The sequence below is a fragment of the Amycolatopsis sp. NPDC114504 genome, from assembly GCF_055633595.1.
In genome coordinates this window covers 284,074-506,278 of the sequence record NZ_JBVKDU010000004.1, presented here as the reverse complement: position 1 = coordinate 506,278, position 222,205 = coordinate 284,074, and the positions used below count along the sequence as shown (strand labels likewise).

The 222,205-nt window shown below is 72.5% G+C and carries 213 protein-coding genes, 2 tRNA genes and 1 pseudogene (2 of these 216 running past the window's edge); 136 read left to right on the top strand and 80 right to left on the bottom strand.

The window, feature by feature from the left end; translation table 11 throughout:
* From ACZ7PG_RS32120 to ACZ7PG_RS32070, 11 genes are all read left to right on the top strand, one after another.
* Window positions 1-8,337 carry the 3' portion of a non-ribosomal peptide synthase/polyketide synthase gene (locus ACZ7PG_RS32120; protein ID WP_470243653.1) on the top strand. Its footprint begins 11,676 nt before the window's first position, so the window shows 8,337 of its 20,013 coding nt (coding positions 11,677-20,013); its start codon lies beyond the left edge, outside the window; its stop codon occupies window positions 8,335-8,337.
* Window positions 8,334-12,320 carry a non-ribosomal peptide synthetase gene (locus ACZ7PG_RS32115; RefSeq protein ID WP_470242881.1) on the top strand — a complete coding sequence of 1,329 codons (3,987 nt, stop codon included), beginning with the start codon at window positions 8,334-8,336 and terminating at the stop codon, window positions 12,318-12,320. Before ACZ7PG_RS32120 ends, ACZ7PG_RS32115 begins: the two co-directional genes overlap by 4 nt.
* Before the next feature lie 11 nt (window positions 12,321-12,331).
* Entirely contained in the window at window positions 12,332-13,255 is a 924-nt protein-coding gene (locus ACZ7PG_RS32110; protein ID WP_470242880.1) for a GHMP family kinase ATP-binding protein, read from the top strand.
* A 5-nt stretch (window positions 13,256-13,260) separates the two neighbouring features.
* Window positions 13,261-14,283 (top strand): pyridoxal-phosphate dependent enzyme, encoded by a 1,023-nt coding sequence (locus ACZ7PG_RS32105; RefSeq protein WP_470242879.1) that lies wholly within the window; start codon window positions 13,261-13,263, stop codon window positions 14,281-14,283.
* A complete protein-coding gene (locus ACZ7PG_RS32100) occupies window positions 14,280-15,473 on the top strand; it encodes an ATP-grasp domain-containing protein (RefSeq protein WP_470242878.1) in 1,194 nt (397 codons plus the stop codon). The genes ACZ7PG_RS32105 and ACZ7PG_RS32100 overlap by 4 nt, the downstream gene beginning before the upstream one ends.
* Window positions 15,474-15,579: 106 nt before the next feature.
* Window positions 15,580-17,055 carry an argininosuccinate lyase gene (locus ACZ7PG_RS32095; protein WP_470242877.1) on the top strand — a complete coding sequence of 492 codons (1,476 nt, stop codon included), beginning with the start codon at window positions 15,580-15,582 and terminating at the stop codon, window positions 17,053-17,055.
* A gap of 18 nt (window positions 17,056-17,073) precedes the next feature.
* Window positions 17,074-18,189, top strand: a complete 1,116-nt coding sequence (locus tag ACZ7PG_RS32090; RefSeq protein ID WP_470242876.1) for a GntG family PLP-dependent aldolase — start codon at window positions 17,074-17,076, stop codon at window positions 18,187-18,189.
* A gap of 93 nt (window positions 18,190-18,282) precedes the next feature.
* Complete coding sequence (locus tag ACZ7PG_RS32085) at window positions 18,283-18,852, top strand: hypothetical protein (protein WP_470242875.1); 570 nt, start codon at window positions 18,283-18,285, stop codon at window positions 18,850-18,852.
* A 79-nt stretch (window positions 18,853-18,931) separates the two neighbouring features.
* Window positions 18,932-19,987, top strand: coding sequence for an ADP-ribosylglycohydrolase family protein (locus ACZ7PG_RS32080; protein ID WP_470242874.1), 1,056 nt, complete (start codon window positions 18,932-18,934; stop codon window positions 19,985-19,987).
* Complete coding sequence (locus ACZ7PG_RS32075; RefSeq protein WP_470242873.1) at window positions 19,935-21,407, top strand: purine-cytosine permease family protein; 1,473 nt, start codon at window positions 19,935-19,937, stop codon at window positions 21,405-21,407. The genes ACZ7PG_RS32080 and ACZ7PG_RS32075 overlap by 53 nt, the downstream gene beginning before the upstream one ends.
* The gene (locus ACZ7PG_RS32070) at window positions 21,404-22,297 is read left to right on the top strand and encodes a PfkB family carbohydrate kinase (RefSeq protein WP_470242872.1); all 894 of its coding nucleotides are present in this window, start codon (window positions 21,404-21,406) and stop codon (window positions 22,295-22,297) included. The genes ACZ7PG_RS32075 and ACZ7PG_RS32070 overlap by 4 nt, the downstream gene beginning before the upstream one ends.
* Here ACZ7PG_RS32070 and ACZ7PG_RS32065 read toward each other — a convergent pair.
* Window positions 22,271-23,173, bottom strand: coding sequence for a LysR family transcriptional regulator (locus ACZ7PG_RS32065; protein WP_470242871.1), 903 nt, complete (start codon window positions 23,171-23,173; stop codon window positions 22,271-22,273). The genes ACZ7PG_RS32070 and ACZ7PG_RS32065 overlap by 27 nt on opposite strands.
* An 88-nt stretch (window positions 23,174-23,261) precedes the next feature.
* Between ACZ7PG_RS32065 and ACZ7PG_RS32060 the strand changes: the two genes are divergently transcribed.
* On the top strand, window positions 23,262-24,332 hold the full coding sequence (locus ACZ7PG_RS32060; RefSeq protein ID WP_470242870.1) for a tartrate dehydrogenase: 1,071 nt from the start codon (window positions 23,262-23,264) through the stop codon (window positions 24,330-24,332).
* A 1-nt stretch (window position 24,333) separates the two neighbouring features.
* Here ACZ7PG_RS32060 and ACZ7PG_RS32055 read toward each other — a convergent pair whose 3' ends face one another.
* The gene (locus tag ACZ7PG_RS32055) at window positions 24,334-25,035 is read right to left on the bottom strand and encodes a GntR family transcriptional regulator (protein WP_470242869.1); all 702 of its coding nucleotides are present in this window, start codon (window positions 25,033-25,035) and stop codon (window positions 24,334-24,336) included.
* Between the two features lie 71 nt (window positions 25,036-25,106).
* Here ACZ7PG_RS32055 and ACZ7PG_RS32050 point away from each other — a divergent pair, with 71 nt between their 5' ends.
* Genes ACZ7PG_RS32050 through ACZ7PG_RS32035 form a run of 4 tightly spaced genes read left to right on the top strand, consistent with a single transcriptional unit; the run spans window position 25,107 to window position 29,011 of the window.
* Window positions 25,107-26,372 (top strand): MFS transporter, encoded by a 1,266-nt coding sequence (locus tag ACZ7PG_RS32050; RefSeq protein ID WP_470242868.1) that lies wholly within the window; start codon window positions 25,107-25,109, stop codon window positions 26,370-26,372.
* The gene (locus ACZ7PG_RS32045; RefSeq protein ID WP_470242867.1) at window positions 26,369-27,307 is read left to right on the top strand and encodes a phosphoglycerate dehydrogenase; all 939 of its coding nucleotides are present in this window, start codon (window positions 26,369-26,371) and stop codon (window positions 27,305-27,307) included. The genes ACZ7PG_RS32050 and ACZ7PG_RS32045 overlap by 4 nt, the downstream gene beginning before the upstream one ends.
* Window positions 27,308-27,312: 5 nt before the next feature.
* Window positions 27,313-28,677 (top strand): acyclic terpene utilization AtuA family protein, encoded by a 1,365-nt coding sequence (locus ACZ7PG_RS32040; RefSeq protein WP_470242866.1) that lies wholly within the window; start codon window positions 27,313-27,315, stop codon window positions 28,675-28,677.
* Window positions 28,670-29,011, top strand: a complete 342-nt coding sequence (locus ACZ7PG_RS32035) for a DUF4387 domain-containing protein (protein ID WP_470242865.1) — start codon at window positions 28,670-28,672, stop codon at window positions 29,009-29,011. The genes ACZ7PG_RS32040 and ACZ7PG_RS32035 overlap by 8 nt, the downstream gene beginning before the upstream one ends.
* Here the strand turns inward: ACZ7PG_RS32035 and ACZ7PG_RS32030 are convergent.
* On the bottom strand, window positions 29,001-29,618 hold the full coding sequence (locus ACZ7PG_RS32030; protein WP_470242864.1) for a TetR family transcriptional regulator: 618 nt from the start codon (window positions 29,616-29,618) through the stop codon (window positions 29,001-29,003). The genes ACZ7PG_RS32035 and ACZ7PG_RS32030 overlap by 11 nt on opposite strands.
* A gap of 116 nt (window positions 29,619-29,734) precedes the next feature.
* Here ACZ7PG_RS32030 and ACZ7PG_RS32025 point away from each other — a divergent pair, with 116 nt between their 5' ends.
* The 23 genes from ACZ7PG_RS32025 (at window position 29,735) to ACZ7PG_RS31915 (ending at window position 56,692) form a co-directional block, all read left to right on the top strand.
* On the top strand, window positions 29,735-31,288 hold the full coding sequence (locus ACZ7PG_RS32025; protein ID WP_470242863.1) for an acyl-CoA synthetase: 1,554 nt from the start codon (window positions 29,735-29,737) through the stop codon (window positions 31,286-31,288).
* Window positions 31,285-32,277, top strand: a complete 993-nt coding sequence (locus tag ACZ7PG_RS32020) for an LLM class flavin-dependent oxidoreductase (protein WP_470242862.1) — start codon at window positions 31,285-31,287, stop codon at window positions 32,275-32,277. The genes ACZ7PG_RS32025 and ACZ7PG_RS32020 overlap by 4 nt, the downstream gene beginning before the upstream one ends.
* A gap of 11 nt (window positions 32,278-32,288) precedes the next feature.
* The gene (locus ACZ7PG_RS32015; RefSeq protein ID WP_470242861.1) at window positions 32,289-33,044 is read left to right on the top strand and encodes an SDR family NAD(P)-dependent oxidoreductase; all 756 of its coding nucleotides are present in this window, start codon (window positions 32,289-32,291) and stop codon (window positions 33,042-33,044) included.
* Window positions 33,045-33,269: 225 nt separating this feature from the next.
* Window positions 33,270-35,996 (top strand): helix-turn-helix transcriptional regulator, encoded by a 2,727-nt coding sequence (locus tag ACZ7PG_RS32010; protein ID WP_470242860.1) that lies wholly within the window; start codon window positions 33,270-33,272, stop codon window positions 35,994-35,996.
* Between the two features lie 114 nt (window positions 35,997-36,110).
* The gene (locus ACZ7PG_RS32005) at window positions 36,111-36,863 is read left to right on the top strand and encodes a hypothetical protein (RefSeq protein ID WP_470242859.1); all 753 of its coding nucleotides are present in this window, start codon (window positions 36,111-36,113) and stop codon (window positions 36,861-36,863) included.
* A 59-nt stretch (window positions 36,864-36,922) separates the two neighbouring features.
* Window positions 36,923-38,119 carry a hypothetical protein gene (locus ACZ7PG_RS32000; RefSeq protein ID WP_470242858.1) on the top strand — a complete coding sequence of 399 codons (1,197 nt, stop codon included), beginning with the start codon at window positions 36,923-36,925 and terminating at the stop codon, window positions 38,117-38,119.
* Between the two features lie 13 nt (window positions 38,120-38,132).
* Complete coding sequence (locus ACZ7PG_RS31995) at window positions 38,133-38,594, top strand: hypothetical protein (RefSeq protein ID WP_470242857.1); 462 nt, start codon at window positions 38,133-38,135, stop codon at window positions 38,592-38,594.
* Between the two features lie 11 nt (window positions 38,595-38,605).
* Window positions 38,606-38,821 (top strand): hypothetical protein, encoded by a 216-nt coding sequence (locus ACZ7PG_RS31990; RefSeq protein WP_470242856.1) that lies wholly within the window; start codon window positions 38,606-38,608, stop codon window positions 38,819-38,821.
* Entirely contained in the window at window positions 38,818-41,403 is a 2,586-nt protein-coding gene (locus ACZ7PG_RS31985) for a hypothetical protein (protein WP_470242855.1), read from the top strand. The genes ACZ7PG_RS31990 and ACZ7PG_RS31985 overlap by 4 nt, the downstream gene beginning before the upstream one ends.
* Window positions 41,400-43,133: a hypothetical protein gene (locus ACZ7PG_RS31980; RefSeq protein ID WP_470242854.1), complete on the top strand. Its 1,734-nt coding sequence runs from the start codon at window positions 41,400-41,402 to the stop codon at window positions 43,131-43,133. The genes ACZ7PG_RS31985 and ACZ7PG_RS31980 overlap by 4 nt, the downstream gene beginning before the upstream one ends.
* Entirely contained in the window at window positions 43,130-43,621 is a 492-nt protein-coding gene (locus ACZ7PG_RS31975; RefSeq protein ID WP_470242853.1) for a hypothetical protein, read from the top strand. The genes ACZ7PG_RS31980 and ACZ7PG_RS31975 overlap by 4 nt, the downstream gene beginning before the upstream one ends.
* An 11-nt stretch (window positions 43,622-43,632) precedes the next feature.
* On the top strand, window positions 43,633-44,181 hold the full coding sequence (locus tag ACZ7PG_RS31970; protein ID WP_470242852.1) for a hypothetical protein: 549 nt from the start codon (window positions 43,633-43,635) through the stop codon (window positions 44,179-44,181).
* A 28-nt stretch (window positions 44,182-44,209) separates the two neighbouring features.
* Window positions 44,210-46,249: a hypothetical protein gene (locus ACZ7PG_RS31965; protein WP_470242851.1), complete on the top strand. Its 2,040-nt coding sequence runs from the start codon at window positions 44,210-44,212 to the stop codon at window positions 46,247-46,249.
* Entirely contained in the window at window positions 46,249-46,617 is a 369-nt protein-coding gene (locus ACZ7PG_RS31960) for a hypothetical protein (RefSeq protein ID WP_470242850.1), read from the top strand. Before ACZ7PG_RS31965 ends, ACZ7PG_RS31960 begins: the two co-directional genes overlap by 1 nt.
* A 10-nt stretch (window positions 46,618-46,627) precedes the next feature.
* Complete coding sequence (locus tag ACZ7PG_RS31955; RefSeq protein WP_470242849.1) at window positions 46,628-47,173, top strand: hypothetical protein; 546 nt, start codon at window positions 46,628-46,630, stop codon at window positions 47,171-47,173.
* Window positions 47,170-48,639, top strand: coding sequence for a hypothetical protein (locus ACZ7PG_RS31950; RefSeq protein WP_470242848.1), 1,470 nt, complete (start codon window positions 47,170-47,172; stop codon window positions 48,637-48,639). Before ACZ7PG_RS31955 ends, ACZ7PG_RS31950 begins: the two co-directional genes overlap by 4 nt.
* A 3-nt stretch (window positions 48,640-48,642) precedes the next feature.
* The gene (locus tag ACZ7PG_RS31945) at window positions 48,643-50,904 is read left to right on the top strand and encodes a hypothetical protein (RefSeq protein WP_470242847.1); all 2,262 of its coding nucleotides are present in this window, start codon (window positions 48,643-48,645) and stop codon (window positions 50,902-50,904) included.
* Window positions 50,901-51,665: a hypothetical protein gene (locus ACZ7PG_RS31940; RefSeq protein WP_470242846.1), complete on the top strand. Its 765-nt coding sequence runs from the start codon at window positions 50,901-50,903 to the stop codon at window positions 51,663-51,665. The genes ACZ7PG_RS31945 and ACZ7PG_RS31940 overlap by 4 nt, the downstream gene beginning before the upstream one ends.
* A complete protein-coding gene (locus ACZ7PG_RS31935) occupies window positions 51,665-52,528 on the top strand; it encodes a hypothetical protein (protein ID WP_470242845.1) in 864 nt (287 codons plus the stop codon). Before ACZ7PG_RS31940 ends, ACZ7PG_RS31935 begins: the two co-directional genes overlap by 1 nt.
* Window positions 52,525-53,472, top strand: coding sequence for an ATP-grasp domain-containing protein (locus ACZ7PG_RS31930; protein WP_470242844.1), 948 nt, complete (start codon window positions 52,525-52,527; stop codon window positions 53,470-53,472). Before ACZ7PG_RS31935 ends, ACZ7PG_RS31930 begins: the two co-directional genes overlap by 4 nt.
* Complete coding sequence (locus ACZ7PG_RS31925; RefSeq protein WP_470242843.1) at window positions 53,469-54,194, top strand: hypothetical protein; 726 nt, start codon at window positions 53,469-53,471, stop codon at window positions 54,192-54,194. Before ACZ7PG_RS31930 ends, ACZ7PG_RS31925 begins: the two co-directional genes overlap by 4 nt.
* Before the next feature lie 17 nt (window positions 54,195-54,211).
* Window positions 54,212-55,720: a right-handed parallel beta-helix repeat-containing protein gene (locus ACZ7PG_RS31920; RefSeq protein ID WP_470242842.1), complete on the top strand. Its 1,509-nt coding sequence runs from the start codon at window positions 54,212-54,214 to the stop codon at window positions 55,718-55,720.
* Between the two features lie 30 nt (window positions 55,721-55,750).
* Complete coding sequence (locus tag ACZ7PG_RS31915) at window positions 55,751-56,692, top strand: glycoside hydrolase family 25 protein (RefSeq protein ID WP_470242841.1); 942 nt, start codon at window positions 55,751-55,753, stop codon at window positions 56,690-56,692.
* Window positions 56,693-56,770: 78 nt separating this feature from the next.
* Here the strand turns inward: ACZ7PG_RS31915 and ACZ7PG_RS31910 are convergent, their stop codons facing one another.
* Complete coding sequence (locus ACZ7PG_RS31910; RefSeq protein WP_470243652.1) at window positions 56,771-58,609, bottom strand: glycoside hydrolase family 5 protein; 1,839 nt, start codon at window positions 58,607-58,609, stop codon at window positions 56,771-56,773.
* A 223-nt stretch (window positions 58,610-58,832) separates the two neighbouring features.
* On the opposite strand from ACZ7PG_RS31910, the gene ACZ7PG_RS31905 reads away from it, so the two are divergent.
* The 8 genes from ACZ7PG_RS31905 (at window position 58,833) to ACZ7PG_RS31870 (ending at window position 66,777) form a co-directional block, all read left to right on the top strand.
* The gene (locus ACZ7PG_RS31905) at window positions 58,833-61,145 is read left to right on the top strand and encodes an ABC transporter permease subunit (RefSeq protein WP_470242840.1); all 2,313 of its coding nucleotides are present in this window, start codon (window positions 58,833-58,835) and stop codon (window positions 61,143-61,145) included.
* Between the two features lie 28 nt (window positions 61,146-61,173).
* Window positions 61,174-62,133 carry a glycine betaine ABC transporter substrate-binding protein gene (locus tag ACZ7PG_RS31900; protein WP_470242839.1) on the top strand — a complete coding sequence of 320 codons (960 nt, stop codon included), beginning with the start codon at window positions 61,174-61,176 and terminating at the stop codon, window positions 62,131-62,133.
* Window positions 62,134-62,221: 88 nt separating this feature from the next.
* Window positions 62,222-62,707 carry a YbaB/EbfC family nucleoid-associated protein gene (locus ACZ7PG_RS31895; protein WP_470242838.1) on the top strand — a complete coding sequence of 162 codons (486 nt, stop codon included), beginning with the start codon at window positions 62,222-62,224 and terminating at the stop codon, window positions 62,705-62,707.
* A gap of 21 nt (window positions 62,708-62,728) precedes the next feature.
* Window positions 62,729-63,067: a hypothetical protein gene (locus tag ACZ7PG_RS31890; RefSeq protein WP_470242837.1), complete on the top strand. Its 339-nt coding sequence runs from the start codon at window positions 62,729-62,731 to the stop codon at window positions 63,065-63,067.
* Window positions 63,064-64,203, top strand: coding sequence for a hypothetical protein (locus tag ACZ7PG_RS31885; RefSeq protein WP_470242836.1), 1,140 nt, complete (start codon window positions 63,064-63,066; stop codon window positions 64,201-64,203). Before ACZ7PG_RS31890 ends, ACZ7PG_RS31885 begins: the two co-directional genes overlap by 4 nt.
* Window positions 64,204-64,232: 29 nt before the next feature.
* Complete coding sequence (locus ACZ7PG_RS31880; protein WP_470242835.1) at window positions 64,233-64,841, top strand: hypothetical protein; 609 nt, start codon at window positions 64,233-64,235, stop codon at window positions 64,839-64,841.
* Between the two features lie 80 nt (window positions 64,842-64,921).
* Complete coding sequence (locus ACZ7PG_RS31875) at window positions 64,922-65,770, top strand: phosphatase PAP2 family protein (protein ID WP_470242834.1); 849 nt, start codon at window positions 64,922-64,924, stop codon at window positions 65,768-65,770.
* Entirely contained in the window at window positions 65,767-66,777 is a 1,011-nt protein-coding gene (locus ACZ7PG_RS31870; protein ID WP_470242833.1) for a YdcF family protein, read from the top strand. Before ACZ7PG_RS31875 ends, ACZ7PG_RS31870 begins: the two co-directional genes overlap by 4 nt.
* Here the strand turns inward: ACZ7PG_RS31870 and ACZ7PG_RS31865 are convergent.
* Entirely contained in the window at window positions 66,774-67,964 is a 1,191-nt protein-coding gene (locus tag ACZ7PG_RS31865; protein ID WP_470242832.1) for an FAD-dependent monooxygenase, read from the bottom strand. The genes ACZ7PG_RS31870 and ACZ7PG_RS31865 overlap by 4 nt on opposite strands.
* A gap of 110 nt (window positions 67,965-68,074) precedes the next feature.
* On the opposite strand from ACZ7PG_RS31865, the gene ACZ7PG_RS31860 reads away from it, so the two are divergent.
* The 4 genes from ACZ7PG_RS31860 to ACZ7PG_RS31845 all read left to right on the top strand — a co-directional run bounded on the left by ACZ7PG_RS31860 (window position 68,075) and on the right by ACZ7PG_RS31845 (window position 70,706).
* Window positions 68,075-68,557, top strand: coding sequence for a MarR family winged helix-turn-helix transcriptional regulator (locus ACZ7PG_RS31860; RefSeq protein WP_470242831.1), 483 nt, complete (start codon window positions 68,075-68,077; stop codon window positions 68,555-68,557).
* A gap of 178 nt (window positions 68,558-68,735) precedes the next feature.
* Window positions 68,736-68,981 carry an ATP synthase subunit c family protein gene (locus ACZ7PG_RS31855; RefSeq protein WP_470242830.1) on the top strand — a complete coding sequence of 82 codons (246 nt, stop codon included), beginning with the start codon at window positions 68,736-68,738 and terminating at the stop codon, window positions 68,979-68,981.
* Between the two features lie 152 nt (window positions 68,982-69,133).
* Window positions 69,134-69,772 carry an HD domain-containing protein gene (locus ACZ7PG_RS31850; RefSeq protein WP_470242829.1) on the top strand — a complete coding sequence of 213 codons (639 nt, stop codon included), beginning with the start codon at window positions 69,134-69,136 and terminating at the stop codon, window positions 69,770-69,772.
* Between the two features lie 22 nt (window positions 69,773-69,794).
* Window positions 69,795-70,706, top strand: coding sequence for an NADP-dependent oxidoreductase (locus tag ACZ7PG_RS31845; protein ID WP_470242828.1), 912 nt, complete (start codon window positions 69,795-69,797; stop codon window positions 70,704-70,706).
* A gap of 47 nt (window positions 70,707-70,753) precedes the next feature.
* On the opposite strand, the gene ACZ7PG_RS31840 is transcribed toward ACZ7PG_RS31845, so the two are convergent.
* Genes ACZ7PG_RS31840 through ACZ7PG_RS31830 form a run of 3 tightly spaced genes read right to left on the bottom strand, consistent with a single transcriptional unit; the run spans window position 70,754 to window position 73,845 of the window.
* Window positions 70,754-72,196, bottom strand: a complete 1,443-nt coding sequence (locus ACZ7PG_RS31840; protein WP_470242827.1) for an alpha/beta hydrolase — start codon at window positions 72,194-72,196, stop codon at window positions 70,754-70,756.
* 32 nt (window positions 72,197-72,228) lie between these two features.
* On the bottom strand, window positions 72,229-72,948 hold the full coding sequence (locus tag ACZ7PG_RS31835; RefSeq protein ID WP_470242826.1) for an ABC transporter permease: 720 nt from the start codon (window positions 72,946-72,948) through the stop codon (window positions 72,229-72,231).
* A gap of 12 nt (window positions 72,949-72,960) precedes the next feature.
* Window positions 72,961-73,845, bottom strand: a complete 885-nt coding sequence (locus ACZ7PG_RS31830; RefSeq protein WP_470242825.1) for an ABC transporter ATP-binding protein — start codon at window positions 73,843-73,845, stop codon at window positions 72,961-72,963.
* A gap of 107 nt (window positions 73,846-73,952) precedes the next feature.
* On the opposite strand from ACZ7PG_RS31830, the gene ACZ7PG_RS31825 reads away from it, so the two are divergent.
* A complete protein-coding gene (locus ACZ7PG_RS31825; protein WP_470242824.1) occupies window positions 73,953-75,092 on the top strand; it encodes a sensor histidine kinase in 1,140 nt (379 codons plus the stop codon).
* Window positions 75,089-75,691 carry a response regulator gene (locus tag ACZ7PG_RS31820; RefSeq protein WP_470242823.1) on the top strand — a complete coding sequence of 201 codons (603 nt, stop codon included), beginning with the start codon at window positions 75,089-75,091 and terminating at the stop codon, window positions 75,689-75,691. Before ACZ7PG_RS31825 ends, ACZ7PG_RS31820 begins: the two co-directional genes overlap by 4 nt.
* Window positions 75,692-75,702: 11 nt before the next feature.
* On the opposite strand, the gene ACZ7PG_RS31815 is transcribed toward ACZ7PG_RS31820, so the two are convergent.
* Window positions 75,703-76,611: an SDR family NAD(P)-dependent oxidoreductase gene (locus ACZ7PG_RS31815; protein WP_470242822.1), complete on the bottom strand. Its 909-nt coding sequence runs from the start codon at window positions 76,609-76,611 to the stop codon at window positions 75,703-75,705.
* A gap of 129 nt (window positions 76,612-76,740) precedes the next feature.
* Here ACZ7PG_RS31815 and ACZ7PG_RS31810 point away from each other — a divergent pair, with 129 nt between their 5' ends.
* The 5 genes from ACZ7PG_RS31810 (at window position 76,741) to ACZ7PG_RS31790 (ending at window position 79,584) form a co-directional block, all read left to right on the top strand.
* On the top strand, window positions 76,741-77,412 hold the full coding sequence (locus ACZ7PG_RS31810; protein ID WP_470242821.1) for a TetR/AcrR family transcriptional regulator: 672 nt from the start codon (window positions 76,741-76,743) through the stop codon (window positions 77,410-77,412).
* Window positions 77,413-77,429: 17 nt separating this feature from the next.
* Entirely contained in the window at window positions 77,430-77,681 is a 252-nt protein-coding gene (locus tag ACZ7PG_RS31805; protein ID WP_470242820.1) for a hypothetical protein, read from the top strand.
* Between the two features lie 162 nt (window positions 77,682-77,843).
* Window positions 77,844-77,999, top strand: coding sequence for a CopG family transcriptional regulator (locus ACZ7PG_RS31800; protein WP_470242819.1), 156 nt, complete (start codon window positions 77,844-77,846; stop codon window positions 77,997-77,999).
* Window positions 77,999-78,367 carry a VOC family protein gene (locus ACZ7PG_RS31795; RefSeq protein WP_470242818.1) on the top strand — a complete coding sequence of 123 codons (369 nt, stop codon included), beginning with the start codon at window positions 77,999-78,001 and terminating at the stop codon, window positions 78,365-78,367. The genes ACZ7PG_RS31800 and ACZ7PG_RS31795 overlap by 1 nt, the downstream gene beginning before the upstream one ends.
* Entirely contained in the window at window positions 78,364-79,584 is a 1,221-nt protein-coding gene (locus tag ACZ7PG_RS31790; RefSeq protein ID WP_470242817.1) for an MFS transporter, read from the top strand. The genes ACZ7PG_RS31795 and ACZ7PG_RS31790 overlap by 4 nt, the downstream gene beginning before the upstream one ends.
* 43 nt (window positions 79,585-79,627) lie before the next feature.
* On the opposite strand, the gene ACZ7PG_RS31785 is transcribed toward ACZ7PG_RS31790, so the two are convergent.
* Together ACZ7PG_RS31785 and ACZ7PG_RS31780 are read right to left on the bottom strand one after the other, a co-directional pair.
* Window positions 79,628-80,116, bottom strand: a complete 489-nt coding sequence (locus tag ACZ7PG_RS31785; protein WP_470242816.1) for a beta-class carbonic anhydrase — start codon at window positions 80,114-80,116, stop codon at window positions 79,628-79,630.
* Window positions 80,117-80,208: 92 nt separating this feature from the next.
* Entirely contained in the window at window positions 80,209-81,144 is a 936-nt protein-coding gene (locus tag ACZ7PG_RS31780; RefSeq protein ID WP_470242815.1) for a GlxA family transcriptional regulator, read from the bottom strand.
* 71 nt (window positions 81,145-81,215) lie between these two features.
* Here ACZ7PG_RS31780 and ACZ7PG_RS31775 point away from each other — a divergent pair, with 71 nt between their 5' ends.
* Both ACZ7PG_RS31775 and ACZ7PG_RS31770 read left to right on the top strand, forming a co-directional pair.
* Window positions 81,216-81,551, top strand: coding sequence for a cupin domain-containing protein (locus ACZ7PG_RS31775; RefSeq protein ID WP_470242814.1), 336 nt, complete (start codon window positions 81,216-81,218; stop codon window positions 81,549-81,551).
* 87 nt (window positions 81,552-81,638) lie between these two features.
* Window positions 81,639-82,412, top strand: coding sequence for a hypothetical protein (locus ACZ7PG_RS31770; protein WP_470242813.1), 774 nt, complete (start codon window positions 81,639-81,641; stop codon window positions 82,410-82,412).
* Window positions 82,413-82,444: 32 nt separating this feature from the next.
* Here ACZ7PG_RS31770 and ACZ7PG_RS31765 read toward each other — a convergent pair whose 3' ends face one another.
* Entirely contained in the window at window positions 82,445-83,365 is a 921-nt protein-coding gene (locus ACZ7PG_RS31765) for a LysR family transcriptional regulator (RefSeq protein ID WP_470242812.1), read from the bottom strand.
* Between the two features lie 70 nt (window positions 83,366-83,435).
* Between ACZ7PG_RS31765 and ACZ7PG_RS31760 the strand changes: the two genes are divergently transcribed.
* The gene (locus ACZ7PG_RS31760; RefSeq protein WP_470242811.1) at window positions 83,436-84,374 is read left to right on the top strand and encodes an SDR family NAD(P)-dependent oxidoreductase; all 939 of its coding nucleotides are present in this window, start codon (window positions 83,436-83,438) and stop codon (window positions 84,372-84,374) included.
* On the opposite strand, the gene ACZ7PG_RS31755 is transcribed toward ACZ7PG_RS31760, so the two are convergent.
* Window positions 84,269-85,186 carry an aldo/keto reductase gene (locus tag ACZ7PG_RS31755; protein WP_470242810.1) on the bottom strand — a complete coding sequence of 306 codons (918 nt, stop codon included), beginning with the start codon at window positions 85,184-85,186 and terminating at the stop codon, window positions 84,269-84,271. The two genes, ACZ7PG_RS31760 and ACZ7PG_RS31755, sit on opposite strands and share 106 nt — an antisense overlap.
* Before the next feature lie 84 nt (window positions 85,187-85,270).
* Between ACZ7PG_RS31755 and ACZ7PG_RS31750 the strand changes: the two genes are divergently transcribed.
* Window positions 85,271-85,840, top strand: coding sequence for a TetR/AcrR family transcriptional regulator (locus ACZ7PG_RS31750; protein WP_470242809.1), 570 nt, complete (start codon window positions 85,271-85,273; stop codon window positions 85,838-85,840).
* A 79-nt stretch (window positions 85,841-85,919) separates the two neighbouring features.
* Here ACZ7PG_RS31750 and katG read toward each other — a convergent pair whose 3' ends face one another.
* From katG to ACZ7PG_RS31735, 3 genes are read right to left on the bottom strand one after another with little or no spacing between them, the layout of a single operon-like run.
* The gene (gene katG / locus ACZ7PG_RS31745) at window positions 85,920-88,145 is read right to left on the bottom strand and encodes a catalase/peroxidase HPI (RefSeq protein ID WP_470242808.1); all 2,226 of its coding nucleotides are present in this window, start codon (window positions 88,143-88,145) and stop codon (window positions 85,920-85,922) included.
* A 23-nt stretch (window positions 88,146-88,168) separates the two neighbouring features.
* On the bottom strand, window positions 88,169-88,594 hold the full coding sequence (locus tag ACZ7PG_RS31740) for a Fur family transcriptional regulator (RefSeq protein ID WP_470242807.1): 426 nt from the start codon (window positions 88,592-88,594) through the stop codon (window positions 88,169-88,171).
* Window positions 88,595-88,649: 55 nt separating this feature from the next.
* Entirely contained in the window at window positions 88,650-89,801 is a 1,152-nt protein-coding gene (locus ACZ7PG_RS31735) for an acyl-CoA dehydrogenase family protein (RefSeq protein WP_470242806.1), read from the bottom strand.
* Window positions 89,802-89,985: 184 nt separating this feature from the next.
* On the opposite strand from ACZ7PG_RS31735, the gene ACZ7PG_RS31730 reads away from it, so the two are divergent.
* The 3 genes from ACZ7PG_RS31730 (at window position 89,986) to ACZ7PG_RS31720 (ending at window position 92,199) form a co-directional block, all read left to right on the top strand.
* The gene (locus ACZ7PG_RS31730) at window positions 89,986-90,456 is read left to right on the top strand and encodes a peptidase inhibitor family I36 protein (RefSeq protein ID WP_470242805.1); all 471 of its coding nucleotides are present in this window, start codon (window positions 89,986-89,988) and stop codon (window positions 90,454-90,456) included.
* A 17-nt stretch (window positions 90,457-90,473) separates the two neighbouring features.
* The gene (locus tag ACZ7PG_RS31725) at window positions 90,474-91,091 is read left to right on the top strand and encodes a hypothetical protein (RefSeq protein WP_470242804.1); all 618 of its coding nucleotides are present in this window, start codon (window positions 90,474-90,476) and stop codon (window positions 91,089-91,091) included.
* 85 nt (window positions 91,092-91,176) lie between these two features.
* Window positions 91,177-92,199 (top strand): LLM class flavin-dependent oxidoreductase, encoded by a 1,023-nt coding sequence (locus tag ACZ7PG_RS31720; protein WP_470242803.1) that lies wholly within the window; start codon window positions 91,177-91,179, stop codon window positions 92,197-92,199.
* Window positions 92,200-92,242: 43 nt separating this feature from the next.
* Here the strand turns inward: ACZ7PG_RS31720 and ACZ7PG_RS31715 are convergent, their stop codons facing one another.
* Window positions 92,243-93,007: a polysaccharide lyase family 7 protein gene (locus ACZ7PG_RS31715; protein WP_470242802.1), complete on the bottom strand. Its 765-nt coding sequence runs from the start codon at window positions 93,005-93,007 to the stop codon at window positions 92,243-92,245.
* 251 nt (window positions 93,008-93,258) lie between these two features.
* Between ACZ7PG_RS31715 and ACZ7PG_RS31710 the strand changes: the two genes are divergently transcribed.
* Window positions 93,259-94,050, top strand: coding sequence for a S1 family peptidase (locus ACZ7PG_RS31710; RefSeq protein WP_470242801.1), 792 nt, complete (start codon window positions 93,259-93,261; stop codon window positions 94,048-94,050).
* A 21-nt stretch (window positions 94,051-94,071) separates the two neighbouring features.
* Here ACZ7PG_RS31710 and ACZ7PG_RS31705 read toward each other — a convergent pair whose 3' ends face one another.
* The gene (locus ACZ7PG_RS31705) at window positions 94,072-95,484 is read right to left on the bottom strand and encodes an alpha/beta hydrolase (RefSeq protein WP_470242800.1); all 1,413 of its coding nucleotides are present in this window, start codon (window positions 95,482-95,484) and stop codon (window positions 94,072-94,074) included.
* Window positions 95,485-95,633: 149 nt separating this feature from the next.
* On the opposite strand from ACZ7PG_RS31705, the gene ACZ7PG_RS31700 reads away from it, so the two are divergent.
* Window positions 95,634-97,901 carry a glycoside hydrolase family 3 N-terminal domain-containing protein gene (locus ACZ7PG_RS31700; protein ID WP_470242799.1) on the top strand — a complete coding sequence of 756 codons (2,268 nt, stop codon included), beginning with the start codon at window positions 95,634-95,636 and terminating at the stop codon, window positions 97,899-97,901.
* Here the strand turns inward: ACZ7PG_RS31700 and ACZ7PG_RS31695 are convergent.
* On the bottom strand, window positions 97,888-98,505 hold the full coding sequence (locus ACZ7PG_RS31695; protein ID WP_470242798.1) for a class I SAM-dependent methyltransferase: 618 nt from the start codon (window positions 98,503-98,505) through the stop codon (window positions 97,888-97,890). The genes ACZ7PG_RS31700 and ACZ7PG_RS31695 overlap by 14 nt on opposite strands.
* Before the next feature lie 37 nt (window positions 98,506-98,542).
* On the opposite strand from ACZ7PG_RS31695, the gene ACZ7PG_RS31690 reads away from it, so the two are divergent.
* The gene (locus ACZ7PG_RS31690; protein ID WP_470242797.1) at window positions 98,543-98,971 is read left to right on the top strand and encodes a MerR family DNA-binding transcriptional regulator; all 429 of its coding nucleotides are present in this window, start codon (window positions 98,543-98,545) and stop codon (window positions 98,969-98,971) included.
* A 125-nt stretch (window positions 98,972-99,096) separates the two neighbouring features.
* Here ACZ7PG_RS31690 and mftD read toward each other — a convergent pair whose 3' ends face one another.
* The 7 genes from mftD to mftA all read right to left on the bottom strand — a co-directional run bounded on the left by mftD (window position 99,097) and on the right by mftA (window position 104,959).
* On the bottom strand, window positions 99,097-100,284 hold the full coding sequence (gene mftD / locus ACZ7PG_RS31685) for a pre-mycofactocin synthase MftD (protein ID WP_470242796.1): 1,188 nt from the start codon (window positions 100,282-100,284) through the stop codon (window positions 99,097-99,099).
* Complete coding sequence (mftF, locus tag ACZ7PG_RS31680; RefSeq protein ID WP_470242795.1) at window positions 100,281-101,693, bottom strand: mycofactocin biosynthesis glycosyltransferase MftF; 1,413 nt, start codon at window positions 101,691-101,693, stop codon at window positions 100,281-100,283. Before mftF ends, mftD begins: the two co-directional genes overlap by 4 nt.
* A 277-nt stretch (window positions 101,694-101,970) precedes the next feature.
* Complete coding sequence (locus ACZ7PG_RS31675; protein WP_470242794.1) at window positions 101,971-102,732, bottom strand: mycofactocin-coupled SDR family oxidoreductase; 762 nt, start codon at window positions 102,730-102,732, stop codon at window positions 101,971-101,973.
* The gene (mftE, locus tag ACZ7PG_RS31670; RefSeq protein ID WP_470242793.1) at window positions 102,729-103,400 is read right to left on the bottom strand and encodes a mycofactocin biosynthesis peptidyl-dipeptidase MftE; all 672 of its coding nucleotides are present in this window, start codon (window positions 103,398-103,400) and stop codon (window positions 102,729-102,731) included. Before mftE ends, ACZ7PG_RS31675 begins: the two co-directional genes overlap by 4 nt.
* 2 nt (window positions 103,401-103,402) lie before the next feature.
* Window positions 103,403-104,569 (bottom strand): mycofactocin radical SAM maturase, encoded by a 1,167-nt coding sequence (gene mftC, locus ACZ7PG_RS31665; protein WP_470242792.1) that lies wholly within the window; start codon window positions 104,567-104,569, stop codon window positions 103,403-103,405.
* Window positions 104,569-104,862 (bottom strand): mycofactocin biosynthesis chaperone MftB, encoded by a 294-nt coding sequence (gene mftB / locus ACZ7PG_RS31660; RefSeq protein WP_470242791.1) that lies wholly within the window; start codon window positions 104,860-104,862, stop codon window positions 104,569-104,571. Before mftB ends, mftC begins: the two co-directional genes overlap by 1 nt.
* On the bottom strand, window positions 104,852-104,959 hold the full coding sequence (gene mftA / locus ACZ7PG_RS31655) for a mycofactocin precursor MftA (protein ID WP_470242790.1): 108 nt from the start codon (window positions 104,957-104,959) through the stop codon (window positions 104,852-104,854). Before mftA ends, mftB begins: the two co-directional genes overlap by 11 nt.
* Window positions 104,960-105,065: 106 nt before the next feature.
* Between mftA and mftR the strand changes: the two genes are divergently transcribed.
* Entirely contained in the window at window positions 105,066-105,701 is a 636-nt protein-coding gene (gene mftR, locus ACZ7PG_RS31650) for a mycofactocin system transcriptional regulator (RefSeq protein WP_470242789.1), read from the top strand.
* Window positions 105,702-105,744: 43 nt separating this feature from the next.
* On the opposite strand, the gene ACZ7PG_RS31645 is transcribed toward mftR, so the two are convergent.
* Window positions 105,745-106,182, bottom strand: coding sequence for an SRPBCC family protein (locus tag ACZ7PG_RS31645; protein WP_470242788.1), 438 nt, complete (start codon window positions 106,180-106,182; stop codon window positions 105,745-105,747).
* 58 nt (window positions 106,183-106,240) lie between these two features.
* On the opposite strand from ACZ7PG_RS31645, the gene ACZ7PG_RS31640 reads away from it, so the two are divergent.
* Window positions 106,241-106,849: a TetR/AcrR family transcriptional regulator gene (locus tag ACZ7PG_RS31640; RefSeq protein ID WP_470242787.1), complete on the top strand. Its 609-nt coding sequence runs from the start codon at window positions 106,241-106,243 to the stop codon at window positions 106,847-106,849.
* Between the two features lie 12 nt (window positions 106,850-106,861).
* On the opposite strand, the gene ACZ7PG_RS31635 is transcribed toward ACZ7PG_RS31640, so the two are convergent.
* Complete coding sequence (locus ACZ7PG_RS31635; protein WP_470242786.1) at window positions 106,862-107,551, bottom strand: DUF4190 domain-containing protein; 690 nt, start codon at window positions 107,549-107,551, stop codon at window positions 106,862-106,864.
* A 130-nt stretch (window positions 107,552-107,681) separates the two neighbouring features.
* On the opposite strand from ACZ7PG_RS31635, the gene ACZ7PG_RS31630 reads away from it, so the two are divergent.
* From ACZ7PG_RS31630 to ACZ7PG_RS31620, 3 genes are all read left to right on the top strand, one after another.
* Window positions 107,682-108,002, top strand: a complete 321-nt coding sequence (locus ACZ7PG_RS31630; RefSeq protein ID WP_470242785.1) for a hypothetical protein — start codon at window positions 107,682-107,684, stop codon at window positions 108,000-108,002.
* 92 nt (window positions 108,003-108,094) lie between these two features.
* Window positions 108,095-109,723 (top strand): GMC family oxidoreductase, encoded by a 1,629-nt coding sequence (locus tag ACZ7PG_RS31625; protein ID WP_470242784.1) that lies wholly within the window; start codon window positions 108,095-108,097, stop codon window positions 109,721-109,723.
* On the top strand, window positions 109,720-111,294 hold the full coding sequence (locus ACZ7PG_RS31620; protein ID WP_470242783.1) for a succinic semialdehyde dehydrogenase: 1,575 nt from the start codon (window positions 109,720-109,722) through the stop codon (window positions 111,292-111,294). Before ACZ7PG_RS31625 ends, ACZ7PG_RS31620 begins: the two co-directional genes overlap by 4 nt.
* Here ACZ7PG_RS31620 and ACZ7PG_RS31615 read toward each other — a convergent pair whose 3' ends face one another.
* The 5 genes from ACZ7PG_RS31615 to ACZ7PG_RS31595 form a co-directional block, all read right to left on the bottom strand.
* Window positions 111,295-112,065 (bottom strand): isocitrate lyase/PEP mutase family protein, encoded by a 771-nt coding sequence (locus ACZ7PG_RS31615; protein ID WP_470242782.1) that lies wholly within the window; start codon window positions 112,063-112,065, stop codon window positions 111,295-111,297.
* Between the two features lie 35 nt (window positions 112,066-112,100).
* Window positions 112,101-113,156, bottom strand: coding sequence for a phospholipase D-like domain-containing protein (locus ACZ7PG_RS31610; protein ID WP_470243651.1), 1,056 nt, complete (start codon window positions 113,154-113,156; stop codon window positions 112,101-112,103).
* Window positions 113,157-113,184: 28 nt separating this feature from the next.
* The gene (eno, locus tag ACZ7PG_RS31605) at window positions 113,185-114,468 is read right to left on the bottom strand and encodes a phosphopyruvate hydratase (protein ID WP_470242781.1); all 1,284 of its coding nucleotides are present in this window, start codon (window positions 114,466-114,468) and stop codon (window positions 113,185-113,187) included.
* A gap of 120 nt (window positions 114,469-114,588) precedes the next feature.
* On the bottom strand, window positions 114,589-116,157 hold the full coding sequence (locus tag ACZ7PG_RS31600) for an amidase (protein WP_470242780.1): 1,569 nt from the start codon (window positions 116,155-116,157) through the stop codon (window positions 114,589-114,591).
* A gap of 23 nt (window positions 116,158-116,180) precedes the next feature.
* A complete protein-coding gene (locus ACZ7PG_RS31595; RefSeq protein WP_470242779.1) occupies window positions 116,181-117,140 on the bottom strand; it encodes a LysR family transcriptional regulator in 960 nt (319 codons plus the stop codon).
* Window positions 117,141-117,222: 82 nt separating this feature from the next.
* Here ACZ7PG_RS31595 and ACZ7PG_RS31590 point away from each other — a divergent pair, with 82 nt between their 5' ends.
* Genes ACZ7PG_RS31590 through ACZ7PG_RS31580 form a run of 3 tightly spaced genes read left to right on the top strand, consistent with a single transcriptional unit; the run spans window position 117,223 to window position 120,589 of the window.
* On the top strand, window positions 117,223-117,921 hold the full coding sequence (locus tag ACZ7PG_RS31590; protein WP_470242778.1) for a succinate dehydrogenase cytochrome b subunit: 699 nt from the start codon (window positions 117,223-117,225) through the stop codon (window positions 117,919-117,921).
* Entirely contained in the window at window positions 117,921-119,849 is a 1,929-nt protein-coding gene (locus tag ACZ7PG_RS31585) for a fumarate reductase/succinate dehydrogenase flavoprotein subunit (protein WP_470242777.1), read from the top strand. The genes ACZ7PG_RS31590 and ACZ7PG_RS31585 overlap by 1 nt, the downstream gene beginning before the upstream one ends.
* A complete protein-coding gene (locus ACZ7PG_RS31580) occupies window positions 119,846-120,589 on the top strand; it encodes a succinate dehydrogenase/fumarate reductase iron-sulfur subunit (RefSeq protein WP_470242776.1) in 744 nt (247 codons plus the stop codon). Before ACZ7PG_RS31585 ends, ACZ7PG_RS31580 begins: the two co-directional genes overlap by 4 nt.
* A 32-nt stretch (window positions 120,590-120,621) precedes the next feature.
* On the opposite strand, the gene ACZ7PG_RS31575 is transcribed toward ACZ7PG_RS31580, so the two are convergent.
* Together ACZ7PG_RS31575 and ACZ7PG_RS31570 are read right to left on the bottom strand one after the other, a co-directional pair.
* Complete coding sequence (locus ACZ7PG_RS31575; RefSeq protein WP_470242775.1) at window positions 120,622-121,170, bottom strand: DUF1062 domain-containing protein; 549 nt, start codon at window positions 121,168-121,170, stop codon at window positions 120,622-120,624.
* A gap of 185 nt (window positions 121,171-121,355) precedes the next feature.
* The gene (locus ACZ7PG_RS31570) at window positions 121,356-123,950 is read right to left on the bottom strand and encodes an ATP-binding protein (protein ID WP_470242774.1); all 2,595 of its coding nucleotides are present in this window, start codon (window positions 123,948-123,950) and stop codon (window positions 121,356-121,358) included.
* A gap of 83 nt (window positions 123,951-124,033) precedes the next feature.
* On the opposite strand from ACZ7PG_RS31570, the gene ACZ7PG_RS31565 reads away from it, so the two are divergent.
* Both ACZ7PG_RS31565 and ACZ7PG_RS31560 read left to right on the top strand, forming a co-directional pair.
* Window positions 124,034-125,350, top strand: a complete 1,317-nt coding sequence (locus ACZ7PG_RS31565) for an MFS transporter (protein WP_470242773.1) — start codon at window positions 124,034-124,036, stop codon at window positions 125,348-125,350.
* Window positions 125,293-126,645, top strand: coding sequence for a carotenoid oxygenase family protein (locus ACZ7PG_RS31560; protein ID WP_470242772.1), 1,353 nt, complete (start codon window positions 125,293-125,295; stop codon window positions 126,643-126,645). The genes ACZ7PG_RS31565 and ACZ7PG_RS31560 overlap by 58 nt, the downstream gene beginning before the upstream one ends.
* Before the next feature lie 43 nt (window positions 126,646-126,688).
* On the opposite strand, the gene ACZ7PG_RS31555 is transcribed toward ACZ7PG_RS31560, so the two are convergent.
* Together ACZ7PG_RS31555 and ACZ7PG_RS31550 are read right to left on the bottom strand one after the other, a co-directional pair.
* Window positions 126,689-127,249 carry a class F sortase gene (locus ACZ7PG_RS31555; protein ID WP_470242771.1) on the bottom strand — a complete coding sequence of 187 codons (561 nt, stop codon included), beginning with the start codon at window positions 127,247-127,249 and terminating at the stop codon, window positions 126,689-126,691.
* 4 nt (window positions 127,250-127,253) lie between these two features.
* Window positions 127,254-128,024, bottom strand: coding sequence for a choice-of-anchor P family protein (locus ACZ7PG_RS31550; RefSeq protein WP_470242770.1), 771 nt, complete (start codon window positions 128,022-128,024; stop codon window positions 127,254-127,256).
* Between the two features lie 426 nt (window positions 128,025-128,450).
* Here ACZ7PG_RS31550 and ACZ7PG_RS31545 point away from each other — a divergent pair, with 426 nt between their 5' ends.
* On the top strand, window positions 128,451-129,290 hold the full coding sequence (locus ACZ7PG_RS31545) for an LLM class F420-dependent oxidoreductase (protein ID WP_470242769.1): 840 nt from the start codon (window positions 128,451-128,453) through the stop codon (window positions 129,288-129,290).
* Window positions 129,291-129,424: 134 nt separating this feature from the next.
* Window positions 129,425-129,721, top strand: coding sequence for a DUF1540 domain-containing protein (locus tag ACZ7PG_RS31540; RefSeq protein ID WP_364606988.1), 297 nt, complete (start codon window positions 129,425-129,427; stop codon window positions 129,719-129,721).
* Here ACZ7PG_RS31540 and ACZ7PG_RS31535 read toward each other — a convergent pair.
* Together ACZ7PG_RS31535 and ACZ7PG_RS31530 are read right to left on the bottom strand one after the other, a co-directional pair.
* Entirely contained in the window at window positions 129,711-130,073 is a 363-nt protein-coding gene (locus ACZ7PG_RS31535; protein ID WP_470242768.1) for a hypothetical protein, read from the bottom strand. The two genes, ACZ7PG_RS31540 and ACZ7PG_RS31535, sit on opposite strands and share 11 nt — an antisense overlap.
* 24 nt (window positions 130,074-130,097) lie before the next feature.
* Entirely contained in the window at window positions 130,098-130,694 is a 597-nt protein-coding gene (locus tag ACZ7PG_RS31530; RefSeq protein ID WP_470242767.1) for an SRPBCC family protein, read from the bottom strand.
* 113 nt (window positions 130,695-130,807) lie between these two features.
* Between ACZ7PG_RS31530 and ACZ7PG_RS31525 the strand changes: the two genes are divergently transcribed.
* The gene (locus ACZ7PG_RS31525; RefSeq protein ID WP_470242766.1) at window positions 130,808-131,440 is read left to right on the top strand and encodes a TetR/AcrR family transcriptional regulator; all 633 of its coding nucleotides are present in this window, start codon (window positions 130,808-130,810) and stop codon (window positions 131,438-131,440) included.
* On the opposite strand, the gene ACZ7PG_RS31520 is transcribed toward ACZ7PG_RS31525, so the two are convergent.
* The 3 genes from ACZ7PG_RS31520 to ACZ7PG_RS31510 form a co-directional block, all read right to left on the bottom strand.
* Window positions 131,430-131,903: a hypothetical protein gene (locus tag ACZ7PG_RS31520; protein WP_470242765.1), complete on the bottom strand. Its 474-nt coding sequence runs from the start codon at window positions 131,901-131,903 to the stop codon at window positions 131,430-131,432. The two genes, ACZ7PG_RS31525 and ACZ7PG_RS31520, sit on opposite strands and share 11 nt — an antisense overlap.
* Before the next feature lie 36 nt (window positions 131,904-131,939).
* Entirely contained in the window at window positions 131,940-132,257 is a 318-nt protein-coding gene (locus ACZ7PG_RS31515) for a hypothetical protein (protein WP_470242764.1), read from the bottom strand.
* A 149-nt stretch (window positions 132,258-132,406) separates the two neighbouring features.
* Complete coding sequence (locus ACZ7PG_RS31510) at window positions 132,407-134,419, bottom strand: MGH1-like glycoside hydrolase domain-containing protein (RefSeq protein WP_470242763.1); 2,013 nt, start codon at window positions 134,417-134,419, stop codon at window positions 132,407-132,409.
* 197 nt (window positions 134,420-134,616) lie between these two features.
* On the opposite strand from ACZ7PG_RS31510, the gene ACZ7PG_RS31505 reads away from it, so the two are divergent.
* Both ACZ7PG_RS31505 and ACZ7PG_RS31500 read left to right on the top strand, forming a co-directional pair.
* Complete coding sequence (locus ACZ7PG_RS31505; protein ID WP_470242762.1) at window positions 134,617-135,648, top strand: ion channel; 1,032 nt, start codon at window positions 134,617-134,619, stop codon at window positions 135,646-135,648.
* Between the two features lie 100 nt (window positions 135,649-135,748).
* Entirely contained in the window at window positions 135,749-136,159 is a 411-nt protein-coding gene (locus tag ACZ7PG_RS31500; RefSeq protein WP_470242761.1) for a hypothetical protein, read from the top strand.
* Between the two features lie 823 nt (window positions 136,160-136,982).
* Here ACZ7PG_RS31500 and ACZ7PG_RS31495 read toward each other — a convergent pair.
* Together ACZ7PG_RS31495 and ACZ7PG_RS31490 are read right to left on the bottom strand one after the other, a co-directional pair.
* The gene (locus ACZ7PG_RS31495; RefSeq protein ID WP_470242760.1) at window positions 136,983-137,408 is read right to left on the bottom strand and encodes a pyridoxamine 5'-phosphate oxidase family protein; all 426 of its coding nucleotides are present in this window, start codon (window positions 137,406-137,408) and stop codon (window positions 136,983-136,985) included.
* Window positions 137,409-137,442: 34 nt separating this feature from the next.
* Window positions 137,443-138,390 (bottom strand): substrate-binding domain-containing protein, encoded by a 948-nt coding sequence (locus ACZ7PG_RS31490; protein ID WP_470242759.1) that lies wholly within the window; start codon window positions 138,388-138,390, stop codon window positions 137,443-137,445.
* Between the two features lie 82 nt (window positions 138,391-138,472).
* Here ACZ7PG_RS31490 and ACZ7PG_RS31485 point away from each other — a divergent pair, with 82 nt between their 5' ends.
* Entirely contained in the window at window positions 138,473-139,327 is an 855-nt protein-coding gene (locus ACZ7PG_RS31485) for a LysR family transcriptional regulator (protein WP_470242758.1), read from the top strand.
* Between the two features lie 12 nt (window positions 139,328-139,339).
* Here ACZ7PG_RS31485 and ACZ7PG_RS31480 read toward each other — a convergent pair whose 3' ends face one another.
* Complete coding sequence (locus ACZ7PG_RS31480; protein WP_470242757.1) at window positions 139,340-139,906, bottom strand: VOC family protein; 567 nt, start codon at window positions 139,904-139,906, stop codon at window positions 139,340-139,342.
* A gap of 321 nt (window positions 139,907-140,227) precedes the next feature.
* Window positions 140,228-140,350 carry a hypothetical protein gene (locus ACZ7PG_RS31475; protein ID WP_470242756.1) on the bottom strand — a complete coding sequence of 41 codons (123 nt, stop codon included), beginning with the start codon at window positions 140,348-140,350 and terminating at the stop codon, window positions 140,228-140,230.
* A 100-nt stretch (window positions 140,351-140,450) separates the two neighbouring features.
* On the opposite strand from ACZ7PG_RS31475, the gene ACZ7PG_RS31470 reads away from it, so the two are divergent.
* A complete protein-coding gene (locus tag ACZ7PG_RS31470; RefSeq protein WP_470242755.1) occupies window positions 140,451-141,053 on the top strand; it encodes a hypothetical protein in 603 nt (200 codons plus the stop codon).
* A gap of 11 nt (window positions 141,054-141,064) precedes the next feature.
* On the opposite strand, the gene ACZ7PG_RS31465 is transcribed toward ACZ7PG_RS31470, so the two are convergent.
* Genes ACZ7PG_RS31465 through ACZ7PG_RS31455 form a run of 3 tightly spaced genes read right to left on the bottom strand, consistent with a single transcriptional unit; the run spans window position 141,065 to window position 143,432 of the window.
* Entirely contained in the window at window positions 141,065-141,412 is a 348-nt protein-coding gene (locus ACZ7PG_RS31465) for an STAS domain-containing protein (protein WP_470242754.1), read from the bottom strand.
* A complete protein-coding gene (locus ACZ7PG_RS31460; protein WP_470242753.1) occupies window positions 141,409-142,635 on the bottom strand; it encodes a PP2C family protein-serine/threonine phosphatase in 1,227 nt (408 codons plus the stop codon). Before ACZ7PG_RS31460 ends, ACZ7PG_RS31465 begins: the two co-directional genes overlap by 4 nt.
* Complete coding sequence (locus tag ACZ7PG_RS31455; RefSeq protein WP_470242752.1) at window positions 142,632-143,432, bottom strand: alpha/beta fold hydrolase; 801 nt, start codon at window positions 143,430-143,432, stop codon at window positions 142,632-142,634. Before ACZ7PG_RS31455 ends, ACZ7PG_RS31460 begins: the two co-directional genes overlap by 4 nt.
* 99 nt (window positions 143,433-143,531) lie before the next feature.
* Here ACZ7PG_RS31455 and ACZ7PG_RS31450 point away from each other — a divergent pair, with 99 nt between their 5' ends.
* Window positions 143,532-143,897, top strand: coding sequence for an ATP-binding protein (locus tag ACZ7PG_RS31450; RefSeq protein WP_470242751.1), 366 nt, complete (start codon window positions 143,532-143,534; stop codon window positions 143,895-143,897).
* 57 nt (window positions 143,898-143,954) lie between these two features.
* The gene (locus ACZ7PG_RS31445; protein ID WP_470242750.1) at window positions 143,955-144,374 is read left to right on the top strand and encodes a TOBE domain-containing protein; all 420 of its coding nucleotides are present in this window, start codon (window positions 143,955-143,957) and stop codon (window positions 144,372-144,374) included.
* Here ACZ7PG_RS31445 and ACZ7PG_RS31440 read toward each other — a convergent pair.
* Window positions 144,340-145,161 (bottom strand): alpha/beta fold hydrolase, encoded by an 822-nt coding sequence (locus ACZ7PG_RS31440; RefSeq protein WP_470242749.1) that lies wholly within the window; start codon window positions 145,159-145,161, stop codon window positions 144,340-144,342. The two genes, ACZ7PG_RS31445 and ACZ7PG_RS31440, sit on opposite strands and share 35 nt — an antisense overlap.
* A gap of 65 nt (window positions 145,162-145,226) precedes the next feature.
* Between ACZ7PG_RS31440 and ACZ7PG_RS31435 the strand changes: the two genes are divergently transcribed.
* The 3 genes from ACZ7PG_RS31435 (at window position 145,227) to ACZ7PG_RS31425 (ending at window position 147,776) form a co-directional block, all read left to right on the top strand.
* Complete coding sequence (locus tag ACZ7PG_RS31435) at window positions 145,227-146,048, top strand: helix-turn-helix domain-containing protein (protein ID WP_470242748.1); 822 nt, start codon at window positions 145,227-145,229, stop codon at window positions 146,046-146,048.
* 81 nt (window positions 146,049-146,129) lie between these two features.
* Window positions 146,130-146,474: a nuclear transport factor 2 family protein gene (locus tag ACZ7PG_RS31430; RefSeq protein ID WP_470242747.1), complete on the top strand. Its 345-nt coding sequence runs from the start codon at window positions 146,130-146,132 to the stop codon at window positions 146,472-146,474.
* A 210-nt stretch (window positions 146,475-146,684) separates the two neighbouring features.
* Window positions 146,685-147,776, top strand: a complete 1,092-nt coding sequence (locus tag ACZ7PG_RS31425; RefSeq protein ID WP_470242746.1) for a S1 family peptidase — start codon at window positions 146,685-146,687, stop codon at window positions 147,774-147,776.
* Window positions 147,777-147,779: 3 nt separating this feature from the next.
* Here the strand turns inward: ACZ7PG_RS31425 and ACZ7PG_RS31420 are convergent, their stop codons facing one another.
* The 10 genes from ACZ7PG_RS31420 to ACZ7PG_RS31375 form a co-directional block, all read right to left on the bottom strand.
* Entirely contained in the window at window positions 147,780-148,046 is a 267-nt protein-coding gene (locus ACZ7PG_RS31420; protein WP_155547145.1) for a GlsB/YeaQ/YmgE family stress response membrane protein, read from the bottom strand.
* Between the two features lie 91 nt (window positions 148,047-148,137).
* Window positions 148,138-148,509 (bottom strand): hypothetical protein, encoded by a 372-nt coding sequence (locus tag ACZ7PG_RS31415; protein WP_470242745.1) that lies wholly within the window; start codon window positions 148,507-148,509, stop codon window positions 148,138-148,140.
* Window positions 148,510-148,513: 4 nt separating this feature from the next.
* Window positions 148,514-148,879, bottom strand: a complete 366-nt coding sequence (locus tag ACZ7PG_RS31410; protein ID WP_470242744.1) for a DsrE family protein — start codon at window positions 148,877-148,879, stop codon at window positions 148,514-148,516.
* 81 nt (window positions 148,880-148,960) lie between these two features.
* Complete coding sequence (locus ACZ7PG_RS31405) at window positions 148,961-150,517, bottom strand: HD domain-containing phosphohydrolase (protein ID WP_470242743.1); 1,557 nt, start codon at window positions 150,515-150,517, stop codon at window positions 148,961-148,963.
* A gap of 114 nt (window positions 150,518-150,631) precedes the next feature.
* Window positions 150,632-151,378, bottom strand: a complete 747-nt coding sequence (locus ACZ7PG_RS31400; RefSeq protein ID WP_470242742.1) for an SDR family NAD(P)-dependent oxidoreductase — start codon at window positions 151,376-151,378, stop codon at window positions 150,632-150,634.
* Window positions 151,375-152,295 carry a 3,5-dioxohexanoate:acetyl-CoA acetone transferase gene (gene kce / locus ACZ7PG_RS31395; RefSeq protein WP_470242741.1) on the bottom strand — a complete coding sequence of 307 codons (921 nt, stop codon included), beginning with the start codon at window positions 152,293-152,295 and terminating at the stop codon, window positions 151,375-151,377. The genes ACZ7PG_RS31400 and kce overlap by 4 nt, the downstream gene beginning before the upstream one ends.
* Window positions 152,295-153,134 carry an LLM class flavin-dependent oxidoreductase gene (locus tag ACZ7PG_RS31390; RefSeq protein WP_470242740.1) on the bottom strand — a complete coding sequence of 280 codons (840 nt, stop codon included), beginning with the start codon at window positions 153,132-153,134 and terminating at the stop codon, window positions 152,295-152,297. Before ACZ7PG_RS31390 ends, kce begins: the two co-directional genes overlap by 1 nt.
* Window positions 153,131-153,901, bottom strand: a complete 771-nt coding sequence (locus ACZ7PG_RS31385) for an HpcH/HpaI aldolase family protein (protein ID WP_470242739.1) — start codon at window positions 153,899-153,901, stop codon at window positions 153,131-153,133. The genes ACZ7PG_RS31390 and ACZ7PG_RS31385 overlap by 4 nt, the downstream gene beginning before the upstream one ends.
* On the bottom strand, window positions 153,898-154,761 hold the full coding sequence (locus ACZ7PG_RS31380; protein ID WP_470242738.1) for a cupin domain-containing protein: 864 nt from the start codon (window positions 154,759-154,761) through the stop codon (window positions 153,898-153,900). Before ACZ7PG_RS31380 ends, ACZ7PG_RS31385 begins: the two co-directional genes overlap by 4 nt.
* Window positions 154,762-154,773: 12 nt before the next feature.
* Window positions 154,774-155,664: a DUF6282 family protein gene (locus tag ACZ7PG_RS31375; RefSeq protein ID WP_470242737.1), complete on the bottom strand. Its 891-nt coding sequence runs from the start codon at window positions 155,662-155,664 to the stop codon at window positions 154,774-154,776.
* Between the two features lie 150 nt (window positions 155,665-155,814).
* Here ACZ7PG_RS31375 and ACZ7PG_RS31370 point away from each other — a divergent pair, with 150 nt between their 5' ends.
* Window positions 155,815-157,176: an MFS transporter gene (locus tag ACZ7PG_RS31370; RefSeq protein WP_470242736.1), complete on the top strand. Its 1,362-nt coding sequence runs from the start codon at window positions 155,815-155,817 to the stop codon at window positions 157,174-157,176.
* Complete coding sequence (locus ACZ7PG_RS31365; RefSeq protein WP_470242735.1) at window positions 157,177-158,184, top strand: hypothetical protein; 1,008 nt, start codon at window positions 157,177-157,179, stop codon at window positions 158,182-158,184.
* Here the strand turns inward: ACZ7PG_RS31365 and ACZ7PG_RS31360 are convergent.
* From ACZ7PG_RS31360 to ACZ7PG_RS31350, 3 genes are all read right to left on the bottom strand, one after another.
* On the bottom strand, window positions 158,151-158,942 hold the full coding sequence (locus ACZ7PG_RS31360) for an IclR family transcriptional regulator (protein ID WP_470242734.1): 792 nt from the start codon (window positions 158,940-158,942) through the stop codon (window positions 158,151-158,153). The genes ACZ7PG_RS31365 and ACZ7PG_RS31360 overlap by 34 nt on opposite strands.
* Before the next feature lie 814 nt (window positions 158,943-159,756).
* Window positions 159,757-160,953, bottom strand: coding sequence for a hypothetical protein (locus ACZ7PG_RS31355; RefSeq protein ID WP_470242733.1), 1,197 nt, complete (start codon window positions 160,951-160,953; stop codon window positions 159,757-159,759).
* Between the two features lie 248 nt (window positions 160,954-161,201).
* On the bottom strand, window positions 161,202-162,152 hold the full coding sequence (locus ACZ7PG_RS31350; protein ID WP_470242732.1) for a hypothetical protein: 951 nt from the start codon (window positions 162,150-162,152) through the stop codon (window positions 161,202-161,204).
* 175 nt (window positions 162,153-162,327) lie between these two features.
* On the opposite strand from ACZ7PG_RS31350, the gene ACZ7PG_RS31345 reads away from it, so the two are divergent.
* From ACZ7PG_RS31345 to ACZ7PG_RS31325, 5 genes are read left to right on the top strand one after another with little or no spacing between them, the layout of a single operon-like run.
* The gene (locus ACZ7PG_RS31345; RefSeq protein WP_470242731.1) at window positions 162,328-162,576 is read left to right on the top strand and encodes a PLD nuclease N-terminal domain-containing protein; all 249 of its coding nucleotides are present in this window, start codon (window positions 162,328-162,330) and stop codon (window positions 162,574-162,576) included.
* On the top strand, window positions 162,573-163,475 hold the full coding sequence (locus tag ACZ7PG_RS31340; protein ID WP_470242730.1) for an ABC transporter ATP-binding protein: 903 nt from the start codon (window positions 162,573-162,575) through the stop codon (window positions 163,473-163,475). The genes ACZ7PG_RS31345 and ACZ7PG_RS31340 overlap by 4 nt, the downstream gene beginning before the upstream one ends.
* Window positions 163,472-164,155 (top strand): hypothetical protein, encoded by a 684-nt coding sequence (locus tag ACZ7PG_RS31335; RefSeq protein ID WP_470242729.1) that lies wholly within the window; start codon window positions 163,472-163,474, stop codon window positions 164,153-164,155. The genes ACZ7PG_RS31340 and ACZ7PG_RS31335 overlap by 4 nt, the downstream gene beginning before the upstream one ends.
* A gap of 25 nt (window positions 164,156-164,180) precedes the next feature.
* Window positions 164,181-165,296, top strand: a complete 1,116-nt coding sequence (locus tag ACZ7PG_RS31330) for a sensor histidine kinase (RefSeq protein WP_470242728.1) — start codon at window positions 164,181-164,183, stop codon at window positions 165,294-165,296.
* Entirely contained in the window at window positions 165,293-165,937 is a 645-nt protein-coding gene (locus ACZ7PG_RS31325; protein WP_470242727.1) for a response regulator, read from the top strand. Before ACZ7PG_RS31330 ends, ACZ7PG_RS31325 begins: the two co-directional genes overlap by 4 nt.
* Here ACZ7PG_RS31325 and ACZ7PG_RS31320 read toward each other — a convergent pair.
* Window positions 165,934-166,491, bottom strand: coding sequence for a PadR family transcriptional regulator (locus ACZ7PG_RS31320; RefSeq protein ID WP_470242726.1), 558 nt, complete (start codon window positions 166,489-166,491; stop codon window positions 165,934-165,936). The genes ACZ7PG_RS31325 and ACZ7PG_RS31320 overlap by 4 nt on opposite strands.
* Before the next feature lie 6 nt (window positions 166,492-166,497).
* A complete protein-coding gene (locus tag ACZ7PG_RS31315) occupies window positions 166,498-166,887 on the bottom strand; it encodes a nuclear transport factor 2 family protein (RefSeq protein ID WP_470242725.1) in 390 nt (129 codons plus the stop codon).
* A 163-nt stretch (window positions 166,888-167,050) separates the two neighbouring features.
* Between ACZ7PG_RS31315 and ACZ7PG_RS31310 the strand changes: the two genes are divergently transcribed.
* Window positions 167,051-167,893 carry an intradiol ring-cleavage dioxygenase gene (locus ACZ7PG_RS31310; RefSeq protein ID WP_470242724.1) on the top strand — a complete coding sequence of 281 codons (843 nt, stop codon included), beginning with the start codon at window positions 167,051-167,053 and terminating at the stop codon, window positions 167,891-167,893.
* Here the strand turns inward: ACZ7PG_RS31310 and ACZ7PG_RS31305 are convergent.
* From ACZ7PG_RS31305 to ACZ7PG_RS31295, 3 genes are read right to left on the bottom strand one after another with little or no spacing between them, the layout of a single operon-like run.
* Entirely contained in the window at window positions 167,890-168,255 is a 366-nt protein-coding gene (locus tag ACZ7PG_RS31305) for an Ohr family peroxiredoxin (protein WP_470242723.1), read from the bottom strand. The two genes, ACZ7PG_RS31310 and ACZ7PG_RS31305, sit on opposite strands and share 4 nt — an antisense overlap.
* 34 nt (window positions 168,256-168,289) lie before the next feature.
* Window positions 168,290-169,042, bottom strand: a complete 753-nt coding sequence (locus tag ACZ7PG_RS31300) for an SDR family oxidoreductase (protein ID WP_470242722.1) — start codon at window positions 169,040-169,042, stop codon at window positions 168,290-168,292.
* 56 nt (window positions 169,043-169,098) lie between these two features.
* Complete coding sequence (locus ACZ7PG_RS31295) at window positions 169,099-169,701, bottom strand: sigma-70 family RNA polymerase sigma factor family protein (protein WP_470242721.1); 603 nt, start codon at window positions 169,699-169,701, stop codon at window positions 169,099-169,101.
* A 71-nt stretch (window positions 169,702-169,772) separates the two neighbouring features.
* Between ACZ7PG_RS31295 and ACZ7PG_RS31290 the strand changes: the two genes are divergently transcribed.
* The gene (locus ACZ7PG_RS31290) at window positions 169,773-170,180 is read left to right on the top strand and encodes a cupin domain-containing protein (RefSeq protein WP_470242720.1); all 408 of its coding nucleotides are present in this window, start codon (window positions 169,773-169,775) and stop codon (window positions 170,178-170,180) included.
* A gap of 65 nt (window positions 170,181-170,245) precedes the next feature.
* On the top strand, window positions 170,246-171,121 hold the full coding sequence (locus ACZ7PG_RS31285; protein ID WP_470242719.1) for an RNA polymerase sigma-70 factor: 876 nt from the start codon (window positions 170,246-170,248) through the stop codon (window positions 171,119-171,121).
* 4 nt (window positions 171,122-171,125) lie between these two features.
* Here the strand turns inward: ACZ7PG_RS31285 and fadD8 are convergent, their stop codons facing one another.
* Window positions 171,126-172,736 carry a fatty-acid--CoA ligase FadD8 gene (fadD8, locus tag ACZ7PG_RS31280; RefSeq protein ID WP_470242718.1) on the bottom strand — a complete coding sequence of 537 codons (1,611 nt, stop codon included), beginning with the start codon at window positions 172,734-172,736 and terminating at the stop codon, window positions 171,126-171,128.
* 714 nt (window positions 172,737-173,450) lie between these two features.
* Between fadD8 and ACZ7PG_RS31275 the strand changes: the two genes are divergently transcribed.
* Window positions 173,451-174,716 carry a sigma-70 family RNA polymerase sigma factor gene (locus ACZ7PG_RS31275; RefSeq protein ID WP_470242717.1) on the top strand — a complete coding sequence of 422 codons (1,266 nt, stop codon included), beginning with the start codon at window positions 173,451-173,453 and terminating at the stop codon, window positions 174,714-174,716.
* Window positions 174,717-174,734: 18 nt separating this feature from the next.
* Here the strand turns inward: ACZ7PG_RS31275 and ACZ7PG_RS31270 are convergent, their stop codons facing one another.
* Entirely contained in the window at window positions 174,735-175,370 is a 636-nt protein-coding gene (locus tag ACZ7PG_RS31270) for a TetR/AcrR family transcriptional regulator (protein ID WP_470242716.1), read from the bottom strand.
* A gap of 80 nt (window positions 175,371-175,450) precedes the next feature.
* Between ACZ7PG_RS31270 and ACZ7PG_RS31265 the strand changes: the two genes are divergently transcribed.
* The 5 genes from ACZ7PG_RS31265 to ACZ7PG_RS31245 all read left to right on the top strand — a co-directional run bounded on the left by ACZ7PG_RS31265 (window position 175,451) and on the right by ACZ7PG_RS31245 (window position 180,786).
* Window positions 175,451-176,296, top strand: coding sequence for an SDR family oxidoreductase (locus tag ACZ7PG_RS31265; protein WP_470242715.1), 846 nt, complete (start codon window positions 175,451-175,453; stop codon window positions 176,294-176,296).
* A 56-nt stretch (window positions 176,297-176,352) separates the two neighbouring features.
* The gene (locus ACZ7PG_RS31260; protein WP_470242714.1) at window positions 176,353-176,874 is read left to right on the top strand and encodes a PadR family transcriptional regulator; all 522 of its coding nucleotides are present in this window, start codon (window positions 176,353-176,355) and stop codon (window positions 176,872-176,874) included.
* The gene (locus tag ACZ7PG_RS31255; RefSeq protein WP_470242713.1) at window positions 176,871-177,560 is read left to right on the top strand and encodes an ABC transporter ATP-binding protein; all 690 of its coding nucleotides are present in this window, start codon (window positions 176,871-176,873) and stop codon (window positions 177,558-177,560) included. The genes ACZ7PG_RS31260 and ACZ7PG_RS31255 overlap by 4 nt, the downstream gene beginning before the upstream one ends.
* A complete protein-coding gene (locus ACZ7PG_RS31250) occupies window positions 177,557-179,797 on the top strand; it encodes an FtsX-like permease family protein (protein ID WP_470242712.1) in 2,241 nt (746 codons plus the stop codon). Before ACZ7PG_RS31255 ends, ACZ7PG_RS31250 begins: the two co-directional genes overlap by 4 nt.
* A gap of 170 nt (window positions 179,798-179,967) precedes the next feature.
* Window positions 179,968-180,786 carry a hypothetical protein gene (locus tag ACZ7PG_RS31245; RefSeq protein ID WP_470242711.1) on the top strand — a complete coding sequence of 273 codons (819 nt, stop codon included), beginning with the start codon at window positions 179,968-179,970 and terminating at the stop codon, window positions 180,784-180,786.
* Between the two features lie 2 nt (window positions 180,787-180,788).
* Here ACZ7PG_RS31245 and ACZ7PG_RS31240 read toward each other — a convergent pair whose 3' ends face one another.
* Complete coding sequence (locus tag ACZ7PG_RS31240; RefSeq protein WP_470242710.1) at window positions 180,789-181,646, bottom strand: alpha/beta hydrolase fold domain-containing protein; 858 nt, start codon at window positions 181,644-181,646, stop codon at window positions 180,789-180,791.
* A 262-nt stretch (window positions 181,647-181,908) separates the two neighbouring features.
* Between ACZ7PG_RS31240 and ACZ7PG_RS31235 the strand changes: the two genes are divergently transcribed.
* Genes ACZ7PG_RS31235 through ACZ7PG_RS31190 form a run of 10 tightly spaced genes read left to right on the top strand, consistent with a single transcriptional unit; the run spans window position 181,909 to window position 193,255 of the window.
* Entirely contained in the window at window positions 181,909-182,913 is a 1,005-nt protein-coding gene (locus ACZ7PG_RS31235; RefSeq protein ID WP_470242709.1) for a LacI family DNA-binding transcriptional regulator, read from the top strand.
* Window positions 182,910-183,851: a carbohydrate ABC transporter permease gene (locus tag ACZ7PG_RS31230; protein WP_470242708.1), complete on the top strand. Its 942-nt coding sequence runs from the start codon at window positions 182,910-182,912 to the stop codon at window positions 183,849-183,851. Before ACZ7PG_RS31235 ends, ACZ7PG_RS31230 begins: the two co-directional genes overlap by 4 nt.
* Entirely contained in the window at window positions 183,851-184,678 is an 828-nt protein-coding gene (locus tag ACZ7PG_RS31225) for a carbohydrate ABC transporter permease (RefSeq protein WP_470242707.1), read from the top strand. Before ACZ7PG_RS31230 ends, ACZ7PG_RS31225 begins: the two co-directional genes overlap by 1 nt.
* 40 nt (window positions 184,679-184,718) lie before the next feature.
* Window positions 184,719-185,999 (top strand): ABC transporter substrate-binding protein, encoded by a 1,281-nt coding sequence (locus ACZ7PG_RS31220; protein WP_470242706.1) that lies wholly within the window; start codon window positions 184,719-184,721, stop codon window positions 185,997-185,999.
* A 13-nt stretch (window positions 186,000-186,012) separates the two neighbouring features.
* Window positions 186,013-187,167 carry an ADP-ribosylglycohydrolase family protein gene (locus ACZ7PG_RS31215; protein ID WP_470242705.1) on the top strand — a complete coding sequence of 385 codons (1,155 nt, stop codon included), beginning with the start codon at window positions 186,013-186,015 and terminating at the stop codon, window positions 187,165-187,167.
* A complete protein-coding gene (locus ACZ7PG_RS31210; RefSeq protein WP_470242704.1) occupies window positions 187,164-188,456 on the top strand; it encodes an ADP-ribosylglycohydrolase family protein in 1,293 nt (430 codons plus the stop codon). The genes ACZ7PG_RS31215 and ACZ7PG_RS31210 overlap by 4 nt, the downstream gene beginning before the upstream one ends.
* Window positions 188,453-189,400, top strand: a complete 948-nt coding sequence (locus ACZ7PG_RS31205; RefSeq protein ID WP_470242703.1) for a ribokinase — start codon at window positions 188,453-188,455, stop codon at window positions 189,398-189,400. Before ACZ7PG_RS31210 ends, ACZ7PG_RS31205 begins: the two co-directional genes overlap by 4 nt.
* Window positions 189,397-191,238: a formylglycine-generating enzyme family protein gene (locus ACZ7PG_RS31200; RefSeq protein WP_470242702.1), complete on the top strand. Its 1,842-nt coding sequence runs from the start codon at window positions 189,397-189,399 to the stop codon at window positions 191,236-191,238. The genes ACZ7PG_RS31205 and ACZ7PG_RS31200 overlap by 4 nt, the downstream gene beginning before the upstream one ends.
* Complete coding sequence (locus ACZ7PG_RS31195) at window positions 191,235-192,443, top strand: CaiB/BaiF CoA transferase family protein (RefSeq protein ID WP_470242701.1); 1,209 nt, start codon at window positions 191,235-191,237, stop codon at window positions 192,441-192,443. The genes ACZ7PG_RS31200 and ACZ7PG_RS31195 overlap by 4 nt, the downstream gene beginning before the upstream one ends.
* Window positions 192,440-193,255, top strand: a complete 816-nt coding sequence (locus ACZ7PG_RS31190) for an HpcH/HpaI aldolase/citrate lyase family protein (RefSeq protein WP_470242700.1) — start codon at window positions 192,440-192,442, stop codon at window positions 193,253-193,255. Before ACZ7PG_RS31195 ends, ACZ7PG_RS31190 begins: the two co-directional genes overlap by 4 nt.
* A 173-nt stretch (window positions 193,256-193,428) precedes the next feature.
* Here the strand turns inward: ACZ7PG_RS31190 and ACZ7PG_RS31185 are convergent.
* Window positions 193,429-193,664 (bottom strand): annotated as a pseudogene (locus tag ACZ7PG_RS31185) (transposase); the annotation flags it as partial.
* 154 nt (window positions 193,665-193,818) lie between these two features.
* Here ACZ7PG_RS31185 and ACZ7PG_RS31180 point away from each other — a divergent pair.
* The gene (locus ACZ7PG_RS31180) at window positions 193,819-195,045 is read left to right on the top strand and encodes a hypothetical protein (protein WP_470242699.1); all 1,227 of its coding nucleotides are present in this window, start codon (window positions 193,819-193,821) and stop codon (window positions 195,043-195,045) included.
* On the opposite strand, the gene ACZ7PG_RS31175 is transcribed toward ACZ7PG_RS31180, so the two are convergent.
* Window positions 195,042-196,010 (bottom strand): ArsR/SmtB family transcription factor, encoded by a 969-nt coding sequence (locus tag ACZ7PG_RS31175; protein ID WP_470242698.1) that lies wholly within the window; start codon window positions 196,008-196,010, stop codon window positions 195,042-195,044. The two genes, ACZ7PG_RS31180 and ACZ7PG_RS31175, sit on opposite strands and share 4 nt — an antisense overlap.
* Before the next feature lie 66 nt (window positions 196,011-196,076).
* Here ACZ7PG_RS31175 and ACZ7PG_RS31170 point away from each other — a divergent pair, with 66 nt between their 5' ends.
* Window positions 196,077-197,267: an MFS transporter gene (locus ACZ7PG_RS31170; RefSeq protein ID WP_470242697.1), complete on the top strand. Its 1,191-nt coding sequence runs from the start codon at window positions 196,077-196,079 to the stop codon at window positions 197,265-197,267.
* On the opposite strand, the gene ACZ7PG_RS31165 is transcribed toward ACZ7PG_RS31170, so the two are convergent.
* The 3 genes from ACZ7PG_RS31165 to ACZ7PG_RS31155 all read right to left on the bottom strand — a co-directional run bounded on the left by ACZ7PG_RS31165 (window position 197,252) and on the right by ACZ7PG_RS31155 (window position 199,290).
* Entirely contained in the window at window positions 197,252-198,565 is a 1,314-nt protein-coding gene (locus tag ACZ7PG_RS31165) for a jacalin-like lectin (protein ID WP_470243650.1), read from the bottom strand. The two genes, ACZ7PG_RS31170 and ACZ7PG_RS31165, sit on opposite strands and share 16 nt — an antisense overlap.
* Before the next feature lie 105 nt (window positions 198,566-198,670).
* Window positions 198,671-198,871: a hypothetical protein gene (locus ACZ7PG_RS31160; protein ID WP_470242696.1), complete on the bottom strand. Its 201-nt coding sequence runs from the start codon at window positions 198,869-198,871 to the stop codon at window positions 198,671-198,673.
* Window positions 198,868-199,290: a DUF6010 family protein gene (locus ACZ7PG_RS31155; protein ID WP_470242695.1), complete on the bottom strand. Its 423-nt coding sequence runs from the start codon at window positions 199,288-199,290 to the stop codon at window positions 198,868-198,870. Before ACZ7PG_RS31155 ends, ACZ7PG_RS31160 begins: the two co-directional genes overlap by 4 nt.
* A 126-nt stretch (window positions 199,291-199,416) precedes the next feature.
* Between ACZ7PG_RS31155 and ACZ7PG_RS31150 the strand changes: the two genes are divergently transcribed.
* From ACZ7PG_RS31150 to ACZ7PG_RS31090, 13 genes are all read left to right on the top strand, one after another.
* Complete coding sequence (locus tag ACZ7PG_RS31150; RefSeq protein ID WP_470242694.1) at window positions 199,417-200,055, top strand: TetR/AcrR family transcriptional regulator; 639 nt, start codon at window positions 199,417-199,419, stop codon at window positions 200,053-200,055.
* A 113-nt stretch (window positions 200,056-200,168) separates the two neighbouring features.
* Entirely contained in the window at window positions 200,169-201,641 is a 1,473-nt protein-coding gene (locus ACZ7PG_RS31145; protein WP_470242693.1) for an amidohydrolase family protein, read from the top strand.
* Window positions 201,638-202,759 (top strand): M20 family metallopeptidase, encoded by a 1,122-nt coding sequence (locus tag ACZ7PG_RS31140; RefSeq protein WP_470242692.1) that lies wholly within the window; start codon window positions 201,638-201,640, stop codon window positions 202,757-202,759. The genes ACZ7PG_RS31145 and ACZ7PG_RS31140 overlap by 4 nt, the downstream gene beginning before the upstream one ends.
* Before the next feature lie 32 nt (window positions 202,760-202,791).
* On the top strand, window positions 202,792-203,676 hold the full coding sequence (locus tag ACZ7PG_RS31135; RefSeq protein ID WP_470242691.1) for a GNAT family N-acetyltransferase: 885 nt from the start codon (window positions 202,792-202,794) through the stop codon (window positions 203,674-203,676).
* Entirely contained in the window at window positions 203,673-204,779 is a 1,107-nt protein-coding gene (gene menC, locus ACZ7PG_RS31130) for an o-succinylbenzoate synthase (RefSeq protein ID WP_470242690.1), read from the top strand. The genes ACZ7PG_RS31135 and menC overlap by 4 nt, the downstream gene beginning before the upstream one ends.
* Window positions 204,776-204,919 (top strand): hypothetical protein, encoded by a 144-nt coding sequence (locus tag ACZ7PG_RS31125; RefSeq protein WP_470242689.1) that lies wholly within the window; start codon window positions 204,776-204,778, stop codon window positions 204,917-204,919. The genes menC and ACZ7PG_RS31125 overlap by 4 nt, the downstream gene beginning before the upstream one ends.
* Before the next feature lie 132 nt (window positions 204,920-205,051).
* Window positions 205,052-206,446 carry a serine hydrolase domain-containing protein gene (locus tag ACZ7PG_RS31120; RefSeq protein WP_470242688.1) on the top strand — a complete coding sequence of 465 codons (1,395 nt, stop codon included), beginning with the start codon at window positions 205,052-205,054 and terminating at the stop codon, window positions 206,444-206,446.
* Complete coding sequence (locus tag ACZ7PG_RS31115; protein WP_470242687.1) at window positions 206,443-207,333, top strand: serine hydrolase; 891 nt, start codon at window positions 206,443-206,445, stop codon at window positions 207,331-207,333. Before ACZ7PG_RS31120 ends, ACZ7PG_RS31115 begins: the two co-directional genes overlap by 4 nt.
* The gene (locus tag ACZ7PG_RS31110; protein WP_470242686.1) at window positions 207,330-208,919 is read left to right on the top strand and encodes an ABC transporter substrate-binding protein; all 1,590 of its coding nucleotides are present in this window, start codon (window positions 207,330-207,332) and stop codon (window positions 208,917-208,919) included. Before ACZ7PG_RS31115 ends, ACZ7PG_RS31110 begins: the two co-directional genes overlap by 4 nt.
* Window positions 208,916-209,896, top strand: coding sequence for an ABC transporter permease (locus ACZ7PG_RS31105; protein ID WP_470242685.1), 981 nt, complete (start codon window positions 208,916-208,918; stop codon window positions 209,894-209,896). The genes ACZ7PG_RS31110 and ACZ7PG_RS31105 overlap by 4 nt, the downstream gene beginning before the upstream one ends.
* A gap of 1 nt (window position 209,897) precedes the next feature.
* Window positions 209,898-211,784, top strand: a complete 1,887-nt coding sequence (locus ACZ7PG_RS31100) for a dipeptide/oligopeptide/nickel ABC transporter permease/ATP-binding protein (protein ID WP_470242684.1) — start codon at window positions 209,898-209,900, stop codon at window positions 211,782-211,784.
* Window positions 211,781-212,710: an ABC transporter ATP-binding protein gene (locus ACZ7PG_RS31095; RefSeq protein WP_470242683.1), complete on the top strand. Its 930-nt coding sequence runs from the start codon at window positions 211,781-211,783 to the stop codon at window positions 212,708-212,710. The genes ACZ7PG_RS31100 and ACZ7PG_RS31095 overlap by 4 nt, the downstream gene beginning before the upstream one ends.
* Window positions 212,711-212,736: 26 nt before the next feature.
* Window positions 212,737-216,093 (top strand): serine hydrolase, encoded by a 3,357-nt coding sequence (locus tag ACZ7PG_RS31090; RefSeq protein WP_470242682.1) that lies wholly within the window; start codon window positions 212,737-212,739, stop codon window positions 216,091-216,093.
* On the opposite strand, the gene ACZ7PG_RS31085 is transcribed toward ACZ7PG_RS31090, so the two are convergent.
* Complete coding sequence (locus ACZ7PG_RS31085) at window positions 216,083-216,997, bottom strand: quinone oxidoreductase family protein (RefSeq protein ID WP_470242681.1); 915 nt, start codon at window positions 216,995-216,997, stop codon at window positions 216,083-216,085. The genes ACZ7PG_RS31090 and ACZ7PG_RS31085 overlap by 11 nt on opposite strands.
* Before the next feature lie 74 nt (window positions 216,998-217,071).
* Between ACZ7PG_RS31085 and ACZ7PG_RS31080 the strand changes: the two genes are divergently transcribed.
* Window positions 217,072-217,479, top strand: coding sequence for a MarR family winged helix-turn-helix transcriptional regulator (locus ACZ7PG_RS31080; protein WP_470242680.1), 408 nt, complete (start codon window positions 217,072-217,074; stop codon window positions 217,477-217,479).
* A 240-nt stretch (window positions 217,480-217,719) separates the two neighbouring features.
* On the opposite strand, the gene ACZ7PG_RS31075 is transcribed toward ACZ7PG_RS31080, so the two are convergent.
* Window positions 217,720-219,168 carry a DHA2 family efflux MFS transporter permease subunit gene (locus ACZ7PG_RS31075; protein WP_470242679.1) on the bottom strand — a complete coding sequence of 483 codons (1,449 nt, stop codon included), beginning with the start codon at window positions 219,166-219,168 and terminating at the stop codon, window positions 217,720-217,722.
* A gap of 196 nt (window positions 219,169-219,364) precedes the next feature.
* On the opposite strand from ACZ7PG_RS31075, the gene ACZ7PG_RS31070 reads away from it, so the two are divergent.
* Window positions 219,365-219,439 (top strand) — tRNA-Val (locus ACZ7PG_RS31070).
* A gap of 39 nt (window positions 219,440-219,478) precedes the next feature.
* A tRNA-Val gene (locus ACZ7PG_RS31065) sits at window positions 219,479-219,550 on the top strand.
* A gap of 163 nt (window positions 219,551-219,713) precedes the next feature.
* Here ACZ7PG_RS31065 and ACZ7PG_RS31060 read toward each other — a convergent pair.
* Window positions 219,714-220,313 carry a TetR/AcrR family transcriptional regulator gene (locus ACZ7PG_RS31060; RefSeq protein ID WP_470242678.1) on the bottom strand — a complete coding sequence of 200 codons (600 nt, stop codon included), beginning with the start codon at window positions 220,311-220,313 and terminating at the stop codon, window positions 219,714-219,716.
* A gap of 77 nt (window positions 220,314-220,390) precedes the next feature.
* On the opposite strand from ACZ7PG_RS31060, the gene ACZ7PG_RS31055 reads away from it, so the two are divergent.
* Window positions 220,391-221,173, top strand: coding sequence for a class I SAM-dependent methyltransferase (locus ACZ7PG_RS31055; protein ID WP_470242677.1), 783 nt, complete (start codon window positions 220,391-220,393; stop codon window positions 221,171-221,173).
* 76 nt (window positions 221,174-221,249) lie between these two features.
* Entirely contained in the window at window positions 221,250-221,501 is a 252-nt protein-coding gene (locus ACZ7PG_RS31050; protein WP_470242676.1) for a DUF4287 domain-containing protein, read from the top strand.
* Window positions 221,502-221,656: 155 nt separating this feature from the next.
* Here the strand turns inward: ACZ7PG_RS31050 and ACZ7PG_RS31045 are convergent, their stop codons facing one another.
* Window positions 221,657-222,205: the end of an MFS transporter gene (locus ACZ7PG_RS31045; RefSeq protein ID WP_470242675.1), read on the bottom strand. 903 nt of this gene lie beyond the right edge of the window; the window shows 549 of its 1,452 coding nt (coding positions 904-1,452); its start codon lies off the right edge, out of view; it ends in the stop codon at window positions 221,657-221,659.

The window sequence follows — 222,205 nt, the reverse complement described above, 5'->3', positions numbered from 1 at the left end:
TTCTTCGTCAACACCCTGGTCCTGCGCACCGACGTCTCCGGGCAGCCGACGTTCCGGCAGCTCCTGGCCCGCGTCCGCGACGCCGGGCTGGCCGCGCTGGCGCACGCCGACGTCCCGTTCGAGCGGGTCGTCGAGGAGCTGAACCCGGCTCGGTCGGCCGCGCGGCACCCGCTGTTCCAGGTGATGCTGGTGCTGCAGAACAACGCCACCGCGCAGCTGAGCCTGCCGGGTCTGGCCACCGAAGGCGTCACGGTCCGCCGCGACGTCGCCAAGTTCGACCTGACCGCGGGCATCGAGGAGAACGTCTTCGCCGACGGCACTCCGGCCGGGCTGACCGGGCAGCTGGAGTACGCGGCCGACCTGTTCGACGCGGTCACGGCCGCCTCGATCGCCGAGCGGTTCGCGCGGTTCCTCACCGCGGCTGTGTCCACTCCGGACGTTCCGCTGGCCGACCTGGACCTGCTCACCACGGCGGAACGGACCGAGCTGCTGGCTTTCGGGACCACCGAGGTCACCGCCCCGGCGATGCGGCTGCACGAGCTGGTCGAACGGCAGGCGGCCTGGGCGCCCGACGCGACCGCGCTGGTCTTCGAGGGCTCGTCACTCACCTACGGGCAGCTCGACACCGAGGCCAACCGGCTCGCCCGGCACCTCGTCGCCGAGGGCGTCCGCCGGGGCGACCTGGTCGGGGTCCACATCGGACGGTCGCCGCGACTGGCCGTCGCGCTGCTCGCCGTGCTCAAGGCCGGGGCCGCCTACACCGTGCTGGACACGGACTTCCCGGAAGAACGCCTCGTCGGGGCGCTGCGGCGGACGTCGGCCGCGGTCGTCGTCACTGACGGGCGCTCGTTGCCGTGGCGCCGGATCGACGTCGTCGAAGACGCGGCCGCGATCGCCGTCCGCGACGGCGGCGTCCTCGGCCTGCCCGGCAGCCCGGACGACCTCGCCGTCGTCATGTTCACCTCCGGCTCCACCGGCGTCCCCAAGGCGGTCGCGGCGCCGCACCGCGCGGTCGTCGGCACGCTGACCGGCCAGGACTACGCCGGGTTCGGCCCGGACGACGTCTGGCTGCAGTGCGCGCCGGTGTCGTGGGACGCGTTCGGCACGCAGCTGCTCGGCCCGCTGCTGGCCGGCGGCACGGTCGTGCTCCAGCCCGGCCAGCGTCCCGAGCCGGCGCTGATCGAGGACCTGGTCGTGACGCACGACGTCACGGTCCTGGACGTCTCGGCGAGCCTGTTCAACTTCCTGGTCGACGAGCACCCGGCGGTGTTCGCGACGGTCCGCCGCGCGATGACCGGCGGTGAGGCGGCCTCGCCCGCGCACCTGGCGAAGGTGCTGAGTGCGTACCCGCACGTCGCGGTGATCAACGGGTACGGGCCGGCCGAGACCATGGGCTTCAGCACGTTCCACGCGGTCACGGCGGCGGACGGGCCGGTCCCGATCGGCCGGCCGGTCACCGGCAAGCACGCGTACGTCCTCGACGCGCGGCTGCGGCCGGTGCCCGCCGGGGTCGTCGGCGAGCTGTACCTGGCGGGGGTCGGTACCGCGCACGGCTACCTCGGGCAGCCCGGGCTCTCCGCGGAGCGGTTCGTGGCGTCGCCGTTCGTCCCGGGGGAGCGGATGTACCGCACGGGCGACCTCGCGCGGTGGAAGGCCGGCGTCCTCGAGTACGCCGGTCGTGCGGACGACCAGGTCAAGATCCGCGGCTTCCGCGTCGAGCCGGGCGAGGTGCAGGCCGTGCTGGCCGCTCACGACGGAGTCACGCAGGCTGCGGTCGTGGTCCGGGACGGGGTACTGGTGGCCTACGTCGTCGGCACCGCCGACCCGGCTGTACTCGGTGACTTCGCGGCCGCGCGGCTGCCGGAGTACCTGGTGCCGTCGGTGATCGTGCCCCTGTCCGAGCTGCCGCGGACCGCGAACGGCAAGCTCGACCGAGCCGCGTTGCCGGCGCCTCAGCGGGTCGTCGCCGGACACGTCGCGCCGCGGACGCCGGTGGAGGTCGCGCTCGCCGCGATTTGGGCCGACGTTCTCGGTGTCCCGGAACCGGGAGTCGAGGACAACTTCTTCGCCTTGGGCGGGCACTCGCTGCTGGCGGCGAAGGTGACCGGCCGCATGCGCACGGAGTTCGGCGTGCGGCTGGGCGTCCGGGCGCTGTTCGAAGCCCCGACGATCGCGGCACTGGCCCGGCTCGTGCCGGACGCGTCCACAGCGGACTTCGAGCCGATCCCGGTCCGCGACCGCGGTGAGAGGACGCCGCTTTCGCCCGTGCAGCGCGGACTGTGGTTCGCCGAACGGCTCGCGCCGGGCTCGGCGGAGTACCTGGTGCCGCTGGCGTTGCGCATCGGCGGAGACCTGGACGTGGCGGCGCTGGGCGGCGCGCTGTCGGCGGTGGTGGCCCGCCACGAGGTGCTGCGCAGCCGCTTTGTGGAGGTCGACGGCGAGCCGGCCCAGGTGGTCGACCCGGTGCGGCCGGTCCCGCTCCCGCTGACCGACGTGACCGACGTCGACGCCTTCGTCCGGTCCCAAGTGGACACTCCGCTCGACCTCGAACACGGCCCCGTCTTCCGCGCCGCCCTGGGCCGGGTCTCGCCCGCCGACCACGTCCTCGTCCTGCTCCTGCACCACATCGTCGCCGACGGGTGGTCCATGGGTATCCTCGCCGCCGAACTCCGCGACCACTACGCCGGGATCCGCCCGGCCGCCCTCCCCGTGCAGTTCGGCGACGTGGCCGCGTGGCAATCCGGGAAAACCGACCGAGCCGGGCTCGACTTCTGGCGCCACGCCCTCGACGGCATGCCGCACGTCGCCGAGCTGCCCGCCGACCGGCCGCGGCCCCTCACCCGGGACATCGCCGGCGCCAAGACCCCCGTGCGCGTCCCGGCCGAGGTCGTCAGCCGGCTGGGTGCGGTGGGCGCGCAGCACGGCGCGAGCCTGTTCATGACCGTGCTCGCCGCCTTCGAGGTCCTGATCAGCCGCTACACCGCCCTGCGGGACTTCGCGATCGGCACCCCCGTGTCCGGCCGCGGCCACCCGCAGACCGAGCCGCTGGTCGGCCACTTCGTGAACATGGTGCCGCTGCGCGCGGACCTCACCGGCGACCCCGCCTTCACGGAACTGCTGACCCGCGTCCGCACGAGCACCCTCGCCGCGTTCGACCACGACGACGTCCCCTTCGACCGGATCGTCGAGCTCCTGCGCCCCCAGCGCGACCTCACCCGCACCCCGCTGGTCCAGATCGTGTTCGCCCTCCAGAACACCGAGAAGGCCGGGTGGACGCTGCCCGGCGTGGACGTCGAGCAGCTCGCCGTCGACACCCGGGTCAGCAAGTTCGACCTCGAACTCGCACTGGCCCAGGACGCCGACGGCGCCCTGACCGGCATCTTCGAGTACCCGACCGCCCTGTTCGACAGCGCCACGATCGAGCGGCTAGCCGGCCACTTCACGACGCTCCTGGAAAGGATCGCCGAAGCGCCCGGAACCCCCGTCGGCGAACTGGACCTCCTGAGCCGAGCCGAACGCGACCACCTCGTCCAGGGCGTCAACGACACCGAAGTCGCCTACGACGAGAGCGTCTGCCTGCACCACCTCATCACCGAGCAAGCGACCAAGACCCCGGACGCCGTCGCCGTCGAATACCTCGACGAGCACCTCGACTACGCCGAGCTGGAACGCCGGGCCGGAGTCCTCGCAGCCCGGCTGACCGAACACGGCGTCGGCCCGGACGTCCCCGTCGGGCTGCGGATGGACCGCTCGATCGGCCTGATCGTCGGCCTGGTCGCCATCCTCAAGGCCGGCGGCGCGTTCGTCCCGATCGAGACCGACGCCCCCGAACCGCGGGTCCTCGGCATCCTCGGCGACGCGAACTCACCGGTCTGCCTCGTCAACGAGGGCGCGAAGGCGCCGGAAAGCAACGACGTCGTCTTCCTTGAAGTGTCCGGTTTGGACGGTGAGGTACCGACGCTGAACGACACCACCCACCCCGACAACCTCGTGTCCATCTACTACACCTCCGGCTCCACCGGGAAGCCGAAGGGCGTCGCGAGCACCCACCGCGGCTGGGTCAACCGGCTGCGCTGGCACCAGGACACCTACCGTCTCGCACCGGGCGAAGCCGTCCTCCAGAAGACGACGCTCGTGTTCGACGACGCCGCCATCGAGTGCCTGTGGCCGCTCGTCGTCGGCGGGCGGGTCGCCCTGATCCCGCCGGGCCTGCACCGCGACCCGGCCGCGATCCTGGCCGGCGCAGTGAAACACCGGGTCGTCAACCTGCAGTTCGTGCCCAGCATGCTGACGTTGTTCCTGGAGCAGCTGACCCCGGCCGACCAGGTCGCACTGAAGACCGTCCGCAACGTCATCACCAGCGGCGAGGCGCTCCAGCCCGAGCTGCTGAAGCTGTTCTTCGACCGGCTCGGCACCACCGCGACCCTGCACAACCAGTGGGGCGCCACCGAGGTCTCGATCGACTCGACCATGCGCGAATGTGTGCGTGCCGACCTCGACGGCGCGGGCTCGGTCAGCGTCGGCTCGCCGATCGCGAACAACCAGATCCACGTCCTCGACGAGTACTTCCGGCCGGTCCCGGTCGGCGTCCCCGGTGACCTGTTCATCGGCGGTGTCGGCCTGGCCCGCGGGTACTTCGGCCACCCGGGCAAGACGGCGGCGGCGTTCCTGGCCAGCCCGTTCCACCCCGGCGAGCGGCTCTACCGCACCGGCGACCGCGGCCTGCGCACCCCCGACGGCGCGCTGACCTTCCTCGGCCGCCAGGACTCGCAGGTCAAGATCCGCGGCATCCGCGTCGAGCCCGGCGAAGTCGAGCAGGTTCTCCTGGAGCTGCCGGGTGTTCGCGAGGCCGCCGTCACGGTGTGGCAGCCGTCGCCGGGCGACAAGCGCCTCGCCGGGTACGTCACCGCGCAGGCCGGCGTCACGCTCACCGAGGCCGGGATCCGCGAACAGCTGCGCGAGCGGCTGCCCGTCTACCTCGTGCCGACGGCGCTGAGCGTGCTGCCCGAGTTCCCGAGCACGACCAGCGGCAAGATCGACCGCAAGGCACTGCCCGCGCCGGCCGCCGCCGGCGCCGAGTACCGGGCCCCGGAGGGTCCGGTCGCCGAGCTGGTCGCCGAAGTGCTGCAGAACGTCCTCGGGGTCGGGCGAGTGGGTGCCGACGACAACTTCTTCGACCTGGGCGGGCACTCCCTGCTGGGCGTCCGGGTGGTCGCCGAGCTGCGCAAACGGCTCTCGGCGGACATCCCGATCCGGCTCATCTTCGACTCGCCCACGGTCGCGGAGCTCGCCGGCGCCGTCACCCGCGCCACCCGGCGCGAGTTCGAGGCGATCCTGAAGCGGCCCGACGGCCCCGCGCCCCTCGCGGGCGTCCAGGTCGGCATGTGGCTGGCCGACCGGATGGCGCCGTCGAGCGCGGAATACTTGGTGCCCACCGCGGTCCGCCTCCGCGGCTCGCTCGACGTCGACGCTCTGGCCGCCGCACTCACGAAGCTGGTCGAGCGGCACGAGATCCTGCGGACCCGGTTCGTCGAGCTGGACGGCGAGCCGAAGCAGGTCGTCGACCCGGCCGGCCCGGTCCCGCTGCCGGTCACCGACATCGACGCGGTCGAGCCGTTCCTGGAGGCGCGGCCCATCGACCTCGCCACGGGGCCGGTGTTCGCCGCGGCCCTCGGCCGGCTGGCCGGGGACGACCACGTCCTGGTCCTGTCGGCGCACCACATCGTCCTCGACGGCTGGTCCGAAGGCATCCTCGCCGAGGAGCTGCGCGACCTCTACGCCGGCGTAGACCTGCCGCCGCTGCCGGTGCAGTACGCCGACGTCGCGACCTGGTCGCGGCCCACCGAAGCCGACGTCGAGTTCTGGCGGGCGCAGCTCGCCGGCGTGCCGCAGGTGGTGCAGCTCCCCGCGGACCGGCCCCGGCCCGCCGTGCGCGACCCGCGTGGTGCTCGGTACGAGTTCAGCGTCCCCGCCGAGCTGGCGAACCGGCTCGGCGAGCTGGGCGCGCAGGCCCGGGCGAGCCTGTTCATGACGCTGCTGGCCGGGTTCCAGGTGCTCGTCGCCCGGCACACCGGACTGCGCGAGTTCGCGGTCGGCAGCCCGGTCGCCGGCCGCGACCACCCCGATACCGAACGGCTGATCGGCCAGTTCGTCAACACCCTCGCCTTGCGCGCGGACCTGACGGGCTCGCCGGGCTTCACCGAGCTGCTGGAGCGCGTCCGGGAGACCGCGCTGGACTCCTTCAGCCACCAGGAGGTCCCGTTCGACCGGGTCGTCGCCGAGCTGCGGCCCGACCGCGACCCGAGCCGGAACCCCTTGGTGCAGCTCATGTTCGCGCTGCAGACGGTGTCCGAAGGCGGCTGGGAACTCGGTGACCTGGACTGCGAGCCCCTGGGCGTCGAGACCGGCGCGGCCAAGTTCGACCTCGCCATGGTGCTGCGCGAGCAGCCGTCCGGCGCGGTCGACGGCGTCCTCGAGTACCCGGTGGCGCTGTTCGACGAGGACACCGTCGCCGGGTTCGCCGAGCGGTACGTCCGGCTGCTGGCCGGTTTCGCCGCCGACCCGCGGCGGCCGGTGGACCGCGTCCCGATGCTGGACGCGGCCGAGGTCACCCCGCTCGACGGGCACGCTCCCGGCGGGACCTTCCCGAGTCTCATCGAGGCCCAGGTGCGGCGGGACCCGGACGCCCCGGCCGTGCTGGCCGGACCGGACTCGCTGACCTACGGCGAACTGGACGCGGCGGCCAACCGTGTGGCCCGGGTCCTGCAAAGCCAGGGCGCCGGTCCGGAGACGGTGGTCGCGCTGCTGCTGCCGCGGTCGGCCGACCTGGTCGTGGCGCAGCTCGCGGTCGTCAAGACCGGGGCCGCGTTCCTCCCCGTCGACCCGAGCTACCCGGAGGAGCGCATCCGCTACATGCTCGACGACGCGAACCCCGTGCTCACGCTGCGGGAGCTGCCGGTGTCCATAATGGACGAAAGTCCGCTCGACGTCGAAGTCGAGCCGGAGAACGCGGCGTACGTGATCTACACGTCGGGCTCGACCGGACGGCCGAAGGGGGTCGTCGTCAGCCACGCCGGCCTCGGCACGCTGGTGGCCAACACCGTCGCCGCCTACCGGGTCGGCCCCGGCGACCGGGTGCTGCAGTACGTGTCACCGAGCTTCGACGCGTCGATCCTGGAGCTGTGCGCGTCGCTGACGACCGGCGCCGCGCTGGTCGTCACCCCGCCCGGCCCGCTCCTGGGCGACCAGCTGCGGGACGTCCTCGCCGGGGGCCGCGTGACGCACGCGCTGATCCCGCCCGCGGCACTGGCCACCGTCGAAGACCCGGACCTGCCGGACTTCCGCACGGTCGTCGTCGGCGGCGACGTCTGCCCGCCGGACCTGGTCGCGAAGTGGGCGCCGGGGCGCCGGATGCTCAACATGTACGGCCCGACCGAAGCCACGGTCGTCTCCACGGTGTCGGAACCCCTGGTGCCGGGCGAGCAGGTGACCATCGGCCGGGCACTCGAGCACACCCGGGCGTACGTGCTGGACGACCGGCTCCAGCCGGTGCCGCCGGGCGTGGCGGGCGAGCTGTACGTCGCGAGCCCGGGCCTGGCCCGCGGGTACCTCGGCCGTCCCGGGCTCACCGCGAGCCGGTTCGTGGCGAACCCGGCGGGCGGGCGGATGTACCGCACCGGCGACCTCGTCCGCCGCACCCGTGCCGGCGAGCTGGAGTTCCTGGGCCGGACCGACGACCAGGTCAAGATCCGCGGCTTCCGCATCGAGCTCGGCGAAGTCGAGTCCGCGCTGCGGGCCCACCCGGCGCTCACCGCGGCGGTCGTGCTGGCCAAGCCCGACCCGGCCGGCCAGAAACGGCTGGTCGCCTACACCGTCGGCGACGTCACGCCCGCGGACCTGCGGACCTTCCTCGGGCAGCGGCTGCCGGAGCACCTGGTGCCGAGCGCGTTCGTCGTGCTCGCCGCGCTACCGGTCAACGCCAGCGGCAAGCTCGACCGGGCCGCGCTGCCCGAGCCGGCCGAGGAGACGGCGGACTACGTCGCCCCGAGCAGTGCCGAGGAGCAGCTGATCGCCGACATCTGGGCCGAGGTCCTCGGCGTCCCCCGCGTCGGGCTCGGCGACGACTTCTTCGCACTGGGCGGGCATTCCGTGCTCGCCGCCAAGGTCCGCATGCGGCTGCAGGCCGCCTTCGGCGTGGACCTGCCCCTGCCCGTGCTGTTCCAGACCACCACGGTCACCGCGCTCGCCGCGGTGGTCCACACCGAGATCGAGGCCGAGCTCGCCGGCATGTCCGAGCAGGAGCTCCTCGACTCCCTCACCGAGGAGGCCAGCGCATGACCACGTTCGACGTCCGCCCCGACGCCGCCGGGACCGACACAGCCGATCGGGCGGCCCGGCTGCGGGCCGCGGTGCTCGCGAAACGGCTGCGCGGCCGGGCCGCCGCACCGGCCCGCGCGTTCGGCCGGGCCGACCGCGGCGCGCCGCTCCCGCTTTCGGCCGGGCAGCAGCGCCTGTGGTTCCTCGACCGCCTCGACCCGGACAGCGCCGAGTACGCGGTGCCGCTCCTGCTGCGTCTCGACGGCGCCCTCGACGTCGACGCACTCCGGCGTTCGCTCGACGCCTTGGTCGCGCGGCACGAGATCCTGCGCACGACGTACGTCGCGGAGGACACCAAGCCGCGTCAGGTGATCGGGGCTCCGGCCCCGGTCGAGCTGCCGGTGGTCGACGGCGACCTGGACGCCGTGCTGGCCGAGTACGTCAGCCGTCCGTTCGACCTCGCGGCCGGGCCGGTGTTCCGGGCGCTGCTGGTCCGCGAGGCGCCGGAGCGGCACGTGCTCGCGCTGAACGTCCACCACATCGCCTGCGACGGCTGGTCGCTGCCGATCCTCCTCGACGACCTGCGCAAGCTCTACACCGGCGCCGAGCTGCCGCCGGTCGAACTGTCCTATGCGGACTTCGCGGCCTGGGAACAGTCCCGGGTGGACGTCCACGAGGCCGACCTCGCCTACTGGAAAGACCGGCTCGCCGGGCTGGAAACCCTGGAGTTGCCGGCCGACCGACCGCGGCCGGCCCAGCGTGACCCGCACGGCGCGTCGGCCCGCTTCAGCATCCCCGCGGCGGCCGCGGAAGCCGTGCTGGAGCAGGGGAAGCGGGCGGGTGCGACGCCGTTCGTGACGCTGCTCGCCGCCGCGTACGTCGTGCTCGGGCGGCACACCGGCCGCGAGGACATCGCCGTCGGTACCCCGGTCGCCGGGCGCTCGCGGGCCGAGCTGGAGCACATGGTCGGGTTCTTCGTGAACACCGTCGTCGCCCGCGGCGACCTCTCCGGCGACCCGGACTTCGCGACGCTCGCCGACCGCGTCAAGGTGGCCCGCCTGGCCGACCAGGCGCACGAAGACCTGCCCTTCGAACGCCTCGTGCAGGAGCTGGCCCCGGAACGCGACCTCGCGCACACCCCGGTCGTCCAGGTCATGTTCGCGGTCTACGACTCCTCCGATGGCGAGGGCACGCTGGGCGACCTCGCGGTGTCGTCGGTGGACCTGCCTTCGAGCACGGCGAAGTTCGACCTGATGATCTCCTTCGTCCGTCAGGCCGACGGGTCCGTGGAAGGCGTCCTCGAATACGCGACCGCGTTGTTCGACCAGGTCCGGATGGACCGCATGGGCGAGCACTTCGTCCGGCTCTTCACCGAACTGGCCGCGAAGCCCGGTGTCCGGCTGTCCGAAGTGGACGTCCTCGGCGCGGACGAGCGGAAGCTGCTCCTCGAAACCTGGAACGCCACCGCCGAGCCCTACCTGCGCGGCACGCTGCACGGCCGGATCGCCGCCCAGGCGGTGTCCACCCCGGACGCGATCGCCGTCCGCTGCGGCGGCGCCGAGCTGACCTACGCCGACCTGGAGACCCGCGCGACCCGGCTGGCGCAGCGGCTGCGAGCCCACGGTGTCGGCGTCGAGACCCCGGTCGGCGTGCTGTGCGAACGCGGCCCGCTGCTGCTGCCGGTGCTGCTGGCCATCCTCAAGACCGGCGGCCACTACATCCCCCTGGATCCGGCGTATCCGCAGGACCGCAAGGAGTACATGCTCCGCCAGGCCGGCGCGCGCGTGCTCGTCACCACCCGCCGTTACGCCGGCGAGAACCTCGGCGAGGTCGTGGTCCACGCCGACGAGCCGGTCGCCGACGACCCGGTGCCGTGGCAGGACCCGGTCGCCGATCCGGAGAACCTCGCCTACGTCATCTACACCTCCGGCTCGACCGGGCGTCCCAAGGGCGTGATGATCAGCCACCGCGGGGTGCTGCACTACCTCGACTGGTGCCGTCAGGCCTACCGCGCCGACGAGGGCGACGGCGCCCCGGTGCACTCGTCGCTCGCCTTCGACCTGACCGTCACCGGGCTGTTCCTGCCGCTGCTCTGCGGCACGACGGTGACACTGGTGCCGGAGGACGAGCACCCGGTCGCGGGCCTCGCCGACGTGCTGTCGGGCGGCCGGAAGTTCAGCTTCGTCAAGCTCACCCCGGCCCACCTCGAACCGCTGCGCCGGTGCCTGACGCCCGAAGCCGCCGACGCGGCCGCGCACCTGGTCGTCGGCGGTGAGCAGCTCACCGCCGAGGCCCTGGAGTTCTGGCGCGAGAATGCCCCGGACGTCGTCGTGGCCAACGAGTACGGCCACACCGAGACGTCCGTGGCCAACGTGATCAACCTGCTGCCCGCCGCCGAATGCGTGACCACGCCGATCTCGGTCGGCCGGCCGATCTGGAACACCGAGGTCTACCTCCTCGACGAGCACCTGCGGCCGGTCCCCGTCGGCGTCACCGGCGAGCTGTACGCGGGCGGCGCGGGGGTCGCGCGGGGCTTCGCGGGCAACCCGGGCCTCACCGCCGCGAAGTACGTGGCGAACCCGTTCGGCCCCGGCCGGATCTACCGCAGCGGCGACCTCGCCCGCTACCTGCCGGACGGGCGGCTGGAGTTCGTCGGCCGCACCGACCACCAGGTCAAGGTGCGCGGCTACCGCATCGAGCTGGGCGAGATCGAGGCCGCACTCGTCGGCGGCCCCGGCGTCGTCGAAGCGGTCGCGGTGGTCCGCGACGGCTCGCTCGCCGGGTACGTCTCGCCGTCCACTGTGGACGTCGATGTGCTGCGGGCGCACCTGTCCGAACGGTTGCCGGAGTACATGGTCCCGTCGACCCTGACCACTTTGGACACGCTGCCGCTGACGTCGAACGGCAAGATCGACCGGGTCGCGCTGCCGGTCCCGGACGCCGCCCCGGTGTCGACGTCCGGGGTGCTCCCGCGCGACGAGCTGGAGATGGCCATCGCCAAGCTCTGGGAGGACCTGCTCGGGCGGAAGGTCGGCGTCACCGACGGCTTCTTCGACGTCGGCGGCCACTCGCTGCTGGCGGTGGTGCTGGTCGACCGGATCAAGGCCGAGCTGGGCGCGACCGTCGGGCTGGCCGAGGTGTTCCGCGCGCCGACGATCCGGGCGCTGGCCGACCTCATCCGGGCCGGCGGGAGCGGCGGGGGACTGGTCGTCCCGCTCTCGCCGGGCCGCGCGGGCGTCGCCCCGCTGTTCCTGCTGCCGCCCACGGCCGGGAGCCCGTTCCCGTACCTGCAGCTGGTGGCCGAGCTGGACCCGGCGCTGCCGGTGTTCGGGCTGCAGGCCCCCGGGTTCGCGCCCGGCGAGGACCCGGTGCACACCATCGAGGAGCTGGCCGCGGCGTTCGTCGCCGACCTCCTGCCGGTCGTCGGCGACCGCCCGATCCGGCTCGCCGGCTGGTCGCAGGGCGGCTCGGTGGCGTTCGAAATGGCCGCGCAGCTGGAAAAAGCCGGCCGTGCGGTCGAGCACCTGTGCGTCATCGACGCGACCGTCCTCGGCGTCGACGACTACGGCAACCCGCTGCCGGAGGTCGACACCAGCGACCCCCTGGCGTGGTTCGGCGAGGCCGTGCTGAAGCTGGCCCCGGGAGCGGCCGACACCCTCGACGAGATGCTCGCCGAGGCCCGCGACCGCGGCATGGTCTCGGAGGTGGCGGGCAACGCCGTCGTCGAGCAGATGGCGCGGGTCTACCTCGCCGGCAAGGACGCCGTCGAGGCCTACCGCTGCCGGGCCGTCGTCGAGACCGGTATCCACCTCATCACCTCCACCGGCACCCACCCGGTGAAGGGCCGCCCGGAGGTGCGGCCGGAGAGCTGGCGCGCCCGCACGCGCGGCGAGCTCACGGTGACGCCGGTTTCGGGCCACCACTGGGACATGGTCGAACCGCCGCACGTGGCGGAGCTGGCCCGGGCCGTGCTGGCCGGGCTCGCCGTGACCGCCGACGAGTGAAGGAGAACGCCATGACCGAAGACCTCGCGGTCGCCGCCCCGGCCCCGGCCACCGTCACCGACCCACGCGCGGGCAGCTTCCGCGTCGACGCCCACCACGGCGAGATCCTGCAAGGGGTCTTCGTCGCCGACGGCCGCCTGCGCCGCGGGCTCGTCACCCTGCCGTGCCCGCTCTACAGCACCCGCGCGACCTTCCTGCCCACCGAAGACACCGGCACGACGGTGCGTCCCGCGTGGCGCACCAAGGCCCGCCGCGCCGCCGACCTGACCCTGGCCCGGCTCGGCACCCCGGTCCCCGGCGGGCTGCTCGACATCACCAGCGACATCCCGCTGTGCCGCGGCTTCGGTTCCTCGACCGCGGACGTGACGTCGGCGATCGGCGCGGTCCTCGCGGCGACCGGCCGCCGGCTTTCGCCCGCCGAGGTCGGCGCGCTGGCCGTCGAAGCCGAAACCGCGTCCGACTCGCTCATGTACGGCGGCCGCGCGGTGGTCTTCGCCCACCGCGAAGGCGAGCCGATCGAGGACCTGGGGGAGCTGATGCCCCTGTCCGTGCTCGGCTTCGGCACCAGCCCGGGCGGGCGCGGCGTCGACACACTGGAACTCACGCCCGCGCGCTACACGTCGTGGGAGATCGAGGCGTTTCGCCCGCTGCGCGGCCTGCTGCGGCGGGCCGTCCGGGACGGCGACGCGGGCCTGCTCGGCCGCGTCGCCACCGCCAGCACCCTGCTCAACCAGCGGCACCTGCCCATCCCCGGCCTGGACGACGTCCTTGCCGCCGCCCGCGCCGCCGGGGCCGTGGGCGTGCAGGTGGCCCACAGTGGCGACGTCGCCGGCCTGCTCTTCGACGCTACCGACGCCGAGACCCCGGCCCGGCTGGAGTTCGCCGCGACCCGGCTCGACGTGACCGAAACCTGGCAGTTCGAAACCGAGAGGTGAGTCCGATGACCCTTGCCGCACCCGTGAGCCGGTCCGTCGTGGAGGCGACCGAGCTGCCCCGGATCATCCGGATCCGGCCCAACTTCCACGTCGCCGCCTTCGGCCTGATGAAGCTGCTGCCCGCCCGGTTCATGCTCGACCGCGCCGAGGAGCGCGGCGAGGTCGGCCCGGGCACGACCGTGCTCGAGACGTCGTCGGGCACCTTCGGTCTCGGCCTCGCGATGGTCTGCCGCCTGCGCGGCTACCCGCTCACGATCGTCGGCGACCCGGCCATCGACGCCCCGCTGAAGCGCCGCCTCGAACACCTCGGCGCCCGCGTCGAGATCTGCCCGGAGCCCAGCCCCGTCGGCGGGTTCCAGCGCGCGCGGCTCGACCGGCTCGAGGAGCTGCGCGCGGAGTACCCGAACCACTGGGTCCCCGGCCAGTACAGCAATCCCGACAACCCCCGGTCGTACGCACTGGTGGCCGAGCAGCTCGCCGAGACGATCGGCGTGCCCGACTGCCTGGTCGGCGCGGTCGGCTCCGGCGGCTCGACGTCCGGCACGAGCTCGTTCCTGCGGATGCTCGTCCCGGACCTGACGCTCATCGGCGTCGACACCCAGCGCAGCGCCATCTTCGGCCAGCCCGACGGGCCGCGCGTGCTGCGCGGGCTCGGCAACAGCCTGGTGCCGCCCAACGTCGACCACTCCGGGTACGACCAGGTGCACTGGATCGGCGCGGCCGAAGCTTTCGCCGCGACGCGCGAGCTGTACGCGCGGCACTGCCTGTTCATGGGCCCGACCAGCGGCGCGTCGTTCAAGGTCGCCGACTGGTTCTCGCGGCGCAACCCGGACGCCACGGTCGTCGCGCTGCTGCCGGACGAGGGCTACCGCTACCAGGACACCGTCTACTCCGACGAGTGGCTGCGCGCGCAGGGGCTGGCGCACTCCGGTGCGGCCGAGCCGTACGAGGTCGTCGCGCCCACCGAGCCGGGTGGCTCGTGGACCTGGCTGAACTGGGGCCGGCGCTCGCTGGCGGACGCGTCGTGACGCGGACGCTGCTGCTCGTCGAGAGCAACACCACCGGCACCGGACGGCTGTTCGCGCGGCAGGCCCGTTCGCTCGGGTTCGAACCGGTGCTGGCCGCGGCCGACCCCGCGCGCTACCCGTACGCGGCCGAGGACGGCGTGCGCGTCGTCGTGTGCGACACGGCGGACGCGTGCGCGGTGCTGGCTTCGGACATCGGCGAGCCCGCCGGGGTGACCAGCAGTTCGGAGTACTTCATCCCGGTCGCGGCGCGGATCGCGGCGAAGCTGGATCTACCCGGCCCGGACCCGGACGCCGTGACCGACTGCCGCAACAAGGCACACCAGCGGGCCGTTCTCGGGGCACCGTGCACGGTGGCGACTTCGGTGTCCGAGGCGGTTGCGGCGGCGGTCGAGTTCCCGGTGGTGCTCAAGCCGGCCGAGGGGTCGGGGAGCGTCGGGGTGCTGCGCTGCGAGACGCCCGAGGCGGTCGCTTCCCAGGCGGCGGCGCTGCTTTCGGTGACGCACAACGAGCGCGGGCTGCCGGTGCCGGCGCAGGTGCTGGTGGAGCCGTACGCGAGCGGGCCGGAGTACTCGGTGGAGCTGTTCGGCGACGTCGTGGTGGCGGTGGTGCGCAAGCACCTCGGGCCGGCGCCGTTCTTCGTCGAGGTGGGCCACGACGTCCCGGCTTCGCTGCCCCCGTCGGACGAGACGGCCCTGATCGACACGGCCCGGGCGGCGGTGACCGCGCTGGGCCTCGGCTTCGGCGCGGCGCACGTCGAGATCCGCCTGACGCCGACCGGGCCGCGGCTGATGGAGGTCAACCCGCGCCCGGCGGGCGGGATGATCCCGGAGCTGGTCCGCGCGGCGTCGGGCGTCGACCTGGTGGCGGCGCAGGTTTCGGCCGTGCTCGGGTTGCCGCCGGACCTGCGGCCCACCCGGCGGGCGTGTGCGTCGCTGCGGTTCCTCACGGCGTCTTCGTCTTCGGTGGTCGCGGCCGGGGACGCCGAGGCGAAGGCGTCGTGCGTGCCGGGGGTGGCCGAAGCGCGGCTGTACCGGCCCGACGGCACGGTGGTCCGCCCGGCCCGCGACTACCGCGACCGGGCGGGGCACGTCCTCGCCGTGGCCGATCGCCCCCGCGGTGCCCGCGCGGCCGCGGCCGCCGGACTGGACCGGCTGCGCGCGGCCCTCGTCCCGGAAGGACCCCACCGATGACCTTGCGCTTTCTCATCGCCACCGTCGCGCAGACCGATCGCGCGCGCGACGAACGGGACGAAGAACGTCCCGAACCCCACCCGGAAACCCCGGAAGGAGCACCTCGATGACCATCGCCCCTGGCGGAACCGGACGGCTCACCAGCACCGTCTCCGCCGCGGCCCGGGAGATCCTCTTCGACCGCGACACCGCCCCCGCGCCCGACCCGGTCGCCGCCGAGCTCGGGCTCATCAGCCAGGTCGACCGGGCCCACGTCGTCATGCTCGCCGAACGCGGCATCGTCGACCGGGCCCGGGCCGGCGAGCTCCTCCGTGGCATCGAAAGCCTGCGGCGGCAACGCTTCACGCCCCTGCACGACGTCCCCGCGCCCCGCGGCCGCTACCTCGCCTACGAGTCGCACCTCATCGGCACCCTCGGTGCCGAGGTCGGCGGGATCCTCCACAGTGGACGCTCGCGCAACGACCTCAACGCCACCGTCGTGCGGCTGCGGCTGCGCGAACCGCACGAACGCCTGCTCGCCGAGTCCGACGCGCTCGGCCGCGCCCTGCTCGAGCGGGCCCGGCGCTGGGCCGACGTCACCATGCCCGCCTACACCCACCACCAGCCCGCCGTCCCGATCACCTACGGCCACTACCTCGCGGGCGTGGCGGGCGCGCTCGTCCGCGACGTCGAAAGCCTCTGGCAGGCCGGCGCGGAGATCGACCAGAACCCGCTCGGCGCGGGCGCGGTCGGCGGCACGTCGCTGCCCGTCGACCAGGAGCGCACCACCGCGTTGCTCGGCTTCGCGACCTCGATCCCGAACTCGCTGCACGCCGTCGCGTCGCGGGACCTGGTGCTGCGCCAGCTTTCCGCGGCCACCGTCCTCGGTGTGCTGCTCTGCCGCGTCTCGCACGACTTCCAGGCGTGGACCAGCGCCGAGGCCGGGCTGCTGCGGCTGGCCGACGACGTCGTCGGGTCCAGCTCGATGATGCCGCAGAAGCGCAACCCGTTCCTGCTGGAGCACGTCCAGGGCCGGGCGCTGGCCCCGCTCGGCGCGTTCACGGCGTCGGCGAGCGCCATGGCCACGGCCCGTTTCACCAACGCCATCGCCGTCGGCACCGAAGCCGTCGCCCCGGCGTGGTCGGCGCTGGAGGCCGCGACCGACGCCGTCGTCCTGCTGCGGCTCGTCGTCGAAGGTGCCGAACCGGCGCCGGAGCGGATGTACGCGCGTGCCGTCGACGGCCAGACCGCTGCGACCCACCTGGCCGAACGGCTCGTCGACGCCGGTGTCCCGTTCCGGCAGGCGCACCACGAAGTCGGCGTCATCGCGAAGGAAGCCCTGGACGCCGGTGTCCCGCTGCACGAGGTCGCCCGCGTCCGGCTGGCCGGGCAGCCACCGCACGTACTGGCCGCGCTCGACCCCGCCGAAGTCGCGCAGCACGCGGCGTACGGCGGCGGCCCGGCGCGGGAGTCCGTGCTCGCCGCCGTGACCGAAGCCGAAACCGCGTTCGACCGCATCCGCGCCGCCGCCGAAGAACGCCGCTGGCGCTGGAGCCAGGCCGAAATCGGCCTCGACGACGCCGTCCGAACCCTCACCCGCTGACCTGCCAAGGAGCCTGTTGTGACCACTTTCGCCGATGACCTCGCCACCCTCCGCCCGGAAGCCGCGCCCGCGCAGGGCACGCACGTCGAACTCCGCAGCGACACCTTCACCCTGCCCACCCCGACGATGCTGGAGGCCGCCGCGCGGGCCCCGCTCGGCGACGACGTCTACGGCGAGGACCCGACCGTGGACCGGCTGGAGCAGCTCGCCGCCGAGCTGCTCGGCAAGCAGGCCGGCTGCCTGATGCCGAGCGGCACCATGGCGAACCTGACCGCGCTGCTGGCGCACTGCCCCCGCGGCGGCAAGGCGATCGTCGGGCACGAGTCCGACGTCTACGTCTACGAAGCGGGCGGCGCGTCGCTGTGCGGCGGCATCGTCTACGACCCGCTGCCGAACCTGCCCGACGGGACGATCGACCCGGCGGCGATCGCCGAGGCGTGCGCGGTCGACCGCAGCGACCCGCAGATCGCGCCGCCGGCGGTGCTGAGCCTGGAGACGCCGCAGAACCGGTGCGGCGGGCTGCCCCTGCAGCTGGACTACCTCAGCGAGGTGTCCCGGCTGATCCGCTCGCACGGCGTCGCCCTGCACCTCGACGGCGCCCGCCTGTTCAACGCGGCCGTCGCGCTCGGCGTCAGCGCGGCGGAGGTCGCCAAGCACGCGGACACGGTGCAGATCTGCCTGTCGAAGGGCCTGTGCGCCCCGATCGGCTCGGTGCTGGTCGGCGACCGCGTGACGATCGCGGCGGCCCGGCGGATGCGCAAGATGCTCGGCGGCGGCATGCGCCAGGCCGGGATGATCGCGGCGTGCGGCATCGTGGCGCTGACGGACATGACCGAGCGCCTGGCCGAGGACCACGCCCGCGCGGCGCGCCTGGCCCGCGGCCTCTCGCGCATCCCGGGCGTCCGGCTGGACCCGGGCCCGCCGCTGACGAACATGGTGTTCTTCAAGGTCCGCGACGACCGTTACACGACCCGCACGCTGATCGAGGCCGCTCGCCGCCGCGGGATCCGGGTGGAGGAGCTGGGCACCGACCGGATCCGCGCGGTGACCCACGCGGGTGTCGACGACGACGCCGTGGACCGCGCGGTGTCGGTGTTCGGCGACCTCCTCGGCCACGACGCTCTCGTGCGGTGAGCCGCCGGGCCGGGGCGGGCGCGCCCCGGCCCGTAAGGGTTTCCTAATCCCCGGAACCGCTTTTCCGCGGCGGGTCCGGGCTACGGTCGCCGGATGTCGCCGCGTGGGTTCCTCGTCGCCGTTCCGGGTCTGTTGCTGGCGGGATTCGGCGCGGTGCACCCGGCGCAGCTCGACGCGGCCACCGCGCCGTGGTGGACGACGCTGCACATCATCCTGCTGCCGGTCTTCCCGCTGCTCGCGGTCGCGCAGTGGGACCTGCTCAGGGAGGCGCCGCCGTGGCTGCGGTGGCCCGGGTGGGTGGCGGCGTTCGGGTACGCGGCGTTCTACGGCGGGCTCGACGCGGTCGCGGGGATCGCCGGCGGCACGGTGGTCCACGCCCAGCACGGCGCCACCCCGGTCGTCGGCGCGGTGTTCACGGCGGGCGACCTGGTCGGGCACCTCGGCGCGGCCTGCTTCTTGGTGGCCAGCGCGCTGATCGTGGTGGCGGCGATCCTGCGCGCGGGGTGGTGGGCGGTGCCGGGCGGGGTCGTGCTCCTGCTCGCGAGCGTGTCCTTTCTGGACAGTCACATCTTCTGGCCCCGGGGAGTGCTCACGATGCTCGCCGTCGCGGCCGGGATGTCGTGGCTGTACCTGGCGGGCGAAAGAGAACCGCGCCGGGCGTAGCTTTTACGTGAAAGCTCCGCCGGGGGCTTGCTGACCAGGGGCTTGACACGTCCTCGATCGCCACTGTACATGTTTGTACATGTTCACCCGGCTGTCCCTCATGCGGGAGCGAGCGCTCGGCGCCTTCTACGGTCTCGCGATCGGTGACGCGCTCGGCATGCCGACGCAGTCGATGTCGCGCGCCGCCATCGCCGCCGCGTACGGCCCCATCAGCGGTTTCGTCGACGCCGTCGCCGAGCAGCCGATCGCTCCCTCGATGCCCGCCGGGTCGATCACCGACGACACCGAACAGGCCGTGCTCGTCGCCCGGCTCGCCATCGATGGCCACGGCCACATCGACCCCCACGACTTCGCCAAAGCTCTGCGGGAGTGGGAGGCGGACATGGTCCGCCGCGGCTCGCTCGACCTGCTCGGCCCCTCGACCCGGCGCGCCCTCGACCGGCTCGACGCGGGTGCCGACGCCGAGGACGCCGGCCGGGACGGGGCCACCAACGGCGCCGCCATGCGGATCACGCCGGTCGGCATCGCGACCCCGCTGAGCGAGGGGTTCCTCGACGCCGTCGTCGCGGCCAGCCGCGTCACCCACAACACCGGGCTGGGGATCGCCGCGGCCGCCGCGGTGGCGGCCGCGGTGTCGTCCGGTGTGGACGGTGCCGACCTCGAGACCTCCCTGGACGAAGCCGAACGGGCCGCGGCCGAGGGCGCGCTGCGCGGGCACTGGATCGCCGGCGGGGACATCGCCGCCCGCATCGCCTGGGCCCGCGGCTGGGTGCGGGGCCTGGGCCGCACCGGTCTCGCCGACGCACTCACCCACGTCATCGGGACGTCGGTCGCCGCGCAGGAATCCGTGGTCGCCGCGTTCGCGCTCGCCGAAAACCTCGGCGACGACCCGGCCGCGGCACTGACCCTCGCCGCCGAGATCGGCGGCGACACCGACACCGTGGCAGCCGTGTGCGGGGCGATCCTCGGCGCACACCACGGGATTTCCGGACTGCCCGCCCACCTGGTCGATAAGGTGCGCGCGGTCAACCGGCTCGATCTGGCCGTCATCGTGGACGGCCTTCTCCAGGTGCGAGGTAACGATGGTCGATTCAGCCCAGGTCCCTGGCGCGAACCGTGCGGACACGGGGGCTAGCCCGGAGCGGACAGGAGCGCTCGAGACCCGCGGCATCGAACCCGTGCCCGCCGCCGAGCGCCACGGGCACCCGATGCAGCTGTTCTGGGTGTGGTTCGCCGCCAACATCAGCATCCTCGGGCTGCCGCTCGGCGCGACGCTGGTCGCGGTGCAGCACCTGGCGTTCTGGCAGGCGGCGATCGTCGCGGTGCTCGGCGCGGCCGGGTCGTTCGCCGTCGTCGGCGTCGTCTCGATCGCCGGCCGGCGGGGCGGCGCGCCCGGGCTCACCCTGTCGCGCGCGGTCTTCGGCGTCCGGGGCAACATCGGGCCGACCATCGTGTCGCTGGTGTCCCGGCTCGGCTGGGAGACGGTGAACACGACGACCGCCGCGTTCGCGTTCCTCTCCCTCTGCGCGATCCTGTTCGGCGCGAACGCGGACGCCAAGGCGTCCCCGGTGCTGACGATCGCCGGCGTGCTGGTGTTCGTCCTGCTCACGGTGACCGTCTCCGGGCTCGGTCACGCGGTGCTGGTGGCGGTGCAGCGCTGGTCGACGTGGATCTTCGGCGCGCTCAACGTCGTCGTCGCGGTCAGCCTGGTCACCCGGATCCACTGGGGCCAGGTGTTCGCCGCGTCGCCGGCCCCGGTCGGGGCGATGATCGCCGGCGTCGGCACCATCGCCGCCGGCACCGGGATCGGCTGGGCGAACGCGTCCGCCGACATGTCGCGCTACCAGTCGCCGACCGTGCGGGCGGGCTCGCTCGTCGCCTCGGCCGCCGCGGGCGCGGGGATCCCGCTGGTGCTGCTCATCTCGCTGGGCAGCCTGGTCTCGGCCGACGACCCGTCGCTGGCTTCGGCGGGCGACCCGGTCGCGGCCATCCGCGAGCTGCTGCCGAGCTGGATGGCGGTGCCGTACCTGATCGCCGCGTTCGGCGGGCTGCTGCTCTCGAACCACCTGTCCGTGTACTCCGCCGGCCTCACCACGCTGACCCTGGGCATCCGGCTCAAGCGGGTGTACGCCGTGGTCGTCGACATCGTGGTGACGTTCCTCGGTTCGCTGTACTTCATGCTCGTGGCCGACGGCTTCTACGGCCCGTTCATCGCGTTCATCAGCCTGCTGGCGGTGCCGATCACGGCGTGGGTCGGGGTGTTCGTCGTCGACATGGTGCGCCGGCGCGACTACGACCCGGCGGCGCTGATGGACGTCCACCGCACCAGCGCGTACTGGTACCGCGCGGGCTGCGAGCCGCGCGCCCTGCTGGCCTGGGCCGCGGCCATCGTCGCGGGCTACCTGTTCACGACGGCGGGCACCGGCGACGACGCCTGGTTCACCGGGCCCCTGTCCGGCACGTGGCTCGGCGCCAACGGACTGGGCTGGGTCGTCACGTTCGTCGTCGGCGCCGGGTTGTACGCCGCGCTCGGCGGTGCGAGGATCCGTCGATGACCGGCCGGCTCGTCCACACCGGACAGGCCATCGTCGACCTCGTGATGCGGGTCGAGGCGCTGCCGCCCGCGGGCGGTGACGTGCTCGCCTCGGACGTCCGCTTCACCGCCGGCGGCGGGTTCAACGTGATGGCCGCCGCGGCCCGCGCGGGTGCGGAGGTCGTCTACGCGGGGGAGCACGGCACCGGGCGCTTCGGCGACCTGGTCCGCGAAGCACTGGCCGCCGAGGGCGTGGCGCTCGTCCAGCCGCCGGTCACGCCGGACACGGGGGTGTGCGTCGTCCTGGTCGACGCGGCCGGCGAGCGGACGTTCATCACCGAGACCGGCGCCGAGGGCACGCTCACGGCCGAGCACCTGCGCCGGGTGCGCCTGGGCGACGGGGACCTGGTCTACGTCACCGGCTACAGCCTCCTGCGGGCGGCCAACCGCGACGCGCTCCTCGCGTGGCTGCCGGCTTCGGGCGGTCACCGGGTGCTGCTCGACCCCGGCCCGCTCGCGGCCGACGTCGCCCCCGACGTCTGGCGGGCGTTGCTGCCGCACGTCGGCATCCTGTCGTGCAACGCCGCCGAGGCCGCGGCGATGTCCACTGTGGACGGCGTCGGCGCTGTTCCGGTGCGGATCACGCGCGTCGGCGCGCAGGGGTGCGACGTGACGGAAAACGGGGTGACGGTGCGCGTCCCGGGTTTCCCGGTCGAGCCGGTGGACACCAACGGCGCGGGGGACGCCCACTGCGGCGTGCTGGCGGCGGAGCTGCTGCGCGGGGAACCGCTCCTCGCCGCGGCCGAACGCGCGAACGCGGCCGCGGCGATCGCGGTCGGGCGGTACGGCCCGGCGACGAGCCCGTCGCGCGCGGAGGTCGACGCGCTACTGGCGAGCGAGGCGCTCCGGTAGCCGCGCCGCCAGGTGGGTGATCAGCTCGCTGGTGCGCCGCGGCACGTGGACGTCGTCGGCGTGCAGGGCGTAGATGTCGGCGGGCGGTGTCGGGACTCCGGGGAGCACCCGCACCAGCGCACCACTGTCCAAATGGGACCGGACCTGCCACTCCGAGCGCATGACGATCCCGTGGCCCCGCAACGCCCAGTCCGTCACGATGTCGCCGTCGTCGCTCGACAGGCTGCCGCGCACCCGCACCTGGCGGGGCTGGGCGGCGCCGCCGAAGCGCCACAGCGCGAAGTCGCCCTCGTTCTCGCGCAGCACGATGCAGTCGTGGCCGGCCAGGTCCTCGATCCGCTCGGGCGTCCCCCGCCGATCCAGATAGGACGGTGCCGCGCACGGCACCCGGCGGTTGCGGGCCAGCCGGCGCATCCGCAACGTCGAGTCCGGCGGCGTGCCGACGTGCACGGCCACGTCGAACTCCCGCCGGTGCGGCCGCAGCGGCAGCGCCGAGGTGTGGAGCCGGACGCGCACCCGCGGGTGCAGCGCGGTGAACTCGCCGATGAGCGGCGCGACGTGCGCGCGGCCGAGCCCGGGCGTCGCCTGGACGACGACCGAGCCCCGCAGGTCGCCGGCGCGGTGGCCGACCAGGTCGTCGAGCTCCCGCACCTGGTCGAGGATCGTCTCGACGCGCGAGGCGTACAGCCTGCCCTCGGCGGTCAGCGTGAGCCGGCGCGCGCCGCGGTGCACCAGGCGGACGTCGAGCCGCTCTTCCAGGGCCTTCAGGCGCTTGCTGACCACCGGCAGCGAGACGTCCAGCTCGCGGGCGGCGGCCGTGAGCGTCTCGCTGGCGGCGACCACGTGGAAGAAGCCGAGGTCGTCGAGTCTTTCCATGGGGGAAAGGATAGGTTGCCCCGCGCGATCTTGCCGCGGTGCCGGGCCGCCGCCCACAGTGGCGGGACCCGACCTCGAGGAGCAGCTCGTGAACCACCGCATCGCGGTCATCCCCGGCGACGGCATCGGGCGCGAGGTCGTCCCCGAAGGCCTGCGCTGCCTGCGCGCCGCCGCCGACGTCCACGGCTTCGCGCTCGAAACCACCGAGTTCGGCTTCGCGTCCGCCGAATACTGGCTGGAACACGGCGAAATGCTGCCCCCGGACTGGCAGGACCGGCTCGCCGGCTTCGACGCGATCTTCTTCGGCGCGGTCGGCTGGCCGGCGGTGGTGCCCGACCACGTGTCGCTGTGGGGCAGCCTGCTGAAGGTCCGCCGAGGGTTCGACCAGTACGTCAACCTGCGGCCGGTCCGGCTGCTGCGCGGGGTGCGCGCCCCGCTGCGCGACCACGGGCCGGGCGACATCGACTTCCTCGTCGTCCGGGAGAACACCGAGGGGGAGTACTCCAGTGTCGGCGGCCGGATCTTCGAGGGCACCGACCGGGAGACCGTGCTGCAGGAGACGGTGATGACCCGCACCGGCGTCGACCGCGTGCTGCGTTACGCCTTCGACCTCGCCGCCACGCGGCCGCGCAAACGCCTGACGTGGGCGACCAAGAGCAACGGCATCGCCATCTCGATGCCGTACTGGGACGAGCGCGCGGCCGCGATGGCCGCCCGGTACCCGGACGTGACCGCGGCCAAGGACCACATCGACATCCTGGCGGCGAAGTTCGTGCTGAGCCCGGAAAAGTACGACGTCGTCGTGGCCAGCAACCTCTTCGGTGACATCCTCTCCGACCTCGGTCCGGCGTGCACCGGCACGATCGGCATCGCCCCGAGCGCCAACATCAACCCGGACCGCACCTGGCCGAGCCTCTTCGAGCCGGTCCACGGTTCGGCCCCCGACATCGCCGGGCGGGGGATCGCCAACCCCGTCGGCCAGATCTGGAGCGGCGCGATGATGCTCGACCACCTCGGCGAACCCGAAGCCGCCGCGCGGGTCGTCGCGGCGATCGAGGACGTGCTCGCCGAGCGGCCGGACGTGCTCACGCCCGACCTCGGCGGCCCGGGGACGACCGCGGGACTCGGGGCGGCGATCGCCGAGCGGATCGCCGCCTGAATCAGGGGCTCGCGAGCAGATCCGCGAGGCCGCCGCGGGCGTCTTCGAGCACCAGCGCCTCCGCCTGGACGGAGTCGCCGGCCCGGAGGGCGCGGACGAGCGCGCGGTGGGTCGCGTAGCGGTCCAGGCCGAACGTCTCGTCCACGCTGACGCGTTCGAGCACCCGCGAGCGCCGCTCCGGCTGGGAGAACACCCGGGTCTGGTCGAGCAGGCGGACCAGCACCGGGTTGCCCGCGCACGACTCGACCAGGGCGTTGAAGCGCTGCATGGCGTCGAAGAGGCGGCCCACGTGCTTCTCGACGTCCTGGCCGGACGCGTGGCGCTGCTTGATGAGGATGAGCAGGTCGTCGGCCTCGTCGAGGATCGTGTCGAGCCCGGCCAGCTGCTCGGGGGTCGCGTGGCGGGCGGCGAAGCGGGCCACCATGCCGCGCAGGCCGACCTCGACCTCGGCGAGGTCCTGGACGGCGACGCCGCCGAACATCGCCACCTTCACCGTGCGCGGGCCGGACCGCTCGATGAGGCCGTCCTGCTCGAGGCGCCGGATGGCCTCGCGCACCGGCGTCGGGCTGACCGCCAAGCGCTCGGCGAACCCGCGTTCGGTGACCTTCTGGCCCGGGCGCAGCTCGCCGGTGGTGATCGCGTCGCGCATCGCGCGGTACACGCGGTCGGCCAGCGTGTCGGTCCGCAGTGCCTCACCCATCATGCGGCCAGCCTACGGCAAAACTCGTTTGCAACTATTGACCATCTTGCTATAGCAAAAGTACGGTGGCCGCCATGACGTCGACCACCCCGCGCGTCCGGACGGGACGCATCACGTTCTTCGTGGCCCTGGCGGTCTTCGCGCAGGAGTCGACGTGGAACCTCTACGACTCACAGGTCCCGCCGCTGCTGCGCGAGCACCTCGGCAGCGCCGCGCTGATCGGCGCGCTGATGGGCATGGACAACCTGCTCGGCATCTTCATCCAGCCGTGGATGGGCAACCGCTCGGACGGCACCCGGACGTCGTGGGGCCGGCGCATCCCGTACCTCGTCGCCGGGATGCCGGTGGCAGCTCTGCTGTTCGTCCTCATCCCGCACGCCGCGGTGTCGCTGCCGCTGCTGATCCTCGTGATGTTCAGCTACGCGCTCGTCGCGAACTCGTTCAAGCCGATCGCCGAGTCGCTGCTGCCGGACTTCATCGGCCCGGAGCGGCGCAGCCGGGCCAACGCGGCGGTGAAGATCGCCTCCAGCATCACGGTGATCGTCGCCGCCCTGATCAGCATCTTCCTGATCGACGACTTCCCGAAGCTGTCCTTCGCGATCCCGGCGGTCCTGATGCTGGTGTCCGTCGGCGTGCTCGGCTGGCGGGTGCGCGACAGCGAGTCCCCGGCCTACCAGGCCGCGCTCGAAGAGGATCGCTCCGAACAGGACGCCCGGCCCCGCGTGCGGATGCGGGACGTGCTGCTCGACATCGGGCGCGACGCCGACCGCAGCCGGCTGCTGGTCATCGCGGCCGTCTTCGCCTTCGGCGGCGCGTGGTTCGCGTCGCGGTCGCTCGTCACCAACTACGGCATGGAGGCGCTGGGCATGTCCCGCGGGGACGCCGGCGGGCTCACCCTGCCCAGCGGGATCGCGTTCATCGCGGCCGCCTACCCGGTCGCCCTGTGCGCCGAACGCTTCGGACGGCTGCGCGTGATCCTGATCGGGATGACGGTGTTCGCCGCGGCGATGGTGCTCGGCACCCTGGTGCGGACGCCCGCCGGCACGGTCGTCGCGATGTGCGTGGCGGCCGCGGGCGCGTCGGCGTTCATGGTCAACATGGCGGTCGTCCTGTGGAACCTCGCGCCCTCGGCGCGGGTGCTCGGGACCTACACCGGCCTTTACACCGTCGGCTGGTCGGCCGGCGGGTTCGTCGGACCGGCACTGGTCGGCGGCATGGTCGACGTGACCGGGTGGCCGTTCATGCTCCTCGACGTCGGGCTCGTCACGGCGGTCGCGGTGCTCCTGGTGGCGCGCGTGGCGGTGCTGCAGCGCCGCCGCACCGACGGGCGGGTGCTGTGAGCCGCGTCCTGGTCACCACCGACTACCTGCGTCCCGGCGACGAAGTCGACGCGTACCTGCGCGGCGCCGGGCTGGAAACCGTGCACTCGCCGATGATCGGCAGGCGCGACCCCGAGCACCTCGTCGCCGCTCTCGACGGGATCGACGCGGCGCTGGTCGCCAACGAGCCCTTGACCGCCGACGTGCTGGCTCGCGCGCCGAAGCTGCGGGTCATCGTCCGGACCGGCGTCGGCTACGACTCCATCGACGTCGAAGCGGCGGCCCGCCAAGGGATCAGCGTCAGCAACCTGCCCGGGATCAACGCCAACGCCGTCGCCGAGTACACCTTCGGGCTGCTGCTCGCCGCCGCGCGGCGGCTCGTGCGGTCGGCGTCCGGGGTGGCGCGGGGGGAGTGGCCGCGCGAGGACGGGCGAGAGCTGCGCGGGTCGACGCTCGGGCTCATCGGGTACGGCGCTTCGGCGCGGGCGGTGGTGCCGCTGGCCCGCGCGTTCGGGATGGACGTCGTCTGCACCTCCGGCCTGCGCGGGCCGGACGTCCGGTTCGTCGAGCTGCCCGAGCTGCTGTCCACTTCGGACTACGTCTCGGTGCACACCGCGCTGACCGACCGGACGCGGGGACTGCTGGACGCCTCGGCGTTCAAGCTCATGAAGCCCACCGCGCTGCTCGTCAACACCGCCCGCGGCGCGATCGTCGACGAGGACGCGCTCGTCGAAGCCGTGCGCTCCGGCGAGATTTCGGGCGCTGCGCTCGACGTCGTGCGTGAGGAGCCGTTGCCCGCCGGCAGTCCGCTGCGCGGGGTCGACGGGATCGTCGTCTATTCGCACCTGGCCGGGCAGACCGCCGAAGCGCGCCGGGCCGCGGGCCTGCGCGGCGCCGAGGAGCTCGTGGCGGCCCTGGCCGGCCGGGCCCGATTCGTTGTCAACGGAGGGAAATGAGGGACATGGACACAGTGCGCGTGCTGGCCCCGAGCGGGATGCTCGGCGCCGGCTGGGACCACGCCACGGTCGAACGAGGTATCGCCCTGGGGGCCGACGTCATCAGTATCGACGGCGGGTCGACCGACTCCGGCCCGTACTACCTCGGCGCCGCGACGGCCAAGACGACCGCCAAGGCCGTGGCGCGCGACCTGCGCAGCCTGTTCACGGCCGCCGCGGGCGCCGGGATCCCGGTGATCGTGGGCTCGTGCGGCACGAGCGGCACCGACGCCGGCGTCGACTGGGTGGCCGGCATCGCCGCCGAGGTGCTGGCGGAAGAGGGCCTGGACCTGAAGGTCGCGAAGATCTACAGCGAGCAGGACGCCGCCGAGCTCAAGGAACACCTCGGCGCCGGCCGGGTGCATCCGTTGCCGCCCTTGGGAGAGCTCGACGCGGAGACCCTGGAGAGCTGCACGCACATCGTCGGCGCGATGGGGCACGAGCCGATCGTCGAGGCACTGCGCGCGGGAGCGCAGGTCGTGCTGGCCGGCCGCGCGACCGACACGGCGGTGGCGGCCGCGTTCCCGCTCATGCGGGGCATGCCGGCCGGGCCGACGTGGCACGCCGCCAAGATCGTCGAGTGCGGCGGCCAGTGCACCGACAACCCGCGCGCGGGCGGCGTCCTGGCGACCATCGACGCCGACGGCTTCACCATCGAGCCGCTCGACCCGAGTGCGGCGTGCACGCCGATCCTGGTGGCCGCGCACATGTTGTACGAGACGGCGGACCCGTTCGAGATGCGCGAACCCGACGGCACGCTCGACGTCCGCGAGGCGGTGTACACCGCCGTCGACGACCGGGTCGTCCGCGTCACCGGCTCACAGTTCCACGTCGCGGACCAGCACACGATCAAGCTGGAGGGCGCGCGGATCACCGGGTACGAAAGCATGTCGTTCTCCGCGATCCGCGACCCGCTGGTGCTGGCTGCCATCGACGAGTGGGCCGAACTGATGCGCGCGCTGATCACCCAGCGAGTCGGCCAGACGCTGGGCCTGACCGCCGATGAGTACGCGTTCGACCTGCGGCTGTACGGCCACAACGCGGTGCTGGGCGAGCTCGAGCCGGAGAGCGGGCCGCCGCGCGAGGTGGGCGTGATGCTGCTGGTCAACGCGCCCGACCAGGCGACGGCGACGGCGGTGGCGAAGGTGGCCAACCCGCTGATGCTGCACCTGCCGACGCCCTCGATGGACTACCTGCCGAGCTTCGCGTTCCCGTCGTCGCCGGCGGAGGTCGAGCGCGGCGCGGCGTACGAGTTCGTGCTGAACCACGTCGTCGACTGCGCGCCGTCGGAGCTGTTCCGGATCGAGTTCGAGGGGAAGACCCATGCCTGAAACCACACTGCCCGAACAGACACTGGCGGACCTGGCCCACGAGGTCCGGTCGAAGAACGCGGGCCCGTTCTGGGTGACGATGGAGCTGTTCCTGCGCGACGCCGACGGCTACCGGGTGGCGGCGGACGAGACGTTCCTGAACGAGCGCGTGATTGCGTCGCTGTACCGGGTCGACGAGGACACGATCCGGATCTTCCGGATCCCGTCGCTGAACGTCGTCAAGATTTCGTTCCCGCGCCCGGTGAGCCAGGGATCGCTGCGGGACCGCGACATGCACGCGGGGCAGCACCACGTGCCGCTGGCGGGGCTGGTGGTCCCGGCCGTCAGCCGATGAGGCGGGGGAACAGGTTCCGCACGCCGCGCCGCAGGTCGTCGAGCGCGTCCTCGGCCCCGACGATGTGCCGCTGCAACGCCTGCTGGAACAGGCCGTCGAACAAGGCGTACGCCTCCGGCGGTGTGCACGTCGGCTCGATCCCCGTCAGGTCCGCGTAGGCCCGGACGTTCCGCCAGATCATCTCCTGCAGGCTGTCGTCGATCTCGGCGACGTCGTCGCGGAACGCCGCCTCGAACAGGGACTGCGACCGCAGGTCGTACCAGAGCCGGTGCATCAGCGGGGCTTCTTCCAGCGCCGCCGCCAGCCCGTCCGCGCACGCTTCGGCCAGCGCGGACGGGGTGGCCGCCCCGCCCACTCCGCCTTCGTAGCGCTTCACGCACGCTTCCTTGTAGCGGCGCACGCAGTACGTGATCAGCTCGACCTTGTCGGCGAAGTAGTAGTGCAGCAGCCCGTGCGAAAACTTGGTGTGCTCGGCGATCGTGCGCAGGCTCGTGCGGGCGTAGCCGAGGTCGGCCAACGCCAGCAAAGCCGCGTCGGCGAGTTCGCGACGGCGGTCCTCGAACTTGTCGACGCGGGTCCGGCGCCGCACCGCGGCTGGGCTGGTCACCGGCCGAAGATACCATCGAGCGGTTCTCTGGCCAATCGTCCAAGAAAATCTTGACATTCGTCCAAACGGCGGCCAAGGTCGTGTCCAGCGACCGACGGAGCTCGGGAGGGACGACGATGTCTCTGTACTTCTACCTGGAAAAAGGCGCCTCTCTCGACCCGGACGCGCCCTGCCTGACCCTCGACGGGATTTCGGTGTCGTACGGCCAAGTGGTCGATCTCGCCGGGGCCGTCGCCCGCGCTCTGCGGCACTCCGGCGTGCGGCCGGGGGACAAGGTCGGCATCCTCTCGGCCAACGACCCTACGGCGTTCACCTGTGTCTTCGGCATCGCCCGCGCAGGTGCCGTGTGGTGCCCGATCAACCCCCGCAACGCCGCCGGTGAGAACGCCGAACTGCTCGACCTCTTCGACTGCGCCACGCTGATCTTCCAGCCCGGCTTCGAGGACCTCGTCCGTCAGATCGCGCCGAAGCTGCCCAAGCTGACCACGCTCGTCCGCCTCGGGGACGGCGATGACTTCGCGCCCGGCTTCCCGGAATGGCTCGATGCGGCCCGCGACGATCCCGCCGTCGAAGCCGCGCAACCCGAAGACGTGGTCGCCCTGGTCGGCACGGGGGGCACCACCGGACGGCCCAAGGGCGTCATGCTCACCGGCCGCAACCTCGAGGCGATGTCGGCGATCACGCTGATGAGCTACCCCTTCGACGGGCGCCCGGTCTACCTGGCCCTGGCCCCGCTGACCCACGCCGCCGGTGTCCTCTGCTTCCCGATCCTCGCCCGCGGCGGGGAGGTCGTGATCATGGCCAAGCCCGACGTCGGCCGGTTCCTGGAGCTGATCGAACGCCACCGCGTCACCCACACGTTCCTGCCGCCGACGCTGATCTACATGGTGCTCGGCCACGAAGCCCTCGACCGCACGGATCTTTCGTCGCTGCAGTGCTTCTGGTACGGCGCGGCCCCGATGTCGACGGCCCGGCTCACCGAGGCCCTCGCGAAGATCGGCCCGATGGCCCAGCTGTTCGGCCAGTCCGAAGCCCCGATGATGATCTCGACGATGTCGCCCGCGGACCACCGCAGACCCGACGGCACCGTCCACACGGGACGGCTGGCGTCGGCCGGGAGACCCTCGCCGCTGGTCACCGTCGCGATCCTCGACGAGGACGGGCGGCCCGTCCCGCAAGGGGAACGCGGCGAGATCTGCGTGCGCGGCTCGCTCGTGATGGCCGGCTACTACCGCAACCCCGAGGCGACGGCCGAGGCGTCCGCCCACGGCTGGCACCACACCGGCGACATCGGGTTCCTCGACGGCGAGGGCTTCCTCCACATCGTCGACCGCGCCAAGGACATGGTCATCACCGGCGGCTTCAACGTCTACTCCGCCGAGGTCGAACAGGCGGTGATGGCCCACGACGCCGTCCGCGACTGCGCCGTGATCGGGCTGCCCGACGACAAGTGGGGCGAGCGCGTCACCGCCGTCGTCCAGCTCCAGCCCGGCCGGGAGCTCGACACCGGCGAGCTGATCGCGTTCGTCAAGGACCGCATCGGCAGCGTCAAGGCGCCGAAGCAGATCGAGATCTGGCCGGAGCTGCCGCGCTCCACCGTCGGCAAAGTGCTGAAAGCCGACATCCGCTCCACCTTCACTCAGAACAGCAAGGAGGCTGTCCGACCATGAAACTCGCGCTTTACCTGCCGAACTTCCGGGACAAGGTGACCGTCCGGGAGCTCGAAGACCTCACCGCGCTCGCCGAAGACCTCGACTTCGACTCCGTCTGGACGCTCGACCGGATCATCGTGCCGGAGGCCTCGGACCGAGGGGAAATGCAGTACCCCTTCGGGATGCTGGACGAAATGGGCAAGCAGCTCCCGGTGAGCTCACGGGGCGAGTTCCTCCAGGGCATGCCGCTGCTTCCCTGGCTCGCCGCGAAGACCTCGAAGGTCCGGATCGGCATGAGCATCATCGACACGCCGTACCGTTCCCCCGGCGTCCTCGCCGCGGAGCTGGCCACCATCGACCACCTCTCGGGCGGCAGGCTCAACGTCGCCGTCGGTTCCGGCTGGATGCCGGAGGAGTTCGCCGCCGCCAGCGCCGCGCACATCTTTCCCAAGCGGCACAAGCACGTGCGCGAAACCCTGGAGATCATGCAGGGCATCTGGACCAACGAGGTCTTCGAGTACCACGGCGAGTTCGCCGACTTCGAGCCGGCCGGGTTCGGGGCGAAACCGGTGCAGAAGCCGCACCCGCCGATCTTCTTCAGCGGCCTGAAGGACCCGAAGCGCTCCGCCGCGCGCATCGCGAAGTACGGGCTGTCGGGCTGGATCGGCATCCAGGACTCGCCCGAGGACATCGGGCGGTGGCGCACCGAGATCCAGCGCGAGCTGGACGAGCTCGACACCAAGCGGTCGGTCGACGACCTCGAGATCTCCAGCATGATCTGGTTCGTCCTCACCGACCAGGACATGGACCAGACCCCCAGGGGCAAGGGCACCAACCTGCTCGTCGGGTCGGAGCGGCAGATCACCGACCAGCTCAAGCGGTACCGGGAAGCCGGGCTCACCATGCCGTTCCTGTGGCCGCCGTTCCAGGACGTCCCGGTGGCGAAGACGCTCGACGACATGAAGCGCGTGAAGGAAGAAATCCTGCCCAAGATCGAAGCGATGTGAGAGGAACCAGCATGTCCGAACTCGAGGGAAAGCGCGTCTTCGTCACCGGGTCCGGCGCCGGTATCGGCAAGGCGATCGCCGCGCTGTTCACCGAACGCGGCGCGAAGGTCGTGGTCAGCGACATGAACGCCGACGCCGCGAAGCAGGCGGCCGAGGAGATCGGCGCGGCCGGCGTCGCCAACTGCGACGTCACCGACGAGGCTCAGGTCCAGGCCGCCATCCAGCAGGCGGTCGACCTGCTCGGCGGGCTCGACGTCCTGGTCAACAACGCCGGCATCGAGGTCTCGTCGCCGCTGCTGCAGCAGTCCACGGAGAGCTTCGACAAGATCTTCGCGGTCAACGTGCGCGGCACGTTCGTGACGATGAAGGCGGCGACCCCGCACCTGGTGGAGTCCAAGGGCAACATCGTCAACATCGCCTCGATCGCCGGCGTCGGCGGCAGCCCGCTGCTCGGCTCCTACTGCGCGACGAAGGCGGCGGTCATCCAGCTGACTCGCGTCGCAGCCGTCGAGATGCGCCCGGCCGGCATCCGCGTCAACGCGGTCTGCCCGGGCTTCGCCGACACCGCCATGGTCGAGCGCCTGGTCCCCGACTTCGAGGCGGCGACCCAGGTCCCGTTCAAGGACCTCGTCGCGGCGAAGCAGGGCCGGCTCGGCACGCCGCAGGACATCGCCGAGGTGGCGGCGTTCCTGGCCTCCGACCGGGCGACGTGGATCACCGGCAGCCACTACGTCCTCGACGGGGGGCTGACCGCCTCCCTCGTGTGACGCCGGCGGCCGGTGGGTCCGCGCGACCCACCGGCCCGCCTCACCCTCGGTGCCCTCCGAGTCGCGCTCTGACGTGCGGGAACGACGTATCGGCGGACTGTCGACGAACTGTCGACGGGCCGTGCAAGCGTCGCCGCAGCGTCCGGGGGACGACCAGGGTGGGACCTGCTCCCGGGACGGACCGCGTGGCCGACCGCCACGCGCCGGTCGACCTGGGGGAGTGCCGTGGGGACAACGGATACCGCCGTTTCGCTGGATCGAAGACCGGCCGGGGCGGAGCCGCGCGCGCCGTTCGTCGGCCGGCGGTGGGAGAGCGGGCTGCTCGGGCGGCCGGTGGAGCACGGGTCGGCCCGGGTCGTCGTCGGCGAGCCGGGGATCGGGAAGACCGCGCTGCTGCGGCACCTGGCCGACCGGGCGCCGCACCGGGTGGTGTGGGTGCGCGGGAGCCGGGCCGAGACCACCCTCGCCTACGCCGCCACGGCGCAGCTGCTCGACGGTCTCACCCCGTACTTCGCGAAGGTGCCGCCCGCGCGGCGGCGGGCGCTGGAGATCGCGCTCGCGCTCGACGACGGACCGGCGCCCGGCGCGCTCGCCGTGTGCGCCGGCGCGCTCGGTGTCCTGGCCGCCGCGGCGGACCGCGAACCGGTGCTGGTCCTCGTGGACGATCTGCAATGGGTTGACCGAGAGTCCCGGCGGCTGCTGGCCTACCTCGGCCGCCGGCTCGGCCGCGAGCGGGTGGCGCTCGTCATGGCGCTGCGCGACGAACCCGGCGCGACCGCCGAACCGCCGGACCTGCCCACCGTGCGGCTGACCGGGTTCGACCGCGCCGACGGCCGCCGCCTGGCCCGGACCCGCGGGTTCCTCGTCCCGGACCACGAGGTCGACGCGCTCGTCGACGCGACCGGCGGCAACCCGCTGGCCGTCGTGGAAACCCTGGGCCGGCTGGCCACGAAGACCGATCGGCCCACCGACCTCACGCTCGAAGTGGGGGCTTCGGTGCTGCCCGCGTGGCGCGGTGTCCTCACCCGCCTGCCGGACGCGACCCGCCGGGCGCTGGCCGTGCTGGCCGTCGCCGGGCCGGCGGAACCGGCGACCGTCGAAGCGGCGCTGGCCGAGCTCGGGCTGTCGCCGCACGACGTGCTGCCCGGCGAACGGCTCGGGCTCGTGACCGGCGGCGGGTCGCCGCGGCTGCGGCACCCCCTGCTCGGCCCGGTGCTGCTGGCGGACCTGACGGCGTCGGCCCGGAAAGCCGTCTACGACGCCCTGACCACGCACTCGCGGCGGGACCAGCAGGCCTGGTACCAGTCGTTCGCGGTGACCGGACCGGCGGACGAGCTGGCCGCCCGGCTGGCCGGACTGGCCAGGGGGACCGCCGACCCGGCCGCCGCGGCCCGGTTCCTGCGCCGCGCGGCCGACCTGACCGCCGACCCGCGCCGGCGCGCGATGCGCCTGCTCACGGCGGCCGCCGGGGCGCTGCGGGCCGGGCAGGGCGAGCAGGCGGTGTCGTGGTGCCGCGAGGCCACGGCCCTGCGCGACGACCCGGTGTTCCTCGCGGCGGCCGCCGGCCACGGCGCGCGGGGGCTGGCGCTCGCCGGGCAGCACCGGCAGGCCTTCGACGAGCTGGCCGGGGCGGCGTCCTGGCTCGCCCGGCGGGATCCGGTGCGGGCGGCGGAACTGCTGTGCCAGGCGACCGTGCCCGCCATGGTGCTGGGGGAGCCGCGCCTGGCCTGCGTGGCGGTCACCGAGGCGGAGTCGCTGGCCGGTGTCCCGTTGCCGCCGTCCGCGCGACCGGCCGCCGCGGCCGCCCGCGTGATGCACGGCCTGCCGGGCGGCGAGGTCCCGCCGCCCGAACGGACCGCCGACCCGGCGGCGCCGGTGTGGCTGGCGCTGGCGGAGCTGTGGACGGATCGGCCGGACCCGGCCCGGACGGCGATCAACGCCGCGCTCTGCCGGCTGCGCCGCGGCCGGGCACCGGCGCTGCTGGCCGTCGCACTGGCCGTGCGCAGCGACATCGGCTTCCGCACCGGCGGCTGGGCCTCCGCCCAGGCGGACGCCGTCGAGTCGATCGCCGTGGCGGAGCGGACCCCGCCGAACGGGGTGGTCGCGTTCGGACTGCTGGCACTGGCCCGCGTGGAGGCCGCGCGGGGGAACCAGGAGCGGTGTGTGGAACTCCTGGCCCGCAGCCGCAAGGAGGCCGGCCCCTTCGGCGTCGACCTGCGGCTGCTGCTGGAGCCGGCGGTGCGGGGGCTCGCCGCGTTGACCGCGGGCGAACCGGGGGCGGCCGTCGAGCCGCTGGAGTCCGCGTGGGCGCACGCCGAGGCCGGCGGGGTGGGCAACCCGGCCGTCGTGCCGTTCGCGGCCGATCTCGCCGAGGCGCACCTCCGGTGCGGGAATCCCGGACGGGCCGGGGAAGTCGTGGCCTGGCTGGAAGAACGGGCGGCGGGCGCGGGACTGCGGGGGCAGCTGTCGGCCGCGTGGCGGTGCCGGGGCCTGCTGGCCGGCGACGTCGCCACGGCCACGGCCGCGTTCGCGAAGGCCCGCGACGCGGGCGACGTCCGGACGGCCCCCTTCGAGTACGCCAGAACCCTGCTGTGCGAGGGAGAAGTGCTCCGCAGACTGCGCCGACCCGCGGCCGCCCGCCCGGCGCTGCGGCTCGCGGTGGACGTGTTCGAGGGCTTGGGCGCGGGTGCCTGGGCCGCCCGCGCGGCCGCCGAGCTGTCCGCCGCCGGCGACCACCCGGGCGCGAAACCCGGTCCGCTCGCGACGGACGTGCTGACCCCGCAGCAGCTGCGCATCGCCAGTCTCGTGGCGGCGGGCCACAACAACGCCGAAACGGCCGAAATGCTGTTCCTGTCCCGGAAAACGGTGGAAGCGCACCTCACGCAGATCTACCGCAAGCTCGTGGTCCACTCCCGCACGCAGCTCGTGAACGCCCTGAACGCGCGGGGGTGACCACGGTGGGCTCCCGGGCGAGCGCGCGCCGCAGTCGAGGGAGTCACCCGATGCCGCCGCGGGTCCCCGCCCGGCAGAGTCCGGGTGACACCGAGGAAAACCGGGGGTGAGGACATGGACGTCGCCAGTGAAACCCTGCTCCGGCTCGCCGATCCGGCGGCGCGGGCGGCGGTCCTGACCGCCGACGCGCTGCTCGCGATCGGGGCGGTGGCCTACGAGCTCGACCCGGACCTGGTGACCGAACCGGTGACGGCGACCTTCGACCGGTTCGACCTCGCGGTGCCGCTCGGCTCCCGGGTGTCGGCGCTGGCCCAGTTCCGGCGCACCGGGGAGCCGGTGCCGTGGGAGGTCACCGCGTCCTGGGAGACCGGGCTGGTACCGCCCGCCGCGGCCGACGCGGTGTGGACCGGCGCCGTCGTGGTGCGCACCGCGATCCTCAACGACACCATCGTGGACGTCACCGCCCGGCAGTCCGGTGTGGACGATCCGGTCGCGCTCGACGCCACCCTGGCGATGAGCCCGCCGGGGGCGGACCCGGACCCGGCGCCGGTCGCGTTGCCCGTGCTCGTGGCGTTCGTCGTCGCGGACGCGGCCACGAGCCCCCGTGACCTCTTGCGGGCGACGACGGCGGCCCGGCTCGGCGCGGCCCGGTACGCCGCCGGCGCCGTTCCGGCCGGGGCGCCCGCCCGCCGGTTCGACCGCCTCGTCTGCTGGGTGGTGCCCGGCACGACCTTCGACGACCCGGGCTGGCCGGGCGCACAGAGCGACTCGACGCCGGAGCAGCGTCGCGCGGACCGGGTGCGGGCCGCGCGGGGCTGGCTCGCCAGCCAGGGCGTCGCCGTCATCACGACCGCGGAGCCCACATGACGACCAAGTCCCGCGCCAAACGCGCATCGACCACGTCAGAACCACGTACGGAGATCGGTATGGCCACCCTCGTACAACCGGCTTTTCCCTTTGTCGACGTCATCATCGACACCAGCGCGCTGGTGCCGGCGGCCCAGCGCTCGCCCGGCGTCGTCGCGGTCGTCGGCAACGCCGACGGCGTCACCGCGCCCGTGTCGACGCCGCTGGTCGTCACCGGCCACGCCGACGTGATCGGCCTGTTCGGCAAGGCCGGCGCGGCGACGCCGCTGAGCCGCAGCCTCGACCTGGTCCTCGCGCAGGACCCGCGGCCGAGCAAGGTCTACGGCGTCCGCACGCCGGCGGCCGGGAGCTACGCGGCCGCGCTGACCGGCCTGGAGGCCGCGGACGACGTCACGTTCGTCTGCCTGGCCGGCGAGACGACGGTCGGCGCGCCGACCAACGGCACGACCCCGGCGACCGGGCTGCGTGCCCTGGCGGAACACGTGGAAACCATGTCGGCGGCGGGCAACCGGCGGCTGGCGGTCGCGATGATCGACCCCGCCATCGGGCGGACCGCGACCTATGTGGACACCGTGCTGGCGGCGAACTCCTACGGCGCGCTGAAGAGCGCGACCGGCCGGATGGTCCTCGTCGCCGCGCGGGGCGCGACCACCGACGAGGCGGCGAACCCGAACCCGGTCGCCGACGCGGCCGCGGCCGTCATGGGGGCGATCGCCGGCCTGGCCCCGGCCGCGAGCGTCGTGCTCAAGCAGGTCCGCGGCTTCACCGTGCCGATCACCCAGCAGTACGTCCCGGCGGAGATCACCGGGCTGGCCGGCCAGGGCGTGATCCCGCTGATCGACCCGGCGCTGGTGCCCGGCACCGGGCTGTTCATGGGCGACGGCGGCACGTTCTCCGCCGACCCCGCGCGCAACTACGTCGACATCTGCCGGGTGCTCGACGACATCGAGTTCCGGCTGCGGGCCGGGCTGATCGGCACGGTCGGCGACGCGCGCATCACCAAGGCCGGCCTCACGTCGGTGCGGGTGCGGGTGGAGGGGATCCTCGGCCCGCTGCAGCTGGGCGCGGTGATCGACGACTTCTCGGTCACGATCCCGCTGCTGGCGATCCTCGCGCTGCCGGAAAGCGCCCGCACCGCCGCCGAACAGGCGCAGGTGGTCACCGCTCGGCAGACCCGGCAGGTGTCCGTCCTCATCAGCATCACGTACGGGCCCGCGGTGCACCGGCTCAACGTGACTCTCGCCCCCCAGTTCTGACCAGGAGCCCAGAATGTCGAGTCCCGAAGCCAACTGGAACACCCGCCTCGCCGTGCACTACACGGACGACAAGGGCGTGGACCACGAGATCTCGCCGATCCAGTCGTTCACCCCGACGTTCGCCACCACGGCCGAGCCGCTGCACAGCATCGAACGCACGCACGTCGGCGTCGTGACCCAGCCCTACTCGCTGACGTTTTCCCTGACGGTCAACGCGATCGGCCCGGCCACCGCGCAGCTGACCGCGCTGGCGCTGAACGGGACCGAGTTCAGCATCTCGGTGCAGGAGCGCAGCGGGGACGACTGGTCGTTCTCCACGATCGTGCTCAGCCGGTGCGTCGTCACGAGCGCGTCGCCGACCGCGGCCACCGTGATGGGCGCCCCGCAGGCGACGTTCTCCGGCTTCTCCATGCACGTCGACGCCACCGACTCCGGCGGCGTCAAGACCTCCGGCCCGTTGCAGGCCTCGCTCTGAGGGGATCTCCCGTGTCCGACGACCTCGATCTCGGCGCCGGCGGTCTGTTCCCGGCCGGCGACGGCTGGTGGGACGCGCTGGGCGCCCGCGCTTCGGCGCGGCCCGACGGGCTGGTCCTCGAGTTCCCGGTCGAGGTCGAGGTCCGGCTGGTCTCGCCGGAGCGGCCGGACCGGCTCGCCGACACCACCATCCACCGGCTGACCGCGGCTTTGGAAGGACTGGCATGACGACCGTGCGCATCCCGGTCCGGGTCCGGCTCGACGTCGATCCGGCGCGGCCGCTCGAGCACCTGGCCGACCTCGTGCGCGACGCGACGGACCGAGCCGCCTGCCGCGCGGCCGACCGGGCCCGGCGCGTGCCGGTCCTGCGCGACGCGGCTTGGGACCCCGGCCCGCCCAAGACGACGGTCGGCTTCACCGGCGACCCGCTGCCGCAGGGGCTGGCCGCCGACCTGGCCGCCGCCACGCAGGCCGGCCTCCAGACCGCGACCGCGCGGCTGAAGGCTCCGCCGGCCGGTAGCTCGGCCCCGCCGGTGCCGGCGGCGCGCACGAAGCTGCAGCTCCGGGACTTCGCCGAGGAGGCCGACGTCTGGAACGCGGTCACGGCCTCGTACAACGGCGCGCCGCCGAGCGAGGTGCTCGTCATCGCGCGCTTGGACGGGAAACCGCGGCAGTGGGTCGTGACCTTCACCGGGCCGCCCGTGGTGCGGGCCAGCGGACCCTTCAACGCGTTCACGAAGGACGGAAGCGGGGAGCGCCCGGCCGGCGCCCTCGTCGCCGACGGGCTGCGGTTCTGGCGCCGGTTCACCACCGCGGCGCAATGGCACGCGGCACTGGCCGACCTGATCCTGGAGGACCTCGCGGGACTGCGGCAGTCCGTGCCCGAACGCGAGCTGACCGACCGGGCGAAGGCCGCGGCGAAGAAGTACCCGTTCCCCGGAAGCGGCGCGTGGTACGAGTTCCTCGCCGGGGCGACGCGCGTCGGCTGGTACCAGGGGCCGTCCGGGATCACCACCGGCACGCTGGCGGTGGCGGTGCTCACCGAAGAGGCCGGGCGCGCGGAGTACGGCAAGGACTGCCCGCCGCTGGACGTCACCTCGGCCGACGAGGCGACCCTCGGCGAGCCGTACCTCGGCGAGCCCGACCTGGCCGGGTGGCCGGCCGACCGCGCGTACTTCGCCAAGCTGATCGGCGAGATCGCCGCCCGGCTGGCGATGCCGGAGGGCGCCGGCTACGTCGGCTCGTTCGTCCTCGTCGCCACGCAGGAGATCGGCAGGCAAAGCCAGTCCCTCGGAGTCGTCGGCGGCGGCACCCGGGGCCGCCAGGCGGAACTGCGCCGGCTGGCCGAGATCGCGGTGCTCACCACCAACCTCGCCGCGGCCTACGTCGACGCGGTGTACTCCGGCGACCGCTCGCGGTCCCTGCCGTGCCCCTTGGCCGGCCACAGTGGACAGTGGGCGGCGCACTTCCACCAGCTGTTCTTCCGCGTGCGGCGGGACGTCGTGGGGCAGCTGTTCGTGTCGGCCTGCCAGGACGTCCTGCTGGAGCAGCTCGAGAAGAGCCTGGCCGAGCTGGACCGGCGGCTGGACCGCACGAACTTCCCCGAGTACATGCGCTTCACCCGCGCGCTGCTGGTGATCGTCCTGTCCCGCAGTGTCGAGCTCGAGGACCTGCGCCGCCGGATCGGTGCCGCGAAGGCGCGGGCCCGGAACCCCGCCCTGTCCTGGCGCGCACCGAACCTGGTCCAGGCCGGGTGGCGGGAGACGAGCACGGTGGTGTTCTCCGACGGCAAGTACTGGGCCAAAGACGCCCAAAGCCACTGGTGGAACGAAGAACAGCTGGCGTTCGCGATCGGCAGCGCCCGCGACGAGGCGTTCCTCGTCGACCCGTTCCTCGAGAAGATCAAGGACCTCTCGGACGTCGTGAGCAGGCTCAAGGACGCGCAACGCCGCGACGACGAGCGCAGCGAGCAGTCCGGCGACGCCGTCACCGAAGCGGTGGACGCCGAGTTCTCGGCCGTCCTCAAGGACGTCCGGCGCGAGAACCTCGAGCGGACGGCGCGGGTGCGCCGGGACCGCTCGATCGCCCTCGGCCTGGCGAGCTTCGCCGAGGACCGCACGGACGAGATCGGCGCCCGGCTGACCGGTATCCACCGGCGGGCCGACGAGCGCCTCCGGCCGATGTTCGCGCACCAGGCGGTGTACGTCGACGCGCTCCACGAGCTCGCGGCCGCCGAGCTGGGCAAGGCCGAGCTGCTGGAGTTCTTCAACGTCTTCGGCATCACGCTCCTCGCGGTGTTCTTCCCGCCGGCGGCGTTCCTGATCCCCGCCGGCCAGGCGATCGGTGCGCTGGCGACCGCCTACGAGCACCGCGGGATCCAGCGGGCGCTGCTCGGCGGCGACGAGTTCATCACCAGGGCCCAGGCGGAGGCCGAGCTGTGGGCGGCCTGGATCGGTGCCGCGTTCGCGTTCCTCCCGCTGGTGAAACCGATCGCCCGCGGCGTCTCCGGCGTCGCGCGGTTGGCGCTGCCGGGCACCGAGCGGCGGGCCGCGGCCATCGCCGCGATCCGGCTCGCCAGGAGCGAGGTGGCGCACATCTTCGCCCTCGCGACCGCCGAAGACCTGCTGGCCGCCTTCCTGCGGGAGGCGGTCAAGGGATACGTCCTGAACCTCGTGCTGTCCGCCGCCATCGACCGGTTCATCACCGCGGTCGTGCGCGAGGACCCGCACGGCGAGGTGTCCCGCGAGCACCTGCGCGCGGTGATGACCGAGGCGGCCCGCGCCGCCGGGGCCGGGCGAGGCACGCCGTGACGGGGCGGAGCCCGGTCCACACCGCGCTGAGCGAGCACCCGAGCCTGCGGGCGGGACTCGCGGAGGTCCGGCGCCGGACCACGCTGCCGGAAAGCCGGGTGCGCGAGCTCTGGGACGAGTCGGTGGGCACGTCGCTGGACGTCCTCGGCCTCGGGTACGTCCAGGACTTCGAGGCGGCGATGGCGAGCGTGCGGCAGCTGCGCGAGCGGGTGCACGAAATCTACGAACGGGTCTTCCGGCGGGAGCTGACCGAGGCGGACCTGGGGGAGCTGCGTGACCTCGAAACGGCGCTGGCCGACGACCTCCAGGCGCTCGCGGACCCGCAGCGCTGGGCCCGCGACCGGCCGAACCTGCCGGACAAGCGGCTCGCACCGGACGCCACGCCGGCGTCGCCCGTGGATGCCGCCCGTCAGCGGGACGCCCGGGTGCGCGCGTTGCCCGCGGAACGCCGCGTCGCGGTCGAACGGGCCCGGCAGCTGGCTCCCGACCGGCTGGAAGCCGCGCTGCGCGACGAACCCCGGGCCGAGGCGGCGCTGCGGCGTGCGCTGACGGAGAAGGGGATGGACGACGCGTCGCTCGGCCACCTCGCCGACGCCCTCGACGAGATCCGGAATCCGGGACTGGACTACGCGTTCGGCGCCGGCCGGGACCCGATCGGGACGGCGCGGGTGCACGCCGCGTACCGCGAACTGCCTGCCCCGCACCGGGACGCGGTGAACCAGGCCAACGTCCTCGACCCGGACTTCCTGCGGCTCGCGGTGCTCCGCGAGAGCGACGCGGAGTTCACCCGGCTCGTGGACCGGTTCTGCGCGGAGCACGGCGTCACCGGCCAGCGGCGGACCGACCTCGAAGCCGCGCTGCGCGAGCTGAACGACGTGCACCGGGAAGCCCTGCACGAAGTCCGGCCCGGCGAGACCGGCAGCGCCCAGGCCCGGACGCGCGCGCAGGTCCTCGACCGCGCGGCGACCGAGATCGGGCTGCCGACCCAGGACGAGATCACCCGGCGGCTGGGCCGCAGCTCGGCCATCGTCGAGCTGGCCGCGCGCAGTCCGGGACACCTGGCCGAGTTCGCCGAGAAGTGGCTGCGGTACGCCGTGGAGAAGCGGCAGGAGGGCAAGCCCGTCGCCACCCTGGAACGGTACGTGCGCGCGCTGTCCCGGTCGCACGTGCGCGGCCTGCTCGGCGAGCTCACCGCCGCCTTCCAGCTCGCCGACGACGCCTGGGTGGTCAAGGTGCCCGACCTGGGCGTGACGGTGGGCGGGACCGACTTCGTCGTGGTCGACATGCGCACCGGGGAAGTGTGGTTCGGCGACAACAAAGCACTGTCGGCCCACGGGCTCGGTGAGGTCAGCAGCCTCATCCGCAACATCGCCGCCAACATGGAGGCCGACGTCGCCGAGTTCGGCACGTGGCTCAACCGCGAGGACACTCCACCGCCGCCGAAGCTGGCCGAAGCGCTCCAGCGCGCGGCGGAGGCGTCGGCCGAGGTGAGCGCGTACGTCGCACGGATGACGCGGGAACAGATCGAGAGCGACCCCGTGCAGCGCCGGATCGGCAAGATCCTCGCCCGCAAAGGCGTCGGGCGCAGCGTCACCAACGCCGGCGGCGCGCTGTCCTGGCTGACCGGCGCGGCGCGCAAGTTCCTCGCCTTCGACAACCTCGACGAGCCCGGCCCCTACCCGCCCGAGCGGCGCATCGAGCTGCCCGCACCCGAAGGGAGTGCCCCGTGAGCGGCTACGAACCCGGCCTGCACACGCCGAGCGCCATCCTGTCCGACGGGATCGTGCCGGTTCCGCTCTGGGCGGTCACCCAGCTGTCGATCGCCTCGACCTACTTCGTGCCGCAGATCGGCGGCAGCCGGCGCCGGATCGCCGTCGTCACCCACGACGACACGCTGTCCTTCAGCGCCGTGCTGCTCGGCCCGTCCCGGTTCGCCTGGAAGGTGGCGCTGGAGAACCTGGCCGAGTCCAGCCGGCAGGGCACCGCGCTGTCCCGGCTGACCAAGAACGCGGTCGGCGGGCTGGTGCTGATCACCGCGGCCACGATCCGCACCGATCTCGCCGTCCAGTCGCTCACCTTCACCCAGGCCGCCGGGCGGCGCGAGGCGATCGACGTGTCCATGCAGCTGCTCCACCTGCCCCGGCCGGGCAGCCTCGCCAAGCTGCTCGAGGTCGCCTCGGTCGGGGTCGGCGCCCTGACCGACGCGCTGCCGATCTGAGGAGGGCGACGATGACCTTTCCCGTACTGCCCGGGCTGATCAGCCGGCCGCCCTTCGACGTCCCGTCCCTGCCGGGCCCCGACGTGCCGTCGAGCGGACCCGCGGCGCCCCGGGTGCTCAAGCAGGAGCTCACCTCCGGCCTGCCGGTCCGGGTGGACCTCGACGGCGCGCGCGGTCTCGTGCTCGCCGTCCCGCTCGGTGTCGCCAGGAGCGTCCTGGCGGCCGACCCCCAGGCCGTCGTCTTCGACACGCGGACGGCGGGCGACCCGGCGGCCGCCCGCGATCCCGGCACCGCGTGGCCGCGGCTGACCCTGCTGTCCGGCGGGGTGATCGGCGAGACGGTCCCGGTGGTGGCCGGGGTGCCGCTCGCGCTGCGGCTCGGCGCCGTCGCGGTCGTCGAGATCACCGTCGACCTGCTGGTCGTCACGATCGGCACGCTGCGCAGCCCCGGGCAGTTCGACAGCCGGATCGCGCTGCGCTGGCGGGATCTCGGCCCGGCGCCCGACACCGGCCCGCCCCGCCCGGTGGGCGACCCCGGCATTCCCATCCTGAACGCCTGAACACCCGAGACCCCGAAGGAGGTCACCGATGACCCTCAGCACCCCGATCGCGACCGCGGAAGGCCCCGACGTCACGCCGGGCACGGTGCCCGCCTGGGCGGTCGTGTTCTTCGAAGAGGAGTCCGGGAAGCCGCTGGCCACGATCGGCAGCGAAACCTACGCCGGCTCGGTCTCGGCCGCGCTGCCCGCCGACCTCACCGGCGGCTCGTACGAGGTCGTGTTCGAGGGCATGACGGACGCGGACTACCAGCAGATCCACGTCGGCGAGAAGCAGCACCTGGCGGCGTCGCTTTACTTGTGGTGGAAGGATTCGCCGACCGGGGTGGCCGGCGACCTGGCCCGCTTCACGGGGCTCGACCACCCGCTCGGGGCGATCACCCCCGACCCGCCGCCGCTGAGCCTGGTCGCCGTCATCCGCGTCGACCGGCTGTGGCGCCGCCCGGGTCCCCGCCGCTTCGAAGTGGTGGCCGGCGGGCGCGAGCTGGTGACGGCCCGGCTGTCCGGCACCGACGTCGACCCCGTTCCGCAGCCCGGCCTGCAGGAGGCGGTGGGCGCGATCGCCGAGACGGCCGGGGTGCGGCTGGTCCGGTACTACGGCCTCGCCGACTTCCAGCCGCCGCCGACGGTGCTCGCCCCGGTGGAGATCCCCGTCCGGCACGGCACCTGCCTGCAGGCGCTGACCGGGGTGCTCGACGACCAGGCCCGCAAGCTGTTGCGGCTCTACGGCCAGCCGCTCGCCCTGATCCGCAACGGCGTCCTGCACGTCGGGGTGTGGGCGAGCGCCGCCGGACCGCAGCTTCCGGTGGTCCGTCACCTCGACGACGACAGCGGCCTGCTCTCGATCGAGCGGGGTTCCCCGCGGGCGCGGGAGCAGGCGGCGGGCGACCGGCCGGACGCGCCGCAGTCCCGGCTGACGGTGTCGGTGACCACGCTCGGGCGGCCGGACCTGAAGCCGGGCGACACGCTCGTCGTCGAGCTGCCGCCGGAAGACTTCCCGCAGGTCGAGCCGCCGAGCGTCGGCGCGACCCTGCTCGGCTCGCTGAACACGCGGCCCTTCGGCGATCTCGCCCCCGACCCGACGCCGGTGCGGTGCCGGATCACCGAGGTCACCCACCGGATCTCCCGCGAGGAAGGCTTCGTCACGGTCGCGAAGGCGTTCGTGCTGGCCGGCGGGGACGACGGGTGGGACCTCGGCGGCCGCACCCCGGCGCCGGAAGTCCGCGCGGCGCCGCCGATCGGCGAGCCGGCCGCGGACCCGGCGCACACCTTCGCCGTCAGCCTCCGCAGCGCGACGGCCAACCTCACCGCCGGCGTCGCCCAGCGGGCCCGCTCCCACGTCGGTCTCGTCCACGACCACGTGGCCGCCGGCGCCACGGACACCCGGCACACCAGCGACTTCTGGGTCTCCCGCGATCCGGGTGACGGCTCGGGGAGTACCGCGCAGCGGGCCGCGACCTCGCGGGACGTGCCGGCCGAGGCGCACCGGGTGCCGTACGCGACCCCGTTCGCGTGGGGCAACTTCGGCCTGGTGCTGCCGCGCTACCCGGCCACCCGGGTACTGCTGGTCGACGGCGCGGGCGGGCCGGGGGAGTACGTGGACGTCGGCGCCGTCTGGGCGGTGAACGCCGGTCCGGCGGCCGAGGCGGGCGACTACTGGCTGGCCTTGCCGGCGAACGTCGTGGCGGCCGAACACCTGCCGCGCGACGGCACGGCACCGTCCGAAGTGGACCAAAAGCCGCCGGACGGCCCCGCGACCCACGACCTGATCGACGGCAAGGGCACCCGGGTCATCGAGACGGCGCGGTTCGTCCTGCGGGTCGTCGACGAGCCCGCGAACCTGACGAACGTCCCGGCGCGGCCGGACCCGGACTCGGGCGGCCCGGCCGGCAGCGTGCTGATCGAGACCAAGCCCGGTTCGGGCCCGTCGGCGCGGATCCTGCTGCAGGCCGACGGAAGCGTGTCGGTCACCGGCTCGTCGATCACGTTCGACGCGGGCGACGGGCAGATCAACCTCAAGGCCAAGGACGTCAAGGTCGCGCTCAGCGGCGGAACGATGGACGTGAGCTGATGGCCTTCCCTGTCACGATCGCCGGCGCGTTCACCTGTGCGCACCAGGGCGTCCGCCCGCTGACCAGCACCGACGCGAAGCTCACGGTCGAGGGCAAGGCCGTGCTGTTCTTCGCCGAAGCCGCACCCGCCGCACCCGTCCCCTACGCCGGGTGCCTCTTTCCCTCGGGCGGCCCGCCCTCGCCGTGCAAGACGACGTCGGCCCCCGAACCCAACAAGGGGTTCTCGAAGTCGCTGACCGTCGGCGGCGCGCACGTGCTGCTCGACGCGCTGCAGGCGACCACCGAGAACCCACCGGCCGCCCCGCCGCCGGACCCGGCGAAGACCGTCACGGTCGCCGCAGGCCAGACCAAGCTCACCGCTTCGTGAAGGAACGACCATGACCGCTGCCCTCCCGTCGCCCCCGCCGGGCGACGACTCCGCCGTCCGGCGCCGCCAGCTGCTCGGGTTCGGCCCGCGCGCCGACCTGGCCGGCCCGGCGGACACCGCCCGCGACCTGGTGCTGCGCGCCACGGCGACCGGCGTCAACCTCGACCTGGTCGAGGGCGTGGACGCGCTCTGCCAGGACCTCGCGATCGGGCTGACCACGTTGCGTGGCAGCGACCCGTTCAACGTGCGGTTCGGCTTCCTCGGGCTGACGCCGCTGGTGCGCCAGACCTCGCCGATGCTCGCCAGGGAAGGCCTGCGCGCCGCGGTGATCGAGATGGTGGCCGCCGACCCCCGGGTGCGCCGCGTGGTCGACCTGACCACGCCGGCGCCGACCGAAGGCCGGGCTTCGCGGTCCTTCGACATCACCGTCTCGTTCGAAGCGATCACCGGCGACCCGGCGACGCTGGCCACCGGCGGCCTCGCCACCGGTGCCGAGTGGGGCGCCATCGACACCCCGGGCGTCGTGGCGTCCGGCACCACAGGGAGAACGCCATGAGCTCCGACAGCAGCATCGACCTGACCGACGTCCTGGCCGTCGACGACTCCGTCACGAGGTCCACCGGCAGCGGCACCTTCGGCGTGACCGACGCGGGGTTCCTGCCCAAGCCGTTCACCCGGCTGCTGGCCGAGAAGATCGCGCTCGCGCAGCAGCTGATCGACCCGGCCATCGACCTCTCGAGCGGCAGCGTCCTGCGCAAGCTGCTGGAGGTCACCGCCCTCGAGGACGCGCGGACCTGGGCGGCGCTGGCCGCGGAGTACGACGACAGCTTCGTCGGCACCGCACGCGGTCGCGCCCTTTCCGAGCTCGGCGGGGAGCTCGGCATCCCCCGGCCGTTCCTCACCTCGACCGGGTCCGTCACGCTGACCTTGGCGCAGGCACTGCCCTCGGGGGTGCCGAAACTGGTGCTGCCGCGCGGTTCGCGGCTGTCCACGCCGGGCGGGCACCGCGTCGCGCTCGCCGCCGCGGTCGAGTTCACCCCCGGCGTGACGTCGGCGTCCGTGCCGGTGACGAGCTTCGACCCGGGGCCGGTCGGCAACCTCGACCCCGCCGTCACCGACGCCGGCGGCGTCCACCCGCAGCGCATCGACCGGTGGGAGATCGCCGACACCAAGCTCGCCGCGATGTTCGCGGCCGACGTGGCGGCCGGCTTCCCCGACCGGGCGTCGCTGACCGGCCAGGGCCTGGTCCGGGTCCAGCACACGCAGGCGCTCACCGGGGGCAACGCGCAGTTCGGCGACGACCGCTACCGCGCGCTGCTGCTCAACGCGCCGAGGTCGGTGTGGACGGCGGACTCCATCGCGGCCACCGTGGCGCTGGTGCCCGGCGTGCGGCAGGTCGCGGTGCGGGACGGGTGGGGCGGGCTCGACCTGTCCCAGTCGATCTTCGGCCAGTTCAACTTCTTCGAGCGGCTGTTCGCCGCGGACCGGGACATGTCTTCGCCGTTCTTCATCACGGTCCTGGTCGCGCCGACCGAGGCCGCGGTCTGGGACGGCGCGTCCGGCCTGCGCGCGGCGGTGCAGCAGGCGATCCGGGACGTCCGCCCGGTCGGGATCTTCCCCGACGTCGTGCGCGCGGAGCAGGTGTTCTTCACGATCCAGGCCGACGTGGTGACCTCGGGCCTGGCCCTGCCGTCCGGCTCCGTCGCCGGCCGCAACCTCAGCCCCGGCGCGCTCGCGCTCAAGCAGCGGCTGGCGGCCCGGCTGCGCGGCGTCGCCGACGGGCTCGGGCTCTCGGAACCGGTGCGGGCCGCCGCGCTGTCCGCGGCGATGATGGCGGAACCCGGCGTCGTCGACGTCACCAGCCTGTTCCTCGTCCGCTTCCCGTTCCCGGTCGACACCGTCGGGTCCGGCGGCGAGTCCGACACCGAGCCGGACGTGCTCGCGCTCGACGAGAACCTGACGCTCGGCGCCGACGAGATCGCGGTCTTCGTCGAGTCACCCGAACGACTGACGGTGCGGTGAGCGATGACCACGACCAGCCCACTCCTCGACCCGGCCGGCTTCGGCGCCGGTGTGCTGGCCGCCGCGGCGGCCGAGCTGATCGGCCCGCTGTCCCCGGCGGCCACGCCACACCCGCTGACGCTGAAGGCCGGCGGCCCGCCGGGGCAGGCCGAGGCCGTCGTCGACATCGAGACCAGCAAGGCACTGGTGCTGTGCACCGTACTGTCCGATGTGGACGTCCAAGGCCTGACGATCCTGCTCGCCCTGAAGTCCGGGAACGGGACCCCGCAAACGCTTCCGGTGGTGACGTTCGCACCGCACACCGCCGCGGGCACCGCGCTGGTGGCCGCGGTCCCGGCCGCCGGCAAGGGTGACGTCGTCGCGCCGTTTTCCCTGCTGGTGCGCGGAATCTGCGGCGGTGAGCTCGGCACCGGGCTCAGCGCGGCGGAGCTGGTCGCCACGGTCCGGTTCGACCTCGTCCAGGGCGTGCTCGGCCGGCTGCTCACCGTCCTGCTCGACGAGAAGGGCCGGATCCGGCGCACCGCGCGGCAGCTGCGCGCGATGCGGACCCTCGAGGTGGCGAGCGGCGCCGCGCTCGACCGCGTCGGCGCCGACCTGTCCTGCCCGCGGTTCTCCGACGAGCTGTTCTGGGACGCCGACCAGCAGACTCCGGCGACCCGTCCGCTCCAGCCACCCGGCGCCCGCGAGGACGACGCGTCCTACCGGGCCCGGCTGCGGGTCCTGCGGGGCGTGCGGCTGCCCAGCGCGCCGTGGATCGGCTCCGCGCTGGGCGCGGGCGGCTTCCTCGCCGACGTCGGCGTGCCGGGCCCGGTGACCGTCGACGAGTCGGTCGACCAGCAGCTGATCGCGCTGCGCCTGGTCGCGCCCGGCTCGCCGGGCACGATCGCGCTGCTGCTCAACGCGATCCGGCGCGTGCACCTGGTCTGGCCGGCGGGCAGCACCGAAGGCGACGACGCCCACGGCGACCGTCTCCTGCCCCCGGCCGAGGTGGCCCGCGTCGACGTCCGGCGCGCGGCGCTCGCCACCTGGCAGGTGCAGCCGTTCCAGCCGGTGGCGCCCGCCGTCGCCGAAGCGCTGACCACGCTCGACGACCGGTGCCGGCAGCTGGGCGCCCGGCCGTGGCCCCGTGTCCTCAAAGGACAGGACAACGACGGCGGGTCGCGGTTCGAGCTCGGGTTCGGCGTCCAGCTCGCCGCGCCGGTCGCCGCCCAGCTCGACGCGGCCGTCAGCGCGGCGACCCAGCTGAAGGACCCGAACCTGGTGCCCCAGCCGAGGTCGGCGGACCCGGCGGGGGCGTGGCTGCTCAAGGCGTGCGGCCTGCGCACGGTCGAGCGGGACGCCGACGGCACGGTGTTCGTCAGCACCGCGCCGATGGGGCCGCTCGTCGTGGACGTCGTGCCCGACAACGAGGGTGACGCCCCGCTGACGCTGACCGCCCGGCTCGTCTCGGCCACCGACCCCGATCACGACGTGCCGGTGGTCGCCGTGATCACCGCTCTCGCCGGCGCGCAGCTCACCCCGGTCGCGAACCCCGCCGCGGTGCTGGCCGGCGCCCGGCCGACCAGCACCGTCGCCGGGCTGGACGCCGCACTGGGCGCCCGGGGCGTGCCGAAGGTGGTCGACGTCGGCGCGTTCGTCCGGCAGCTGGGCAGCGTGTCCGCGCGCGACTACGTGCTCTTCGACCTCGGGGCGACGCGCACGGCCGCCGTGATCGCGAACCCCGCCCTGCTGAGCCCGTTGTTCACCACGGCCGCCGCGGCCGGCGCGAGCAGCGTCGTCGCGCTGGCCACCGGCGCCGGGACGCTCGCGCTGATGTTCGGGGTCGCGGGGCTCCCGCTCGCCGGCAGCAACCTGGCCGGCGAGCACACCCTGGTCCACCGCTGGCAGGTGCGCGGCCTCGGGACGCAGTCGTCCACGCTGTCGGGCCGGCGGGGCGCCGCGGTCACCATCCCGGTCGCCAACGACGGGATCAGCGTCGTCTCGTGCGTGGTGGGTCCGCACACCGGCGCGAACGACACGTACGAATGGCGCCCGGCGCTGCCCGACGGCGTGCTGCTGACCCTGCGCCAGTACGAGCACCTGCTCAACATCGTGGAGCTGGTGACTCCCGTCGGCGTGCGGGCCGACACGTTCGCGATCCGGCGGCGGCACGTCGACGTGGACGGCTCCGGCAAGGCCACGGTCCTGACCATCGCCGCCGCCCGGGCCTACCGGCACTACCGCCTGGCGCGCTCCGCGCAGGCAGGACAAGGAGAGAGCTCATGAGCGGAGACCAGAACGTCTACGGCGTGCCGGCCCGCACGATCGTCGACGCCCTGCGCGGCGCGGGCGTGGCGGAGGACGACGTCATCGCGGTGCTGGGGCGGGCCATCGCCCGGTCGTCCGGCCTGGCCGCGGCGGAGGTGACCCCGCCGTTCGTGTTCCAGACCCAGGTTCCGCAGCTGGCACCGCAGTGCGAGGTCCACTTCGAGCCCGGGTTCGTCCACCCGGACTTCATCGACGGGGTGACGGTCGTGCAGGCCGGGGAGACCCCCACCGAGCTCGGCTTCAACCACCGGTTCCACGCGATCGAGGACGACCTCGCCGGCGTCGCCGAGGCCCTGCGCACCGTCAGCAACTGCATGAAGGAGCTGCGGCTGGAGCTGTTCGGGGTCGTCCAGGAGCTGCAGGTGAAGATCACCCAGATCGACGCGCGGCTCGACGGCATCAAGGACAAGGAAGGCAAGGAGGGCAAGGAGAAGCAGGAGGGCAAGGAGACCAAGGAGGACAAGGAGAGCAAGGAGAAGGAGGGCAAGGACGACAAGGAGAGCAAGGAGCAGCCCAAGGAGCACAAGGACGGCAAGGAGCACGAGAAGAGCCCGAAGGACGGGGACAAGGAGAACACCGAGCTCACGGGACTCACCCCGCCGGGCTCCCCGGCACCCGACCCGGACCCCGACGACGGTGACGAGCGCACGTTCATCTCGCTGGAGGACCGCCCCGAGGTGGGCGGCCGGGCACTGGCCGACCCGGACGAGGACAACTGATGCTGCTGATCCTCGCCCATGGTCACGACGTCTCCGCCCGCGCACTGGCCGAGCGGTGGGGGAGCCGGGCGCTGCTGGTCACGGTCGCCGAGCTGCACCACTGGTGCTGGCGCCTCGACGTCTCGGTGGACGGCGGGGTCGAGACGGAGCTGGCGACCGCCGAGGGCACACCGATCCCGGTGACGGGGGTGGTGAACCGGCTGGGCTGGCTCACCCGCACCGACCTGGCGAGGGTGCACCCGGTGGACCGCGACTACGCGGCGGCCGAGCTGACGGCGTTCCTGCTGGCTTGGCTTGACGCGTGTTCCGTGCCGGTGCTGAACCCGCCAGGGCCGAGGAGTCTCAACGGCCCGGCGTGGTCGCCGGAACAGTGGGCGGACGCGGCGGTGTCGGTCGGTCTGCGGGCCGAGGTCCATCGTCGGCTCGGCCTTGCCGATACGCCGGTCGGGGTGCCGGAGTGGGTTGACGGCGTTCAGGCGCACGTGGTCGGGGAGGTGTGCGTCGGTGACGTGCACCCGGCAGTCGGCGCGCGGTTGTGCGCACTTGCCAGGCTGGCGGGTACGACCTTGCTCACGGCGGCGGTGTCCGGTCCGGGGCCGGACGCTGCGGTGCGGGACATCTCGGCCTGGCCGGACGTCGGCAACCCCGCGGTGGCGGATGCCCTCGCGGCTTTGCTTCCGGCCGGCGACCTCGTGGAGGTGGGCAGGCCGGGTGTGGCCGATGCACTCGCGGCCCTGCTTCCGGCCGGCGATCCCGCTGAGCTGCGGGAGATCCCGGCTCGGCCGGACGAGGGCGAGCCGCGCGTGGCCGATGCCCTCGCGGCCCTGCTTCCGGTTGACGATCCCGTGGAGGTGGCCGGATGACCATCCTCCTGTGGGGCCTGATCCGCGACCACCCGATCGCCGCCGTCCTGGACCAGCTGCGCCAGCTCGACGCGCCCGTCCGCTTCCTGGACCAGCGGCGCGTCCTCGACACCACCGTGCGGGTCGACGCCGGCCGGCGGGGCCGCACCACCGTCACCGCCGGCGACGAGGAGTTCGACCTCGACCGCGTGCGGGCCGCCTACGTGCGCCCCTACGACAGCACCCGCCTTTCCGTCCTGCGCTCGCGGCCGCGGTCGTCGCCGCAGTGGGGGCACGCCGCCGGGGTGGACCTCGCGCTGAACGGGTGGGCCGATCGCACTCCCGCCTTCGTGCTGAACCGGCCGGAAGCCGCCGCGAGCAACGGGTCCAAGGCCTACCAGCTGCGGGCCATCGCCGCGGCCGGGTTCCTCGTGCCGGCGACGCTCGTCACGAACGATCCGGACCGGGTCGCGGAGTTCGTCCGTCAGCACGGCAAGGTCATCGTCAAGTCGGCCAGCGGGGTGCGCAGCCGGGTGCGGTGCGTCGGGCCGGCCGATGCCGCCCGGCTGGCGGACGTGGCGAACTGCCCGACGCTGTTCCAGAACCAGGTCCCGGGCACCGACGTGCGGGTGCACGTCGTGGGCACCGAGCTGTTCGCCTCCGAGGTGAATAGCGACGCCGACGACTACCGCTACGCGCGCCTGCAAGGTCATCCCGCCGCGGTCCTCACCGAGGCCGACCTGCCGCCCGAGGTCGCCGCCCGCTGTCTCGACCTGTCGAGACGGCTGCGGCTGCCGGTCGCCGGCATCGACCTGCGCCGCACCCCGGACGGCGAGTGGTACTGCTTCGAAGTGAACCCGTCGCCGGGCTTCACCTACTACGAATCCCACACCGGCCAGCCGATCGCGGCGGCCATCGCCGGGTTGCTGGCCGCGGCGGCGTTGTGCAAGGAGCATGCCCGATGACGGCGACCCAGTACGTCGAAGAGATCAGGTTCGGCGGCGCGTGCGTCCACAGCGCCGAGTTGTTCACCCCGGCGGAGGTCGCCGAGGTCGTCGCCGCCGTGGACGGCGTGCCGGCCGGGCTGCGCCACGACTGCTGGAGCACGGAGGGAGGCAAGGGCCTGGCCACGATCGGCGAGCCGCTCTACCGCAACCGCGCGCGCCTCGACCACTACGCGGCTCGCGCGCGGGCCGAGAACCGCCTGCTGTATCAGCACTTCCGCCTCGTGCACGAACGGGTCGCGACGTTCTTCGAACACCGGTACGGGCTGCCGGTCGTGTACGCCGACGAGCTCGCGGTCCCCGGCTTCCACCTGTTCGACTTCGCGGGCCCCGGCGACTTCGAGGGCGGCGGCTGGCACATCGACGCGCTGGAGAAGCAGGTGCCGGCCCTGTTCGCGCGCCTGGCCGACATCACCGCGGTGGTCAACTTCACCGTGCCGTTCGCGTTGCCGGACGGGGGCAGCGGCATGGACCTGGAGGCCGACGCGCCGGGCGCCCCGCCGGGCCGCCGGGGCGGTGGTCAGCCGATCACGGTGCCCTACCGCACCGGCACGATGCTGTTCACGGAATCCGAGCTGTGGCACCGGATTTCCAGCTCCCGTTGTTTTGCGCCGGGCCAGCGCCGCGTGACCCACCAGGGGCACGGCGTGCGGCTCGACGACCGCTGGATCTTGTTCTGGTGAAGGAAAGAGGTGCACGCATGAGACGAATACGACGGCGGGCTCTGCTGGTGACCACGGCGATCGCCGCACTGTCGATCGGCACCGCGGCGGCCGCGGTGCCCCAGGCCGGCTCCGGGGCGGGCGGGTGCTTCGACCCCGCGGCGTTCGGGGCGGTGCCGGACGACGGCGTGGACGACCGGGCGCCCGTCCAGGCCGCCCTCGACGCGGCGAGCACCGCGGGCGGCGGCACGGTGTGCCTGGGCAGCGGGCGGTGGCGGGTGTCCCGCGCGCCGGTCGGCTCCTACGACCGCTTCGCCGCGCTGTCCACCCACGGTGCCCACGTGACGCTCACCGGCACCGGGCCGGGCTCGGTGCTCGAACTGGTGGGAGACCAGCAGGCCGGCGCGGTCGCGGTGGTGTCGCTCGACCCGGGGGCCAGCGACGTCACCGTCCAGCGGCTGATGATCGACACCTCCGGCGCGACCAACACCGACGAGCAGACGCACGCGATCGCGATCGGCTCCGGGGTCTGCACGACGGCGAACGGGACCTGCTCGATGCCGGTCACCGACGTCACCGTGCGGGACGTCGTCTTCGCCCACCCGTCGGCACCGGGGGCGCGCAAGGGCGACTGCATCCGGGTGCTCGGCAACACCCCGGCCACCGCGGTCAAGCGCGTGACGATCGCGGGCGGGTCGTTCGTCAGCTGCGCCCGCTCGGGAATCGGCGTGCAGCGCAACGTGGTCTCGCTGGCGGTGCTCGGGAACCACTTCGGCGAGCAGATCGGCGACACCGCCTTCGACGGGGAAGCCACCGGCGGCGACTGGGACGACGGCCTGCGGCTCGAGGGGAACTCCTTCGCCGATTCGACGGTGAACTTCAGCGCTTCGCTGACGTCCTACCGGCACGCGACGATCACCGGGAACACCTTCAGTGGCAAGGGACTTTCGCTGTACCGCACCGAGGACGTCGTCGTCGCGGACAACACGTTCGACGTGACCGCGGTGAGCGGGGCCGGGGTCGTCGACGCGCAGAACGTCGCCACCGGCGACAAGATCGCGGGCAACATCATCCGGCGTCACGGCGTGTCCGGCCCCGGCATCCGGATCACCCCGCACAGCGGCGGGATCCCGGCCCAGGTGACGGTCACCGGCAACACGATCGCCCTGGACGGCGACGCGGACGGGATCTACGGCGACTCGGTGCGCGAGATCGGCGTGCGCGACAACGACATCACGTTCACCGGCGCCGCTCCCGACGGCTCGGGAATCACGCTGCAGGGGATCAGCGGGCCGATCGAAGACGTGATGATCACGGGCAACACCGTGGCGGGCGCGAGTCCCTACTTCGCCGCCGTCCGCCTGGATTCGCGGCCCGAACCGTTCCACGGCGTCACCGTCGCGCTGAACTCCGCCCGCGGCGCCGCCCGATCGCTGCAGTGCTCGCAACGCGCACCGGGCGGGTTCCCGCCGTCGATCGTTTCGACCGGCAACCGGTGGCCCGTCGCGCCGACGTGCCCGGTCGCCACGCTCGACCCGGGCCGATGACCGGCACGTGATCCGAAGGGAGAACCGACCATGGCCAGGGGAACCGACGTCCATCCGTTCTACCAGCGCGGCCTGCGCTGGGACCAGGTGACCGACCTCGCGTTCGCGTGGGTCAAGGTCTCCGACGGGGGAGCGCCCTACACCCGCACGGAGGGCGGCGTGGTCTACCGGCCGGACACCCACGTGGCCGGCGCGAAGGCGCGCGGGATCCCCGTCGGCGGCTACCACTACGCCCAGCTCACCCTGGGCCCGGAGGCACAGGCCGACCTGCTGCTCGGCGAGGTCCGGCGGCTCGGCGCGCTGGGTGTCTCGCCGATGCTGGACCTCGAGGCCCCGTTCCGCCCGGACGCCGGGGCGCGGGACTTCGGGACCGCGTTCTGCCGGCGCGTCGCGGCGGCGGGCCTCCGGCCGGCCGTCTACATGAACGCGTCGTTCGCCGGCGCGCTGAGGCCGGACCAGTGGGACGTGCCGGACCTGGTCATCGTGATCGCCCGGTACGGTGCCCGCCCGGAAGCCCCCGGTGCCGCCCGGTACCCGGGCCGCTACGACGTCCACCAGTACACGAGCAGCGGCAGCCTGCCCGGCTCGGCGGGCGCCGTCGACTTCGACGAGTCCTACACCGCCAACCACCTAGACCCGGAGCGTGCCATGCCGTTCACCAACTACGACTTCGACCAGCTGATGTGGGCCAACGTCTTCGACACCGCCGACGGCCGCAGCTACGGCCAGTTCGTCAAGGACCTGGACGCCAAGGTCGCGGCGCTGGCCTCCTCGCTCGACGCCGTCACGAAGCTCATCACGGACAGCTCGGCGCACCCCGTCGACCCCGACCAGCTCGCGGCCGCGCTCGAAGGCAAGCTGATCGCCGAGCTGGTGCCGGCGGTCACCGAGGCGGTCACCCGAGCGGCCGGCGCCGAGACGGCGGACGAGGTCCGGCGGATGCTCGTGGAGCGCCTCACGTCCCCGTCGTGACGGCCGCTGTCGCGGATCGTTCGCCTCCGTAACCGCGTGGGCTGAAGGGCCCAGCCCGCGCGCTCCCGGCGTGCGACCCTAGCCGCGGCAGAGCAGCGCGTCGGGTGTGCGGTTCGAGCCGATGCGGCCCGTGTACGCCACCCCGGCGACGTACTCGCCCGGCGCGCACTGTCCCTTGTAGTTGCCCGAAGCGAAGTCTCCGCCCGGGTCGCCGGCCGGGCGGTTGTCGCCGCGGTCGAACCAGACCGTGCGGCCGGTGCGGCCCAGCGCCGTGGGGGAGCGGCCGCACAGCACCGCCGAAACCGCCGCGCCGCGGACGCTGTAGCCGACGACGGCGTGGTCCGGCGGGCACTGCGCCTTGGTGTACCCGGACGCCCAGTCGGTGTCCACATAGGACTCGTCGCGGACCGTGGTGTACGCCGTCGGCGTGGGCAGCGTGCCGGTGCAGAGCCCGCGGCCGCCGGTGTGCGCCAGGCCGGCGAGGCGCTGGCCGTCGGGGCAGGCGCCCTTGCGCGCGCCCGGATCCCAGTCGCCGAGCGCGTGGACCGTGCGCGACTCCTGGAAGTCGGCGTAGTCCAGGTTGAGCATCGACCAGTGCTCGGCCGGCGCGATCTGCCCGGTGCGCGACGGCGCGGTCACCAGCCGCTGCCAGGCCGGCCCGCGCCAGTCGGTGCCGTCGAGGACGTCGATGCGGTGGCCGGCGGCGTCCCACGCGAGCAGCGACCACCCGTCGCCGCTGCCGTTCGTCTGGAAGCCCACCGCGGGCCAGTAGGCGAAGTCGGTGTCGGTCTCGGCGAGGTAGTTCACGAAGTTCTCGAAAAAGGTGCGCGACGCCGGGTCGGTCGTGTTCCGGCCCTCGCCGAACTCGCTGATCCACAGCGGCGCCGTGTAGTGCTTCCCGGTCTCCGCGGAGACGAAGAACGCCTGCCGGTACAGGGTGTCGCGCAGGTCCTGGGGCGAGAGGTCGCGGTAGCGCGGGTCGTGCGTTTCGCCGATGCCGGTCGCGCCGGAGTGGTTCGGGCCCGTGTAGCCGTAGAAATGCGCCGAATAGACGAGCTTCCCGGAGTCGATGAGCGTGTGCGACAGCGTGCGGGCGGGCTCCAGCGTCGGCCGTCCGTGCGCGAAGCCGTCGATGGGAATGCCGGTCCAGTTGATGCCCTCGACGATGATCAGCAGGTCGCGGTTGGCCTCGGTCAGGATGCGGTCGGCGACCTGCTGGCTCGCGCGCTGCCAGTCCGTGCCGTTGCCCCAGCCCCAGTTCGGGTCGTCGAAGGTGTTGCGGCGGACCTCGTTGTACAGGTCGGCGCCGACGACGCGCTTGTTCGCGGCGTAGCGGCGGGCCATGAACAGCCAGTCGTCCTGCCACTGCTGCTCGCTCTGCGCGGTGTTCCAGCGCTCGTTGCCGTCGAGCCCGCAGCACCAGCGCGACGTCGTCGTGTGGTTGTTGAGGATCACGGCGAACCCGCGCGCGGTGAGCCGCTCGACGACGCGGTCGTACACCTGCAGCGGCGTCAGGCCGTGCAGGCCCGGGTTGGCCGGCAGGTCCGGCACCGCGCTCGTGTCGTGGATCATCGCGTTGGAGAACTGCAGCCGGACGCTGTTGAGGCCCAGCTGCGCGAGCCCGTCGATCACGGTGTCGATCGAGGCGCGGTCCAGCCCGAGCGGGGTCTGGTAGGCGATCTCGCCGGCGTGGTGGTTCGCGGGGTCGTTGACGTCGCCCGAGCCGGTCCACGTCCCGCTCGCGCCGTGCCAGTTGGCGGACTTCAGCTTGAAGCGGTCGCCGTTCGCGTCGACGATGTACCGCCCGCGGGTGCTGAGCGGTCCGGCGAAGGCCGGCGGGTCGCCCACGGCCGACGCGGCGGGGGCGGGAACGACCACGAAACCGACCGCGGAGAGCACGGTGAGCACGACACCCAGGATTCTCACGGGCGGAGGTTAACCAACCTACCCACGAGTTGCATACGGCCAAGAGGATCAACCCGGCGGTGGACAGGACCACGCGGACGTGTTGGGCTGGGGGTGACTTTCCGCCCCCGCGACGTCCGAGGAGCACGGTCTGAGCCTGTCGGAGTACCTCCGCGAGAACTGGATCGACGTCGTCAACGACGCGATCCTCCACGCGGACCTCACCCTCGCGGCGGTGGCGCTGGCCGTGCTGATCGGGATGACGATCGGCCTGCTCACCTACCGGCGGCGCTGGCTCGGCTCATTGGCGACCACCACGACCGCGGCGTTCCTGACCATCCCGTCGATCGCGCTGCTGGGCATCCTGATCGGCCCGTTCGGGCTGGGGCTGACGAACGTCCTGTTCGCGCTGGTGCTCTATGCGCTCCTGCCGATCACGCGCAACACGATCGTCGGCCTGCGCGGGGTCGACCCGGCCGTGGTGGACGCGGCGCGCGGCATGGGACTCGGGCGCGCGCGGGTGCTGTGGCGCGTGCGGCTGCCGCTGGCCTGGCCGGTGATCCTCTCCGGCATCCGCGTCTCGACGCAGATCACGATCGGGATCGCCGCGATCGGCGCGTACGTCAAGGGTCCCGGGCTCGGCAACGAGATCTTCGACGGCCTCGGCCGGTTCGGCGCGGTCAACTCGCTGAACCAGGTGCTGACCGGCACGCTCGGGATCGTCGTGCTGGCGCTGCTGTTCGACCTGGCCTTCGTGGTGCTCGGCATGCTGACCACGCGACGGCGGCCCCGCTCCCTGCCCGAAGCGGTGCCGGGGGAGACCGTCGGCACCGCGGGCGAGACGATCGAGCTGCGCGAGGTCAGCAAGCTCTACCCCGGGCAGGCGCGGCCCGCGGTCGACGGTCTCACGCTGCGGATCCCGGCCGGCGAGATCGTCGTGCTGACCGGGCCGTCGGGGTGCGGCAAGACGACGACCATGCGGATGATCAACCGGCTCGTCGAGCCCACCTCGGGCGCGATCACGATCGGCGGCACCGACGTGACGGCGCTCGACGTCGACGAGCACCGGCGCCACACCGGGTACGTCATCCAGCAGATCGGGCTGTTCCCGCACCTGCGCGTGGACGCCAACATCGGCGTGGTGCCGCGGGTGCTCGGCTGGACCCGGCGCCGCGTCGCCGGCCGCGTGCGGGAGCTGCTCGACGTCGTCGGCCTGACCCGCGAGCACGGCCTGCGGTACCCGCGTGAGCTGTCCGGCGGCCAGCAGCAGCGCGTCGGCGTGGCGCGGGCGATGGCCGCGGACCCGCCGGTCATGCTGATGGACGAGCCGTTCGGCTCCACCGACCCGATCACGCGGGCCCGGCTGCAGGACGAGTTCCTGCGCCTGCAACGGGACGTGCGCAAGACGATCGTGTTCGTCACCCACGACTTCGACGAGGCGCTCAAGCTCGGCGACCGGATCGCCGTGCTGCGCCCGCGTTCGGAGATCGCGCAGTACGACACGCCCCAGGCGATCCTCGCCGCGCCGGCCGACGACTACGTCGCGTCCTTCGTGGGCTCAAGGCGCAACCTCAAGCGGCTCGCGCTGATCCCGGTGGCCGATCTCGACCTCGGGCCACCGGCCGACGGGCTGCCGCCGATCCCGCGCGAGGGCACCTTGCGGGACGCACTGGACACGATGTTGCGCACTGGAAGCACCGCGGTCGCGGTGAACGGGCGGACGCTCGACGTCCCCCGCCTGGTGGCGGCCCTCCAGCCCGCCGGGGAACCGCCGCCGGCCGCGGCGGAAACCGAGCCGGCCACGGCGTCGGCGCCGTCGCGGCCCCGCCGGCGCCGGCTCGGGCTGCTGGTCCGCCCGGTGCTCATCGCCCTCGCCCTGCTGGCGCTTTTCCTGCTCGTGCGCGCGCAGCCGATCGACTCGATCGAACAGCGGTACCTCAACGCCGGCGAGATCTTCGCCGAACTGGGCGCGCACCTGTGGCTCACGCTGATCTCGACGGCGTGCACCCTCGCCATCGCCCTCCCGCTCGGCGTCCTGCTGACCCGCCCCGGCGCCCGGTGGGTCCGGCCGATCGGCCTGGGCCTGGGCAACCTCGGCCAGGCGATCCCGTCGATCGGGCTCGTCGTGCTGCTCGCGCTGTGGATCGGCACGGGCACCGGGACGGCGGTGACGGCGCTGGTCGTCTACGCGACCTTGCCGGTGCTGCGCAACACGATGGTCGGGCTCGACGGCGTCGACCCGACGCTCGTCGACGCCGCGCGCGGCATGGGCATGACGAAGACCGCGATCCTGTGGCGGATCGAGCTGCCGCTGGCCGTCCCGGTGATCCTCGCCGGGATCCGCACGGCGCTGGTGCTCACCGTCGCGAGCGCGACGCTCGCCACCTTCATCGACGGCGGCGGTCTCGGCGGCGGGCTCGTCGCCGGGATCGGGCTGTACCGCCCGATCCTGAGCCTGACCTTCGGCATCGTCGTCGCCGCGCTGGCGCTGTTCGCCGACTGGCTGGGCCTGGTCGCGGAGGAGGTCCTGCACCCGCGCGGAACGTAAGCCGACCACGATCCCAGGAGGACGACCCATGCGACGCACGACTGCCGCTGTTCTCGCGCTCGTCACGGTGCTGGCCGCGGGCTGCACGATCGGCAAGGAGCAGCCCGGTGCCCAGGTGGGCGAGGGGTCCATCAAGAAGATCGACGCGCTCAGTGGCGCGCAGATCCGTGTCAGCTCCAAGGAGTTCGACGAGCAGCTGCTGCTCGGCCAGATCGCACTCGTCGCGCTGCAGGCGGCCGGGGTGAGCCCGCAGGACAAGACCAACATCACCGGCTCGAGCAACGTCCGGCAGGCGCTCACGAGCGGCGCGGTCGACCTGTACTGGGAGTACACCGGCACCGCCTGGATCAGCTACCTCAAGCAGACCAAGCCGATCGCCGACCCGCAGGCGCAGTACGACGCGGTCAAGCAGGCCGACGCCGCCAACGGCGTCACGTGGTGGGCCCGCTCGCCGGCCAACGACACCTACGCCATCGCGGGCAACCCGGCGACGGTGGCCAAGACCGGCGTGAAGACGATCTCGGACTACGCGGCCTTGGTGAACAAGGACCCGGCCGCGGCGTCCACCTGCATGGGCCCGGAGTTCAAGAGCCGCGACGACGGGTTCCCCGGCCTGGCCAAGACCTACGGGTTCAGCCTGCCGGACCCGCAGGTGCACCTGCTCAACGACGCCGTCGTCTACACGAGCATCGGCAAGGGCGACCCGTGCGGCTTCGGCTCGGTCGCCTCCACCGACGGGCGTGTGGCCGGGCAGAAGCTGACCGTGCTGGACGACGACAAGCACTTCTTCCCGACGTACAACCCGGCCATCGCGATCGCGTCCGGCGTCGCGGGCAAGTACCCGCAGCTGGAGCAGCTCTTCACCCCGATCGCGGCGAAGCTCGACACGGCGACGCTGACGGACCTGAACAAGAAGGTGAGCGTGGACGGCCAGAAGCCGGCGACGGTGGCCCACGACTGGCTCAAGGCGGCGGGCTTCATCGGCTGAGCCGTTCTTCGCATTCCGGCGAAATGCCGCGGCGCGGCTGCGGATCTGTCATGCTCCGGCAAAGCTCCCCACCGCGAAGGAAGTGACGATGTCGGCCGAGATGGACCAGCTGATCGCCCAGTTCGAGACCTTCCAGTCGAAGGTGCGCCAGGCCGAAGCGCGGTTCGCGGGCGTCGGCGACATGCAGGAGCGGATCGCCCAGGTCGAGACGACCGTGACCTCGCCGGACGGCACGGTGACGGTCGTCGCCGGGGCCGGCGGCACCGTCACCGACCTGCGGCTGACCGCCGGCGCGATGCACCTGGAAGCGGGTCAGCTCGCCCAGCGGATCATGGCCACCCTGCGCCAGGCCGTGGCCGGGGCCGCCCAGCAGCAGGCCGGCATCGTCGACGACGCGTTCGGCGACCAGCTCGGCGTGGACGTCAGCGGGCAGGTCCGGCAGGCCCAGGCCGAAGCGTTCGGAACCGCGGCGCCGGAACCCGCGTCGGAGCAGCAGGCGCCGCGGCCGCGACGCCGTCCCGCACCGGGGGACGACGACGACTTCGACCAGGGCCCGATCCTCCGCCGCTCCTAAAGACCCGAGGGAACTTCCGCGATGTCAGACGGAATCCAGACCAACATCGACGCGATCTCCGGATACGCGCGCCAGCTGCCCTTCTACGAGGGGGAAGCGGACAAGTTCGGCGCCAAGATCGACGCCGCCGACGTCACCGACACGGCCTGGGGCGTCGTCGGGATCTGGGCCAAGCAGGGCTACACCGACCGCCTCGGCGAGCTGCGGTCGCTGCTGGGCGAGCTCAAGGACGGCGTCGACGGCCTCACCACCAAGATGACCAAGGCCGCCGAGATGTACCGCGGCACCGAAGAAGCGGGCGTGATCGCCTTCGGCCGGTACGAGGCGGAGATCGACGCGATCGGGGAGCAGGGCAAGTGACCGAGCCGAAGAAGAGCATCGCCGACGCGCTGGACGTCCAGCCCTACGACGAGAGCATGAGCGCCAACCTCGACCGCGCGGCCGAGACCACGCCGGTGGTCGGCACGCTGTACAAGTCCGGCAAGTCGATCGCAGAGCACGCCCAGCAGGCGGCGTCGGCGGACGGCGTGGGGGAGCTGGCTTCGGCGGGCAAGGCGCTGGTCGGTGACGGCGCGGGGTTCGTCGCCAGTGCCGCGACCGACATGGTCACCTTCGCCATGGACCCGATCGGCTGGCTGGTCAGCCACGGCCTGAACATGCTGCTGGAGCTGGTCCAGCCGCTGCAGGACGCGCTGCACGCGGTCACCGGCGACGGGCCGGCCATCGGGCACGCGTCGGAGAACTTCAGCACCATCGCGCACGGTTTCGTCGCGCTCGCCGAGGACTTCGAGCAGACCGGCGACACGGCGCTGGCCGAGTGGGTCGACGAGGCGGGCAAGGCCGCCAAGGAGGCGCTCGGCGACTTCTCCTCCGGCATCCGCGGCGTCGGCTCGGCGGCCGGGTCGGTCGCCGAGGTGCTGCAGATGTGGTCGATGGTCATGCAGGTCATCGAAGAGGTGATCAAGGCGATCATCACCGAGCTGGTGTCCTGGCTGATCACCATCTGGCTGCCGGCGCTGGCCGCGTCGGTGATCAGCTTCGGCAGCTCGGTCGCCGCGGCGATGACGGCGTCCATCGCCAAGGCCGCGAGCGTGCTGCAGAAGGTCACCCGCTACCTCGGCAAGTTCGGCAAGCTGCTCGACACGTTCATCGAGTTCCTCGCGAAGTACTCGACGAAGGTCGTGGAGATGACCCGGAAGTTCCGGCTCGGCCGGTACGCCGGCGAGTCCCGCTTCGGCCTCGACACGCTGGAGAACACCGCCCGCGTGCCGTTCACGCCCGGCAACCGCGCGCTGACCACGATGTTCGGCACGTCGGTCGGCGCGAGCCCGCTGGTCGCCGGCGCGAGCGTGAAGGCCGGGATCGCCGCGGGCAAGACGGCGTTCACCGAAGGCAAGGAAGCTGTCACCCCCGAGGAGGACGAACCGTGGTTGAACAAGAGCGGGATCGGCGGGGACCAGAGTCCGGAAGAGACTCGGCGGAACTTGGACATCTAGAGCGGAAGGCTGTCGAGTTCGGCGAGCGTATGGAGTCCTTGCAGGAGAGGACGCACGTACGCCCCGGGTTCCGCGAGCGCGTGGAAGCGGTGCTGCGCGAGCACTGGCGGGAGCCGGTGATCGTGCTGCGCCTGGGCGACGCGGACCTGCGCTACGCCGTCCCCGGCCGCCGCGAGGACGGCACGGTCGAGGGTTCGCAGCCGGTGCTGCGGGCCCTCGGCAACGTCGCGCGCGGGATCGGCGCGGCGGTGGGCTTCGTCGCGTACCTGGCGAGCGCGGCCGGCAGCGGCGGCGGCAAGGGCGAGCGCGCGGTCCACGTGACCGGCCCGGCGGACGCCCAGGTCCTCGAGCCGCTCGACCGGCTCCGGCGGGCGAAGGGGCCCTGGCTGGTGTGCTCACCGACATCGGTGGCACTGGTGGAGACCGGCTCGACGTACCTGGACCCGGCCGACGCGCCCGAGCCGCAGGTCCTCTGGGAGGCACGGGGAACGGCTGCTCCGGAGGTCAGCTTCCGCAAGCGGACGCTCACCTGGCCGGACGGCTCGCGGTTCAAGTTCCCGCTGAAGAGCCGTACGGAGGATCAGCACCTGCGTCAGTTCCACTCCTTCCCGGACGAGGTCCGCTGGCCGGAGCACTGACCGCGAACCCTCGGTGTGCGTCCGGCCACAACAGGTAACTACTCTGTTCGGAGTAGCGCGACACCTGTTGGAGGTCCCGGTTGGTTCCCGCCCGTCGCTGGCTGGTCGTCGCGGCCGTGTGTGCCCTCGTCCTGGTGGTCGTCTACCTACTCGCCGTCTGGACCGTTCCGGGCCAGGCGCTGGAAAACGCCGCGCTGCGCGGAGCCGACGAGGCCGCCGCGCGTGACCAGGACGTCGCCGACGCGAGCCTGAGCCGGATCACCGTCTACTCGCTGGCCGTCGCGGTCGTGCTGGTCGGTGTCGTCGGCCTGCTGCGCCGGCGGTGGGATCTCGCTTTCGCGGCCGTGGGCGTGATCGTGGCCGGCCAGCTCGTGACGCAGGTGCTCAAGCGGTACGTACTGCCCCGGCCGTCGCTCGTGCCGCTCACCGGGCACTACGCGAACAACAGCCTGCCGAGCGGGCACACCACGATCGCGATGACCGTGCTGTTCGCCGCCCTGCTCGTCATGCCCTACCGCTGGCGCGGCGTGACGCTGTTCCTGCTGCTCTCCTGGGCGGTCGGCATCGGCGCGTACACCGTGACGGCGAAGTGGCACCGGCTCTCCGACACCCTCGCCGCCGACGCGGTCGCGCTCGGGCTCGCCTGCCTGGCGTCGTGGTGGCTGGCGCGGCGCGGGGCCGTGCGCCACCACGACGGGCCGCGCCGGATCCCGCGGGTGCTCGTCGTGACCGTCGCCGCGCTCGGCGGCGTGGTGTTCCTGGCCCTCGGCACCGTCCTCATCGGAGCGTCGCTGGCCAACGGCTACGAGGAAACCGTGCGGGACAACGCCTGGGTCGTCTACCTGGCGGCGAGCTCGTTCGCCTCGTTCGGGTCGATCGCGGCGGCGCTGACGTTCCTCGCGACCTGGCGCCGGCTGGAGATCGGGTGAACCCGGCCCTGCTCCTGCTCGGCGCGGCCGTCTTCTGCTTCGCCGTCTTCCTGGTCAGCTTCCTGCTCGACCGCCGCAAGCTGCGCAACGGTTTCTACCTGTTCTTCGCGCTCGCGTTCTTCGGTCTCGCGGCGCTCGCGCACCTGGCGTCGGTCTCACCGGAGGCCGCGGCGATCGTCTCGTTCGGGCTGTTCGCGTTGGTTCCCCTCACCATCGTGGTGCTCGCGGTGTTCCTGATCGGCAACGGCGTGACGATGCTGCGCCGCGAAGGCCGGCGCCCGGCGAACCTGCTGTCGCTGGCCGCCGGGGCCGGCATCGTGGCGCTGATCGTCTTCGGCTTCGTGGTCGGGCAGCTCGGCTGGGCGCCCCTCGAAACGGTCCGCGACAGCGTCGACGGGATCGTCGCGTACCTGTCGTTCCTGTTCGTCTGCTTCCTGCTGTACTCGCTGGTCTACGGGCACGTCCGCAGCCGCCGCCCGCTCGACTTCGTCGTGGTCCTCGGCTCCGGCCTGCTGGGTGGCAAGAACGTCCCGCCGCTGCTGGCCGGCCGGCTGGACCGCGGGCGGCGGGTCCTCGAAGCGGAGTACCGCAAGGGCCGCGCGCCGCTGCTGGTCACCTCGGGCGGGCAGGGGCCGGGGGAGGACCGGCCGGAGTCGCACGCGATGGCGGACTACCTCGCGGGCCGCGGTGTCGCCCGCGAGCGGATCGTGCTCGAAGACCGGTCACGGACCACGCGCGAGAACCTGGCGTTCAGCGCCGGCCTGATGTGCTCGCGGAAGCCGGGCTACCGCTGCGTCGTCGTGACGAACAACTTCCACGTCCTGCGCGCGGCCCTGATCGCCCGCGAGGTCAAGGTGAACGGCCAGGTGATCGGTGCCCCGACGGCGTGGTACTTCTGGCCGAGCGCCACCTTGCGCGAGTTCGCGGCCATCGTCGTGGACCACCGGATCGTCAACGGCGTCGTGTGCGCGACGATCATCCTGGCGAGCGTGCTGAAGAACCTCTAGCGGCCGGGGAAGTCCGGCAGCGTGAGCGCCGAGTGCTCGGGCCGCGGCGCGGGCGCCGGTGCTTCCGTGAGCCGGCGCAGTGCGGCGTTGCGCTGTTCGAGCGCCTCCGCCGTGGTCGGGAACAGCGTGGCCTTGCCTTCGCTCACCAGGGCCTGGTTGCGTTCGACGAAGTCCCGCACCCGGCTCTCGTAGGCCGCGAAAGCCGCCGTGTGGTCCGGGATCGTGGCCAGGGCCTGGCCGAGCATGTAGGCGCCGACGAGGGCGAGGCTCGTGCCCTGGCCGGTCAGGAACGACGGCGCGTGGGCGGCGTCGCCGACGAGCGCGACGCGTCCGTCCGTCCACCGAGGCAGGTGGATCTGGCTGACGACGTCGAAGAACAGGTCGTCGGCCTCGCGCATCGCCGCCACCATGCGCGGGATTTCCCAGCCCTCGCCCGCGAAGGTCGCCGCGACGAGATCGCGTTGCGCCTCGGGGTCCCGGAACGCCTCGATCGGCGGGTCCGTCCTGGCGAAGACCAGGAAGCCGTGGACCTCCTTGCTTTCGAGGACGGCGTAGAGCGCCGCGCCCTTGCCCGGGGTGCTCCACGTGAGCCCCTCGCGGTAGAGGCCGAAGTCGTTGGGCAGGGTGAACCCGGCGAAGCTGTAGCCGAGGTAGTGGTGGAACTGCTTCTCGTCGCCGAAGACCAGCCCGCGGGTGGCCGAGTGCAGGCCGTCGGCGCCGAAAACCAGGTCGTAGGTGTCCTGGCGGCCGCTGCGGAAGGTGACGTCGACGCCGCCGTCGTGCTGCGTCAGGGTCTCGATGCTGTCCTCGAACCGGAAGTCGGCGTCGTCGCGCACGAGGTCGTACAGCGTGCGCGTCAGGTCGCCCCGCCGGATCTCGACGTCTTCGCCTTCGACACCGCCGACGATCGCGTTGGGCTCCAGCGAAGCCACCTCGCTGCCGTCGGTGTCGAGGAAGGTCAGCCGGCGCGACGAGATGTGCAGGTCCCGCAGGCGGGGGAGGATCCCCATCCGCCGGGCGGCGTCCAGGGCGGTGCCGCGGACGTCGATCGGGTAGCCGCCCTCCCGGATCGTGGCGGACTTCTCGACGACGGTGACCGCGAACCCGGCCTTCCGCAGCCAGAAGGCCAGCGCGGGACCGGCGATGCTCGCGCCCGAGATGAGCACGGACCGTGGTGTGGTGTTCATGATGACCCCCGATAGCTAAGTTAGGTATCTATGTCGCGGGTGCGACAATGCCGGGGAAGACCTGCGGCATGACGCAACTGTATACCTAAGTTAGCTATCTAAGGGGTGTGATGGCCGCCACCGACGCCGGCGACGAGCTGCGGTCCGTGCTGCCCCGGCTCGTGCAGCTGGGCAACCTGATGAACCGCAGCGGCCTGGGGGAGCGCGCGCTGAAGCAGATCGGCGCCGACCTCGACCGGCCCGGGCTGTCGATCCTGCTGGCCCTGCACGTGACCGGCAAGGCGATGCGCGTCGGCGAGATCGCGGACCGGATGCAGGTGGCCGGCCCCCACGTCACGCGGCACCTGCACGTGCTCGAACGGCGCAAGCTCGTCAACGGCCTGGCCGACCCGGACGACCGCCGCGCCCGCTTGGTCGAGCTGACCCCGGAGGGGGCCGACCTGGCCGACCGGTACGTCTCGACGCTCCTCGGCTGGTTCGGCCAGGCGCTGTCGGGCTGGTCGTCAAAGGACCGCCAGGCGTTCTACGACTTGCTGCTGCGCTTCACGGACGACCTGGCGGCATTCCTCTCGGCGGCCGGCGAAGAGGACTGACCTCTTCTTCGCTCTTCGCTGTGAGCGAAAAGCCGTAACGCATTCCGTGCAGTTTCCGGACGTCCGTTTTGTGATATCCTTGCCGTGTTCGAACCATCGGTTCCGGTGAAATCCCTCTCTTCGACGCAGCTGCCTGTTTCTCTTGATTCGGTGTGCCACGATCTGAAGGGGAATGTCCATGAACGAAGCTGTTCTGGCCCAGACTGCCAACATCAACCCCGGCCTCGCCGCCATCGGCTACGGACTGGGCGCGATCGGCCCGGGAATCGGTGTCGGCCTCATTTTCGCGGCCGTCATCAATGGTACCGCCCGCCAGCCGGAAGCGAAAGGGAAACTGCAGACGATCGGGTACTCGACCTTCGTGCTGACCGAAGTTCTCGCGTTGATCGGCATCGTCGTGTACTTCATCACGTCCACGAAGTAAGAAGGCCGCCGCCCGCGCTCGACGAAAGTCGGGCGCGGGCAGTGGCATGCCCAGAGACCGACTCTCCTGCGACATACGTTACATAGGTTGACTGTAACTCAACATCGGTCTACCGTCGGTCCTGCAGGCGCCTGAGAGAAAGGGCGAAGGTCATGACCGAAGTCATCGCGGGCATCGAAGTCCCCGACACCGCGGCGGTCGCCGAGGCGACGCGGCAACTCCAGGAGACGACCGGTCCGCTCGTCTACCACCACTCGCGCCGGGTCTACTTCTTCGGCCGGATCCATGCCGAACGGCTTGGCCTCGCCCCGGATCCCGAGTTGCTGTACCTGGCCGCCATGTTCCACGACACCGGTCTCGCGACGCCGTTTTCCGAAGTGGAGCAACGCTTCGAGGTCGACGGCGCCGACCACGGGCGCAAGTTCCTGCTCGAACGTGGCTTCTCCGCCGCGGCCGCCGAAACCGTGTGGACGGCGATCGCGCTGCACACCACGCCCGGCATTCCCGGCCGCATGGGGCCGGAGGTCGCCGGGACGCACTTCGGGGTGCTCACCGATGTCGTCGGGTTCGGGCTCGGTGAGCTGGACACCGACCGGGTGGGGGAGATCCTCGCCGTGCACCCGCGGGGCGACTTCAAGAACGAGTTCCTGACCGCCTACTTCGAAGGCCAGAAGGACCGCCCGGACACCACCAACGGCACCGTGAACGCCGACGTCATCGAACACTTCCTCCCCGGCTTCCGGCGCACGACGACCGTCGACCGCGTGCTCGGTTCAGCCTGGCCGACCTGAATCGGAGTACACCGTGAAAGCCATGAAGGCCATCGTCGCCACTGATCGGGACGCGGGCGTCGGCGGGCTCAGCCTGACCGAGCTGCCCTACCCCCACGCCGCCGAGAACGACGTCGTCGTGCGGGTGCACGCCGCCGGTTTCACCCCCGGCGAGCTCACCTGGCCCGCCTCCTGGACCGACCGCGCCGGCCGTGACCGCACGCCGAGCGTGCCCGGGCACGAGCTGTCCGGTGTCGTCGTCGACCTGGGCTACGGCACCACCGGGCTCACCGTCGGCCAGCGCGTGTTCGGCCTCGCCGACTGGACGCGCAACGGCTCGCTGGCCGAGTTCACCGCCGTCGAGGCGCGCAACCTCGCGCCGCTCGCCGCCGACATCGACCACACCGTCGCCGCCTCGCTGCCGATCTCCGGACTGACCGCGTGGCAAGGACTCTTCGACCACGCTGGGCTCACCGCCGGGCAGACCGTGCTGGTCCACGGCGCCGCCGGTGGCGTGGGGTCACTCGCCGTCCAGCTCGCCCGGGAGGCGGGCGCCCGCGTGATCGGCACCGGCCGGGCGCACGACCGCGACCTCGTGCTCGGCCTCGGCGCCCATGCCTTCCAGGCCCCGGACGCCGATCCGGGGGAGCGGGCCGACGTGGTCTTCGACGTCTTCGGCGGCGACGTCCTCGCGAAGTCGGCCGCGCTCGTGCGCCCCGGCGGCACCCTGGTGACCATCGCCGAGCCGCCCACGGTGCGGCCGGAGGACGGGCGCGCCGTCTTCTTCGTGGTCGAAGCCGACCGTGCCCGGCTCGCGGACCTGGCCCAGCGGGTGCGCGACGGCCGCCTCAAGCCCCTCGTCGGTGACGTCCGACCGCTCGCCGAGACGGCCGACGCGTTCGCCGGCCCGCGGCGCCGTCCCGGCAAGACGATCATCCAGGTGGCGACGGACTGAAGAGCCGCGCCACGAGCCGAGTGCTCGCGACGCGGCTCCGGGGAGAGTCAGCGGTTCTCGGCGGCGCAGAACTTGTCGTGCGCCGGCCGCGAACCGGTGACCAGGAACTCCGTCACCGTGCTGGTGCCGCACTGGTTCGGTGCGAACAGGTAGGCGCCGTGCCCGCCCTGGTCGACGGTCACCATCCGGGCGCGGTCGCCGAACGCCGCGCGCAGTTCGCGGGCACCGGCCAGCGGCGTCCCCGGGTCACGCTCGTTCTGGATCATCAGCACGTTCGCCGGGCCCCGCCCGGTGATCCGCACCTTCGGCTCCGCCGGCGCCGACGGCCAGAACGCGCACGCCGCGATGTTCGCCGAGGCCGCGCCGAGCAGCGGGTACCGGACCCGGTCGACCGCCACGTCCAGCTGGTAGCTCGCCACCGACCGCGGCCAGGCCGTGTCCCCGCAGAGCACGGCGAACCGCGCCGAGAAGAGGTTTTCGGCCACCTCCGCCGCCGTTTCCGGCAGCTTCGGGGCCTGACCCCGGTCCAGGGCCTGCCAGTTCTTCGCCAGCGGTGTCAGGTCCGTGCTGTAGAGCCCTTCGAACGTCAAGCCGCGGAAGACCGACCCGGTGATGCCTTCGACCGGGGTCCGGTCCAGCCGCGCGGCCAGCTCGTGGAACTTGGCGGTCACCCGCGCGGGCGTGCCGCCGAGCCCGTACTCCGGGTGCGCCGCGGCGAACTTCGCGAAGTCCGGGAAGCGGTCCTCCATCCCGCGGCCGAAGCCGCGCATCGCGTCGATGTCGTAGCCGCCCGGCCCGAGGTTGCTGTCCAGCACGAACCGGTCGCTGCGCTCGGGGAACATCGTCGTGTACACCGCGCCCAGGTACGTGCCGTAGGACGCGCCCAGATAGGACACAGTGGACTCACCGAGCGCGGCGCGGATGCGGTCCATGTCCCGCGCGGTGTTCGCCGTCGTGATGTACGGCAACAGCGGCCCGGTCGCGGCGGACGCGCACTGCTTCGCTTCCGTCTTCGCGAGCTCCGCCTGCTTCACGACGTCGCCCGGGCCCTTCGCGTACGGCAGGTTGCCGACGGCCATCTGCTCGGGCGTCAGGTCGCAGGTCACCGGGGTGCTGTGCGCGACGCCGCGCGGGTCGAAGCCGATGATGTCGTACTCGTCGAGCACGCTCTGCGGGAGTTTCACCAGCTTCAGCAGCTGCGGGTAGTCCAGGCCTTCGCCGCCGGGCCCGCCCGGGTTGGTCAGCAGCACGCCCCGCCGCTTCTCCGGGTTCTTGCTCGGCAGCCGCGACACCGCGACGTCGATCTTCCGGCCGTCCGGGTTCCGGTAGTCCAGCGGGACCTTCATCGTCGTGCACTGCAGGTCCGGCGTCGGGAACGCCCCGGCCGGGCACGCACCCCAGTCGAGCCCGCCCGGCGCGGCGGAGGCCGCCGGGACCACCACGGTCGAACCCAGGACGGCCACGGCCGCGGCCAGCAAAGTCTTGCGCATCGGATTTCCCCTCTTGTCGTTCCGGCCGCCGGTCAGCGGCGCGGTTCCCAGCGGAAGAGCCGCGCGGCCAGCGCGACCGCGATGACGACCCAGGCCAGGGTGGGTCCGAAGAGGACCAGCGAGTCGCTGAGCGGCTTGCCGCCGTTCCAGGCGTTCAGCACCAGCTCGGTCGCCGAGCCGCCGGGCAGCAGCCGCTTGAGCAGCGTGAGGTCGCCGGTGCCGGTGACGCCGACCCAGCCGGACACGGCGATCACGCCGAGGCTGACCGGCAGCGTGGTGACCTGCGCGTGTTCGGGCGAGTTCGTCAGGCCCGCCGTGGCCAGTCCGAGCGCGAGCATCATGGCCACGACCGACACCACGGCCGCGACCAGCAGCAGCGGGTCGGCCGGCGTGCCGGCGACCACGGCCAGCGCCCCCAGGATGACGGCGATCTGGAGCACCGAGAGCACGGTGATCGGCAGCAGCAGCCCGCCGAGGATGCCGGCGTCGCCCGCCGCGGTGGAGCGCAGGCGCTTGAGGAACAGGTTCTGACGGCGGGACGCCAGGGTGGTCACCGTCGTGGTGTAGAGCCCGATGCCGGCCACGAAGAACAGCGCCAGCGTGGCGATGTAGCCGAGGCTGCCGATCTCGGTGAAAAGGTCGTGCTTGGCGATGAAGAACGCGCTGAGCGCGGCCGGCAGCACCAGGGCGGTGACCAGGACGAGGCGGTTGCGGAAGATCTGGATCAGCTCGCCACGAGCGATCGTGAGCATGGGATTCCTTTCTCAAGAGTTTTCGATGGCGCGGAAGACGTCGTCGAGCCGCGTCGGCCCGGCTTGGAGGTCCTGCAGCTCCACGGCGTTGTCCTGCGCCCAGCCCAGCAGCGTGTGCAGGTCCTTCTGCAGGCCGAAGGTCTCGACGAGGAACTTCCCGTCCGCCCCGCGCGTGGCGAGCAGCGGCGGCGACGGCGTGTGCGGCGGGAGCCCGAAGCGGATGGTCGCCGGCAGGGTCCGCGTCAGCTCGGCGACGGTGCCCTCCCGGTGGAAGGTGCCCTGGTGCATGAGCCCGATGCGGTCGGCGCGCTGCTGGGCTTCTTCGAGGTAGTGCGTGGTCAGGACGACGGTCGAGCCGTCCTCGCGCAGCCGGTCCACCGCGTCCCAGAGCGCGTCGCGGGACTGGATGTCCAGACCGGTGGTGGGCTCGTCCAGGAAGACCAGCTCGGGGGTCCCGTAGACGGCGGTGGCGAAGTCCAGCCGCCGCTTCTCGCCGCCGGAGAGCTGGCCGACCGTCGTGGTGGCCTTGCGGGTGAGGTCGACCATGCCGAGCACGCGCCCGACGTCGTCGGCCCGCTCGGTGAGCCCCCCGATCAGCCGGACGGTCTCCCGCACGGTCAGGTCCGGGGAGAACCCGCTCTCCTGCAACATGATTCCCATCCGCGGCCGGACCGCGGCGCGGTCGCGGGGGTCCTTCCCGAAGACCCGGACGGCGCCCGACGACGGCGTGCGGTGGCCTTCGACCGTTTCCAGCGTCGAGGTCTTCCCGGCGCCGTTGGTGCCGAGCAGCGCGTACAGCTCCCCGCGTTCCACCTGGAACGAAAGGTCTTTGACGGCGGCGAAAGCGCCGTAGGTGAGGTTCAGGCGATCGACGTCGATGACGGGTGTCGTGGACATGCTCCGATTCCAGCGGTCCGCGCCGCCGGCCGGCAGTGTGCTGACGTCACCCGCACACATGACGCAGTGTCACTGGTGGTGCCCGCCGCGCCCGTTAGGCTCGGATCATGGAGGTGCCCACGATCGCGCGCAGGACGTTGTGGACCGGCGGGGCGGTCCAGGACCGGCTGCGCCGGCTCAACCTGATGACGACGATCCCGCCGCTCGCGCTCGTCGGCGTGCTGCTGCTGGTGTTCACCGCGCGGACCTGGTGGCACGTCGTCATCCAGGTCGTGGGGCTGATCGCGGCGCTGGCGACCGCCGAGCGCTGGACCGCGGGCGACTACCTCCGCGTCGCGCGGCCCAGCCTGGTCGTGACCGCCGTCGTCTGGCTGGCCGGGGCGCTGACCGACGACACCGCCGCGTTCTACGGCCTGTCGCTCGTGGGGTCGTTCCTCATCCCGCCGCTGCGGCGCCACCGGCTCGCGGCCCTCTTCGGGCTCGGCGCGCTGGTCGCCGTCCTGGGCGCGGCGAACCTGCTGACGCACGACGACCGCGTCGGCTCCCGGCTGGTGCAGTTCGTCGCCGTTCCCGCGGTGGCGGTGCTGGTCTCGACCGCGTTCATGTTCGTCAGCCAGCGGTTCTTCGACCTGATCGCGGAGCTGGAGCAGTCGCGGGAGCGGGAGGCGGAGCTGGCCGTGACCCGGGAGCGCGTGCGCTTCGCCGGCGACCTGCACGACATCCAGGGCCACACGCTGCACGTGGTGAAGCTGAAGGTCGCGCTCGCCGAGAAGCTGCTGGACAGCGACGTCGACCGGGCACGCGCGGAGCTGGGGGAGGTGCGCCGCCTGGTCGGCGACACGATCGTGCAAACCAAAGAGCTCGCTTACGCGCAGCGGCGGCTCAACCTCTCCGCCGAGCTGGAGAACGCGAAGAACCTCTTCGAGGCGGCGGGCATCCACGTGCGCGTCGAGCGCGAGTCCGAAGTGGACGCTCGCGCGGGTGAGCTGCTCGGCCAGGTCCTGCGCGAGACGACGACCAACATCCTGCGGCACGCCGACGCGCGGCAGGTGCGGATCACCCTTTCCCGGCGCGGGATCGCCATCGTCAACGACGGCGCGGCCGAGGACGGCCCGCTCGAGCTGAGCGGGCTCTCGACGTTGCGGCACCGCCTGACGGAGACCGGTGGCGAGCTGGAAGTGTCGCGGACGGACGGCCGCTTCCTGACGGCGGCTTATCTTGTGAAGACCCCGGAGGACGGCCGATGACCACCGTGGTGCTCGCCGACGACGAAGCCCTGTTGCGCAAGGCGCTCGCGGCGTTGTTGCCCTTGGAGGGCGAGATCACCGTGCTCGCCGAGGCCGAAGACGGCGAGGAGGCGGTGGCCGCCACGCTGCGGCACCGCCCGGACGTGCTCGTCATCGACCTCGAGATGCCGGGGGTGGACGGACTCGGGGCGGTCGCGCGGATCCGGCAGGCGCGGCCCGGGCAGGTGATCCTGATGCTGACCCGCCACGCCCGGCCCGGGGTGCTCCGGAAGGCGCTGAAGCTGGGCGTGCAGGGCTTCGTCAGCAAGTCGGCCGAACCCGCGCACATCACGGAGGTGATCCGGACGCTGCACGCGGGCAAGCGCTGGATCGACCCGGACGTCTCGGCGCTCGCGGTCGTCGACGACTGCCCGCTGACCGACCGCGAGCTCGACGTCCTGCGCGCGACGCGGGAAGGCTTTTCGGTGGCCGACATCGCGGGGCAGCTGCACCTGGCGGAGGGAACGGTGCGCAACTACCTGTCCAACGCGATGCAGAAGACCCAGACCCGCACCCGCCACGAAGCGGCCCGCTACGCGCGCGAGCACGACTGGCTCTAGCTCTCGCGGCGTCAGCCGACCGGGAACTTGATCCCGGTGAGCTCCTCCGACACCGTCCACAGGCGACGCTGCACCGCCACGTCGTAGGACTGCGGCGTGGACGTCACCACCTCCGGGCGTCCGCGGTAGCCGCCTACGCCGGACGGGCCGTAGTACTGGCCGCCGAGGGCGGCGGGGTCCGTCGCCGCGCGGAGGGTCGGGAGGGCGCCGCGCTCCGAGCTCTGCGTGAACAGCGGCGCGACCAGCGGGAAGAGCGCGCGGGCGATCGCCGGGGAGTTGCGCATCAGCTCCGTGCGGGCCACGCCGGGGTGGGCGGCGATGGACGCCGTCGTGCCGTGCGGGGCGAGGCGGCGCTGCAGTTCGTAGGCGAACATCAGGTTCGCGAGCTTGGCCTGCCCGTACGCCGCGACGCGGTCGTAGGAGTTCTCCCACTGCAGGTCGTCGAAGTGGATCGAGGCGCGGATGCGGTGGGCGATGCTGGCGACCGTCACGACCCGGGAGCCCTCCACCGGCAGCAGCATGTCGAGCAGCAGGCCGGTGAACGCGAAGTGCCCGAGGTGGTTCGTGCCGAACTGCAGCTCGAAGCCGTCGGCGGTGGTCTGCTTCGGCGGGTACATCACGCCGGCGTTGTTGACCAGCAGGTCGATCTTCGGCAGCGTCCCGTGCAGCTCGGCCGCGGCGGCCCGGACCGAGTCGAGGGACCCCAGGTCCAGCTGCTGCACGGTGACGTCGGCGTTCGCGCCGAGCCGGGCGGCGGCCCGCTTGCCCTTTTCGACGTCGCGGACGGCCAGCACGACCGTCGCGCCGCGCTCGGCCAGCACCTTCGCGGTGTCGAACCCGAGCCCGGTGTTGGCCCCGGTGATGACGGCGACGCGGCCCCGCTGGCTCGGCACGTCGCGTTCGGTCCAGTTCTCGCCCATGGCGTTCCCTCCGTCGGCGGCCCTTTCGGACCGGCGGTCTGTTATGAGGACGACGCTAAGGAACCATCGGTCTGTTGTCAAGAGACTGCCGGTCTTCAATTTCGCGCGACGGGCGTTACGCTGGGTGGCATGACGTTCCAGCGGGCCCGCAGCGCGGAGCAGCGGGAGGAGCGGCGCCGCACGATCCTCGACACGGCGCTGGCGATGCTCGACGAGATGCCGGTGGCCGACGTGAGCCTCAACGAGCTCAGCCGGCGGGTCGGCCTCGCGAAGTCGAATGTGTTGCGCTACTTCGAATCCCGCGAGGCGGTGCTGCTCGAGCTCCTCGACCGCGCCCTGCGCGACTGGCTGGACGAAGTGGCCGTCGAGCTGTCCGCCGGCGTCGACCCGGACGGGCCGGCGGCGGAGCGGGGCGAGCGGTTCGCGACGGTCGTCGCCTACTCACTGGCGCGACGCACGGTGCTCTGCGACCTCATCGGCGCGCAGGCGGGTGTCCTGGAACACAACGTGTCGACCGACGCCGTCGTGCGCTTCAAGCGGTCCGCACTGGCGGGGCTGGGCTCGATGGCCGAGCTGATCCGGCGGTACGTGCCGGAGGTCGGCGAGGAGGCGGCGTCGGTGTGCCTGCTGGCGATGATCCTGACCGGCGGGCTGTGGACGCACTGCCGCCCGTCACCGAGCGCGCTGGCGGCGTACGAGGTGGACCCGGCGCTGGCGGCACTGCACCTGGACCTGGCCCCGGCCCTGGAGAACGGCCTGGCGCTGCTGATCGCGGGAGCGATGAAGCGCAACGGCGGCTAAGACCACCGCACTATCGGATGATCGGTCGTCGGCGCGATGCCGGCGGCGGTGGGCGGCTCTACGAGGTGACCGTCCAGGGCTCGGTGGGCGTGCCGTGGAAGCAGGAGGTGGTGGTGACGGCCGGCCAGCAGGCCGAAGTCACCGCCACGCCGACCGGGGCTTTGACGCTCACGTGCCGCGTGTTGCTTGACGGGGCGAAGGAGCTGGCCAAGGCGACGGCGCCGGGCCCGGGGAAGCCCGTGTCGTGCACCAGGGTCACCGACTCCTGAGGGACTTCGGTCATCCGGCGAAGAGGGTGGTCCGCGGCGGTCACGCAGGGCGGTCGCGACCACCCGGTCGAAGATGAGGTTCGGTGGCCGGGTGTCCTGCCGCAGGCGAAGTGCCGGACTTCATGCGTGCAAGCGGGCATGCCCATTTGCTAGCATGTGGGCATGCCCGACCCCGCCAAGCGGCAGTTCAGCGTTTACCTGCCGGCCGAGCTCATCCGGCGGGTGAAGCACGCCTCCGTCGACGCCGATGAGTCCCTCTCGGCCTATGTCGAGCGCGTGCTCGAGGACCACCTGCGACAGAGCGAGGAACGCCCGTGATGCGAGTGCTGCCGATCCGCTACACCTCGGACGTCGAAGCCATGACCCGCTTCTACGAGACGCTCGGCCTTCACCTCGGCCCGGTCTCGCGGCCCGGCGGGTGGGTCGAACTGCCCGCCGACGCCGGCACGCTGGCGGTCCACCGGGGCGAGCAAGGCCAGGGCGAGCAAGGCCGGGGCGAGCAAGGCCGGTGCGAACTCGCCTTCGAGACCGACGAACGCCTGGAAGACGTCGCGCAGCGCCTGCGCAAAGCCGGGTACGAGCCCGGGCCCGTCATCGACGAAGGCTTCGGACACTCGGTGCGCGTTCCCGACCCCGACGGCGTCCCGGTGCAGATCAACGCCTACGACCGCGAGCTCTACACGTGAGCCTGGCGGCGAGGGAATCGCGTCTCCTCGCCGCCGGGATCGTCGCGCTCGAGTTCGCCGCGGCCGTCAGCAGCTTCGTCGCCTCCACCCTGCTGCCGGTCGTCGCCCGTGACCTCGGCGCGGGGGACCGGCTCGGGCTGCTGATCGCCGGCTCCACCCTGGGGCTCTTCGTCGCGCTTCCGCTGGCGAGCCGGGTGCTGGGCCGGCTCGGCACGCGGGGCACCCTCGCCGCCGGGATGCTCGCCTACGTCGGCGGGCTCGTCGTGGCCGCCACCGCCCACGGCGCGTGGATGTTCGCCCTGGGCCAGCTTTCCACCGGGCTCGCCAGTGGCCTGCTCGCGGTGTTCGGCGTCAGCTCCGCGATCCGGCACCTCGACGAGCGCCTGCGTCTGCGCGTGGTCGCCGCGTCGTCGGCGATGTGGATCCTGCCCGCCCTGGTCGGGCCGGCCGCGACGCTGGGTCTCGAACACCTCGTCGGGTGGCGCTGGACCCTGCTGGTGCCGGTGCCGTTCGTCCTCATTGGACGGTTATTGGTCGTGCGCGACGATCGGCCCCCGGACGACGCCCCGCGGCCGCTCGGCCGGACGTTGCTGGTACCCCTGGGCGCGGCGGGAGTCGTGCTGAGCGCCGGGTGGTGGCCGCTCGCGGTCGCCGGCGCCGTCGTCGCCGCGGCCGGGATGGTCGCGATCCTGCCGGCCGGCACCACGCACCATCGCCGCGGGACGCCGGCCGCGCTCGCGGCGATGGTGCTGTTCGCGGTCGGCTACTTCGGCGCCGACAGCCTGATCACCGTCCTGCTGACGACGGGGTTCGGCATGAGCCTCGCCCAGGCCGCGATCGTCCTCAGCGCGGCGCCGCTCGGCTGGGCCGTGACGAGCCTGTCCGGATGGCGCTTTCCCGCGGCCGGCTTGAGCCTGACCGCGCTCGGCACGGCCGTCTTGGCCGCCGGTGGCCCGTTCCCGGTGGTGCTCGCCGCCTGGACGGTGGCCGGGATCGGCGTCGGGCTCGCCTATCCCGGCCTGTACGTCCGGGCCTCGACCCCGGGGCCGGGGCTCACCGCGACGGAGCTGGCCACCGCGGTGATCACGGCCGAGAGCGTCGGCCAGCTCCTGGGCCGCGCGATCGGCGGCGCGTTGAGTCCGGCCGGCGGGTTGGCCGTCGCCTACGCGGTGTTCGCGGTCGCGCTGGCCGCGGCCGCCGCGGTCAGCCGAAGGTGACCCACCGCGACAGGTTGCCGAGACTCGTCACCTCGGCCGGCGGTCACGCGACTTCGTCCAGCTTCCCGGTGGCGACGTCGAACACGAAGCCGCGGACGGAGTCCTTCTTCGGGATGAACGGGCTGTTCTTGATCCGCGCGATCGACTGGCGGACGTCCTCGTCGAGGTCGCTGAACGCTTCCGCGGCCCAGGCGGGCTTCACACCGACGTCCTCCTGGATCGACTTCTTGAAGTCGTCGTCGGTGAAGGTGAGCATGCCGCAGTCGGTGTGGTGGATGAGGATGATCTCCTCGGTGCCGAGCAGCCGCTGGCTGATGGCGAGCGAACGGATCTCGTCTTCGGTGACGACGCCGCCGGCGTTGCGGATGACGTGCGCTTCGCCTTCCCGCAGGCCCAGCACGCCGTAGACGTTGATGCGCGCGTCCATGCAGGCGAGCACGGCGACGTGCTTGGCGGGCGGCAGCGGGAGCGGCCCGGTGAAGGTCGCGGCGTACTCGGCGTTGTGGGACAGGAGCTCGTCGGTGACCGACATGGTGATCCTTCCGGCGGGAAAAGCGATGGGCCGAGTGGACCGCTCGCCGCGTCCGGGCGCAATGCTGCCCAGGAACTGGGACACCGCCGGTTCTACGGCGTCCGGAACGTCCGCCGGTAGGCGCCGGGAGTCGTGCCGACCTGGGCGCGGAAGCGGCGTCGCAGGTTGACCGCCGACGTCCACCCGACCCGGGTCGCGATCGCCTCCACCGGCAGGTCCGTCTCCTCCAGGAGCGTGCGGGCCTCCGTGACGCGGCGGGCCAGCAGCCACGCGCCGGGGCTCGTGCCGAGCTGGTCGGCGAAGCGCCGGGCCAGCGTGCGGGGCGAGACACCGGCCCGCGCGGCCAGTTCGCTCAGCGGCAACGGCGTCCCGAGGCGGTCGCCCGCCCAGCCGAGGAGGCCGTCGAGCGCGTCCGGCGGCGGGGGCGGCGGGGCGAACTGCGCCTGGCCGCCCTCGCGGTGGGGCGGCATCACCATGTGCCGCGCGACCAGTGCGGCGTGCGCGGCCCCGTGGTCCTGCCGGACGAGGTGCAGGCACAGGTCGATCCCCGCACCCGCCCCGGCGCTCGTGGCGACGTCGCCGTGGTCGACGTACAGGACGTCCGGCTCCACGCGCACCCGCGGGAACTCGCGCCGCAGCTGCTCGGCGCGGCCCCAGTGGGTCGTCGCGGACCGGCCGTCCAGCAGGCCGGTCCGGGCCAGCGCGAACACCCCGGAGCAGATGGTGACGAGCCGCGCGCCCCGGGCGTGGGCCCGCAGCAGCGCGCGGCGGACGCGGGCCGGCAGCGGCGCCTCCACCGGTGCCCAGCCGGGGATGATCACGGTGTCGGCGGAGTCCAGCGCGGCCAGGCCACGCGAGACGGACATCGCGTAGCCGGCCGTCGTCGGCACCGGGCCGGGCGTCTCCGCGCACACCTCGAACTCGTAGTGCTGCGGCACCCCGGCCCGCGGCGTGCCGAAGACCTCGGCGGCGCAGCCCAGCTCGAACGTCGACTGCACCGGCCGCACCAGGGCCACCACGCGATGCATGGCAAGAAAGTACCCCAAGGTGTCTTCCCGGACACTGGCCCGGCCCGTCCGGCGCGGGCACCGTGGCGGTCATGCACCCCGAGATCCTCGACCAAGACGGCTACACTTGGTCCACCGTAAGGGAAGCGCCCGTCCGTGAGCTCTTCCCCGGCATCCGGTTCCGTCCACTGTGGACCGGACCGGCCGGCGCGCACGCGGGAGTCCTGGAAATGGACGCCGGGACGTCGTGGCCGCGCCGGGACGTCCACGAGCCCGGCCCGGAGGAGGTCTACGTCGTCACGGGCACGTTCAACGACGGCGCCCGCGACCACCCGGCGGGCACGTTCCTGCACGCGCCGGCGGGCACGTGGCACGTGCCCGCGAGCACCACCGGCTGCACGCTGTTCCTGTTCTACCCGGAGGGCTGACGACGTCCGCCCTGGTGCCGGACGGTTCGCTGCGGTACAACCGGAGGCGTGGCCGAGCGCGTACGGCGCCCCGACCAGCATGCCGCCGTGGAGCGGGATGTGCTGGTGCGGTACCTCGACGCGTGGACGGCGAAGGCCCTGCGGTCCCAGCGCGGCGGCACGTACGTCGAGTGCGGCGGCTTCGCGGCCGACGCGTTGCGGGTCTTCGGTGAGTTCTCCGACCGTCTCGACGGCCACCACCTGGAGCTGGTGATTGTCGGCTCGGCCGCGCCCGAGGAGGTACCGGCGGGCCTGTCGGTGCGGGTCGCCGACGATCCGCGCGAGCTCGGGGTCACCTGGCCGGTGCTGACCCATTTGGACGGTCCGGAAGCGTGGCCGCTGGTCGCGTCGATGGCCCGGGGCAAGGGGCACGAGGTGCTCGTCACCGCGCCGGCGGGGGAGCACCCCGTGGAGCACGGGTGCGCGGTCGAGCTGGTCGCCGAGGACGGCGAGGCGCGCTTGCTGGTGTTCCTCACCGCGGACGCCAAGCACCTCGCGACGTTCAAGAGCGAGCTGTGGGCGGTCGACGAGTTCGCGGGCATCCGCTACCGCGACCCGCGGGACGCCGAGGGCACCCTGGTCGACATCTCGCTGACGCCGCAGCTGCTGCCGTTGCGCCGGGCCCTGGTGGCCGAACTGGCGCGGCGGGGGAGCCGCACGGTCGCGGAGCTGCAGCACTTCACGCTGCTGGAGACGATCTACCGCCCGGAGGACGCGATCGGGGCGCTCGGTTCCGCGGTCACCGCCGGCGAGGTCACACGGGATCCCGAGAAAGGGCGGTTGACGCCGCGGACCGTGGTCGCCCTTCCCACCCGGTCGTGAGTGAGAAACAGGGTTAGAACACTGTTTCTCACTCACGACGGCGGCGGAGGGGATTCGAGGGCGGCTTCGCGCAGGGCCGCGGCGACCCGGCCCGCCGCGTCGGACAGCGGCCGCGGGAGGTGGGCGAGCAGGAGGCGGCGCTGCTCGCCGGGACCACCGCGGACGGCCAGCACACGCACCCCGGGCGGCACCACCGCGCCGAGTGAGCCGGGCACCGTCGTGATGCCGCAGCCGGCCGCGACGAGCTGGAGCTTCGCCAGCCAGTCGCGCGCGGTGTGGGCGATCTCGGGCCGCTCGTCCAAACCGGGCCACACGCCCATCACGCGGTCGTCGCCCGTGCCCGCGATCCAGCGCTGCCCGCGCAGGTCGGCGACGTCGACGTACTCCCGGCGTGCGAGCGGATCACTCGCCGGCACGGCCACGCGCAGGCTGCGCTCGGTGAGGGTCCGCACGGCCAGCGCCGGGGTCTCGGTGTCGAGCGGGCGGAACGGCGGCGCCGACGCCACCAGCGCGAGGTCGAGGGTGCCCGCGCGCAGGGCGCGGACCAGCGCCGGCGTGCCGCCTTCCCGGCTGAGCACGGTGATCGCCGGGTGCGTGCGCCGCAGGGCGGCCAGCGCGCGGGGCAGCAGGACGGCCCCCGCGGTCGGGAACCAGCCCAGCCGGACCGTGCCCTGCTCACCCGGCAGCCCGGCGAGCTCGCGCGCGGTCGCGTCGAGCTGGTCGATGACGTCGGCGGCGCGCCGGACCACGATCAGCCCGGCCGCCGTGAGCCGCACGCCGTCGTGGCGTCGTTCCAGCAACGGCGTCCCCGCCGCGCGCTCCAGTGACGCGATCTGGCGGGAGACCGCGGACTGGGTGTAGCCGAGCGCGGTGGCCGCGGCCGTGAGCGTGCCGCGCTCGGCCACCTCGCGGAACACCCGTAGGGCGGTCAGCGAGGCGTCGGCGAAGGTCATGACATCTACGCATACCAGGTCTGCGTTTCTTTCGCTGTTCGCATGGCCGGAGCGGTCCTAGCTTGGAGGCATGACCCCGAAAGTCGTTCTCGTCACCGGCGCCACCCAAGGCCTGGGCCTCGCCCTGGTCGAAGGGCTCGCGGCCCGGCTGTCCCCCGCGGACACCGTCTACCTGACCGGCCGCGACGCCGGGCGCGTCGCCCAGGCCGTCGAAGCCATGCCCGCCGGCGGCGCCGAGGTCCGCGGTGAGGTCCTCGACGTCGCCGAACCCACGGCGCCCGGCCGCCTCGCCGCGCGGCTGGCGGAGCGGCACGGGGGTGTCGACATCGTGGTCGGCAACGCCGTCATGCGCGTCGGCCCGGAAGACGACCCGCGCGCGATCGTCCGCGCCTACGCCGAGGTCAACAACTTCGGCACCACCCGGCTGCTGCGCGCCTTCGCGCCGCTGCTGCGCGACGACGGCCGCTTGCTCGTCGTGGCCAGCTCGCTCGGCACTCTGGACCACCTCGCGCCCGTGCTGCACAAGCGGTTCGCCCGGCCGTCCTCATTGGACGCAGTGGACGAGCAGGTGGCCGCCTGGCGCGACGCGGTCGAGGACGGCAGCGCCCGCGCCGGCGACTGGCCGGGCTTCGTCAACATCCCGTCGAAGATCGGCCAGGTCGCGGCGGTGCGGGCGCTCGCCGCCGAGCGCCGTGACGACGACCTGGCGCGCGGGATCCTGCTCGCCGCCGTCTGCCCCGGGATGATGAACACGCCGACGTCCGCCCTGTGGTGGGACGTGCGCGACGCGCCGAGTCCCGCGCAGGCGGCGGACGCGGTGCTGGACCTCGTGTTCCGGCCCGTCGAGCCGGCGCAGTACGGCGAGCTGGTCCGCCACGGCGTCGTCGTGCCGTGGACCCGGAATCAGCCGAGGGCGGCGTCCAGCGAGCGGGTCGGGACCTCGCCCAGTGCGGCCAGCGTGTCGCCGTCGAGCACGACGTCGCCGGCGGAGACGTTGCCGTCCAGGTGATCCGCGCTCGCGGTGCCGGGGATGAGGTGGACGTTCGGGGCGTGGTGCAGCAGCCAGGCCAGCCCGATCTGCGCCGGCGTGCGGCCCAGCTCCCGCGCGGCCGCTCGCACCGCCGGCTCGTCGGTCACCTTCGGCAGGCCGGGGAAGGCGCCGCCGAGCGGGAAGAACGGGACCCAGGCGATGTCCTCCGCGACGCAGAGCGCGAGCATGTCCTCGTCGTCGCGGCCGACGAGGCTGTACGCGTTCTGCACGCACGCGATGCCGGCCGGGAGCGCCCGGCGCAGGACGTCGAGGGTCACGCTGCTGAGGCCGATGGCGCCGATCTTGCCCTCGTCGCGCAGGGCCGTCATCACCGCGAGCTGGTCGTCGAGGCCGACCAGCTGGTCGCCCTCGGCCAGCACGCCGGGCCGCCGGTCCGCGCGGCGCAGGTTGACCAGCGGGATCCGGTCGAGGCCGAGCGCGCGCAGGTTGGCTTCGACGCTCGCCCGCAGCTCCTCCGGCCGTTGCGCCAGGCGGAGCGGGATCGGGCCGCCGGGGTCGGGGTCGGCGCCGACCTTGCTGGCGACCAGGACGTCGTCGCCGGGCCGGATGGCCTCGCGGATGACCTCGTTGACGAAGCCGTTGCCGTAGAACTGGGCGGTGTCGACGTGGTCGACGCCGAGGTCGAAGGCCCGGCGCAGCAGCGCGACGGCCGCGCCGCGGTCGTCGCGGAGGCGTTCGAGCTGCATCGCCCCGTACCCGACGCGGGCGACGGTCCGGCCGGCGAGCGCGCCGGCGCCACCCGGCCGCGGGGCACTTTCGGTGGAAGGCATGCGTAGTCCCGTCTTCGTGCGATGATGGCGAAGCGGAGGAACCTCCGCTAAGCCGACAGTAGCACAACCGGAGGTGCCTCCGTTTTGTCTTCGCCCGAACCCGACCGCCCGGTGCGCTCCGACGCGCGGCGCAACCGGGAGAAGCTCGTCGCGATCGCGCGGGCCGCCTTCGCCACCGCCGACGGCACGGTCGCGCTGGAGGCGATCGCTCGCGAGGCCGGCGTCGGCATCGGCACGCTGTACCGCCACTTCCCGACCCGCGAGGCCCTCGTCGAAGCCGTCTACGCGGCCGAGCTCGACGACGTCACGGCGAGTGCCCCGGCGCTGCTCGCGGATCTCCCACCCGAAGCCGCCCTGCGCGCGTGGATGGACCGTTACGCGGCTTTCGTGGAAACCAAGCGCGGAATGGGCGACATCCTGCGCGCGAGCCTGGCATCCGGCCGCATCGCGACCCCGGCGACCCGCGGGCGCATCACCGCGGCGATCGGCACGATCCTCGACGCGGGAGCACTCGCGGGCACGCTACGCGCGGGCGTCGACCCGGAAGACGTCACTTTGCTGCTGCTGGGCGCGTTCCTGTCCACATCGGCCGGTCCGGACGCGGAACGGACCGGCCGGATGCTCGACTTGATCGTCGATGCCCTGCGCCCATGACCCGGACCGGACGACCACACGAAGAACGGGCCCGGCCGATCCGAAGATCAGCCGGGCCCGTCACCGAATCAAAACCGAATCACACCAGGTCGAACCGGTCCAGTTCCATGACCTTCGTCCAAGCCGCGACGAAGTCCGCGACGAACTTCTCGCTCGCGTCGTCGCTCGCGTACACCTCGGACAGCGCGCGCAGCTGGGAGTTCGCTCCGAACACCAGGTCGACCGCCGTGGCGGTCCACTTCAGCTTGTCCGTGCTCGCGTCCAGGATCTCGTACACGTTCTCCTCGGACTCCGATGCCTTCCAGCGCGTTCCCGGGGACAGCAGGTTCGCGAAGAAGTCGTTCGTGAGCACGCCCGGCTTGTCCGTCAGGACGCCGTGCTGGGTGCCCGCCAGTGCGCGCAGGCCGCCGACCAGGACCGTCATCTCCGGGGCCGACAGCCCGAGCATGTACGCGCGGTCGACCAGGAGCTTCTCCGGCTGGCTCTTCTCGCCCGCCCGCAGGTAGTTGCGGAACCCGTCGGCGCGCGGCTCGAGCACCTTGAACGAGTCCGTGTCCGTCTGCTCCTGGGTCGCGTCCGTGCGGCCCGGGTGGAACGGCACCGTCGTCTCGACACCCGCGTCGCGCGCTGCCTTCTCGACCGCCGCCGAGCCCGCCAGCACGATCAGGTCGGCCAGCGAGATCTGCGCGCCGCCCGCCGCGTTGAACTCCTGCTGGATGCCCTCCAGGGCCGACAGGACCGTCGCGAGCTGCTCGGGCTTGTTGACCTCCCAGCTCCGCTGCGGCTCGAGGCGGATGCGGGCACCGTTCGCGCCACCGCGCTTGTCGGTGGAACGGAAGCTCGACGCCGACGCCCACGCCGTGTCGACCAGCTGGGCGACCGTGAGGCCGGACTCGAGCACCTTCGCCTTGAGGGCGGCGATGTCGGCGTCGCCCACGAGGTCACCCTCGACGGCCGGCACCGGGTCCTGCCACAGCTGCGGCTCGGCCACCCACGGGCCCAGGAAACGGCTGACCGGGCCCATGTCGCGGTGCAGCAGCTTGTACCAGGCCTTGGCGAACGCCAGCGCGAACTCGTCCGGGTGCTCCAGGAAACGGCGCGAGATCGGGCCGTACACCGGGTCGAAGCGCAGCGACAGGTCCGTCGTGAGCATGGTCGGCTTGTGCTTCTTGTTCGGGTCGTACGCGTCCGGGATGATCTCCGGCGCGTCCTTGGCGACGTACTGCTTGCCGCCGCCCGGGCTCGTGGTGAGCTCCCACTCGAAGCCGAACAGGATCTCGAAGAAGCGGTTGCTCCACTCGGTCGGCTTGTCCGTCCACGTCACCTCGAGGCCACTGGTGATCGCGTCCGCGCCCTTGCCGCTGCCGTGCGTGCTCAGCCAGCCGAGGCCCTGCGACTCCAGCCGCTCGCCCTCGGGCTCCGGGCCGACGTGGTCGTCGGCGACAGCGGCGCCGTGGGTCTTGCCGAACGTGTGGCCACCGGCGATGAGGGCGACGGTCTCCTCGTCGTTCATCGCCATCCGGGCGAAGGTCTCCCGGATGAAGTGGGCCGCCGCCTCGAAGTCCGCGCTGCCGCGGGGACCCTCGGGGTTGACGTAGATGAGGCCCATCTCGGTCGCGCCGAGGTCGGGCACCATCTCGGAGTCGCTCGCGTAACGGTCCTCGCCCAGCCAGTTCTCTTCGGGGCCCCAGAAGATCTCCTCGGGCTCCCAGGTGTCGACGCGGCCGAAGCCGAAGCCGAAGGTCTCGAAGCCCATCGACTCCAGCGCGACGTTGCCGGCCAGCACCAGCAGGTCGGCCCACGAGATCTTCTGGCCGTACTTCTGCTTGACCGGCCACAGCAGGCGGCGCGCCTTGTCGAGGTTGGCGTTGTCCGGCCAGCTGTTCAGCGGGGCGAAGCGCTGCCCGCCGTCACCGGCGCCGCCGCGGCCGTCGTGGATGCGGTAGGTGCCCGCGGCGTGCCAGCTCAGCCGGATCATCAGGCCGCCGTAGTGGCCGAAGTCCGCCGGCCACCAGTCCTGCGAGGTGGTGAGCACCTCGGTGATGTCCCGCTTGAGCGCCTCGACGTCGAGCTTCGCGAACTCCTTGGCGTAGGCGAACTTCTCGCCCAGCGGGTTGCTCTTCGCCGAGTGGGCGTGCAGCACCGTCAGGTCGAGCTGGTTGGGCCACCAGTCCTGGTTCGTGCGCGGACGGCCGCCCGTCTTCGCGGACGGGGCGTCGATCGCCGGGTTCTCGCTCTCGCTGCCGTGCGCGGTCACGGAGTCGTGCGCGACCGGGCAGCCGGCGTTCTCCTGGGTGTTGCTCATCTACTTCCTTCCGGGCGGGCGGATCATTTCGGGATTCGGGTGGCCGCGCAGTCGGGGCAGGTGCCCCAGTAGACGACCTCCGCCTGGTCGATCACGAAGCCGTGGTCGTCCGAGGCGGTCAGGCACGGGGTGTGGCCGACGGCGCAGTCGACGTCCGCGATCGCACCACAGGTGCGGCACACGACGTGGTGGTGGTTGTCCCCGACCCGGGACTCGTACCGGGCGGTCGCGCCCGCGGGCTGGATGCGCCGCACCAGGCCGGTGTCGGTGAGCGCCCGCAGGACGTCGTAGATCGTCTGGTGCGACACCGTCGGGTGCTCGGCCCGTACCAGTGCGATCACCGTCTCGGTGTCGACGTGCGGGTGGTCGCGCAGCGCGGTGAGCACGGCCAGCCTCGGCCGCGTCACCCGCAACGAGACCGCCCGCAGCTGCGCCTCGAAGTCGGTCATCACGACGGCCACCCTAGGGGCCTTCTCTGGAATGAGTCAAGTTATGATCGGCGTGTCACCCGATCTTGTCGCGGGCGATGAGCTGGGCGGCGATGACGGTGCGCTGGATCTCGTTGGTGCCCTCGCCGACGATCATCAGCGGCGCGTCGCGGAAGTAGCGTTCGACGTCGTACTCCCGGGAATAGCCGTAACCGCCGTGGACGCGGATCGCGTCCAGCGCCACCTGCATCGCGGCTTCGGAGGCGAACAGCTTCGCCATCCCGGCCTCCAGATCGGCGCGGACCCCGGCGTCGAGCTTCTCGGCGGCGTCCAGGGTGAGCAGGCGCGCCGCGCGCATCTTGGTGGCCATGTCGGCGAGCAGGTTGCCGACCGACTGGTGCTGCCAGATCGGCTTGCCGAACGACTCGCGCTCCTGGGCGTACCGGACGGCGTCGTTCAGCGCGGCCTGCCCGACGCCCACCGCGCGGGCGGCGACCTGGACCCGGCCGACCTCCAGGCCGCGCATCATCTGCGCCCAGCCCTCGTTCGGCGTCCCGCCCAGCACCGCGTCGGCGCCCACGCGCCGGCCGTCGAAGGCCAGTTCGCACGCTTCGACGCCCCGGTAGCCCAGCTTGGGCAGCTTGGGGGAGACGGTCAGGCCGGCGCCGGGCTCGACCAGCAGCACGCTCATGCCGCAGTGGGCCGGGGAGGCGGCGCGGTCGGTGACGCACAGCAGGCCGATCAGCCCGGAGTGGGCGGCGTTGGAGATCCAGGTCTTCGACCCGGTGATCGACCAGCCGTCGCCGTCGGGGACGGCGTGGGTGCGCATGGCCTGCAGGTCGCTGCCGCCGCCGGGCTCGGTCAGCGCCATCGTGGCGCGGACGGTGCCGCCGGCCATCGCGGGCAGGTACTTCTCGCGCTGCCCGGGCGTGCCGAACGTCTTGAGCAGGTAGGTGATCACCGAGTGCCCGCCGATGGCGCCGGCGAGGCTCATCCAGCCGCGCGCGAGCTCTTCGGTGACCCGGGCGAAGCACGCCGTGCTGACGTCGACACCGCCGAATTCGGCTGGGACCAGCAGGCCGAAGAACCCGAGCGCTTTCATCTCGTCGATGAGCTCGCCGGGGTAGACGTCGTCGGCCTCGAATTCGCGGACGCGGGGGCGGACGCGTTCGTCGACGAACCGCGCGGTCAGGGCCACCATCTGCGTCTCGTCGTCGGTGAGCGTCATCACTCGATCTTAACGCGGACGGCGTACTGTACCCCGCCTCCCATTCGCGTGCAGTCCGGCACCGGTGTCCTCAGAGGATTCAGGCAGACCCCGAAGTCCCGATGGGCACGAGCCGCCCCGATTCGCCCGTATCGACGTACTTTCGATGGCGAAGATCGTTTCGATTCCGGAGAAAGGAACCACAATGGCGAACAACTGGACCAGAACAGCCATCTCGGTCGCCGCCGCCGCTTCGGCCGTTTCCCTGCTCGGCGCCGTTCCCGCGGCCGCCGCGGACGTCGCCCGCCACTGCGTGCTGAACGCGGAAACCGGTGTGCAGCAATGTTCCACGGGCACGCAGCGCTCGCTCGCCCTCGCGGAGGCGGACGGCGACGTCGTCCAGGGCACGTTCTTCGACGGTCCCGACTACACCGGGAACTCGCTGACGATCACCGGACCCGAACTGTGCAAGAAGGACGGCTGGGTCAACTGGCAGTTCGACCTCGGCGACGACTGGAAGAACAAGATCTCGTCCGTGCAGCCGTGGGGGAACTGCTGGGTCTGGCTCTACCCGGAGCCGAACCTCGGTGGCGACCGCGACGGCCCGTTCAAGGAGAACACCGGCAACGTCGGGTCGTTCATGAACGACCGCACCCAGTCCATCGGTTTCAGCTGAGCGAAGGAGCGACCACCATGACCAGCAAGCGGAACACCTGGACGGCGGCGGGCCTCGGCCTGCTGACCGCCGCCGGCCTCGTCCTCACCGCACCCGGGGCGTCGGCCGACGGCCAGCCCACCGCGCGGGAACTGCTCGACAAGTGCGACAACGGCACGGATTCCTGCGTGTTCCACCCGGCCGGCCCGCCGGAAGAGCACACCGGTGCAGGCCACCAGGTCGGCGAAGCGGCTTTCAACTGCACCGGCGATCTGCAGCGCAGCACGGTGAACTGGTCCGACACGACGGGCGAATCGAACAGTTTCGGCGTGTCACTTTCGGCCGAATACGGTTTCTCGGAAGTGTTCAAGGTGTCCATCGAGACGTCTTACCAGCACACGTGGGAGTCGTCGCACACCGAAGGACAGGCGACCAACGTCGACGTCCGGCCCGGCGAAAAGGGATGGGTGGAACGCGCGCCGAAGATGCAGAAGGTGCACGGCACCTACGAAATGCATTTCCCGGACAAGTTCTACGACCACTACATCTGGTACCAGGACTTCGACGCCGACGGCCCGGTGCCCGGCTCGACCGGGGACATCACGCAGCACACCGCGCCGATGACCGACCAGGAGCGCTCCGAGCACTGCGGCTGAGCCGCCGGCCGCCGCCGGGCGAGGGGTCCGGCGGCGGTCGGTCACACCCGGGAATCATTCCCGCCCGCCGGACGCTGGAAGGGGTGTGAAGAAGATTGGCTTCCTCTCGTTCGGCCACTGGTCGGCGAGCCCGCACTCCGAGACCCGGTCCGCCGCCGACTTCCTGCACCAGTCGATCGACCTGGCGGTCGCGGCCGAGGAGCTGGGCGTCGACGGCGCGTACTTCCGCGTGCACCACTTCGCGCGGCAGGCGGCGAGCCCGTTCCCGCTGCTCTCGGCGATCGGGGCGCGCACCTCGAAGATCGAGCTCGGCACCGGCGTGATCGACATGCGGTACGAGAACCCGCTGTACATGGTCGAGGACGCGGGGGCCGCGGACCTCATCTCGAACGGCCGGCTCCAGCTCGGCATCAGCCGGGGATCCCCCGAACAGGTGATCGAAGGCTGGCGCTACTTCGGGTACGGCCCGGCCGACGGCGAGACCGACGCGGACATGGCCCGGCAGCACACCGAGGTCTTCCTCAAGCTGCTCGACGGCGAGGGCTTCGCGCAGCCGAACCCGCGGCCGATGTTCTCGAACCCGCCGGGGCTGCTGCGGCTCGAGCCGCACTCCGAGGGCCTGCGGGACCGCATCTGGTGGGGCTCGGGCTCGAACGCGACGAGCGTCTGGGCCGCGAAGCTGGGGATGAACCTGCAGAGCTCCACGCTCAAGGACGACGAGACGGGCGAGCCGCTGCACGTCCAGCAGCGCAAGCAGATCGAGGCCTACCGGGAGGCGTGGACGGAGGCCGGCCACGAGCGCGAGCCGCGCGTGTCGGTCAGCCGCAGCATCTTCGCGCTGACCAACGACCAGGACCGCGCGTACTTCGGCGGCGACCGGAACTCCCGCGACCAGGTCGGCATGATCGACGAGAACACCCGCGCGATCTTCGGGCGTTCGTACGCCGCGGAGCCGGACGAGCTGGTGCGGGAGCTCAAGGAGGACGAGGCGGTCCAGGCGGCGGACACCCTGCTGCTGACGATCCCGAACCAGCTGGGCGTCGACTACAACGCGCACGTGCTGGAGAGCATCCTCACGCACGTGGCCCCGGAGCTCGGCTGGCGCTGACGCCCATCCGGCCTGGTGGTGGCGGCCACCGGGCCGGGAGCGGTCAGCCGTGCGAAACGGTCAGGCCGTAGAACGCGACCCGCGCTCCCTTGGTCGTGCTGTCCGACGACGACTGGTTGTACGAGCCCGCCTTGAAGTACTGCTTGTACGCCTTGAAGGACGACGGGATCGAGTAGTGGGTGACACTGCCGTTGACCGTCAGGTCGATGGTGGTGCCGCCCGAGATGCCGATCGTGTAGGTCCAGGTCTTGCCGACCGCCACGTGCCCGACGGTGTGCGACGTCTGGCCGCCGTCGGGGGAGTTCTCGGTGCCCAGGACGATGTCGCCGCTGGAGCGGTAGTACAGCTCCAGCAACGGCTTCGTCGACGAGCCGCCCGTGCCGAGGTGGACCTGGCCCACGCAGACGTTCGACGTCACCGAAACCACGCGCAAAGTCGCGTTCAGCTTGTGCGACCCGCTCAGCGACCAGTTCGCGGCCGAGCCGTCGCGGTTCATCTCACGCAGCTCTGAGCGCGCGTAGTTCGAGTTCGGGGTGGTGACGCCCTTTTCCGGCGCCCAGAAGGTCATCGCGCCGTCGCGGGTGTCGGTGTAGAAGTAGCTGTCCTGGAAGCCGTTCGCGCCCTTGAGCCGGGACGACGAGATGGTGGTCGGCGACCCGGGGGAGCCGACCGGCTCCTGTAGCTGCCAGATCCCCAGGTCGAAGTTGCCGCCCGGGGCGACCGACGGGTCGGCGGCCAGCGCGGGGAGGGCGGTGGCGGCGGCCAGTGCCGGGACCGCCAGCAGGACGAGCAGGGAACGCACGCGCATCGAGGTGTCCTTTCACGATGTAAATGGTCTGGACAACCCGGCGGCGTGGGAGAACGGTAAGTCTCTGTTGGCGTCATGTCAAGGATTGACCCGGGTGCTACCGCGTCCCGTGATTCTTCGCCACTCAAGTCAGACAAAAACCAACCATCGTCGTCAATGTGTCAGGAAGCGACTTTCGTAGCTAACCGTGACCACGGCCGGTCTGGTCTGCTCCCGGGTACCACCTTCCAGGTCCCCGAAGGGAGATGTTCATGCAGGTAGACGGACGTTCCGTGGTCCGGCGAGCCGCACTGGTCCTCGCCACGGCAGCAGCCTTCGCCGTCGTCGCCGCCCCCGGTGCGTCGGCCGGTGATCCGCGGATCGTGGGCGGCACGCCGACCACGATCGACGAGTTCCCGGCCACCGTGATCTTCAACGTCAACGGCGCGCAGCACTGCGCCGGCACCCTGGTCGCGAAGAACAAGGTGCTGACCGCCGCGCACTGCACCGACGGCGTCGAGGCGTCGCAGATGGAGATCATCGGCGGGCAGACGAAGTTCAGCGACACCTCCGGCACGAAGGCGGGCGTGAGCGACGTCTGGCAGAACCCGGACTTCGACATGAGCGGGATGCAGCACGACAACTCCGTGCTGACGCTCGACAAGGACCTGCCGTACGCGCCGGCCACGCTGGTGCAGTCGGCCGATGACGCCGCCTACCAGGCCGGCAAGGACGTCACGGTGGTCGGCTGGGGCACGACGTCGGAGGGCGGCGACGTCTCCGACACGCTGCTCAAGGTGTCGGTGCCGGTGGTCGACAACGCCACCTGCGCGGAGAAGTACAGCACCGGCGGGGCGAAGTACGACAAGGCGTCGATGTTCTGCGCGGGCGTGCCCGAAGGCGGCAAGGACTCCTGCCAGGGCGACTCCGGTGGCCCGGCCTACGTCGACGGCAAGCTCGCCGGCATCGTCTCGTGGGGCGAAGGCTGCGCCCGCAAGGACTTCCCGGGTGTGTACACCAACGTCGGCAACGACTACTCGGTGATCAGCTCGCACCTGGGCTGAGCCGGCCCGGGTGGCGGTGGATCAGGCGGGACAGCCGAAGTCGTGGTGGGGTGTCTTCAGCGTCAGCAGGTAGCCGTCCACCGCCGCCCGGGTGCACGGGGTGCGCCGGTAGGCCCCGTGCCCTGAACCTTCGTAGGTCAGCAGCGTGGTGTTCGCCGGCGCCTGGCGGTGGACGTCGGCCGCCCAGGCGTACGGCGTCGCCGGGTCGTAGCGGCTGCTGAGCAGCAGGATCCGCGGTGCTTTCGAGATGTTCAGCCGGTGCGGCGGGTTCGCGGGCGGGCCGGCGACGCCGAGGCACGCGGTCGCTTCGTCGTGGCCGATCGTGCTGCCGCGCATGATCGGCGACCGGCGCAGCTCCTCGGCGTGCAGCGCCGAATAACGCGCGAAGTCCGGCATGCGCAGGTCGAAGTCCTGGCAGACGACGGCCAGGCGGATCGACGGGTAGTTGGGCATGAACGCGGCCCGCACCGGCGGAGTGCCCGCCGCGGTCTCGGCGATCACCCGGGCCACGTCGTCCCAGTCCGGGACGCGCATGTCGTCGTACACCCGGTCGCGCAACCAGTTGTGCGGCAACGGCATCCCGTCGGCCGCGACCTGGGCCTGACGCCACGTCGCGAGGACGTCCCGGCCGTGCAGCGCGCACGTCGTGGTGGCGGCGCACCACGCGGTGAACTGCCCGAACAGCTCGTCCTCGGCGGCGGCCCGGTCGCCGACGAAGTGCGCGAGATCGGCGCTGTGGTCGATGACGCCGTCCAGCACCATCGCGCGGACGTGGTCGCCGTACCGCTCGGCGTACTGCTGGCCGAGCAGCGTGCCGTAGGAGGCGCCGTGGAAGCTGATCTCGTCCTCGCCCAGCGCGCGGCGGACCGCGTCCAGGTCGCGGGCGTTGGTGGCGGTGTCGGCGTGGTCGAAGACGGGCAGGTTCCGGGCTCGGCAGTCCGCGACCACCTGCCGGTCGAACGCGCGCAGCGCCTCGAACCGCGCCCGGTCGGCGGGCTCGTTGTCGGGCGCGCCGTCCGGGATGTCGCAATCGATGTACCCGCTGTGGCCGGTCCCGCGCAGGTCGAAGCCCACGACGTCGAACCGGGCCTCGACCTCCGCGCCGAAGTAGCCGGGGGACAGTGCGATCTCCGCGCCGGACGAGCCGGGACCGCCGGCGTCGGCCAGCAGGACACCGAGGTGGTGGGCGGAGTCGGTGGCGCGGTGCCGGGCCACCGCGAGGCCGATCGACGGCCCGTGCGGCCGGTCCCAGTCGAGCGGCACCCGGAGCGTGCCGCACTCGCCGTCGGGAACGCCGGGGTTGTCCGGGTCGTCGGGGCAGGTCGTCCAGGCGATCGGGGACGGCGACCACGTCGCGTCCGCGAGGGCAGGTGCCGCGCCAGTCAGGCCAGTCAGCAGGAAAGCGCTTGCCAGGACAGCTCCGAACGCCCGCACGGTGCCCCCTCCACGTGTCGGTCCGCATCCGACCGTAGGACTCCCGTGGCCGGACCACAAGCGTTCGCGGGAAGGAAAAACCAACCGTTCGGCGGGCGTCGATCGTGCTTATGCTGACGGCCCTCGTTCTCTCGCGAAAGGTCCCCGCCATGGAACAGCCCGAGAGTCAAGCAGGTGTTTCGCCGTCCGCCGACGGCGTCAACCGGCGCAGCCTGCTCGCCGGAGTCGGCGGTCTCCTCGCCGCCGGGGGAGTCGCCACGGCGCTCGCCCCGGCCGCCGCCGCGGACCCCGCCGCCCGGCCCGAACGGAACCCGCGGGTCGAGGACCTGCTCGGGAAGATGACCCTCGCCGAGAAGCTCGGGCAGCTCCAGCTGGTCGGCACCGAAGACCTCGCGCGGACGTCGCTGGCGACCGGACAGCTCGGTGGCGTGTTCTCCGTGGTGGGTGCCGCGAAGCTGAACGCGCTGCAGAAGATCGCCGTCGAGCGGACGCGGCTGCGGATCCCGCTGATCTTCGGCCTCGACGTCATCCACGGCTACACCACGAACTTCCCGATCCCGCTGGCCCAGGGGGCGAGCTTCGACCCCGGCGTGCCGTCCGCCGACGCGACGGTCTCGGCGAAGGAAGCCCGGCGCAGCGGCATCCACTGGACCTACGCGCCGATGATGGACGTCACGCACGAGCCGCGCTGGGGGCGCATCGCCGAGGGATCGGGCGAAGACCCTTACCTGGCCTCACAAATGGCCGTGGCGAAGGTCCGCGGCTACCAGGGCGGCGACTACTCGTCCCCGGACCGCCTCGCCGCCTGCGCCAAGCACTTCGTCGCCTACGGCGGCGCGGAAGGCGGCCGCGACTACAACACCGTCGACGTTTCGCTGCAGCGCCTGCACAACCTCTACCTGCCGCCGTTCAAGGCCGCCGTCGAGGCGGGCGTGGCGACCGTGATGGCCAGCTTCAACACCATCAGCGGCGTCCCCGCGCACGGCAACGGCTACGTCCTGCACGACGTCCTCAAGGGCGCGTACGGCTTCCGCGGGTTCGTCGTCAGCGACTACACCGGCGTCGAGGAGCTGATCCTGCACGGGCTGGCCGGCGATGGCGCGGACGCGGCGGCGGCCGCACTGCCAGCCGGCGTCGACATGGAGATGGTCAGCACCAACTACGTGAAGTTCGGCCAGCAGCTGCTGGCCCAGCGGCGGATCACCCGCGACCAGATCGACGACGCCGTCCGCCGGATCCTGCTGGTCAAGGTCAAGCTGGGCCTCTTCGAACGCCCCTACGTCGACGAAGTCGGCGAGACGAAGGCGCCGTCCCCGGCCGCGCTCGCCGCGTCCCGGCAGGCCGCCGGCCGGTGCATGGTGCTGCTCAAGAACGACGGGCCGGTGCTGCCGCTGGCCAAGTCGGTCGGCTCGGTGGCCGTGGTCGGCCCGCTGGGCACCGCGACCTACGACCTCAACGGCACCTGGTCGGGCCTGGGCACCGGCGCGGGCACGACTCCGCCGGTGACGGTGGTCGACGGGATCAAGGCCGCGGCGCCGGGGGCCGCGGTCACCTACACCGCGGGCTGCACGGTCGACGGGACCGACACCAGTGGGTTCGCCGCCGCGCAGCAGGCCGCCCGCGCGGCCGACGTCACCGTCGTCGTGGTCGGCGAGACGGCCGCGATGAGCGGTGAGGCGGCGGCGCGCAGCGACATCGACCTCCCCGGCGTGCAGCAGCAGCTCGTCGCGGCGATCAAGGAGACCGGGAAGCCGTTCGTGGTGGTGCTGGTCAACGGCCGGCCGCTGACGATCCCGTACCTGCACGACAACGCGCCCGCGATCCTCGAGGCGTGGGCGCCGGGCGTGCAGGGCGGGCACGCGGTCGCGGACGTCCTGTTCGGCACGGTCAACCCGGGCGGCAAGCTGCCGGTGAGCTTCCCGCGCGCGGTCGGCCAGGTCCCGATCTACTACAACCACGAGAACACCGGACGCCCGGCGGACCCGAACAACAAGTACACGTCGAAGTACCTCGACCTGGAGTCCGGCCCGCTCTACGAGTTCGGTTTCGGCTTGTCGTACACGACGTTCCGGGTCGACGGCCTGCGGCTTTCGGACACCCGGATGTCCGCCCGCGGCGGCCGGATCCAGGTGAGCGCCAAGGTGACGAACACGGGCGGCCGCGCGGGCGACGAGGTTGTCCAGCTGTACCTGCGGGATCCGGTCGCCACCATCGTGCAGCCCGTCCGGCGGCTGCGCGGCTTCCAGCGGGTCACCCTGGACGCGGGTGCGTCGAAGACGGTCTCGTTCACCCTGACCCCGGAGGACGTCGGCTTCTACGACAACGCCGCGAAGTTCCGCGTCGAGCCGGGAAAGATCGAGGTCTACGTCGGCACCAGCTCGGCGGCGACGCTCACCGCGAGCTTCACCGTGGGGTGACGCCGAGGACGCACGCGACCGGCGGGTCGAGGTCGAGGGTCTCGGTCCGGAGGTCGGTGAACCCCGCCTCAGTCAGCAGGTCACGGAGTTCGCCCGCGGCCCTGGTCGTGGTGTCCCGGTTCGCGCCGGGGCACCGCGGCTGGGACGCGAGCGCGATGCGGCCGCCGGGCTTGAGCAGACCCCGCAGCTCGCGCAGCCGTTGCGGGGGATCGGGCCAGAAGCCCGACGAGTTCACGGCGAGGACGGCGTCGAGCGGCTCGCCGAACGACGGCAGCCGGTCCACCGAAGCCTGGATCAGCTCGATCCGGTCCGCCGCGGCCCGGGTGCGCCGGCCCGCCCGCTCGACCATGACCGCGGAGTGGTCGACGCCGTAGACGCGGCCCCGGGTGGCGCGGGCGGCCAGCGCGCCGAGGGCGATCCCGGGGCCGAAACCGACTTCGAGCACCCGATCCGTCGGCTGGACGTCCAGCAGCTCGACGACCCAGATGTTGCGCTGCCGGTTGGAGCCGCGGTGGGCCATCACCCACCCGGCCACCCGCCCGCCGATACCGCGCGGGTGGTGGAACTGCTCGATCATGCGCCGCTGGAGACCTGTCTTCGTCATGCCGCGAGTCAACGGCTTCAAGTACGCTCGAAGTCAAATGTCCGAGGAGCTGCTGACGATCGGCGAGCTGGCCCACCGCACCGGCGTGGCCACCTCCGCGCTGCGGTACTGGGAAGAGCTGGGCCTCCTGCCTGCACCCGGACGCGTCGCGGGCCAGCGGCGATACGCGCCGTCGGTCGTCGAGCTGGTCGGCGAGATCCTGATCTTCCGCGACGTCGGGTTCACCCTGCGCGAACTGAAGACGCTCATCGACCTGCGCACGTCGGCCGCGGACGGCTGGCGCGAGCTGCACGAACGCAAGCTCGCCGAGCTCGACCGCCGCATCGCCCAGGCCCAGGCCGCCCGCACGGCGATCGCCCACGGCCTGGCCTGCCCGCGCGAGGACGTCCACGACTGCCCCACCTTCCGCCGGGGCGTCGCGGCCCGCCTGGCCGGAGCCTCCCTGGAAGAGGCCCACTCGCACTGACGAACCGGACGACACGCGTACCTGGCCGGACGACACGGCCGCACGGGCGCCCGCGTGTCGTGTCGTCCATCCAGGTACGCGAGTTCGCCGTCCAGGTACGCGTGTCGTCCGTCGGGGTGCGGCGGTCAGCGGAGGGTGGCCGGGGCGTCGGCGCCCAGCGCGCGGGTGAACGTCTCCGGGATCCGGATGTCGTCGCGGGTCAGGTCGTGGACGCTCCGGTGGCCGAGCGCCAGCAGCGTCGAGTCGATGCCGTTGCGCAGCACGTCGAGGACGTTCTCCACGCCGGCTTGGCCGTTCGCCGCCAGGCCCCACAGGTACGCGCGTCCGATGAGGACCGCCGTGGCACCGAGGGCGAGCGCCTTGACGACGTCGCTGCCACGCCGGATGCCGCCGTCGAGCAGGACTTCCACCTGGCCGCCGACGGCGTCGGCGATCGCGGGGAGCGCCCGGATCGTGGCCGGCGTGCCGTCGAGGTTGTTGCCGCCGTGGTTCGACACGGAGATCGCGCTGACGCCCGCGTCGACCGCGCGCCGGGCCTCGTCGACGCGGATGACGCCCTTGAGCAGGAACGGCCCGTCCCACTGCGAGCGCAACCAGGCCACGTCCTCCCACGACGGCGGCGCGGTCTGCATCCACTGGCCGTACGCGCCGAAGAACGTCGGGACCGGCGTGCCGGGCTCGGCCATGTTCGGCACGCTGAGGTCGGGCAGGCGGCCGGTGCGCGCGTAGTCCAGCAGCCAGCGCGGGCGGGAGAGGCCTTCGGGCGCGAAGCGCAGCAGCTCGCGGAAGGTGAGTTTCTCGGGGATGTGCGGGCTGCCCCAGTCGCGGCTGTGGGAGAACGACCAGTCGAGCGTGAGGATGAGCCCGGCGGCCCCGGCGCGGCGGGCGCGGTCGAGCCGGGCGAGGATGTCGTCGCGGCTGCCGGTCCAGTAGATCTGGAAGAACGTGTCCGGGTTGGCGGCGACGACGTCTTCGATCGGCTTGCTGGCGAAGGAGCTCAGGCCCAGCGCCGTGCCGCGCGCGGCGGCGGCCCGGGCGACGGCGACCTCGCCGTCCGGGTGCACCGCTTGGACGCCGGTGGGGGAGATCAGCACCGGCAGCGCGATCTCGCGGCCGAGCACGGTGGTGGCGAGCGTGCGGTGGCCGGACTGCCCGGCGGTGCGCGGCGCGAACGTCAGCTCGTCGAACGCGTCGAGGTTGTCCTTGAGCGTCAAGCCCTTCTCGGAGCCGGCGATCAGGGCCGAGTAGACGGACGGGGGCAGGCGCTTCTTCGCGCGCCGCTGGGCTTCGGCGATGGATTCGAACCAGGTCATCGGTTGTCCTTACGGTCGACGCGCAGGGGGCGCCAGGCGATCTCGGGCAGCACCGGCGTGGGGGTCCGGTGGGTCAGGCAGCCGGCCCAGACGCCGGCGCCGTAGGCGATGTCGTCGGCGAGGGCGCCGGCGGTGTAGCGGACGGGGTCCAGGGCGGGCCGGTCGGCGAGCCACCGGGTCAGCGGCGGGCCGAGCAGCAGCGACGCGACGGCGGCGCGCCGTCCCCACCCACGCCGGACGAGGAGCGCGACGAGGGCCGGGGCGGCGAACTGCGTCCCGTACCGGCCGGCACCGAGCCAGGTCTGGTGGACGGCGGTGCCCATCGCGCGGACGACGCCGTCGGTGGGGATGTCGTTGGATCGCAACGTTTTGAGCATGCTGAGGACGGCACCCCCGAAGCCGGCCGACGCGAGCAGCGGCCGTCGGGAGAGTAGTGCGGCGACGGTCAGGGCCGGCCACGGGTGCAGTACGAGCGGCGCGAGGTTCCCGGGGTGGCGCTTCGCGAGCGGAGCGGCGGAGGTCCCGTACCGCGCGCGGCGGCTGAGCAGCTCGCGCCAGGTCGCGGGTTCCTGGTGGTCGACGTGGACGTCCGGGTCGTACCGGACCCGCTGGCCGGCGGCGTGCAGCCGCCAGCCGAGATCGACGTCCTCGCCGACTCGTAGGTCCGGATCGAACCCACCGACTTGTGTCAGGGCGGTTCGGCGGACGACCAGCGCGGCGGTCGGGACGTAGGACATCCGGGTGCGCGGTGCGACCCGCGCGGGACGGTCGCCTAGGTCGAGACTGCCTGCTGCTTTTGTGTACCGGCCGGCTGTTGTGTCTTTTGTCTGTGCGCGGACCCGCGGTGCGACTGCGGCGAGCAGGGGGTCGGCGAAGTGGGCGGCGAGGCGGTCGGCCCAGTCGCCGGGGGCGACGCAGTCACTATCCACAAAGGCCACCAGCTCGGTGGAAACGTGGCTGAGCGCGGTGTTCCGCGCGGCCGCGGGCCCGAGGTTGACGTCGTGGCGGACGAGTTTCGCCCCGTGCGCGGCGGCGATGGCGGCGATCCCGGCTGCGTCTTCGGACCCGTCGTCGACGACGAGCAGAGGGTGCGTGCCCGCGAGTGACGTCAGGCAGCGGGCCAGCGGGCCGGGCCGGTCGAGTACCGGGACGACGATGGTGAGGTCGGGGGGTGCGGCCGGGGTGGGCGGGACGGGGTGGGCGAAGCCGGCGTCGGTGAGCCGGCGGGCGAGCTTGCCGGCGGCTTCGGAGGCGATCGGAACGTCGGCGAGTTCCCGCCAGGCTCGACGGCCGGCCGGGGTGAGGCGGAGTACGCGGGCGGGTGAGCCGCCGAACCAGAGGTCGTCGCGGAGGTGCTTGGTATCCGGGTCGAGGACGATCCGGAAGCCGGCGGGGAGGGGAGTGGTCATGGGGTCGGCCCTCCATCGAAACGCGCGGCGGCTCGCGGGGCCCGGGCGGCCGGTTCGGGTTCGGCCCGGAATTCGGCGGGGCCGGTAGCGTCGTGCGGGCGCTGGATGCCCGGTTCGGTTCGGAACCCAGCACGGTCGGCCGCGCCATGCGGGAGCGGGGTGCCTGGTTCGGCCCGGAATCCGGCGGGGCGGGCAGCGCCGACCGCGAGCCGGATGTCCGGTTCAACCCGGAAGCCGAGCAAACCAGCCGCGCCGATCGGCACCTCACCCAACGCGGTCACAGGGCCAGCCCTCCGTCCACCGGCACCACCGCGCCGGTCGTCGCGCCGCTCTCCGGGGCCGCGAGAAATGCCAAAACCCGGGCGATCTCCGCCGGCTCCAGCAACCGGCCCACCGGCTGCTGCGCCGCGAACTCCCTCGCCCCCGGCAGGCCGTACAGCCGGGCGCTCTCGGCGAGGATCGGCGTGTCCGTCGAACCAGGGCTGACCGCGTTGGCCGTTACCCCCGTGCCGCCCAGCTCGACACCCAGCGCTCGGATCAGCCCCGCCACCCCCGCCTTCGCCGCGCAGTACGCCGCGAGCATCGGCAATCCGCTCGTCGCCGCCGCGGAAGCGACTGCCAGGAACCGTCCCGATCTCGGCTCCGGACGCCGCAACAACGCCGGGATCGCCGCCCGGGCCAGGTTGACCACCCCGCGCAAGTTCACGTCGAACACCGCGTCCTCCTGCTCCGGTGGCACCTCCCACAACGGCACGCCGCCGGCGATCACTCCCGCGGCCGCGATCGCGACGTCGAGGCCGCCCCAGCGGTCTTCCACCGAGGCCACCGCCGCGGCCAGCGCCGAGGGATCCCGGACGTCGGCGACGAACGTCTCCGACGAGACCTCGGCCAGTTCTGCCGACGACCCCAGCGCGTACGGCAACGCGGGGTCGTCGGCGGCGATGTCGACCGCCAGCACCGCGTACCCCTCGCGCGTCAGGTGCCGGACCGTCGCGGCTCCGATCCCGCGGGCCGCTCCCGTGACGAGCGCGGTCCTCATCGCCAACCGTCCACTTGGGACACCAGCTCATCAGTCATCTCGTCCAGTAAAGTGAGGCCTTCCGCGGCCGTCGCGGTGGTCGGGTCGCCGAGCACGCCGATCCGGCTCACCGCGCGCACCCCGCCCTCCAGCAGCAGCGGCAGCACCTCGCTCAGGGGACGGCAATCGCCCGCGGTCGCCTGGTCCATGCGCACTACCGCCGGCCGTAAAGCCAACTGCAGCGCCGTTTCCGGGCGTCCGGCGTGCGGGTCGCCGTCCCAGTGGGGCTGGAACACCTCGACGTCACGGGACTCCGCCCGCAGCCGCGCGACGGCACGCGCGACCGGTGCCGCGTTGCCGCCGTGCGCGGAGACGAACAGCAGCCGCGTGAATGTCTCCGCCGCGGACCGGCCCAGCTCCAGCAGGAGCAGCTCCGTCGCGGCCTGGCCGATCGACAGCGTCCCGGCGAACCCCGCGTGCTCGCCGCTGGAGCCGAACGCCACCGCCGGCGCCACCAGGACGTCCCGGACGGCGGCGAGCCGGTCGCACAGCGCGAGCGCGATGTCGGTGTCGGTCGAGAGCGGCAGGTGCGGGCCGTGCTGCTCGGTCGCGCCGACCGGCACGGCCAGGATCGCGCCGGACGTCGCCCGCGAAGCGACGTCCGGCCAGGGCAGGTCCGCGAGCCGCACGGTCAGTTCCTGAATCCCGCGAGGGGGTTCTCGTCGCAGGCGCGCTCCGGCGGGCGGCGCATCCCGATGGTGACCGGGACCGGCTCGCGCTTCCGGTGGGAGTGGTCGAGCGACGGCTTCGGGACGCTCGTGACGCCCGCAAGAGCCAGCTCGCCGTGCCCGCGCACACATTCCGGGTCGGGCCCGTCGAGCGGGAGGCCGGTGAAGAACTTCGCCGCCATGCACCCGCCGCGGCACGCGTCGAACGCCGAGCACGACTCGCACGCGCCCCCGCTCTGCGGCGAACGCAACGACGTGAACAGCTCGGACTCCCGCCACACGGGGGTGAAGCCGACGTCCCGGACGTTGCCGGCGAGGAAGGTCTCGTGGATGGCGAACGGGCACGCGTAGACGTCGCCGACCGGGTCGACCAGGCACACGACGCGCCCGGCGCCGCACAGGTTCAACCCCGGCAGGTCGCCCTCGCCGTAGCCGGCGAGGTGGAAGAACGAGTCGCCGGTCAGGACGTTCTCGCCGTGGGCCACCAGCCAGTCGTACAGCGAACGCTGCTGGGCTGCGGTCGGGTGCAGCTCGTCCCAGGTGTCGGCGCCGCGGCCGGACGGGCGCAGCCGCGTGATCCGCAGCTGGGCGCGGTAGCGGTCGGCGATGGCCTTGAACGCGTCGAGCTGGCCGACGTTGTGGCGCGTCATCACCACGGAGATCTTGAAGTTCTCGAATCCCGCGTCGGCCAGGTTCCGCATCGCGCGGATCGCCGTGTCGTACGAACCGGGGCCGCGGACGTGGTCGTTGACCTCGGCGGTGGCGCCGTCCAGCGAAATCTGGACGTCGACGTAGTCGCTCGCCGCGAGACGCCGGGCGACCTCGGGTGTGATCTTGACGCCGTTGGTGGAGAACTTGACGCCGACGTGGTGCTCGGTGGCGTAGTCGACGAGCTCCCAGAAGTCCGGGCGCACCGTCGGTTCGCCGCCGCCGATGTTGACGTAGAAGACCTGCATGCGCTCGAACTCGTCGATCAGCGCCTTGCACTCCGCGGTGCTCAGCTCGCGCGGGTCGCGCCGTCCCGAGGAGGAAAGGCAGTGCACACAGGAAAGGTTGCAGGCGTAGGTCAGTTCCCAGGTGAGGCAGATGGGCGCGTCGAGCCCGTACTGGAATTCGTCCACAAGGGACATCAGAGACTCCTCGGCTGGATCATGTGCGAGGCGGCGAGGGCGGCGAGCGCCGCGCGGTACCTCGGCAGCTCCCCGGCTCCGACGCCGGCTTCGGCGCAGGCCGCGCGCGCGTCCGGGTGCCGGGCGAGGCCGCGGACGACGTCCAGGAGCGTCGGGTTCTTCAGGAAGGAAAGCCGGCGGGTGCCGAAGTGGTACAGCAGGGCGCCGAACCGCTCGGGCCGGATCGAGACCCGGTCGTCCAGGCGCCACGCGCCGTCCAGGTCGAAACCCGCCGGCGAGACCTCAGTAGACACCGCACATGCCGTCGATGGAGACCTCTTCGACCAGGAGCTCCTCGGTGAGGGCCTCGTCGGTCGCGGCGGGTTCGGTGGTGGGGGCGTTCTCGGTCATCCTGACTCCTTCGGCAGTGATGATTTTCGGCACTGAGTGTCGAATAGACGGGAGAGTAGTGTCACCCCGTGTCAATAATCAAGGCCCTCGACGAAACGGCACCCGGATGACCGATGAGATGCTCGCCCGGCCCGCGAACCGGCGGGGCCGCCCGCCGGGCACCAGCGCCCGGGAGCTCGAGGTCGCCGCGCTGCGGCTGTTCAGCGAACAGGGCTTCCACGAGACGACCGTCGACCAGATCGCCACCGCGGCCGGCGTCAGCAGGCGGACGTTCTTTCGGTACTACGACGCCAAAGCCGACGTCCTCTGGAACGAGTTCGACACCGAGGTCGCGACGATCCGGTCCCTGCTCGCCGAGTCGCCGGCGGACCTGCCGGTGTTCGACGCGGTCCGCCGCGCCGTGCTCGAGGCCAACCACTACCGCGCGGACGACGTGCCGGAGCTGCGCCGGCGCATGACGCTGCTGAGCACGGTCCCGGACCTGGCCGCGAGCGCGGCGGTCCACTACGACGCGTGGGAGCGCGCGGTGAGCGCGTTCGTGGCCCGCCGGTCCGGGCAGCCGGAGGATTCGCTCTACCCGCTGGTGGTGGGGCGCGCGGTGCTGGCGGCCTGCCGCGCGGCGTACGACCGGTGGTCCGCCCGCGCCGACGCGGATCTGACGGTGTACCTGGACGCGGCGCTGCGGGCTCTCGCGGCCGGGCTCACCGACGACGTGCTGGGGATGGAGCCGGACCCGGTGTAGGAGTGAGGGTCCGGTCCGTCGGCGGGGGAATGTCCGGTGGCCGTTACCAGTCGCGTTCGGCGAGGACGTCGGGCAGGCCCTCGGTGAGCATCCGGCGCCGGACCCGGTGCAGCAGCCGGGACATGAAGAACCCGCCGGCGCCGCGGAACCCCGTGTGGCGGTAGGTGAGGCGGGTGCCGGTCGCCGTGTCGTCGAGGTGGTACGTCACGGTGCTGGGCGCGTCGGCTTCCTGGTTGCGCCAGCTGAAGCTCAGGAGCTCGGGCGCGTCGGCGGCGAGGATTTCGCAGCGGACGATGCCGTCCCAGCCCGGGACCGGCCGGCCGACGAACCGGAACTTCGTGCCGACTTCGGGTGCGAAGCCTTCGGGTCGGCCGCCGCGGCCGGTCGACGTCCACCGCGGCACCAGCGCCGGGTCGGTGAGGGCGCGCCAGACCCGGGTGCGGGGCTGCGGGTACTCGCGGACGATCTCGAACTCGCTCATCCAGTCACTCCATTCGCTACAGTCACTGTAAACAGTACTCCTGCTGTACGATGTGCTGGTGCTGAAACCCGAGACGCTGCGGGAGCGGCGGAAGCGCGAACTGCGGCAGCAGCTGTCGGACACGGCGACGGTGATGTTCCTGGAGCGCGGGTTCGACGCGGTCCGCGTCGCCGACGTCGCGCGCGCGTGCGGGGTGACGGAAAAGACGGTCTTCAACCACTTCGGCAGCAAGGAAGCGCTGCTCGCCGACCGCTGGGACACCCAGGTGGACGCGCTGCGCGCACGGCTCGCCGAGAGCCCGCCCCTGGACGCGGCGCTGGAGGTGCTCGGCGCGGAGCTGGACTTCCTCGTCGCGTCGGCGCGGCGGCACAGCTGGGCGGAGGTCCGCCGGTTCGGCGAGCTGATCCGGACGACGCCGGCGCTGGTGGCCCACCACCGCGCGGCCCGCGACCGGCTGACGGAGGCCGCGGTCGAGGCGCTGGCCACCCGAGCGGGCACGACCCCCGACGACCCGGTCGTCCGCATCACGGCGGCGGCGGTCACGGGGTTGTGGAACGTGTACGCGCTCAGCCTCCAGCGTCACCAGCCGAGCGGCGCGACCCGGGCGGCCAGGGAGGTCCGCGCCGATCTTGCCCGGGCGGCCGACGCGCTGCGGCGAGGACTCTGACCGCTCGCCGGGTCAGTGGGGGAGCGGTGCGGTCAGCTGCTTGTCCGCCGTGACCTGGAAGGTGCACACCGCGGCGGACTTCCCGGCCAGCCAAGCTTTGCTGTCCGGGTAGAAGACACCCACCGAGGCTTCGACCGGCGGAACGTAACCCGCCCCGAAGACCGCCGTCCGCTGGGTGTCGCAGCCGGCTTTCGCCTGGGCCTCCAGGGTGTCCTCGCCCGGGTACTCGCCCTCGAAATAGCCCTTCAACGGCACCGTCGCGAACGCCTCGCCGTCGTGCGGCACCGTGCACGCCACCTTCGTCGCGTCGAGGCTGTACGCCGGCGGCGCCGTGTAGCACTCGCCGGGCTTCAGGCCGACGATCGTCGGGGTCGTTCCCAGCAGCTCGGCGCGGTTCACCAGGACGATCACGCCGATCGTCAGCGCACCGACCCATACCAGGCTGATCACGATCCCGGCGATCGCCATCCCGCGGCCGGTCTGGTTCGTCCGGCCGATCTGCACCAGCGCGATGATGCCGAAGATCAGGCCGAGCACCAGCGAGAACCCGCAGACGCCGAGGATCCCCAGGATCAGCGACGCGACCGCGAACGTGTTGCGCCCCCGCGGGCCGGGTGGGGCCGGGGCCACCTGCATCCACTGCGGCGGGTTCGGCGGGTGCTGGGAAGGCGGGTACTGGGAAGACGGGTACTGCGAAGACATGGATCCCCCTCGAACGGACGCCGCCGGATGGACGCCCGGACTGAGCATAGTGGCGGATCGTGACGCGATGTCACACTTGGCCGCTTGTCGCTCGATGGGGTGACTGCCTACAGTTTCGCGAGGAGGCAGCATGCGCGCGAGACGGCGGTCGATCCGGTTCAGCGGCACGGAAGTCACCATCAGCGCGGCCCTCAAGGACGGCTTCTTCGGCGACGACCGCAAGCACACCTTCAGCGTCACGAAGATCAAGAGCATCAGCAACTCCGAGCCCGGCTTCTCCCGCCCCGGCCGGCTGACGTTCTCCGTCGAAGGCGCGTCCACCGAAGTCGTGAAGAACCCCGCGAGCGGGGGCGACCAGGTCGACATGAACACGTTCTGTTACGGCAGCCTGGACACCCGGCGGGTGCGCAAGCTGGTCGCGGAGATCAAGAAGGCCATGGGCGGTACCTAGGCGTACCCGTTGCGCTCCGAGGCGGCGAAGCTATACCGTGAGCAAACTAGAACAGGTTACAGTTTGTGGCGGAGCCGGACCGAGGAGCGGACATGGCGAAGAAGGCGCCGCGCGGCGACGAAGCCGACTACGTCGTCGTCGGGTCGGGGAGCTCGGGGGCGGCGATCGCGGGGCGGCTGGCGCAGTCCGGGGCCAGCGTGATCGTCCTCGAAGCCGGGAAGAGCGACGAGCACCTGCTGATCAAGAAGCCCGGGCTGGTGGGCCCGATGCACGCGGTGCCCCAGCTCAAGAAGCCCTACGACTGGGGCTACTGGGGCGTGCCGCAGAAACACGTTCTCGATCGCCGGATGCCGGTGCCGCGCGGTAAGGTCGTCGGCGGCTCCAGCTCCATCAACGGCATGGTCTACGTCCGCGGCAACCGCGCCAACTTCGACTCCTGGGCCGCCGAGGGCAACACCGGCTGGGACGCCGACAGCGTCAACGCCGCCTACAAGCGCATGGAGGACTTCGAGGACGGCGAGAACGCTTTCCGCGGCGCCGGCGGCCCGATCCGGGTCACCCGCAACAAGATCCCCCAAGAGGGCTCGCTGCAGTTCATCGACGCCACGTCCGACGCCCTCGGCTGCAAGATCCTCGACGACTACAACGCCGAATCCCAAGAGGGCGTCAGCCGGATGCAGCAGAACGCTGCCGACGGCCTCCGCTACAGCGCCTCGCGCGGCTACCTCCACCACCTCGCCCCGCCGACGCTCCAGCTCCAGACCGGGGTGCTGGCGAAGAAGGTCGTCTTCGAGAACGGCCGCGCCGTCGGCGTCGAGGTCGTCGACGGTGGCGGGGAACGCGTCGTCCGCGCCGGCAAGGAGGTCATCCTCTCCGCCGGGTTCGCCGGCTCCGCGCAGCTGCTCATGCTGTCCGGGATCGGCCGCGCCGAGCACCTCAAGGAACACGGCATCGACGTGCTCGCCGACCTGCCGGTCGGGGACAACATGCACGACCACATGTTCCACGCGCTGACGTTCCACGTGTCCTCCAGCAAGAACAAGGGCTCGGCGCCGTACTTCGCCCGCGGCCTGGCCCGCGAGCTGCTGCGGCCCGGCACCACGTTCCTCGCGAACTCCGTCTTCGAGGCGGTCGCGTTCCTGCGCACCTCGCAGGCCGGCGCGGTCCCGGACCTCCAGCTGCACCTCCTGCCATGGGCGTACGTGTCGCCCAACCAGGACGCGCCGATCCGCCACGACGTCGACACGCGGCCCGCCCTCACCGTGCTGACGACGCTCATCTACCCGAAGAGCCGCGGCACGCTCCGGCTCGCCTCGGCCGATCCCACGGCCGCGCCGCTCATCGACTTCCAGTACCTCTCCGACCCGGCCGACCTGGAAGTGCTCGGCGAGGGCTCGGAGATGGCGCGCGAGATCTTCGCGTCGAAGGCGTTCAAAGGCGCGGTCAAGGAGGAGATCCACCCGGGCGCGAACCTGCGCGGCCAGGCGCTGCGCGACGCGATCCTGAACCGCGCGACGTCGGTCTACCACGGCGTCGGCACCTGCCGGATGGGCGTCGACGAGCTCGCCGTCGTCGGCCCGGACCTCAAGGTGCGCGGTGTCGAGGGCCTGCGGGTCTGCGACGCCTCGATCATGCCGTCGATCACCGGCGGCAACACGAACGCGCCCGCCATCATGATCGGCGAAGTGGGCGCTCAGCTCGTCTTGGGGAGTGGATCGTGACGGTGACCCCGCTCGAGCTCGGCCGTCCGGCGTCGGTGACCGACGCGTTCCTGCGGCAGCTGGTCGCCCGCGTGCCCGGATCGTCGGGCGAGACCTGGAAGCTCACCGAGGTCTACACCGGCGAGGTGCTCGTCGAGCTGCCGCAGTCGACGCCGGCCGACATCGAGCGGGCGTTCGCCGTGGCCCGCGAGGCGCAACGCGGGTGGGCGGCGACGCCGCTCAAGCAGCGGCTGGCGGTGTTCAAGCGGGCGCACGCGCTGTTCGTCGATCGCGCGCGGGCCGTCGCCGACCTCATCCAGGTCGAGAGCGGCAAGAACCGGCGGATGGCGATCGAGGAGACCTGCGATCCCGCCATGGTGATGAGCCACTACCTGCGGCGGGCGGCCAAGCTGCTGGCGCCGACCAAGCGCGGCGGCCCGGTGCCGATGCTGACGTCGTCGACCGAGGTCCGGCAGCCCAAGGGGGTCGTCGGCATCATCGCGCCGTGGAACTTCCCGTTCGCCACCGGCATTTCCGACGCGATCCCGGCGCTGATGGCCGGCAACGCGGTGGTCCTGAAGCCGGACAACAAGACGGCGCTTTCGCCGCTCTACGGCATCGCGATGCTGGAGGAGGCCGGCCTGCCGGAGGGCCTGTTCCAGGTCGTCTGCGGTGAGGGTCCGGACGTCGGCCCGACCCTCATCGACCAGGCCGACTACGTGATGTTCACCGGCTCCACGGCCACCGGGCGGGTGATCGGCGAGCGGGCCGGGCGCAACCTCATCGGCTGCTGCCTGGAGCTCGGCGGCAAGAACCCGATGATCGTCCTCGACGACGCCGACATCGCCGAAGCCGTGCGGGGTGCCATCTTCGGCGCGTTCGGCAACACCGGCCAGATCTGCATGCACATCGAGCGGATCTACCTGCCGGAGTCCCGCTACGACGAGTTCAAGGACGCGTTCGTGGCGGCGACCGAAGCGCTGGACGTCCGGGCGGCCTACGACTTCGGGCCCGACATGGGCTCGCTCGTCTCGCCCGACCACATGCGCCGCGTCAAGGAGCACGTCGACGACGCCGTCGCGAAGGGCGCGACCGTGCTCTGCGGCGGCAAGCCGCGTCCCGACCTCGGGCCGGCGTTCTTCGAGCCGACGATCCTCGAAGGCGTCACGAAGGACATGGTCTGCGGTGTCACCGAAACCTTCGGGCCGGTGATCGCGCTGCACCGGTACCGCACGGTCGACGAGGCCGTCGAGCTGGCCAACGACACCGACTACGGCCTCAACGCCTCCGTCTGGAGCCGTGACATCGACGCCGCGCGGGCGGTCGGCGCGCGCCTGGAGTCCGGCAACGTCAACATCAACGACATCCTCGCGACCGCCTTCGCCGCGAAGGGGACGCCGTCCGGAGGCGTGAAGAGCTCCGGGGTCGGCGCCCGCCACGGCGACCAGGGCCTGCTCAAGTACACCGACGGGCAGAACCTGGCCGTGCTGAAGAAGCAGGTGATGGGCCCGCGGCCCGGACAGGGCTACGAGAAGTACGTCGAAAGCATGCTGTCCGGGCTCAAACTCATGCGCCGCCTGCGGATCCGCTGATCAGTTGAGCTTGCGGGTGTCGGCGGGCAGGCCGCCGCCGGCGTAGACGTCTTCGGCGAGCTTGGCCAGCGCGGTCAGGGCGACGTTCTGGCTCCACGGGCCGTACGAGACGCGGGAGACGCCGAGCTCCTGCGCGCGCTTGAGGGGGATCGAGCCGGGGATGCCGATGAGGTTGACCTTGCGCTCGCCGAGCTCTTCGACCAGCCGCGCAACCTGGGCCTCGTCGAGCTTGCCGGGCACGAAGAAGTTGGACGCGCCCGCGTCGAGGTAGGCGCGGCCGCGGGTGATCGCCTCGGTGAGCGCGGTCTCGGGGTCGGTCTTGATGAAGGCGTCGGTGCGGGCGTTGAGCACGAAGTCGACGCCGGCCTTCTGCGCGGCCTCGACGGCGGCTTCGACCGCCTTGACGGCTTCACCGAGGGGCTTCATCTGGTCTTCGAGGTTGGCGCCGACGGCTCCGGCTTCGATCGCCCGGGCGATGGTGCCGCCGGGGTCGCCGTAGCCGGCTTCGAGGTCGGCGGTGACGGGCAGATCGCCCGCCGTCCGCACGATCAGCGCGACCTCGGCGATCATCTCGTCGCGCGGGATCTTCTCGCCGTCCGGGTAACCGCGCGAGGCGGCGATGCCGTGGCTGGGGGTGGCGAGGGCCTGCGTGCCGGGCGTCTCGGCGACGACCTTGGCGGTGATGGCGTCCCAGACGTTGACGACGAGCAGCAGCTCGGGCGCGGCGTGCAGCTCCTGCAACCGGGTGGCCTTTTCGGCGGTGGAGGTCATGCCGCCCAATCTAGGGCGCACGGGCGGTCTTCGCTTCAGCCGTCGACGAGGAGTCCACGCAGTGGTCCCTGCAGCCGGCCCGATCGCCGGGAGACACCGGGGAGCAGCACGAGCCGGTGGGTGCGGGGTTCGCCCCGGTTCTCCCGCTCCAGCTGCTCCTCGGCCAGGGGCCGCCAGAGCCGGTCGACGACGTCGGCCGGGTCGCCGTCCACCTCGGTCACGTCCCGGCCGAGGTGCTCGGCCCACAGGCGCAGCCGCGTCGTGCGGGCCAGCCGGGCGTCGTCGGTCGCGATGTTGACCTCGGTGTCGTTGAACAGCGAGTGCTCGTTGAGGTTCGCCGACCCGACGGTCAGCCACTCGTCGTCGACGATGCCGAGCTTCGCGTGGACGTAGACGGGGGAGGAGGCGTCCCCGTCATGCGCGCTGATCGTCGTCGCGAGCAGGCGGCCGTGGCCGTCGTCGGCGTCGAGGAGCCGGCCCAGCTGGCCGCGGGTGGTGTCGGCGCCGTTGCTCGGCTTGCGGGGGAGCAGCAGGACCATGCGGAAGCGGTCGTCGGGCGGGTCGCGCAGCTTGTCGAGGAGCACCTCGGCGATCTCGGGCGACCAGAGGAACTGGTTCTCCAGGTAGACCAGCCGGCGCGCGGACCGCAGGGCGCGCAGGTAGCCGTCGAGGATCGTGAACTCGCCCTTCGGGGCGAAGTCGTAGGTCGAGTTCGGGATCGTGCGCAGCAGCTGGACGCGGGTGCCGCCCGCGGCGGTTTCGGCGAGCAGTTCCCGCAGGGTGGGGGAGCCGGGCTCGCGGGTCAGCCGGAAGTCGGCGCTGGCGTGCCAGTTGGCGAGGTGCACGTGGGACTTCGCGCCCCGGATGGCCTTCTCGATCGCCGGGAGGACCTCCTCGCCGTCGATCAGCACCTCGACGCGGGTGCCGTCACGGACGGCCGCCCGGCCGCCGAACCGGTCGCCGCCCGGCTCGAGCACGTCACCCCACCCCAGCGCGCGCAGCCGCCGCCGGTGGTGGGCGCACAGGACGTGCTCGAGCCCGTCGCCGAGCCGTTCGTCCACCTTGTCCAGGAAAGAGTTCACCCGTCCTATGTGACTACAGATCGGCCCGGTCCGCCGATCAGCGGCTGCCGCGGAGGGTGGCGCGGCCGGCGTAGCGCGCTTCGGCGCCCAGCTCCTCCTCGATGCGGATGAGCTGGTTGTACTTGGCCGTGCGGTCGGAGCGGGACAGCGAACCCGTCTTGATCTGGCCGCAGCCGGTGGCGACGGCGAGGTCGGCGATCGTGGTGTCCTCGGTTTCGCCGGAACGGTGCGACATGACGGCCGAGTAGCCCGCCTTGTGCGCGGTGTCGACGGTCAGCAGCGTCTCGGTGAGCGTGCCGATCTGGTTGACCTTGATCAGGATCGAGTTCCCGATGCCGCGGTCGATCCCGTCCTGCAGCAGCTTGACGTTGGTGCAGAAGACGTCGTCGCCGACGAGCTGCACGCGGTCGCCGATGCCGTCGGTGAGCTGCTTCCAGCCGTCGTAGTCGTCCTGTGCGAGGCCGTCCTCGATGGAGACGATCGGGAAGCGCGTGGTCAGGTCGGCGAGGTAGGCGACGTGCTCCTCGACGCTGCGCTTGATGCCCTCGCCGCGGTAGTCGTAGACGCCGTCGGCGTAGAACTCCGACGCGGCCGGGTCGAGCAGCAGCGCGATGTCCTCGCCGGGGGTGTAGCCGCTTTCCTCGATCGCGCGGACGACGAACTCGAGCGCTTCGTCGGCCGAAGCGAGGTTGGGCGCGAAGCCGCCTTCGTCGCCGACGTTGGTGCCGTGGCCGGCCTTCTTCAGCGACGCGCGCAGGGTGTGGAAGACCTCCGAGCCCATCCGCACGGCCTCGGCGAAGGTCTTCGCGCCGACCGGGCCGATCATGAACTCCTGGAAGTCGATCGGGTTGTCGGCGTGCGCGCCGCCGTTGACGATGTTCATCATCGGCATCGGCAGCTGGTGGGCGAAGACGCCGCCGACGTAGCGGTACAGCGGCAGGGTGTTCGCGGCCGCGGCCGCCTTGGCGACGGCCAGGGAGATCCCGAGCGTGGCGTTGGCGCCGACCCGGGCCTTGTTGGGAGTGCCGTCCGCCGCGATCAGGGCGGCGTCGACCTCGGACTGCGCTTCGGCGTTCAGGCCGATGACCGCGTCGGCGAGTTCGGTGTTGACCGCGGTGACGGCCTTGCGGACGCCCTTGCCGTGGTAGCGGGCCTTGTCGCCGTCACGGAGCTCGACCGCCTCCCGCGTGCCGGTGGAGGCACCCGACGGGACGGCGGCCCGGCCCAGCGAGCCGTCCGCCAGCACGACGTCCACCTCGACGGTCGGGTTGCCCCGGCTGTCGAGGACTTCACGACCATGAACACGGGCGATTGCCGTCATTCCAGCTCCTTGAAGATGTTCCCCAGGGGCGCCGGCGGCGCTGCCGTGCGCGGGTCCGCGACGCAGGCTAGCAGAGGGTGACTGAATCGATAAGGCTCACTTCTCGTGGGTGTCGACGGCTCACGAGCCGAGAGTCGGAAGGAAGGCCGGTGCGCGGCGGGCCGGGGCGGCGCGCTCGAACGCTGCCGCGAAGGCGAGGACCCGGGCGTCGGCCCAGCGGCCGGCGAAGAACGACACGCCGATCGGCAGCGGGCCCGCGAAGCCGGCCGGGACCGACACGTTCGGGTAGCCCGCGACGGCCGCCGGGGTCGACGAGCCGAGGACGAACGCGTCGCCGGCGGCGTAGTCCGTCTTCCACGCCGGGCTGTTGGTCGGCGCGACGATCGCGTCCAGGTGCAGCCGCGAGAGCGTCTCGTCGATCGACCGCTGCGCCAGCGAAGTGGCCGTCGCCCGCTGCTGCCGGTACGTCGGGTCGTTCGGACCGGGCGCGGCCGCCGCCTGCTCGAACAGCTCCTGGCCGAACTTCGACAGCTCGACCGGGTCGCGCCGGTTGAACGCGATCAGCTCGTCGAGCGTGGCGGGGTGGCCGGGCCGGTGCGTGAGGTAGGCATTCAGGTCGCGCTTGAACTCGGTCAGCAGCGCCGGCGTCTCGGCGGCGCCGATCTGGTCCTGGTACGGCAGGTCGACGTCGACGACCGTGGCGCCGCGGGCGGTCAGCGTGCGCACGGCGTCGCCGGTGACGCGGTCGACGTCGGCGTCCAGGCCGGCCAGCCGCCACACGCCGATCCGGGCTCCGCGCAGGGCGTCCGGGCGCAGGAGGGCCGCGTAGTCCCGCGGCTGCCCGGCGGGGATCGCCGCCGTGGCGGGGTCGGCCGGGTCGCGGCCCTGCAGCACCGACAGCGTGACGGCGGCATCGACGACGTGACGCGCCATCGGGCCGGCGGTGTCCTGTTCCGCCGAGATCGGCACGACGCCGGTGCGGCTGACGAGCCCGAGTGTCGGCTTCTCGCCGACGACGTCGTTGGCGCCCGCCGGGCACACGATCGAGCCGTCGGTCTCGGTGCCGATCGCGACCTGCGCGAGCGTGGCCGCGACGGCGGCGCCGGAGCCCGACGACGAGCCGCACGGGTTGCGGTCGAGGACGTAGGGGTTGTTCGTCTGGCCGCCGATCCCGGACCAGCCCGACGTCGAATGCGTCGACCGGAAGTTGGCCCACTCGGACAGGTTCGTCTTGCCGAGGATCACCGCACCGCCGCTCCGCAGCCGGTTCACCAGCGCCGCGTCGGCGGCCGGCCGGCTGCGCGGCAGGGCCCGCGAACCCGCGGTCGCCGGCTGCGCGCGCGTGTCGATGTTGTCCTTGAGCAGCACCGGGATCCCGTCCAGCTGCCCGAGCGTGTGGTGCGCGCGGCGGCGGGCGTCGCTGGCGGCGGCGGCGCGGAGCGCGCCCGGGTCGACGGCGACGACCGAGTGGACCTTGCCGTCGACGGCGTCGATGCGGTGGAGGTAGGCCGTGGTCAGCCGGACGGCGGTGAGGCCACCGTGGTCCATCCGCTGCTGGAGTTCGGGAATGGTGGCGGCGTCGAGGTCGAAACCCAGGCCGGTGGAAGCGGCGGCGGGGACCGGGGCCACGAGGGAACCGGCGAGGACGACGAGCACGGCGGCCGAGCGCAGACGATTCACGGCGTCCATGGCACTCCGGAACGCCCCCGCGGTCAACCCTCCGTTGGTCGGGCACCCCCTCTGCCCGGAAGGACTCTGTCCACAAGGGACTCGATACCGGGCGGGAGGCTCGCGCGGTCGGCCACGAACCCGACGATCGCGGTGCGCAGCGCGCGCACGGCCCGGGTGGGCTCGACCTCCTTGCGGTAGGCCAGCTGCACGATCCGGGTCATGCCCGCTTCCGGCGCGAAGCGGGTCATCAGGAAGCGCTCACCCGCCACGGTGCTCGGGACGACCGCGGACCCGACACCGGCGCGCACCAGCTCCAGCACAGCGTCCATCTCGCCGCCCTCGATCGCGAACGACGGCTCGAACCCGGCCGCGCGGCAGGCGTTGACCGTCGCCTCCCGGACGTCGTAGCCGCGGCGGAACATCACCAGCGGGACGTCGGCGAGCTCACGGACGTCGATCCGGGCCTTCCGAACAGGCGCGTCCACGGGGGAGATCACGACCAGCTCCTCCAGCAGCAGCGGTGTCGCCGCCAGGTGGGGGTCGCCGGACATCCGGGCACCGGCCAGCAGGGCCAGGTCCAGCGCACCTTCGGCCAGCCGCTGCCGGAGGTCGCCCGACCCGCTTTCGTGCAGCTCCAGCTGGATGCCCGGGTACCGGCGGCGGAACGCCGAGAGCATCGCGGGCAGCAGGCCGGTGCACAGGCTGGGCGGCGCGCCGAGCCGCACGCGGCCGCGGTCGAGCTCGTCCAGCTCCCGGATCGCGAGCCGCGCGGACTCGGTCTCCGCCAGGATCCGCCGCGCGATCGGCAGCAGGACCTCGCCGGCTTCGGTGAGCGAGACGTTGCCGCGGATCCGGTGGAACAACGGCGCGCCCAGGTCGTGTTCGAGCGTGCGGATCTGCTGGGACAGCGAGGGTTGCGCGACCCGCATCTCTTCGGCGGCGCGGGTGAAGTGTCGGTGCTCCGCGACGGCCACGAAGTAGGCGAGCTGGTGCAGCTGCATGACCCCACGATAGCTGTTCACTATCGAATGCAGAGCTATCATGTCTTTGACCTCTGGTGAAACCGCTCTTACCGTCGATCGGGTGGTAACTGACCTCGAGCGCCGTTCGACCGTCCGCCGGTTCTGGGACTCGACGATCGGCAAGAAGATCGTCATGGCGGTGAGCGGCGCGCTCCTGCTCGCGTTCGTGTTCGCGCACATGGTCGGCAACCTCAAGACGTTCCTCGGTGCCGACGACCTCAACCACTACGCGCACTGGCTGCGGACCATCGGCGAGCCGGTCCTGCACTACGCCTGGTTCCTCTGGATCCAGCGCGTGGTCCTGCTGATCGCGCTCGTCCTGCACGTCACGGCGGCGGTGCAGCTGGTCCGGCGGGACCTCCGGGCGCGGCCGGTGGCCTACGTCCACCGGCGGCCGGTGCGCGCGACCTTCGCGGTGCGCACGATGCGCTGGGGCGGCGCGACGCTGGCGGTGTTCGTCGTCTGGCACATCCTCGACTTCACCGTGGGCACCGTGAACCGGGACTTCGTGCCCGGTGACCCGTACCACAGCCTCGTCGCGGACTTCCAGGTCTGGTGGGTCAACGTGATCTACCTCGTGGCGCTCGCCATGCTGGGTCTGCACATCCACCACGGCTTCGCGAGCGCCGCGCGCACCCTGGGCGTCACCAGCGCGCGGCGGGAACGGGCGATCAAGATCCTCGGCAGCACGACGGCGGTCGTGATCGCGGGCGGCTACGCGCTCGTCCCGGTCGCGATCATGACGGGACTGGTGGACTGATGTCCGACTACGTGCAGGGCGACCCGATCGCCGACACCAAGGTACCCGCGGTCGCACTGGAGAACCGCTGGGACGAACGGAAGTTCGCCGCGAAGCTGGTGAACCCGGCGAACCGGCGCAAGCACCGCGTGATCGTCGTGGGCACCGGGCTCGCCGGCGGGTCGGCCGGCGCGACGCTGGCCGAGCAGGGCTACCACGTCGTCCAGTTCTGCTTCCAGGACTCGCCGCGGCGCGCGCACTCGGTGGCCGCGCAGGGCGGGATCAACGCGGCGAAGAACTACCGCAACGACGGCGACTCGGTGTACCGCCTCTTCTACGACACGGTGAAGGGCGGCGACTTCCGGTCGCGGGAGTCCAATGTGTACCGGCTGGCCCAGGTCTCGGCGCAGATCATCGACCAGGCCGTGGCGCAGGGCGTGCCGTTCGCACGGGAGTACGGCGGCCTGCTCGACACCCGGTCGTTCGGGGGCGTGCAGGTGCAGCGGACGTTCTACGCGCGCGGCCAGACGGGGCAGCAGCTGCTGATCGGCGCCTACCAGGCGCTGTCCCGGCAGATCGACGCCGGGAACGTCGAGCTGCACCCGCGCACGGAGATGCTCGACCTGGTCGTCGTCGACGGCCGGGCGCGCGGCATCGTCGCGCGCGACCTGGTGACCGGGGAGATCGAGACGCACCTCGCCGACGCCGTCGTCCTCGCGACCGGCGGCTACGGCAACGTCTTCTACCTCTCGACCAACGCCAAGGGCTCCAACGCGACGGCGATCTGGCGCGCGCACAAGCGCGGCGCGTACTTCGCGAACCCGTGCTTCACCCAGATCCACCCGACGTGCATCCCGCGGTCGGGCGAGCACCAGTCGAAGCTGACGCTGATGAGCGAGTCGCTGCGCAACGACGGCCGGATCTGGGTGCCGAAGCTGAAGGGGGACGAGCGGCCGCCGGGGGAGATCCCCGAGGACGAGCGCGACTACTACCTCGAACGGCTGTACCCGAGCTTCGGCAACCTGGTACCGCGGGACATCGCCTCGCGCGCGGCGAAGAACGTGTGCGACGCCGGTTTCGGCGTCGGTCCCGGCGGCCTGGGCGTCTACCTGGACTTCGCCGACGCGATCGAGCGCATGGGCCGCCCGGCGATCGAAGCCCGCTACGGCAACCTCTTCGACATGTACCAGCGCATCACGGCGGAGGACCCCTACCGGACGCCGATGCGGATCTACCCGGCCATCCACTACACGATGGGCGGGCTGTGGGTGGACTACGACCTGCAGAGCACGATCCCCGGGCTGTTCGTCATCGGGGAGGCCAACTTCTCCGACCACGGCGCCAACCGGCTCGGCGCGTCGGCGCTGATGCAGGGTCTCGCCGACGGCTACTTCGTGCTCCCGGCGACCCTCAACGACTACCTCGGCGGCACCATTCTGGAGTCGGTGTCCCCGCAGCACAACGAGGTCACGCGGGTGGAAACCGAGGTGCGCGACCGGATATCGCGGCTGCTCTCCGTTCGGGGGACGCGCTCGGTCGACTCGTTCCACCGCGAGCTGGGCCTGCTGATGTGGGACCACTGCGGGATGTCCCGCAGCCGTGAGGGCCTGCGCAAGGCCTTGGACCGGATCCCGGGGCTGCGCGCGGAGTTCTGGCGGGACGTCCGCATCCCCGGCGTCGCGGGCGAGCTGAACCAGGAGCTGGAGAAGGCGAACCGGGTGGCGGACTTCCTGGAGCTGGCCGAGCTGCTGCTGATCGACGCGCTCGCGCGGGAGGAGTCCTGCGGCGGGCACTTCCGCGAAGAACACCAGACCGCCGACGGCGAGGCTCTGCGCGACGACGAGCACTTCTCGTACGTCGCGGCGTGGGAGTACGGCGAGAAACCCGTGCTGCATCGCGAAGAACTCGTCTTCGACCACGTTCACCCGACCCAGCGGAGCTACACGTGAAACTCACCGTCCGCATCTGGCGGCAGGCCGGCCCGGCCACCGAGGGCCGGCTGGTGTCCTACCCGGTCGACGACCTCAGCCCGGACATGTCCTTCCTCGAGCTGCTGGACGTGCTCAACCAGGAGCTGATCGCGAACGGCGAAGAGCCGGTGGCCTTCGACCACGACTGCCGCGAGGGCATCTGCGGCTCGTGCGGCGTCGTGATCAACGGGCAGGCGCACGGCCCGGAACGCACGACGTCCTGCCAGCTGCACCTGCGGTCGTTCGAAGACGGCGACGTCGTCGACGTGGAACCCTGGCGGGCCAAGGGGTTCCCGGTGATCAAGGACCTGGTCGTCGACCGGTCGGCGCTCGACCGGATCGTCCAGGCGGGCGGGTACGTCAGCGCCCCGACGGGCAGCGCCCCGGACGCCCACGCGACACCGGTGCCCAAGCCGGACGCGGACCTGGCGTTCGACAACGCGACGTGCATCGGCTGCGGCGCCTGCGTGGCCGCCTGTCCCAACGGCTCGGCGACGCTGTTCACCGCGGCGAAGGTGACCCACCTGAGCCTGCTGCCGCAGGGACAGCCGGAACGCGCCCGCCGGGTGCTGGACATGGTGGACGCGATGGACGCGGAGGGCTTCGGCGGCTGCACGAACACCGGTGAGTGCGTGGCGTCGTGCCCGAAGGGGATCCCGTTCGCGAGCATCGCGAGCCTCAACCGGGAGTTCCGGAAGGCGAGCCGCTCGGGTCGGTGAGCGGCTCGCCTTCCGGGTTCAGCGTTCGGCGTTCAGCGTTTCAGTGTGAAGGTGAAGTCGCCGGAGAGCTTGCCGCTCAGCCGGACCGCCGAAACCACCCTCCCTTCGGTGATCAGCCGCTCCACCTCGGCCCGCGAAAGACCGCACCCTTCGGCGATCAGCCGCGCGGGCCGGACCGGGATCGGCGCGGCGAAGCGGACCGCGACGTCGATCACCTCGCGGTCCCGCAGGTCCACTCCGCCGGTCTCGAGGCGCCAGGCGCCTTCCCAGTCGAGGGCGATGTGGTTGCGGCGTCGCAGCACCGGGTCCCGGAGCAGCTCGGCGGCCAGGCCGGGATCGTTTTCGTGCAACCGGTCCAGCAGTGCGGGCCGGACGGAGCGCACGTTCACGCGGTCCAGGACCGTGAGCTTCACGGTGTCCCCGCACTCGGTGCAGAGCGCGAGGAGCCAGGCGTCGAGGAGCTTGTGGTTGGCGTTGACGCGAAACTTCCCGCTCGTCCGGAAGCGTTCGGCCGCGCAGACGTGGCAACGGCGGAGGACGAGCGGCAGGCAGGTGGGGATGACCACCCAGTTTTCGAGCACAGCAAATACACCCGTTCCAGTGAGAAATCCGCAGCAAGAAGAAGCGCGGCGCACAGCGCGACGCGCGACGATTCAGCACTCGGGAGGTCTCACAGGGTGTACAACGGCGGGCCCTTCGGCAGGCGGCGGAGTTCGTAGCACCGTAGTGGCGCACCGCGGTGCGGCTCCACCGGTTTTCCGGCGCCCTAGCGCAGGGGCAGGTCCCGCAGCTGACGCCGGGACGTGATGCCGAGCTTGCGGAAGATGTTGCGCAGGTGGGCGTCGACGGTCCGCGGGCTGACGAACAGCGTCGCGGCGACCTCTTTGGACGTGGCGCCCTCCGCGACCAGGCGGGCGATGTGCACTTCCTGGACCGTGAGGGCGTCCGACGCCGGGGCCGAGCGGCTGCGGGCGCGTTCCCCGGTGGCCCGCAGTTCGCCCGCCGCCCGGGCGGCGAAGGCTTCCGCGCCTAGCTCCGTCAGGATTTCGTGGGCCCGGCGCAGTTCGGCCCGGGCGTCACGGCGTCTTCCCCGGCGGCGCAGCCATTCCCCGTAGACGAGGTGGGCGCGCCCGGCGCTGACCGCCATCGGGCTCGCGGCCAGCAGCGAGACCGCCTGCCGGTACGCGTCTTCGTCGTCGTGGACGAGGGCGCGTGCGTACGCTTCGATGCCCCGCCCCCAGGAGTTCGTGCCCGCGCGTCCGGTCAGAGCCGCGAGCGCGGTGCGGGCCTCGTCCGCGGAGCCGCCGCGGACGGCCGCTTCGACCAGTTCGGGCAGGGCCAGGCCCGCGAGGCCGAGATCGCCGCTCGCGACGGCCTCCCGAGCCGCCGCCAGCGCCGCGGGGTAGTCGGCTAGGCCGTTGTTCAGGACGGCGGCCGCGTACCGGACGCTCAGGCTCATGTGCGGCCCGACCTCGGCGAACAGCTCCTCGGCGGCTTCGCGCCGGCCGCGCAGCGCCGCCAGGTGCAGGCGTGGGTAGACCAGGGGAGCGGCGCCGGTGGCCTCCGCGATCGCCTCCTCCTCGGAGACCATCGCCTTGGCCGCCCCGAAGTCCCCGGCGTGGGTGGTGAAGGTGGCGAGCATGGCCAGCCCGATCGGCAGCCGGTGGAAGGACCCGGACTCGCGGCCGGCCGCGGTGACCCGCGCGGCGATGGCGTGCATGGCGTCGGCGTCCCACAGCTCGACCGCGAGCAGGTAGCCCAGCGTGGGCCAACGCTCCCACGCCGGGTCGGTGCTCTCGGCCACGATCGCGCGCAGCGCCGCGGCCCGGTGGCCCTGGCCGGCCAGGGCCACCACGCCGTCCAGCACGACGTCGGTGCCGGTGGTGAGCCCGGGCGCGGGCGGGGCGGTCCGCGCGGCGTCGAGGACCGCGTCGAGGCCACCGGTCAGCACGCCCATCTCGAGGGCGTCCACGAGGATCGCGCGTGCTTCGCCCGGCTCCTTGTCCGCGAGCCGGGCGGCGGCGCGGAGCAGGTGTTCGGTCGGGACGTCGTCGCCGCGGAACCGGGCGAACGAAAGCCGGCCGCGCAGGAGGTCGGCGCGCGGATCGTCCGGATCCGCGGTGGTCAGCAGCTCGGCGGCGACGTCGAAGTCCCCGGCCGACAGCTTGGCCTCGGCCGCGGCCAGGACCCGCTCGGCCCGCCGTCCCGGGTCGACGGTCAGCGCCGCCGCTCGTTCCAGGAACGCCGCCGCGGCGGCCACCCCGCCACGGGCCTGTGCGCGGGCCGCCGAATCGCCGAGGGCCGCGGCGACGTCTTCGTCGGGCCCGGCGCAGGCCCGCGCGCGGTGCCAGGCGACGCGGTCGGGGTCGGTGAGCGGGTCGCTGACCCGCGCCAACGCGTCGTGAGCTTGCCGGCGTTGCGTCTCGGTCGCGGCCCGGTAGACCGCCGAGCGGGCCAGCGGGTGCGTGAACCGGACGCGGGTGCCGAACTCGACCAGCGGGACGTCGGCCGGCGCCTCGATGCCCAGGAGCTCCGCCGCCCGCCACAGCAGGCCCGGATCGCCGACCGGCTCGGCGGCGGCCACGGTCAGCAGCAGCCGGACCTGAGGGGGCAGGCCTTCGAGCCGGGCCTGGAAGCTCCGTTCGGCGGCGGCCGGGGCGGGCAGGCCGAAGCCGCCGGCCAGCCCGGTCAGTCCGGCCGTCGCGGCCAGCTCCACCAGGGCGAGGGGGTTGCCGCGAGCCTCGGCCAGGACGCGATCGCGGACGCGGTCGTCCCACGGCGCCCGGATCTCGCGGTCCAGCAGGGCCCGCGCCGCCGCCTCCCCGAGCGGCTGGACGTCCACAGTGGACAGAGCGGTGAGCTCGGCCGGGCTCTCGCGCGCGGCGAAGACGATCGCCACGCGCTCGGCGGCCACCCGGCGGGCCACGAACGCCAGCGCCCGCGCCGAGGCGCGGTCCAGCCAGTGGGCGTCGTCGACCAGGCACAGCAGCGGCCGGTCGTGCTCCAGCAGCAGGCCGAGGGTCGCCACGCCGGCCAGGAAGGGGTCGGGCGTGCCGGTGTCCATCCCGAACGCGATCCGCAGCGCCGTGCGGTGCGGGGCCGGGAGCGCGTCGAGGTGCGCCAATACGGGCACGCACAGCTGGTGCAGCGCCGAGTACGGCAGCTCGGTCTCGAACTCGGCCCCGGCGGCGCGCACGACGAGGAACTCCGGCGCGGCGCCGGCGAGTCGCGTCAGCAGGGCGCTCTTGCCGATCCCCGCCTCACCACGCACCACGACGGCACCCCCGCGCGACCGCCGCGCGTCGTCGAGCAGTTCCTGGAGCCGCGCCGTCTCGCGGCGTCGTCCGAGCAGTGCGTCCATAGGCCACCGAGGATGCCCGAAGATCCGCGGCTAGGCGAAAACCACCGACGCGAACGAGCCGCCCCGGCCGCGACGCTGGCGGCATGGGAACGCGATGGCTGCCACTGGCCGCACTGGCGACGGCCCAGTTCCTCGTGGTGCTCAGCACGTCGATCGTCAACGTGTGCCTGCCGGCGATCCGCGCGGGGCTGGGCCTGTCGGGAACCGGGCTGTTCTGGGTGGTCAACGCCTACGTGCTGACGTTCGGGGCGTTGCTGCTCCCGGGCGGGCGGCTCGGCGACGTGGCCGGCCTGCGCCGGATCTTCCTTGCCGGCGCGAGCCTCTTCGCGGCGTCGTCGCTGGTCGCGGCGCTCGCGCCGGGTGCGGCCGTGCTGATCGCGGCGCGCTCGCTGCAGGGACTCGGCGCCGCCCTCCTGGCCCCGACGGCGCTGGCGCTGGCCCTGCGCCGCTACGACGCACCGCGGGAGCGGGGTGTCGCGCTCGCGGTCTGGGGCGCGGTGTCGGGGGCGGGCGGAGCGGCGGGCGTCCTGCTCGGCGGTGCGCTCACCGGCTTCTTCGGCTGGCGCTCGGTGTTCGTCCTGCTCGTGCCGGCGGCACTGGCGGTCGTGGTGGCGGTGTGGCGGCTGGTCGAGCCGGTCTCCGCCGCCGGCGGACGGCTCGGGGTGGCGAGCACGGCCACCGCCGCTCTCGGTCTTCTCGCCCTCACCTACGGGCTTTCGGGCCCGTGGCCGGTGGCCGCGGCGGGAGCCGGGTTGCTCGCCGCGTTCGCCGTCCTCCAGCGGCGCGTGGCCGACCCGCTGCTCCCGCCGCGGCTGGCGCGGGTGGCGTGGCCGAACCTGCTGATGACGCTGCTCGGCGCGATCTGGCTGGGGCTGTTCTACTTCCTGCCGCTCTACCAGCAGCACGCGCTCGGCTACGGGCCGCTGGAGATCGGGCTGACCCAGCTCCCGCTGGCCGTGCTGATCATGACGTCGTCGTGGGCGGCCGTCCGGCTCACCCGGCGGATCGTCCTGCCCGCGGGCCTGCTCGTGCTCGCGGTGGGGCTCGCGTGGCTGGCCCGGGCGCCCGCCGGCGGGACGTTCCTCGCCGACCTCCTCGGCCCGACGCTGCTCATCGGCGCCGGGATGGGCGTCGCGTTCGTCCGCATCACCGCCCTGGCCTCGGCCGGCGTGCCGCCGGAGGACAGCGGCCTGGCCGGCGGGCTGGTCAACGCGACCCGCCAGCTCGGCGGCGCCGTCGGCCTCGCGTTCCTCACCCTGCTCCCGACCGCCGGCGTGGTCTTCCTGACCTGCGCCGGCCTGGCCCTGCTCACGTCCGCGCTCTCCGGAAAGGCGAACCCGCCATGGACCTCCCCAAGCCCTACCTCACCGGCCACTACCACCCGGCCCCCGACGAGCTGACCGCGGTCGACCTGACCGTCCACGGCACGCTGCCGCCCGAGCTCACCGGCCGGTACTTCCGCAACGGCCACAACCCGAAGCCCGGCGTGACGCCCACGCACTGGTTCCGCGGCGCGGGCATGCTGCACGGCATCCGCCTCGCCGGCGGCCGCGCCGAGTGGTACCGCAACCGGTGGGTGAAGACGCCGTTCCTCGACGGCGTGCCGTTCACCGGCACCGAGCTCGAAGTCAGCGCCGCCGCGACGAACATCATCTTCCACGGCGGCAGGTACCTCGCCCTGCAGGAGGCCAACCTGCCGTGGGAGGTGACCGGCGAGCTGGAGACGGTCGGCGTCCACGACTTCGGCGGCAAGCTCACCAGCGCGATGACCGCGCACCCGAAGGTCGACCCGGTCACCGGCGAGCTGCACTTCTTTTCCTACAGCCCGTTTCCGCCGTTCCTCGTCTACCACGTGGCGGACGCGGCGGGGGAGATCGTCCGCACCACGACGGTCGACGGCGCCGGCCCGTCGCTGATGCACGACTTCGCGATCACCCGTGACCACGCGGTGTTCCTGCACTCGCCGGTCGTCTTCGACCACGCCGAGCAGTCCGGCATCCCGTACCGCTGGCACGACGACGCGCCGCTGCGCATCGGCGTGCTCCCGCGCCGCGAGCCCGGCGACGTCCGGTGGTTCGACATCGACAGCCGGGGTGCGATCCTGCACGTCTCCAACGCCTACGTCGACGCCCGCGGCCGCGTTGTCCTCGAATGCCCGCGGTTCGACCGCTCGGCGTGGGAGTCGTCGTGGAAGTGGTGGGTCGGCGCGCCCGGGTACGCCGACACACCCGCCATCGGGAGCACCTTCCACCGCTGGATCCTCGACCCGGCCACCGGCCGCGCGACCGAGGAGCGGCTGGACGACCTGGTGACCGAGTTCCCCGCGATCAACGACGACCACACCGGGGCCGAATCCCGCTACAGCTACGCGATCGGGTTCCCGGGCGCGGGGCTGATGGACTACCACACGGTCAAGTTCGACACCCGGACCGGCGAGCGGCAGCTCTACGACCACGGCCCGGGCCGCATGCCCGGTGAAGCGGTCTTCGCGCCCGCCGCCGGGGCGACGCGCGAGGACGACGGCTACCTGCTGACGATCGTCAGCGACATCCGGACCGACTCGTCCCAGCTGCTCGTGCTGGACGCGTCCGATCTCACCAAGCCGGCGGTGGCCGCCGTCGACCTGCCCCAGCGGGTGCCGGCCGGCATCCACGGGCACTGGATCCCCGAAGAGACCCGAGGAGAACTGACGTGAAGCTGCTGGACGGACGTCGACGTCCTGCTGACCCAGCTCGGCGTCACTTCTTGAGCTTGGCGTACACGATCACGTTGTCGAGGTAGTTCCGGTTCGCCGCGTCGTACTTGCCACCGCAGGTGATCAGGCGCAGCTCGGCGTCGGAAGTGTTGCCGTACACGGCTTCCGTCGGGAACTCCTTCTTCGCGATCTGGTCGACCTTCGTCACCTCGAACGTCAGCTTCCCGCCGTCGGCGCGGTCGACGTGCACGGGATCGCCCGGCTTCAGCTCGTGCAGCCGCCAGAAGATGCCCTTGCGGTGGTCGCCGTCGATGTGGCCGAGGATCACCGCGGGCCCGATCTCACCGGGCGTCGGGCCGTACTCGTACCAGCCGGCCTGCAGCGGCTGGTCGACCGGCGGCACCTCCACGGTGCGGTCCGGGTTGAGCCCGAGCGACACCAGCGTCGACTTCGCGTCGATCGCGGGGACGTCGAGCGCGGTCGGCAGGGACCGCGTCACCGCGGCAGCGGGTGCCGGCGGCGGGGCGGCGGTGGGAGTCGCCGTCGCGCCGCAACCGGCGAGCAGCAGCGCGGAGACGACGACGAGGAGTGCGCGGCGCAGCATCGCCTCAGCCCTCGGTGGCGAGGCTGCCGTCGCCGGTCTGCGGGGCACCGGCGGGGACGACGACGACCTGCCCGGGCCCGGTCGGGCGCGGCGGCGCCTCGGGGGCGCGTTCCTTCGACGGGCCGCAGGTGACGGAGGCGAGCTTGACGTCGCCGCTGCCGAGCGCGCCGGTGGCCTTGCCGCCGAGCAGCTTGACGTGCAGGGCCGTCACTTCGAGGGAGCCGTCGTAGCGCTGGAGCTGCTCGTTGACGATCACCTCGGCGACGCCGGGGATGCCGAGGTGCTGGTTGGGCGAGGTGGCGGCGGGCAGCGTGCCGAGCCGGCCGAGGTTGACGCCGGCGAGGTCGCTGCTGCCGGTGACGTGCCCGTCGGCCGACGCGCAGCGGGCGCTGATCAGCCGGATCGACGGAACGCGCCCGGCGGCCGCGGCGAGCAGCGGCAGCGTCACCTCGGCGACGCTCGCCTTGGCGGCCACGGACCCGGCGCCGCCGATGACGGAGCTGCTGATGGCCTTGGCGGTGACGAGCCCCTTGAGCGGGACGTCGGCGACGCTCGCCTCGGCGGGGCCGGCGCTGCTCGACTCGGCCAGCTGCCCGGTGTCGACGGTGATGCCCTTGCCCTCGGTGAGAACGCCGGGCAGCAGGGTGACACTCGCGGACGCGCCGAAGGCGGACCCGGTGACGGCGTCGCCGGCGGTGGCGACGCCGGTGGTCCCGGCGAGGACGGCGACGGTCACCCCGGCCAGGCTCCCGGCTCGGAGCAGGGTCGTGCGCATGAAGAAAGTCCTTTCGCCGCAAGGGAAAACAGGGAGACGCCGCAACGGGACACAGCCCGGCGGCGGGGGAAGCTCGGCCACGCTACCAAAATCGCTACGCCGGGCAAGGAATCGTTGCGGCGACGGGGTTCTCGGCGGTTCGCGAAACGTGATCTTCGGTTTCGGGGACGACACGAACCGGTCACCCGGGGGTGCGGATTTTCCGAATCCGCCGACGCGGAGTAGTGCACGCTGCGGCATTCGAGGCGGTTTGCCGGGCGATCAGACACAGAAGGGTGATTACCTGGACGGGCGGCGGCGAACACTCACAGTGATGTGACCACCACGGATGTTTGCCGTCGCTCACGCCCGGTACGGACCATGGTCCCCTCGCCCCGGATCGAGTGATCACCGTCCTGGAGGAACTCCAGGTTTACGATCGCGATCATGCGATTCGCCATCAAAACCTCGCCCCAGAACACCGAGTGGGCGGACATGCTCGCCGTGTGGCAGGCCGCCGACGAGATCGACGTGTTCGAGTCCGGCTGGACCTTCGACCACTTCTACCCCATCTTCTCCGATTCGACCGGGCCGTGCCTGGAAGGCTGGGTCACGCTCACCGCGCTCGCGCAGGCCACCAAGCGCCTCCGGCTGGGCACGCTGGTCAGCGGGATCCACTACCGCCACCCGGCGCTGCTCGCGAACATGGCCGCGACCCTCGACATCGTTTCGGGCGGCCGCCTCGAAATCGGCATCGGCGCCGGCTGGAACGAAGAGGAGTCCGGCGCCTACGGCATGGAGCTCGGCTCGGTCAAGGAACGCAGCGACCGCTTCGAAGAGGGCTGCGAGGTGCTCGTCGGCCTGCTGACCCAGGAGACGACGATGTTCCAGGGCCGGTACTACCAGCTGGCCGACGCGCGCAACGAGCCGAAGGGTGTGCAGAAGCCGCACCCGCCGATCTGCATCGGCGGCAGCGGCGAGAAGCGCACCCTGCGCACGGCCGCGAAGTACGCCCAGCACTGGAACTTCGTCGGCGGCACGCCCGAGGAGTTCGCCCACAAGCGCGAGGTGCTGCACCGCCACTGCGCGGACATCGGCCGCGACCCGGCCGAGATCACGCTGTCCTCGCACGTCCGCCTCGGCCCGGACGGCGACTACGCCAAGGTCGCCGCCGAAGCGGAGGCACTCGGCGAAGCGGGCCTCGACCTCGCGATCGTGTACCTGCCGCCGCCGCACACCCCGGCCGTGCTGGAACCGCTGGCGAAGGCCCTGGAACCGTTGCGCTGACCGACACCGCGGAAACTCACCCGGGCGTGCGGAGTGGATCACCCGGCCGAGTTGCGGCGAATTGCGCGACCCCGGACCCGGTGGCAGCGTCGGGAAATCCGAACTGTTTCCCACCACGGATCCAGGAGTCACGCATGACCACCACCGAGATGCCCGCCGTCCACGAATGCACCGTCAGCGGTTGTTCCTACAACCACGACGGCTGCCACGCCTTCGCGATCACCGTCGGCGGCGACAACGGGTCCGCCGACTGCGGCACCTTCGTGCCGCTGAACACGAAGGGCGGCCTCGACCGCGTCGTGGCCCAGGTCGGTGCCTGCTCGCGGGCCGACTGCCGGCACAACTCGTCGCTGGAGTGCACGGCTTCGAGTGTCCGGGTCGGACCGGGCGAGGGCGCGCACTCCGCCAACTGCCTCACCTTCACGAAGTAGCGGCTCCCGGCGCCGGTCGGTTCTCGACCGGCGCCGCGGTGCGCCGCCGCACGAGGTGCAGCCCGGCGGCGGCCACGACGCCCGCCACCGTGATCACTCCGGTGGCCACCGGGCTCAAGGACTTCGACAGGCTCGGTGCCGTGCTCGGCCCGAGCAGCCAGACCGCCAGCGGGATGACGTAAGCCGCCCCCGCCAGAGCGCCCCACCAGCGGGCCGCCCGCGATCGCAGGGTGCGGGCCAGCACGATCGCGACCGGGATGCCGGCGATCAGCGCGAACTGGCCGAGGACGAAGATCGGGAACGCCCAAGCCGCGACGAGCACGGCCGTCGACGGGCGAGTGGGTGCAGTCATCGTCTGCTCCTTCGGGTTCCGGTGTCAGCAGTGGGCTTCGGCGGCGGTCTTGAGGTCGGCCAGCCAGCGGTCGAGGCCGGGCGCGAGGTACTTGATGGCCGTGGCGGGGTCGGCCTCGATCTGGGCGCCCGTCCAGCTCTCCTCGGTGCGCACGACGACGCCGCCGCGAACCGGCATGAACGTCCAGACGTGGACGCCCCGGTCGATGCTCAGTCCCTCGCCGATCGCCGGGCCGGTCCAGCGGATGCACCGCTCGGGCTGGACCTGGCCGACGGTGGACGTGATGACGAGCGTCGTGGCGGGGGAGGAGGGCGTCGCCGGGGCGGGCGTCGTCCAGCGGAACCGCGAACCCGGGTGCAGGGGACCGGGGTCGAGCCGCTTGACGCTCGTGACCGCGGCCTGCCAGGCCGGCCACTCCTCGACGCCGGTCTGGACCTTCCACACGGTGGTCGGCGGCGCCTTGACGAACGTCTCGGTCCCGTAGTGCAGCTGCGCGGCGGGATCGATGCCCTGACCGCGGCAGGTCAGCGGGCTCGGGGTGGCCGCGTCCGCCGGGGCGGCGGCGACCAGGGCCGCGGCGGCCAGGGGGACGGCGAGCAGGGCGCGGGTGGTCTTGAGCATGACGGCTGTCCTCGTTCGTTAGTAGCTGTTGCTGTAGTTAGAAGCTATAACCACAACGCGCTTAGTGTCAATAAGAAAAGTGATAGCCTCTAACCAACGGGAAGGAGCCGCTCATGACGGACGCGGGGCCGAGCTCACGCGAGCGCTACCGGGCGCAGGTGCGCGCGGAGATCAAGCAGCACGCGTGGGAGCAGATCGCCGAGGCGGGCGTGCCGGCGCTGTCGCTCAACGCCATCGCCAAGCGGCTCGGGATGAGCGGGCCCGCGCTCTACCGGTACTTCGCGAGCCGGGACGAGCTGATCACCGCGCTCATCCGCGACGCGTACCGGAGCATCGCCGACACCGTCCGCGCGGCCCACGACGGCGGAGCGGACCTGGCCGGGCTGGCGCACGTCATCCGGGACTGGGCGCGCGCGGACCCCCAGCGGTACTTCCTGATCTACGGCACACCCGTCCCCGGCTACCACGCGCCCGGCGACACGACCGCGATCTCGCACGAGGTGATGGCGGTGCTCATCGAAGCCTGCGGCGCGCGGCCGGCCGAGGCGACGGCGTCACCGTTCGACGCCCACCTGGCCGATCACCGCGAGTGGGCCGGCGACCACCCGGCACCGGCCGCGGTGCTGCACCGCGCGTTGTCGTTCTGGACGCGCCTGCACGGCGTGCTGTCCCTAGAGCTGGCCGGCCACTTCGCCGGCATGCGGTTCGACCCCGGCCTGCTGATCGACGAAGAGATCAGGGCGTGAAGCAGCTCAACGACGGGAGCGTCGCCGTGGAGCTGTCCGACAGCTCGACGAGCCACACGAGCAGGTGGATGACCACGGCGACGACGTCGTCCGGGTGCCCGCGCGTGGCCAGCTCCACCTGGATGTCCCGGCTCGCCTGATCGTCGCCGAGGTCGGCGAGCAGGGCACGCAGCGCGGCCAGGGGCCCGGGCGGCAGCCGGTCGACGTCGACCGGCAGCGCCCGGTCGTCCGCCACCGCGATCGTGAAGACCGCCCCGGGACCGGGCCGCTTGCGGGCGCGGACCGCGGCCGCGCACCGGCCGACTAGCTCGCCGGCGACCTCGGTGTGGACGTGCGGTGAACCGGCGCGGGAGAGCACGCCCAGCGCGTCGGCGACCTCGTCGTACGTCCCGGCCATCGCGGCCCCGACCAGGTCGGCGGTGAACTGCCGGACCGGCTCGCCGGGCTCTCGGTGCTCCGTCATCCGGTCGAGGTACCCGGCCGGTCCCGGCTTAACCGCTCAGCGCGGCTCCGGCAGCGCGAACAGGGTGTGCTGGGCCGGATCCTCCGGTTCGCCGCCCAGGCGCAGGCACTTGCGGCAGGTGACCGGCAGGTCGACCGGGGTGATCTCGCCCGCCGCGCCGAGCCCCGACCAGCCCTGGTGACAGGCCGGCGCGGGCAGGGTCAGGTCGTCGAGCCACGGCACCCACGCGACCCGGTGCGCGACGCCGGACCGGCCGATCCGCAGCCGCATCCCGGTGAAGAGGCGGTGCTGCGCGGCCGCGAAGCGCTCGGGATCGACGCGGGTGACCGGGAACAGCGGGATCGGTTCGCTCACCGCTCCAGTATGCGGGGCGCGGGTGCGTGTGCGCGGTGGCCGGCCGGTCGGGGGGCGTGCCGCCCGGCCACCGCGAACGAACAAGAAGAGGGCCCCTCCGCCGCGGCTATGACGGCCGGACAGCGGGTTCACCGGTTCGGGTGACGACCTCAGCCGGCGGCCAGCCAGTCGAGGTTGATCGACCCGGTGTCACCCGCGGCGTACGACAGCGTGACCACCGGGTCGCGGCCGCTGAGCGGGACGTCGGCGAACGTCGTCGTCCCCCACGCGTCCCAGCTGTCGGAGACCTTCGGGAAGCTCACCTGCCGCAGCGGGCGGCCGTCCACCGACAGCGTCATCGTGCGGGTGTCGCTGTTGGCGTTGGCGTAGCGCACGGTGATCGCGGCCGACGCCGAACCGCTCGACGTGCGGTGCAGCGTGAACGACGACGCCGCGCCCTGCGCCCAGAGCCCGTCGAGGAACGCGCGGCCGGAGTAGCCGGTGTGGTTCACGTTCGTCTTCACGCCGCCGGTGTTGACGGCGTCCTCCGCTTCGAGGTGACCCGGGGCCGGGCAGCCGTCGACGGTGCCCGCGGTGTCGGCGCAGCGGTCGGCCGCGTCGGGTACGTGGTCGCCGTCGCGGTCGCCGGCGGCCGCGCCGGTCAGCGTGATCGCGATGGTGTGGCTCCCGCTCAGCGTGGCCGGGACGGCGTTGCCCGGCGCGGGCCGGCCGTCGATCGTGAACGAGCCGACCTGGGTGCCCGCGCCGCGCAGCGCGATCGTGAGGTTCGCGTTGCGGTAGCTGAGGTTCCGGAGGGTGACGTCACCCCAGCCGGCGGGGAGATCGGGCGCGAACGTCAGGCCGCGATCGGTGAACGTCAGCCCGAACAGGCCGGTGTGGATCATGTCGAGGAACGCGGTCGCCGACCAGGTCTGGTCGGGTTCGGAGCCCCAGTGGAACTTCACGGTGTCGCCGAGCCGCTGGTAGCCGCCGTCCACGACGCCGGTGTGGCCGTTGTAGATCTCCCAGAACCCGCTGTTGTTGTCCGCGAGCTTGGCCAGGCGCGCGGTCTCGGCTGCGAAGGCGCTCTGGTTTCCCTGCCCGGCCAGCGCTTTGGCCCACAGGCCCTGGACCAACGGCCAGACGATCGCGTTGTGCCGGCCCGGTTGCGCGTCGGAGTAGCGGGCCCAGTTCGGGTAGGTGTCGGGCATGCCCCAGGGCATTTCCTGGGCGCGGGCGACGATCGACCGGGCCTGGGCCGGGTTCGCGACGCCGAAGAGCAGGGCGAACGCCAGTCCGGTGCCTTCCTGGTAGGCGCCGCGGGTGCCGTCGGCGAGGAGCTGGTAGTCGTACAGGCCGGTCGTCGCGTTCCAGAAGCGCTGGTTGATCGCGGTCTTCAGCGCGTTCGCCTTGGCGCGGTAGCCGGCGGCCTCCGCGGCGGGCCGGCCGAGCTTCTCCGCCATGTTCGCGGCGTTGACGTACGCGGCGTAGTAGACCTCGTTGGTGCTCAGGTACATCCCGCTCGCCACGCCCGGCCACGGCATGCTCCCGGTGCTCACCGACTCGGTGGCGTCGGCGGGCGGCGCGGGGTAGCCGGCGATGCCGTCGTTGAAGAAGGACGCGCCGGTGAACAGCCCGTACGTCGCGTTGAAGCCGGCCGTGGCCGCGTGTTCGCGGATGGCCAGCGTGTTCGCCGTTGCGCGGTAGGCGTTTTCGAGGAACGCGCCGTCGCCGGTGACGAGGTAGTGGTGCCACGCGGCGGTCGCCCAGACGACCTGGTCCCACTGCTGGTCGTCCTGCTGCACGCGCAGGGCGCCGCCGGCGTCCTTGTCGACGACCGCCCACAGCGTGTTTTCCGCCAGGGCGGGGGAGAGCAGGCTGGTCGCGTTCCAGCTGTTGATCGAGGCGTCCCGCGTCCAGGGCTGGTTGTACCCGCCGCCCGCGCGGACGAGGCCGGTGGCGGGGTCGAGCAGGTCGCTCTTGTCGTACTTCGGGTCGTAGCCGATCGTGTTGGTGCGCAACAGGTTGTCGAGCGCCGCTTGGTAGGCGGTGCCGAACAGGGCCTGGCTGGCGGGGTTCGCGAACTCGAGCCGCGGCGGGGCCGGGCTGGCGGCCGCCGGACCGGCGATCACCCCACCCGCGACGGCCACGGCCAAGAGCGTCGAACGGACCCGTTTCCTCATGCGCGTACCTCTTCCGGCGCCGGGGGACCGGCGTCATTGCACCACGGAATGCCGACTTTTCCCTGGGAACGCGGCGATCCTGTCCGTTTCTGTCCGGCGGCGCGGGCCGCCGTCACGGTCCGGTAAAGACCGTTGTGCCTGGTAGCACCGTGTGATCGGGTGTCGGGACCCATGATCGTGTGCAGCGAGGAGGACCGGTGACGTTCTTCCTCTCGCGGTGGTTCGCGCGCTGGGCGCCGAACCGGGGCTGGCTCCTGCCGGCCGCCGTCGTGGTGGTCGTGTTCGCGACGAGCTGGCCGCTGATGGCGCTGGCCGAGCCGGCCGGCAGCGAGCTGGTGCGGCCCGGCAACTACTGGTGGTACTTCGTCGTCACGACGACCACGGTCGGCTACGGCGACTTCTCGCCGGAGACGCTCGCCGGCCACTTCGTGGGCGCGTACGTCATCGCCGGCGGGCTCGCCACGCTCACGACGGTGTTCACGAAGCTCGCTTCGGTGCTGGAACAGGCGAAGGGACGGCGGATGCAGGGGACGGAGGCGGTGCGCGCGACCGGGCACACGGTGCTGATCGGGTACGCGGCCGGGCGCACCGAGCGGATCGTGGCCCAGCTGCTCGCCGACGGCGTGACCGGGCTGGTGCTCTGCGCGGAGGTGCCGGCCCACCCGATGCCGGGGCAGCCGGTGGAGTTCGTCCGCGGCGAGCCGACGGCCGCCGAGGTGCTGGAGCGGGCGGGCCTACCGCGCGCGGCGGCCGTCCTGGTCGACATGGCCGACGACAACGAGGCGCTGGCCGTCGCGGTCACGGTGGACCACGCGAGCCCGGCGTCACACGTCGTGGTCACGCTGCGCGACCTCGAGCGGGCCGAGCTGCTGCGGTACGTGGACCCGCGGATCCGCTGCGTGCAGTGGCACACGCCCCGGATGGTGACCGAGGAGCTGACGTCCCCGGGGATCGCCGAGGTCTACGCGGAGCTGATGACAGCCGGTGGAGCGGACACGTTCTCGGTGACGCTCCCGAAGTCCCTCGGCCGGCTCCCGGCATCCCGCTGCCGGGTGGCCCTCGGGCGCGCGTACGGCGCGACGGTGCTGGCCGCGAGGGCCGGGGAAGAGCTGGTGGTGAACCCGGGCTGGGATGCGGAGCTGGCGGCGGGATCGGTCCTGTACTACGTCGGCCCCCGGCGGTTGACGGGTGGCGAAGTCGAGACGGCATTGCGGGCGTCTGAGCTGTGATTCAGGCGCTTTGTCCGAGTTTCTGAAGGCTGATGGTGGCCGGTTCGGGCCGGGGGTTGCATACTGCGACCATGGCGCGAGGGAAAGTGGAGGTCGCGCGGTGAGTCCCCGGGAGGGGCCGCCCCGCCCGAAGTTCGGCAGGATCGACCCGTACTGCCTGATGGCGGTGCTGCCGGTGCTGCTGGTGGCCGGCATCATCGGGTCGCTGGTCAACGTGGCACTGGGTCTGGGCTGCGCGGCATTCGCGGCGCTGATCGTGCTGTTCGACTCGTGGGCCAACCGCCCATCCCGAGCGGCGGCTCCCGAGCCGGAGAGTCGCGAGCGAGCCCCTCGTCCGGCGGCGGTGCGTCCCCCGGTGCGACGCCAGGGGCCGCCTCCGCAGCGGCCACAGGTCCCGCGCGGGCAGGTGCCACGGGCACAGGTGCCACGTGGGCAGGCACCGCGGCCCCAGGTGCCGCGAGGCCAGCCACCACGGGCGCGGCAGGCACCGCGTGAGGCGCCTTACCACTGAGAGCTGGGTGGTTACTGAGCGCTACCGGGCGGGCTCGCTGCGGCCGGGCGCGCTTCGCTGCCGGTGAGAGGGCTTCGCCGGCGCCCCTGCTGGTGAACGGATTTGGCCGACGGTTCACGACCGGTCTCTGTGGCCGGGCTCGCTTCGGCGCTGCCGGTGGGGGGGTGGGGGGGGGCTCGGCCGACGGCTCACCGCCGGTCGCCGATGGCGCTCGACAGCTCGCCGTGGCGGCTGGGTGCGCTTGGCCGCTGCGAGTGAAGAGGCTGCGCCGGCACCGCTGCCGATGAACGGTCTGGCCGACGACTCACGCCCGGGCGCTGTGGGGTGTTCAGCGCAGCCCCGTGGCGGCCGGGTGCAGTGGGCCCGCCGCTGCTGCGAGTGAAGTGCCCTCGCTGGCGACTCACCCCTGCGGCGGCGACCCGGCCTCGTTGGGTCGCTGCCAGAGCGAGCTTTGCCGGCGCCCCTGCCGGTGAAGGCTTCGCCGACAGATCAGCACTCGCCGCCGCTGACGCCTGACACAGCTCCCCGTGGCGGCCGGGTGCACTGGGCCCCTCCGCTGCTGCGAGTGAAGTGCCCTCGCCGGCGACTCATCCCTGCGGCAGCGGCCCGGCCTCGTTGGGCCGCTGCCGCAGCGAGCTTGTCGGCGCCCCTGCCGGTGAACGGTTCACGACCGGTCTCCTTGGGTGTTGGGGCGGGACCGAGGCTTCGCCGGCGGCTCCCCGCCCTCGCTGCTGCCGGGCGCCGTGGCTGCTTCGCCAGCGACTCACCGCTCAACCGAGCCCGCCTTCACCCACCTCATCAGTCCGAAGTGGACACCGAACACTCAAACCGCCCCCATGCCCAGCGAAAGCCAATGCTCAGGCCGTAAGAACACGGCAACATGCTCCCCGATCTGAGTCCGCTCGAACTCCAGATACCCCGCCACCTTCTCCTCCGGCAAATACCGAGCCGCCATTTCCCAAGCCCGCTCCGGAGAATCCGGCTCCGTCCGCGTCACCGGCCCCTCCACCGACACATACCGGACCGTCGGCGAGGTCCGCTGCACCATCAAGCTGAACCGCCCCGCCGCATCGATCGCCTTCATCTTGCGCGACCCCGGCAACGTTCGCAGCCACAGCTCGCCGCCCGGGGTGTACTGGTACCACAACGGCACCGTCAGGGGTGCCCGGTCCGGGCGCTCGGTCACCGACAGTGCTCCGATGAGGGGCTCGGCCAAGAACTGCTCGCGTTCCTCCGTCGAAAGTGCCATGCGCCGGACGCTACCTCGCACCACCGACAAGAACTCACGTGTCGAGCAACGCGAACACCTCCTCGACCGCCCACAACCGCGACGACAAGCCCTGCTCGTAGTGGTAACGCAGGTACGTCTCCAGCGTCGCCCGATTGGCCGCAATCCCGTACGGCCACCAGTCCGGCCCGAACTGCGCTTCGTTGCGCTCCACCAGCGAATTCATCCACGGCACCATCGTCGGGACCTGGTACAGCCGGCGATCGCGCCGGTAGCGGTCCGCGGCCGAGGCCGCCGCCTCCGAGAACAGCCGGTAGACGTCGCCGGCGCGGTCCAGCAACTCTCGGCGGATCACCACCGCGTGCATGATCGGGAAGATCCCCGTGCGCCGGTGGTAGTCGCGCTCCACGGGCTCGAAGTCGGGGAACAGCCGCGTCACGTCCGGGGCGCCGTCCAGCACGCACCGCGGGACGTTCGCCGAGAACAACGCGTCGATCTCGCCCGTCGCCAGCAGGTCGCTCAGCGCGCGGTCGGTCGGGGTGACCGGCACGTCGTCCGGGTGCGGGTGCGGGATGAAGCCGAACGGCGCCGACGGGTGGTCGAGCCCGCCGATCACCCATCGGTTGCGCGCGGGGTCGAAGCCGTACTCGTCGCTCAGGATTCCCTTGGCCCACACGCCCGAATCCTGGCCGTAGGTACCGAACTCGCCGATCGTGCGGCCGACGAGGTCACCCGGTCCGGTGATCCCGGAGCGGGTGTTGACGAAGACGCACGAGTGCCGGAACACCCGGTTGGGGAAGATCGGCAGCGCGACGTACGGTAGGCCGGACTCCAAGAGCCGGAGGTAGAACGTCAGGCCCAGCTCGCCGACGTCGAACTCGTGCCCGCCGATCACCCTTTCGAAGATCTCCGGGAGCGTCGCGGCGGTCGCTACCTTGACGTCCGTCCGGTCGAACAGCGCCCTCGTCGTGTCGTACTCGTAGCAGCAGATGTCCAGGTCCATACCGGCGATCGTCGTCCGCCGGGTGCGGGGGAGTCCAAGTCCGGCTCGGTCGACTCGGATACCGCACGGGTATCGTGTCGAGGTGGATCTGCGCGCCCTGCGGTACTTCGTCGCGGTGGCCGACGAGCGGCACGTCGGCCGGGCCGCGAGCCGCCTGCACATGACGCAGCCGCCGCTCAGCCGGGCGATCCGGCAGCTGGAGGACGAGCTCGGCGCGGCCCTGTTCGAGCGCACCCCCAAGGGCGTCACGCTCACCGCCGCCGGCACCGCGCTCTACGGCGAAGCGGACGCGCTCCTGAAGCAGGCCGACCGGATCCGCGGCCGGGTGACCGCCGCGGCCGGTGCGGCGACGCTGACCGTCGGCACCCTCGCCGACGCCGCCGAACACGTCGGCGGCCGGCTGGTCCCGCTGTTCCGGGAGCGCCACCCGCACGTCGACGTCCGCGTCCACGAAGCCGATCTCGGCGACCCGACGGCGGGCCTGCGCGCCGGCCTCGTCGACGTCGCCTTGACGCGAACCCCCTTCGACAGCAAGGGAATCGGCACGCAGGTACTCCGCTCCGTCCCGGTCGGGGTGGTGCTGCGGGACGACGACCCGCTCGCCCGCCGCGCCTCGGTCCCGGCGTCGGACCTGGCGGGCCGCCGCTGGGTGCGGCTGCCCGACGGGACCGATCCCGTGTGGACGGCCTACTGGACCGGCGGCGCGCCCGAGGACGCGGCGCCGGTGCTGCGGACCGTCCAGGAATGCCTGCAGGCGGTGCTGTGGAACGGAACCACGGCGCTCGCCCCGCTCGACCAGCCCCTGCCGGCCGGCCTGGTCGTCGTCCCGCTGGCGGACCGGCCGCCGAGTGACCTCGTCGTGGCGTGGCCCAAGGCCGGTCGGAGCCCGCTTGTCCGCGGCTTCGTCCAGGTGGCCTGGGCCGGCTACCAGGACTGAGCCGCGCCGGGCTCAGGCGTGGTCGGCCATGTACTGGGCGTACCAGACGGGCCATTGCTCGTCGTACTCCCCGGTTTCCTTCTCGTGCTCGCCGTGCGCGGCGGCGGCTTCACGCAGTGCCGTCTCGAGCTTCTGCGTCGAGCTGTAGGTCACGCCGTCGACGCGGCCGGGGAAGCGGGTGGTGATCTCCTGCAGCAGCCAGGTGTTGCCGTCGGGGTCGCTGAAGGAGGCGAACGAGGAGTAGGTGCCGCGGTCGGGGTGGATGCCCGGGGCGAACGCGCCGGTGTCGTCGCGGTGGAAGACGTCGCTGACATCGACACCAGCGCCGGTGAGTTCTTTGCGGGCGGCGTCGATGTCCTCGACGACGAGGTAGGTGCTGCGGACCGAGCCGGGGGCGGCGTCGGTGATGCCGGTGCCGAAGTGGACCGACGCCGGCGATCCCGGCGGGGTGAGCTGCACGATCCGGGAGGTGCCGAAGGCGATGTCGGCGTCTTCGCGCCAGCCGAGAGCTTTGTAGAAGCGTTTGGTCCGGTCGGCGACGGCGACGGGCAGGACCACGACTTCCAGCTTCATGTCCATGATCGGAACTCCTTCGTGGGGCGAGCGGACCGCTCGAGACCACTCTCGCGCGGAACCGGCCCGTTCGTACCCGGGAGTCACCCTGGTGGTCCCCCGGGGCCGGGTAACGGGCCGCGGCCGCTCGGCCGGGAGGACGAACGCACGGTGCTCGACTCGGCTGCCCGCCGACGCGCGGGCGGGCCGGGCGCTCGTGCTGCGGGTCGCCTGTCTCGCCAAGGAAGGCACCTGCGCAAGATCTTCGAGAACGTCGGGATCAGCTCACGCCGGCAGCTGCGACACCGAGCCGGCGCCCCGGTGCGACCCGCACCGGGGCGCCGGGACTCACTGGCAGGCTTCGCAGTCCGGGTCGTCGATGCGGCAGGCCGCGCCGTCGGTGAGCTCGAAGTCGAAGTCGTCGAGCACCGGGACCACGGGGGCTTCTTCGGGTGTGGTGGTGGCGGACATGGCCCTCCCTAGGGATTCGTACGGTTCCTACCCTCTGTAGCGCCCGAGATCCACTCGCATTCCGTGACGCGGGGCACACCCGGTCTGGTAGCTTCCCGGCATGCGCCTCGCCTTCGTCCGGACGCTCGCGATCTTCGCATCCCTCCTCGTGTTTTCCCTGGTCAGCCCGCCTGCGAACGCCTCGCCGCGGCCCGGCTGCGAGTGCTCGACGCCGTCGATCGACCGGCTGCAGCAGTGGCTCGCGAGCGGTGAGGGCGCCACCGTCCCGCCCACCGGGAGCCTTCTCGTCCCCGACGGACACCGGTACACGGCGAAGGTGGAGTTCGTCGGCGTCGAGTGGCACGTGGCCGTCGTGTGGCTCGGCAACCAGTTCGAGGCGCAGGCCGATCTCTCGCACTCGGCCGGCTTCTGGCTGACCTACCGCGCGACCGACGACCTGTACGTCCAGCTGCGCCCGGCGTCCCACTGGAGCGGCGGCGACAAGTGGCTCACGCTGGTGCCCTCGACCCGCGGGAAGCTCGTCACGAAGTTCTTCAGCTTCAAGCCTCGGGACTGGACGTCGCTGCCGGAGCTGGGCACCCCCGCGTACTCGTTCGCCTCCGCGCTGACCGAGGCGCGCGGGCTGGTCTTCGTCGGCAAGACGCCCAACCGGCTCGAGTTCCGCGGTCTGCGCATCGACGGCTACCGGCCGCCCTGCCTCTGACGAGAAACCCGTCAGCCGTGGGCGGAGACGGCTTCCCCGGCTGTCGGGTAGGTCGGGAAGAAGTCGGCCAGCCCGGTCAGCGCCAGCGTGCGCGTGAGCCGGGCCGGCACGGCGACCAGCGCGATCTTCGCCTCGGCCGCCTCGGCCACGTTCCGGGCCGCGATCAGGGCCGAAATCCCGCTGGAGTCGCAGAAAGTCACGCCCGCCAGGTCCACGACCAGCAGCTGCCCGGCCGTCGGTGTGAGCTCCGCGATGCGGGCGCGGAGCCGGGGCGCGGTGGCCACGTCGAGCTCTCCGCGGACGGTCAGGATCGGGCCGGTGGCCGCCGGGTCGGTCGAGGTCGAGAACGGGCTCGTCATGGCTTGTCGCCTCCGGGCAGCGGGATGCTGAACGCCAGCAGGGCGGTGTCGTCCTCGACACCGTCCCCGAAGCCGGCCAGCAGGGCGGTGACCGCCTCGATCACCGCCGGGGCGGTGGTCGGGGCCAGGCCGGTCAGATCGGTGCGCAGCTGCTCCTCGCTGTAGCGAGTGCGGCCGTGCGTGCGGGCTTCGGTCAGCCCGTCGGTGTAGAGGAGCACGGTATCCCCGGGCTCCAGGCGCACGTCGACGGCGGTGAACCGCGCGCCGGGCAGGGCGCCGACCAGCTGGCCGCCCCGGATCGTCAGGAACGTCGCCGTCCCGTCGGCCCGGATCAGCAGCGCCGGCGGGTGGCCGCCGCCGGCCAGGGTGACCGTCGCGCTGGCGCCGTGCGGGCGGATGCGGCCGTGGACGACGGTGCAGTAGCGCGGGTCGGTGCCGTGGAACTGCCGGTTCAGCACCGTGTTGAGGGTGCCGAGCGCGACGGTCGGGTCCGGGTCGTGGACCGCGGCCGCCCGCAGCGTGTAGCGCGCCAGCGACGTCACCACCGCGGCCGCGGCGCCCTTGCCCGAGACGTCGCCGAGGAAGAACCCCCACGTGTCGCCGGTGACCGGGAACAGGTCGTAGAAGTCGCCGCCCACCTGGTCGGCCGACGCGGGGTGGTAGTACGCGGCCACCTGCATCCCGGGCACTTCGGCCAGTGCGGGCGGCAGCAGCGTCTGCTGCAGCGTTCTCGCCAGCCGCTGGACCCGGTCGCGTTCGCGCTCGGCTTCGTCGCGCGCCCGCAGCAGTTCCCGTTCGTAGGCGCGCCGGTCGCTCGCGTCGAACACCGTGGTGCGGATCAGCTGCGCCTCGCCCTCGGAGCCGGTCTTGACCGTCGAGGTCACCAGCACCGGCAGCCGGCCGCCGCTCGCCGTCTTCATCTCGAAGGCGACGCCGCCGAGCTCGCCCTGCATGCGCAGCAGCGGCGCGAAGTGCGTCTCGTGGTACAGCCGGCCGCCGACGGTGAGCAGGTCGGAGAACCGGCGGCGCCCGACGACTTCGTCGCGGTCGAGACCCAGCCAGCCGAGCAGCGTCGCGTTGATCTTCGCGATCGTGCCGTCCAGCAGCGTCGAAAGGTACCCGCAGGGAGCGTTTTCGTAGAGGTCCTCCGCGCTGTCCTCCAGCAACGCCGAAAACGCCGGACCGGCCTTCTCCCGGTCGCTCTGGCCGGCTTCGCACATCATGGGCCGCTCACAAACGCGGTGATCGCGGCCGCGGTGGCTTCGGGGGCGCTCAGCTGCGGGCAGTGCCCGATCGCGTCGAGCGTCACCAGCCGGCTGCCCGCGATCCGCTCGTGGGTGAACCGCCCGACCTCCGGCGGCGCGATGGCGTCGCTCGCGCAGTCGAGGACCAGCGTCGGCACGGAAACCTTCGCCAGGTCGGCGCGGTTGTCGGAGAGGAACGTCGCCCGCGCGAAGACGCGCGCGATCGCGGGATCGGTGCGGCAGAAGCTGTTCGTCAGCTCTTCGCCCAGCTCCGGGCGGTCCGGGGTGCCCATGATCACCGGCGCCATCGCCGCCGACCAGCCGAGGTAGTTCGACTCCAGCGCTTCGAGGAGCTCGTCGATGTCCTCGCGGCTGAACCCGCCGCGGTAGTCCTCGTCGTCGAGGTAGCACGGGGACGGCGTCAGCAGCACCAGCTTCGCGAACCGGTCCGGCTCGCGGTTGGCGGCCAGCACCGCGATCATCGCGCTGACCGAGTGGCCCACGAGCACGACGTCCCGCAGGTCCAGTTCGTGGCACAGCGCCAGGACGTCGTCGGCGTACCCGTCGAGCGAGCCGTAGCGCTCCGGGGTCCAGGCGGACAGGTCGGACTGCCCGGCGCCGGTGTGGTCGAACAGCACCACGCGGTACCGCTCGGCCAGGTCGGGAACGACGAGGCGCCACAGGTTCTGGTCGCAGCCGAAACCGTGGGCGAGCAGGACCGTGGGCCCGGATTCGCGCCCGGTCACGACCACGTTGTTCCTGGTGCGCATGCTCACCGGGCACATCCTGCCACCCGGGCACCGGCCGCGTGGGCCGAGCCGTGACTTGTTTGCCCACTGCCGGAAGTGGGTAAGACACCAAGGTTTCGAAGGAGTGTGAAGACGATCCCGACGCGCGAGCTCGGCACGGGTGCGGACCAGCAGGCGCAGGTCCGGGCGTGGGCCCAGGACCTGCTGGCCGGCTTGGCGCCGGACAGCCTCGCCGACGCGGTGCAGGTGCTCGACGAACTGGTGTCCAACGCCCTGTGCCACGGTGCCCGCCCGGTCCGGGTCCGGCTCGCCCGGGACTCCGGCCACGTGCGGGTCGAGGTCACCGACGCCAGCCGGCACCCGGCGCGGCCGCGGCGGCCGGACCTCGACGGCGGGCGGGGCCTGCTGCTGGTCGACGCGTGCAGCCGGCGGTGGGGACAGTGGCAGCACGACGCCGGCAAGACCGTCTGGGCCGAGCTCGCCGTGAGCTGACCCGTTCCGGTGACCCGGCGAAGTGCGCCGGTTCGGGCGCGCGGCTAGGGTCCCGCCATGGCTCTGAGCATCCGCAACCAGCTCGACGGGACGGTTTCCGCCGTGACGCCGGGCGAGGTGATGGCGACCGTCAAGACCCGCCTGTCCGGTGGGCAGGAGATCACCGCCGCCGTCACCCGCGAGGCCGTCGAGGACCTCGGCCTCGCCGAAGGGACGGCCGTGCGCGCACTGGTCAAGTCGACCGAGGTGTCGCTGGCCACCGGCCCGGTGACCGGCATCAGCATCCGCAACCAGCTGCCCGGCCGGGTGACCGCCGTCGCGACCGGGGGTGCGATGGCGGCGGTGAAGGTCGCCGTCGACGGCGGTGAGCTCACCGCGTCGATCACCCGGGAAGCCGTGGCCGAGCTGGGGCTCGAAGCGGGGACCCCGGTGGTCGCGCTGATCAAGTCGACCGAGATCTCCCTCTCGACCGACTGATTCGGCCACTGTTCAGCGTGGGCGACGCGGTGAAGGCCAGCAGCGCTTCGGCGGTCCGCGGCGGGTCTTCCAGCATCGGCGAGTGACCGACGCCGGGCAGCGGCACGACCCGCGCGCCCGGCACCGCGCGGTAGGCCGCGAGGGCGTCCGAGGGCCGCCACCGCCGGTCCTCCTCGCCGAAGAGCACCAGCACCGGCGTGCCGAGCGCGCGCAGCCGGTCCGGGATCGCCTGCCGCGCCAGGTATTCGACGCTGCCCCGCTGGCTCTCGGTGAACGAGGTGAAGGTCATCCCGCGCACGTCGTCCACGAGCGACGCGGAAGCTTCGTAGCCGGGGCGGCTGAAGGCCGAGCTCATGGCCTGCCGGATCTGCTCGTCGGTCAGCCGGTCCCACTGCCCGGCGTCGAACCCGACCTGCGGGCCGGTGTAGGTGTCCAGGCTCGGCCCGCAGTTCACCAGCACGAGCGCGGAAACCAGGGCGGGCCACTGCTCGGCGAGCGCGGTGGCGACGAGGCCGCCACTGGAGTGGCCCACGACCACGGCGGGCCCGACACCGAGCCGGTCCAGCTCCGCGCCGGCCCGCCCGGCCTGCTCGGGGACGCCGTACGCGGCGTCGTCCGGCTTCGGCGAGCGCCCGTGGCCGAGCAGGTCGACCCGGACCACGCGGTGGGTGCCGGTCAGCCGGGGGAGCAGCTCGTCCCACGAGCGGACCGAGGACGCGGACCCGTGGACCAGGAGGAGGACCGGGGCGTCGCGGGGGCCGTCGTCGGTCACGTGGAGGTTCGTCATGCGCCGACTCTCGCCGGTCGGGGAGGCCGGTGGCTTGGACGAATGTTCCGCGTAGCTTGGGATCCATGGGGCCGGACGAAGAAGCACTCTGGGACGTCGCGCTCCCGGCGTCGCCCGGCCGGCTGCCCGGGGTCACGATGGCCGGGTTCGCCGACCGCGGCCGCACCCCGGCCGGGCTCCGGCTGATCCCGCCGCCGGCCGTGACCGTCGCCCTGGTCTTCGGTCCCGGTTCCGTCGTCCTTTCCGGCGCGGCCGGGCGGGGGAGTGTCGTCGCGGGGCTCGGGTTCGGCCCGGCCCGGCTGGTCCGGGCGGTGGACTTCGCCTGCGTGCAGGTCCGCCTGCCGCCGGTGGTCGCGGGCCGGGTCCTCGGCGTCCGCCCGGACGAGCTGAGCGGTGCCTTCGTGGCTCTGGACGACTTGTGGGGCCGGGAGGCGGCCCGGCTCGCCGAGCGCCTGAGCGAGACGTCCTCGTGGGAAGAGCGGTTCGCGCTGACGGACGCGGTCTTCGCCCGCCGCGCCGAGGCGGGACCGGCGGTCGACCCCGAGGTCGCCTGGGCGTGGGGCCGGCTGGTCCGGACCCGCGGCCGGGTCCGGGTGGAGCGGCTGGCCGCCGAAGTCGGCTGGAGCCGCAAGCGCCTGTGGGCGCGGTTCCACGCGCAGACCGGCCTCCCGCCCAAGCGCGCGGCGCGGCTGGTCCGCTTCGACCACGCCGTCCACCGCCTGGTCGCGGGCCAGGACGTCGCCCGCGTCGCCGCCGACGCCGGTTTCGCCGACCAGTCCCACCTGCACCGCGAGGTCCGGGCGTTCACCGGGATCACGCCGGCGGCGGTGGCGGGCGAACCGTTCCTGACCATCGACGACCTGGCGTGGCCGGCCACCCGCGCGTGACGGCGATACCCCCTGTTTTCGGTATGGGCACCGGTTCCGGCGGTCCGTAGCTTCGGAGGGAGGACGAGGGAGGGACCCGCGGTGGTCAGCGCGTCGGAACTGTTCCCCATGGCCGACCGGCAGGCGGTCGGGGCGAGGTTCGCCGAGGACGCCACGATGGTGTTCGGCGACGGCGCCCCGATGTACGGCCGGGCCGCGATCGAGGCGGGCAACGCGGCTTTCTTCGCCACCGTCAAGGGGTTGAGCCACCACGTCCGTCGCGAGTGGACGGTCGGCGACACCGCCATCGCGGTCATCGACGTGACCTGCACCCGGCTCGACGACCAGCGCGTGACGCTGGCGGCGCTCTCCATCTGGCGCGTGGGCGCCGACGGCCTGATCGCCGACTTCCGCGTCTACGCGGACCTCGCGCCGGTGTTCGCATGAGGAATCGCGGTCCGGCACGGTGCTGTCCGGTTACTGTGCGCGGGGCGAATTGTCCAATACCTATCTTTTGTCCTGTACGACGAAAGTCGGTACCCCCGGCCCCGGCCGCGGGTCACGCTCGCGCGCACCGGAACACCCACCGCGACCGGCGCGGCCATCCCTCGCGCCGGCTCTGTCGTGAAAACGAGCCCCGTGAAAGCGAGTACCGGCATGCGCACCAGACACTTGCTCGCCCGCTCCGCCACGACCCTGGTGGCCGCCGCCGCGGTCGCCGGCTTCCTGACGAGCCCGGCCACCGCCGTCACCATCGACGGCTACGCCCCCGACGTGCAGCGCGACGCGGTCGCCTCCCTCGCGGCGGACGCCGGGATCAGCGAGTCCGCCGCCGTCGCGGTCCTGCGGACGCAGGCGGCGAGCGTCGAGACCCTGCACCAGGTCACCGCCGCGCTCGGCGCCCGCGCCGCCGACGGTTACCTCGACGCGGCCGCGAAGCCCGTCGTGAACGTGCTTGACCAGGCGGCCGCCGACCGGGTCACCGCGGCCGGCGCGCAGGCCCGGGTGGTCAGGCACTCGAGTGCCGCACTGGCCGGCGCCCAGGACGCCTTGCAGGCGCTGCCCGCGGTCGCCCACACGTCGGTCGGCCTCGACCCGAAGACCAACCAGGTCGTGCTGACCGTGGCGGACGCGGCGCGCGGCACCGACGCCTTGCTGAAAGCCGCTTCGGCGCTCGGCGACCGCGTCCGGGTCGAGCGGATCGCGGGTGAGCTGCACGCCGCGATCTACAACGGCGAAGCCATCACCGGCGGGGGCACCCGCTGTTCGGCCGGCTTCAACACCAACCGCGGCGGCGTGAACTACATCGTCGACGCCGGCCACTGCACGCGCGCGGTGGCGACGTGGAACGTCGGGCCGTCGCAGGGTTCGAGCTTCCCGGGCAACGACTACGGGCTGATCCGCAACAACACCGGCAGCGCACCCGGCGCGGTCACCCTGTGGAACGGCTCGACGCAGCGGATCAGCTCCGCCGGCACCGCGACGGTGGGCCAGCGAATCAGCAAGAGCGGCAGCACCACGCACCTGACGTCGGGCTCGGTCACGCGGACGAACGTGACCGTGAACTACGCCGAAGGCTCGGTGTCCCAGCTGATCCAGACCAACGCGCTGGTCAACCCGGGGGACTCGGGTGGCTGCCTGTTCGCCGGCGGCGTCGGCCTGGGCATCACGTCCGGCAAGGGTTCCGGGACGTCGTTCTTCCAGCCGGTCGGCGAGGCGCTGAGCGCGTACGGCGTGGCGCTGAACTAGCGGCTAGTCGCGGCGGCTCCGGCCGAACGCCATCCGGTAGATCACCAGGATGATCAGCGCACCGAGGACCGCGAGGCCCCACGTGCGCAGGTCGAAGAAGGTGCCGAGGTCGGTGTGGAACAGGGTCTTGCCGACCCAGCCGCCGACGAAGGCGCCGCCGATGCCGAGCAGGATCGTGATGATGCAGCCGCCGGGGTCCTTGCCCGGCATGAGGACCTTCGCGATCACACCCGCGATGAGTCCGAGCACGATCCAGCTGATGACGCCCACGGGTGCCTCCGTCCGCCTGTCTTCCTGACGGCACAGGATGGCAGGCGGACGGCACCCCGGCGCGGTGAGCCACGCCGACGTGACGGGCGTCTCAGCCGGCGAGCGGCCGGTACCCGGAGCACAGGACGCGCAGCCAGCCGATCTTGCCGTCGCGCGCGGTGTAGTAGGCCTGCTGTTCGACGAGGTGGTCGGCGCCGTCGCGCTCGACCCGCAGCCGGTAGGTGACGTGCCCGCGGTCCGCGACCCGGCCGGTGGTCACCGAGCACAGCTCGAGGATCGTCCGGCCGGGACCGAACCAGTGGCCGAAGATCACGTCGTCGACGATCTCCGCCGGGTCCGTGGCCGTCCAGTGGCGGCCCGGGGTGAGTGCGGCGAAGTCGACCTCGCCGGCCAGCACGGCCCGCAGCGCGGCGGAGTCGCGGGCCGCGAGGGCACGGGCGAACCGTTCGCCTTCGGTGGTCATGGCTTCAGTAGCTGAACGTCGTGACGGGCTCGTCGCCGATCCACTCCCACATCGGCACCGTGCCGCCGAGGGACGCGTTGGCGACGAGGCCGTCGTCGGTGAGGTGGCGGGCGGTGAAGCAGATGGGACAGACCAGGAAGCGGCCGCCGGCGGCTTCGTAGCGCTTGACCAGGTCGGCCAGCGGTGGGCAGCCTTCGCACGCCGTGGCCTGGGCGAAGCCGTCGAGCGCGAGCCGGACCGCCTCCTTCGTGAGGAACATCAGGGTCGCGCGGTGCTGTTCGGCGGCGCCGACCGCGACGAGGAACGCGACGGTGACCTTCTCGGGGTCTTCGAGTCCGGTGGTGAGGCTGATGACGGCACGGGTGGGCATGGTGAGCTCCTTTCGAGGGGCTCTGCTTTTGAGAGACTCAGCCTCGTTCGCGCCCGGCCGTCGCCGCATGGGGCGGATGCCTCATCTTCCGGGGAGGCCGCTGATCCCGTGCTCGAGCGCGAACAGCCCGGCGCCGGTCCGGTTGGACACCCCGGCCTTGGCGTAGATGTGCTCGACGTGGTTGCGGACGGTCTTCTCGCTGATCGACAGCGTCCGCGCGATCTCACGGTTCGAGCCGCCGCCGGCGAGCAGGCGCAGCACCTCCACCTCGCGGCCGGTCAGCCCGGCGGGGTGGGACGGCCGTCGTCGCGCGTGCCCGGCGGCCCGCAGGACGGCGTCGACGGCGTGCGCGTCCAACCGGGACTCCCGCGCCTGCTGCCGCAGGATCTCGGCCGCGTCGACGGCGTCGCGCGCCGGGCGGTGCGGCCGCGGTTCGCGCAGCGCGTGGTAGACGTCGGCGGCGGCGAGCAGCCGGGCGTGCGGCGCCAGTGCCGCGCCGGCCGCGCCGAGCGGGTAGCCGGAGCCGTCGAGCCGCTCGTGGTGCGCCGCGGCGATGACGGCGACCTGCTCCAGACCCCTTACGCGGCGCAGGATCCGGCCGGTCAGGTACGGGTGCAGCCGGACCCGTTCCCACTCGGCCTCCGACAGCGGGCCTCGCTTCTCCCAGATGCTCGTGGGCACGCCCATCCGGCCGAGGTCGTGCACCAGCCCGGCCCGCCGGACGAGCCGGACGTCCGCTTCGGGCAGGCCGCTGCCGCGGGCGGCCTCGGCGGCGAGGGCGGCGACACCGCGCGAGTGGCCGAGGGCGAACGGGCACTTGAGGTCGGCGAAGTCGCCGATCGCGGTCAGCAGGTCGTCCAGTTCGGTGTCGGTGAGCGTCCGGTCGCGGTCGGGCGCCTGCTCCAGGGCGGCCGTCCAGACGTCGTCGTCGAGCAGGCCGCCGAGGATCTCGCTCGCGGCGCCGGTGAACGCCGTCACGACGGCCGGGTCGAACTGGCTGCCGCCGCGTGCTTCGGCCATCGCGACGGCGGCGGGGACCCCGCCCCGGCGCAGGTACACCTCGGCGACCTCGGCGAGGTGCACGACGCGCACCTCGATCGGGAGCTCGTCGCCGCGGGCGCCGGTGGGCAGGCCGCTGCCGTCCCAGCGTTCGAAGGTGCCGGCCAGCGCGGCGCCGACGTCCGGGCCCAGCCCCAGCCGGTCGGCGAGGCGTCCGGCGGAGGTGCAGTGGGAGTGGATCAGCCCGGCGAGGCGGCCGCGCGCCCTGGCGACGAACGCGGCGGCCACCACGGCCCGCGCGACCGGAGCGCGGTCCCGCCCGGCGTGCGTCGCGAGCAGCCGCAGGAACGGAAGGCCGGCCCAGTTCACGCGGTAGGTGGCGGAGCGGAAGGCGATGTCGTCGCCGAACCAGCCGGCGAGCTCGTGGGAGTCGGCGTGGCAGCCGATCCAGGCGACGAGGGTGGCGTAGAACGTCGTGCCGCGCTGCACTTCGTCCAGGCCGAGCCGTTCGGCGAGCCGGGTCGCGATCAGCGCGGAGCGCAGCATGTGCTCCATGGGCTGCCCGAGCCCGAGATCGATGGCGAGCGACAACGCGGCGAGCACCTCGGCCCGCCGCGGCCCGCTCGGCTGGACGGCCATGGGCACCGCCTCCTCCACCGGAAGCGTGCCACGTGGACGGTCGGTGACCAAGCCGCTCGCCACGGGCGACCATCCGTGACAAGGAGGTGGGGCGGCCGCGGCCGCCCCACCCGCTCAGGCCGTGAAGCCGCCGTCGACCGGGAGGACCACTCCGCTCAGGTGGCTCGCCCGGTCGCTCAGCAGGAACGCCGCCGTCGAGCCGACCTCCGCGCCCGTGCCCGCCTTGCGCAACGGCGTCGCCGCTATCCGGGCCTCCACGCCGCCCGGGATCGTGCGGCGCAGCTCGTCCAGCATCGGGGTCTCCGTCGGGCCCGGGGCGATCACGTTGACGCGGATGCCCAGTGGCCCGAAGTCGTGGGCCGCGGTGCGGGTCAGGCCGATCACCGCGTGCTTCGTCGCCTGGTAGGCGCCCATGCCCGAACTCCCGCGCAGGCCGCCGATGCTGCTCACGTTGACGATCGAGCCCGAGCCCTGGCGCTCCATCACCGCGACCTCCGCGCGCAGGCACAGCCACGTGCCCTTGACGTTCACCGCCATGATCCGGTCGAAGTCCGCTTCGGACACCTGGTCGAGCCGTCCGCCGCCGCCCATCGCCGCGTTGTTGAACGCGCCGTCGAGACGGCCGAACCGCGTCACCGTCGCCGCCACGAAAGCGTCCACATCGGACGCCGAAGCCACGTCACCGGTCGTGTACGCGACGTCGTAGTCGGACAGCTCGGCGGCCAGCTTGGCCAACGGCTCCTCGTTCCGGGCCACCAGCATCACCGACGCGCCGTCGGACGCGAACACCCGCGCCGCGTCGGCGCCGATGCCCGAACTGGCCCCGACGACCAGGACCACCTTGCCGGTCAGCAGACTCATGCCGCTCCTCCTCGCAGTGCCAGCATCGCGCGGGCGTCGGCCGGGGTGGCGATGGGCTTGCCGAGATCCTCCACCACCGCCCGGATCTTCCGGACCTGCTGGGCGTTGCTCTCCGCGAGCTTTCCCTTGCCGATCCACAGGCTGTCTTCCAGGCCCACCCGCACGTGCCCGCCGAGCCACGCGCTGTGCGTGCCGAAGCCGATCTGGTCGCGCCCGGCGGCGAACGCCGAAAACGCGTAGTCGTCGCCGAAGAGCTTGTCCGCGATCCGGACCATGTGCTCCAGGTTCGCGTGGTCGGCGCCGATCCCGCCGAGGACGCCGAACACGCCCTGGATCAGCAGCGGCGGTTTCGCCAGGCCGAGCTCGACGAAGTACGCCAGCGAGTACAGGTGCCCGATGTCGTAGCACTCGTACTCGAACCGCGTCCCGGACTCGCCGAGCGTCCGCAGTGTGTGCTCGATCTTGTCGAAGGTGTTCACGAACGGCTTCGAGTAGGTGTTGAGCACGTACGGCTTTTCCCAGTCGTGCTTCCACTCCGTCACCTTGTCGGCGATGCCGGAGTAGACGAAGTTCATCGACCCCATGTTCATCGACGCGAGCTCCGGCCGCAGCCGGTAGGCGGCCGCGAGCCGTTCGTCCATCGTCATCGAGGACGCGCCGCCGGTGGTGATGTTGATGACCGCGTCGGTCTCCGCGGTGATCCGCGCGACGATCTTCTCGAACACGTCGGGATCGGGCGTCGGCCGCCCGTCCGGTTCCCGGGCGTGCAGGTGCACGATGGCCGACCCGGCCTCGATGGCTTCCAGGGCGGCGTCGGCGACCTCGTCGGCCGACAGGGGCAGGTGGGGGCTCTGCGACGGGATGTTCACCGAGCCCGTGATGGCGGTGGTGATGATGACTTTCTCGGCCGTGCGCATCAATCCTCCTCGGGTGCGAGCGCCCGGTAGGCGTCGAGTTTCGCGTCGTCCAGCGGGCCGACCAGGCTCAACGCGACCTGGGTGGCGCCCGCGTCGTACTGCGCCCGCACCGCCTCGCGCACCTGGTCCGGGGTGCCGTAGGCGACGAGCGCGTCGAGCAGGCGGTCGGACCCCGGCGGCGCGAGGTCGGTGTCGGTGAACCCGAGCCGTTTCAGCTTCGCGATCTGGTGGGGGAGCGTCAGGTAGTAGGCGAGCCGATCGCGCGCGACCTCCCGCGCCGCCGCCCGGGAGCGGCCGACCACCGCCCACTGGACCACCGACAGGAAGAGGTCGCCGATCGTTTCGCGCGCCCAGCGGGTGTGCTCCGGCGTGACGAGGAACGTGAGCAGCCCGTCGGCGCGCTCGGCCGCGAGCCGCGTGATCCCCGCCGAGTAGGCGCCGAGGACCCGCGGTACCCCGTGCGCCACCTTGTCGACGCCGTCGAGGTACTCGCGCAGGAACGGGAGCGGTCCGACCCCGCGTTCACGGACCGCGCCGCTCACGCCGAGCCCCAGCACGTAGCGCCCGGGGTAGCCGGCCGCCAGGTCCCGGGCGGCCGACCCCGCCGACTTCGGCACCCGCTCGAGGGCCCGCGCGACGCCGTTGCCGACGATCAACGTCGACGTCGACGCGAGCACCAGAGACGCCGTCGTGAACGCCTCCCGCCCGGCGACCTCGGGGATCCAGACCATCCGGTGGCCGTACTCCTCGAGTGCCCGCACGAACCGCACCACTCCGTCGTGGTCGAGGTCGTCCAGTTCGGCGATCGACAACGCCGTGCGGGGCAAGGACAGCGTCATGCGGTCGCGTCCCGGAACGCCGTGACGAGGGTTCGCGCGGCGTCGGCCAGCATCGTCGTGTCGTTGCTGAGCAGGACGAAGTCGCAGCCGTCGCGGACCGCCTGCGCGGCCTTCTCCGGCACTCCGCCGAAGGCCAGCCCGCACTTCTTCCCGGCGGCGTGCGCGGCCGCGATCGCCGAGGCGATCAGGTCGAGCACGTCCGGTGACGCCGGCGTCGACCCCATCGACATCGACAGGTCCGCCGCGCCGACGAACACCGCATCCACCGTGTCCAGCGCCAGCATCTCGGGTGCGGCCTTGATCGCCTCGACGCTCTCCAGCTGCGGGATGCACAGCACGTCGTCGTTGCCGACTGCGAGGTACTCGGCGGTCGGCTTCAGCCCCCACGCCCCGGCCCGGCTGGTGCCGCCGGCGCCGCGGACGCCGTGCGGCGGGAACCGGCACGCCCGCCCGACGGCCGCGGCCTCCTCGACCGTGTCGACGTGCGGGACGAGGATGCCCCTCGCGCCCGCGTCGAGGATCTTCTGGATCGTCGACGGTGTCTTGTCCGGCACCCGCACGATCGGCGTCATGCCGAGCGCGGCCGCGGTGTTGATCAGCCGGTACGCCGTCACCAGGTCCAGCGGCGCGTGTTCGAGGTCGACGACCACGAAGTCGAACCCGGCGAACGCCATGATCTCGGCGGGCTCGGTCGAGGCGATCTTCAGCCAGGTGCCCACGGGCGTGGCTTCGCGGGTGAACAACCCGCCACCAGTACGGGCGCTCACGGCATCGGGTAGTCGTCGGCGTTCAGGACCCAGCCCGGCTTCTCCGAGAAGTCCACGCGCGGCGGGCTGAAGATGTCGATCAGCTGGTTCACGCCCGGGTCGCTCGCTTCGGACGTGTGCACGGTCGGCGGCGGGATGACCGTCACCGACGGGCTCCCGATCCGGACGTGCTCGTCCTCGCGCCAGGTGCTGCTGTCGGGCAGCCACGGCGTCCGGATGTGGTGCACGTACTCGCCCTGCACGGCCAGCGAGAGCTGCTCGAAGTCGTCGTGGTGGTGCGGAGACAGCTTGTGCGGGTCGCGCGGGCCGTCCTGCAGGGGCAGGAAGTTCACCATGAACGAGCGGGTGCGGAAGATCCGCCCGAACCGCTTCGGGTCGTCCGGCACCTCGGACAGCGGGTAGAAGCGGACGCGCGCCTCGGCGGGCGCCGGCCAGCGCTCCAGCAGCGTGACTCGCGGGTGGTCCTCGGCGTAGGCGTCCGCGTTGGCCGGCTTGTCGCGCCACGCCGGTTCGGTCGCTTCGACCAGCCGGACCAGTGGCCCGTCGCCGTGGACGCTGATCCGCGACGCGCCCGGCGGGACCACGACGAGCCCGGGGGAGTCCACCTTGGTCGCGCCGTCGCCGGTCAGCACGGTGAAGGCGGGGGAGGCGTCGGTGACGACGATCGCCAGCTCACCGTCCAGGGTGCCGTTGTCGAGGTCGTCGCCGTCGCGGGCGTCGGTGTGGATGAGGATGACGTTCTGCGCGCGCACCACCGGGCTCGTGCGCAGGTCGAGGTACTGCGCGGCGGTGATCCGGGCGCCGCTGTCGGGCCGGGCGGCGGTGGCCAGCGCCGAACGGGGATCGTCCTTTTCGTACACGGGGAGGTCCTTTCAGGCGTCGAGGTTCAGCAGGTACGTCGGGTTGTCCCGGACCATCCGCCGCAGGTCCTTCTCCGGCAGGCCGAGGTCGAGCAGCGCCTCGCCGACGCGTAACCACGCGTCGACCGGCTTCGGGTTGGCCTTCTGGCCGAAGTCCGACGCCAGCACCGTGTGCTCCGGGCCGAGCGCCTCGATCCAGGTCAGCAGGTTCTTCGGGTCCCACTTCTGGGTGCCCTCGGGGTCGTACATGCCGACCTCGTGCTCGATGAACGCGCCCAGCTCGATCAGCTCGCGGCACAGGGCCGGGTCGGCGCCGATGACGAAGTCGGGGTGGCTGACGACCATCCGCTTCATGCCGCGCTCGTGCGCCTCCTGGAACAGCGTCTTGATGTACTCGGGGTACATGTGCCCGCCGTTGAGGACGGCCTGCTGCTCCTTGATCTCGTCGAGGATCTCGATCGCCGCGGGCTTGAGGACGCCGTCGCCGTCGACGATGTCGATGCGCTCCAGCGTCAGCGGGACGGTGGTGGTCGGGAAGGCGCCGTCCTCGGGGTGGCAGTCGATGTGCCGGCCGGAGGAGATGGTCGGGAACCAGACGACCTTGCCGCCCATGCGCAGGGTCATCCTCACGGCGTGCACGTTGAGCCCGCCGACGGTGCTGTTGAGCGCGATGCCGCCGAAGGCCTGCGCCTTGACGCCCTCGAGCCGGCCCTTCATCGCGAGGACGTCCATCTGGGTGTTGTGGTGGTGGGACTTCGCGACCATGGCGCGCATCCCGATGCGCGCGCCGTCCTGCGCGGCCTCGACGTGGTCGAAGCGGCGGGGGAACGGGCTGGGGCCGGAGTGGACGTGCATGTCGACCAAGCCGTCCAGGACGGAGGCGATGGCGGGACGCGAGCTCATGAGCGGCCTTTCGGTTCACATTATGAAGTCAAAGTTCACTATAAGACCGGCTGTCAACCCTGTGACCGCTCTTGTGTATCGACGGACGCATATTTAGAGTGTCTGACGTTCACTTGGTGAACATTCAGTTCGGAGCAACGGAGGACGCTGATGTCCACACCGCCCAGCGCCGCAGAGGCGGCCGCCCGTCCCGGCACCCCGCACGGCCCGGACGCGAGCAAGGTGCGCGCCGCGGTCCGCGGCGGGACGCTCGCCTACTTCGTCGACCAGTTCGACATCTACCTGCCGATCGTCGTCCTGGCCCCGGCGACCGCGTACTTCCAGGCGGCCAACCTCAGCGCGAGCACGACGGCGCTGCTGGCGTCCCTGGTGTTCGCGTCCACGCTGATCGGCCGCCCGCTCGGCGCGATCATCTTCGGCCACTTCGCCGACACGGTCGGGCGCAAGCGCACGACGCTCGTCGCGGTCGGCGGCTTCGGCATCATCACGCTGCTGACCGCGTGCCTGCCCGGGCACGAGACGATCGGGATGTGGTCGGTCGGCATCCTCATCGCGCTGCGGTTCGTCGACGGCATCTTCCTCGGCGGCGAGTACACGACCGCGGTGCCGCTGGCGATGGAGTGGAGCCCGAAGCACAAACGCGGCCTCTACGCCTCGATCATCACGTCGACCTCGCCCGCCGCGTACGCCGTGATCGCCGCGATCACGCTGCTGATGCTGCAGCTCCTGCCGGCCGCCGGCCTGCACAGCGCGTACGTCCAGTGGGGCTGGCGGATCCCGTTCTTCGTCGGCGCGCTGCTGGCGGCGGTGCTGTTCCGCTACTACCAGAAGCAGGTCCACGAGCCGCCGTCCGAGCTGACCGGCGAGAAGCACAAGCTACCGTTCGTCCGGCTGGTGAAGAAGTACCCGCGGGCGCTGGGCCAGGTGTTCATCCTGATGACCGGCACGTGGCTCGCGACCAACATGGAAGCCGCCGTGACGCCCGCGCAGCTGAAGGCGCACCTCATGCTCTCCAGCAAGGAGGTCACGCTGACCATGCTGGTCATCAACGCGGCCGCCGCGCTGTCCTACCCGGTGTTCGGGGTGCTGTCCCAGCGCATCGGCCGACGGCGGTTCTACATCGGCTACGGCTTCTCGATGGTCGTGGTCGGCGCGGGTTCCTACACGCTGCTGATGGCCTCGAACGGCGGCTTCGGCGCGGCGCTCGGCTTCGGCGTGCTCATCGGCGTGTTCACCGTCGGCACGTTCGGCCCGATCGCGGCGTACCTGACCGAGCGGTTCCCGGCGAGCATCCGCTCGACCGGCTACGGCGTCGGCTACAGCCTCGCGCTCATCGCTCCCGCGTTCTACCAGTTCTACCTGCAGCGGTTCGACGGCTTCATGCCCGCGCACCTCGCCCCGGGCGTCCTCATCGTCCTGGCCGGCCTGCTGATCAGCCTCGGCGGCTTCCTGGGCCCGGAGACCAAGGACGTCGACATGGCCGACGACAGCACCATTCCGGCACTGTCCTAAGTGGATCTCGGAGGGCTGGTCGCCGCCAACCCGGTGTGGGTCGGCTCTTCGGAGCTGACCATGACCCTGGACGGCATCACCGCGTGCGTCGACGCGGGCGCCGGGGCGGTGGTGGCCAAGTCGGTGAACGAAAGCGCCGCCGCCCGGCGCCAGCTGGACATCGCGGACTACGCCTTCGTCGCCGGCGACGGACAGGTGCGAGAGCCGGGGGCCGCGTTCCTGGGCGACGGCCTGCTGAACCGGTCCGGGCTCGCGCAGGTGGACCTCGACGACTGGCTCGGCATCCTGGCCGCGGGCGTGGCCCACGGCGCGGCGCGCGGCTGCCCGGTGATCGGCAGCATCACCCTCGGCGACCCGGTCGCGGCCGCGCGGATCGGGCGGGCGCTGGCTTCGGTGGTCCCGGCGGTCGAGCTGAACATCGGTGCGCCCCACGGACGTGAGGCGCGCGCGGTGCGGCAGCTGACCGAAGTGGACGGTGTGACGGCGGCGGTCCGGACCGTGCGGGCCGCCGTCGGCGTCCCCCTGTTCGTGAAGCTGCCGGGCCAGGCATCGGACGTCGTCGCGCTGGCCCGCGCGGCCCGCTCGGCCGGCGCGGACGCCGTCGGCCTGGTCGGCCGCTACCCGGGCTTCCTGCCCGACCTCGAGGGCGGTTCGGTGCTCGGGTCGTGGGGCGCGTGGAGCTCACCGGGGTGCCTGCCGATGAGCCTTTACTGGGTGAGCAAGGCTTTCCAGGCGTTGGACGTGCCCATCGTCGGCACGAACGGCGCCCGCACCGCGACGGACGTGCTGCGGTTCCTCGCGTCGGGCGCGCGGGCCGTCGAGGTCGTCACGGCGTTGTGGATCGGCGGCCCGGCCGTGCTGCGGGAGCTGGTCGACGGCGTCGCCGGGATCCGGGACGACTTCGTCGGCAGCGCGCTGGCCGGGACGCGCGAGTACGCGGACGTCCCGGCCCCGCCGTCGCCGGCGTGGCTGCCCTACACCGCCCGCTGGACGTCGTCGGGCCGGTAGTGCCCGCCCAGCTCGTGGGTGAGCTCGCGCGCGGTGTCGGCCACGACCCGCAGCTCGGGCGTGTCGTCGCCCATCGACAGCGTGTTGTCCGGGCCCACGATCGCGATCGTGGCGCAGATGCCGTACTCGTCGAAGACCGGCGCGGCCACCGCGACGATGCCGGGCGTGCTCATGGCCGAGCAGTAGCCGGCCGCGCGCACCCGGTCGACGTCCGCGCGCAGCTCGTCGCGGGCCGTGCCGGACAGGTTGCCGATCAGGCGTTCCATCGACAGCTGGTCGGCGTGGTAGGCGAGGAAGACCTTGCTCTGCGCGGTGTCCAGCGGCAGGTGGCTGCCGACCCGCACGGACACGATGACGATGGTCGAGGGGTTCTCCTCGACCCGCGAGACCACCGGTCCGGTGAGCCCCCACAGGCTCAGCACGACGCTGGTCTGCGTGGCGCGCGAGAGCGCCTGCATGTGCCGCGGCGCGAGGTTGACGACGCGGCGGTGGCCGATCGCGAACGCGCCGAGCTGCAGGAGCAGGCCACCGGGCACGTAGCTGCCTTCGGCACTGCGTTCCAGCAGGCCGGCCGCGACGAGCGACGTGCAGTACCGGTACGCCGTCGTGCGGTTCAGCCCGAGCCGCTCGGCCACCTCGCCGGCGGTCAGCTCCGGCGTCGCCGGATCGAACAGCGAGAGGATCTGGCTGACCCGGCTCACCGCCTGGATGTCGGCCTGGTCGGCGCGGGCGTCCGGGGACCGGGTCGGTTTGGTCACGGGGAGCCTCCGCCGAAGTCTGGAATCGATGTTCACTTCGTGAACACGGACATCAGGCTACCCGACCGGACGCTTCCCCTTGACCCATCGGATCAATCTCCTCCGAAAGTCGGTTCTGTGGCTTGTTCACGTCATCTGTTGTCATCTGGTCAGGTCTAGACATCCGATGGCTGGCCGGCCACCCGGCCAGATCCCCGGCCGCTCGGCCAGGGAATCGACATCCCTAGAACTCCGTAAGACCTACATGCACAAAGGCAAGCAGAGCGCCAGGCCCGACAAGCAGGCAGATCCCCAGCCCCCCGAAGAGAGGCTCGTCCTGCCGGAACATCCTGACCAGCAGCCCGACGGCAAACACAACAGTGACAACAAGAAGACTCAACACGACAGCAGACATGAAAGGGAAGTCCTCCGAGAGGGCAGCAGTGAGCACGACGCCGGAAAACCGGCGCCGGAGAAGGGGATCAGCTCACGAAGAACGGAGGCCCACGACTGGACTGCACAAGAGGAGGAGCACCAACGGAAGAAGCCTCACCGGTCCGCTCGAGCAGAGCCGAGAGCAACTGAGGACCAGAGGCGGCCGAAGACGGACCAACGGCGAAGGGGATCGACGCGGGAACCCGCGGTACCGCATGCCGACCGGACACAAAGGACTGTGACTGCGTCGTGGCCACCGCGGGACCGTCGTACGCGGCAGAAACCGAATGGACGACGGGCGCTCCGGCCAGGAACAGCAAGGCAGCAAGCAGCAACCCGAGGCGGTGCTTCCGCCTCGGGTCGCGTTGCTGTCGTAGAGGTCCGATGGGGTCAGGCTACCTCAGCCACCGCCGTAGGTGGCCTGGGTGACCGCGAAGACGTTGCGGTTGCCCGCACCCTCCTGCAGTGACCACAGCAGATCCGCGGCGGTGTCGTCCTCCCAGTACGAGAGGCTTTCACCGCTGCCCACCCAGGCGAACGTCGACGAGCCCGCGGTCGGCGTCCAGTAGTACAGCTGCTTCGAACCGGACGAGTTGAACCACCAGCGCCCGTTGTGCGACGCCACGCCGTTGAGCTTGTACCAGGGCAGCTGCAGGGCCTGGCTCGCCGTCGTCGTGGCGGCGAAAGTGCCGGAAGAGGCGAACGGGTACCGGATCGCCCGCGGGGCGCGGTTCGGGTAGTCCGTGCAGCCGGACGGGCACGTGTACTCCGTCATGACGATCGACTTGCTCACGCGGTCGAGGGAGATCGACGACCACGCGAGGTTCGTGCCCGACGTCGTCTTCGACGTGATCGAGCCCACCTGCGGCAGGACGTACGCGTAATTGTGCGCGTAGTACGTGCTGCCGGTCTGGTGCCCGATCTGGTCGGCCGTGCCGCCGGTGTCGGTCTTGAGGATCTTGCGCATGTCGAAGACGCGCATGCCCTTGCCGGTGTCGGCGACGTAAAGGTAGTCGCCGTACCAGGAAACGCCGCCGGCGTGGACCGGGATGTCCTTGAAGTCCGGTGCCGCCGCCGTGCCGGTCGGCTCGACCAGCAGGACCTTGCGGTACTTGTTCGGGTAGGTGGCGTCCCAGTCGACCAGCGTGATCCGGCTGCGGGTCTGGCCGCCGTCGCAGCCGTCCTTCGTGTACCAGCTGACCACGACGAGCTGATGGCCGTCGTAGTTGCCGCTGTTGGCCGTGCCGACCGCGTCGCGGCTGGTCGTGATGCCCTGCGGGTAGTTCGCGCAGTCGGAGTTGTCCCCGCTGTCGAACCGGAAACCCGTCGACAGCCCGGCGACGGAGAACGACGACGGCAGCGCGGTGCGGTCGTGGTTCGCGTTGTCCATGACCGTGTGGACGGCCGCGGTCCCCAGCGTCGAGACCAGCGCGGAGTTGACCGCGTCGAACTGGTTGTAGTTCGCGGCCAGGGTGTACTGCGAGGCGGGCAAGGTCGTCGGCCCGGCCGCGGCGAGCGCCGTCGGCGGAGCGGCGACCAGGCCGGCGAGGATGCCCGCCGCGAGGGCGGCTTTGCCTAGTCGGTGGCGCAATGACATGAGACCCCCAGTAGTCCGATCAATGCCCGGTACACGCTAGAACCGGGCGGGGTGAATGGGCAACAACTTCTTGGTGAAAAGGGGAAGATCTTTTCCGTCGCGTCTCAGATTGAGACCTGCGACGCCGGGGTCACGTGCTGTGATCACAGGCATGGAGTCCGAACCCGAACCCGACGAGCACCGGGTGTGCTTCGAGCGCGCACTGGTGCCCGCCGGGTGGCAGATCGATTTCGACGACGCCGCCGGGGCTACCAGCTCGACGGGACGTACGCCCAGCCGAGGTAGTCGGAGCGCTGTGCGTACGTGCTCGTCTGGTACACCGACGGGCCGGTGCTGATCGCGACGCCGCCGCCGAGCGCGAGCATGATGTGCCCGTTGCTGGTCGTGCTGGTGAAGAACACCGCGGTGCCGGCCGGGGCGACCGAGCCCGTGTGGATGCGGCCGTTGGCCTTCTGCCACTGGTAGTGCGTGGTGGCCGAGGCGAACCGGCCGCTGGTGCCGAAGGAGCGCTCGACGAACAGCTCGCACTGGTTGTTCCAGTCCGTGTGACCCAGGCGCGCCTTGGCGAACGCGATCGCGCTGTCGGCGCGGGAGTCCGCCGGGTACGCCGAGCCGCCCGCCTTGAGGCCGTCGGTGTCGCAGTGCGGGACACCGCTGACGAACCCGTCGGTCCCGGTCTTGATCAGTGCGTCCGGCACCCACAGGTTGTCGCTGGTGAAGTCCCAGATCTCGTCCGACGCGGTGGCCTGGCAGACCACCGGCACCGACGCGCCGGTCAGATACTTGTCCGCCACGCTGCCGGTCGCGTCCGCCGCGTCGCCCTTCTTCGCGCGGCCGTTGATGTCCGCCTTCGCCGGGTACGCGTGCGGCGTGGTGCACTGCGGCGCGACCATCGACGTCGAGCCGGTCTTGACGTAGGCGTCCGGGATCCAGAGACCGTCGGTGGTCAGGTCCCAGATGCTGCTGCCGCCGTACTCCGGGCCGCTGTCCTGGCACGCCAGGGTCACCGACGTGCCCGCGGTGTACATGTTCGCGATGCGCTGCTTGCCGACCGCGACGTCCGGGTCCTTGACGGTGCGACCGTCCACTGTGGTCGTGACGGGATAGGCCGACGCGGCCTGGGCGGCGGGTGCGGCCAGCCCGGTCAGTGCGACGCCGAGGCCGATCGTGGCGACCGCCGCCTTGAGTGTGGTTCTCACGTTTCCTCCATCGGGGATGTGGGGCGAATCGTCGGCGGACGCCGTACAAGAGCCGTACAAGCCCGGCGGGGCGCCTAGTACTTTCCGCCTATCCCGGAGTCGCCGAAGATCGGATGCGCGCGCACGGGCGGGTCGGCGATCGTGGGTCCGACAGACCGACGTGAGGAGAAAGCCCATGCATCCGGCCGCCCTGATCGAAGGCCACGAACAGACCTGGTCGTGGCTCGTGCTCGGCCTGACCGGCGCCGTCCTGCTGGCCTTCGTCGTGCTGTTCTTCGCCGCCCTGATCAGCATCCTCGGCTCGCGGCTGACCGGCGGCATGAAGCTCGTCTGGGTGATCTTCGCCTTCTGCGCGCCGTTCCTGGGCAGCCTGCTGTGGTTCGTGGTCGGCCGTCGGGACGCCTACGAGCCGGCGCGCCGATGATCGTCGCGGAAGGGCTCGCGAAGACCTACCGCGGCGGCGCCGGCGTCGACGACCTGTCCTTCACCGTGCGGCCCGGGGTGGTGACGGGCTTTCTGGGGCCCAACGGCGCCGGCAAGTCCACGACCATCCGGCTGATGCTCGGCCTCACGCGCGGCCGCGGCCGGACCACGTTCGGCGGCCGGCCGTACGCGGAGGTCCCCGGTCCACTGCGGACGGTCGGGGTGCTGACCGACGCCGCGGCGGTGCACCCCGCGCGCCCGGCCGCGGCGCACCTACGGATGGTCGCCGCGGGCGGGGGCCTGCCGGCCCGCCGTGTCCGCGAGGTGCTCGCGATCGTCGGTCTCGAGTCCGTCGCGCAGCGGCCCGCCGGCCGGTTCAGCCTCGGCATGAAGCAACGGCTCGGCCTGGCCACGGCGCTGCTCGGCGACCCCGAGTACCTGATCCTCGACGAGCCGGCCACCGGGCTCGACCCCGAGGGCGTGCGGTGGATCCGCGACCTCCTGCGCCGGCTCGCGGGGGAGGGACGCACGATCCTCGCGTCCTCGCACCTGCTGGCCGAGATGTCGCTGCTCGCCGAGGACCTGATCGTCATCGGCGCCGGCCGGCTCGTCTCGGCCGGGCCGCTGAGCGAGTTCGTCGGCCGGCACGCGCGGGCCGACGTCGTGGTCCGCGTCGAGCACCCCAGCGTGCTGATGGTCGCACTGGCCCGCGACGGCCTGCGGGTGCGCCGGGAAGCCGCCGAACTGGTCGTCGACACCGCCGACACCGAACGGGTCGCGGCGATCGCCGGCCGGGCGGGCGTCGGCGTGCGGGAGCTGTTCGTGCGGCGGAACGGGCTGGAGGACGCGTTCCTCGCCGCGACCGCGGCCGCCGTCCGGCACCGCGGGGAGCTGCCGTGAAGAACGCACTGGCCTACGAGTGGACGCGGGCCCGTTCGCTGCGCTCGACGTGGCTGCTGCTGGCCGCCGCCGGAGTGCTCCAGTTCGCGTCCGGCCTGTACTGGGGCCTCAAACGCGACCTCGGCGACCTCGACGCGGTCACCTCGGCGTTCGGCCTCGTCGACCGGCTGGGGGCGCTGCTGGTCGCCGCGATCGGCGTCGCCGCGTTCGGGCTCGACCACCAGCACGGCACCCTCGCGACCACCCGGCTGGTGCTGCGCTCGCCGGCGCGGATCGTCGCGGCGCGGGCGCTGGTCACCGCCGGGCTCGGGCTGCTGGGCGGGGTGCTGATGGTGGTGCTGACCGCCGCCGGGGTGCTGACCGGCGGGGGCGCCCTGCCTGCCGGCGCGGGGGCGGCAGGCAGGGCGGCGGGCGGGGTGCTCGCGCTGACCGTCCTGTCCGGACTCGCCGGGGTGGCGCTCGGCGGGCTGCTGCGGCACCCCGGGCTCGCCGTCGGGGTGTTCGCGGTGTGGACGTTCGTCGCGGAGACGACGCTGGCCGCGGTCGCCGACGTGCCGGTCACGGCGCTGCCCTTCAGCGGCACGGCGCTGTTCGCGCTGCCGGGGACGGCGGTGTTCGCCGTCCTGGTCGTCCTCGCCCTGGGCGCGACGACGTTCACCCTGGCTCGCCGTGACGGCTGATCCGGCGCGCCCTAACCTGGGCACGGTGAAGCGCTGGCTGAGCTGGTGGGACGGCCGCGTCGTCCTGCTGGCGCTCGACGTCGCGGTGGCGGCGGGCACGATCGCGTTCAGCCTGCTCGGCGGCGACCCGCGCGACCAGCACCCGGCGCTCTACGTGCCCGCGGTGGTCGTCTCCGGGCTCGCGCTGCTCGCGCGGCGCCGGTGGCCGCTCCTCGTGCTGGGGGTCGCCGCGCTGTGCTTGCCGGCGGGCGTGACGCTGCTGCCGGTGACCATCGCGACGTACTCGGTCGCGGCCCGGCACGGCGTCGGCTGGCAGACCGGGGCCGCGGTCGTCGTCGCCGGCGCGACCGGCAACGCGTTCGGCCTGCTGCGGCAGCCGGGGGACCTCATGATGGTCGTGATCGGGCTGGGGTTCTTCGTGCTCGGCCCGGTGCTGGGCGGGCTGTGGATGCACCAGCGCGCGACGTTGCTGGCCGTGCTGCGGGATCGCGCCGATGAGGCCGAGCGGGCCCGGACGCTGCTGGCCGACCAGGCCGTCTTCGCCGAACGACGGCGCATCGCGCGCGAGATGCACGACGTCGTCGCCCACCGGGTCACGGCGGTCGCGCTGCAGGCGGGCGCGCTGTCGCTGCGGGCGCCGGACGAGAAGACCGAGCAGGCCGCCGAGACGATCCGGGCCACCAGCGCGACGGCGCTCGACGAGCTGCGCGGCATCCTGCAGGTGCTGCGTGACGACGCCCCGGACCCGGGCCCGGGCGTGCTCGCGTCGCTGGAGGACCTGGTCGCGGAGGTCGCGGCGACCGGCGCGCGGGTCGAGCTGACCCTGCCGGACCCGCTGCCCGCGGTACCCGACCAGGTCGGCCGGGCCGTCTACCGGGTGGTGCAGGAGTCGCTGACCAACGCGGGGAAGCACGCGCCGCACGCGGCCGTCGACGTCCGGCTCGCCGTCACCGGGGAGCGGCTGGCGGTCGAGGTGACGAACCGGCTGACCCCGCACGGCAGCGCCGTCCCGGGATCCGGCTACGGCCTGGTGGGCATGCGCGAACGCGTCGAGCTGGCCGGCGGTGACCTGCGCACCGGCCCGACGGGCGACGGGCGGTTCCGAGTGGCGGCGGCGTTTCGGGTGGGGGAGGGCGTGTGACGGTCAAGGTCGTGCTGCTGGAGGACGAGGAGCTCGTCCGCAGCGGCATCCGGATGATCCTCGAGTCGGCCGACGACGTCGAGGTGGTCGCGGAGGACACGAACGGCGCGCGAGTGGTCGAGCTGACCGACCGCTACCGGCCGGACGTGGTGCTGACCGACGTCCAGATGCCGAAGGTGGACGGCATCGAGGTGGTCCGGCGGCTGGCGTCGCACCCGGCGGCGCCGGCGGTGGTGGTGCTGACGACGTTCGACGTCGACGAGTACGTGTACGCGGCCCTGCGCCACGGCGCGGCGGGCTTCCTGCTGAAGGACACGCCGCCGCGCGAGCTGGTCAACGCGGTCCGGGTGGCGGCGCGCGGCGAGGCGATGCTGTCGCCGAAGATCACCAAGCGGCTGTTGACGGACTTCGCGTCCGGAGGAGGGAACGCGCGGGCCCGGACGCGGCTTTCGGAGCTGACGCCGCGCGAGCACGACGTGGCCGTCCACATCGGACGCGGGCTGAGCAACGCCGAGATCGCCCGGGCGCTGGTGGTGAGCGAGTCGACGGTGAAGGTCCACATCGGACACATCATGGCCAAGCTGGAGGCGGCGAACCGCACCCAGGTGGCGATCGTGGTCCACGACGCCGGGCTGAGCTAGCGCGCCGCCCGGCGGTCGAGGATCTTCAGCGACTGTTCGCACCAGCGGAGGTTCTCCCGCTCGAACGACAGCCCGCGCATCAGCGTCAGGTACGGCCCCACCCGCTCGGCGTCGGCGAGGTAGTCGTCCTCGAAGCGGCCGTCGAGCAGCTTCGCCCGGAGGCGCTCGTACCGGTCGATCTTCGCCTCGGCGCGTGTCATCCGCTCCGCGAGCGCCTGGCGGACCGCCGCCTCGTCGCCGGTGTCGACCGCCTGGACCTGGATCAGCAGCTCGTCGCGGATCACACCCGGGCGGGGCGGGCGCGCCGTGAAGTCGTGGAGGGCCCGGGTGCCCGCCTCCGTCAAGGAGAACAGCCGCTTGTCCGGCCGCTTCTCCTGGTGGACCAGGCGGGCGCGGACCAGTCCCTCGGACTCCATCCGGTCCAGTTCGCGGTAGAGCTGCTGGGGTGTCGCCGGCCAGAAGTTGGCCACCGACGCGTCGAACCCCTTCGCCAGGTCGTAGCCCGACGCCTCGCCCTCCAGCAGCGCCGCCATCAGCGCATCACGCAGAGCCATAGTGAACTAGTTGAGTGCTTCGCGCTGGATCTGGTCGAACTGGGCCGCCATCGCTTCCGACAGCGCCTGCGCGGCCGACAGCGGGCGGACCATCACGGTGAACTCGTCGATCAGGCCGTCGTCGTCGAAGTGCAGGAAGTCGCAGCCCTCGACGCGCGCGTCGCCGATCCGGGCCTCGAACACGAGTGCGTGATCGCGGCCTTCGCCACCGCTCAGCTCGCGCACGTAACGGAAGTCCTCGAACACTCGCAGCACGCCGCGCAGGATGGCGGACGTGATCGCCTTGCCCGGGTACGGCTTGAACGCCACCGGGCTGCGGAACACCACGTTCTCCGCCAGCGTCGCGGCCATGGCGTCGGGATCACGGGCCTCGACGGCCTTGCGGAAGCTGGTCATGCCTCACCTCACCTAGTCAACTTGTTGAGTAGGAGTGTACCGCTCGGCGACCCACAGCGTCACCACAGCTCCGCCACAGGCCCGGCCGCCACCTTGGTTCAAGGCCGGATCAGGCGACCGTCAACCAGCCTTTACTCCCGAACCCGACCGCGAAAGGACACGCATGGACCACGACCACGAAGGACAACGGGTCAGCAGGCGCCGGATGCTCGCCGGGGTGAGCTCGGTCGGCCTGGGTGCGCTCGTCACGGCGTGCGCGGGCAAGAGCCCGGTCACGACGTCCACCGGCGAGACCGTCGCCCTGCAGGCGGTGACCGACGCGGACCTCACCGCGCTGTTCGCCGGCGCGCGGACCTGCACCCTCACCGCGTCCACCACCCAGGGTCCCTACTACTTCGACGCCGACAAGATCCGCAGCGACGTCCGCGAGGACAAGCAGGGCGCGAAGCTGCGGCTCGCCCTGCAGGTGCAGGACAGCGAGACGTGCAAGCCGATCCCGCACGCGGTGGTCGAGATCTGGCACTGCGACGCGGGCGGCCTCTACTCCGGCGCGGAAGCGGCGTCCGGCGGCGGGGGCGGTACCCCGCCGACCGGGCCGCCCCCGACCGGGACCCCGCCCACCGGCGGCCCGCCGCCCGGCGGCGACCAGGACCTCGAGCCGACCGACGACAAGCGGTACCTGCGCGGCGCCCAGGTCACCAACCAGCGCGGGACCGTCGAGTTCACCACGATCTGGCCGGGCTGGTACCGCGGCCGGACGATCCACGTCCACGTGATGGTGCACGTGGGCAACGAAAAGACCCTCACCACGCAGCTGATGTTCGACGAAACCCTGAACACCGCGGTGATGGCGACCGAGCCCTACGCGCAGCGCACGGGCCGGGACACCTTCAACGACGGCGATTCGATCTACCGGCCGAGCATGCTGCTGAAGGTCACCAAGGCCCGTGACGGGTACGTCGGCTGCATCGTGCTCAACGCCGACCCGGACCACGACGGCAGCTAGCTCAGTTTCGCGTACGGGCACAGCGTTTTCGCCCGTTCGACCAGCTCCCGCACGCCGTCCGTGCCCGGCCACGTGACGGCGACATCGGTGCGCAGCAGGGAACCGGCGCCGGCCGGATCGCGGCCGACGGCCACCGTCACCGCGACGGTCAGCGTGGCCGGGTCGGCGCCGGTCTCCCTCGCGAGCACGCTCAGCGTCGCGTGGAAGGAAGCGGCGTACCCGGCCGCGAACAGCTGCTCCGGGTTGGTGCCGCCGCCTTCCCCGCCGAGTTCGGCGGGGAGCCGGAGGTCCAGCCGGAGCGTGCCGTCGGTGGATCGCGCACGGCCGGAAGCCCGGCCGTGCGCGAGCTGCCCGCCGTCCACCGTGACCGTGGTGGTGTGGAAGGCGGTGAACCCGTCAGGCGCGGGAATCGCGGGCCAGCCAGTCGGCGAGCTTGGTCTCGGCGAGCTTCGCGCCCGGCCCGGGCAGGAGCTCCTCCGGCCCCGGCACCGCGCCGAAGTACGGCGCCTTCGGGTCGGTGACGACCTCGCGCGGGTCCTCGCGCGCGGTCAGCACCGTGCGGACCCACTCGTCGAGCCCGAAGACCTCGGGGCCGGCGATCTCGGTGAGGCCGCCGATCGGCTGCCCGGCCGCGGTCCGCGCGACGGCCGCGGACACCTCGGCCGCGGCCATCGGCTGGACGCCGGCGCCCGGCAGCCGCACGACGCCGTCGGTGGTCGAGGTGTCGGCGATCCCGCCGGCGAACTCGAAGAACTGCGTCGCCCGCACGATCGAGAACGGCAGGCCCGACTCGGTGATCAGCTTCTCCTGCGCGACCTTGGCGCGGAAGTAGCCGACGTCCGGCTGGCGGTCGGTGCCCACCACCGACAGCGCGACGTAGTGCGATACGCCCGCTTCCTTCGCCGCCGCGACGAGGTTCCCGGTCGAGGTGCGGAAGAAGTGCATCACGTCGTCGTCGGCGAACGACGGCGAGTTCGAGACGTCGATCAGGACGTCCGCGCCCAGCAGCACCTCCTTCAGCCCTTCGCCGGTGAGGGTGTTCACGCCGGTGCTGGGGGCGGCGGCGACCGCCTCGTGGCCGTGCTCGGCCAGCCGCGCGACCACGTTCGTGCCGATCAGGCCGGTTCCGCCGATGACGACGACCTTCATGTCCGTTCCTTCCGCTCGGCGCCGTCCCGGCGGACCCGGGACGGCTGCACAACCCACTAGGACAAGACAGCGCGTGCGTTCGTGACAACGGGCCAGCCTCGCAGCTTGGCGGGGTTGAGGACCAGCCAGAGCTCGGTGATCACCCGGTCGCGGGCCTGCCAGAGGACGACCGCCGCGACGCGGTCGTCGACCCGCACGACCAGGCCGGTGGTCCCGTTGACCGAGTGCTCGGCCACGCGCGTGCCGGGGCGGGGCGCCAGCAGGGCGAGGACGGCCCGCGTCACCTCGGCGCGGCCTCGCACCGGACGGTCCGCGGTGCGCAGCTTCCCGCCGCCGTCGAACCAGGCGGTGACGTCTTCGGCCAGCAGGGCGCCCAGTGCCGGCATCGACTCCTCGGCGCAGGCGGCGCGGAACCGCCGTGCGCGGTCGTCGGCCGGCGCGGGACGCGGGGGAGCGGCGAGCCGGCGCAGGCAGTGGCGGCCGACCGCCCGGGTCAGCCAGTCCGCCGGCGACGCGACGGCCGCCCGTTCGGCGGCGCCGAGCGCGTACCAGGCCCGGTAGGCCTCGTCGGCGACGTCGCCGGACCCGGTGAGCCAGGTGGCGACGTCCTGCAGGTGACGGCGTTCGGCGAGCAGCTCGGCCAGCGCGGGATCGACCATGTCCGTTCGACAAGACGGCGCGCCGGAACGTGACGTGTCACAGCGGCGGGGGCTGTCTTGTCTTCACTGGCATGACCACCCACATCCCGGGGCCGCCCCCGAAACTGGACGTCGTCGCGACCGTGCCGGGCGCGCCGCAGATCCACGAAAACGCCGAAGCCATGACGATCCTCGTCACGCTGCCGCCGGGCAGCCCGGGCGCGCCGCCGCACCGGCACTCCGGACCGGCCTACGGCTATGTGCTCAAGGGCGAGATCGTCTTCGAGCTGGAAGGCGAGCCCGAGCGGGTCGTCAAGGCGGGCGAGGCGTTCTGGGAGCCGGGTGGCGACGTCATCCACTACCAGGACGGAAACCACCTGTCCGACGCGGAATCCGCGTTCGTCGTCACGATGTTCTGCGTGCCCGGGCGGCCGATGCTGGAGCCGGTGAGCGCGGAAGAGCTGGCGGAACGGCGCGACCGGCGGGCACCGCGACCGTGACCGGGTGTTCGGGCGGCGGCCGGTACGCTGCCGCCCGGACCGTCCGTCGAAAGGGATCCGCACGCATGGAGGACACCGGCATCGAGGACGCGACCGCCGTCTTCGCGCAGGTGCGGCCGAGGCTCTTCGGCATCGCGTACCGCATGCTGGGCAGCGCCGCCGACGCCGAGGACCTGCTCCAGGAGGTGTGGCTGCGCTGGCAGGCCAGCGACCGGGCCGCGGTGCGCACCCCGGCGGCCTACCTGGCCACGACGACCACCCGGCTGGCGATCAACGCGACCAAGACGGCGTACGCGCGGCACGAGACCTACGTCGGGCCGTGGCTGCCGGAGCCGGTGGACACCTCGGCCGACCCGCAGCTGGGGGCCGAGCGGGGTGCCGCGCTGGAGCTGGCGGTGCTGCTCCTGCTGGAGAAGCTGACGCCGACCGAGCGCGCGGCGTACGTGCTGCGCGAGGCGTTCGACTACCCGTACGTCCAGATCGCCGAGATCGTGCAGACGACGGAGGTGGCGGCCCGCCAGCTCGTCAGCCGCGCGCGCAAGCACCTCGCGGCGGAACGGCGCACGCCGGCCGCGCTGCCCGAGCAGCGGCGGTTGCTGACGGCGTTCGTGACCGCGGCTCAGGAAGGCGACTTGTCGACATTGGAGGAGCTGTTCGCGGCCGACGTGATCAGCTACTCCGACGGCGGCGGCGCGGCCCGCGCGTCGCGCATCCCGGTGTGCGGAGCCGTGACGGTGGCGAAGTACGTCCGCGCGTTCAAGGACCGCTTCTGGGAGGGCGTGACGGTGACCCCGTCGCTCGTGAACGGCGCGCACGCGATGCTGCTGTCCCGCGACGGCGAGGTGTTCACGGTCCTGACGGTGACCGCCTCGGCCGAGGGCATCGACCAGGTGCTGTGGATGATGAACCCCGGCAAGCTCAAGGCGGTCGCCGCCGTATAACGCCCTACACGCTCGCTCCCTTGGGCTGGTACTGGGCCCGCAGCGCCTTCTTATCCGGCTTGCCCAGCCCCGTCATCGGCAGGGACGCCGCCACGATCACCTGCTTCGGTACGTGCACCGGGCCCTTCTTCTCCCGCACCGACGCCTGGATCTCGGCGGTCAGCTTCTCGATCGCCGTGTCGTCGGCGGCGGCGTCGGGGCGGAGGACCACCACCGCCGTCACCGCTTCGCCCCACTTGTCGTCCGGGGTGCCGATCACGCCCACCTGGGCGATCGCCGGGTGCTCGGCCACCACGTCCTCGACCTCGCGGGGGAACACGTTGAACCCGCCCGTGACGATCATGTCCTTGACGCGGTCGACGATGAACCAGAAGCCGTCCTCGTCCTCGCGGGCGACGTCGCCGGTGTGGAGCCAGCCGTCGCGGAACGTCTCCGCCGTCACCTCCGGCAGGTTCCAGTAGCCGGCCGCCAGCAGCGGGCCCGCCACGCAGATCTCGCCGGGTTCGCCGGGGGCGACCGGGTTGCCGTCGGCGTCGAGCAACGCCGTGCGCAGGAACGCCGACGGCCGCCCGCACGAAGACAGCCGCGCGTCGTCGTGGTCGCCCTTCGCGAGGTAGCTGATCGCCATCGGGGCCTCGGACTGGCCGTAGTACTGCGCGAAGATCGGGCCGAACCGGTCGATCGCCTCGCGCAGCCGGACCGGGTTGATCGACGCGGCCCCGTAGTAGACCGTCTGCAGCGACGACAGGTCGCGCGTGCGCGAGTCGGGGTGGTCCATCAGGGCGTAGAGCATGGTCGGCACCAGCATGGTGGCCGTGATCCGCTCCTCCTCGATGATCCGCAGGACGCCGGCCGGGTCGAACTTCGGCACGACGACCAGCGAGCCGCCCTTCAGCAGCGTCGGTGCGAAGAACGCCGCGCCGGCGTGGGAAAGCGGTGTGCAGATGAGGAACTTCGGCGCCTCGGGCCACTCCCATTCGGCGAGCTGGATCTGCGTCATCGTCGCCATCGCCTGCGCGGTGCCCATGACGCCCTTGGGCTTGCCGGTCGTCCCGCCGGTGTAGGTGATCGAGACGACCTGGTCCGGCGGCAGGTCGGCGGGCTTCAGCGGGCCCGGCTCGAACTTCGCGGCGGTCGCGGTCAGGTCCGTGCCGACGTGCGCCAGCCGCTCCGGCACCGGCCCGATGGTGAGCACCTGGGTCAGCCCCGGCACCTTTTCGAGCAGGCCGAGCGCGCGCTCGACGAACATCGGCACCGGGTCGATGATCAGCGTCGTGATGCCGGCGTCGCCGAGGATGTAGGCGTGGTCGTCGAGCGAGCCCAGCGGGTGCAGCGCCGAGCGCCGCGACCCCTGCATCTGGCCGGCCGCGATGATCAGCAGGACCTCGGGGCGGTTCAGCGACAGCAGCGCCACCGCCGCGCCCGTGCCGGCCCCGAGCTCCTCGAAGGCCTGGGCGTACTGGCTGACCTGCTCGGCGGTCCCGCCCCCGGTCATCGTGGTCTCGCCCAGCACCATCACCGGCGCGTCCCGGTGGCGCTTCAGGGCGGAGACGACCAGATGCCCGAGGTGGTTCGGATACCGCATCGCCTGCTCGTCCATCCCGGTCCCTTCCACGGCCAAATACTAGAACACGTTACTGTTTTCGGCACTATACCCGCACGGGGCAAGGGGTGTCCGGCTCCTGCTCCGGTGGAACAGGTTTCACGGGACGGGAGCGGCCTGAGCGCGGGCGACGGCCCGAGCGCGGGCGACGGCCTCGTCGCGGTCGGCGGGCAAGAGGTAGCCGGCGCCCGAGGCCCGGTCCGCCGCACTGGTTGAACAGCGTTCGCATAGGTGGTCGGCCGGAAGGCGGACTGCGCGTCCGGCTCGCCTGCGCGGCCTGCGAAAACACCTCCCGGCTTTCTGCGTCGTCACCCCGACGTAGGCGTAGCCCTCCCGCGGAAAGTGCTCGTACGACTGGGAGAAGTCGACCACGACGGTGCCGGTGAACCGCGCCGGATCGTCCGGCGCCGCCGACCGGCCGGCGTTCGCGGGCACCGCCGGGGAGACCCTCCTGACGGAGGGACGCGGACCGTCCACATCGGACACGGATACGGTGGCCACCGCCCTTCGTCCTACCGGTCCGGTAACGCCCCGGCAACGACGCGCCGCGGCACCGGGACGAAACCGCGCCGGAGTGCTCACCTACCTGACAAGACGCGGGTCCGGGAGGCTCACCGCGGAAGAATAAGGGCTTTCCTTGCCGAAACCTTGCGCCCGGCCTCTCGTTGGACGACTATCGCGTGACGTTCTGCACGTGCAAGCGCACGAGCAAAGGGGGAGGTGCGGGTGACCGAGGTGGCGCCGGCGGTGGCGGGGACGACGGATGTCCCGAGCGACGCGGTCTTGATCGAGGCGGTGCGGGGCGGGGACAACGCCGCGTACGGCCGGCTCTACGACCGGCACCTGGTCGCGGCCCGCCGGGTGGCGGCCGCGATCGCGTCGGACGAGGCGGAGCGGGACGACCTCATCGCCGAAGGATTCACCCGGGTACTACGGATTCTGCGCGCGGGGGAGGGTCCGGACGCGGAATTCCGGCCGTACCTGCTGACGACGATCCGGAACACGATGATCAGCTGGCGCCGGCGCGACTCCGCACTCTCGCTCGTCGCCGAGGTGCCGGACGTCCTGCCGAGTGAGGGCAGCGACGAGCCGGTGGACAACCGGATGCACGGCACCGTCGCCGCGGGCGCGTTCGCGAGCTTGCCCGAGCGGTGGCGGGCGGTGCTGTGGCGGACCGAGATCGAGGGCGACTCGCCGGCCAAGATCGCCGAAGACTTCGGGATGACGCCCAACGGCGTCGCCGCGCTGGCCTACCGCGCCCGGGAAGGGCTGCGGCAGGCGTACCTCGACCAGCACGTCCCGGAAGCCCGGCGGCGCAACTGCCGGATCGTCTCGGGCCAGCTCGCCCGCTGGGTGCGCGACGGCGTCGGGGACCACAAGGCGCACCGGATCACGACCCACCTGGACCGCTGCCCGGACTGCCGGAAGCTGGCCACGGGTCTGCGGGAGCTCAACGAAGAGCTGCCCGCCGCCGTCGCCCCGCTGATCCTGGGCATCCCGGTCGTCACGCACTGGCTGACCACCACCGGGTCCCTCGCCTCGTCCGGAGCGGCCGCGAGCACCGGGGCCTCCGTGCTTTCGTGGGCCACGGCGGCGAAGGTGGCCGCGGCGAGCGCGGCACTGGTCACCACGGTGACGATCGGCGCGAGCACGTCCGACGTGGCCCCGTCGCCCCCGGCCACCGGCGCGGACGGCTCGACGTCGCAGCCGGTGGGAACCCGGCCTGCCGCGGGCGTGCCCGGCGGCGACCAGCGCTCCCCGTCGGACGCGCAGCTCACGTCGGCACCGCCCGCGGCGGAGTCGTCCGCGGCGGGCGCGGCGGCCGTGACCACCGGAGCCGACGGGTCGGTCACGACGGACAAGCAAGCGGCGAAAGAGTCCAAGCAGGCCTCGAAAGAGGCGAAGCAGGAGTCGAAGCAAGCCGCCAAGGAGTCGAAGCAGGCGGCGAAAGAGTCGAAGAAGGCCGAGAAGACGAAGCAGCCCACGGAATGACCCGGCCGGCGCCCGGGCTCAGTCGCGGTCCAGCCACTCCGCGAGCAGGGCGCGCTCGGCGCCGGTGAGCTTCGACAGCTCCTGGGAAACCGCCGGCGCCGCCGGTGCGTCGGTGAGGATCCGGGCCAGCACGGCTTCGTACATCACCTCGGCGCGACCGGGGTCCCGGTCCGCCGGCGGCCGGGCCAGCAGGGTGAGCAGGGCGCCGGTGCCGGCGGCGTGCAGGAGCTCGGCCGCGAGGGGTTCGGGGACGCGCAGCCGGCCGGTCTCCGCGATGCGGTGCACCCGGGCGCGCAGGACCGCGAGCCCCGCGTCGGCCGCCGGGGACGTCCGGCCCGGCGTCACGAGCAGGCCGAACAGCGCCGCGTTGGCCAGGCCGAAGGCGATGTGCGCGTCCCAGCCGGCGCGGAGGTCCGCGACCGGGTCGCCGTCCCGCGCGGCCGTCTTCCCGGTGACGTAGGTGGTGAAGACGTGCTCGGCGACGGCGTCGAGCAGCGCGTCCTTGTCCTCGAAAAACCGGTAGAGCGCCGGCGCCTGCACCCCGGCCGCCGCGGCGACCGCGCGGATGGTGAGCGCGGCCGCGCCCTCGGCGTCGAGGAGCCGCGCGGCGGTCTCGACGAGGTGCGTCCGCGTTTCGCTCCGGCTCTTCGGCATGGTTTCGATGGTAACGCATGCTTGCTACCGACGGTGCTAACGTGGTTAATATCGACGTTGATCCACCGAAGGGGTGCACCATGATCGTGATCACCGGGGGGACCGGCAAGCTCGGTTCCCAGGTCGTCGAGCAGCTGCTGAAGCGCGTTCCGGCCGAGCAGGTCGGCGTCAGCGTCCGCGAGCCCGGCCGGGTGAGCGGCCTCGCCGAACGCGGCGTCCGCGTGCGACGCGGCGACTTCGCCGACCCGGACTCGCTCGCCGACGCCTTCGAAGGCGCGACGCAGGTTCTCATCGTCTCGACGGACGCCACGGGCGAGGCGGCGTTGCGGCACCACGTCGCGGCGATCGACGCCGCGCGGGACGCCGGGGTCAAGCGCGTGCTGTACACGAGTCACCAGGGCGCGGCCGACGACTCGCTCTTCGCGCCGATGCCCGACCACGCCGCGACCGAGCGGCACCTGGCCGCGGCGGGCCTGGCGTTCACCGCGCTGCGCAACGGCTTCTACGCCAGCACTGTCCCCCTGCTGCTCGGTCGGGCGCGGGAAACCGGCGAGCTGGTCGCGCCCGCCGACGGGCCGGTGTCGTGGACCGCGCACGCCGACCTGGCCGAGGCCGCGGCGATGGTCCTCGCCGACGAGGGCCGGTTCGACGGGCCGACGCCGCCGCTGACCGCTCCCGTCGCGCTCGACCTGGCGGACGTCGCGAACCTCGTCGGTGAGCTCACCGGACGCACGATCCGCCGGGTGGTCGCCGAGGACGACGAGTGGGCGGCCGGCCTGGTCGCGCACGGTGTCCCCGCCGGGCAGGCCGCGATGCTGCTCGGCATGTTCCGCGCCGCGCGCCGGGGCGAGTTCGCCGCCACCGGTCCCGACCTCGAAGAACTGCTCGGACGGCCGGCCACGCCACTGCGGTCGATCCTCGGCTGAGCACTATGCACGGGGTGTATAAACTCCGGCTATACACCCCGTGTACAGTCTCCCGCATGTCGATCGGACACACCCTGCTCGGGCTGCTGGAAAACGGCCCCCGGCACGGCTACGACCTGAAACGCGCCTACGACGACCGGTTCGGGCACGACCGCCGCGTCCACTACGGCCAGGTCTATTCGACCCTGGCCCGGCTGCTCAAGCAGGGCCTCGTCGAGGCCGACGGCATCGAGGCCGGCGGTGGCCCCGAGCGCAAGCGCTACGCGATCACCGAGGCCGGGGTCGCCGACGTCGGCACCTGGCTGGCGACCCCGGAGAAGCCGGAGGCGTACCTGCAGAACACGCTCTACACGAAGATCGTGCTCGCCCTGCTCTCCGGCCGCCCGGCCATCGACGTCCTCGACGTCCAGCGCACGGCCCACCTCGACGCCATGCGCGAGCTGACCCGCCGCAAGACCGGGGGTGACCTCGTCGACCAGCTGGTCTGCGACCACGCGCTGTTCCACCTGGAGGCCGATCTCCGCTGGCTGGAGCTGACCACGGCCCGGCTCGACCAGCTGGCGAAGGAGATCGCGTGAGCACCACGGGGGAAGTCCTGCTCGAAGCGGCCGAGGTCCGGAAGGCGTACGGGCCCACGGACGCGCTGACGTCGGCGAGCCTGCGGGTGCGCGCGGGGGAGGTCGTGGCCCTGATGGGCCCGTCCGGGGCGGGCAAGTCGACGCTGCTGCACTGCCTGGCCGGGATCGTCCGGCCGGACGAGGGCACCGTCCGCTATCGCGGCGACGACCTCGCCCTGCGGACCGACCGCGCGCGCTCGGCGTTGCGCCGCACCGACTTCGGCTTCGTCTTCCAGTTCGGCCGGCTGGTCCCGGAGCTCACCTGCCAGGAGAACGTCGCCCTGCCGCTGCGGCTGAACGGCGAGCGCGGCCGGGTGGCGGCGAAGCGGGCCCGCGACATGCTGGCGGAGCTCGGCCTCGCCGACGTGGCCGGCAAGCGGCCGGGCGAGGTGTCGGGCGGGCAGGGCCAGCGGGTGGCGGTGGCCCGCGCGCTCGTGACCGGCCCGAGCGTCGTCTTCGCCGACGAACCGACCGGCGCCCTGGACTCGCTCAACGGCGAGCAGGTCATGCAGCTGCTGACGTCCGTGGCCCAGGAGCGGGACGCGGCGGTGGTCCTGGTGACGCACGAACCCCGCGTCGCGGCGTACTCCGACCGCGAGGTCGTCGTGCGGGACGGCCGGACGCGGGAGCTCGAGGTGACCCGGTGATCCGGCGCTGGGTGAACGACCTCGCGCTCGGGATGCGCCTGGCGCTGGGCGGCGGCGGGACGCGGACGGCGCTGGTGCGGCTCGCGTTGACGGCGGTCGGCGTCGGCCTCGGCGTGGCCGTCCTGCTCACCGCGACGGCGATGCCGACCATGCTCGCCGCCCGGGACGACCGGGCGAGCGCGCGCTTCCTCGACGCGGGGGCGGTCGCCGAGGGCGTCGACCCGGTCCACGTGGTCACCCGCAACGACGAGTTCCGCGGCCGCGGCCTGCAGGGCTACCTCGTGCAGGCCACCGGGCCCCGCCTGCCGGTCGCGCCGGGCGTGGACCGGCTGCCCGGGCCGGGGGAGGCGGTGCTGTCCCCGGCACTGGCGGAGCTGCTGCGGTCGCCGGAGGGCGAGCTGCTGCGCACCCGGCTTTCGCAGCGGGTGATCGGCACCATCGGCGACGCCGGGCTGACCGGCCCGAACGAGCTGTTCTTCTACGTCGGCTCGGACACCGTCGCGCGGCAGCCGGACACCGCACTGGTGAGCCGGTTCGGGGCCGGGGCCTCCCACCGCGGCCTGTCCCCGCTCGAGCTGCTGCTGGTCGTGATGGGCGCGACGACCTGCCTGGTGCCGGTGTTCGTCTTCGTCATCACCAGCACCCGGCTCGCGGCGGCGGCCCGGGACCGGCGGCTCGCCGCGCTGCGCCTGGTCGGCGCGGACCGCGGCCAGGTGCACCGGATCGCGGCCGGCGAGGCGCTGCTCGGCTCGTTCGCCGGCCTGGCCGCCGGCCTGGCCCTGTTCCAGCTCATCCGCGTGCTCGTCCCGGAGATCACCGTGTCCGCCTTCCGCGGCGGCCTCTTCGGCACCGACCTCGTCCCCGACTGGCGCCTCGGCGCCCCGGCCCTGCTGGCGCTGCCGGTGCTGGCGTGCGCGGCGGCCGTGTTCGCGCTGCGGTCGGTCGTCATCGAGCCGCTCGGCGTCGTGCGGCGGGGGACACCGGCCCGGCGGAAGCTGCTGTGGCGCCTGTTTCCCGCGGTCACGGGCGGGGTGTTGCTGCTCACCGGCCTGGGCGGCGACAGCGCCGACGACCTCGCCGTGATCACCGGGGTGGTCCTGATCCTCATGGCCGTGCCCCTGGTGCTGCCGTGGCTGGTCGAGCGGCTCGCGGGCCTGCTCGGTGGCGGTTCGCCCGCCTGGCTGCTGGCCGTGCGGCGGCTCCAGCTGGACAGCGCGACGGCGGCGCGCCTGGTCAGCGGTGTCGCCGTGGTGCTGACGGGATTCATTGCCCTGCAAGGGGTCTACGACCGCGTCGCGAGCGAACGCCCCGCATCGAAGGAGATCCGGGTGCTCGCGAGCTACTACGCCACGAGTGTCGCCGACGGCGAGGCGTTCACCGCGGCCTTCCACGCGCTGCCCGGGCAGGGCGGCGTGCCGGTGCGGACCCGCGCGATGATCGAGACGGCGACGGGGCAGCGCTCCACGATCGTCGTCGCGGACTGCGCGCGGCTGCGGGCCGGCGGGGTCGCGGACTGCCGCGACGGCGACGTCTACGCCGGGACGGCCCGGACTAGTTACGTGCCCGCGCCGGGCGACCGCCTGTGGTCCTCCGAGCTCCGCCGGACCCACCGGGCCGAAACTCCTCAGTGGACGGTGCCGGCGGTGCACCGCGTGCCGTTGTCCGGGGTCGACGCGGCGGAGCTGTTCGTCACCCCGGGCGCGCTGGCGACGGCGTCCGACGTCGGGCTGACGGTGTCCGCGACCCTGCCGAACGGCGACCCGGACCTGGTGGAGCGCGTCCGGAACGTGGTGGGGTGGAACGGAACCGTGTACTCGCTCGGCACCGGGGAGGACGGCACCTACGCGCTGATCACCCGGGTGCTGTCGGTCGGCGCGGTCCTGGTGCTGCTGTTCGTCGCGGGCAGCCTGCTGGTCGCGGCCTGGGAGCAGCTGCGGGAACGCCGGCGCAGCCTCGCCGCGCTGCTGGCGAACGGCGTCGGGCGCGGCGTGCTCGCGCGGTCGCTGGTGTGGCAGCTGGTGATCCCGGTGGCGGTGGCGGTCGTCGTCGCCGTGCCGGCCGGGCTCGCCCTCGATTGGCTGGTGCTCACCCTCGTGGTGCACCGCCCGATGGCGGCCGACGTGCCGGCCATCGCGACCCTGACGGGGACCGCGATCGCGGCGGTACTGTTCGTCACCGCTTTGACACTGCCCGCGTTGTGGCGGACGGCGAGCCTGGAGAATCTGCGCGAAGAATGACCCGGCAAGCGGGCGGGTCCGGTTGTTTCCGGGCCTGCCCGCGGGCGTGAAGTCTTTTCGGTGGGCCGATTCCGCCCGAAGAGGCGCCCTTTTCGCCGTTGTGGCGTTATCCTCTCTCCGCGATCGTGAATACGTCGATATCCGCCGCCCCACGATTTCGAGGCACGCCGATGCGCACCATGTACGACGCGGTCACCGCGCGGAACATCCTCAAGAAGGACAGCCGTCCCGTGCTGGTGGCCGGGTACATCGACCGGATCAAGCTCGCGCCGTGGACCGCCGCCGACTGGGCGCTGTTCCCGGACGCCCTGAAGGTGCGGATCGTCAAGAAGGCGTCGACCGACGACGGGCACGTGCTGGACGTCGAGCCCGGCGACGCCACGCCGGAGGAGGCGCCGGGGTGGGCCAAGCGGCGGCGGGCGTCGGGGTTCGCGTACCCCGTCATCTACTGCAACCGGTCGACCTGGCCGAAGGTGAAGGCGGCCTTCACGGCCCAGCGCGTCGATCCGCCGTTGTACTGGATCGCCACCGCCACCGGCAAAGCCGAGATCCCGGCGGGCGCGATCGCCGCGCAGTACCTGCTGGACGTCGCACCCGGCATCGACATCTCCGTCGTGGCCGACTTCTGGCCCGGCGTGGATTCGCCGGCGTCCCTGACCGTCGAACCGGAAGTGGAGATCATGGAACGTATCACCGTCACCCCGCCCAACATCGGCGTGAACGCGGTCCGGCTCAACCTGTCCGGCAGTGCCGGCGCCGCCGTGATCGTCCGCCCGCGGATCAACGGCGAAGGCATCGCGACGCCGATGTGGGTCGGCAACATCTTCGCGTGGGGCTCGGACAAGGTGGGCATCGGGCACAACCCCAAGTCCGACCCGGCGTACAACGACCGGATGACGTCCCACCGCCGCTTCGCCCTGCCGGGCGCGGTGTGGGCCGACCTCGAGTACAGCTCCGCGGAGCCGTTCGAGATCGACGTCGTCGGCTGAGCTCAGGCTGCCGCCGTGAGGTGGTTGCGGAGGAAGGCGATGCCGGCGTCGGTGACGTGCTGGAGCTTGCGCTCGCCGTAGAAGTGGCCGGCGCCGTCGAGGCGGATGAGGTCCGCGTCGGCGCCGGCTCGCCAGTAGGCCGCGACCAGCGCTTCGCTGTGGGCGATCGGGATCCCGGCGTCGTCGGTGCCGTGGGCCAGCAGGAGCGGGGCCGCGGCCGCCGACGCGTGGAGCAGCGGGCTCGCGGTCGGCCCGGGGAGCCAGTCGTGCGGGTCGTGCCCGCCGCTGTGCAACGGGGAATCCGCGGCCGGCGGCGGGATGCGCGTGAAGTCCGTCGGCGCGCTCCAGGCGATCGCGGCGCCGACGTGGCTCGGCGGGCCCGTGATCCCGAGGTCGCCTTCGAGGTCGGCGTCGTCCGCCGTGACGGCGAGCATCGCGGCCAGGTAGCCGCCCGCCGAGTGTCCCCAGGCCGCGACGCGGCCGGCGTCGAGCTCCAGCTCCCCGGCGTGGTGACGCACCCAGCGCACCGCCGCCTTCACGTCGTGGACCTGCGCGGGGAAAGCCGCTTCGCGTCCCTGCCGGTACTGGGCCCGTGCGACGGCGAACCCGGCCGCCACCAGCCGATCCGTCACCCGGTCGCCGAGCAGGCTGTGCTTGTGCGACCCGCCGGCCGGCGCGCCGCCGTAGAGGTAGACCACCACCGGATGGCCACCGCCGGGCGCGTGCCCGGCCGGGACGACGAGGTCCAGCAGCAGCGGGCGGTAGCCGGCGAGGGTCGCGACGAGTGCGTCCCGATAGGACACTCGCGCCCCGGTCCGGTCGGCCCGGGGGAGGGTGAGCGGGGCACGGGAAGTGAGCACGCGACCACTATCGGGGCATTCCGGTCATGGCGGCCAGCCGTACCAGGATGCGGGAGCGGTCCGGTGGCGCCACGCGTGACCGGCCGGCCGGGTACGCGAGCCGACCCTCGTCGTGCCGCACGTGACCGCCCGGGTGCTCTCCGTGTCGTGTTGACATGCCCCGCTCACCGGTGTCAGTATCTGGATTAATCCGATTGGAAACGTTTCCAACCCCGCCTTCCGCAGCTGGAAACGTTTCCAAGAACGCACAACGAGGTAGCCGATGACGTCAACACGGGCCACGCTGCTCCAGGTCGCCGAGCGCGCCGGGGTTTCCCTGGCCTCGACCTCGCGGGCGCTGCACGGCACCGGGGCCAGCCCGGCGATGGTCGAGCGGGTCCGCGCCGCCGCCGCCGAGCTCGGGTACAGCGCCGACGCCATCGGGCGGTCGCTGCGGCTGAAGCGGACCTTCCAGGTCGCCTTCGCCGTCGCCGACATCGGGAACCCTGTCTACGTCGAGATGATGCGGGCCATCCACGAAGTCCTCGCGCCGCACGGCTACCGGGTCGTCGTGATGAGCACGGGGGACACCGCGACGTCGACCACCGAGCTCGTGCGCAGCCTCAACAGCGGGTTCGTCGACGGCATGATCGTCAGCCCGCTGCGCACCGACGACCGGCTGATCCGCGAGATCCAGCAGGCCCCCGTCCCGGTCGTGGTGATCGGGCGGGCCCTGGACGACCGGGGCATCAGCTCGGTCTCCACCGACTCCGCGGGCGGGATCGGGGCCGCCGTCCGCCACCTGTACGCCCTCGGCCGCCGCCGGATCGGGTTCCTCAACGGCCCGCTCGACACGACGCCCGGTGCGGCGCGCCAGCGGGGGTTCGACGCCGTGGCCGGGGAAATCGCCGCGGAGCGCGTCGACCAGGAGGTCGCCGGCGACTTCACCGTCACCGCCGGGCTGGAAGCGGCCCGGACGCTGCTCGCCCGCGGCGGGCTCGACGCGCTCGTCGCCGCCAACGACCTGCTCGCCATCGGCGCCATCCGGGCCGTGCGGGAACTGGGGCTCTCCGTGCCGGAGGACGTCGCCGTCACCGGCATGGACGACACCGAGATCGGCCGGGTCTTCCAGCCGAGCCTGACCAGCGTCTCCCTCGGCTCGACCGAACGCGGGCGCGCGGCGGCCCGGATCATGCTCCAGCTCGCCGACGACCCGGACCACGCGGCGCAGCAGGTCGCCGTCGGGCCCGAACTGATGGTGCGCGAGTCGACCGGGGGTGCGCGATGACCGCGACGCTGACCCGCCCGGCACCCCCGGCCGGGAAGAAGAAGCCCGTGCTGGCCCGCACCCGGCGGCGCGAAGCGATCGCGCTGGTGCTGCCGTCGCTGATCCCGATCCTCGTGCTGAGCGTCGCGCCGCTGGTCGTCGGGATCTTCCTGGCCTTCACCGACGCGCGCCTGGTCCGCCACCCGGACTACGGCTTCGCCGGCGTCGACAACTTCACGAAGCTCGTCGGCAACGACCTGTTCTGGGACTCGCTGCGGATCGGCATGATCTGGACCGTCGGCGTCACGGTTCTCCAGCTGGCCGCCGCGATGGGACTCGCGCTGCTGCTGAACTCGGGCCTGCGGCTGCAGGGCCTGACGCGGGTGCTCGCGCTCGTGCCGTGGGCGATGCCGCCGGTCGTCGTGGCGATCATGTGGCAGATGATCTACTCGGCCAACGGCGGCCCGCTCAACGCCGTGCTCGGCAGCGTCGGCCTGCCCAGCGACATCAACTGGCTCGGCGACTTCTCGGTCGCGCTGCCCGCGGTGATCGTCGTCGGTGTCTGGGTCGGCATGCCGCAGACGACGGTCACGCTGCTGGCCGGCCTGCAGCAGATCCCCGCCGAACTGCAGGAAGCCGCCGCGATGGACGGCGCGGGCGCGTGGCGCCGGTTCACCGCGGTGACCTGGCCGAGCCTGCGCCCGATCGTCACGTCGATCACGTCGCTGAACTTCATCTGGAACTTCAACTCGTTCTCGCTGGTCTACGTGCTCACCGCGGGTGGCCCGGGCGGCAAGACGATGGTCCCGGTGCTGTTCATCTACCTGGAGGCCTTCAAGAACCGCGAGATCGGCTACGCCGCCGCGATGGGACTCGTGCTCGTCGTCGTGGTCGTGCTCATCCTCGCCGTCTACCTGCGGTCGCAGTTCCGCGACGACCGCGCCGTGAAGGGGCGCTGATGAAGACCCTGGTGCGCCCGGCGCAATACGTCGCCCTCGCGCTTTACATCCTGTTCCTCGGTTTCCCGTTGCTGTGGCTGATTTCCGCGTCGGTGAAGTCGTCGGGCGAGCTCAATTCGCTCACCGTGAGCCTGCTGCCGAGCGAATGGCATTGGGACAACTACACCGAAGCGCTGGAAAAGCAGGGCCTGGTCCGGTCGGCTTTCAACAGCCTGATCGTCGCGCTCTCCTCGACCGCGTTGTCGGTGGTCGTCGCCGTGCCCGCGTCCTACGTGCTCGCGCGGCTCAAGGGCAAGGTGCGCGCGGCCGGCGTCGGCTGGATCCTGGTCAGCCAGGTGTTCCCGGTCGTGCTCATCATCCTGCCGCTGTACCTCATCCTGCGGACGCTCGGCCTGGCCGACAACCTCGCCGGCCTGACCCTCGTGCACACGACGTACATGCTGCCGTTCGCGCTCTGGATGCTGCAGGGGTACGTCGCCGCGATCCCGGTGGAGCTGGAAGAGGCCGGGGCGGTGGACGGCGCGACCCGGCTGACCGTGCTGCGCACGATCGTCTTCCCGCTGCTCGCCCCGGGCGTCGCCGCGACGGCGATGTTCAGCTTCGTCTCGTCGTGGAACGAGTTCTTCTTCGCACTGGTCCTCCTGCAGTCGCCGGAGAACTACACGCTGCCCATCACGCTCAACATGTTCGTCGGCGGGGAGGGCAAGGTCGCCCTCGGCCCGCTCGCGGCGGGCGCCGTGCTCGCCGCCATCCCCAGCATCGTCTTCTTCAGCATCCTGCGGAGAAAGCTCACCGGCGGCCTGATGGCCGGGGCGGTGAAGGGATGACCCTCCTTACCCCACACAAGAGAGTTCGAAAGGTCGGTCGATGAAGACACGACGCATGATCGCCGCCACCGCGCTGACGGCCGTCGGCCTGCTGCTCACCGCCTGCGGAGGAGGTGGCAGCGGAGACAGCGGGGACGGGCCGGTCACCCTCACCTTCCAGTCCCTGTCCGACCAGCCCGCCGCCATCGCCGCGACGCAGAAGATCGTCGGCGACTGGAACAAGGCCCACCCGGACGTGCAGGTCAAGATCGTCCAGGCGGGCTGGGACGGCGTCTACGACAAGCTGATCACCCAGTTCAACGCGGGCACCGCGCCGGACATCGTGCACTACGAAGCCGCCGGCATCGCGCCCTTCGCCACCGACGGCTACCTCGCGGACCTGACCCAGTACCTGCCGGAGCAGAAGCGCGCGGACATCCCGAAGGGCGTCCTGGACTCGGTGACGGTCGACGGCAAGGTGATCGCCGCCCCGACCGAGCTGCAGTCCTATGTGGTCTTCGCGAACAAGACCCGGCTGCAGCAGGCGGGCGTCACGATCCCGACCGGCGCCACGATGACGTGGGACCAGCTGCGCGACATCGCCAAGGCGACCACGAAGGACGGCAAGTTCGGCCTAGGCTGGGGACTGTCGAGCCCGACGGCGGCGTTCGTCGCGCTGGCCCCCGGGTTCGGCGGCAAGTACTTCGACGGCACCGGGGACAAGGCGCAGCTGAGCGTCGGCCAGGGTGAGCAGGCGCTGCCGCAGCTCGTGGACGCCATGGCGCACCAGGACCACTCGATCCTGCCGGTCACGCTGACGCAGTCGGGCACCAAGGCGCTCGCGCCGTTCTACGCCGGCCAGATCGCGATGACCGTCCAGGGTTCCTACCAGGCGGCCAACATCGCGAAGGACGCGCCGAAGGGCTTCGACTGGGTCGTGCTGCCGCCGCTGGCCGGCTCGGCCGGGCCCGCGCAGGCCGCCAACCCGCAGACGCTGTCGGTGAACAAGGACTCCGGTCACGTCAAGGAGGCCGCGGAGTTCGTCGACTTCTTCACCGGCACCGAAAACCTCGCCGCCGTCAACGAGGCCGACGCTCTGATCCCGCCGACGACCTCGGCGCGGCAGGCGCTCACGACCAAGCTCGGCGCGAAGAACGGCTGGAAGGAAATCCTCGCCTCGGGGGAGTACCTGACCTCGGCCCCCTACCTGTTCGCCGGCAAGTACGCGCAGTGGAAGGACACCGTCGCGACCCCGGCCTACCAGCAGTTCCTCGGACAGAAGATCGACGCCGCCGGCCTCGCGAAGCAGCTCGAGGACGGCTGGAAGAGCGTCAGCAAATGACAGGAGCGGACTCTTGACCTGGCTGGAAGACCGGGCCGTCGCGGTGATCACCGGTGCGGCCGTCGGGGACGCCCTCGGCGGCGCCACCGAAGGGTGGACGCCCGAACAGATCGAGGAGCGCCACGGCGGCCGGGTGACCGGTGTCGTCGGGCCGTGGTACCCGGACTGGCGGACCGCGCGCCCGATCGCGCCGTACCACAAGGGCGACGGGCACATCACCGACGACACCCTCATGACGCGGGCGCTCGTCGAGGTGTACGCGAAGCGCCGCGCGCACCTCGACGCGTACGCGATGGCCGAGGACCTGGTGCCGCTCATGATCGGCGAGCCGCGCTGGGTGCCGGAGCTGGAGTCGACCGCGTTGCTGCTGCAGCGGGTCTTCCTGGCGGAGAAGTGGATCGTCGCGAGACTCCACTACGGACACGTCGACCCGCGCGAAGCGGGCGTGGGCAACGTGGTCAACTGCGGCGCGGCGATGTACGTCGCCCCGGTGGGCGTCGTCAACGCGGGTGACCCGCGGGCGGCGTACGCCGAGGCGATCGACCTCACCGGCGCGCACCAGTCGAGCTACGGCCGCGAGGCCGCGGGCGTGCTGGCCGCGATGGTGTCGGCCGCGGTCACCCCGGGCGCGGCGCTCGACGACGTCGTCGCGGCGGCTTTGGACGTGGCCCACGACGGGACCGCGGCGGCGCTGCGGGCCGTCGTCGAAGAGTTCGGTGGCCGGACCGTCCCCCCGGCCACCGACGACGAAGAGCGGGCGCTGGCCGCGCGCGTCCGGGAGACGGTCGCGCCGTTCGACTCGGTGGGGCCGCACTACCGGGAGATGTCGATGGACGCGCGGCGCCCGTCGCGGACGAAGTCCATCGAGGAGCTGCCCGCCGCGCTGGCGTTCGTGCTGGCGCACCGCGGCGACTTCCGGGGCGCGGTGCTGGCCTCGGTGAACTACGGCCGCGACGCGGACTCGATCGCCGTGATGGCGGCGGCGATCTGCGCCGGCCTCGGCGGGACGGCCGCCGTGCCCGCCGAGTGGGTCGACGAGATCGGCGACGCCAGCCGGATGGACCTCCGCGAGACGGGGCACCTGCTGGCGTCGGCGGCCGCGGACATCCTGAAGGCCGACCGGGACCGGGCTGCGGCGCGGGTCGCGTTCTTCGAGGAGACGGCGTGAGGCTGACCTGGGCCCAGCCCGAGGACCTGCTGCCGCACGAGCTGGTGCAGTCGGCCGCGGAGGGCAAGGACGTCACCGCGGTGCGGGAGCGGTGGGTCGCGGCGGGCGGTGACCCGGTGCCGGCCGTCAGCGGTGCCGGGCCGGCGATGCCCGCGTTGCGTTCTCTGGCGCGTGAGCTGCTGGACTCCTTGGCGGCACCGGACTTCTCGCCTTCGTGGGAGTCGCTGTCGTTGCCTGCCGCGCCTTCGCTGCCTCGCGGGTCCCGTGGGCGGGAGCTGGGGGCGTGGACCGGGCGGGCCGCCGGATGCCTGCTCGGGAAGCCCGTGGAGAAGATCCCGCGGGAGGGCATCGAGGAGATCCTGCGGGCGACCGGCCGCTGGCCGCTCACCGGCTGGTTCACCGCGGTGGGGCTGCCCGACGAGGTCGCGGCGCGGTGGCCGTGGAACCGTCGTTCGGCGCCGACGTCGCTGGAGGAGAACATCGACGGGATGCCCGAGGACGACGACCTCAACTACCCGATGCTCGCGTTGTCGCTGCTGGAGACGCACGGCCGGTCGTTCACGACGTCGGACGTCGCGCAGCTGTGGCTGGACAACCTGCCGGCCGGGCGGGTGTTCACGGCGGAGCGCGCGGCGTACCGGAACCTGCTGGACGCGCGGACGGACACGGCGACGTACCGGAACCCGTTCCGCGAGTGGATCGGCGCGCTGATCCGCGCGGACGTGTTCGGCTGGGTCTCCCCGGGCGACGTGGTCTCGGCGGCGCGGCTGGCGTGGGAGGACGCGCGCCTCAGTCATACGCGCAATGGCGTGTACGGCGCGATGTGGGCGGCGGCGCTCGCCTCGGCGGCGATGGTGTGCGACACGGTGGACGAGGTCCTGGACGCGGCGTTCTCCGTGGTCCCGGCCGGCTCCGACCTGGAGTCCGCGATCCGCTTCGGCCGGTCGGCGGCGTCGGAGGGCGATGTCCGGAGTGGACTCGACCGGCTGCACGCCGAGTACGGGCACTTGCACTGGGTGCACGTGCTGAACAACGCGGCGACGATCGCGTACGCGCTCGCGGCGGGCGGCGGGGAGTTCGGGCCGAGTGTGTCGATCGCGGTGACGGCCGGGTGGGACACGGATTCGGTGGCCGCGACGGTCGGGGGCGTGGTCGGCTCGGTGAGCGGGGTGGACGAGTACTGGAGCAAGCCCCTCGACGGCCGGATCGCGACGTCGCTGCCCGGTGGGGAACGGCGGATCGCGGACCTCGCGGCCCGGACGGTGGCACTGGCGGAGGTGCGGTCGTGACCGGGGGTGGAGCGGGCGGTGCGGCCGAGACCTCGGCCGGCGGAGGTGCGGTCGCCGGCCACCCGAACCCTGCCGCCGGGCGGGTCGTGGTCGTGGGTTCGGCCAACGTCGATCTCGCCGTCGATGTGCCGCGGGTACCGAAAGCCGGGGAAACCGTCCTCGGTGCGCGGTTGCGTCGGAGTCCCGGGGGCAAGGGTGCGAACCAAGCCGTCGCCGCGGCCTACGCCGGCGGCGCCGACACCACCTTCGTCGGCGCCCTCGGTGAAGACGAAGGCGCCGACCTGCTCCTCGTCTCCCTCGGCGGCGCCGGGGTCCGGACCGACCTCGTCGAACGCGCCGAAGCACCCACCGGCACCGCCTTCATCACCGTTGCCCCGGCCGGCGAGAACGCCATCGTCGTCGCGCCCGGTGCCAACGACCACGTCGTGATCGGCCCGGCCCAGGCCGGGCGGATCGCCGAGGCCGATGTCGTGCTGGCCCAGCTGGAAATCCCGCTCGACGTGGTGGCGGCCGCCGCCGCGGCTCGGGAGGAGAACGCGAGCATGATCCTCAACGCCGCCCCCTCGCGCGAGCTGCCTGATTCGCTCTTGGCCGTCCTCGACATCCTCGTCGTCAACGAACACGAAGCGGCCGACCTCGCCGGCGAGCCCGAGAAGCTGCTCGAGCGGGTGCCCGCCGTCGTCGTCACCCTCGGCGGCGAAGGGTGCGTGATCCTCCGGCGAGACCACGAACCCGTGCGGATCCCCGGCTTCCCCGTGGACGTCGTCGACACCACCGGCGCCGGCGACACGTTCTGCGGTGTCCTCGCCGCGGCGCTGGCCCAGGGCGAAGACCTCCCCACGGCCGCGAAACGCGCGTCGGTGGCCGGGGCGCTCGCCGTCACCCGGCCCGGTGCCCAAGCCGCCGTTCCCAGCCAAGACGAGGTCGCAGGAAAGACATCATGACCTACACGTTCGACCCGCTCGTCCCGCGCCCCATCGACCGGCCCGCCGACGTCACCGGCCCCGATCCCGACGCGGCCAAGATCTTCGCCGCGCCCGCGGACCCGGCCGACCGGCCCGCGTGGCGCGAGGCCCTCGAGAACTGGCGCGACGACGCCCGAGCCCGCCACGGCTACACCGGTAGGATGTACGAACGCCCCGGAGCGGCCTGGGCGCGGACCTGCCACACGGTCGCCCAGGTGTGGCTCTGGGACGAACTCCTCTACTCGTTCGACGAACACCGCTTCACCCCCGAACGCTTCCTGGCCGACGCACGCGACCGCTTCGGTGGCCTCGACGCCGTCGTGCTCTGGCACGCCTACCCGGTGATCGGTCTCGACGACCGCAACCAGTGGGACTTCTACCGCGACGTCCCCGGGCTCGCCGAGCTGATCGACACCCTGCACGACCAGGGGCTGCACGTCTTCGTCGACTACAACCCCTGGGACGTCGGCACCCGCCGCGGCGATGACGACCTGACCGAGCTGGCGGCCCTCGTCGCGGACCTGAAAGCCGACGGCGTCTTCCTCGACACGCTCAAGAAGGCCGAGCCGGACTTCGTCGACCGGCTCGAAGCCGCCCGGCCCGGGATCGTCCTCGAAGGCGAGTCCAAGCTGCCGGTCGAGCGGATCGAGGACCACGCGGCGTCGTGGGCCCAGTTCTTCGCCGACTCGCCGGTCCCGGGCGTCCTGCGCGCCCACTGGTACGAGCGGCGCCACATGCAGCACCACGTCCGGCGCTGGCACCGCGACCACAGCGAGGAGCTGCAGTCGGCGTGGCTCAACGGCGTCGGCGTCATGGTGTGGGAGGTCGTCTTCGGGGTGTGGGTCGGCTGGTCGCCCCGCGACGCCGCGACCGTCCGCCGGATGGTCACGCTCCAGCGCGCCGCCGAAGACCTGCTGCTGAACGGCGAATGGACGCCCCTCGCCGAACTCGCACCCGAGGCGGAGGCCGCGGGCGTCTACGCCTCGAAGTGGGAGCTCGACGGCAAGACGCTCTGGACCCTCGTCAACCGCGGCGACACCGACTACCACGGCCCGCTGCCCGGCACCGATCTCCTGGACGGCGTGCCGGCCCGGGGGATCGGGGCGACGGTGGCGGGGTGGCGGCCGGACCTCCCGCCGCTGCCGCACGACCCGGACGCCCGCTTCCCGCACCGGATCGCGAAGCGGGTAAGTCCACAAAGGACCACCGGCGAGCCCGACGAGGACGCTGTCGTGGTCCCGAAAGGACCGTACGTCCTCACCGTCCGGTACCGCGCCCGCGAGACCGGCATGTACCAGGGTGCGCCCTATGTGGACGAATGGAAGCCGCTCTCGCCGCGCCTGCACGACGCGCGCACGCTGCAACGCGAAGGCGAGCTGACCACGGCCGTGGCGATAGCGGCCACCGAAGTGACCAACGCCCAGTACGCGGAGTTCCTCGCCGCCACCGGGCAAGAGCCGAGGCAGCCGGGCGCGCCGGACGAGCCGGTCACCCACGTCGACCTCGACGACGCCCGCGCGTACTGCAAGTGGCGTGGCGGGCGCCTGCCGACCGAGGACGAATGGCAGCTGGCGGGGGAGCGTCTCAAGCGTGGCACCCCGGCCGTGTGGAACTGGACCGAGAGCGAACACTCCGACGGCCGGACGCGGTTCGTGATGCTCAAGGGCGGCAGCGACTACGCGGCCGAAGGCTCCGAGTGGTACGTCGAAGGCGGCGTGCAAGCACCGGACTACACCGTGAAGCTCCTCCTGCCCGGTCTCGGCCTCGCCCGGAGCGCGACGGTCGGCTTCCGCTGCGCCTGGGAGGTGACGGCGTGACCGTCTCCCGTGACCCTTCGGCCGGTGCGCTGGCCGGGCTGCGCGTCGTCGACGCGTCCACCCTCTTCGCCGGCCCGATGGCCGCGATGCACCTCGGGGACATGGGTGCCGAGGTGATCAAGGTCGAGCACCCGCGCAAGCCCGACCCCTCGCGCACCCACGGCGCCGCGAAGGACGGCGTCAACCTGTGGTGGAAGACCCTGGGGCGCAACAAGCGCACGGTCACCGCCGACCTCGGCAGCGAAGGCGGCCGTGAGGTGTTCCTCGCGCTGGCCACCACCGCGGACGTCGTCATCGAGAACTTCCGCCCCGGCACGCTCGAACGCTGGAACCTCGGGTACGACGAGCTGGCGAGCTGGAACCCGAAGCTCGTGCTGGCCCGCGTCACCGGCTTCGGGCAGCTCGGTCCCTACCGGAGCCGGCCGGGCTTCGGCACGCTCGCCGAAGCGATGAGCGGCTTCGCGGCGACGACCGGGGAACCGGACGGGCCGCCGACGCTCCCGCCGTTCGGGCTCGCCGACGGCGTCGCGTCGCTGGCCACGGCCTACGCGATCATGGTCGCCCTCGCCGCGCGCGCGAACTCCGGGCGCGGGCAGGTCGTCGACACCGCGATCATCGAGCCGATGCTGGCCATGCTCGGCCCGCAGATCACGCGCTGGGACCAGCTGCGCACGGTGCAGCCGCGCACCGGCAACCGGTCGACGAACAACGCGCCGCGCAACACCTACCGCACCGCCGACGGCCAGTGGGTCGCGGTGTCCACTTCGGCCCAGTCGATCGCCGAACGCGTGGTGCGGATGGTCGGGCGGCCGGACCTGGCCGACGAGCCGTGGTTCGCCACCGGCGCCGATCGTGCGCAGCACGCCGACGAACTGGACGAAGCCGTCGGCAAGTGGATCGGGCAGCGCACGCGCGACGAGGTCGTCGCCGCGTTCGAGGAGGCACAGGCCGCCGTCGCGCCGATCTACGACGCCGCCGACATCGTCGCGGACCCGCAGTTCCGGGCGCTCGGCACGATCCACGAGATCGAGGACGCCGAGCTCGGCCCGATGCTCATGCAGGGCCCGCTGTTCCGGCTGTCCGGCCACGACGGCGTCATCGGCTTCACCGGCCGTCCGCACGGCGCCGACACCGACGCGGTGCTGGAGGAGCTGGGGTTCTCGCCCGAGCGGGTGGCCGAGCTGCGCGAGCGGGGTGCGGTGTGAGCCCGCCGCTGACGTTCCTCTACACCCCGGCCGACCGGCCGGACCGGGTGCGCAAGGCCCTGGCGTCCGAGGCGGACGTCGTGCTCGTCGACCTCGAGGACGCGGTCGCCCCGGCGCGCAAGGACGAAGCCCGGGCGAACGCCCTGGAGGTGCTCGCGTCGGTGTCCCGGCCGGTGCAGGTGCGCGTCAACCACCCGAGCACGCCGTGGCACGCGGCCGACCTCGCCGCGCTCGCCCGGCTGCCGCTCGCGGTGGGGGCGCGGCTGCCGAAGGTCGAAGCGCCGGAGGAGGTCCTGGCCGCCGGGGCCGTGCTGCCGGGCCGGGCGCTGCACCCGCTGATCGAGTCGGCACTGGGGGTGGAGCGGGCGCTGGACATCGCGACGGCGTCCCCGCGGATCGCGTCGATCGGGCTCGGCGAGGCCGACCTGCGTTCGGACCTCGGCGTCGCCGACGACGCCGGGCTGACGTGGGCGCGCAGCCGCGTGATCGTCGCGGCGCGGGCGGCCCGGCTCGCGCCGCCCGCGATGTCGGCGTACGCGAACGTCCGCGACCTCGCCGGGCTCGCGGCGTCGTGCCGGGCGGGCCGCGCGCTCGGCTTCCGCGGCCGGACCGCGATCCACCCGGTCCAGCTCGAGACGATCCGGACGGCGTTCTTGCCGACGCAGGAGGAGGTCTCGCGGGCGCGGGAGGTCATCGCCCGGGTCGCCGACGCGACGGCCGCCGGCGTCGGCGCGATCGCGTTGCCGGACGGGACGTTCCTCGACGTGGCCATGGTCGAGCAGGCGCGGACGGTGCTGTCCCTGGCCGACTAGGAGCTGTCCTGTAAGTCATCGGAGCCAGAGCACGACGGCGGCGATGGTGAGTTCCGCCTGGTAGTAGGCGGCACGTTTGGCGTAGCGAGTGGCCAGACCACGGAACTGGCCTCGGGATCGAAAGCCGGTGGTCGCCCGCCGCGGGAGCCCTTGGCGACGCGGCGGGCGACGCCGATGCCGTCCAGCAACGGAACCAGCTGCGGGTTGTCTCCGGCTTGGCCCGGGGTGAGCAGGAACCGCATCGGCAGGCCACGGTCGTCGACGGCCAGGTGGATCTTGGTGCTCAGCCCGCCGCGAGACCGTCCGAGCCCTTCTCCGTCGACGGCGAGGACTTCGACCCCTTCGCTGCATCCCCCTTTTTCCGGGCACCGGGCGAGTGCTGGTGCGCTCGGACCACGCTGGAGTCGATCGAGATGATCCATTCGAGGTCGCCGACGGCGTCGTCTTTGACGATCACCCGGTCGAGGATCTTGTCCCAGGTGCCGCAGCTAGATCACTTACAGGACACGCCTTAGTACGGGCGTTGTACGAAATTTGGATCCGCCTCTGGCGCAATGCCGGACATGCGAACTCCGAAAGCGCTCCTCCTCGCGCTGGCCGTGGTGGCCGGCGCACTGGCTTTACCCGGGACGGCCAGCGCCGCCTACAGCGATCCGCTGACGACCACGACCAAGCAGAACCTGGTCTGGCACGCGACGCCCGCCGCCGCGCTGACGGCGCTCGACAACGCGCTGCCGAACGTCAGCCTCAACACCGTCGTCAACGATCCCAGCTACGCGATGACCGGCTGCACCGGTGCCGAAAAGGCCGCGCTGCCCAAGGCGCCGGCCGCCACGAAGTCGTTGTGCTGGGACTCCGAACGCGCGGGCAGCACCACCTGGGTCCCGCAGGGCATCACGACCTCCGGCGACGCCGACGACGACGGCATGTGGGGCGCGGACAAGATCATCCTGTCCGGCTGGCACGGCACCGACGCGCTCGGCCGCTACAACGACGCGCGGATCCAGGCGGTCAACTACAACGACCCCGCTTCGGCCGCCCACCGGATGATGTACCTGGCCGTGCCGAACAGCACCGGCAGCAGCTTCTCCGGCGCGCAGGCGCACATGGGCGGGATGGCCTGGCTCGGCGACAAGATCTACGTCACCGCCGTCGGGAACACCTCCACCGCGATCCGGGTGTTCAGCACCAAGCACATCCTGCAGATGACCGACACGACGTCCAACGCGATCGGCAAGACCTCCGGCGGGTACGCCGCCTGGACGTACAAGTACGCGATGATGCAGATCGGCTACTACTCCTACGCGGGCGGCACGTGCAGCATGGCGTCCGACACCGGCGTGCCGTGCTTCTCATCGCTCTCCCTGGACCGCAGCACGAGCCCGGCCAGCATCGTGACGACGGAGTACTTCTCCGACCAGAGCCTGCACGGCCGCCTCTACCGCTTCCCGATGGGCACGGATTACCTGCTGACCGGGACCGCGACCGAGGCGTTCCGCAGCTACGTCGGCAACATGCAGGGCGTCCTGTCCCACGACGGCAAGTGGTACGTCGCCCACAGCTCGGCGACGCTCAACGGCCAGCTCTGGGCCCAGACGACGTCGGCGAGTACGTCGGCGACCTGCGGCTCCACGTCCGCCTGCTGGGCGGTCCACCCGGAAGCGCTGACGTACGACTGGTCGACGGGCCTGGTCTGGTCGCAGTCGGAGTGGTCGACGGCCGACTGCCAGGCGCAGAGCCAGACGTGCGGGCGGTCGGTGTTCGCGGTGCCGCTGACCTCGCTGGGTTAGCGGGTGAGCAGGGCCGCTCCGAGCGCCGTGATCAGGTAGAGCACCTGGCGCCCGGAGCGTTCCCGCTCGACCAGCCCGTTCTCCCGCAGGACGGCCAGGTGCTGCGACACCGCGCTGGGCGTCACGCCGAGGGCGCGGGCCAGGTCGGTCGTGGTGGCGGGGGAGCGCAGTGCTTCCAGGAGCCCGGCCCGCGCGCGGCCGAGCAGCCGGACCGTGCCGTCCGACGGCGCGCGCGTGCCCGCCGTCCACAGCGCGCCGCGGCCGCGCGCCGGGTAGCGGACCGTCGTCTGCGTGGACGTGCGCCCTTTGATCAGGACGTGCGGGCAGCCGAGCACGACCGGGATGAGGACGAGGCCGCCGGGTCCCTGGTCGACCCGGCGGTCGCCGTCGAGCAGCAGCTTCCCGTTGTCCCAGCGCAAGTCCGGGTGCAGGCCGGCGAACAGCCGTTCCGCGCCACCCGTTGCGAGCATCCGCGCGCGGTGGGCGACGTCGGCGTCGAGGACGGCCCGGATCCGCGGCCAGTGCGGGGCGAGCAGCCGGTCGTGCGCCTCCCGCAGCTCCGCGGCGATCGCCGTCAGCCCGGCCGCCGGGCGCGCGGCCAGCTCGGCGGTGGTCCCGCGGAGGTCGGCGCCGAACACGCGCCCGAGGCTGCGCCGGACCTGGCGCGCGGTCGTCCGCCGCAGCGCGGCCAGATCGTCTTCGATGGACGGGCCGGAGTCGCGCGGCGCGGGGACCAGGAACTCCGGCCAGTTGGGCCGGTCGCTCACGATCAGCGGCCACGTCCACGGCAGGTCCAGCGGCGCGCGGGCGAGCTCGTCCGCCGCCCAGCGCAGCCACGGCAGCGCGGTCGCCTGCCGCTCGCGCCCGCCCAGCTGCTGCAGGCACGCGACCGTCTCCGACAGCGGGGAGATCGCGAAGCGGGTCGCCGCCAGCTGCGCGACGTCGAGCTCGATCGTCAGTGCCATGGTGCCGAGTATGTAGCCCGGAGCTAAATGCTGTCCGCGGATCGCGGCGGGCCAAAAGATCGGAGGATGATCGGACGGGACTTCCGGCGGCTCCTGTGGGCGACCGGCATCGACAACCTCGGCACCGGCGCGTTCACCGCGGCGGTACCGCTGTTGACCGTCACGGTCACCCAGGACCCGCGGCTCGTTTCGCTCGTCTCGGCCGCGGCCTACCTGCCGTGGCTGCTGCTGTCCCTGCCCGCCGGCGCGCTGGCCGACCGCCACGACCGGGCCGGCCTGATGTGGCGCGCGCAGGCGGCGCAGGCCGTGCTGGTCGCCGTGACCGCCGTCCTGGCCGCCTGCGGGGCGGCCGGCGTCCCGATCCTCGTCGTCACGGCGTTCGGGCTCGGCGCGGGCGACGTCGTCTTCGGCACCGCGGCCCAGGCGATCCTGCCGGACCTGGTCGCGAAACCGTTGCTGCCGCGGGCCAACGGGCGTCAGCAGGCGATCACGACCATCGCGGAGCAGTTCGCCGGGCCACCCGTGGGCAGCCTGCTGTTCGGGGTCGCGGCGGCGCTGCCGTTCGGGCTCGACGCCGTCTCGTTCGCGGTGTCCGCCGTCCTGGTGGCGAAGCTGCCCCGGCGTGCCGACGGTGCCCGCCCGCGCTCCGCCGTCCGCGAGGGACTGTCGTGGCTGCTGCGGCACCGGCTGCTGCGCACGCTCGCGATCCTGGTGGGTGTCAACGCCTTCTGCGGCCAGCTGGCCGCCGCGACGCTCGTCCTGCTCGCCACCCGCGTCGTGCACCTCGACGCGCGCGGCTACGGCCTGCTGCTCGCCGGGGCCGCGCTGGGCAGCGTGCTCGGCGGGCTGGTCAACGCGCGCGTGGTGGCCCGGATCGGGTCCCGGGCGGCGTTGCCGACCGCGCTGGTGGTCAACGTCGGCGCGTTCGCGGGCATCGGCCTGAGCCGCGACGCCGTGGTGCTCGGCGCGTTCCTCGCCGTGAACGGGTTCGCGACGACGCTGTGGAACATCGTCACCGTCGGCCTCCGGCAGGACCTTGTCCCGTCGGCGCTGCTGGGCCGGGTCACCAGCGCGAACCGGCTGCTCGGCTGGGGCCTGATCCCGGTCGGCACCCTGGCGGGCGGACTGGTGGCCCACGCGCTCGGGTTGCGGGCGCCGTACCTCGTCGCGGCCGCCGTGCGCGGGCTCGCCCTGATAGTAGCGCTGCCAGTACTCGTCGGTCCTTTGTGGACTCAGGACGGTCAGCGTCGCGTGTAGACGAACCCCAGCTGGTCCACCTCGTCACCCGAGCGGCCGTGGAAGCCCGCGATCTGCCAGCCGTCCGGTGCGGTCGCGGTGGTGCAGTCCGACGTCTTCGTGCCGCCGCTGAGTGTGCCGCCGCGGTTGGTCGTGATGCGGGCGGAGAAGATCCGCGTGTGGCCGTTGTAGCTGCCCTGGCACAGTTCCGCCGAGACCGCGTACTCGCCGTCGGCCAGCTGATACGTCCGCGAGGTGCCGCCGGTTCCGCCGTGGCCGAACGTCGTGCCGTCGGCCAGGGTCAGGCCGATCCGGTCGACGCGGCTGCCCGCGCTGAGGGTGAGCGTCGAAGCCCGCGCGGCCGGCGGGATCCGGTCGAGGTCGGTGAACGGCGTGCCGTGCGGGCCGCCGAACCGGTCGCTCAGCCGGAACGCCGGGTCGGTCGTCCAGCCGAACCGCACGGTCACCGGGTCGTGGTCGGACAGCATCGCCCCGGACGCGTCGAGGAACGCGGTGTGCTCGTTGTTGTAGTACGTCGCGTCGAGGGAGATCAGCTTGTTCCCCCGGTAGAGCACCTTGTCGACGATCTCGCACGCGTTGGTGACCGCGGACTCGTCGCACACCAGGGGATCGCTGCCCGCCGCGGGCGGGACGCCGCCGCGTTCGAGCCGGACCCACGCGTCGGTGAGCCCGTTGTCGGCGGCGAACGCCCGGATCGTGTCGGCGGCCCGGGTGTAGCGGGTGTTGGTGTCGCCCATGACCAGGACGGCGTTGCCCGCCGAGTGCGTGGCGATGTACGCCGTGAGCTGCTTGAGGTTCGCGGCGCGCGAGGCCTGGTCACCGTCGTTCGTGCCCGCGTTGGTGTGGATGTTGTACGCGTCGACGTAGACGCCCTCGGCGAGCCGGAGCCGGGTGAACGTGAAGCCCTTCGGCGTCAGGCAGTCGCCCGAGTCGAACTGGCACGAGTCCCAGCGGACGCGCTCGAGCTCGTCGACGGGCAGGGCGGACAGGCTGTTCAGGCCGCTCCCGATCCCGGCGCCGCCGCTCGTCGGCGTCCGGTACGGGTGAGTGTCGGCCGCGTACAGGGTGGCGTGGTAGTTGAAGTCCTCCTGGACGTGCACCAGGCCGTACGGGCCGAGGCGCTGCCCGATGGCGGTCGTGCTCGGCGCGCGCGGGGTGGGCGCGCTGGAGATGCCTTCGGGCAGACCGGCGATGTTGTAGGACAGGACGCTGAAGGTGCCGCCGGCGGCGTGGGCGGCGGGCGCGGTGACGGCGAGCCCGGACGCGGCGAGAACGGCCGTCGCGAAGGCGGTGAACACTCTGCGCAAGGCGGTGTTCCTTCCGTGGCGGGGGAGCGGGAACAGCCGGCAGGATCATGAAGACATTTCACGTTAGCCGGTTGTTCGCGCTCACACAACCGCCCGTCAGCCGCCGGGGTGGCCGCAGGCGTAGACGTTCGCCGAGGCCAGCCGGACGCAGGCGGGGCACGTGTTCACCGGCCGGTCGCGACGGCCGTGGTACGGGTGCCGGGCGCCGCACAGCGCGATCAGCACCTCGCCCGGCTGCGGGTCCGGGTGGCACCGGGGGCAGAAGGCGTGCGCGGCGCGTTCGACATCGGTGCTCATGCCGGGCCGGGTACCCGCGGCTCCCGCGCGCCAACCCGGCGGAACGCCCCGAAGACCGACCGGCCGCCGGTGAAGCACCAGATCGCGATCACCGGGTCGCAGAGCGCGCAGCCGAACGACGAGTCGTGCGCGAACGGCAGGATCGGCTGGCCCTTCAGGTGGTGGACGACGTCCCAGGCGGTGTGCAGGAGCCAGCCGATGCCGATGAACGTCCACGAGTCGAGGCCGCGGAACGCGACGTAGGTCATCGCCGCGCAGAACACCAGCTCCCACGGCCCGAGCGCGCCACCGGAGAGGTACGCGGCGCCGGCACCGCCGATCATGACGGCGTTGAACTTCCGCCGGTGGGGCTCGGGGATCAGGGAGCCGAGCACGACGTAGAGGAGGCCGATCAGGATCGGCGCGAGCACTGCGATCATGATCGACCACGCTAGGAACGGCGGGCCCGGGCAGCCAGTGGCTGTTCTGCCACGCTCCGCCGATTTCTCGCCAGCGCGGCGGCTCCGTAAGGTGGGGGGCCAGTGGATGATCAGGTGGGTTTCGGAATGAACGTGAAGGCGGCCCGCGCGAGTGCGACGCGGGAGAGCATCCTGGTGACGGCGGAGCGGCTGTTCGCCGAGCACGGGGTGCAGGTGGTGTCCAACCGGCACATCAGCGAGGCCGCCGGGCAGGGCAACAACGCGGCCGTCAACTACCACTTCGGCACCAAGGTCGACCTGGTCCGCGCGATCGTCCGCAAGCACACCGGGCCGATGGAGCGGCTGCGCGCGGAGCTCGTCGAGGGGGTCGGCGGGGACGCGGGCCTGCGTGACTGGGTGGCCTGCCTGGTCCGCCCGAGCACGACGTACCTGCGTGACCTGGGCGCCCCGACGTGGTTCGCCCGGTTCAGCGCCCAGGTGATGACCGACCCGGCGCTGCGGGAGATCATCGCGGAGGAGTCGCTGGCCTCCCCGGCGCTCGCGCGCGCGGTGGAAGGGCTGAACCGGTGCCTGGACGGCCTGCCGGCCGACGTCCGCGCGGAGCGCGGCGACATGGCGAGGCAGCTGATGATCCACATGACGGCGGAGCGCGAGCGGGCGCTGGCCGAGGGAACCCCGACCCCGCGCGCGACCTGGGACGACGCCGGGACGGGCCTGATCGACGCCGTCACCGGCCTGCTGCGGGCCCCGGTCACGCCGGCCTGACAGAGTTCGTCCGCGCGGATCAACCGCGCCGCTCCGATTCGTCGTCGCGGACGAACGGTCCCGCCCGAAATCCTCCTAACGTCGCCGGGAAGCGACGACGAGGAGGCGTACAGGTGCGGACACTCTTGCGGGGCGGCCGGGTCGTGGACCCCGGGAGCGGCTTCGACGGCATCGCCGACGTCCTCCTGGACGGCGGCCACGTCGAAGCCGTCGGTCCGGGCCTCCACGCGCCGGACGCCACCGAAGTCGACGTGGCGGGACTCGTCGTCGGGCCCGGGTTCGTCGACCTGCACAGCCACGTCCACTCCATCGCCGGGCAGCGGCTGCAGGCCATGGACGGCGTCACCACCGCCCTCGACCTCGAAGCCGGCCTGATGCCCGTCGACCGCGCCTACGCCGAGGCCGCACGAGCCGGGCGGCCGCTGCACTACGGCTTCTCCGCCTCCTGGGGCGCCGCCCGGGCGCAGGTCCTCGCGAACATCGCCCCCGACGCCAGCATCGACAGCGGCCTCGCCATCCTCGGGAACCCGCGGTGGCAACGCAGCTCCACGAAGACCGAGCTCGCCGCGTGGCTTTCCCTGCTCGAAGCCGAACTCGCGAAAGGCGCGCTGGGCATCGGCATCCTCATGGGCTACGCGCCCGCGACCGAGCCCGGCGAGTTCCTGGCCGTCGCGCACCTCGCCGCGAAGGCCGGCGTGCCCACCTACACCCACGTCCGCGAGCTGGTCGAGGTCGACCCCGCGATCCCGGTCGACGGTTCCGTCGAGATCGTCGCCGCCGCGGGCGAGACCGGTGCCGCGATGCACCACTGCCACGTCAACAGCACCTCCGGGCACCACATCGACCGCGTCCTCGCCACCCTCGACATCGCCCGCCGCGAAGGCTCGCGCGTCACCGCCGAGGCCTACCCGTACGGCGCGGGCAGCACGGCCGTCGGCGCCGCCTTCATCGACCCGGACCGCTTGCGGCTCAAGGGGTTGAAGCCCTCGAGCGTCGTCATCCTCGAGACGGGGGAGCGGGTCCGTGACGAAGCCCGCCTGCGCGAGCTGAGGCAAGCCGACCCGGGCGCGCCCTGCCTCCTCGAGTTCCTGGACGAGCAGGACCCCCGCGACCGCGGCCTGCTGCACCAGGCGCTCGCGTTCCCCGACGCCGTCGTCGCCAGCGACGCCATGCCCGTCTACTGGAAGGACGGCGGCACCGAGAGCACCGAGTGGCCGCTGCCCGCGGGCGGCACCACACACCCGCGGACCGCCGGCACCTTCGCCAAGACCCTGCGCCTGATGGTCCGGGAAGCCGGGGCGTGGAGCTGGCTCGAAGCGTTCCGCCGCTGCTCGTACCTGCCTTCGCGGCTCCTCGACGACGTCGCACCCGCGGCTCGCGGCAAGGGACACCTCGGGGCCGGCGCCGACGCCGACCTCGTCGTCCTCGACCCGGCGAAGATCACCGACGCCGCCACCTACACCGACCCCACCCGCCCGTCGGTCGGCGTCCGGCACCTGTACGTCGCCGGCGTTCCCGTTGTCAGCGAAGGAAACCTGGACACCGGCGCGCTGCCGGGCAAGCCGCTGCGAGGGGAGCCCCGGTGATCGACGACATCGAGACGCTCGTCCGCTGCGAGTCACCGTCGCAGGACCACGACGCCGTCGCCCGCAGTGCCGACGTCGTCGCCGGGATCGGGCGCCGCCTGCTCGGCGCCGAGCCCGAACGCCTCGTCACCGACGGCTGCACCCACCTGCGCTGGCGGTTCGGCGACGGCCCGCCGCGCGTCCTGCTGCTCGGCCACCACGACACCGTCTGGCCGCTGGGTTCCCTGCGCACGCACCCGTTCGAGGTCCGCGACGGCGTCCTGCGCGGACCCGGCTGCTTCGACATGAAGGCCGGCGTCGTGATGGCCCTGCACGCCGCCGCGGCGCTGCCCGACCGGGACGGTCTCTCGATCCTCATCACGGGCGACGAGGAGATCGGCTCACCGCGGTCCCGCGTCCTGATCGAGGAGGAAGCCAAGACCTGCGACGCGGTCTTCGTGCTCGAAGCCTCGGCCGACGGCGGCGCGCTGAAGACCCGCCGCAAAGGTGTTTCGCAGTACTGGATCGAGGTCGAGGGCCGCGCCGCGCACGCCGGGCTCGAACCCGAGAAGGGTGTCAACGCGGGGATCGAGGTCGCCCACCAGATCCTCGCGGTGGCCGCGCTCGCCGACGCCGGCCGCGGCACCACCGTCGTCCCGACCGCGCTGACGGCGGGCACGACGACCAACACCGTGCCCGCGGAAGCCCGGGTCGCCGTGGACGTCCGCGTGTGGGACGTCGCCGAGCAGGACCGCGTCGACCGAGCTGTCCGCACCCTGCGGCCGGTGCACGAGAACGCGCGGATCCGCATCGCCGGCGGCATCAACCGGCCGCCGCTGGACGCGCCCGCGTCGGCAGACCTGTTCGCACTGGCCCGGAAGCTCGCGACGGGACCGCTCACCGAGGCGGCGGTCGGCGGCGCGTCCGACGGCAACTTCACGGCGGGACTGGGCATCCCGACGCTCGACGGCCTCGGCGCGGTCGGCGGCGGGGCCCACGCCGACCACGAACACGTCCTCGTCGCCGAGCTGCCCCGGCGCACCGCGCTGCTCCGGGCGCTCACCGAAACCGTGCTGGCGCAACGGAGTTCGTCCGCCGCGACGAACGCGCGGGGCGAATCCGGTGCGGGACAACGGTGACGGGGAGACCGCGCCCGGAGAAGATCGGAGGCGTGACAGAAGTCGTGACGAACACAGCCCTGCCGCTGCGGGACGAGGCGGCCACCACGGCGTCCGCCGCCGCCACGGCCTCGGGGGTCCACGTCCGGACCCTGGCCGAGGTCGCCGACCTGACCGCCGTGACCCGGCTCTTCGAGTCGATCTGGCGCCCGGCTCCGGGCAACCAGCCCGTGACGTCCGAACTGTTGCGCGCCATGGTTTCGGCGGGCAACTACGTCGGGGGCGCGTTCGACGGGCCGGATCTCCTCGGTGCCTGCTTCGGGTTCTTCGGCGGCCCCGCGAAAGGGGGACTGCACAGCCACATCGCCGGGGTCGCGACGGCGGGGCTCGGCCGCGGCATCGGCTTCGCGCTCAAGCTGCACCAGCGCGCCTGGGCGCTGCGCCAGGACGTCCCGGTGATCTCGTGGACGTTCGACCCGCTGGTGCGGCGCAACGCCCACTTCAACCTGACCAAGCTGGCCGCCCGGCCGTCGCAGTACCTGCCCGACTTCTACGGCCCGATGGAGGACGGCATCAACGGCGGCGGCGACACCGACCGCATCATGGCCGTCTGGGACCTGACGAGCCCGGCCGTGCGGGCGGCGGCCGAAGGCAAGCCGGCCCCGCTCGACGCGGCCACGCTGCGGGCCCGGGGCGCCGCGGTCGCACTGGCGGCCGGCCCCGACGGCGGCCCGGTCACCGGGCCCGCCGACGCACCGGTCGTGCTCGTCGCCGTGCCGCCGGACATCGAGGCGCTGCGGCGCACCGACCCCGGCCGGGGCCAGGCATGGCGGGTCGCGTTGCGGGACGTGCTCGGCGGCCTGCTGGCCGGCGGCGCCTCGGTCATCGGATTCGATCGTGCCGGCTGGTACGTGGTCGCGAAGGAGCAGTCGTCGTGAAACTCACCGGGGTGGAACTCCTGCGTGTCCGGATGCCGCTGGTCGCGCCGTTCCGGACGTCGTTCGGCACGCAGAACGAACGCGAGCTGCTGCTCCTGCGCGCGGTGACGTCCGAAGGCGAGGGCTGGGGCGAGTGCGGGGCGATGGTCGACCCCCTCTACTCCTCGGAGTACGTCGACGGCGTCGAGCACGTGCTGCGGACGTTCCTCGTGCCCACGCTCCTCGCGGCCGGCGACCTGACCGCGAACAAGGTCGCCCCGCTGCTCGAGAAGTTCAAGGGCCACCGGATGGCCAAGGCCGCGCTGGAGATGGCGGTGCTCGACGCGGAGCTGCGCGCCCACGGCGTGTCCTTCGGCACGGCGCTGGGGTCCACCCGGGACTCGGTGCCGTGCGGGGTGTCGGTCGGCATCATGGACACCGTCCCGAAGCTCCTCGACGTCGTCGGCGGCTACCTCGACGACGGGTACGTCCGGATCAAGCTGAAGATCGAGCCCGGCTGGGACGTCGAGCCGGTGCGCGCGGTCCGCGAGCGCTTCGGCGACGACATCCTGCTGCAGGTCGACGCGAACACGGCGTACACGCTCTCGGACGTGCCGCAGCTGCAGCGGCTCGACCCCTTCGAGCTGCTGCTGATCGAGCAGCCCCTCGAAGAGGAGGACGTGCTCGGCCACGCCGAGCTGGCCAAGCACATCCGGACCCCGATCTGCCTGGACGAGTCGGTCGTGTCCGCGAGGTCGGCCGCGGACGCGATCAGGCTCGGCGCGTGCCGGATCGTCAACATCAAGCCGAGCCGTGTCGGCGGGTACCTGGAGGCGCGGCGGGTGCACGACGTCTGCGCCGCGCACGGCGTCCCGGTCTGGTGCGGCGGGATGATCGAGACCGGGCTGGGCCGGGCGGCCAACGTCGCGCTGGCGTCGCTGCCCGGCTTCACCCTGCCGGGCGACACCTCGGCGTCGGACCGGTTCTACACCGAGGACATCACCGAGCCGTTCGTGCTCGAAGGCGGGCGGCTGCCGGTGCCGTCCGGGCCCGGCCTCGGCGTCACCCCGATCCCGGCGCGGCTGGCCGAGGTCACCACCGCGAAGGAGTGGCTCACGACATGACCACAGTGGACACGGTGATCGCGCGGGCCCGGCAGTACGCGGTCCGGGCGGCGGTCACGACGTCGAAGGTCCGGATCCGGGTCGCGGTGGGGTACGCGGCGGCCCGGTCGGCCCTGCCGCGGCGCCTGCGACCGCGGTGATCCGCCCGGGGTGATTCGTCCGCGGGGATGAAACTTTCCCCGGGTCTCGTCGGTTTCGACGAATCGGCCGCCCCGATCCCCGTCCTAGCATCCCCGCATCGCCGGTTCCCCATCGTCGGACGAGAGGCACCCATGTCGAAACTCACCGAACTCGCCGCCTGGCTCGAGACCCGGCTCCCGGCCGTCCTGGCCGAGCACCGCGTGCCCGGCGCGGCCGTGGCCGTGTACGCCGGCGGCGAGATCATCGACCACGCGGCCGGCGTGCTCAACAAGGGCACCGGCGTCGAGGCCGACACCGACTCGTTGTTCCAGATCGGGTCGATCACCAAGATCTGGACGACGACCCTGGCGATGCAGCTCGTCGACGAGGGCGCGCTCGACCTCGACGCACCCGTGCGGAAGTACCTGCCGGAGTTCACGCTCGCCGACGAGGACGCGGCCGCGCGGATCACCGTCCGGCAGCTCATGTGCCACACCTCCGGCTTCGAGGGCGACATCTTCACCGACACCGGCCGCGGCGACGACTGCGTCGGGAAGCTGATCGCCACCCTGGGCGACGTGCCCCAGCTGTTCGCCCCCGGCGAGATGTTCTCCTACAACAACGCCGCGTTCTGCGTGCTCGGGCGCGTCGTGGAAGTGCTGCGCGGCAAGCCCTACAACGACTGCCTGGCCGAGCACCTGTTCGTCCCCTTGGGACTGACGCACGCCGCCGCGAGCCCGTACGAGGCGATCCGCTTCCGGGCGGCGCTGGGTCACCTCACGCCCGAGCCGGGTGCCGACCCCGTGCCCGCCGGCACCTGGGCGCTGACGCCGTCCAACGCCCCGGCCGGCTCGATGCTCGCGATGCGGCCACGCGACCTCGTGACGTTCGCGGCCATGCACCTGCGCGACGGCGAAGGCCTCGACGGCACCCGCGTGCTGAGCGCGGAAAGCGCCCGCGCCATGCGGGAACGCCAGGTGGAGCTGCCCGACCTCGGCCTGATGGGCCGGGCGTGGGGCCTCGGCTGGTCGCTCTTCGACTGGGACGGCGGCGCGGTCGCCGGCCACGACGGCGGCACGATCGGCCAGTCGTCGTTCCTGCGCCTCGCGCCCGGGCACGACGTCGCCATCGCCCTGCTGACGAACGGCGGCGACCCGGTCGCCGTCTACACCGAGGTCGTCGGCCACCTCCTGAAGGAGCTGACCGGCATCGAGCTCGCCGTGCCGCCGGTGCCGGCCGTGCCGGATTCGGCGGCGCCCCGCATCGACGCCACCCGGTACGTCGGCGAGTACGCGTCGTCGGTCGCGGACATCACGGTCAGCCAGGACGACGACGGCCGCGTCTGGGTCGAGCGCGTCCCGAAGGGGATCTTCGCGGAGCTGGCCAAGCCCGACCGGGTCGAGCTGGTCGCGATGACCGGCGACACGCTGATCCTGGCCGAGCCGACGCAGGGCATGTACCTGCCGCACGCCTTCGTCGGCGACGACGGCACCGGCCGCGCGCTGTACCTGCACACCGGCCGGGCCGATCGGCGGGTGAGCGTGTGAGCCCGGTCGAAACGGAGATCGCCGACGTCTTCGCCGCGGCCGGCGCGCGAGGCTTCGTGCACGCGCGGGAGATCGGCGGCGGGCCGGAGGTCGCCGTCGGCGCGGACGACCCGGTGGTGCTCGCGTCGGTGTTCAAGATCCCGGTCGCCGTCGCCTACGCCCGCGAGGTCGTCGCGGGCCGGCTGGACGAGACCGAGCGGACGCGGGTCGGGACGCGCTACCGCATCGGCGGCATCGGCACCGCGGGCTGCGCCGACGACGTCGAGATGAGCTGGCGCGACCTCGCGCTGTTCATGCTGACCATGAGCGACAACGCGGCGACCGACGTCCTCTACCACCGCGTCGGCCGGGACGCCGTCGACCGCGTCCTGACCGACCTGGACCTGCACCGCACCCGGCTGATCGGCTGCTGCGAGGACCTCTTCGCTTCGGTGCTGGCGGACCTCGGCGCGGACGAAGACGCCGACCTCGACGCCGTGTTCGCCGGTGCGACGCCGGAGCGGACGTGGAAGCTCGCGGTGCTCGACCCGGAGCGCACCTCGGCCTCCACGCCCCGGGAGATCACCACGCTGCTCGACGCGATCTGGACCGACCGTGCCGCGGAACCGGCCGCGTGCGAGAGGGTCCGGGACATCATGGCGAAGCAGATCTGGCCCCACCGGATCTCCTCCGGCTTCCCCTCTGACGTCGCCGTCGCGGCCAAGACCGGCACCCTGCCCGCGGTGCGCAACGAAGCGGGCGTCGTGTCCTACCCGGACGGTCGCCGGTTCGCCGTCGCCGTCTTCACCCGCGCGGACTCCCTCGCCGAGCGGCAACCCGCCGTCGACGCCGCGATCGGCGAGGCCGCCCGCCTCGCCGTGGCCCACCTGCGGAAGGAAACCCCATGACCAAGACACGGACCGCGGTGGTCCTGCTCGGGGTGCTCGCCCTGGCCGCGACCGCCTGCGGGGGATCGGGCGGCACCGCCGGCTCCGGCGACGGCACCCCGGTGGACGGCAAGACGTTCAGCCTCGGCGTCGGCTCCGACCCGGGCAGCCTCGACCCGCACATGACCGTGCTGTCGGTGGCCATCCAGGTCGACCGGTTCCTCTACGACTCGCTGCTGAACCTCGACGACGGCGGCAAGCTCGTCCCGGGGCTCGCCGCCAAGTGGGAGGCGACGACGACGAGCGCGTCCTTCACCCTGCGCCCGGGCCTCACCTGCGCGGACGGCAGCCCGCTGACCGCCGCCGACGTCGCGGCCAACCTCAACTTCGTCGGCGACCCCGCGAACAAGTCGCCGATCGCCGGCCTCTACGTCGCCCCCGGCACCAAGGCGACCGCGGACGCGGCCGGCACGATCAGCGTCACCAGCGGCAAGCCGGACGCGTTCCTGGCCCGCAACGTCGGCGGCGTGCCGATCGCCTGCGCCAAGGGGCTCGCGGACCGCAAGCTGCTCGCCAAGGGCGACGCGGGCACCGGGATGTTCGCCGTCACCGAGTCCGTGCCCAGCGACCACTACACGTTCACCCGCCGCAAGGACTACACGTGGGGCCCGGGCGATTGGAAGGCCGAGACCGGCTTGCCGGACAAAGTCACCATCCGCGTCATCCCCAACACGACGACCGCGACGAACCTGCTGCTCTCGGGTGAGCTGAACGCGGCCCAGATCAACGGGCCGGACCGGCAGCGGCTGGAGGCGCGCAAGCTCTTCCACACCGACTTCACCGCACCGATGGGCGAGGTGTTCTACAACCAGGCCGCCGGGCGGCCCGGACAGGACGAAGCCGTCCGCAAGGCGCTCACCCAGGCGCTCGACCTGCCCCAGCTCGGCAAGGTGCTCACCAGCGGCGCCGGCAAGCCGTCGAAGGGCATGATCACGAACGAGCCGGCGGTGTGCCCCGGCGACACCGTCACCGGGAACCTGCCGGCCCACGACCCGGCCGCGGCGGCGTCCTCTTTGGACGCCGCGGGCTGGCAGAAGGGCGCGGACGGTGTGCGTGCCAAGGACGGCAAGAAGCTCTCGCTCACCGTCCTCTACGGCACCCAGCTCGGCCCGACGATGGCACCGACCGCGGAGCTCGCGCAGCAGACGTGGAAGTCGCTCGGCGCCGACGTGACGCTCAAGGCGGTCGACAGCCCCGGCCTCAGCCAGGCGCTGTTCGGCACCGGCGAGTGGGAGGTGTCCCTCGGCCCGGTCGGGTTCTCGCTGCCGAGCCAGCTGGTCCCGTTCGTCTCCGGCCCGGCCGCGCCCGACGGCACCAACTTCGCCCACGTCGCCAACCCCGGGTACGACCAGGCGGCGCAGCAGGCGGCCACGAAGCCCGGCGAAGCCAGCTGCGCGGACTGGAACGCGGCGGAGACCGCGCTGATCAAGCGGGTGGACGCGGTGCCGTACTTCGACTCCGTCGTGCCGACCTACGCCAGCGGCGCGAAGTTCGCCCTCAGCCAGGGCAGCCTGACGCCGTCCTCGATCCGGATGCTGGCCAAGTGACGACCGCGGCGGCGCCCGCCGGCCTGCGGGGCAGCCCGTGGCCGGCGTTCGCCGCGCGGCGGCTGGCCCGGTTCGCCGTGTCCCTGTGGGCGCTGCTCACCGCGGCGTTCCTGATGATCCACCTCGTTCCCGGCGACCCGGTGCGGGCCGCGCTCGGCCTGACCGCGCCCGCCGAGCTGGTGGCGGCCAAGCGGGCGGAGCTCGGCCTGGACGACCCGCTGTGGGTGCAGTACGGGCACTACGTGCGCAACCTGCTGTCCGGCGACTTCGGGACGTCGATGGCGAGCGGGCAGCCGGTGGCGCAGGTGATCGGCGACCGGCTGCCCTCGACCCTGCAGCTGGCGGTGCTGGCCTTCGCCGTCGTGGTCGTCGTCGCGATCCCGGTCGGCGTCTGCTTCGCGGTGCTGACCCGCGGCGGCCGTCGCCGGGGCGCGGAGCTGGGCTTCACGTCGGTGAGCGTGTTCGTCGCCGCCATCCCGGAGTTCCTGGTCGCGGTCGGGCTGGTGGCGCTGCTCGCCGTCGGCCTCGGCTGGTTCCCGGTGGCCGGCAGCGACGACGTGAGCGCGTACGTCCTGCCGGTGGCGGCCCTGGCGGCCGGGCCGGCGGCGGTGCTCGCGCGGATGGTCCGGGTGGAGCTGCTTTCGGTGCTGGGCGCCGACTTCGTCCGCACCGCGCGGGCCAAGCGGCTGCCCGCGCGGCTGGTGTACGTCCGGCACGCGCTGCCGAACGCGCTGACCGCGACGCTCACCCTGGGCGGGCTGATGCTGACCGGGATGGTCGCGGGCACGGTGCTGGTGGAGAACGTCTTCGCCTGGCCCGGCCTCGGCTCGACGATCGTCGCTTCGATCCTGCAGAAGGACTACCCGCTGGTGCAGGGGATCGTGCTGGTCTACGGCGTCGGCGTGCTGCTGGTGAACCTGCTCGTCGACGTCGTGCTCGGGGTGCTCGACCCGCGCTCGGCCATCCGGGAGGCGTGAGATGGCGCGACGCGGTTCGGTCTGGGCGGCGGCCGTGCGCACGCCGGTCGGCGCGTGCTCGGCGGTCCTGCTCGCGGGGGTCGTGCTGCTGGCGGTGCTGGCCCCGCTGCTGTGGGGTGACTCCGCCGCCGCGATCGACACGGACGCGATCGGCCAGAGCCCGTCCGCGGCGCACTGGTTCGGCACCGACTCCCTCGGCCGCGACCTCTTCTTCCGCACGCTGGTCGCGACCCGGCTCTCGGTCGGCCTCGCGGTGCTGGCCACGGCGATCGGCGTCACCGCCGGGGTGATCCTCGGGACGCTGCCGTCGGTGCTGCCGCGCTGGGCGGGCCGGCTGCTCACCGCGGCGGTCAACGTCGCGGTCGCGTTCCCGGGGCTGCTGCTGGCGCTGTTCCTCGCGGTGATCTTCGGCGTGGGCACGCAAGGTGCGGTGCTGGCGATCGCGTTCGCGGTGGCGCCGGCGTTCGCCCGGCTGGTGCAGACGCTGTCCGCGTCGGTGGCCGGGCGGGACTACATCGCCGCGGCCCGGGTGTCCGGCGTCGGCCGGATCCGGCTGCTGGCCCGGCACGTGCTGCCCAACATCGGGGAGCCCCTCGTCGTCAACGCGACCATCGGGGCCGGCTCGGCGCTGCTGGCCTTCGCCGGGCTGTCCTTCCTCGGGATCGGCGTGCAGGCCCCGGAGTACGACTGGGGCCGGCTGCTGCGCGAAGGCCTCGACGGCATCTACGTGAACCCGGTGGCCGCGCTCGCGCCCTGCGCGGCGGTGGTCCTGGCCGGGCTGGCGTTCAACCTGGTCGGCGAGATGGTCGCCGGGGTGATCGGGGTCCGGACGCGGGCGACGCGACGCGGGGCGCTCCCGCCGTCGGCCACGTCCCCGGAATCGGCCGTGGCCGAGCCCGCCGCCGACGCGGTGCTCGTCGTCGAGAACCTCCGGGTCGCGTTCCCGGGCCCGGCCGGGTGGACCGTGCCGGTGCGCGGCGTGAGCTTCAGCGTCCGCCCGGGTGAGGCGATCGGCGTCGTCGGCGAGTCGGGCTCCGGCAAGAGCCTGACCGCGCTGGCCGTGTCCCGCCTGATCGAAGCGCCCGGCGTGGTGACCGCCGACCGGCTCGAGTTCGCCGGGACGCCGCTCGCGACCGCCTCGGACCGCGAGCTCGGCACGTCGCTCGCCATGGTGTTCCAGGACCCGATGACGTCGTTCAACCCGGCCCGCCGGGTCGGCGGGCAGCTCGCCGAGGTGTCCGAACAGCACCACGGCCTGTCGCGGCGGGCGGCGTTCGCCCGCGCGATCGACCGGCTGACCGCGGTGCGCGTCCCGGCCGCGGCCCGGCGCGCCCGGCAGTACCCGCACGAGTTCTCCGGCGGCATGCGGCAGCGGGCGATGATCGGCATGGGCCTGATGGGGCAGCCGAAGCTCGTCATCGCCGACGAGCCCACGACCGCGCTCGACGTCACCGTGCAACGGCAGGTGCTGCGCCTGCTCGCCCGCACGCGTGAAGCCGAGGGCGCGGCGATCCTGCTCATCAGCCACGACATCGCCGTCGTTTCCCAGACGTGCGAACGGATGCTGGTGATGTACGCCGGGCGCGTGGTGGAGGACCTGCCGACCGGGAGCCCGGCCCAGCACCCGTACACGCGGGCGCTGCTGGCCACGACCGTGGACCTCGAAACCGACCGCGGCGAGCCACTGGCCGTGATCCCCGGCCGGCCGCCGGAGCCGGACCAGGTGCCGGAGGGTTGTGCCTTCGCCGCCCGCTGCCCGCTGGCGACCGACCGCTGCCGGGACGAGGACCCGGTGCTGGAACCGACCGCGGACGCGCACCGGGTCGCGTGCTGGCACCCGCAGGTCAGTGTCCTTTCCGGACAGTCGCAGGAGGAGGGTGCAGCGTGAGCGCACTGGAGTTCGACGCGGTGAGCGTCCGGTACGGCAAGCTGACCGCCGTCGACGGCGTCAGCCTGACCGTCCCGTCCGGGAAGGTCGTCGGGCTGGTCGGCGAGTCCGGCTCGGGCAAGTCGACGCTCGCCCGGGCGGCGGTCGGCCTCGCGCCGGTCAGCGCGGGCCAGGTTCGCCTCGACGGCGTCGACGTCCGGCGGCTGCCCCGGCGCCGTCCGCTGCAGATGGTGTTCCAGGACCCGTACTCCTCGCTGGACCCGCGGATGGCGATCGGCGAGTCGATCACCGAGGCCATGCCGAAGGGCACGTCCCGCGGTGCCCGCCGGGCCGAAGTCGCGCGGCTGCTCGAGCTGGTCCAGCTCGACCCGGACCGCGCCGCGACGCTGCCCGGGCAGCTGTCCGGCGGGCAACGTCAGCGCGTCGCGCTCGCCCGGGCACTGGCCGGGCAGCCGAAGGTGCTGATCGCCGACGAGATCACCTCGGCGCTCGACGTCTCGGTGCAGGGCGCGGTGCTCAACCTGGTCCGCGACGTGCAGCGGCGGCTGGCGCTGTCGATGCTGTTCATCTCGCACAACCTCGCCGTCGTGCGGTACGTCAGCGACGTCGTCGCCGTGATGTACCTCGGCCGGATCGTCGAAGCCGGGCCCGCCGAGCAGGTCCTCACCGACCCGCAGCACCCGTACACGCGGGACCTGCTGGCCGCCGCGCCCTCGGCGCACCGCAACCTGCTCGCGGACACCGATGACCCGTTGGCCGACACCGAACCCGCCGACCCGCACCACCCGCCGCCCGGGTGCCGCTACCACCCGCGGTGCCCGATCGGCCCGCTCGTGCACACCGATCGCACGCTCTGCGTCAGCGCCGACCCGGCCGACGACGCCGCCCACCGGCCGCACCACGCGGCCTGCCACTTCGCCGCGTGAAGCCGTCATCCCACAAGGAGATCCGCATGACCCGCCGTATCGGCACCGACGACCTGTACGCCCTGGAGTTCCCCGAGCAACCGGCGCTCTCGCCCGACGGCGCCCGGATCGTCTACGTGCTGCGCACCGCCGATCGCGAGAAGGACGAGGACACCTCGTCGCTCTGGCAGGTCGCCACGAGCGGCGGCAAGGCGCGCCGGCTGACCCGCGGCCGCCGCGACGTGGCCCCGGCGTGGTCGCCGGACGGGACGCGAATCGCGTTCCTGCGCGCCCAGGACGGCCCGGCCCAGCTGTGGCTGCTGCCCACCGGCGGCGGTGAGCCCGAGCAGGTCACCACGCTCCCGCTCGGCGCGGGGACGCCGGTGTGGCGCCCGGACGGCGCCGAAATCGCCTTCAGCGCCCCGATCGACCTCAACGCCGAAGAAGGCGAGGACGACGGCGCCCAGGGGCGTCGCGCGAACGCGCCGGTGGTCGCCGACCGGCTGGACTTCAAGGCCGACGGCGCCGGGCTGCTGCGGACCCTGCGCAAGCACGTCCACGTCCTCGACGTCGCCACCGGCGAGGTCCGGCGCGTGACGGCGGGGGACTGGCACGCGGGCGACCCCGCCTGGTCGCCGGACGGCGGACGGCTGGCCTTCGCCGCGGCTCTCGACGCCGACCCCGACCTGACGTTCCGTTCGGGCGCCTACGTCCTCGACGCCGCCGATCGCACCGCCGAGCCCCGCCTGGCCGGCTCGGGTGACGGCATGTGCGGGACGGTCACGTGGACCGCGGACGGCGAGTCCCTGCTCGTCGTCGGCCGCCGCGACACCGCGTCCGGGCACCTCGGGCTGCTTCGGATCTCCTTGGACGGCGGGGAAACCGTCGACCTGGCCGCGCCGCTCGACCGCAACGTGATGCCGGGTGGCCCGGGCTACCCGGGCGCGCTCCCGCAGCTCGCCGGCGACGGTTCGACCGTCCTGTTCTGCGTCCGCGACCGCGGCTACACGCACCTGTACGCCGTCGACGTCACCGGCGGCGAGCCGCGGCGGGTCCTCGGCGAGAACGGGACGACGGTGGCCGCGTTGAGCGTCGCCGGGAGCACCGCGGCGGTTTTGCTCACCACGCCGACGTCCTACGGCGAGATCGCGACGGTCGACGTCACCGGGGGAGCGGAGACGGTGCACACCGCGCACGGCCCCGACGACGTCGAGCTGTTCACCCACGAGGAGCGGGAGTTCACCGTCTCCGACGGCACGGTCGTGCACGGCTGGCTGCTGCGCGACCCCGCCCGCACCGGCCCGCTGCCGCTGCTGCTGGACATCCACGGCGGCCCGCACAACGCGTGGAGCGGCACCGCCGACGCCGTGCACCTCTACCACCAGCGGCTCGCCGCCCGCGGCTGGGCGGTCCTGCTGCTCAACCCGCGCGGCAGCGACGGCTACGGCGAAGCGTTCTTCACCGCCGCGGTCGGCGCCTGGGGCGTGGCCGACGCCAAGGACTTCCTGGAGCCGCTGGACGACCTCGTCGCCGAGGGGGTGGCGGACGCGAAGCGGCTCGCGGTGTCCGGCTACAGCTACGGCGGCTTCATGACCTGCTACCTGACCAGCCGCGACGACCGGTTCGCCGCCGCGGTCGCGGGCGGGGTCGTCAGCGACGTCGTCAGCATGGCCGGCACGTCCGACGCCGGCCACTATCTCGGGGTCGCCGAGCTCGGGGCGATCCCGGCGGAGAACCGCGCGCACTACGCGGCGCTTTCCCCGCTGGCTCAGGTGGAAAAGGTGCGCACGCCGACGCTGGTCGTGCACGGCGCCGCCGACGACCGCTGCCCGGCCGGGCAGGCCGAGCAGTGGTTCACCGCCCTGCGCGAACAGGGCGTGCCCACCCGGATGGTGCAGTACCCGGGCGCGTCCCACCTGTTCATCCTCGAGGGCCGCCCGTCGCACCGCGCCGACTTCAACCGCCGCATCGCCGACTGGGTCGAGCAGTACGCGGGCGAGCCGGGCAAGCCGGTGCGGGTGCCGATCGACGCCGCGCACTGGCGCCGCCGCCTCGGCGAGCTCGCGCGCAAGCACCGCGTCCCCGGTGCGGCGCTGGGCATCCTGCGGCTCGACGGCGACGAGGTCGTCCAGGTGAGCCACGGCGTGCTCAACAAGGCGACCGGGGTCGAGGTCACCGACGACTCGGTGTTCCAGATCGGCTCGATCACCAAGGTGTGGACGGCGACCGTCGCGATGCAGCTCGTCGACGAAGGGCTGCTGAAGCTCGACGCGCCGATCGCCGACGTCCTGCCCGAGCTGCGGCTCGCCGACCCCGACGTCACGAAGAAGGTGACGCTGCGGCACCTGCTGACGCACACCAGCGGCATCGACGGCGACGTCTTCACCGACACCGGCCGCGGCGACGACTGCCTCGAGAAGTACGTGGCGGTGCTCGACCAGGCCGCGCAGTCCCATCCGCTCGGCGCGACCCTGTCCTACTGCAACTCGGGGTTCGTCCTCGTCGGCCGGGTGATCGAGAAGCTGACCGGCAAGACCTGGGACGCGGCCCTGCGCGAGCGCCTGTTCACGCCGCTGGGCCTGAAGCGCACGGGCACCCTGCCGGAAGAAGCGATGCTGCACCGCGCGGCGGTGGGCCACGTCGCCGCGGGCGACGCCGAGCCGCAGCCGGCGCCGGTGTGGGGGCTGCCGCGCTCGGCGGGCCCGGCCGGGCTCATCTCGGCCTCGACCGACGACGTCCTGGCGTTCGCCCGCCTGCACCTGACCGGCGGCCTCGGCCCGGACGGCTCGCGCCTGCTTTCGGCGGAGTCGGCCGAGGCGATGACCCAGGAGCAGTTCGAGATGCCCGACAAGGACACGCTCGGCGATTCGTGGGGCCTCGGCTGGATCCGCTTCGGCTGGGACGGCCGGCGCGTGTACGGCCACGACGGCAACACGATCGGGCAGTCGGCGTTCCTGCGGATCCTGCCGGAGCAGGGGCTGGCGGTCACGCTGCTCGCCAACGGCGGCAGCACCCACGACCTCTACGAGGAGCTCTACGGCGAGATCTTCGCCGAGGTGGCGGCCGTGGCGATGCCGCGCCCGCTCGAGCCGGCCGCGGTGCCGCCCGCGGTCGACGCCACCGAGTTCCTCGGTGTCTACGAGCGGGAGTCGGTCCGGATCGACGTCCTCACCCGCGACCAGAAGCTGTGGATGCGCCAGACCGTCACCGGCCCGCTCGCCGAGCTGGTCCCGGAGACGACGACCGAGGACGAGCTGGTGCCGATCGGGCCGGGCCACTTCGCCCACAGCCCCGCGGGGATGCGGGGCTGGGTGTCGGTGACGTTCTACACGCTGCCGACGGGGGAGCGGTACGTGCACTCCGGCGTGCGGGCGACGCCGAAGGTCAAGGACCTCACGGAGTGATGACGACGCGCTGAGTCTCGCCGGTGTTCCTCCAGGCTGTTCCGACGTCCTGGAGGGGCACCGCGCGCGCGTCGATCCGGAAGCGGCCGATCTCCTTCACGAGCGCGTGCAGCTCCGCGACGATGTCCCGGGTCGGCACCGAACCCTGCCCGCTGCCGACGAGCTGCAGCCGGGCCGCCCGGAGCGCGGCCGAGGGGAGCTCGGTGGTCCGCCCGGCCACCGAGCCGATCTCGACCCAGGTCAGCGGGCGGCCCCGGTCGGCGCGTTCGGTGACGATGGTGCGGAGCGCGTCGGCCGTCGGCGGGCCCCAGACGTAGTCGAGGACGACGTCGACGTCGGCGGCCTTGCCGAGCTCGTCGAAGGTGAGGGTCTCGTCCGCGTCCACGGTGGCGAGGCGCCCGGCGTCGCGGCCGGCGGCGACCACCCGGCCCGCGCCGAGGTGCTTCGCGACCTGGACGGCGAGCCGGCCGGCGTTCCCGGTGGCGCCCAGGACGAGCACGTCCTGCCCGGCGGCGAACTCGATCCGCCGGCGCAGCGCGACCCAGGCCGACATCGCGGGGTTCATCCCGGCGGCGACGAGCACCGGATCGGCGTCTTCGGGCAGGACGACGCTGCGTCTGGTGTCCACGACGGTCCGTTCGGCCATCGAGCCCATCGAGGTGTCGGGCAGGACGAAGTACCGCAGCGTGCCATCGGGGGCGCGACCGACGCCGTCGATGCCGGGGACGAGCGGAAGTGCACCCGATTCGGTGTAGTGCGAACCATCGGCCTGGGAGCGGACGCGGGGGTGCAGGCCCGCGGCGACGACGTCGACGAGGACCTCGTCCGGGCTGGTGGGCTGCGGTTCGGCGAACTCCAGGCAGGAGGGCGGAGTCCCGAACTCGGTGACGACAGCGGCGCGCATGACGGCTCCTTTTAGTTGGTAATGCCCACTACTTTAGGTGGCATCGCCAACTAGTTCAAGGTAGGGTCGGTGACATGGCCGAACCGGACGAGGTGCTGGACAACCTGGCCCAGGTGTCCTTCGTGGTGATGGCGCACCTGAGCCAGGTGGCGGCGGCGCACGAGCTTTCCCTGACGCAGCTGCGGGTTCTGGGCATCCTGCGCGACCGCACGCCGAAGATGGCGGAGCTGGCGACGCACCTGGGGCTGGACCGGTCGTCGGTGAGCGGGCTGGTCGACCGGGCGGTCCGCCGTGGTCTGGTCGCGCGCCAGGCGAGCGAGGACGACGGCCGTTCGGTGCGCGTCAGCCTGACCCCGGCGGGCCACTCGCTGGCCGCGGAACTGACCGCGGAGGTGGCGAGGGAGTTGGCCCCGCTGACGTCAGAACTGGGCGTCTCGGACCGCAACCGGCTGGGCGTCCTCCTGAGCCGGATGCTGGCATGAGCCCGGTCACGTCGAGGAACACCGGCGGGCGCGAGACGTTGTAACGGGTGTCGGTACGGAGGAGTCCCCGGGCCTCACCCATTGCCTCCACGGAACACCGGTCCGCCCGGAGCCGTGCAGCGCTCCCCGCCGCGAGGCGACCCCCGTACCGGCCTCGAACTCCCGCTTTCGCTCGCAGGTCTCCCCCCAGCCTTCGCTGAGCGGAAGCGGGACCTTATTCGTCCTGAATGGACAGTCGCGTCAGTGCTTCGGCGCGCTCGACGCTCCCGTCGTGGACTTCCGGATCGTCCACGTCGCCGCGAACGCCAGCACTCCGATCACCCCGGCCACGACGAACGCGGCCCGCAGCCCCGAAGCGTCCGGCCCCGCCGCCGCGCCGTCCGCGCTCCACAGCGTCGCCACGCTCACGAACAACGCCGTCCCCAGCGCCCCCGCCACCTGCTGCAGCGTCGACAGGATCGCGCTCCCGTGCGAGTAGAGGTGCTCCGGCAGCGATCCCAGCGACTCGGTGAACAGCGGCGTCATCATCAGCCCGAGCCCGGCCATCAGCAGCACGTGGATCCCGATCACCGCGATCAGCGGCGAGTCCGCCCCCAGTGTCGTGAACAGCCACAGCGACACCGCCATCGCCGCCGCGCCCGGGATCACCAGCGGGCGCGCGCCGACCTTGTCGAACAGCGCTCCCACCGGGCGGCCCAGCAGGCCCAGCACCAGGCCGCCGGGCAGCACCGCCAGCCCGCTCACGAACGTGCTCGTGTGCAGCACCGTCTGCAGGTACAGCGGCAGCAGGATCGCCGCCGCGCCGATCAGGCACACGAACAGCAGCGACGTCAGCACCAGTGCCACCACGAAACTCCGGTGCGTGAACGGCCGCAGGTCCAGTAGCGCCCGGTCGCGCCGCTGCAGCCGCAGCTGCCGCCACGTGAACACCACCAGCGCGACGACGCCCACGACGATCGGCACCCACGCCGGCACCAGCGGCTCCGCGCCACTCTGCTCGCCGGTCGCCGACAGCCCGTACAGCACGCCGCCGAACCCGATCGCCGACAGCAGCACCGACGGCACGTCCAGCGGCACCCGCCGCGTCTCGCTGTTCAGGCGCAGCTGCAGCGCGCCAGTCACCAGCGCCGCGATCGACAGCGGCAGCACGATCCAGAACATCCAGCGCCAGCCCAGCGACGACAGCACCGCGCCACCGATCGTCGGCCCGATCGCCGGCGCCACCGCGATGACGATCGTGATCGTGCCCATCGTCGCGCCGCGCCGCTCCGGCGGCACCAGCCGCATCACCGTCGTCATCAGCAGCGGCAGCATCACCGCCGTGCCGCACGCCTGCACCACGCGCCCCGCCATCAGCATCCCGAACCCGGGCGCGAGCGCGCACAGCAACGTGCCGAGGCTGAACGCCGCCAGCGAGAAGAGGAAGACCTGCCGCGGCGTGAACCGCTCCAGCAGGAACCCGGTGGTGGGGATGACGACGGCCATCGTCAGCAGGAACCCGCTGGTCAGCCACTGCACGGTCGTCGTCGGCACGTGCAGGTCGACGGTCAGGTCACGCAGCGCGACGCTCAGGATCGTCTCGTTCAGGATCATCACGAACGCGGACAGCACGAGAACGCCGATGAGGAGCCCCGGACGCACCGGGGCACGGTCCAGGTCGGCGGGCGGAGTGGACACGGTGTCGGTCATCGGGGCGGAAACTCTCCTGATCTCGGCGCCCGGCCCCGGCGAGGGCCGGGGTGCCGGACGTGCTGTCTTCTCGCAGTGTGCCCGTTTCGACGCCGTCGTGTCACGGCGGTTTCCGCCGTGCGGCCCGTCACACCGGACCCCCTGCTGACGCTCCGCAGCCGTCCGATATGCTTTCTCGAGTACGGAGTTCCGCAGCGCGCGATTAGCTCAGCGGGAGAGCGCTTCCCTGACACGGAAGAGGTCACTGGTTCAATCCCAGTATCGCGCACCACGAGCCCACCCCCCGGGAACTCGTGGAAGTCCGTACCGCGGGCGATTAGCTCAGGGGGAGAGCGCTTCGTTCACACCGAAGAGGTCACTGGTTCGATCCCAGTATCGCCCACGAGATTCGCTGGGTGAGCCCTGTTCGCGGACTGCGCGAACAGGGCTCTTCTCGTTGTGTCCTGTGGGGGTCGAACCCCCACGCCCCCGCCGGGGGCGCGCCCCCGGACCCCCGCGTGTGGTCGCTTTGCGTTGCGGGCCAGGCTTTTGGCTACTTCGGACTTTTACAGCAGCCTTCGCTGGAGTGCGTCCGCCATTACCGTCTCGATCAGCTTCTCCAGCTCCGACGGGTCCGGCAGGGTGTGGGGTTGGCGGCCGGCGAAGAGCAGGTGGCTCGCCCCGATCAACGACAGGGCCAGGGAATCCACGTTCGCGTCCGCCGCGATGCGGCCTTGCGCTCGCTCCGCCGACAGGTAGGCCGACAGCATTTCCCGCGCCTCCGTCAAGAAGGGGAGTCCGTCGCCCGGGGGACGCAGGCGGGCGCGCAGCTCGTCGCGGATGAATATCAAGCTCGTCAGCGCTATCGAGACCGGGTCGAACAGCTCGGTCAGCTCGTCCACCAGGTTCGCCGCCACCGTGCGGGTCCCCGCTGAGGCCTGGAGGATCGCCGCCTGGTCCGTCAGGCGGGCGATGCGGTCGCGTACCAGGTCCGCCAAGAACGCGTCGAAGTCCGTGAAGTGCCGGTGCAGGACGCCCTTCGCGACGTCGGCCTCGGCCGTCACCGCGCGGCTGGTCAGCGCGTTCGGGCCGTCGCGGAGCAAGACCCGCTCGGCCGCGTGGAACAGCTGCTGGCGCACGTCGCGCAGGTGGACCCCGGTCGGCATGACCCCATTCTCCGTTACGCCCGCCGCGAACGCCCAGGCGGTTGCCCGAGTGGGCACGTGCCCATTAAAGTGGGCGCATGCCCACTCAGCCTCATGAAGCCCGTGCCTTCGCCGAATCCTTCGGGATCGACGCCGGCCGCTACGACCGGGCCCGGCCCGAGTATCCCGCCGAACTCGTCGCCCGTGTCGTCGCCGCCAGTCCCGGTCCCGACTTCCTCGATGTCGGCTGCGGCACCGGGATCGCGGCGCGGCAGTTCCGCGCCGCCGGCCGCCGGGTGCTCGGGGTCGACCCCGATCCGCGGATGGCGGCCTTCGCGCGCGACAGCGGTCTCGACGTCGAAGTCGCGACGTTCGAAGACTGGGACGCCGCCGGACGGACCTTCGACGCGGTCGTCGCCGGGCAGTCCTGGCACTGGGTCGATCCGGTCGCCGGTGCCGGCAAGGCAGCCGACGTCCTGCGCCCCGGTGGGCTGCTCGCCCTCTTCGCGCACGTGTTCCAGCCGCCGGCCCCGGTGGCCGACGCCGTCGCCCGGGGCATCCGGCGCGTGCAGCCTGAGTGGCAGCTGCCGGCGGAGCCGAGAAGTCCGGCCGAGCTCTACGAAATCATGTTCACCAAGTTCGCCGACGGCATCCGCGAGTCGGGCCGCTTCGGCGCGCCCGAGCGGTGGCGGTTCGCCTGGGAGCGGGCCTACACCCGCGACGAATGGCTGGATCTCCTGCCGACGACCGGCGGGCTGACGCGGCTCGAGCCGGACGCGCTGGCGGACGTGCTCGGCGACGTGGGCGCGGCCATCGACGAGCTCGGCGGCGGCTTCACGTTGCCGTACACGACGCTCGCGGTGGTCGCCCGAAAGTCTTGACAAAAAAAGTTGTCGGTGAGACCTTGGGGACAAGCGAGACCGACCGAAGAATTTTCGGCCCGACCCAGGAGTCCTCATGTCTTTTCAGGCTTACCTCGACAACGCGGAGAAGCAGACCGGCATCACCCCGCGCGGTTTCCTCGACCTGGCCGCCGGGAAGAACCTCACGAAGCACGGCGAGATCGTCACGTGGCTGAAGACCGAGCACGGCCTCGGTCACGGCCACGCGACGGCGATCGCGCGGCTCGTCACCAAGGGTCCCGAGTTCGTCGCGGCGCACCACACCGACGGCGTGCTCCACCTCGACGGCGCGGCCGCCCGGGCCTGAACCCGGGCGGCCGGAGCCGGCTAGGGCGATCGAACCGAGGTGCGTGCCGCCGGAGACATCGGCGTGGCCGGCCGCCTGCCGATTCCTCGCGAAGCCCCGGTCGCCCCAGTGTTCTCCGGCGTGGCTGGCGGCCGAGGCGTGCGAACCGCCGTCGGTCAGCGGCCCACCGCCGCGGGTTCCGGGCTCGCGGGCGCCGGCGAGGCCGCTGCGTGCCGCGGCAGGAACGCCGCGACCGCCAGTGCGATGAGCGCCGCGGCTGCCCCCATGCCCAGCACGAGCCGGAAACCGTTCTGCGAAGGCAGTTCCACCGGTCCGAACCGGACGGTCAGCCGGGCGAGGATCAGCCCGGCCGTGGCGCTCGACACCGACGTCCCGATCGAGCGCATCAGCGTGTTGAGGCTGTTCGCGGCCGCGGTCTCCGACACCGGCACCGCGCCCATCACGAGGGACGGCATCGCGCCGTAAGCCAGCCCGATCCCGCCGCCGATGATGCTCGACACCAGCACGAGGTGCCAGGTCGCGCTCATCAGGACGATGCCGAGCGCGTACCCGGCCGCGACGACGACCGCGCCGAGCATCAGCGTCGTCTTCGGGCCGCGGGTCGCCGTGATGCGCGCGGACACCGGCGCCAGCGCCATCATGACCAGCCCCGACGGCGCCATCACCAGGCCCACCACCAGCATCGACTTCCCGAGGCCGTACCC

Excerpts from the sequence above, each read along its gene's own strand:
- ACZ7PG_RS31765 (WP_470242812.1), bottom strand. The coding sequence starts at position 83,365 with ATGACCTTCGCCGACGCCTCGCTGACCGCCCTACGGGTGTTCCGCGAG.
- ACZ7PG_RS31230 (WP_470242708.1), top strand. The coding sequence starts at position 182,910 with ATGACCGCGACGCTGACCCGCCCGGCACCCCCGGCCGGGAAGAAGAAG.
- ACZ7PG_RS31700 (WP_470242799.1), top strand. The coding sequence starts at position 95,634 with ATGGAACAGCCCGAGAGTCAAGCAGGTGTTTCGCCGTCCGCCGACGGC.
- ACZ7PG_RS31055 (WP_470242677.1), top strand. The coding sequence starts at position 220,391 with ATGCCCACTCAGCCTCATGAAGCCCGTGCCTTCGCCGAATCCTTCGGG.
- ACZ7PG_RS31800 (WP_470242819.1), top strand. The coding sequence starts at position 77,844 with ATGCCCGACCCCGCCAAGCGGCAGTTCAGCGTTTACCTGCCGGCCGAG.
- ACZ7PG_RS32085 (WP_470242875.1), top strand. The coding sequence starts at position 18,283 with ATGTCGCCGCGTGGGTTCCTCGTCGCCGTTCCGGGTCTGTTGCTGGCG.
- ACZ7PG_RS31735 (WP_470242806.1), bottom strand. The coding sequence starts at position 89,801 with ATGACGCTCACCGACGACGAGACGCAGATGGTGGCCCTGACCGCGCGG.
- ACZ7PG_RS31525 (WP_470242766.1), top strand. The coding sequence starts at position 130,808 with ATGACGGACGCGGGGCCGAGCTCACGCGAGCGCTACCGGGCGCAGGTG.
- ACZ7PG_RS31740 (WP_470242807.1), bottom strand. The coding sequence starts at position 88,594 with ATGACCGACTTCGAGGCGCAGCTGCGGGCGGTCTCGTTGCGGGTGACG.
- ACZ7PG_RS31555 (WP_470242771.1), bottom strand. The coding sequence starts at position 127,249 with ATGCTGCGCCGCGCACTCCTCGTCGTCGTCTCCGCGCTGCTGCTCGCC.
- ACZ7PG_RS32115 (WP_470242881.1), top strand. The coding sequence starts at position 8,334 with ATGACCACGTTCGACGTCCGCCCCGACGCCGCCGGGACCGACACAGCC.
- ACZ7PG_RS31600 (WP_470242780.1), bottom strand. The coding sequence starts at position 116,157 with ATGGACGCCGTGAATCGTCTGCGCTCGGCCGCCGTGCTCGTCGTCCTC.
- ACZ7PG_RS32020 (WP_470242862.1), top strand. The coding sequence starts at position 31,285 with ATGAAACTCGCGCTTTACCTGCCGAACTTCCGGGACAAGGTGACCGTC.
- ACZ7PG_RS31865 (WP_470242832.1), bottom strand. The coding sequence starts at position 67,964 with ATGAACACCACACCACGGTCCGTGCTCATCTCGGGCGCGAGCATCGCC.
- ACZ7PG_RS31715 (WP_470242802.1), bottom strand. The coding sequence starts at position 93,007 with ATGCGCGTGCGTTCCCTGCTCGTCCTGCTGGCGGTCCCGGCACTGGCC.
- ACZ7PG_RS31410 (WP_470242744.1), bottom strand. The coding sequence starts at position 148,879 with ATGCCCACCCGTGCCGTCATCAGCCTCACCACCGGACTCGAAGACCCC.
- ACZ7PG_RS31780 (WP_470242815.1), bottom strand. The coding sequence starts at position 81,144 with ATGCATCGCGTGGTGGCCCTGGTGCGGCCGGTGCAGTCGACGTTCGAG.
- ACZ7PG_RS31265 (WP_470242715.1), top strand. The coding sequence starts at position 175,451 with ATGATCGTGATCACCGGGGGGACCGGCAAGCTCGGTTCCCAGGTCGTC.
- ACZ7PG_RS31635 (WP_470242786.1), bottom strand. The coding sequence starts at position 107,551 with ATGTCTTCGCAGTACCCGTCTTCCCAGTACCCGCCTTCCCAGCACCCG.
- ACZ7PG_RS31560 (WP_470242772.1), top strand. The coding sequence starts at position 125,293 with ATGGACCTCCCCAAGCCCTACCTCACCGGCCACTACCACCCGGCCCCC.
- ACZ7PG_RS31625 (WP_470242784.1), top strand. The coding sequence starts at position 108,095 with ATGGCGAAGAAGGCGCCGCGCGGCGACGAAGCCGACTACGTCGTCGTC.
- ACZ7PG_RS31820 (WP_470242823.1), top strand. The coding sequence starts at position 75,089 with ATGACCACCGTGGTGCTCGCCGACGACGAAGCCCTGTTGCGCAAGGCG.
- kce (WP_470242741.1), bottom strand. The coding sequence starts at position 152,295 with ATGCGCACGGCCGAGAAAGTCATCATCACCACCGCCATCACGGGCTCG.
- ACZ7PG_RS31785 (WP_470242816.1), bottom strand. The coding sequence starts at position 80,116 with ATGTCGGTCACCGACGAGCTCCTGTCCCACAACGCCGAGTACGCCGCG.
- ACZ7PG_RS31315 (WP_470242725.1), bottom strand. The coding sequence starts at position 166,887 with ATGACCAGCTTCCGCAAGGCCGTCGAGGCCCGTGATCCCGACGCCATG.
- ACZ7PG_RS32000 (WP_470242858.1), top strand. The coding sequence starts at position 36,923 with ATGGCCACCCTCGTACAACCGGCTTTTCCCTTTGTCGACGTCATCATC.
- ACZ7PG_RS31495 (WP_470242760.1), bottom strand. The coding sequence starts at position 137,408 with ATGGCACTTTCGACGGAGGAACGCGAGCAGTTCTTGGCCGAGCCCCTC.
- ACZ7PG_RS31080 (WP_470242680.1), top strand. The coding sequence starts at position 217,072 with ATGGCCGAACCGGACGAGGTGCTGGACAACCTGGCCCAGGTGTCCTTC.
- ACZ7PG_RS31895 (WP_470242838.1), top strand. The coding sequence starts at position 62,222 with ATGTCGGCCGAGATGGACCAGCTGATCGCCCAGTTCGAGACCTTCCAG.
- mftC (WP_470242792.1), bottom strand. The coding sequence starts at position 104,569 with ATGTCCCTTGTGGACGAATTCCAGTACGGGCTCGACGCGCCCATCTGC.
- katG (WP_470242808.1), bottom strand. The coding sequence starts at position 88,145 with ATGAGCAACACCCAGGAGAACGCCGGCTGCCCGGTCGCGCACGACTCC.
- ACZ7PG_RS31930 (WP_470242844.1), top strand. The coding sequence starts at position 52,525 with ATGACCATCCTCCTGTGGGGCCTGATCCGCGACCACCCGATCGCCGCC.
- ACZ7PG_RS32005 (WP_470242859.1), top strand. The coding sequence starts at position 36,111 with ATGGACGTCGCCAGTGAAACCCTGCTCCGGCTCGCCGATCCGGCGGCG.
- ACZ7PG_RS31475 (WP_470242756.1), bottom strand. The coding sequence starts at position 140,350 with ATGTCCGCCACCACCACACCCGAAGAAGCCCCCGTGGTCCCGGTGCTC.
- ACZ7PG_RS31830 (WP_470242825.1), bottom strand. The coding sequence starts at position 73,845 with ATGTCCACGACACCCGTCATCGACGTCGATCGCCTGAACCTCACCTAC.
- ACZ7PG_RS32015 (WP_470242861.1), top strand. The coding sequence starts at position 32,289 with ATGTCCGAACTCGAGGGAAAGCGCGTCTTCGTCACCGGGTCCGGCGCC.
- ACZ7PG_RS31760 (WP_470242811.1), top strand. The coding sequence starts at position 83,436 with ATGACCCCGAAAGTCGTTCTCGTCACCGGCGCCACCCAAGGCCTGGGC.
- ACZ7PG_RS31755 (WP_470242810.1), bottom strand. The coding sequence starts at position 85,186 with ATGCCTTCCACCGAAAGTGCCCCGCGGCCGGGTGGCGCCGGCGCGCTC.
- mftF (WP_470242795.1), bottom strand. The coding sequence starts at position 101,693 with ATGACCACTCCCCTCCCCGCCGGCTTCCGGATCGTCCTCGACCCGGAT.
- ACZ7PG_RS31805 (WP_470242820.1), top strand. The coding sequence starts at position 77,430 with ATGATCGGTCGTCGGCGCGATGCCGGCGGCGGTGGGCGGCTCTACGAG.
- ACZ7PG_RS32055 (WP_470242869.1), bottom strand. The coding sequence starts at position 25,035 with ATGATGGGTGAGGCACTGCGGACCGACACGCTGGCCGACCGCGTGTAC.
- ACZ7PG_RS31090 (WP_470242682.1), top strand. The coding sequence starts at position 212,737 with ATGACCCGCCGTATCGGCACCGACGACCTGTACGCCCTGGAGTTCCCC.
- ACZ7PG_RS31170 (WP_470242697.1), top strand. The coding sequence starts at position 196,077 with ATGATCGGACGGGACTTCCGGCGGCTCCTGTGGGCGACCGGCATCGAC.
- ACZ7PG_RS31270 (WP_470242716.1), bottom strand. The coding sequence starts at position 175,370 with ATGCCGAAGAGCCGGAGCGAAACGCGGACGCACCTCGTCGAGACCGCC.
- ACZ7PG_RS31465 (WP_470242754.1), bottom strand. The coding sequence starts at position 141,412 with ATGACGAGCCCGTTCTCGACCTCGACCGACCCGGCGGCCACCGGCCCG.
- ACZ7PG_RS31470 (WP_470242755.1), top strand. The coding sequence starts at position 140,451 with ATGCGCCTCGCCTTCGTCCGGACGCTCGCGATCTTCGCATCCCTCCTC.
- ACZ7PG_RS31440 (WP_470242749.1), bottom strand. The coding sequence starts at position 145,161 with ATGACGAACCTCCACGTGACCGACGACGGCCCCCGCGACGCCCCGGTC.
- ACZ7PG_RS31245 (WP_470242711.1), top strand. The coding sequence starts at position 179,968 with ATGCGCACCATGTACGACGCGGTCACCGCGCGGAACATCCTCAAGAAG.
- ACZ7PG_RS32040 (WP_470242866.1), top strand. The coding sequence starts at position 27,313 with ATGGACACAGTGCGCGTGCTGGCCCCGAGCGGGATGCTCGGCGCCGGC.
- ACZ7PG_RS31085 (WP_470242681.1), bottom strand. The coding sequence starts at position 216,997 with ATGCGCGCCGCTGTCGTCACCGAGTTCGGGACTCCGCCCTCCTGCCTG.
- ACZ7PG_RS32110 (WP_470242880.1), top strand. The coding sequence starts at position 12,332 with ATGACCGAAGACCTCGCGGTCGCCGCCCCGGCCCCGGCCACCGTCACC.
- ACZ7PG_RS31850 (WP_470242829.1), top strand. The coding sequence starts at position 69,134 with ATGACCGAAGTCATCGCGGGCATCGAAGTCCCCGACACCGCGGCGGTC.
- ACZ7PG_RS32065 (WP_470242871.1), bottom strand. The coding sequence starts at position 23,173 with ATGGAAAGACTCGACGACCTCGGCTTCTTCCACGTGGTCGCCGCCAGC.
- ACZ7PG_RS31585 (WP_470242777.1), top strand. The coding sequence starts at position 117,921 with ATGTCCGACTACGTGCAGGGCGACCCGATCGCCGACACCAAGGTACCC.
- ACZ7PG_RS31225 (WP_470242707.1), top strand. The coding sequence starts at position 183,851 with ATGAAGACCCTGGTGCGCCCGGCGCAATACGTCGCCCTCGCGCTTTAC.
- ACZ7PG_RS31970 (WP_470242852.1), top strand. The coding sequence starts at position 43,633 with ATGACCTTTCCCGTACTGCCCGGGCTGATCAGCCGGCCGCCCTTCGAC.
- ACZ7PG_RS31935 (WP_470242845.1), top strand. The coding sequence starts at position 51,665 with ATGCTGCTGATCCTCGCCCATGGTCACGACGTCTCCGCCCGCGCACTG.
- ACZ7PG_RS31425 (WP_470242746.1), top strand. The coding sequence starts at position 146,685 with ATGCGCACCAGACACTTGCTCGCCCGCTCCGCCACGACCCTGGTGGCC.
- ACZ7PG_RS31530 (WP_470242767.1), bottom strand. The coding sequence starts at position 130,694 with ATGCTCAAGACCACCCGCGCCCTGCTCGCCGTCCCCCTGGCCGCCGCG.
- ACZ7PG_RS31510 (WP_470242763.1), bottom strand. The coding sequence starts at position 134,419 with ATGAGGAAACGGGTCCGTTCGACGCTCTTGGCCGTGGCCGTCGCGGGT.
- ACZ7PG_RS31545 (WP_470242769.1), top strand. The coding sequence starts at position 128,451 with ATGCGATTCGCCATCAAAACCTCGCCCCAGAACACCGAGTGGGCGGAC.
- ACZ7PG_RS31565 (WP_470242773.1), top strand. The coding sequence starts at position 124,034 with ATGGGAACGCGATGGCTGCCACTGGCCGCACTGGCGACGGCCCAGTTC.
- ACZ7PG_RS31890 (WP_470242837.1), top strand. The coding sequence starts at position 62,729 with ATGTCAGACGGAATCCAGACCAACATCGACGCGATCTCCGGATACGCG.
- ACZ7PG_RS31920 (WP_470242842.1), top strand. The coding sequence starts at position 54,212 with ATGAGACGAATACGACGGCGGGCTCTGCTGGTGACCACGGCGATCGCC.
- ACZ7PG_RS32105 (WP_470242879.1), top strand. The coding sequence starts at position 13,261 with ATGACCCTTGCCGCACCCGTGAGCCGGTCCGTCGTGGAGGCGACCGAG.
- ACZ7PG_RS31840 (WP_470242827.1), bottom strand. The coding sequence starts at position 72,196 with ATGCGCAAGACTTTGCTGGCCGCGGCCGTGGCCGTCCTGGGTTCGACC.
- ACZ7PG_RS32095 (WP_470242877.1), top strand. The coding sequence starts at position 15,580 with ATGACCATCGCCCCTGGCGGAACCGGACGGCTCACCAGCACCGTCTCC.
- ACZ7PG_RS32070 (WP_470242872.1), top strand. The coding sequence starts at position 21,404 with ATGACCGGCCGGCTCGTCCACACCGGACAGGCCATCGTCGACCTCGTG.
- ACZ7PG_RS31940 (WP_470242846.1), top strand. The coding sequence starts at position 50,901 with ATGAGCGGAGACCAGAACGTCTACGGCGTGCCGGCCCGCACGATCGTC.
- ACZ7PG_RS31200 (WP_470242702.1), top strand. The coding sequence starts at position 189,397 with ATGACCTACACGTTCGACCCGCTCGTCCCGCGCCCCATCGACCGGCCC.
- ACZ7PG_RS31150 (WP_470242694.1), top strand. The coding sequence starts at position 199,417 with ATGAACGTGAAGGCGGCCCGCGCGAGTGCGACGCGGGAGAGCATCCTG.
- ACZ7PG_RS31880 (WP_470242835.1), top strand. The coding sequence starts at position 64,233 with ATGGAGTCCTTGCAGGAGAGGACGCACGTACGCCCCGGGTTCCGCGAG.
- ACZ7PG_RS31375 (WP_470242737.1), bottom strand. The coding sequence starts at position 155,664 with ATGAGCTCGCGTCCCGCCATCGCCTCCGTCCTGGACGGCTTGGTCGAC.
- ACZ7PG_RS31415 (WP_470242745.1), bottom strand. The coding sequence starts at position 148,509 with ATGACCACCGAAGGCGAACGGTTCGCCCGTGCCCTCGCGGCCCGCGAC.
- ACZ7PG_RS32025 (WP_470242863.1), top strand. The coding sequence starts at position 29,735 with ATGTCTCTGTACTTCTACCTGGAAAAAGGCGCCTCTCTCGACCCGGAC.
- ACZ7PG_RS31445 (WP_470242750.1), top strand. The coding sequence starts at position 143,955 with ATGGCTCTGAGCATCCGCAACCAGCTCGACGGGACGGTTTCCGCCGTG.
- ACZ7PG_RS31955 (WP_470242849.1), top strand. The coding sequence starts at position 46,628 with ATGACCGCTGCCCTCCCGTCGCCCCCGCCGGGCGACGACTCCGCCGTC.
- ACZ7PG_RS31710 (WP_470242801.1), top strand. The coding sequence starts at position 93,259 with ATGCAGGTAGACGGACGTTCCGTGGTCCGGCGAGCCGCACTGGTCCTC.
- ACZ7PG_RS31615 (WP_470242782.1), bottom strand. The coding sequence starts at position 112,065 with ATGACCTCCACCGCCGAAAAGGCCACCCGGTTGCAGGAGCTGCACGCC.
- ACZ7PG_RS31520 (WP_470242765.1), bottom strand. The coding sequence starts at position 131,903 with ATGACGGAGCACCGAGAGCCCGGCGAGCCGGTCCGGCAGTTCACCGCC.
- ACZ7PG_RS31400 (WP_470242742.1), bottom strand. The coding sequence starts at position 151,378 with ATGAGTCTGCTGACCGGCAAGGTGGTCCTGGTCGTCGGGGCCAGTTCG.
- ACZ7PG_RS31730 (WP_470242805.1), top strand. The coding sequence starts at position 89,986 with ATGGCGAACAACTGGACCAGAACAGCCATCTCGGTCGCCGCCGCCGCT.
- ACZ7PG_RS31795 (WP_470242818.1), top strand. The coding sequence starts at position 77,999 with ATGCGAGTGCTGCCGATCCGCTACACCTCGGACGTCGAAGCCATGACC.
- ACZ7PG_RS31915 (WP_470242841.1), top strand. The coding sequence starts at position 55,751 with ATGGCCAGGGGAACCGACGTCCATCCGTTCTACCAGCGCGGCCTGCGC.
- mftD (WP_470242796.1), bottom strand. The coding sequence starts at position 100,284 with ATGACCTGGTTCGAATCCATCGCCGAAGCCCAGCGGCGCGCGAAGAAG.
- ACZ7PG_RS31355 (WP_470242733.1), bottom strand. The coding sequence starts at position 160,953 with ATGTCATTGCGCCACCGACTAGGCAAAGCCGCCCTCGCGGCGGGCATC.
- ACZ7PG_RS31965 (WP_470242851.1), top strand. The coding sequence starts at position 44,210 with ATGACCCTCAGCACCCCGATCGCGACCGCGGAAGGCCCCGACGTCACG.
- ACZ7PG_RS31260 (WP_470242714.1), top strand. The coding sequence starts at position 176,353 with ATGTCGATCGGACACACCCTGCTCGGGCTGCTGGAAAACGGCCCCCGG.
- ACZ7PG_RS31925 (WP_470242843.1), top strand. The coding sequence starts at position 53,469 with ATGACGGCGACCCAGTACGTCGAAGAGATCAGGTTCGGCGGCGCGTGC.
- ACZ7PG_RS31340 (WP_470242730.1), top strand. The coding sequence starts at position 162,573 with ATGATCGTCGCGGAAGGGCTCGCGAAGACCTACCGCGGCGGCGCCGGC.
- ACZ7PG_RS31845 (WP_470242828.1), top strand. The coding sequence starts at position 69,795 with ATGAAGGCCATCGTCGCCACTGATCGGGACGCGGGCGTCGGCGGGCTC.
- ACZ7PG_RS32050 (WP_470242868.1), top strand. The coding sequence starts at position 25,107 with ATGACGTCGACCACCCCGCGCGTCCGGACGGGACGCATCACGTTCTTC.
- mftR (WP_470242789.1), top strand. The coding sequence starts at position 105,066 with ATGACCGATGAGATGCTCGCCCGGCCCGCGAACCGGCGGGGCCGCCCG.
- ACZ7PG_RS31960 (WP_470242850.1), top strand. The coding sequence starts at position 46,249 with ATGGCCTTCCCTGTCACGATCGCCGGCGCGTTCACCTGTGCGCACCAG.
- ACZ7PG_RS31570 (WP_470242774.1), bottom strand. The coding sequence starts at position 123,950 with ATGGACGCACTGCTCGGACGACGCCGCGAGACGGCGCGGCTCCAGGAA.
- ACZ7PG_RS31810 (WP_470242821.1), top strand. The coding sequence starts at position 76,741 with ATGACGTTCCAGCGGGCCCGCAGCGCGGAGCAGCGGGAGGAGCGGCGC.
- ACZ7PG_RS31390 (WP_470242740.1), bottom strand. The coding sequence starts at position 153,134 with ATGACGCTGTCCTTGCCCCGCACGGCGTTGTCGATCGCCGAACTGGAC.
- ACZ7PG_RS31540 (WP_364606988.1), top strand. The coding sequence starts at position 129,425 with ATGACCACCACCGAGATGCCCGCCGTCCACGAATGCACCGTCAGCGGT.
- eno (WP_470242781.1), bottom strand. The coding sequence starts at position 114,468 with ATGACGGCAATCGCCCGTGTTCATGGTCGTGAAGTCCTCGACAGCCGG.
- ACZ7PG_RS31300 (WP_470242722.1), bottom strand. The coding sequence starts at position 169,042 with ATGAAGGTCGTCGTCATCGGCGGAACCGGCCTGATCGGCACGAACGTG.
- ACZ7PG_RS31125 (WP_470242689.1), top strand. The coding sequence starts at position 204,776 with ATGACCACAGTGGACACGGTGATCGCGCGGGCCCGGCAGTACGCGGTC.
- ACZ7PG_RS31900 (WP_470242839.1), top strand. The coding sequence starts at position 61,174 with ATGCGACGCACGACTGCCGCTGTTCTCGCGCTCGTCACGGTGCTGGCC.
- ACZ7PG_RS31345 (WP_470242731.1), top strand. The coding sequence starts at position 162,328 with ATGCATCCGGCCGCCCTGATCGAAGGCCACGAACAGACCTGGTCGTGG.
- ACZ7PG_RS31220 (WP_470242706.1), top strand. The coding sequence starts at position 184,719 with ATGAAGACACGACGCATGATCGCCGCCACCGCGCTGACGGCCGTCGGC.
- ACZ7PG_RS31060 (WP_470242678.1), bottom strand. The coding sequence starts at position 220,313 with ATGCCGACCGGGGTCCACCTGCGCGACGTGCGCCAGCAGCTGTTCCAC.
- ACZ7PG_RS31160 (WP_470242696.1), bottom strand. The coding sequence starts at position 198,871 with ATGAGCACCGATGTCGAACGCGCCGCGCACGCCTTCTGCCCCCGGTGC.
- ACZ7PG_RS32035 (WP_470242865.1), top strand. The coding sequence starts at position 28,670 with ATGCCTGAAACCACACTGCCCGAACAGACACTGGCGGACCTGGCCCAC.
- ACZ7PG_RS31295 (WP_470242721.1), bottom strand. The coding sequence starts at position 169,701 with ATGGTCGATCCCGCGCTGGCCGAGCTGCTCGCCGAACGCCGTCACCTG.
- ACZ7PG_RS31835 (WP_470242826.1), bottom strand. The coding sequence starts at position 72,948 with ATGCTCACGATCGCTCGTGGCGAGCTGATCCAGATCTTCCGCAACCGC.
- ACZ7PG_RS31595 (WP_470242779.1), bottom strand. The coding sequence starts at position 117,140 with ATGCAGCTGCACCAGCTCGCCTACTTCGTGGCCGTCGCGGAGCACCGA.
- ACZ7PG_RS31825 (WP_470242824.1), top strand. The coding sequence starts at position 73,953 with ATGGAGGTGCCCACGATCGCGCGCAGGACGTTGTGGACCGGCGGGGCG.
- ACZ7PG_RS31310 (WP_470242724.1), top strand. The coding sequence starts at position 167,051 with ATGGACCACGACCACGAAGGACAACGGGTCAGCAGGCGCCGGATGCTC.
- ACZ7PG_RS31290 (WP_470242720.1), top strand. The coding sequence starts at position 169,773 with ATGACCACCCACATCCCGGGGCCGCCCCCGAAACTGGACGTCGTCGCG.
- ACZ7PG_RS31480 (WP_470242757.1), bottom strand. The coding sequence starts at position 139,906 with ATGGACATGAAGCTGGAAGTCGTGGTCCTGCCCGTCGCCGTCGCCGAC.
- ACZ7PG_RS31860 (WP_470242831.1), top strand. The coding sequence starts at position 68,075 with ATGGCCGCCACCGACGCCGGCGACGAGCTGCGGTCCGTGCTGCCCCGG.
- ACZ7PG_RS31855 (WP_470242830.1), top strand. The coding sequence starts at position 68,736 with ATGAACGAAGCTGTTCTGGCCCAGACTGCCAACATCAACCCCGGCCTC.
- ACZ7PG_RS31370 (WP_470242736.1), top strand. The coding sequence starts at position 155,815 with ATGTCCACACCGCCCAGCGCCGCAGAGGCGGCCGCCCGTCCCGGCACC.
- ACZ7PG_RS31950 (WP_470242848.1), top strand. The coding sequence starts at position 47,170 with ATGAGCTCCGACAGCAGCATCGACCTGACCGACGTCCTGGCCGTCGAC.
- ACZ7PG_RS31405 (WP_470242743.1), bottom strand. The coding sequence starts at position 150,517 with ATGGCCGTCCAGCCGAGCGGGCCGCGGCGGGCCGAGGTGCTCGCCGCG.
- ACZ7PG_RS32080 (WP_470242874.1), top strand. The coding sequence starts at position 18,932 with ATGTTCACCCGGCTGTCCCTCATGCGGGAGCGAGCGCTCGGCGCCTTC.
- ACZ7PG_RS31815 (WP_470242822.1), bottom strand. The coding sequence starts at position 76,611 with ATGGGCGAGAACTGGACCGAACGCGACGTGCCGAGCCAGCGGGGCCGC.
- ACZ7PG_RS31175 (WP_470242698.1), bottom strand. The coding sequence starts at position 196,010 with ATGGCACTGACGATCGAGCTCGACGTCGCGCAGCTGGCGGCGACCCGC.
- ACZ7PG_RS32075 (WP_470242873.1), top strand. The coding sequence starts at position 19,935 with ATGGTCGATTCAGCCCAGGTCCCTGGCGCGAACCGTGCGGACACGGGG.
- ACZ7PG_RS31235 (WP_470242709.1), top strand. The coding sequence starts at position 181,909 with ATGACGTCAACACGGGCCACGCTGCTCCAGGTCGCCGAGCGCGCCGGG.
- ACZ7PG_RS31490 (WP_470242759.1), bottom strand. The coding sequence starts at position 138,390 with ATGGACCTGGACATCTGCTGCTACGAGTACGACACGACGAGGGCGCTG.
- ACZ7PG_RS31120 (WP_470242688.1), top strand. The coding sequence starts at position 205,052 with ATGTCGAAACTCACCGAACTCGCCGCCTGGCTCGAGACCCGGCTCCCG.
- ACZ7PG_RS31110 (WP_470242686.1), top strand. The coding sequence starts at position 207,330 with ATGACCAAGACACGGACCGCGGTGGTCCTGCTCGGGGTGCTCGCCCTG.
- ACZ7PG_RS31675 (WP_470242794.1), bottom strand. The coding sequence starts at position 102,732 with ATGAGGACCGCGCTCGTCACGGGAGCGGCCCGCGGGATCGGAGCCGCG.
- ACZ7PG_RS31945 (WP_470242847.1), top strand. The coding sequence starts at position 48,643 with ATGACCACGACCAGCCCACTCCTCGACCCGGCCGGCTTCGGCGCCGGT.
- ACZ7PG_RS31550 (WP_470242770.1), bottom strand. The coding sequence starts at position 128,024 with ATGCGCACGACCCTGCTCCGAGCCGGGAGCCTGGCCGGGGTGACCGTC.
- ACZ7PG_RS31155 (WP_470242695.1), bottom strand. The coding sequence starts at position 199,290 with ATGATCGCAGTGCTCGCGCCGATCCTGATCGGCCTCCTCTACGTCGTG.
- ACZ7PG_RS31285 (WP_470242719.1), top strand. The coding sequence starts at position 170,246 with ATGGAGGACACCGGCATCGAGGACGCGACCGCCGTCTTCGCGCAGGTG.
- ACZ7PG_RS31985 (WP_470242855.1), top strand. The coding sequence starts at position 38,818 with ATGACGACCGTGCGCATCCCGGTCCGGGTCCGGCTCGACGTCGATCCG.
- ACZ7PG_RS31320 (WP_470242726.1), bottom strand. The coding sequence starts at position 166,491 with ATGGCTCTGCGTGATGCGCTGATGGCGGCGCTGCTGGAGGGCGAGGCG.
- ACZ7PG_RS31535 (WP_470242768.1), bottom strand. The coding sequence starts at position 130,073 with ATGACTGCACCCACTCGCCCGTCGACGGCCGTGCTCGTCGCGGCTTGG.
- ACZ7PG_RS31775 (WP_470242814.1), top strand. The coding sequence starts at position 81,216 with ATGCACCCCGAGATCCTCGACCAAGACGGCTACACTTGGTCCACCGTA.
- ACZ7PG_RS31645 (WP_470242788.1), bottom strand. The coding sequence starts at position 106,182 with ATGAGCGAGTTCGAGATCGTCCGCGAGTACCCGCAGCCCCGCACCCGG.
- ACZ7PG_RS31630 (WP_470242785.1), top strand. The coding sequence starts at position 107,682 with ATGCGCGCGAGACGGCGGTCGATCCGGTTCAGCGGCACGGAAGTCACC.
- ACZ7PG_RS31180 (WP_470242699.1), top strand. The coding sequence starts at position 193,819 with ATGCGAACTCCGAAAGCGCTCCTCCTCGCGCTGGCCGTGGTGGCCGGC.
- ACZ7PG_RS31460 (WP_470242753.1), bottom strand. The coding sequence starts at position 142,635 with ATGATGTGCGAAGCCGGCCAGAGCGACCGGGAGAAGGCCGGTCCGGCG.
- ACZ7PG_RS31725 (WP_470242804.1), top strand. The coding sequence starts at position 90,474 with ATGACCAGCAAGCGGAACACCTGGACGGCGGCGGGCCTCGGCCTGCTG.
- ACZ7PG_RS31995 (WP_470242857.1), top strand. The coding sequence starts at position 38,133 with ATGTCGAGTCCCGAAGCCAACTGGAACACCCGCCTCGCCGTGCACTAC.
- mftA (WP_470242790.1), bottom strand. The coding sequence starts at position 104,959 with ATGACCGAGAACGCCCCCACCACCGAACCCGCCGCGACCGACGAGGCC.
- ACZ7PG_RS31695 (WP_470242798.1), bottom strand. The coding sequence starts at position 98,505 with ATGACGAAGACAGGTCTCCAGCGGCGCATGATCGAGCAGTTCCACCAC.
- ACZ7PG_RS31050 (WP_470242676.1), top strand. The coding sequence starts at position 221,250 with ATGTCTTTTCAGGCTTACCTCGACAACGCGGAGAAGCAGACCGGCATC.
- ACZ7PG_RS31075 (WP_470242679.1), bottom strand. The coding sequence starts at position 219,168 with ATGACCGACACCGTGTCCACTCCGCCCGCCGACCTGGACCGTGCCCCG.
- ACZ7PG_RS31690 (WP_470242797.1), top strand. The coding sequence starts at position 98,543 with ATGTCCGAGGAGCTGCTGACGATCGGCGAGCTGGCCCACCGCACCGGC.
- ACZ7PG_RS31435 (WP_470242748.1), top strand. The coding sequence starts at position 145,227 with ATGGGGCCGGACGAAGAAGCACTCTGGGACGTCGCGCTCCCGGCGTCG.
- ACZ7PG_RS31100 (WP_470242684.1), top strand. The coding sequence starts at position 209,898 with ATGGCGCGACGCGGTTCGGTCTGGGCGGCGGCCGTGCGCACGCCGGTC.